The sequence below is a fragment of the Streptomyces sp. NPDC041205 genome (genome assembly GCF_055591765.1).
The window spans coordinates 1,305,450-1,534,068 of the sequence record NZ_JBVIZH010000001.1 but is presented as its reverse complement, the minus strand read 5'-3'; the positions used below and the strand labels follow the sequence as shown (position 1 = coordinate 1,534,068).

Annotated in this window: 197 protein-coding genes, 5 tRNA genes, 3 pseudogenes and 3 riboswitches (1 of these 208 running past the window's edge); of the genes and pseudogenes, 134 read left to right on the top strand and 71 right to left on the bottom strand. The window is 71.8% G+C overall.

Going from position 1 to position 228,619, the window contains the following annotated elements; translation table 11 throughout:
* The first annotated feature begins 424 nt into the window (after positions 1-424).
* From ACZ6BG_RS06680 to ACZ6BG_RS06665, 4 genes are all read left to right on the top strand, one after another.
* On the top strand, positions 425-1,504 hold the full coding sequence (locus ACZ6BG_RS06680) for a hypothetical protein (RefSeq protein ID WP_468997627.1): 1,080 nt from the start codon (positions 425-427) through the stop codon (positions 1,502-1,504).
* 88 nt (positions 1,505-1,592) lie between these two features.
* Complete coding sequence (locus ACZ6BG_RS06675) at positions 1,593-2,435, top strand: hypothetical protein (protein WP_468997625.1); 843 nt, start codon at positions 1,593-1,595, stop codon at positions 2,433-2,435.
* A gap of 30 nt (positions 2,436-2,465) precedes the next feature.
* A complete protein-coding gene (locus tag ACZ6BG_RS06670) occupies positions 2,466-2,732 on the top strand; it encodes a hypothetical protein (protein WP_468997623.1) in 267 nt (88 codons plus the stop codon).
* Positions 2,733-2,839: 107 nt separating this feature from the next.
* The gene (locus ACZ6BG_RS06665) at positions 2,840-3,295 is read left to right on the top strand and encodes a hypothetical protein (RefSeq protein ID WP_468997621.1); all 456 of its coding nucleotides are present in this window, start codon (positions 2,840-2,842) and stop codon (positions 3,293-3,295) included.
* 29 nt (positions 3,296-3,324) lie between these two features.
* Here the strand turns inward: ACZ6BG_RS06665 and ACZ6BG_RS06660 are convergent, their stop codons facing one another.
* On the bottom strand, positions 3,325-3,486 hold the full coding sequence (locus tag ACZ6BG_RS06660) for a hypothetical protein (RefSeq protein ID WP_468997617.1): 162 nt from the start codon (positions 3,484-3,486) through the stop codon (positions 3,325-3,327).
* A 324-nt stretch (positions 3,487-3,810) separates the two neighbouring features.
* Here ACZ6BG_RS06660 and ACZ6BG_RS06655 point away from each other — a divergent pair, with 324 nt between their 5' ends.
* From ACZ6BG_RS06655 to ACZ6BG_RS06645, 3 genes are all read left to right on the top strand, one after another.
* Positions 3,811-4,749: a hypothetical protein gene (locus ACZ6BG_RS06655; protein ID WP_468997613.1), complete on the top strand. Its 939-nt coding sequence runs from the start codon at positions 3,811-3,813 to the stop codon at positions 4,747-4,749.
* A gap of 175 nt (positions 4,750-4,924) precedes the next feature.
* A complete protein-coding gene (locus ACZ6BG_RS06650) occupies positions 4,925-6,304 on the top strand; it encodes a nitrate/nitrite transporter (RefSeq protein ID WP_468997610.1) in 1,380 nt (459 codons plus the stop codon).
* Between the two features lie 139 nt (positions 6,305-6,443).
* Positions 6,444-7,583, top strand: a complete 1,140-nt coding sequence (locus ACZ6BG_RS06645) for a uroporphyrinogen-III synthase (RefSeq protein WP_468997606.1) — start codon at positions 6,444-6,446, stop codon at positions 7,581-7,583.
* Here ACZ6BG_RS06645 and ACZ6BG_RS06640 read toward each other — a convergent pair.
* On the bottom strand, positions 7,535-8,035 hold the full coding sequence (locus ACZ6BG_RS06640) for an anthrone oxygenase family protein (protein WP_468998002.1): 501 nt from the start codon (positions 8,033-8,035) through the stop codon (positions 7,535-7,537). The two genes, ACZ6BG_RS06645 and ACZ6BG_RS06640, sit on opposite strands and share 49 nt — an antisense overlap.
* A 331-nt stretch (positions 8,036-8,366) precedes the next feature.
* Between ACZ6BG_RS06640 and ACZ6BG_RS06635 the strand changes: the two genes are divergently transcribed.
* The 6 genes from ACZ6BG_RS06635 to ACZ6BG_RS06610 all read left to right on the top strand — a co-directional run bounded on the left by ACZ6BG_RS06635 (position 8,367) and on the right by ACZ6BG_RS06610 (position 15,740).
* Complete coding sequence (locus tag ACZ6BG_RS06635) at positions 8,367-8,978, top strand: CGNR zinc finger domain-containing protein (protein ID WP_468997602.1); 612 nt, start codon at positions 8,367-8,369, stop codon at positions 8,976-8,978.
* Between the two features lie 244 nt (positions 8,979-9,222).
* Positions 9,223-9,801 carry a sigma-70 family RNA polymerase sigma factor gene (locus ACZ6BG_RS06630; RefSeq protein WP_468450018.1) on the top strand — a complete coding sequence of 193 codons (579 nt, stop codon included), beginning with the start codon at positions 9,223-9,225 and terminating at the stop codon, positions 9,799-9,801.
* Positions 9,798-10,670, top strand: coding sequence for an anti-sigma factor family protein (locus ACZ6BG_RS06625; RefSeq protein WP_468997599.1), 873 nt, complete (start codon positions 9,798-9,800; stop codon positions 10,668-10,670). The genes ACZ6BG_RS06630 and ACZ6BG_RS06625 overlap by 4 nt, the downstream gene beginning before the upstream one ends.
* 111 nt (positions 10,671-10,781) lie before the next feature.
* On the top strand, positions 10,782-13,187 hold the full coding sequence (locus tag ACZ6BG_RS06620; protein ID WP_468997596.1) for a HelD family protein: 2,406 nt from the start codon (positions 10,782-10,784) through the stop codon (positions 13,185-13,187).
* A gap of 443 nt (positions 13,188-13,630) precedes the next feature.
* Complete coding sequence (locus ACZ6BG_RS06615) at positions 13,631-15,061, top strand: NAD-dependent malic enzyme (protein WP_087884325.1); 1,431 nt, start codon at positions 13,631-13,633, stop codon at positions 15,059-15,061.
* Positions 15,062-15,458: 397 nt separating this feature from the next.
* Positions 15,459-15,740, top strand: coding sequence for an HU family DNA-binding protein (locus tag ACZ6BG_RS06610; RefSeq protein ID WP_016645140.1), 282 nt, complete (start codon positions 15,459-15,461; stop codon positions 15,738-15,740).
* A gap of 141 nt (positions 15,741-15,881) precedes the next feature.
* Here ACZ6BG_RS06610 and murA read toward each other — a convergent pair whose 3' ends face one another.
* The gene (murA, locus tag ACZ6BG_RS06605) at positions 15,882-17,231 is read right to left on the bottom strand and encodes a UDP-N-acetylglucosamine 1-carboxyvinyltransferase (protein WP_468997590.1); all 1,350 of its coding nucleotides are present in this window, start codon (positions 17,229-17,231) and stop codon (positions 15,882-15,884) included.
* Between the two features lie 254 nt (positions 17,232-17,485).
* On the opposite strand from murA, the gene ACZ6BG_RS06600 reads away from it, so the two are divergent.
* Positions 17,486-18,046 carry a YqgE/AlgH family protein gene (locus ACZ6BG_RS06600; RefSeq protein WP_190113989.1) on the top strand — a complete coding sequence of 187 codons (561 nt, stop codon included), beginning with the start codon at positions 17,486-17,488 and terminating at the stop codon, positions 18,044-18,046.
* 239 nt (positions 18,047-18,285) lie between these two features.
* Here ACZ6BG_RS06600 and ACZ6BG_RS06595 read toward each other — a convergent pair whose 3' ends face one another.
* Positions 18,286-19,200: a LysR family transcriptional regulator gene (locus tag ACZ6BG_RS06595; RefSeq protein ID WP_468997585.1), complete on the bottom strand. Its 915-nt coding sequence runs from the start codon at positions 19,198-19,200 to the stop codon at positions 18,286-18,288.
* A 118-nt stretch (positions 19,201-19,318) separates the two neighbouring features.
* Here ACZ6BG_RS06595 and ACZ6BG_RS06590 point away from each other — a divergent pair, with 118 nt between their 5' ends.
* The 7 genes from ACZ6BG_RS06590 (at position 19,319) to ACZ6BG_RS06560 (ending at position 29,515) form a co-directional block, all read left to right on the top strand.
* Positions 19,319-20,536, top strand: a complete 1,218-nt coding sequence (locus tag ACZ6BG_RS06590) for an MFS transporter (protein WP_468997582.1) — start codon at positions 19,319-19,321, stop codon at positions 20,534-20,536.
* Entirely contained in the window at positions 20,523-20,819 is a 297-nt protein-coding gene (locus ACZ6BG_RS06585; protein ID WP_033263869.1) for a DUF3039 domain-containing protein, read from the top strand. The genes ACZ6BG_RS06590 and ACZ6BG_RS06585 overlap by 14 nt, the downstream gene beginning before the upstream one ends.
* Before the next feature lie 119 nt (positions 20,820-20,938).
* Entirely contained in the window at positions 20,939-22,564 is a 1,626-nt protein-coding gene (locus ACZ6BG_RS06580; RefSeq protein ID WP_468997577.1) for a beta-N-acetylhexosaminidase, read from the top strand.
* A gap of 298 nt (positions 22,565-22,862) precedes the next feature.
* The gene (locus tag ACZ6BG_RS06575; RefSeq protein WP_468997573.1) at positions 22,863-23,765 is read left to right on the top strand and encodes an FAD binding domain-containing protein; all 903 of its coding nucleotides are present in this window, start codon (positions 22,863-22,865) and stop codon (positions 23,763-23,765) included.
* On the top strand, positions 23,762-26,308 hold the full coding sequence (locus tag ACZ6BG_RS06570; protein WP_468997571.1) for a (2Fe-2S)-binding protein: 2,547 nt from the start codon (positions 23,762-23,764) through the stop codon (positions 26,306-26,308). The genes ACZ6BG_RS06575 and ACZ6BG_RS06570 overlap by 4 nt, the downstream gene beginning before the upstream one ends.
* The gene (locus ACZ6BG_RS06565; RefSeq protein ID WP_468997569.1) at positions 26,305-28,596 is read left to right on the top strand and encodes a xanthine dehydrogenase family protein molybdopterin-binding subunit; all 2,292 of its coding nucleotides are present in this window, start codon (positions 26,305-26,307) and stop codon (positions 28,594-28,596) included. The genes ACZ6BG_RS06570 and ACZ6BG_RS06565 overlap by 4 nt, the downstream gene beginning before the upstream one ends.
* A 373-nt stretch (positions 28,597-28,969) precedes the next feature.
* Positions 28,970-29,515 (top strand): AAA family ATPase, encoded by a 546-nt coding sequence (locus ACZ6BG_RS06560; RefSeq protein WP_468997567.1) that lies wholly within the window; start codon positions 28,970-28,972, stop codon positions 29,513-29,515.
* A 257-nt stretch (positions 29,516-29,772) separates the two neighbouring features.
* Here ACZ6BG_RS06560 and ACZ6BG_RS06555 read toward each other — a convergent pair whose 3' ends face one another.
* Positions 29,773-30,492: a L,D-transpeptidase gene (locus ACZ6BG_RS06555; RefSeq protein ID WP_468997565.1), complete on the bottom strand. Its 720-nt coding sequence runs from the start codon at positions 30,490-30,492 to the stop codon at positions 29,773-29,775.
* Entirely contained in the window at positions 30,482-31,057 is a 576-nt protein-coding gene (locus ACZ6BG_RS06550; RefSeq protein ID WP_468997563.1) for a SigE family RNA polymerase sigma factor, read from the bottom strand. The genes ACZ6BG_RS06555 and ACZ6BG_RS06550 overlap by 11 nt, the downstream gene beginning before the upstream one ends.
* Positions 31,058-31,233: 176 nt before the next feature.
* Between ACZ6BG_RS06550 and ACZ6BG_RS06545 the strand changes: the two genes are divergently transcribed.
* Positions 31,234-32,184 (top strand): L,D-transpeptidase, encoded by a 951-nt coding sequence (locus tag ACZ6BG_RS06545; RefSeq protein ID WP_468997561.1) that lies wholly within the window; start codon positions 31,234-31,236, stop codon positions 32,182-32,184.
* Between the two features lie 26 nt (positions 32,185-32,210).
* On the opposite strand, the gene ACZ6BG_RS06540 is transcribed toward ACZ6BG_RS06545, so the two are convergent.
* The 3 genes and pseudogenes from ACZ6BG_RS06540 to ACZ6BG_RS06530 all read right to left on the bottom strand — a co-directional run.
* Positions 32,211-32,285, bottom strand: a tRNA-Cys gene (locus ACZ6BG_RS06540).
* 278 nt (positions 32,286-32,563) lie between these two features.
* Positions 32,564-33,022, bottom strand: a complete 459-nt coding sequence (locus tag ACZ6BG_RS06535; RefSeq protein ID WP_468997558.1) for a hypothetical protein — start codon at positions 33,020-33,022, stop codon at positions 32,564-32,566.
* Positions 33,023-33,717: 695 nt separating this feature from the next.
* A pseudogene (locus tag ACZ6BG_RS06530) lies at positions 33,718-33,966 on the bottom strand (hypothetical protein); the annotation flags it as partial.
* Positions 33,967-34,064: 98 nt separating this feature from the next.
* Here ACZ6BG_RS06530 and ACZ6BG_RS06525 point away from each other — a divergent pair.
* The 5 genes from ACZ6BG_RS06525 (at position 34,065) to ACZ6BG_RS06505 (ending at position 38,194) form a co-directional block, all read left to right on the top strand.
* Positions 34,065-34,577 carry an isochorismatase family protein gene (locus tag ACZ6BG_RS06525; protein ID WP_468997556.1) on the top strand — a complete coding sequence of 171 codons (513 nt, stop codon included), beginning with the start codon at positions 34,065-34,067 and terminating at the stop codon, positions 34,575-34,577.
* Positions 34,578-34,743: 166 nt separating this feature from the next.
* Positions 34,744-35,172 (top strand): hypothetical protein, encoded by a 429-nt coding sequence (locus ACZ6BG_RS06520; protein WP_468997553.1) that lies wholly within the window; start codon positions 34,744-34,746, stop codon positions 35,170-35,172.
* A 71-nt stretch (positions 35,173-35,243) separates the two neighbouring features.
* Positions 35,244-36,698 carry a hypothetical protein gene (locus ACZ6BG_RS06515; protein WP_468997550.1) on the top strand — a complete coding sequence of 485 codons (1,455 nt, stop codon included), beginning with the start codon at positions 35,244-35,246 and terminating at the stop codon, positions 36,696-36,698.
* Between the two features lie 12 nt (positions 36,699-36,710).
* Positions 36,711-37,319, top strand: a complete 609-nt coding sequence (locus tag ACZ6BG_RS06510; protein WP_468997547.1) for a hypothetical protein — start codon at positions 36,711-36,713, stop codon at positions 37,317-37,319.
* Positions 37,320-37,369: 50 nt separating this feature from the next.
* Positions 37,370-38,194: a histidine kinase gene (locus ACZ6BG_RS06505; protein ID WP_468997543.1), complete on the top strand. Its 825-nt coding sequence runs from the start codon at positions 37,370-37,372 to the stop codon at positions 38,192-38,194.
* On the opposite strand, the gene ACZ6BG_RS06500 is transcribed toward ACZ6BG_RS06505, so the two are convergent.
* A complete protein-coding gene (locus ACZ6BG_RS06500) occupies positions 38,160-38,627 on the bottom strand; it encodes an ATP-binding protein (RefSeq protein ID WP_468997541.1) in 468 nt (155 codons plus the stop codon). The genes ACZ6BG_RS06505 and ACZ6BG_RS06500 overlap by 35 nt on opposite strands.
* A 159-nt stretch (positions 38,628-38,786) precedes the next feature.
* On the opposite strand from ACZ6BG_RS06500, the gene ACZ6BG_RS06495 reads away from it, so the two are divergent.
* Both ACZ6BG_RS06495 and ACZ6BG_RS06490 read left to right on the top strand, forming a co-directional pair.
* Complete coding sequence (locus ACZ6BG_RS06495) at positions 38,787-39,641, top strand: helix-turn-helix domain-containing protein (RefSeq protein ID WP_468997538.1); 855 nt, start codon at positions 38,787-38,789, stop codon at positions 39,639-39,641.
* On the top strand, positions 39,638-39,907 hold the full coding sequence (locus ACZ6BG_RS06490; RefSeq protein ID WP_468997534.1) for a DUF397 domain-containing protein: 270 nt from the start codon (positions 39,638-39,640) through the stop codon (positions 39,905-39,907). Before ACZ6BG_RS06495 ends, ACZ6BG_RS06490 begins: the two co-directional genes overlap by 4 nt.
* On the opposite strand, the gene melC2 is transcribed toward ACZ6BG_RS06490, so the two are convergent.
* The gene (gene melC2 / locus ACZ6BG_RS06485; RefSeq protein ID WP_468997532.1) at positions 39,889-40,716 is read right to left on the bottom strand and encodes a tyrosinase MelC2; all 828 of its coding nucleotides are present in this window, start codon (positions 40,714-40,716) and stop codon (positions 39,889-39,891) included. The genes ACZ6BG_RS06490 and melC2 overlap by 19 nt on opposite strands.
* A 16-nt stretch (positions 40,717-40,732) precedes the next feature.
* Complete coding sequence (gene melC1 / locus ACZ6BG_RS06480; RefSeq protein WP_468997530.1) at positions 40,733-41,179, bottom strand: apotyrosinase chaperone MelC1; 447 nt, start codon at positions 41,177-41,179, stop codon at positions 40,733-40,735.
* Positions 41,180-41,588: 409 nt separating this feature from the next.
* On the opposite strand from melC1, the gene ACZ6BG_RS06475 reads away from it, so the two are divergent.
* The 6 genes from ACZ6BG_RS06475 to ACZ6BG_RS06450 all read left to right on the top strand — a co-directional run bounded on the left by ACZ6BG_RS06475 (position 41,589) and on the right by ACZ6BG_RS06450 (position 49,022).
* Positions 41,589-42,305, top strand: a complete 717-nt coding sequence (locus tag ACZ6BG_RS06475) for a hypothetical protein (RefSeq protein ID WP_468997528.1) — start codon at positions 41,589-41,591, stop codon at positions 42,303-42,305.
* Between the two features lie 164 nt (positions 42,306-42,469).
* Positions 42,470-43,384, top strand: coding sequence for a hypothetical protein (locus ACZ6BG_RS06470; RefSeq protein ID WP_468997525.1), 915 nt, complete (start codon positions 42,470-42,472; stop codon positions 43,382-43,384).
* A gap of 147 nt (positions 43,385-43,531) precedes the next feature.
* Entirely contained in the window at positions 43,532-45,007 is a 1,476-nt protein-coding gene (locus ACZ6BG_RS06465) for an MFS transporter (RefSeq protein ID WP_468997520.1), read from the top strand.
* Positions 45,008-45,280: 273 nt separating this feature from the next.
* On the top strand, positions 45,281-47,074 hold the full coding sequence (locus tag ACZ6BG_RS06460; RefSeq protein WP_030358367.1) for a DEAD/DEAH box helicase: 1,794 nt from the start codon (positions 45,281-45,283) through the stop codon (positions 47,072-47,074).
* 364 nt (positions 47,075-47,438) lie between these two features.
* Positions 47,439-48,080, top strand: coding sequence for an IclR family transcriptional regulator (locus ACZ6BG_RS06455; protein ID WP_087884308.1), 642 nt, complete (start codon positions 47,439-47,441; stop codon positions 48,078-48,080).
* Positions 48,081-48,212: 132 nt separating this feature from the next.
* Positions 48,213-49,022 (top strand): S16 family serine protease, encoded by an 810-nt coding sequence (locus tag ACZ6BG_RS06450; RefSeq protein ID WP_468997517.1) that lies wholly within the window; start codon positions 48,213-48,215, stop codon positions 49,020-49,022.
* Positions 49,023-49,176: 154 nt separating this feature from the next.
* Here the strand turns inward: ACZ6BG_RS06450 and ACZ6BG_RS06445 are convergent, their stop codons facing one another.
* From ACZ6BG_RS06445 to ACZ6BG_RS06420, 6 genes are all read right to left on the bottom strand, one after another.
* Positions 49,177-49,788 (bottom strand): ArsR/SmtB family transcription factor, encoded by a 612-nt coding sequence (locus ACZ6BG_RS06445; protein WP_468997514.1) that lies wholly within the window; start codon positions 49,786-49,788, stop codon positions 49,177-49,179.
* Positions 49,789-49,889: 101 nt separating this feature from the next.
* Entirely contained in the window at positions 49,890-50,870 is a 981-nt protein-coding gene (locus ACZ6BG_RS06440) for a glycine betaine ABC transporter substrate-binding protein (protein WP_468997512.1), read from the bottom strand.
* The gene (locus ACZ6BG_RS06435) at positions 50,867-51,739 is read right to left on the bottom strand and encodes an ABC transporter permease (RefSeq protein ID WP_468997998.1); all 873 of its coding nucleotides are present in this window, start codon (positions 51,737-51,739) and stop codon (positions 50,867-50,869) included. The genes ACZ6BG_RS06440 and ACZ6BG_RS06435 overlap by 4 nt, the downstream gene beginning before the upstream one ends.
* A gap of 26 nt (positions 51,740-51,765) precedes the next feature.
* Complete coding sequence (locus ACZ6BG_RS06430; RefSeq protein WP_468449994.1) at positions 51,766-53,052, bottom strand: betaine/proline/choline family ABC transporter ATP-binding protein; 1,287 nt, start codon at positions 53,050-53,052, stop codon at positions 51,766-51,768.
* Positions 53,045-53,692: an ABC transporter permease gene (locus ACZ6BG_RS06425; protein ID WP_468449993.1), complete on the bottom strand. Its 648-nt coding sequence runs from the start codon at positions 53,690-53,692 to the stop codon at positions 53,045-53,047. The genes ACZ6BG_RS06430 and ACZ6BG_RS06425 overlap by 8 nt, the downstream gene beginning before the upstream one ends.
* A gap of 77 nt (positions 53,693-53,769) precedes the next feature.
* On the bottom strand, positions 53,770-54,249 hold the full coding sequence (locus tag ACZ6BG_RS06420) for an Lrp/AsnC family transcriptional regulator (protein ID WP_030358359.1): 480 nt from the start codon (positions 54,247-54,249) through the stop codon (positions 53,770-53,772).
* 121 nt (positions 54,250-54,370) lie between these two features.
* On the opposite strand from ACZ6BG_RS06420, the gene hppD reads away from it, so the two are divergent.
* Positions 54,371-55,516, top strand: a complete 1,146-nt coding sequence (gene hppD, locus ACZ6BG_RS06415) for a 4-hydroxyphenylpyruvate dioxygenase (protein WP_468997509.1) — start codon at positions 54,371-54,373, stop codon at positions 55,514-55,516.
* 294 nt (positions 55,517-55,810) lie between these two features.
* Here the strand turns inward: hppD and ACZ6BG_RS06410 are convergent, their stop codons facing one another.
* On the bottom strand, positions 55,811-57,442 hold the full coding sequence (locus ACZ6BG_RS06410) for a tetratricopeptide repeat protein (protein WP_468997507.1): 1,632 nt from the start codon (positions 57,440-57,442) through the stop codon (positions 55,811-55,813).
* Between the two features lie 97 nt (positions 57,443-57,539).
* Between ACZ6BG_RS06410 and ACZ6BG_RS06405 the strand changes: the two genes are divergently transcribed.
* Positions 57,540-58,949 carry an FAD-binding oxidoreductase gene (locus tag ACZ6BG_RS06405; RefSeq protein WP_468997504.1) on the top strand — a complete coding sequence of 470 codons (1,410 nt, stop codon included), beginning with the start codon at positions 57,540-57,542 and terminating at the stop codon, positions 58,947-58,949.
* Between the two features lie 19 nt (positions 58,950-58,968).
* Here the strand turns inward: ACZ6BG_RS06405 and ACZ6BG_RS06400 are convergent, their stop codons facing one another.
* On the bottom strand, positions 58,969-59,448 hold the full coding sequence (locus ACZ6BG_RS06400; protein WP_030358355.1) for an SsgA family sporulation/cell division regulator: 480 nt from the start codon (positions 59,446-59,448) through the stop codon (positions 58,969-58,971).
* Positions 59,449-59,738: 290 nt separating this feature from the next.
* Between ACZ6BG_RS06400 and ACZ6BG_RS06395 the strand changes: the two genes are divergently transcribed.
* Together ACZ6BG_RS06395 and ACZ6BG_RS06390 are read left to right on the top strand one after the other, a co-directional pair.
* Complete coding sequence (locus ACZ6BG_RS06395) at positions 59,739-61,544, top strand: RDD family protein (protein ID WP_468997500.1); 1,806 nt, start codon at positions 59,739-59,741, stop codon at positions 61,542-61,544.
* 104 nt (positions 61,545-61,648) lie between these two features.
* Positions 61,649-62,359 (top strand): RDD family protein, encoded by a 711-nt coding sequence (locus ACZ6BG_RS06390; protein WP_468997497.1) that lies wholly within the window; start codon positions 61,649-61,651, stop codon positions 62,357-62,359.
* Between the two features lie 95 nt (positions 62,360-62,454).
* Here the strand turns inward: ACZ6BG_RS06390 and ACZ6BG_RS06385 are convergent, their stop codons facing one another.
* Positions 62,455-62,799 (bottom strand): hypothetical protein, encoded by a 345-nt coding sequence (locus ACZ6BG_RS06385; RefSeq protein ID WP_468997495.1) that lies wholly within the window; start codon positions 62,797-62,799, stop codon positions 62,455-62,457.
* A 490-nt stretch (positions 62,800-63,289) separates the two neighbouring features.
* On the opposite strand from ACZ6BG_RS06385, the gene ACZ6BG_RS06380 reads away from it, so the two are divergent.
* Positions 63,290-65,728 carry an immune inhibitor A domain-containing protein gene (locus ACZ6BG_RS06380; RefSeq protein ID WP_468997492.1) on the top strand — a complete coding sequence of 813 codons (2,439 nt, stop codon included), beginning with the start codon at positions 63,290-63,292 and terminating at the stop codon, positions 65,726-65,728.
* Between the two features lie 134 nt (positions 65,729-65,862).
* The gene (locus tag ACZ6BG_RS06375; RefSeq protein WP_468997490.1) at positions 65,863-66,186 is read left to right on the top strand and encodes a hypothetical protein; all 324 of its coding nucleotides are present in this window, start codon (positions 65,863-65,865) and stop codon (positions 66,184-66,186) included.
* Between the two features lie 224 nt (positions 66,187-66,410).
* On the opposite strand, the gene ACZ6BG_RS06370 is transcribed toward ACZ6BG_RS06375, so the two are convergent.
* Positions 66,411-66,995, bottom strand: coding sequence for a nicotinamidase (locus ACZ6BG_RS06370; RefSeq protein WP_468997488.1), 585 nt, complete (start codon positions 66,993-66,995; stop codon positions 66,411-66,413).
* A 78-nt stretch (positions 66,996-67,073) separates the two neighbouring features.
* A complete protein-coding gene (locus ACZ6BG_RS06365) occupies positions 67,074-68,411 on the bottom strand; it encodes a nicotinate phosphoribosyltransferase (RefSeq protein ID WP_468997486.1) in 1,338 nt (445 codons plus the stop codon).
* Positions 68,412-68,491: 80 nt separating this feature from the next.
* Here ACZ6BG_RS06365 and clpS point away from each other — a divergent pair, with 80 nt between their 5' ends.
* From clpS to ACZ6BG_RS06315, 10 genes are all read left to right on the top strand, one after another.
* Positions 68,492-68,809 (top strand): ATP-dependent Clp protease adapter ClpS, encoded by a 318-nt coding sequence (gene clpS, locus ACZ6BG_RS06360; RefSeq protein WP_030358347.1) that lies wholly within the window; start codon positions 68,492-68,494, stop codon positions 68,807-68,809.
* 11 nt (positions 68,810-68,820) lie between these two features.
* The gene (locus ACZ6BG_RS06355; RefSeq protein ID WP_468997484.1) at positions 68,821-69,429 is read left to right on the top strand and encodes a DUF2017 domain-containing protein; all 609 of its coding nucleotides are present in this window, start codon (positions 68,821-68,823) and stop codon (positions 69,427-69,429) included.
* Between the two features lie 377 nt (positions 69,430-69,806).
* The gene (locus ACZ6BG_RS06350) at positions 69,807-71,312 is read left to right on the top strand and encodes an amino acid permease (RefSeq protein ID WP_468997482.1); all 1,506 of its coding nucleotides are present in this window, start codon (positions 69,807-69,809) and stop codon (positions 71,310-71,312) included.
* Positions 71,313-71,395: 83 nt separating this feature from the next.
* The gene (locus ACZ6BG_RS06345) at positions 71,396-71,818 is read left to right on the top strand and encodes a M67 family metallopeptidase (RefSeq protein WP_468449979.1); all 423 of its coding nucleotides are present in this window, start codon (positions 71,396-71,398) and stop codon (positions 71,816-71,818) included.
* An 18-nt stretch (positions 71,819-71,836) separates the two neighbouring features.
* Positions 71,837-71,956, top strand: a riboswitch (cobalamin riboswitch).
* Between the two features lie 44 nt (positions 71,957-72,000).
* Entirely contained in the window at positions 72,001-72,984 is a 984-nt protein-coding gene (locus tag ACZ6BG_RS06340; protein WP_468997480.1) for an ABC transporter substrate-binding protein, read from the top strand.
* A gap of 113 nt (positions 72,985-73,097) precedes the next feature.
* Entirely contained in the window at positions 73,098-74,150 is a 1,053-nt protein-coding gene (locus ACZ6BG_RS06335; RefSeq protein WP_468997995.1) for a FecCD family ABC transporter permease, read from the top strand.
* 32 nt (positions 74,151-74,182) lie between these two features.
* Positions 74,183-75,004, top strand: coding sequence for an ABC transporter ATP-binding protein (locus ACZ6BG_RS06330; protein ID WP_468997991.1), 822 nt, complete (start codon positions 74,183-74,185; stop codon positions 75,002-75,004).
* 123 nt (positions 75,005-75,127) lie between these two features.
* Entirely contained in the window at positions 75,128-75,232 is a 105-nt protein-coding gene (locus tag ACZ6BG_RS06325) for a putative leader peptide (protein WP_016638880.1), read from the top strand.
* A 200-nt stretch (positions 75,233-75,432) separates the two neighbouring features.
* Entirely contained in the window at positions 75,433-75,720 is a 288-nt protein-coding gene (locus ACZ6BG_RS06320) for a MoaD/ThiS family protein (protein ID WP_468449977.1), read from the top strand.
* Positions 75,721-75,736: 16 nt separating this feature from the next.
* Positions 75,737-76,687, top strand: a complete 951-nt coding sequence (locus ACZ6BG_RS06315) for a PLP-dependent cysteine synthase family protein (RefSeq protein WP_468997478.1) — start codon at positions 75,737-75,739, stop codon at positions 76,685-76,687.
* Positions 76,688-76,912: 225 nt separating this feature from the next.
* On the opposite strand, the gene ACZ6BG_RS06310 is transcribed toward ACZ6BG_RS06315, so the two are convergent.
* Positions 76,913-77,365 (bottom strand): type II toxin-antitoxin system PemK/MazF family toxin, encoded by a 453-nt coding sequence (locus tag ACZ6BG_RS06310; RefSeq protein ID WP_468997476.1) that lies wholly within the window; start codon positions 77,363-77,365, stop codon positions 76,913-76,915.
* A gap of 196 nt (positions 77,366-77,561) precedes the next feature.
* Between ACZ6BG_RS06310 and ACZ6BG_RS06305 the strand changes: the two genes are divergently transcribed.
* Positions 77,562-78,317, top strand: a complete 756-nt coding sequence (locus ACZ6BG_RS06305) for an MBL fold metallo-hydrolase (protein WP_468997474.1) — start codon at positions 77,562-77,564, stop codon at positions 78,315-78,317.
* A 71-nt stretch (positions 78,318-78,388) separates the two neighbouring features.
* Here ACZ6BG_RS06305 and ACZ6BG_RS06300 read toward each other — a convergent pair whose 3' ends face one another.
* Positions 78,389-79,639: a PTS transporter subunit EIIC gene (locus ACZ6BG_RS06300; protein ID WP_380854682.1), complete on the bottom strand. Its 1,251-nt coding sequence runs from the start codon at positions 79,637-79,639 to the stop codon at positions 78,389-78,391.
* 231 nt (positions 79,640-79,870) lie between these two features.
* The gene (locus tag ACZ6BG_RS06295) at positions 79,871-81,184 is read right to left on the bottom strand and encodes a PTS transporter subunit EIIC (RefSeq protein ID WP_468997472.1); all 1,314 of its coding nucleotides are present in this window, start codon (positions 81,182-81,184) and stop codon (positions 79,871-79,873) included.
* 222 nt (positions 81,185-81,406) lie between these two features.
* Between ACZ6BG_RS06295 and ACZ6BG_RS06290 the strand changes: the two genes are divergently transcribed.
* The 4 genes from ACZ6BG_RS06290 to rdgB all read left to right on the top strand — a co-directional run bounded on the left by ACZ6BG_RS06290 (position 81,407) and on the right by rdgB (position 83,915).
* Positions 81,407-81,640, top strand: coding sequence for a PTS sugar transporter subunit IIB (locus tag ACZ6BG_RS06290; protein WP_055553187.1), 234 nt, complete (start codon positions 81,407-81,409; stop codon positions 81,638-81,640).
* Positions 81,641-81,849: 209 nt separating this feature from the next.
* A complete protein-coding gene (rph, locus tag ACZ6BG_RS06285; RefSeq protein ID WP_030358332.1) occupies positions 81,850-82,581 on the top strand; it encodes a ribonuclease PH in 732 nt (243 codons plus the stop codon).
* Between the two features lie 183 nt (positions 82,582-82,764).
* Positions 82,765-83,163: a hypothetical protein gene (locus ACZ6BG_RS06280; RefSeq protein ID WP_405664308.1), complete on the top strand. Its 399-nt coding sequence runs from the start codon at positions 82,765-82,767 to the stop codon at positions 83,161-83,163.
* Between the two features lie 149 nt (positions 83,164-83,312).
* Positions 83,313-83,915 (top strand): RdgB/HAM1 family non-canonical purine NTP pyrophosphatase, encoded by a 603-nt coding sequence (gene rdgB / locus ACZ6BG_RS06275; protein WP_468997467.1) that lies wholly within the window; start codon positions 83,313-83,315, stop codon positions 83,913-83,915.
* Positions 83,916-83,986: 71 nt separating this feature from the next.
* Here rdgB and ACZ6BG_RS06270 read toward each other — a convergent pair.
* The 3 genes from ACZ6BG_RS06270 to bcp form a co-directional block, all read right to left on the bottom strand.
* Positions 83,987-84,070, bottom strand: a tRNA-Leu gene (locus ACZ6BG_RS06270).
* Positions 84,071-84,117: 47 nt separating this feature from the next.
* On the bottom strand, positions 84,118-85,641 hold the full coding sequence (gene proP, locus ACZ6BG_RS06265; RefSeq protein ID WP_468997465.1) for a glycine betaine/L-proline transporter ProP: 1,524 nt from the start codon (positions 85,639-85,641) through the stop codon (positions 84,118-84,120).
* 134 nt (positions 85,642-85,775) lie between these two features.
* Entirely contained in the window at positions 85,776-86,243 is a 468-nt protein-coding gene (gene bcp, locus ACZ6BG_RS06260) for a thioredoxin-dependent thiol peroxidase (RefSeq protein WP_289950358.1), read from the bottom strand.
* A 163-nt stretch (positions 86,244-86,406) separates the two neighbouring features.
* Here bcp and ACZ6BG_RS06255 point away from each other — a divergent pair, with 163 nt between their 5' ends.
* The 3 genes from ACZ6BG_RS06255 to ACZ6BG_RS06245 all read left to right on the top strand — a co-directional run bounded on the left by ACZ6BG_RS06255 (position 86,407) and on the right by ACZ6BG_RS06245 (position 87,627).
* Complete coding sequence (locus ACZ6BG_RS06255) at positions 86,407-86,733, top strand: DUF3618 domain-containing protein (protein WP_468997462.1); 327 nt, start codon at positions 86,407-86,409, stop codon at positions 86,731-86,733.
* Between the two features lie 97 nt (positions 86,734-86,830).
* A complete protein-coding gene (locus tag ACZ6BG_RS06250) occupies positions 86,831-87,133 on the top strand; it encodes a GroES family chaperonin (RefSeq protein ID WP_106967814.1) in 303 nt (100 codons plus the stop codon).
* A 74-nt stretch (positions 87,134-87,207) separates the two neighbouring features.
* Positions 87,208-87,277, top strand: a riboswitch (guanidine-III (ykkC-III) riboswitch).
* A 29-nt stretch (positions 87,278-87,306) separates the two neighbouring features.
* Complete coding sequence (locus ACZ6BG_RS06245; RefSeq protein ID WP_468449964.1) at positions 87,307-87,627, top strand: DMT family transporter; 321 nt, start codon at positions 87,307-87,309, stop codon at positions 87,625-87,627.
* Between the two features lie 48 nt (positions 87,628-87,675).
* On the opposite strand, the gene ACZ6BG_RS06240 is transcribed toward ACZ6BG_RS06245, so the two are convergent.
* Positions 87,676-90,573 carry a transglycosylase domain-containing protein gene (locus ACZ6BG_RS06240; RefSeq protein ID WP_468997460.1) on the bottom strand — a complete coding sequence of 966 codons (2,898 nt, stop codon included), beginning with the start codon at positions 90,571-90,573 and terminating at the stop codon, positions 87,676-87,678.
* Between the two features lie 228 nt (positions 90,574-90,801).
* Between ACZ6BG_RS06240 and ACZ6BG_RS06235 the strand changes: the two genes are divergently transcribed.
* The 4 genes from ACZ6BG_RS06235 to ACZ6BG_RS06220 all read left to right on the top strand — a co-directional run bounded on the left by ACZ6BG_RS06235 (position 90,802) and on the right by ACZ6BG_RS06220 (position 94,448).
* Positions 90,802-91,623, top strand: coding sequence for an ABC transporter permease (locus tag ACZ6BG_RS06235; RefSeq protein ID WP_468997458.1), 822 nt, complete (start codon positions 90,802-90,804; stop codon positions 91,621-91,623).
* A gap of 73 nt (positions 91,624-91,696) precedes the next feature.
* On the top strand, positions 91,697-92,536 hold the full coding sequence (locus ACZ6BG_RS06230; protein WP_468997985.1) for an ABC transporter permease: 840 nt from the start codon (positions 91,697-91,699) through the stop codon (positions 92,534-92,536).
* 30 nt (positions 92,537-92,566) lie between these two features.
* The gene (locus ACZ6BG_RS06225; protein WP_468997456.1) at positions 92,567-93,556 is read left to right on the top strand and encodes an ABC transporter ATP-binding protein; all 990 of its coding nucleotides are present in this window, start codon (positions 92,567-92,569) and stop codon (positions 93,554-93,556) included.
* A gap of 100 nt (positions 93,557-93,656) precedes the next feature.
* Positions 93,657-94,448, top strand: a complete 792-nt coding sequence (locus tag ACZ6BG_RS06220) for a DUF1707 SHOCT-like domain-containing protein (RefSeq protein WP_468997454.1) — start codon at positions 93,657-93,659, stop codon at positions 94,446-94,448.
* 700 nt (positions 94,449-95,148) lie between these two features.
* Here ACZ6BG_RS06220 and ACZ6BG_RS06215 read toward each other — a convergent pair.
* Positions 95,149-96,483: an SGNH/GDSL hydrolase family protein gene (locus tag ACZ6BG_RS06215; RefSeq protein WP_468997451.1), complete on the bottom strand. Its 1,335-nt coding sequence runs from the start codon at positions 96,481-96,483 to the stop codon at positions 95,149-95,151.
* Between the two features lie 243 nt (positions 96,484-96,726).
* Here ACZ6BG_RS06215 and ACZ6BG_RS06210 point away from each other — a divergent pair, with 243 nt between their 5' ends.
* Positions 96,727-98,085: a DUF445 domain-containing protein gene (locus ACZ6BG_RS06210; protein ID WP_468997449.1), complete on the top strand. Its 1,359-nt coding sequence runs from the start codon at positions 96,727-96,729 to the stop codon at positions 98,083-98,085.
* Positions 98,086-98,207: 122 nt separating this feature from the next.
* On the opposite strand, the gene ACZ6BG_RS06205 is transcribed toward ACZ6BG_RS06210, so the two are convergent.
* Positions 98,208-99,584, bottom strand: coding sequence for an MFS transporter (locus tag ACZ6BG_RS06205; RefSeq protein WP_468997447.1), 1,377 nt, complete (start codon positions 99,582-99,584; stop codon positions 98,208-98,210).
* Between the two features lie 71 nt (positions 99,585-99,655).
* Here ACZ6BG_RS06205 and ACZ6BG_RS06200 point away from each other — a divergent pair, with 71 nt between their 5' ends.
* From ACZ6BG_RS06200 to ACZ6BG_RS06190, 3 genes are all read left to right on the top strand, one after another.
* A complete protein-coding gene (locus ACZ6BG_RS06200) occupies positions 99,656-100,681 on the top strand; it encodes a GlxA family transcriptional regulator (RefSeq protein WP_468997445.1) in 1,026 nt (341 codons plus the stop codon).
* A 70-nt stretch (positions 100,682-100,751) separates the two neighbouring features.
* Complete coding sequence (locus tag ACZ6BG_RS06195) at positions 100,752-101,240, top strand: hypothetical protein (RefSeq protein WP_468997442.1); 489 nt, start codon at positions 100,752-100,754, stop codon at positions 101,238-101,240.
* Between the two features lie 355 nt (positions 101,241-101,595).
* Positions 101,596-102,021 carry an RICIN domain-containing protein gene (locus ACZ6BG_RS06190; protein WP_468449954.1) on the top strand — a complete coding sequence of 142 codons (426 nt, stop codon included), beginning with the start codon at positions 101,596-101,598 and terminating at the stop codon, positions 102,019-102,021.
* A gap of 211 nt (positions 102,022-102,232) precedes the next feature.
* Here the strand turns inward: ACZ6BG_RS06190 and ACZ6BG_RS06185 are convergent, their stop codons facing one another.
* The 3 genes from ACZ6BG_RS06185 to ACZ6BG_RS06175 all read right to left on the bottom strand — a co-directional run bounded on the left by ACZ6BG_RS06185 (position 102,233) and on the right by ACZ6BG_RS06175 (position 103,700).
* On the bottom strand, positions 102,233-102,538 hold the full coding sequence (locus ACZ6BG_RS06185) for a hypothetical protein (protein WP_468997439.1): 306 nt from the start codon (positions 102,536-102,538) through the stop codon (positions 102,233-102,235).
* Between the two features lie 103 nt (positions 102,539-102,641).
* Entirely contained in the window at positions 102,642-102,854 is a 213-nt protein-coding gene (locus tag ACZ6BG_RS06180) for a DUF397 domain-containing protein (protein WP_468997437.1), read from the bottom strand.
* On the bottom strand, positions 102,855-103,700 hold the full coding sequence (locus tag ACZ6BG_RS06175) for a helix-turn-helix domain-containing protein (RefSeq protein ID WP_468997435.1): 846 nt from the start codon (positions 103,698-103,700) through the stop codon (positions 102,855-102,857).
* 217 nt (positions 103,701-103,917) lie between these two features.
* On the opposite strand from ACZ6BG_RS06175, the gene ACZ6BG_RS06170 reads away from it, so the two are divergent.
* The gene (locus ACZ6BG_RS06170) at positions 103,918-104,550 is read left to right on the top strand and encodes an ATP-binding protein (protein WP_468997433.1); all 633 of its coding nucleotides are present in this window, start codon (positions 103,918-103,920) and stop codon (positions 104,548-104,550) included.
* A 27-nt stretch (positions 104,551-104,577) separates the two neighbouring features.
* On the opposite strand, the gene ACZ6BG_RS06165 is transcribed toward ACZ6BG_RS06170, so the two are convergent.
* Complete coding sequence (locus tag ACZ6BG_RS06165; RefSeq protein ID WP_468997431.1) at positions 104,578-105,333, bottom strand: helix-turn-helix domain-containing protein; 756 nt, start codon at positions 105,331-105,333, stop codon at positions 104,578-104,580.
* A gap of 287 nt (positions 105,334-105,620) precedes the next feature.
* Between ACZ6BG_RS06165 and ACZ6BG_RS06160 the strand changes: the two genes are divergently transcribed.
* The 3 genes from ACZ6BG_RS06160 (at position 105,621) to ACZ6BG_RS06150 (ending at position 109,653) form a co-directional block, all read left to right on the top strand.
* The gene (locus tag ACZ6BG_RS06160) at positions 105,621-106,310 is read left to right on the top strand and encodes a hypothetical protein (RefSeq protein WP_468997428.1); all 690 of its coding nucleotides are present in this window, start codon (positions 105,621-105,623) and stop codon (positions 106,308-106,310) included.
* 101 nt (positions 106,311-106,411) lie between these two features.
* Positions 106,412-107,830, top strand: coding sequence for a transcriptional regulator (locus ACZ6BG_RS06155; RefSeq protein ID WP_468997426.1), 1,419 nt, complete (start codon positions 106,412-106,414; stop codon positions 107,828-107,830).
* Positions 107,827-109,653 carry a DEAD/DEAH box helicase gene (locus ACZ6BG_RS06150; RefSeq protein ID WP_468997424.1) on the top strand — a complete coding sequence of 609 codons (1,827 nt, stop codon included), beginning with the start codon at positions 107,827-107,829 and terminating at the stop codon, positions 109,651-109,653. Before ACZ6BG_RS06155 ends, ACZ6BG_RS06150 begins: the two co-directional genes overlap by 4 nt.
* Before the next feature lie 27 nt (positions 109,654-109,680).
* Here the strand turns inward: ACZ6BG_RS06150 and ACZ6BG_RS06145 are convergent, their stop codons facing one another.
* Positions 109,681-110,769, bottom strand: coding sequence for a DNA cytosine methyltransferase (locus tag ACZ6BG_RS06145; RefSeq protein WP_468997422.1), 1,089 nt, complete (start codon positions 110,767-110,769; stop codon positions 109,681-109,683).
* Between the two features lie 183 nt (positions 110,770-110,952).
* Between ACZ6BG_RS06145 and ACZ6BG_RS06140 the strand changes: the two genes are divergently transcribed.
* Both ACZ6BG_RS06140 and ACZ6BG_RS06135 read left to right on the top strand, forming a co-directional pair.
* Positions 110,953-111,507 carry an HNH endonuclease gene (locus tag ACZ6BG_RS06140; protein ID WP_468997420.1) on the top strand — a complete coding sequence of 185 codons (555 nt, stop codon included), beginning with the start codon at positions 110,953-110,955 and terminating at the stop codon, positions 111,505-111,507.
* Between the two features lie 94 nt (positions 111,508-111,601).
* Positions 111,602-112,843 (top strand): DNA cytosine methyltransferase, encoded by a 1,242-nt coding sequence (locus tag ACZ6BG_RS06135; RefSeq protein ID WP_468997418.1) that lies wholly within the window; start codon positions 111,602-111,604, stop codon positions 112,841-112,843.
* Here ACZ6BG_RS06135 and ACZ6BG_RS06130 read toward each other — a convergent pair.
* The 3 genes from ACZ6BG_RS06130 to ACZ6BG_RS06120 are packed head-to-tail and all read right to left on the bottom strand — an operon-like array spanning position 112,754 to position 115,295.
* Positions 112,754-113,233 (bottom strand): very short patch repair endonuclease, encoded by a 480-nt coding sequence (locus ACZ6BG_RS06130; protein WP_468997416.1) that lies wholly within the window; start codon positions 113,231-113,233, stop codon positions 112,754-112,756. The genes ACZ6BG_RS06135 and ACZ6BG_RS06130 overlap by 90 nt on opposite strands.
* Positions 113,234-113,266: 33 nt before the next feature.
* A complete protein-coding gene (locus tag ACZ6BG_RS06125) occupies positions 113,267-114,214 on the bottom strand; it encodes a NaeI family type II restriction endonuclease (RefSeq protein ID WP_468997413.1) in 948 nt (315 codons plus the stop codon).
* 28 nt (positions 114,215-114,242) lie between these two features.
* Positions 114,243-115,295 (bottom strand): SEC-C domain-containing protein, encoded by a 1,053-nt coding sequence (locus ACZ6BG_RS06120; RefSeq protein WP_468997411.1) that lies wholly within the window; start codon positions 115,293-115,295, stop codon positions 114,243-114,245.
* Between the two features lie 121 nt (positions 115,296-115,416).
* Here ACZ6BG_RS06120 and ACZ6BG_RS06115 point away from each other — a divergent pair, with 121 nt between their 5' ends.
* From ACZ6BG_RS06115 to ACZ6BG_RS06085, 7 genes are all read left to right on the top strand, one after another.
* Positions 115,417-116,322, top strand: coding sequence for a class E sortase (locus ACZ6BG_RS06115; RefSeq protein ID WP_468997408.1), 906 nt, complete (start codon positions 115,417-115,419; stop codon positions 116,320-116,322).
* Between the two features lie 101 nt (positions 116,323-116,423).
* Complete coding sequence (locus tag ACZ6BG_RS06110; RefSeq protein ID WP_468997406.1) at positions 116,424-116,630, top strand: DUF3311 domain-containing protein; 207 nt, start codon at positions 116,424-116,426, stop codon at positions 116,628-116,630.
* A complete protein-coding gene (locus ACZ6BG_RS06105) occupies positions 116,627-118,198 on the top strand; it encodes a sodium:solute symporter family protein (RefSeq protein WP_468997403.1) in 1,572 nt (523 codons plus the stop codon). Before ACZ6BG_RS06110 ends, ACZ6BG_RS06105 begins: the two co-directional genes overlap by 4 nt.
* A gap of 124 nt (positions 118,199-118,322) precedes the next feature.
* Positions 118,323-118,658, top strand: a complete 336-nt coding sequence (locus tag ACZ6BG_RS06100; protein ID WP_468997401.1) for a DUF6412 domain-containing protein — start codon at positions 118,323-118,325, stop codon at positions 118,656-118,658.
* A 130-nt stretch (positions 118,659-118,788) separates the two neighbouring features.
* Positions 118,789-119,562, top strand: a complete 774-nt coding sequence (locus ACZ6BG_RS06095; protein ID WP_468997399.1) for a YidC/Oxa1 family membrane protein insertase — start codon at positions 118,789-118,791, stop codon at positions 119,560-119,562.
* 142 nt (positions 119,563-119,704) lie between these two features.
* Complete coding sequence (locus tag ACZ6BG_RS06090; protein ID WP_468997398.1) at positions 119,705-120,562, top strand: fumarylacetoacetate hydrolase family protein; 858 nt, start codon at positions 119,705-119,707, stop codon at positions 120,560-120,562.
* 115 nt (positions 120,563-120,677) lie between these two features.
* Positions 120,678-122,249, top strand: a complete 1,572-nt coding sequence (locus tag ACZ6BG_RS06085) for a choice-of-anchor A family protein (protein ID WP_468997395.1) — start codon at positions 120,678-120,680, stop codon at positions 122,247-122,249.
* 85 nt (positions 122,250-122,334) lie between these two features.
* Here the strand turns inward: ACZ6BG_RS06085 and ACZ6BG_RS06080 are convergent, their stop codons facing one another.
* A complete protein-coding gene (locus ACZ6BG_RS06080; RefSeq protein WP_468997393.1) occupies positions 122,335-122,838 on the bottom strand; it encodes a heme-degrading domain-containing protein in 504 nt (167 codons plus the stop codon).
* A complete protein-coding gene (locus ACZ6BG_RS06075) occupies positions 122,835-123,917 on the bottom strand; it encodes a Gfo/Idh/MocA family oxidoreductase (protein WP_468997391.1) in 1,083 nt (360 codons plus the stop codon). The genes ACZ6BG_RS06080 and ACZ6BG_RS06075 overlap by 4 nt, the downstream gene beginning before the upstream one ends.
* Before the next feature lie 56 nt (positions 123,918-123,973).
* Between ACZ6BG_RS06075 and ACZ6BG_RS06070 the strand changes: the two genes are divergently transcribed.
* The 13 genes from ACZ6BG_RS06070 to ACZ6BG_RS06010 all read left to right on the top strand — a co-directional run bounded on the left by ACZ6BG_RS06070 (position 123,974) and on the right by ACZ6BG_RS06010 (position 136,891).
* On the top strand, positions 123,974-125,128 hold the full coding sequence (locus tag ACZ6BG_RS06070) for an ROK family transcriptional regulator (protein WP_468997389.1): 1,155 nt from the start codon (positions 123,974-123,976) through the stop codon (positions 125,126-125,128).
* Positions 125,129-125,336: 208 nt separating this feature from the next.
* Positions 125,337-126,080, top strand: a complete 744-nt coding sequence (locus ACZ6BG_RS06065; RefSeq protein ID WP_468997387.1) for a hypothetical protein — start codon at positions 125,337-125,339, stop codon at positions 126,078-126,080.
* A gap of 208 nt (positions 126,081-126,288) precedes the next feature.
* Positions 126,289-127,077 (top strand): GntR family transcriptional regulator, encoded by a 789-nt coding sequence (locus ACZ6BG_RS06060; protein WP_468997384.1) that lies wholly within the window; start codon positions 126,289-126,291, stop codon positions 127,075-127,077.
* A 162-nt stretch (positions 127,078-127,239) separates the two neighbouring features.
* Positions 127,240-128,361, top strand: a complete 1,122-nt coding sequence (locus ACZ6BG_RS06055; RefSeq protein WP_468997382.1) for a TIGR03364 family FAD-dependent oxidoreductase — start codon at positions 127,240-127,242, stop codon at positions 128,359-128,361.
* Positions 128,362-128,366: 5 nt separating this feature from the next.
* Positions 128,367-129,065, top strand: coding sequence for a phosphonatase-like hydrolase (locus ACZ6BG_RS06050; protein WP_468997380.1), 699 nt, complete (start codon positions 128,367-128,369; stop codon positions 129,063-129,065).
* Positions 129,062-130,114 carry an ABC transporter ATP-binding protein gene (locus ACZ6BG_RS06045; protein ID WP_468997378.1) on the top strand — a complete coding sequence of 351 codons (1,053 nt, stop codon included), beginning with the start codon at positions 129,062-129,064 and terminating at the stop codon, positions 130,112-130,114. The genes ACZ6BG_RS06050 and ACZ6BG_RS06045 overlap by 4 nt, the downstream gene beginning before the upstream one ends.
* Positions 130,107-130,979 (top strand): 2-aminoethylphosphonate ABC transporter permease subunit, encoded by an 873-nt coding sequence (locus tag ACZ6BG_RS06040; RefSeq protein ID WP_468997375.1) that lies wholly within the window; start codon positions 130,107-130,109, stop codon positions 130,977-130,979. Before ACZ6BG_RS06045 ends, ACZ6BG_RS06040 begins: the two co-directional genes overlap by 8 nt.
* Positions 130,966-131,793 (top strand): ABC transporter permease, encoded by an 828-nt coding sequence (locus ACZ6BG_RS06035; RefSeq protein ID WP_468997371.1) that lies wholly within the window; start codon positions 130,966-130,968, stop codon positions 131,791-131,793. The genes ACZ6BG_RS06040 and ACZ6BG_RS06035 overlap by 14 nt, the downstream gene beginning before the upstream one ends.
* 60 nt (positions 131,794-131,853) lie before the next feature.
* Entirely contained in the window at positions 131,854-132,930 is a 1,077-nt protein-coding gene (locus ACZ6BG_RS06030) for a 2-aminoethylphosphonate ABC transporter substrate-binding protein (RefSeq protein WP_468997369.1), read from the top strand.
* Positions 132,864-134,546 (top strand): alkaline phosphatase family protein, encoded by a 1,683-nt coding sequence (locus tag ACZ6BG_RS06025; RefSeq protein ID WP_468997982.1) that lies wholly within the window; start codon positions 132,864-132,866, stop codon positions 134,544-134,546. Before ACZ6BG_RS06030 ends, ACZ6BG_RS06025 begins: the two co-directional genes overlap by 67 nt.
* 79 nt (positions 134,547-134,625) lie before the next feature.
* Complete coding sequence (locus ACZ6BG_RS06020; protein WP_190113904.1) at positions 134,626-135,405, top strand: HAD-IIA family hydrolase; 780 nt, start codon at positions 134,626-134,628, stop codon at positions 135,403-135,405.
* A gap of 279 nt (positions 135,406-135,684) precedes the next feature.
* Positions 135,685-136,203 (top strand): hypothetical protein, encoded by a 519-nt coding sequence (locus tag ACZ6BG_RS06015; protein ID WP_468997367.1) that lies wholly within the window; start codon positions 135,685-135,687, stop codon positions 136,201-136,203.
* 61 nt (positions 136,204-136,264) lie between these two features.
* Complete coding sequence (locus ACZ6BG_RS06010; protein WP_468997980.1) at positions 136,265-136,891, top strand: class F sortase; 627 nt, start codon at positions 136,265-136,267, stop codon at positions 136,889-136,891.
* Between the two features lie 65 nt (positions 136,892-136,956).
* Here the strand turns inward: ACZ6BG_RS06010 and ACZ6BG_RS06005 are convergent, their stop codons facing one another.
* The 3 genes from ACZ6BG_RS06005 to ACZ6BG_RS05995 form a co-directional block, all read right to left on the bottom strand.
* Positions 136,957-137,913 carry a CbtA family protein gene (locus ACZ6BG_RS06005; RefSeq protein WP_468997365.1) on the bottom strand — a complete coding sequence of 319 codons (957 nt, stop codon included), beginning with the start codon at positions 137,911-137,913 and terminating at the stop codon, positions 136,957-136,959.
* Between the two features lie 17 nt (positions 137,914-137,930).
* Positions 137,931-138,158 (bottom strand): CbtB domain-containing protein, encoded by a 228-nt coding sequence (locus ACZ6BG_RS06000; protein ID WP_468997363.1) that lies wholly within the window; start codon positions 138,156-138,158, stop codon positions 137,931-137,933.
* A gap of 34 nt (positions 138,159-138,192) precedes the next feature.
* A riboswitch (cobalamin riboswitch) is annotated at positions 138,193-138,342 on the bottom strand.
* 350 nt (positions 138,343-138,692) lie between these two features.
* A complete protein-coding gene (locus ACZ6BG_RS05995; RefSeq protein ID WP_468997360.1) occupies positions 138,693-139,469 on the bottom strand; it encodes an ANTAR domain-containing protein in 777 nt (258 codons plus the stop codon).
* A gap of 210 nt (positions 139,470-139,679) precedes the next feature.
* Between ACZ6BG_RS05995 and ACZ6BG_RS05990 the strand changes: the two genes are divergently transcribed.
* Positions 139,680-140,669, top strand: a complete 990-nt coding sequence (locus ACZ6BG_RS05990) for a glycoside hydrolase family 6 protein (RefSeq protein ID WP_468997977.1) — start codon at positions 139,680-139,682, stop codon at positions 140,667-140,669.
* A 141-nt stretch (positions 140,670-140,810) separates the two neighbouring features.
* Here ACZ6BG_RS05990 and glxA read toward each other — a convergent pair whose 3' ends face one another.
* The 4 genes from glxA to ACZ6BG_RS05970 form a co-directional block, all read right to left on the bottom strand.
* Positions 140,811-142,748 carry a radical copper oxidase GlxA gene (gene glxA / locus ACZ6BG_RS05985; protein WP_468997357.1) on the bottom strand — a complete coding sequence of 646 codons (1,938 nt, stop codon included), beginning with the start codon at positions 142,746-142,748 and terminating at the stop codon, positions 140,811-140,813.
* Complete coding sequence (locus ACZ6BG_RS05980; RefSeq protein ID WP_468997355.1) at positions 142,745-144,760, bottom strand: glycosyltransferase family 2 protein; 2,016 nt, start codon at positions 144,758-144,760, stop codon at positions 142,745-142,747. The genes glxA and ACZ6BG_RS05980 overlap by 4 nt, the downstream gene beginning before the upstream one ends.
* Before the next feature lie 324 nt (positions 144,761-145,084).
* A complete protein-coding gene (locus tag ACZ6BG_RS05975; RefSeq protein WP_468997352.1) occupies positions 145,085-145,798 on the bottom strand; it encodes a FadR/GntR family transcriptional regulator in 714 nt (237 codons plus the stop codon).
* Positions 145,799-146,188: 390 nt separating this feature from the next.
* Positions 146,189-146,262, bottom strand: a tRNA-Lys gene (locus ACZ6BG_RS05970).
* Between the two features lie 255 nt (positions 146,263-146,517).
* Here ACZ6BG_RS05970 and ACZ6BG_RS05965 point away from each other — a divergent pair.
* The 8 genes from ACZ6BG_RS05965 to ACZ6BG_RS05930 all read left to right on the top strand — a co-directional run bounded on the left by ACZ6BG_RS05965 (position 146,518) and on the right by ACZ6BG_RS05930 (position 155,353).
* Positions 146,518-147,876: a peptidoglycan-binding protein gene (locus ACZ6BG_RS05965; RefSeq protein WP_468997350.1), complete on the top strand. Its 1,359-nt coding sequence runs from the start codon at positions 146,518-146,520 to the stop codon at positions 147,874-147,876.
* Between the two features lie 40 nt (positions 147,877-147,916).
* A complete protein-coding gene (locus ACZ6BG_RS05960) occupies positions 147,917-149,263 on the top strand; it encodes an SPFH domain-containing protein (protein WP_468997348.1) in 1,347 nt (448 codons plus the stop codon).
* Positions 149,264-149,336: 73 nt separating this feature from the next.
* Positions 149,337-150,074: a nucleoside/nucleotide kinase family protein gene (locus ACZ6BG_RS05955; RefSeq protein ID WP_468997345.1), complete on the top strand. Its 738-nt coding sequence runs from the start codon at positions 149,337-149,339 to the stop codon at positions 150,072-150,074.
* A gap of 159 nt (positions 150,075-150,233) precedes the next feature.
* A complete protein-coding gene (locus ACZ6BG_RS05950; RefSeq protein WP_030358267.1) occupies positions 150,234-150,833 on the top strand; it encodes a lytic polysaccharide monooxygenase auxiliary activity family 9 protein in 600 nt (199 codons plus the stop codon).
* 166 nt (positions 150,834-150,999) lie between these two features.
* Complete coding sequence (locus tag ACZ6BG_RS05945; protein ID WP_468997342.1) at positions 151,000-152,691, top strand: AMP-binding protein; 1,692 nt, start codon at positions 151,000-151,002, stop codon at positions 152,689-152,691.
* A gap of 209 nt (positions 152,692-152,900) precedes the next feature.
* Positions 152,901-154,277 (top strand): sensor histidine kinase, encoded by a 1,377-nt coding sequence (locus ACZ6BG_RS05940; RefSeq protein WP_468997340.1) that lies wholly within the window; start codon positions 152,901-152,903, stop codon positions 154,275-154,277.
* The gene (locus tag ACZ6BG_RS05935) at positions 154,235-154,909 is read left to right on the top strand and encodes a response regulator (RefSeq protein WP_468997336.1); all 675 of its coding nucleotides are present in this window, start codon (positions 154,235-154,237) and stop codon (positions 154,907-154,909) included. Before ACZ6BG_RS05940 ends, ACZ6BG_RS05935 begins: the two co-directional genes overlap by 43 nt.
* Before the next feature lie 78 nt (positions 154,910-154,987).
* Complete coding sequence (locus ACZ6BG_RS05930; RefSeq protein ID WP_468997332.1) at positions 154,988-155,353, top strand: hypothetical protein; 366 nt, start codon at positions 154,988-154,990, stop codon at positions 155,351-155,353.
* Positions 155,354-155,495: 142 nt separating this feature from the next.
* Here ACZ6BG_RS05930 and ACZ6BG_RS05925 read toward each other — a convergent pair whose 3' ends face one another.
* Positions 155,496-156,383, bottom strand: coding sequence for an endo alpha-1,4 polygalactosaminidase (locus ACZ6BG_RS05925; protein WP_468997329.1), 888 nt, complete (start codon positions 156,381-156,383; stop codon positions 155,496-155,498).
* 282 nt (positions 156,384-156,665) lie between these two features.
* On the opposite strand from ACZ6BG_RS05925, the gene ACZ6BG_RS05920 reads away from it, so the two are divergent.
* The 7 genes from ACZ6BG_RS05920 to ACZ6BG_RS05890 all read left to right on the top strand — a co-directional run bounded on the left by ACZ6BG_RS05920 (position 156,666) and on the right by ACZ6BG_RS05890 (position 163,887).
* Positions 156,666-157,358 carry a tryptophan 2,3-dioxygenase family protein gene (locus ACZ6BG_RS05920; protein WP_468997326.1) on the top strand — a complete coding sequence of 231 codons (693 nt, stop codon included), beginning with the start codon at positions 156,666-156,668 and terminating at the stop codon, positions 157,356-157,358.
* Between the two features lie 170 nt (positions 157,359-157,528).
* The gene (locus ACZ6BG_RS05915) at positions 157,529-158,500 is read left to right on the top strand and encodes an alpha/beta hydrolase (protein ID WP_468997324.1); all 972 of its coding nucleotides are present in this window, start codon (positions 157,529-157,531) and stop codon (positions 158,498-158,500) included.
* On the top strand, positions 158,497-159,630 hold the full coding sequence (locus ACZ6BG_RS05910) for a hypothetical protein (protein ID WP_468997321.1): 1,134 nt from the start codon (positions 158,497-158,499) through the stop codon (positions 159,628-159,630). Before ACZ6BG_RS05915 ends, ACZ6BG_RS05910 begins: the two co-directional genes overlap by 4 nt.
* Before the next feature lie 63 nt (positions 159,631-159,693).
* Complete coding sequence (locus ACZ6BG_RS05905) at positions 159,694-161,352, top strand: amino acid adenylation domain-containing protein (RefSeq protein ID WP_468997319.1); 1,659 nt, start codon at positions 159,694-159,696, stop codon at positions 161,350-161,352.
* Positions 161,353-161,526: 174 nt separating this feature from the next.
* The gene (locus ACZ6BG_RS05900; RefSeq protein ID WP_468997317.1) at positions 161,527-161,745 is read left to right on the top strand and encodes an MbtH family protein; all 219 of its coding nucleotides are present in this window, start codon (positions 161,527-161,529) and stop codon (positions 161,743-161,745) included.
* Between the two features lie 39 nt (positions 161,746-161,784).
* On the top strand, positions 161,785-162,717 hold the full coding sequence (locus ACZ6BG_RS05895; protein WP_468997314.1) for an ATP-binding cassette domain-containing protein: 933 nt from the start codon (positions 161,785-161,787) through the stop codon (positions 162,715-162,717).
* 159 nt (positions 162,718-162,876) lie between these two features.
* Positions 162,877-163,887, top strand: coding sequence for an ArsR/SmtB family transcription factor (locus ACZ6BG_RS05890; RefSeq protein ID WP_468997312.1), 1,011 nt, complete (start codon positions 162,877-162,879; stop codon positions 163,885-163,887).
* 256 nt (positions 163,888-164,143) lie between these two features.
* Here the strand turns inward: ACZ6BG_RS05890 and ACZ6BG_RS05885 are convergent, their stop codons facing one another.
* The 4 genes and pseudogenes from ACZ6BG_RS05885 to ACZ6BG_RS05870 all read right to left on the bottom strand — a co-directional run bounded on the left by ACZ6BG_RS05885 (position 164,144) and on the right by ACZ6BG_RS05870 (position 169,978).
* Positions 164,144-166,696, bottom strand: coding sequence for an FtsX-like permease family protein (locus tag ACZ6BG_RS05885; protein ID WP_468997309.1), 2,553 nt, complete (start codon positions 166,694-166,696; stop codon positions 164,144-164,146).
* Positions 166,697-166,959: 263 nt separating this feature from the next.
* Positions 166,960-167,718 (bottom strand): annotated as a pseudogene (locus ACZ6BG_RS05880) (ABC transporter ATP-binding protein); the annotation flags it as partial.
* A 94-nt stretch (positions 167,719-167,812) separates the two neighbouring features.
* Positions 167,813-168,328, bottom strand: coding sequence for a flavin reductase family protein (locus tag ACZ6BG_RS05875; protein ID WP_468449905.1), 516 nt, complete (start codon positions 168,326-168,328; stop codon positions 167,813-167,815).
* Between the two features lie 99 nt (positions 168,329-168,427).
* Positions 168,428-169,978, bottom strand: coding sequence for a tryptophan halogenase family protein (locus ACZ6BG_RS05870; protein ID WP_468997304.1), 1,551 nt, complete (start codon positions 169,976-169,978; stop codon positions 168,428-168,430).
* Between the two features lie 403 nt (positions 169,979-170,381).
* On the opposite strand from ACZ6BG_RS05870, the gene ACZ6BG_RS05865 reads away from it, so the two are divergent.
* From ACZ6BG_RS05865 to trpC, 12 genes are all read left to right on the top strand, one after another.
* Positions 170,382-172,709 (top strand): MMPL family transporter, encoded by a 2,328-nt coding sequence (locus ACZ6BG_RS05865; RefSeq protein WP_468997302.1) that lies wholly within the window; start codon positions 170,382-170,384, stop codon positions 172,707-172,709.
* Between the two features lie 211 nt (positions 172,710-172,920).
* On the top strand, positions 172,921-173,718 hold the full coding sequence (locus ACZ6BG_RS05860; RefSeq protein WP_468997300.1) for an AfsR/SARP family transcriptional regulator: 798 nt from the start codon (positions 172,921-172,923) through the stop codon (positions 173,716-173,718).
* Between the two features lie 184 nt (positions 173,719-173,902).
* Positions 173,903-174,982 carry a LysR family transcriptional regulator gene (locus tag ACZ6BG_RS05855; protein WP_468997296.1) on the top strand — a complete coding sequence of 360 codons (1,080 nt, stop codon included), beginning with the start codon at positions 173,903-173,905 and terminating at the stop codon, positions 174,980-174,982.
* A 190-nt stretch (positions 174,983-175,172) separates the two neighbouring features.
* A complete protein-coding gene (locus tag ACZ6BG_RS05850) occupies positions 175,173-175,439 on the top strand; it encodes an acyl carrier protein (protein WP_468997294.1) in 267 nt (88 codons plus the stop codon).
* A gap of 40 nt (positions 175,440-175,479) precedes the next feature.
* Positions 175,480-176,721, top strand: a complete 1,242-nt coding sequence (locus ACZ6BG_RS05845; protein ID WP_468997292.1) for a beta-ketoacyl-[acyl-carrier-protein] synthase family protein — start codon at positions 175,480-175,482, stop codon at positions 176,719-176,721.
* Positions 176,718-177,803: a beta-ketoacyl synthase N-terminal-like domain-containing protein gene (locus ACZ6BG_RS05840; RefSeq protein WP_468997290.1), complete on the top strand. Its 1,086-nt coding sequence runs from the start codon at positions 176,718-176,720 to the stop codon at positions 177,801-177,803. The genes ACZ6BG_RS05845 and ACZ6BG_RS05840 overlap by 4 nt, the downstream gene beginning before the upstream one ends.
* A 56-nt stretch (positions 177,804-177,859) precedes the next feature.
* Positions 177,860-178,606 (top strand): 3-oxoacyl-[acyl-carrier-protein] reductase, encoded by a 747-nt coding sequence (gene fabG, locus ACZ6BG_RS05835; protein ID WP_468997288.1) that lies wholly within the window; start codon positions 177,860-177,862, stop codon positions 178,604-178,606.
* A gap of 214 nt (positions 178,607-178,820) precedes the next feature.
* The gene (locus tag ACZ6BG_RS05830; protein ID WP_468997285.1) at positions 178,821-189,725 is read left to right on the top strand and encodes an amino acid adenylation domain-containing protein; all 10,905 of its coding nucleotides are present in this window, start codon (positions 178,821-178,823) and stop codon (positions 189,723-189,725) included.
* Positions 189,722-190,612: an ABC transporter permease gene (locus ACZ6BG_RS05825; RefSeq protein WP_468997283.1), complete on the top strand. Its 891-nt coding sequence runs from the start codon at positions 189,722-189,724 to the stop codon at positions 190,610-190,612. Before ACZ6BG_RS05830 ends, ACZ6BG_RS05825 begins: the two co-directional genes overlap by 4 nt.
* 61 nt (positions 190,613-190,673) lie before the next feature.
* Entirely contained in the window at positions 190,674-191,930 is a 1,257-nt protein-coding gene (locus ACZ6BG_RS05820) for a cytochrome P450 (protein WP_468997281.1), read from the top strand.
* A complete protein-coding gene (locus ACZ6BG_RS05815) occupies positions 191,923-192,918 on the top strand; it encodes a TauD/TfdA family dioxygenase (RefSeq protein WP_468997279.1) in 996 nt (331 codons plus the stop codon). The genes ACZ6BG_RS05820 and ACZ6BG_RS05815 overlap by 8 nt, the downstream gene beginning before the upstream one ends.
* 194 nt (positions 192,919-193,112) lie before the next feature.
* Entirely contained in the window at positions 193,113-193,940 is an 828-nt protein-coding gene (trpC, locus tag ACZ6BG_RS05810) for an indole-3-glycerol phosphate synthase TrpC (protein ID WP_468997277.1), read from the top strand.
* Between the two features lie 569 nt (positions 193,941-194,509).
* On the opposite strand, the gene trpD is transcribed toward trpC, so the two are convergent.
* Positions 194,510-195,574: an anthranilate phosphoribosyltransferase gene (gene trpD / locus ACZ6BG_RS05805; protein ID WP_468997275.1), complete on the bottom strand. Its 1,065-nt coding sequence runs from the start codon at positions 195,572-195,574 to the stop codon at positions 194,510-194,512.
* A 153-nt stretch (positions 195,575-195,727) separates the two neighbouring features.
* Here trpD and pdxR point away from each other — a divergent pair, with 153 nt between their 5' ends.
* Positions 195,728-197,143 carry a MocR-like pyridoxine biosynthesis transcription factor PdxR gene (gene pdxR / locus ACZ6BG_RS05800; RefSeq protein ID WP_468997272.1) on the top strand — a complete coding sequence of 472 codons (1,416 nt, stop codon included), beginning with the start codon at positions 195,728-195,730 and terminating at the stop codon, positions 197,141-197,143.
* On the opposite strand, the gene ACZ6BG_RS05795 is transcribed toward pdxR, so the two are convergent.
* Both ACZ6BG_RS05795 and ACZ6BG_RS05790 read right to left on the bottom strand, forming a co-directional pair.
* Positions 197,130-197,789 carry an anthranilate synthase component II gene (locus ACZ6BG_RS05795; protein ID WP_468997974.1) on the bottom strand — a complete coding sequence of 220 codons (660 nt, stop codon included), beginning with the start codon at positions 197,787-197,789 and terminating at the stop codon, positions 197,130-197,132. The genes pdxR and ACZ6BG_RS05795 overlap by 14 nt on opposite strands.
* A 143-nt stretch (positions 197,790-197,932) precedes the next feature.
* Positions 197,933-199,491, bottom strand: a pseudogene (locus ACZ6BG_RS05790) (anthranilate synthase component I family protein).
* Between the two features lie 217 nt (positions 199,492-199,708).
* On the opposite strand from ACZ6BG_RS05790, the gene ACZ6BG_RS05785 reads away from it, so the two are divergent.
* Positions 199,709-201,181, top strand: coding sequence for a class II 3-deoxy-7-phosphoheptulonate synthase (locus ACZ6BG_RS05785; RefSeq protein WP_468997270.1), 1,473 nt, complete (start codon positions 199,709-199,711; stop codon positions 201,179-201,181).
* Positions 201,182-201,223: 42 nt separating this feature from the next.
* Here the strand turns inward: ACZ6BG_RS05785 and ACZ6BG_RS05780 are convergent, their stop codons facing one another.
* Positions 201,224-201,952 carry a thioesterase II family protein gene (locus tag ACZ6BG_RS05780; RefSeq protein WP_468997268.1) on the bottom strand — a complete coding sequence of 243 codons (729 nt, stop codon included), beginning with the start codon at positions 201,950-201,952 and terminating at the stop codon, positions 201,224-201,226.
* 362 nt (positions 201,953-202,314) lie between these two features.
* Between ACZ6BG_RS05780 and ACZ6BG_RS05775 the strand changes: the two genes are divergently transcribed.
* From ACZ6BG_RS05775 to ACZ6BG_RS05755, 5 genes are read left to right on the top strand one after another with little or no spacing between them, the layout of a single operon-like run.
* A complete protein-coding gene (locus ACZ6BG_RS05775) occupies positions 202,315-203,394 on the top strand; it encodes a cysteine synthase family protein (protein ID WP_468997266.1) in 1,080 nt (359 codons plus the stop codon).
* Positions 203,391-205,013, top strand: coding sequence for an argininosuccinate lyase (argH, locus tag ACZ6BG_RS05770; RefSeq protein ID WP_468997265.1), 1,623 nt, complete (start codon positions 203,391-203,393; stop codon positions 205,011-205,013). Before ACZ6BG_RS05775 ends, argH begins: the two co-directional genes overlap by 4 nt.
* Positions 205,010-206,269, top strand: a complete 1,260-nt coding sequence (locus ACZ6BG_RS05765) for an ATP-grasp domain-containing protein (protein ID WP_468997263.1) — start codon at positions 205,010-205,012, stop codon at positions 206,267-206,269. Before argH ends, ACZ6BG_RS05765 begins: the two co-directional genes overlap by 4 nt.
* Positions 206,266-209,775 (top strand): non-ribosomal peptide synthetase, encoded by a 3,510-nt coding sequence (locus ACZ6BG_RS05760; protein ID WP_468997260.1) that lies wholly within the window; start codon positions 206,266-206,268, stop codon positions 209,773-209,775. Before ACZ6BG_RS05765 ends, ACZ6BG_RS05760 begins: the two co-directional genes overlap by 4 nt.
* Positions 209,772-210,686: a GHMP family kinase ATP-binding protein gene (locus ACZ6BG_RS05755; RefSeq protein WP_468997258.1), complete on the top strand. Its 915-nt coding sequence runs from the start codon at positions 209,772-209,774 to the stop codon at positions 210,684-210,686. Before ACZ6BG_RS05760 ends, ACZ6BG_RS05755 begins: the two co-directional genes overlap by 4 nt.
* A gap of 58 nt (positions 210,687-210,744) precedes the next feature.
* On the opposite strand, the gene ACZ6BG_RS05750 is transcribed toward ACZ6BG_RS05755, so the two are convergent.
* From ACZ6BG_RS05750 to ehuB, 6 genes are all read right to left on the bottom strand, one after another.
* A tRNA-Lys gene (locus tag ACZ6BG_RS05750) sits at positions 210,745-210,818 on the bottom strand.
* Positions 210,819-210,912: 94 nt separating this feature from the next.
* Positions 210,913-211,671: an IclR family transcriptional regulator gene (locus tag ACZ6BG_RS05745; RefSeq protein WP_468997256.1), complete on the bottom strand. Its 759-nt coding sequence runs from the start codon at positions 211,669-211,671 to the stop codon at positions 210,913-210,915.
* 233 nt (positions 211,672-211,904) lie between these two features.
* Positions 211,905-212,720, bottom strand: coding sequence for an ectoine/hydroxyectoine ABC transporter ATP-binding protein EhuA (gene ehuA, locus ACZ6BG_RS05740; protein WP_468449880.1), 816 nt, complete (start codon positions 212,718-212,720; stop codon positions 211,905-211,907).
* Entirely contained in the window at positions 212,710-213,375 is a 666-nt protein-coding gene (ehuD, locus tag ACZ6BG_RS05735) for an ectoine/hydroxyectoine ABC transporter permease subunit EhuD (RefSeq protein ID WP_468449879.1), read from the bottom strand. Before ehuD ends, ehuA begins: the two co-directional genes overlap by 11 nt.
* Positions 213,372-214,118, bottom strand: a complete 747-nt coding sequence (gene ehuC, locus ACZ6BG_RS05730) for an ectoine/hydroxyectoine ABC transporter permease subunit EhuC (RefSeq protein WP_468997253.1) — start codon at positions 214,116-214,118, stop codon at positions 213,372-213,374. Before ehuC ends, ehuD begins: the two co-directional genes overlap by 4 nt.
* The gene (gene ehuB, locus ACZ6BG_RS05725; protein WP_468449877.1) at positions 214,115-215,014 is read right to left on the bottom strand and encodes an ectoine/hydroxyectoine ABC transporter substrate-binding protein EhuB; all 900 of its coding nucleotides are present in this window, start codon (positions 215,012-215,014) and stop codon (positions 214,115-214,117) included. Before ehuB ends, ehuC begins: the two co-directional genes overlap by 4 nt.
* A 109-nt stretch (positions 215,015-215,123) precedes the next feature.
* Between ehuB and ACZ6BG_RS05720 the strand changes: the two genes are divergently transcribed.
* Complete coding sequence (locus tag ACZ6BG_RS05720; RefSeq protein WP_468997247.1) at positions 215,124-215,612, top strand: DUF3830 family protein; 489 nt, start codon at positions 215,124-215,126, stop codon at positions 215,610-215,612.
* 115 nt (positions 215,613-215,727) lie between these two features.
* Here the strand turns inward: ACZ6BG_RS05720 and ACZ6BG_RS05715 are convergent, their stop codons facing one another.
* Both ACZ6BG_RS05715 and ACZ6BG_RS05710 read right to left on the bottom strand, forming a co-directional pair.
* Positions 215,728-217,137, bottom strand: a complete 1,410-nt coding sequence (locus ACZ6BG_RS05715) for an amidase (RefSeq protein ID WP_468997245.1) — start codon at positions 217,135-217,137, stop codon at positions 215,728-215,730.
* A gap of 88 nt (positions 217,138-217,225) precedes the next feature.
* Complete coding sequence (locus ACZ6BG_RS05710; protein WP_468997970.1) at positions 217,226-218,158, bottom strand: D-2-hydroxyacid dehydrogenase; 933 nt, start codon at positions 218,156-218,158, stop codon at positions 217,226-217,228.
* A gap of 502 nt (positions 218,159-218,660) precedes the next feature.
* Here ACZ6BG_RS05710 and ACZ6BG_RS05705 point away from each other — a divergent pair.
* From ACZ6BG_RS05705 to ACZ6BG_RS05690, 4 genes are all read left to right on the top strand, one after another.
* Complete coding sequence (locus tag ACZ6BG_RS05705) at positions 218,661-219,581, top strand: maleate cis-trans isomerase family protein (protein WP_468997243.1); 921 nt, start codon at positions 218,661-218,663, stop codon at positions 219,579-219,581.
* Positions 219,578-220,318, top strand: coding sequence for a maleate cis-trans isomerase family protein (locus ACZ6BG_RS05700; RefSeq protein ID WP_468997240.1), 741 nt, complete (start codon positions 219,578-219,580; stop codon positions 220,316-220,318). Before ACZ6BG_RS05705 ends, ACZ6BG_RS05700 begins: the two co-directional genes overlap by 4 nt.
* Before the next feature lie 553 nt (positions 220,319-220,871).
* Entirely contained in the window at positions 220,872-221,948 is a 1,077-nt protein-coding gene (locus tag ACZ6BG_RS05695) for an LLM class flavin-dependent oxidoreductase (RefSeq protein ID WP_468997966.1), read from the top strand.
* 146 nt (positions 221,949-222,094) lie between these two features.
* The gene (locus ACZ6BG_RS05690; RefSeq protein WP_468997237.1) at positions 222,095-223,003 is read left to right on the top strand and encodes a LysR family transcriptional regulator; all 909 of its coding nucleotides are present in this window, start codon (positions 222,095-222,097) and stop codon (positions 223,001-223,003) included.
* Between the two features lie 33 nt (positions 223,004-223,036).
* On the opposite strand, the gene ACZ6BG_RS05685 is transcribed toward ACZ6BG_RS05690, so the two are convergent.
* The gene (locus tag ACZ6BG_RS05685; RefSeq protein ID WP_468997234.1) at positions 223,037-224,896 is read right to left on the bottom strand and encodes a putative bifunctional diguanylate cyclase/phosphodiesterase; all 1,860 of its coding nucleotides are present in this window, start codon (positions 224,894-224,896) and stop codon (positions 223,037-223,039) included.
* Positions 224,897-225,290: 394 nt separating this feature from the next.
* Here ACZ6BG_RS05685 and ACZ6BG_RS05680 point away from each other — a divergent pair, with 394 nt between their 5' ends.
* Entirely contained in the window at positions 225,291-226,517 is a 1,227-nt protein-coding gene (locus ACZ6BG_RS05680) for a M6 family metalloprotease domain-containing protein (protein ID WP_468997963.1), read from the top strand.
* A 195-nt stretch (positions 226,518-226,712) separates the two neighbouring features.
* Here ACZ6BG_RS05680 and ACZ6BG_RS05675 read toward each other — a convergent pair.
* From ACZ6BG_RS05675 to ACZ6BG_RS05660, 4 genes are all read right to left on the bottom strand, one after another.
* Positions 226,713-226,786 (bottom strand) — tRNA-Lys (locus ACZ6BG_RS05675).
* Entirely contained in the window at positions 226,777-227,397 is a 621-nt protein-coding gene (locus tag ACZ6BG_RS05670) for a bifunctional DNA primase/polymerase (RefSeq protein WP_468997232.1), read from the bottom strand. The genes ACZ6BG_RS05675 and ACZ6BG_RS05670 overlap by 10 nt, the downstream gene beginning before the upstream one ends.
* A 116-nt stretch (positions 227,398-227,513) precedes the next feature.
* Positions 227,514-227,930 carry a hypothetical protein gene (locus ACZ6BG_RS05665; protein WP_468997229.1) on the bottom strand — a complete coding sequence of 139 codons (417 nt, stop codon included), beginning with the start codon at positions 227,928-227,930 and terminating at the stop codon, positions 227,514-227,516.
* A 632-nt stretch (positions 227,931-228,562) separates the two neighbouring features.
* Positions 228,563-228,619 carry the 3' end of an AAA domain-containing protein gene (locus tag ACZ6BG_RS05660; protein WP_468997226.1) on the bottom strand. 1,299 nt of this gene lie beyond the right edge of the window, so the window shows 57 of its 1,356 coding nt (coding positions 1,300-1,356); the start codon falls outside the window, past its right edge; the stop codon is at positions 228,563-228,565.

The window sequence follows — 228,619 nt, the reverse complement described above, 5'->3', positions numbered from 1 at the left end:
GCTGCACAAGGGGGGATGCAGCCATCATCCCGACGTGCATCGAGGGTAGTTGTGGCTGATTCATTGGCCTCTTGGATCAACTACTCTGTTTCGTAGGTCACTTTACTCTGGCGAACCAAGAGCCCCGCGGATAGCGTCAGTTCTCTACTGACGCAGCCCTCGCCCCACTGGGAGCCACCCGTGATTCACCCCATCGCGGCAGCCCGCGCCATGCCACTTGGCGCACGCACTTCTGCGGCCGGTGGTCGACGCCAGTGAGGCAGAGTTCCCACTCATCCAGGCGCCTCCGCCACCCGGCGATGGGCATGCAACGCAGCCCGAGAGGCTGCCCTGACGGCTCGTCGGGGTAGCCGTCGAACCAACGCTCAAACCCGCCATCAGTCACTCGCCAGCAACGGGGATGCACATGACTACCTTTCGAGGGATGAAGAAGGAGAAGGCGCGGCAGTTAGCTGCATCGCTGGATGTTGCGGGCAAAGCTCTCGCTATCCAAGGGCCTCTCGTATCCGGAATCCTCGCCAAGTGGGACGGCGATCAAGGGAATCTCGGCAAGTTTCCGGCCCACTCCTCGTGGTCCCAAGATCAAGCGAAGGATATCCGGCGACGCCTTGGCATCCTGGACTCGGACCCCAAGGCCGAGCTGATGTTTATCGGCCTTACGGGCGTCCTCAAGACCTGGCAGGATGCAAGAGAGGAAAAGGGTGAAGTCGGTGATCTTATCGAAGATTTTAAAGAGGATGTCGAAAAGTATAAGGAGATGGGAAAGAATCTAGCGGCCCCTTTTCGAATCACCAAGGTGCTTTCAGGGGCTGAAGCGTCCTTGCAACTTTTTAAGCGGTGGCAGCAAGGACAGAATGTCAAGGGGGCGCAGGCCGTCCTTGAGCTGAACAGATACTTTGGCATCACGGGCGATCGGCTCAAGCTCAAGAATATTGCCTACATGCGAGAGCTTCTTAAGCTCAATAGTATTGAGCGGCTGTATCAAGAACCATGGAAATGGCAGCAGACGCTACGTACATTCATTACCACAAAGCTGAAGATCCCGCTGGGTACAAAACTTCTTAACCAGGCTCCAGGCCTCAGCTTCTTGGATAAAGTAAGTCTGCCCCTTGCTGTTGCGCACGGTGGGAGAGAGTTATTTATTCCGGACCACAAAGGCGTCTTGGGGGGCTTTGATCGTGGCATGGGCGCCCTAGAGGTCGGAGGAGCCGCGACTGTTATGTGGGGCGGTTCTGCCGCGACCTACCTGAGTGTCAGCGCGGGTGTGGCCACGGCTATACCCGTAGTCGGCTGGACGGCTCTCGGCGTAGCAGGGGTCTACTTTCTCGGCACCTGGGCCTACGACAACAGGGAATCCATCAAAAGGCACGCCAAGGGGGCTTGGCGTGCGACGACCAAGGCGACGGGGAATGTTATAGAAAAGGGGAAGGAAGTTGCGGGAGATGCTAAACGGGCTGTAACGAATCTCCTGCCTAGTCGCACAAAGAAGTTCGGGTTCTGGTGACTCTAACCTCGAGACCCACACCAAGAATCCGTGAGAGCTGCACCGGCCGCTGGCGCGTGGTCAATGGGCTGAATTCAAGGAGGAAAATATGGCGCAACATGAACTTGATATCGAGCTGGAAAGGTTCCGCGAATTCCTCGGCGAAGCCCTGGCTGAGGGAGGAAGTCAGTCCCTCATTCAGCTTACGGATGAGGAGTTGGCGGTATTGGATCCAAGTGCACTGGAGGAGGTTGTGGCGCCCGCGCCACACCTGGCTACCTTGAATTCTGAGCAGCGCGAGTGGGTGCTCGCGACGGCTGTTCGCTCACTCGTTTCCCGGGGTGTGATGAACATCGCCAACATCCCTGAGCTTGACGCACTCATGCGCTCCGAGGGGAAATTCAAGAATGGGGGTACGGCCGATCTTGACATGAGAGTCACTCCTGAAGTTGACCTGGCGCTGGTTCTGCGGCGTACGGCAGCCAGGGCCCTTGCTGTTGAGCAGCAGTCGTCTAGGGGGAGTGTCCATGGGTTCGTCTATGTTCATTCGCCGGAACTCATGCTCATCGAGCAGGTGACCGGTGGAGGCATGCACATCTTCACGCTCGCCAACTCGGCTGGCGACGCGGCGGACTTGATGCAGGCGCTGGTGGATCCGTTCGGCGTCGCAGACCGAGACGGCAAGGAGCAGCAGCTCGATCCGACGGCCCTGGCGAGCGACCAGGTCGACGGCCCTCTGGCCGAGGCGATCAACAACGCCTTGGTGGTGAGCCAGTTGATCGTGCTCGCGGATCAACCCGGACCCTTGGTTACCGCGTACGCAACCGAGGATGCTGTATGGACCGTTAGTGTCGACAAGCCTCAGGCGCCCACCGGAATTCAGGCACGGGAAGTCGGCGAGCGCACCCTCAACTCAGAGATTGTTCGCCTGATCGCGGCGCCAGTGCTGTAGGAGATCGAGTCATGGGTAAGGGGGTCGAAGATGAGTGAGCGTGTCGAAGAGTGCAGAAGGGATTTGGTCAACCTCAAGCGATTTGCTGACGAGATTGACCGGACGCTGGATGCCGTCGATGCGGCCTCAGGGCATGAGGCATGGAAAGGGCCGGCTGCCGATCACTTCCGTGAAGAGTGGAAGCATAAGCGAAAAAAGCTTCACGATGCTCTGGATGCTGCGCGTGGACAGCGTGCGAAGATCCTTCAGCGGATCCAGGAGGAAGAGGATAAGAAGAAGCAAGGTCGGCACAAGTAGGTGACCTTGGTTGGCAGGCATCGGTGGTATGGCCTCATTCGATATCGAGAAGCCGCAGTGAATTTCTACCGACGCGACACTTCCCACTTGGGTCGAATTGAGGCCTCATGACTGACAAGAGTTCGGCAGTATACGAAGAGTACTTCATGCGCACTCCGCTTCAACTGCTTGCTGGCGTAGGTTGGAAGCGGCTGACGGCTTTTCGAGTCGATAACAGAGGAGTACTGCTTGGTGGCGGTATCGCTCAGTACGAGAAGCACACTGCCTCTGTGCCCTGGGAAGACATCACGGCCCTAGTCGTGTGGCGGCTGCGCACAACCGGCCAGGGGCTCAACTACATTGGCGTCCGCCGCCGCCCCGGCGCCCCCGGTCTTCCGGGGCCGAACAGCAAGATGACACCGCTACAGGCCGAGCGCGTTGCTCCTCACGTCGAGTACGAGCTCCTTCTCGCGAGCCGTCCCATCAGCTGGTGGCGGCTTCGGCCTGAAGAGCTCATGGTCGCAACAGACACATTTGCGCCCAATGTTCCCGTTCTCATGTACGAGCAGCGCTTCCCGAAATGACATTCGGGGCGGTCCTGTTTCGGCGACAGCTAAGAACTCACGGCTTGCGTCGAAGCCACTGGCCCGGTGTCCGGCGCGGTGGTGGTGGGCTTGTCGGAGTCGGGAGGGTGCTGCTGGGCCAGGTTGAAGAGGTAGGCGCGCTCGTCGGAGGGCAGGCGCAGGCGCAGGGCGTCGGCCAGTGCCCGCACCACCTGCGCTGAGGGGCGCGGTCCGCGGCCTTGTTCCAGCACGCCGGGTTCGCGAGGAACGCGGCCAGCTCCTGGGTCGTGTCCAGGGCGGGGGCGTGTCCAGGGCGCGGGTCGTGCCCAGTGAGCGGGGCGCGCCCAGGGCGCGGGGCGTCACGGCCCGTCCAACGGCAGGGAAGGAATCGGCCTTCCCGGAAGCCCCCGCCGGGGAGACCACGCGGGCCCGGCCGCGAGAATCATCGGCACCCGCCCTCCGCCCCCGCGCGATGTGACGCAGTCGTTCGGATTACGGATGTGGCGCTCGCCCCCCGGCGATTAGGCTCACGCGCTATGACGCAGCCTCCCGGCCAGCCGCCCCAGGATGGATTCGGCGCCCCGCAGTCCCAGCCGAACCAGCCCCAGCCGCCCTTCCCCGGCCAGCCGCCGGCCGCCCCGCCGCAGCCCCCGGCGCCGCAGCCCGGCTACGGCTATCCGCAGCAGCCCCCGGCCCCGCACGGAGCCCCGCCTCCGGGACCGTACGGCCAGCCGCAAGGCCAGGCCCCGTACGGTCAGCCCCAGGACCCGTACGGGAACCCCCAGGGCCAGACCCAGGCCATGCCCCCGTACGGCCAGCAGCCCCCTTACGGGCAGCCCCAGTTCGGCGCCTACCCGCCGCCGCCCCCGGGCGGCGGTGACACGAAGAAGCGGAACACGATCATCGCGGTGGCCGTGGCCGCCGTCCTCGTCATCGGCGGTGGCGCCTTCTTCCTCGTCAGCAGCGGTGACGACAAGGACGACAAGGACAAGAAGCCGCAGGCCGACAAGAGCGCGTCCGGCGACGTGACGCCGGGTGCGCCCGCCGAGCCCTCCGAGGACGCCACCACGGACGCGCCCTCGCTGCCGTCCACCGAACCCACCACCGGGATACCCAGCACCCCGGGCGGCGGCGGCATCGGCGGCGATGACGACGACGGGCCCGCGCCCGCCACCGGGTACAAGGGGCAGTGGCAGAACGAGAAGCTCAAGACCCTCACCATCGCCGACAAGCAGACCACCGGCCAGGCCGCGGGCAAGCACATCGTGTCCTACCTCGACCCCGGCGGCGACGGTATGTGCACCGGCCTCGGGCAGGACCGCGCCGGTGGCAAGTTCCGGCTCGCCCTGAAGTGCGGCAGCGGGACCAACGAGAAGTTCATCGGCGCCGACCTGTCCCGCTCCGGCGACTCCGTCGTCATGGACTGGGACAAGGGCGGCTCCGACACCCTCAAGTGGGCCGGGGGCCTGGACTGACTGACCCAGGGACTGCCCCCAGGCCAAGCCCAACGCCAAACCCAAGGCCAAGCCCTCACCCCCCACCCCACCCCACCGTGAGTCCGAAGTTCCCCGCCGGTCACCCACCGGCACAGCGCTGAAACGAGCCCTCCCTACCTTCGGGATCATCAGCCGCTTGCCGGGGAGGCGTGGGATGAGTACCGAGGGCGTCAGGACACGGAAACACAGGCAGTCGTGGATTTCGCGGTGGGATCCCGAGGACGGGGAGTTCTGGGAGCGGGAAGGGGCCCGCGTGGCCCGGCGCAACCTCGTCTTCTCGATCCTGTCCGAACACATCGGGTTCTCCGTCTGGACCCTGTGGTCGGTCATGGTCCTGTTCATGGGGCCGGAGTACGGGATCGACCCGGCCGGGAAGTTCTTCCTGGTGTCGATGGCCACCCTCGTGGGGGCCGTCGTCCGGGTCCCGTACACCTTCGCCGTCGCCCGCTTCGGCGGGCGCAACTGGACGATCGTCGCCGCCTCGATGCTCCTGGCGCCCACCGTCGCGGCCTTCGTCGTCATGGAGCCGGGCACCTCGTACGCGACGTTCATGGTGTGCGCGCTGCTCACCGGCGTCGGCGGCGGCAACTTCGCCTCCTCCATGACCAACATCAACTCCTTCTTCCCGCTGCGGAAGAAGGGGTGGGCGCTCGGCCTCAACGCCGGGGGCGGCAACATCGGCGTCCCCGTCATGCAGCTCATGGCACTCGCCGTCATCGGCGCCAGCGGCGGGCCCCGCGTGCTCCTCGGGATCTACATCCCGCTCGTCGTCGTCTCCGCCGTCTGTGCCGCGCTCTTCATGGACAACATCGCGGCCGTGAAGAACGACACCGGGGCCGCGCGTGAGGCTCTGCGCGACCCGCACACCTGGATCATGTCCCTGCTGTACGTGGGGACGTTCGGGTCGTTCATCGGGTACAGCTTCGCCTTCGGGCTCGTCCTCCAGACGCAGTTCGGGCGCACGCCGCTCGAAGCCGCCCAGATCACCTTCCTCGGGCCGCTGCTCGGCTCGCTGATCCGGCCCGTCGGCGGACGGCTCGCCGACCGGTTCGGCGGGGCCCGCATCACGCTGTGGAACTTCGTCGGGATGGCGGCGGCGACGGGTGTCGTCGTGATCGCGTCCATGCGGGAGTCGCTCGCGCTGTTCACCGGCGCGTTCGTGGTCCTCTTCGTGCTCAGCGGGCTCGGCAACGGCTCCACGTACAAGATGATCCCGGGGATCTTCCACGCCAAGGCGGTCCGCGCGGGGCTCGCGGGGGAGGAGGCCGCGCGCTACGGGCGGCGGCTCTCCGGGGCCTCCATGGGGCTCATCGGTGCCGTCGGCGCGCTCGGCGGCCTCGGGATCAACCTCGCCTTCCGGCAGTCCTTCCAGACGGCGGGCACGGGCACGGGCGCCTTCGTCGCCTTCCTCGGCTGTTACGCGGCCTGCTTCGCCGTCACCTGGGCCGTATACCTTCGCCGCCCGGCCGCGCCGGCCGCCGCGTCCGCGCCCACGGCGGGGAGCGAGCCGCAGCGCGTGTACGCCGAGGTGTGAGACGTACACCGGGCTTCGACGAGTCGCAGGTCACGTACGCCGAGAAGCGACGTAACACGGCGGACATCGGCGTGATCCGCGACCGTCACCCGGCGTTGGCAGGCTCGGGGACCCGGACAGCGCAGAAGGGAGGCGAGTGATGGACACCGGTCAGCGGCACGGGCCCCTCTCCGGGTTCACCGTCGGCGTCACCGCCGCCCGCCGCGCCGACGAGCTGGGCGCGCTGCTCCAGCGGCGCGGCGCCACCGTCCTGCACGCCCCCGCCCTGCGCATCGTGCCGCTCGCGGACGACAGCGAACTCCTCGCCGCCACCAAGGAGCTGATCGACCTCGCCCCGGACGTGGTGGTCGCCACCACCGCCATCGGGTTCCGCGGCTGGGTCGAGGCCGCCGACGGGTGGGGGCACGGGGAGGCGCTGCTCGCCCGGCTGCGGGGGGTCGAACTGCTCGCCCGGGGGCCGAAGGTGAAGGGCGCCGTGCGGGCCGCGGGGCTCACCGAGCACTGGTCGCCGTCGTCGGAGTCCATGGCCGAGGTGCTCGACCGGCTGCTCGGGGAGGGTGTCGAAGGGCGGCGGATCGCCCTGCAACTGCACGGGGAGCCGCTGCCCGGTTTCGTGGAGGCCCTGCGCGCGGGCGGCGCCGACGTCGTCCTCGTCCCCGTCTACCGCTGGCTGCCGCCCGCCGACCTCACCCCGGTCGACCGGCTCCTCGACGCCGCCGTGAGCCGCGGCCTCGACGCGCTGACGTTCACGTCCGCGCCCGCCGCCGCCTCGCTGTTCGCGCGGGCCGAGGAACGGGGGATGGCGGCCGAGCTGACCGCCGCGCTCCGCCACGACGTGCTGCCCGCCTGCGTCGGCCCGGTCACCGCGCTGCCGCTGCAGACCAGGGGCCTGGACACCGTGCAGCCCGAACGCTTCCGGCTCGGCCCCCTCGTCCAACTGCTGTGCCAGGAGCTGCCGGGCCGGGCCCGGTCGCTGCCGATCGCCGGGCACCGGGTGGAGATCCGGGGGCACGCGGTGCTCGTCGACGGGGAGCTGCGGGCCGTGCCGCCCGCCGGGATGGCGCTTCTGCGGGCCCTTGTGCGGCGGCCCGGCTGGGTCGTGGCGCGCGCCGAACTCCTGCGCGCGCTGCCGGGCGCGGGCCGCGACGAGCACGCCGTCGAGACGGCGATGGCCCGGCTGCGGACGGCACTCGGCGCGCCGAAGCTCATCCAGACCGTCGTCAAGCGCGGTTACCGGCTGGCGCTCGACCCGGCGGTGGGGTCCAAGTACGCGGACTGAGCCGCGCCCGCGCCGTCCCGGCGGAACACCATGAGCGCCCGCACGAGGAGCCCGAGGGCCAGGGTGCTCAGGAGTGCCCGCACCACGTTCCACGCCACCCACGTGTCCTCGAAGTCCGCCCGCACCGCGGCCGGATCGGCGATCTTCGCGGGGTCGCCCGCGTCCGCGAGCTCGTTGTTCAGGGGCACGTTCACCGTGACCGTCAGGACGAACGTGAGGAAGTACGCGAGCAGCGCCGCGAGCACCCACCAGCGCACCGGAGCGCGCCGCAGCATCCAGCCCGCCACCGCCGTGAGCAGCAGCGCGCCCATGAAGCTCGCGAGGAACACCGCGTTCTCGAACGCCGCGTTGATGTCCTGCATGACCTCGATGTACGCACGGTCCGAGCTGCGCGCGAGGCCCGGCATCACGCCGCACGCGAAGATGTAGAAGGTCCCCGCTATCAGGCCCATGGCCACGGTCGCGGCGCCGAGGACGAGCCCGGTGCCGCGGCCCTCGCGTGCCGCCGTCGTGTTGCGTGCTGTCGTCACGTTCTCGCTCATGCAACGAGTCAACCGTGCGGTGCGGGCACGGACCATGGTTCAGAAGCGCGGCGGCATACGCGGGCGTCTGCGCGGCACCCGCACGGCGTTTCCGCCCGTCCCGGTGCGTCCGCGCCCGCCCCGGCACGGCCCCCGTCCGCACCACCCCCGGTGGCAGGGGTTCCGGTGGCGCCCACGGGCGGGCACTGTAGGGGTACGGCACTCACCGGCACACCCCAAGGGCGGTGAAAGGCGCATGGTGTTGGGTGCGACTACCAAGTCCGCGACCCCTGCTGCGTACCACTCCGCGTTCCACGAACTCCGCTTCGACGCCGGCCGGCCCTGCCTCGACCTCGTCGCCACCGCCCACCCGGTGGAGCGCATCGGCGACGTCCGGCGGCTGCGGGCCTGGCTGGCCGGGGCCGGCCTGGTCCCGCAGGGCACGCCGCTGGCCGGGGCCGACGTGACCTGGCTCGCCGCCTTCCGGGAGCTGCGCGGCCACATCTCCCAGCTGGTCCGCGCCGAACTGGCCGGGCGCCCCGCCGACGCCGCGCTGGCCCGCGTCAACGCCCTCGCCGCCGCGGCCCCGCCCGCCCCCCTCGCCGTCCGGCACGCCGACGGCACCCTGACCCGCGCCCTGCACGGCACCCCCGGCCGCACGGCCCTGCTCGCCGCCGTCGCCAGGGACGCCGTGGAACTGCTCACCGACCCGGTGGCCCGGTCGCTCCTTCGCCAGTGCGCGGGCGACAACTGCGCCATCGTCTACCTGGACACCTCGCGCGGTCGGCGCCGCCGCTGGTGCTCCAGCGAGGTGTGCGGGAACCGGGAGCGGGTGGCCAGGCACCGGCGGCGGGCGGCCCTGGCCCGGGCCTGACCGGCGCGGCACCCGCCCCGGGCCCGAGCCGGGCCCGTTCGGCAGGCGGTCCGCCCGGCCCGCACCGGGAACTTTCACCCCCACACCGGGACATCCCGCGCCCCCGCCCGGAATTCCCCGGCCCCCGTTGAACGGACGCCCGCCCCGGTCCGTACGTCCAGGGTGACCAGCCAGCAGGGCCGACCACGCGGAGAGCACGGCCGACATGGGCAGCCGAGACGAACAGCGGACAGCGGAGGCAGACGTGCGCAAGGATTCCGCCGTGGCCGATGAACGCCCGCACCGACGACATCGACTTGACCCGACTTCCGTGCCGGGGCCGGACGAGGAACTCATGCGCGCGCTCTACCGGGAGCACGCGGGACCACTTCTCGCCTATGTGCTCCGGCTGGTGGCGGGGGACCGGCAGCGCGCCGAAGATGTCGTACAGGAAACGCTCATCCGTGCCTGGAAGAACGCCGGTCAGCTCAACCGAGCTACCGGTTCGGTACGCCCCTGGCTGGTGACGGTCGCGCGCCGCATCGTCATCGACGGCCACCGCAGCCGGCAGGCCCGGCCGCAGGAGGTCGACCCGTCGCCGCTGGAGGTCATCCCCGCGGAGGACGAGATCGATAAGGCGCTGTGGCTGATGACGCTGTCGGACGCGCTGGAGGACCTGACTCCCGCGCACCGGGAGGTACTTGTCGAGACCTACTTCAAAGGGCGTACGGTCAATGAGGCGGCCGAGACACTGGGCATACCCAGCGGGACAGTGCGTTCGCGGGTCTTCTACGCGTTGCGCTCGATGAAGCTTGCGCTCGAGGAGCGGGGGGTGACGGCATGAGCACGCCGTACGACGCACACGGCTTCGGCGGCGGTGGCGGCTCCGGCTCCGGTCCGGGCGACGTGCACGAGACCGTCGGCGCCTACGCGCTCGGCATCCTCGACGACGCCGAGGCCACCGAGTTCGAGGCGCACCTCGCGGGCTGCGACTTCTGCGCGCACCAGTTGGAGGAGTTCTCCGGCATGGCGCCGATGCTCGCGGCCCTCGCGGACTTCCCCGGCGCGGACGTCGGCGGCGCGTCGCCGACCCCGGTGCCCGCGGCCACCGGCCCCCTGCGCGGCGTGCCGCGGATCGGCGAGCAGCTCGCCGCCCGGCCGAGCCCGCGGCTCGCGGACCGCCTGGTGGACGAGGTCGCGGTCAAGCGCGCCCAGCGGCGCAGGCGCGGCATGTACCTGGTCGCGGCGGCGGCCGCGCTGATCATCGGCGGTCCGCTCGCGGTCTTCGCGGTCAGCGACGACGACGGCGGTACGAAGGAGGTGGCGGGCGCCGACCCGCACCCCACCTCGCCCGCCGAGGACGCCTTCTTCCACCACATGGACGACAAGATCGCCGCCACCGACCCCAAGACCAAGGTCACCGCGACGGTCGGCACCGAGAAGAAGGCCTGGGGCACGCACACGGTCCTGGAGCTGAAGAACGTCAAGGGCCCCCTGAAGTGCTCGCTGATCGCGGTCGGCAAGGACGGCAAGAAGGAGACCGTGACGACCTGGTCGGTGCCCCAGTGGGGCTACGGCATCAAGGACAGCACGCACCAGGCCGCGCGGAACCCGCTGTACGTGCACGGCGGCGCCGCGTTCGACCGCGACGACATCGACCACTTCGAGGTGCGTACGTTCGACGGCGAGCGGCTGGTCGAGGTGGACGTCTGACCATCGCCGTGACGGCGGCGCACGGCCCGACGACTGCACAACAGGGGTCCCTTTCGCGTACGGTGGACGGCTGCTCAATACGGGCAGCAGCACGTCAGGAAAGGGGCCCCGGTGGCCGACGTACGCGAGCGCGAGATCAGTGTCGAACAGGAACACCTCGACCAGGTCTACCGCCGCCTCGAAGAGAAGATCCACGAGGCCGAGTTCCTGATGAACGACGCGGCCAAGCGGTCCCAGGTGGGCACCCCGGGAGCGCTGGCCGAGCGGGACGCCCAGGTCTTCCGCGCGGGCGTCCATCTCAACCGGCTGAACAACGAGTTCGAGGACTTCCTCTTCGGCCGTATCGACCTGTTGCTCGGCAAGGACGGCAAGAAGGGCCCGGACGGCGCGTACACCGCCGTGGAACCGGCCGAGGGCGCGGTGCGCACCGAGGAGTCCGGTACGTACGCCGACATCGCCGAGACCCTGCACATCGGCCGCATCGGCGTCCTGGACGCGGACTACTCGCCGCTGGTCATCGACTGGCGCGCACCCGCCGCCGCGCCGTTCTACCGCTCGACCCCGGTCGACCCGGGCCGGGTGGTGCGCCGCCGCGTCATCCGGTCCAAGGGCCGCAAGGTCCTCGGCGTCGAGGACGACCTGATGCGCCCGGAGCTGACGGCGTTCCTGAACGGCGAGGAGCTGCCCGTCATCGGCGACGGCGCCCTCATGGCCGCGCTCGGGCAGGCCCGCAGCCACTCCATGCGGGACATCGTGGCGTCCATCCAGGCCGAGCAGGACATGGTGATCCGCGCGCCCGCCGCGTCCGTGACGTACGTGGAGGGCGGCCCCGGCACCGGCAAGACGGCCGTCGCCCTGCACCGCGCCGCGTACCTCCTCTACCAGGACCGCCGCCGCTACGCCGGAGGCATCCTCATCGTCTCCCCGACCCCCCTCCTCGTCGCCTACACCGAGGGCGTCCTGCCCTCCCTCGGCGAAGAGGGCCAGGTCGCCATCCGCGCGGTCGGCTCCCTCGTCGACGGCACCGAGGCCACGGTCTACGACACCCCGGCAGTGGCTCGTGTCAAGGGTTCGTCGCGCATGCTGAAGGTCCTGCGACGGGCGGCGAGGGGCGCGTTGGAAGGCGATGCCGCCACGGCTGTGGGCAGTCGTGCCGCTGGGGCGGCCTTCGACCCGAAGAGAGCGGACCCGCAGACGCGAATGGCGAGTACGCAGCAACTCGCCTTCGGCGAGGAAGAGCCCGAAGCCGCAGGCGAGGCGAAGAGGGGCACCCCCACCCGCCTCAGAGTGGTCGCGTTCGGCCGCCGCCTGGAGCTGGAGGCCGACCAGCTCGCCCGAATCCGCCAGACGGCACTCAGCGGAACGGCCCCCGTCAACCTCCTGCGCCCCCGAGCGAGAAAGCTTCTCCTGGACGCCCTCTGGGCCCAGTCCGGCGCGGCCGGAAGACACGACGACCCCGAACTCGCCGCCGAACTCCGCTCGTCCTTCGACGACGACATCACCTCCGAGGACGACTTCCTGGCGTTCCTGGAAGCCTGGTGGCCCGAACTCACCCCGCGCGCGGTCCTGACCGCGATGGGCGACGAACGCGCCCTGAACCGCTGGGCCCGCCGCGTCCTGAACCCCGGCGAGGTCCGCAAGGTCGCCCGCTCCCTGAGACGCGACGCCCTGTCCGTGCACGACGTGGCGCTCCTCGACGAGCTGCAGGCGATCCTCGGCACCCCGCACCGGCCCCGCAAGAAGAAGGACCTGGATCCGCTCGACCTGCTCACCGGCCTGGACGAGCTGATGCCGCAGCGCGAGGAGTCCCAGCGCGAGCGCGCCGAACGCCTCGCGGCGGAACGCACCGAGTACGCGCACGTGATCGTCGACGAGGCGCAGGACCTCACGCCCATGCAGTGGCGCATGGTGGGCCGCCGGGGCCGGCACGCCACATGGACGGTCGTGGGCGACCCGGCGCAGTCCTCCTGGTCCGACCCGGACGAGGCGGCCGCGGCTCGCGACGAGGCCCTCGGCACCCGCCCGCGCCGCCGCTTCACCCTCACCGTCAACTACCGCAACCCGGCCGAGATCGCCGACCTCGCCGCGAAGGTCCTGGCCCTCGCCATGCCCGGCTCGACGGCCCCCTCGGCGGTCCGCTCGACGGGCATCGAGCCGCGCTTCGCCGTCGTACGCGACAAGGACCTCGGCGGGTCCGTGCGCGAGGAGGCGGCGCGCCTGCTCGACCGGGTCGAGGGCACCGTCGGCGTCGTGGTGGCCATGAGCCGCCGCGAGCAGGCCGCCCGCTGGCTCGCCGGGCTCGGGGAGCGGGTGGTGGCGCTCGGCAGCCTGGAGGCCAAGGGCCTGGAGTACGACGCGACGCTGGTCGTGTCGCCCGCCGAGATCGCCGACGAGTCCCCGGCGGGCCTGCGCGTCCTGTACGTGGCGCTGACCCGCGCCACGCAGCAGCTCACGGTCCTCTCGGGGGAGCGCGACGAGCCGGACGCGGAGGGCGTGCCGGACCTGCTGCGGGAGTGAGCGTCACGGCGGCGCGCCGCGGGCCGGCGGAGTTTGTGCGGGACGGGAATTGCCTTACGGGGATCGTTTGTTACCGTTGATGTGACACCGGCCCGATCCAAGCCCCCGGGCCCAACCTTCGTCGCTACGAGCGACCACTTGCCGCGAGGCGAGCATGGCGGGTCGGTGTCATCAACGTACGAGAGAGGTCCACGTCACCAGTGACGTGGACCTCTCTCTGTTTGCCCGGTTCTCGGGTTCTCCGGTTCTCGGGTTCTCCGGCGTTTCGCCGACACCCCTTTCCGTGACCCGTGACTTCTCGTATGGTGGAAGTCAGTTTCCGAAAGTGCGGCAGTTGGTCCGTGAACAAAACGTCCGCAATCCGGGGCGGCTACCACGTACTCAGGGGTAGGTGCGACGATCGGACGGCAACAGCTACAAGGTGAAAGCAGAGGAAGTCCGCCATGGCAACGGCGCCCAGCGTCTCCTACTCGATGACGGTCAGGCTGGAGGTGCCCGCGAGCGGAACCGCGGTCTCCCAGCTCACCACGGCCGTGGAGTCCTCCGGCGGCTCGGTCACCGGCCTCGACGTCACGGCGTCCGGCCACGAGAAGCTCCGTATCGACGTCACGATCGCCGCGACCTCCACCGCGCACGCCGACGAGATCGTCGAGGAGCTGCGCGGCATCGAGGGCGTCACCCTCGGCAAGGTCTCCGACCGTACGTTCCTGATGCACCTCGGCGGCAAGATCGAGATGCAGTCGAAGCACCCCATCCGCAACCGCGACGACCTGTCCATGGTCTACACCCCGGGCGTCGCCCGCGTGTGCATGGCGATCGCCGAGAACCCCGAGGACGCGCGCCGCCTCACCATCAAGCGCAACTCCGTTGCGGTCGTGACGGACGGCTCCGCGGTGCTCGGCCTCGGCAACATCGGCCCGAAGGCCGCGCTGCCCGTGATGGAGGGCAAGGCGGCCCTCTTCAAGCGCTTCGCGGGCATCGACGCCTGGCCGCTGTGCCTGGACACCCAGGACACCGACGCGATCGTCGAGATCGTCAAGGCCATCGCCCCCGGCTTCGCGGGCATCAACCTGGAGGACATCTCCGCGCCGCGCTGCTTCGAGATCGAGGCCCGCCTGCGCGAGGCCCTCGACATCCCCGTCTTCCACGACGACCAGCACGGCACCGCGATCGTCGTCCTCGCCGCCCTGACCAACGCCCTGCGCGTGGTGGGCAAGGGAATCGGCGACGTGCGCGTGGTCATGTCCGGCGCCGGCGCCGCCGGTACGGCCATCCTCAAGCTGCTGCTCGCCGCGGGCGTCAAGCACGCCGTCGTCGCCGACATCCACGGCGTCGTGCACGCGGGCCGCGAGGACCTGGTGGCCGCCGCGGCCGACTCGCCGCTGCGCTGGATCGCCGACAACACCAACCCCGAGGGTGTCACCGGCACCCTCAAGGAAGCCGTCGTCGGCGCCGATGTGTTCATCGGTGTATCGGCCCCGAACGTGCTCGGCGGCGATGACGTGGCGGCCATGGCGGACGACGCCATCGTGTTCGCGCTCGCGAATCCCGACCCCGAGGTCGACCCCGCAATCGCCCGCCAGACGGCGGCAGTTGTGGCCACCGGGCGGTCCGACTTCCCCAACCAGATCAACAACGTGCTGGTGTTCCCCGGCGTCTTCCGCGGCCTGCTCGACGCCCAGTCGCGCACGGTCAACACGGAGATGATGCTGGCCGCGGCCACCGCCCTGGCCGACGTGGTCACCGAGGACGAGCTGAACCCGAACTACATCATCCCCAGCGTCTTCAACGACAAGGTCGCGGGCGCGGTCGCCGGAGCGGTGCGCAGCGCCGCCAAGGCGGCCGGGGTGGCTGTGACGGGCACCACGGCCTGACAGCACGGCGCGTCGCGGAACGCGGCGCCGACAACGGCCCTCTAGGGTGGCGGGACGCGGGCCGCAGGGCCCGCGCGGCCCGACCGCCCCCCGAGGGCCCCTGCGCCGGCCCCCGCCGGTCCGTCAGGGCGTGCGGTCCGGCACCGGGAGCGGACGGAGCGTCACCATTTCGAGGCAACCGCCGAGAAACGGCGCTTTTCGTGTGACTCCCACGGGTGCCGGATTGGCTTTCCCGCCGCAGGTGGGGGCAGGATGCGTCTCTGGGCGCGAGGGTCTGACGTCGGACCCGGGTCCGGGGCCCGCCTGAGGACCCTGGCAGCATCGGCTTCGCTGTGCCCGATATGCGGCTCCGCCGCGAGGCACGCCTCAACAGCAAGAAGAACACGGGAGTACAAACATGAACCGCAGTGAGCTGGTGGCCGCGCTGGCCGACCGCGCCGAGGTGACCCGCAAGGACGCCGACGCCGTGCTGGCCGCGTTCGCCGAGACCGTCGGCGAGATCGTTGCCAAGGGTGACGAGAAGGTCACCATCCCCGGCTTCCTGACCTTCGAGCGCACCCACCGTGCCGCTCGCACCGCCCGCAACCCGCAGACCGGCGAGCCGATCAACATCCCGGCCGGCTACAGCGTCAAGGTTTCGGCGGGCTCCAAGCTCAAGGAAGCCGCCAAGGGCAAGTAAGCAGGCCTCTGGCCCTGTGCAGCGAAGGGCGGCCACCCCGTGCGGGGTGGCCGCCCTTCCGCGTGCCGCCGGTCTTTGTGTGCCGCCGAAAAGACGGCCTCGAACGCCGGCCGGGCTGGATCCTCCCGGCCGGGCTTTTCCCTAGCTCAGCGCCGGCTTGCCCGGGAGTTCGACCTTCGCGCCGAGCTCCACGAGCTTGTCCATGAAGTTCTCGTAGCCGCGGTTGATCAGGTCGATGCCGTGGACGCGGGAGGTGCCCTGGGCCGCGAGGGCGGCGATCAGGTACGAGAAGCCGCCGCGGAGGTCCGGGATGACCAGGTCGGCGCCCTGGAGCTTGGTGGGGCCGCTCACGACCGCGGAGTGCAGGAAGTTGCGCTGGCCGAAGCGGCAGTCGGAGCCGCCGAGGCACTCGCGGTAGAGCTGGATGTGGGCGCCCATCTGGTTCAGCGCGGAGGTGAAGCCGAGCCGGGACTCGTAGACCGTCTCGTGGACGATGGACAGGCCCGTGGCCTGGGTCAGCGCGACGACCAGGGGCTGCTGCCAGTCGGTCTGGAAACCGGGGTGGACGTCGGTCTCCAGGGCGATGGACTTGAGCTGGCCGCCCGGGTGCCAGAAGCGGATGCCCTGATCGTCGATCTCGAAGGCACCGCCCACCTTCCGGTAGGTGTTCAGGAACGTCATCATCGAGCGCTGCTGGGCGCCGCGGATGTAGATGTTGCCTTCGGTCGCCAGCGCCGCGGACGCCCACGAGGCGGCCTCCAGGCGGTCCGGCAGGGCCGCGTGGTTGTAGCCGCCGAGCTTGTCGACACCGGTGATCCGGATGGTCCGGTCGGTGTCCATGGCGATGATCGCGCCCATTTTCTGCAGGACGCAGATCAGGTCCTCGATCTCGGGCTCCACCGCTGCGTTGGAGAGCTCCGTCACACCCTCGGCGAGCACGGCGGTGAGCAGCACCTGCTCGGTGGCGCCGACCGACGGGTAGGGCAGCCGAATCTTGGTGCCGCGCAGGCGCTGCGGGGCCTCCAGGTACTGGCCGTCGGCGCGCTTCTCGATGGTCGCGCCGAACTGCCGGAGCACCTCGAAGTGGAAGTCGATCGGCCGGCCGCCGATGTCGCAGCCGCCGAGGCCCGGGATGAAGGCGTGCCCGAGGCGGTGCAGGAGCGGCCCGCAGAACAGGATCGGAATGCGGGAGGAGCCCGCGTGCGCGTCGATGTCGGCGACGTTCGCGCTTTCCACGTGCGAGGGGTCGAGCAGCAGCTCACCCGGCTCCTCACCGGGGCGGACCGTCACACCGTGCAGTTGCAGCAGGCCGCGTACGACGCGGACGTCGCGGATGTCCGGGACATTGCGCAGCCGGCTCGGAGCGCTTCCGAGCAGGGCGGCGACCATGGCCTTGGGCACGAGGTTCTTCGCGCCGCGGACGCGGATCTCACCCTCCAGCGGGGTTCCGCCATGGACAAGCAGTACGTCTTGGGTGCCGGTGACGGTCATGAATCTCGCGTTCCGATGAGGTGGACGGGGGGACCAAAGGGCCAAGCGTAATGGCCGCGTACCCCCCTTAAGTAAGCCCGAGGGGGCCTCAGACGCGTCATGACTCCGCAACAACACGAACCGTGCGGAACCGGACGCTCACGGTCACGGGGGCGATCGGCCGTGCCACCGGCCCCGGTACCCGCTGAGCTGCGTTCCCGTCCGTCGGCCGATTGGCTCCCCGCGGGGGCCCGGGATGCGGGATCATGTCTGGCATGACCGAGGTGTCCTCGCTCACAGGGCGGCTGCTCGTGGCCACGCCGGCCCTGTCGGACCCCAATTTCGACCGCGCGGTGGTGCTGCTCCTCGACCACGACGAGGAGGGCTCCCTCGGCGTCGTCCTCAACCGCCCGACGCCGGTGGACGTGGCGGACATCCTCGACGGCTGGGGCGACCTCGCGGGCGCCCCCGGCGTCGTCTTCCAGGGCGGCCCCGTCTCCCTCGACTCGGCCCTCGGTGTCGCCGTCATCCCCGGCGAGGAGGGTCCCCTCGGCTGGCGCCGCGTCCACGGCGCGATCGGGCTGGTCGACCTGGAGGCCCCGCCGGAGCTCCTCGCCTCCGCCCTCGGCAGCCTCCGCATCTTCGCCGGCTACGCGGGCTGGGGTCCCGGTCAACTGGAGGACGAACTGGTCGAGGGCGCCTGGTACGTCGTCGAGTCCGAGCCCGGTGACGTGTCCTCCCCGGACCCGGAACGCCTGTGGCGCGCGGTGCTGCGCCGCCAGCGCAGCGAGCTCGCCATGGTGGCGACCTACCCGGACGACCCGTCGCTGAACTGAGCCCTGCCGGGGGCTCCCCAACCCCGCCCCTTCCCGTAACTGGGGGCTCCGCCCCCAGACCCCCGCTCCTCAAACTCCCCCAAGCTCTCAAGGAGCAGGGGGGACCCCCACGAGGGGCTGGATTTTCCAGCCCGTCCGGCGATTGAGGACGAGGCGCGAAGCGCCGACAAGCGGGGGTCCAGGGGGCGGCAGCCCCCGGTTTCGGGAAGGGGCGGGATTGGGGAAAGCCCCGCAGGGCCCTACCCGGCCCGCACCCGCAAGTACCGCTCAGCCAACGGATGCGGATCCCGCCCCGGTACGGCCAGGTGGACGGCGACCGGCGGGGCGTTCTTGAGGCGTACGTAGCGCAGGCCCGGGTGCGAGTGCCGGCGGGCGACCGGCTCGGGGGCGACGCCCACGCCGTGCCCCGCGGCCACCGCCTCCAGCCACTCGTCGAAGTTGTCCGCGGTACAGGAGAGCCGCGGCCGCCGCCCGGCGGGCCACAGCTCGGGCCGGGTGGTGCCGGTGACGGTGTTCACGACCAGCGGCACCGCCGCCAACTCGGCCCAGTCGACGACGCGCCGGTGCGCCAGGTCGGCCGAGCCACGGGCCACGACGGCGACACGCGGCTCGTGCAGCAGCACCCGGCTGCGGACCGCCGCGCCCGGCGGGATGTCACCGCGTACGACCGCGACGTCGCACGCCCCCGAGGTGAGCCCCGCCAGCGGCTCGTCGCGCCGCACGAGCCGCACGGCCGCGCCGGTCGCCGCCTTGAAGGCGGTGGTGAGCTGGACGCAGGCCTCCGGAAGGAGCGAGGTGAAGCCGAGCCGCAACAGCGGGCGCCCGCCGCGGGCGGCGCCGAGGGTCGTGTCCAGGCGGGACAGGAGCGGGCCCAGCTCCTCGCGCAGGCGGCGCCCGGCTTCGGTGAGTTCGACGCTGCGGGTCGTGCGGTCCAGGAGCCGGGCGCCGAGGGCCGCCTCCAGGGCGCGCACGGTGCGCGTCAGCGCGGGCTGACCGACGCGCAGGACGGCGGCGGCGTGCGTGAAGCTCAGCTCGTCGGCGACGGCGAGGAAGGCGCGCAGGTGGCGCAGCTCGACTCCGTCGGGGGCGGCATCGGAGCCGGGGGCGTCGACGGGGCGTCGGTGCGGGGTCGGGAGCGGGGGCGGGGCATCCATGCCTACGGAGCATAAATGCACCTCCGCGGGCATTTCCCCGGCGAACCGGAGACTGCCTACGTTTCCGTCCGGCGGCGCGCGACCCGGGCCGTCGTACGGACGAAGGGAGCTGGGTGCGGTGCGGCGAATATGGCTGCTGATGCTGGGGGCCTTCACGTTGGGGCTCGACGCCTACGTGATGGCGGGGCTGCTGCCCGTGGTCGCGGACGACCTGGACACCACCGTGTCCCTCGCCGGACAGATGGTGACGGTGTTCACGCTCGCGTACGCGGTGAGCGCGCCGCTCGTCACGGGCCTCCTGGCGGGCGTGCGCCCCCGCGCGCTGCTCATCGCCGCGCTCACCGTCTTCACCCTCGGCAACGCACTGACCGCGCTCGCACCGGGCCTTGCGGTGCTGCTCCTCGCGCGCGCCGTGGCCGGGGCGGGCGCCGGGGTCTACTCGGCGCTGTCCACGGCGGCCGCCGCGTCCCTCGCGGGGCCGGAGCGGCGCGGGCGGGCGCTCGCCCTGATCATGGGCGGCATGAGCTCGGGCACGGTGCTCGGGGTGCCGCTCGGGGTGCTGCTCGCCGGCCACACCTCGTGGCGGTCGACGATGTGGCTGGTGACCGGGCTGGGCGCGGTGGCGCTCGTGGGGCTCGCCGTGGGGCTGCCCCAGGTGCCGACCGCGCCGCCGGTGCCGGTGCGGGCGCGGCTCGGGGCGCTCGCCGACCGGGCCGTCCTGCCGGTCGTCGGCGTCTCCTTCCTGGGCGCGGTGTCGAGCCTCGGGCTCTACACGTACCTGGCGCCGGTCCTCGAGGCCACCGGCGGTGTCGGCGAGGGCGACGTGGCGCCGTACCTGTGGGCGTGGGGGATCGGCGGGGTGCTCGGCAGTGTGCTCGCGGGGCCCCTCGTGGACCGGTGGGGCAGGCTGTACGCCCTGGTCGCGGGGCTCATGGCGGCCCTGGTGGTGGCGGAGCTGTGCCTGTCGCCGCTCGGCGCGGCGTCCTTCCCCGCGCTCGTGCTCTGGGGCGCGGTCGGCTGGGCCCTGCAAGTCCCGCAGCAGCACCGGCTCCTGGCGCTGTCCGCCGAGCGCGGCACGGTGGCGCTCGCCCTCAACAACTCCGCCCTCTACCTCGGCAGCGCCGTCGGCTCCGGCGCCGCGGGGCTCGCGCTGTCCGCGGGGCTCGGCGCGGCGGAGCTGCCCTGTGTGGCGGCCGGGGTGGCGGCCCTGGGGCTCGCGCTGCACCTCCTCGCGGCGCGTGCGCGGCGCACGGGGCCGCAGCCGCACGGCTCGGACAACAGCCGCTGCCAGGACGCGCCCGGCGTGAGTACCCTTGGCACCTATGAGCACTCTTGAGCCCGAGCCCGAGCGCGGGGCAGGTACGGGGACCCTCGTAGAGCCGACGCCACAGGTGTCGCACGGTGACGGCGACCACGAGCGCTACGCGCACTACGTCCAGAAGGACAAGATCATGGCGAGCGCGCTCGACGGTACGCCCGTCGTGGCGCTGTGCGGCAAGGTGTGGGTCCCCGGCCGCGACCCGAAGAAGTATCCCGTCTGTCCCATGTGCAAGGAGATCTACGAGTCCATGGGGGCCGGTGGAGACAAGGACAAGGGCGGCAAGGACGGCAAGAAGTAGTCCGTTCCTCCTCCTGAGACGCCGGGCGGGCCGTACGCGGCCCGCCCGGCGTTTTCGATGTCATTGCATGCCCCGCAACGGCCCTTTTGCGTCGTGCAATCGCGTGGCAGCCTCAGTCCATGACCTTTGAGCAACTGATCCCGGCGCCCGCACGCGTCGAGGAGCACAGTGGTGACGGATTCGTTCTCGACGGGGCGACCACGCTTTGGGCGGGGACCGGTACGGAGGGCACGGAACGGTGGTTGCGGGGCACTCTGGGGGGTGCGTTGCGACTGCCGTTGGCGCCCGGGGCCGAGGGTGCGCCGGGGAGTGTCTCGCTGCGCGTCGACGGGGAGCTGGAGGCCGAGGCGTATCGGCTGACCGTCGCCGCGGACGGGGTGGAGATCAGGGGCGGGAGCGCCGCCGGGGTGTTCTGGGGTGCGCAGACGTTCCGGCAGCTGCTCGGGGCGGACGCCTTTCGGCGGGCGGCCGTCAGGCCGGGGCAGGAGCGCACCGTCGCGCCGGGCGTGGTCGAGGACGCGCCCCGGTTCGGCTGGCGCGGCATGATGCTGGACGTGGCCCGGCACTTCATGCCGAAGGAAGGCGTGCTGCGGTACCTGGACCTGCTCGCCGCGCACAAGCTGAACGTCTTCCACTTCCATCTGACGGACGACCAGGGCTGGCGCGTCGAGATCAAGCGGTATCCGAAGCTCACCGAGGTCGCGTCCTGGCGGTCGCGCACCAAGTGGGGGCACCGGGCCTCGGAGTTGTGGGACGAGAAGCCGCACGGCGGGTTCTACACGCAGGACGACATCCGCGAAATCGTCGCGTACGCCGACTCCTTGCACATCACCGTCGTGCCGGAGATCGACGTCCCCGGCCACTCGCAGGCGGCCATCGCCGCCTATCCGGAGCTGGGCAACACCGACGTCATCGACACGGCCGCGCTCGGGGTGTGGGACTCGTGGGGCGTCACGCCCAACGTGCTCGCGCCGAGCGACACCACCCTCCGTTTCTACGAGGGCGTGTTCGAGGAAGTCCTTGAGCTGTTCCCGTCGACCTTCATCCACGTCGGCGGTGACGAGTGCCCCAAGGAGCAGTGGAAGGACTCGGCGGCCGTCCAGGAGCGCATCGAGGAGCTGGGGCTCAGCAACGAGGACGAGTTGCAGAGCTGGTTCATCCGGCACTTCGACAAGTGGCTGTCCGCGCGCGGGCGTCGGCTCATCGGCTGGGACGAGATCCTGGAGGGCGGGCTCGCGGAGGGCGCGGCCGTCTCGTCCTGGCGCGGGTACGGCGGCGGCATCGCGGCGGCCCAGGCGGGCCACGACGTGGTGATGTGCCCCGAGCAGCACGTCTATCTGGACCACCGGCAGCACGGCGGTCCGGACGAGCCGGTGCCGATCGGGTTCGTCCGCACCCTGGAGGACGTCTACCGCTTCGAGCCGGTGCCGGGCGAGCTGACCGAGGACGAGGCGCGGCACGTGCTCGGGACGCAGGCCAATGTGTGGACCGAGGTGATGGAGTACCACGGCCGCGTGGACTATCAGGTCTTCCCGAGGCTCGCGGCGCTCGCGGAGGTCGCCTGGCGCACGCTCCCCGCGCCCGCCGAGCGCGACTTCGCCGATTTCGAACGGCGAATGACCGCCCACTACGCCCGACTTGACGCCCTCGGTGTCGACTACCGCCCGCCGGGCGGTCCGTTGCCGTGGCAGAAGCGTCCCGGAGTGCTCGGACGCCCGATCGAGGGGGCACCCCCAAACGTGTGAGGTGACGCCCCGAGCGTGTGCTCCCGGTGGCCCGCGGTGCGACCGTGGGCCACCGGGAGGAAGCCGTACAAGGATCACCGAAGGGTGGCAATTCCCGCTGACCGGCGAGGGAGTGCGAAAACGGCATATCCCCCAGGTCTGCGGACGAACGTCTCCTAGCGGACCCCCGCGCCGGGGCCCGGTGAAGATGTGCCAGAGTTGCCACGTCCGGGTTGTGAGCACGTACCGTACGGCGGAACAGGCGTAACGGTGAGAACGGCGCGCAAGCTGCCGGGCCATCGGGAAGGGGCAGCCGGTTTTGACCACGCACGCACCGCGGGCGGCGCAGGGGGCGCAGTCTGTGACGCTGCCTGTCACGCTCGACGAGGCCGTCGCGGCGCTCGCCGCCGTGCCCGCAGCCGTGCCCGTCGCGGGCGGCACGGACCTGATGGCGTCGGTCAACGCGGGCCAGCTCCGCCCCGCGTCCCTCGTCGGTCTCGGCCGCATCAGCGAGATCCGCGGCTGGCAGTACCAGGACGGGCACGCCCTCCTCGGCGCCGGACTGACGCACGCCCGCATGGGCCGCCCGGACTTCGCCGCGCTCATCCCGGCGCTCGCCGCCGCCGCGCGCGCCGCGGGACCGCCGCAGATCCGCAACGCGGGCACCCTCGGCGGCAACATCGCCTCCGCCGCGCCCGCCGGCGACTCGCTGCCCGTACTCGCCGCGCTGGAAGCCGTGTTGATCATCGCGGGTCCGGGCGGCACCCGCCGTGAGATCCCGGTCTCGCACCTGCTCGCGGGCATGGAGATGCTGGCGCCCGGCGAATTGATCGGATATGTCCGCGTACCGCTGCTGCACGCCCCGCAGGTCTTCCTGAAGGCGACCGGCCGCACCGGACCCGGCCGCGCGACCGCGTCGGTCGCCCTGGTGCTCGACCCGGCGCGCAGGGGCGTGCGATGCGCCGTCGGCGCCATCGCGCCCATGCCGCTGCGGCCCCTGGAGGCCGAGCAGTGGGTGGCCGGACTCATCGACTGGGACGGCGAGCGCGGTCTGGTGCCGGAGGCCCTGACGGCCTTCGGTGAGTACGTCGCCGCGGCGTGCATCCCCGACCACCCGCCCGCCGAGGACGGCACCGCGCAGCCGCTGCCGCCCGCTGTACTGCACTTGCGGCGCACCGTCGCCGCGCTGGCCCGACGAGCACTGGGGAGGGCGCTGTCGTGACCGACGGTCAGAGGAATGGCGCGGGTGGCTGGCAGCCGCACCCGCAGGGCGAGTACGACGCGGACGCCACCGCGTTCGTGCAGCTCCCCGAGGGCGCGGCCGACGCCGTGAGCACCCCGCTCGCCGCCCCCGGGCACGGCTACGTACCGCCGCAGATAACGGTCACGCCGACGGCCCCCGACGCCACCGACCCGGCCGCCACGGGCGCGTGGGTGCTGCCGCCCGAGGTGACCGGTGTCGCGCACGCCGGCGCGGCGACGCAGGCCGTGAGCTGGCCGGACCCCGGCACGCACCTGGGCGCCCACCAGGAGCAGCAGTTCGCCGCCGAGCCCCCGGTCCCGGACGCGTACGACCCGCGTGCCACGGGCCAGTGGACGTTCCCGGATGCCGTCACGCCCCCGGAGTCGAACGGCGCCCCTGGCGATGTCCGGAACGGGCACGCGCCCGCCCCGCACGACGTGACCGGGCAGTGGTCCATCCCCGTCGCCGACGGTGACCTGCCGGAGGAGTCCGGCGAGTACTCGGCGTCGTCGCTCGCCGCGGATGGGGTCTCCCCTGCTCGAACGGAGTTGAGAGCTTGGGGAAGGGGTGGAACGCCGCCGCCCGCGACGCTGCCCGGCGGCGCGCCCGCGCCCTGGGCCACGTCGTGGCCGACGCAGGCCCCGGAGGCTCCTCAGGAGCCCCAGGTCCCCCAGGGCCCGGAGGCTCCGCACGCCCCGCAGGCGCCCCAGGCGACCCCTTACCCGGCCGCGCAGGCGTTCGTGGAGCAGGCACCCGTCGGGCCGCCCGCCCCGGAGGCCGCCCCCGTGCGGGCCGCCCGCGCCGCCGAGGAGACCCCCTTCGAGCGGACCGCGAAGCTGTTCGTCGTCAAGCAGCGCCCGGACGGCTCCCTGGCGCCCGCGGGGCACTCGGACGATGCACGGGACACACCGGATGCACCGGGTGCACCGGGCGCCCCGGATGTAGCGGAGGAAACGGTCAACCCGGTCGATCCGGCCGCCCTGGAGGGCGACTTCGCCCCGGAGGCCGCGGCCGCCGGGCACCTCGCACCGGCCGCCGACCCCCGGTACGGGGCGGACCCCGCGTACGAGGAGAACGCGTACGAAGAGAACGCGCCGTACGAGGAGAACGCGCCGTACGACGTGCACCCCGCGCAGTCGGCGGACCTCGCGCAGTCGGTGGGCCTCGCGCCCGCGCCCGGCTTCCCGCACGCGGGTGACTCCGCGTACGCGGCGGACCCGGCGCACCCTGCCGACCCCTCGTACGAGCCGGACCCGGCCCTCGCGCCGCACCAGGCCCACCCGACGGAGCCCGCCCCCGCGGCGCCCCCCGCCCCCGCGGCCGACCTCACCCACCCGGCGGCCGTCGCGCCGACGCCGATCCCGCCCCACGAGGCCGACCCGGCGCACGTACCTGCCCCCGCGCACGTACCGGCCCCCGCGCAGGCGACTGCCCCCGCACCGGCGGCCGAGCCGACCCACGCGGCTGAGTCGACCCACGCGGTCGAGCCCGCCCACGCGGCCGAGCCCGCCCACCTGGCTGAGCCCGCCCACCCGGCCGAGTTGGCTCACGCGGCCGAGCCCGCCCACCCGGCCGAGTCGACCCGCGCCGCCGAGCCCGCCCACCCGGCCGAGGCGCCCCCCGCCGAGGACCCGGCCCTCGCGGCGCCCCCCGCCCCCGTACAAGAGCCGGACCCCGCCCCCGAGGCGGAGCACACCCCGGACCCCGAACCCGCAGCGGTCGACCGGGAGCCCGAGGCTGACGGCGCCCCGGAGGTGGATGAAGCGGACGAAGCGGACGAGGGCTTCGCGGCGGGCCAGGACGCCGACGCGGGGCACGCGTCCGAGGCCGACCACGTCGCTGAGGCGGTCCTTGCCCCCGATGTGGCCCCCGTCGAGGCCGACGCGGACGCCCCGGCCGACGAGGCCACGGACGAGGCGCCCGAGCCGGGCGTCCCCGCTCACGACGAACACCCCCTCGTCTCCTACGTCCTGCGGGTCAACGGCGCCGACCGGCCCGTCACCGACGCCTGGATCGGGGAGTCCCTGCTGTACGTGCTGCGGGAGCGGCTCGGGCTCGCGGGAGCCAAGGACGGCTGCTCGCAGGGCGAGTGCGGGGCCTGCAACGTGCAGGTGGACGGGCGGCTCGTCGCCTCCTGCCTGGTGCCCGCGGCCACCGCGGCGGGCAGTGAGGTGCGCACCGTCGAGGGCCTCGCCGTCGACGGCCGCCCCTCCGACGTACAGCGCGCGCTCGCCAACTGCGGGGCCGTGCAGTGCGGCTTCTGCGTGCCGGGCATGGCGATGACCCTGCACGACCTCCTCGAGGGCAACCCGGCGCCCAGCGACCTGGAGACCCGCCGCGCGCTCTGCGGCAACCTGTGCCGCTGCTCCGGCTACCGGGGCGTGCTCGACGCGGTCCGCGACGTGGTCGCCGAGCGCGAGGCGAAGGGCGCCGCGGCCGAGCAGCAGGACGAGGCCGACACCGGCGGCCCCCGCGTACCGCACCAGTCGGGCCCGTACGGCCAGGACGGAGCCCAGGCGTGAGCAACGAGACTTCCGCCGCGCCGGGCGCCGAGCAACTGCCGCACGGCATCGGCTCGTCGCTGCCGTCGGCCGAGATCAGGGCCAAGACGGAGGGCACGTTCCCGTACGCCTCCGACCTGTGGGCCGAGGGACTGCTGTGGGCGGCCGTCCTGCGCTCCCCGCACGCGCACGCGCGCATCGTGTCCATCGACGTCACGCACGCCGAGGACATGCCGGGCGTCCGCGCCGTCATCACCCACGAGGACGTGCCGGGCAAGCCGCACCACGGCCGCAAGACCGCGGACCGCCCGCTGTTCGCGTCCGACGTCGTACGCCACCACGGCGAGGCCATCGCCGCCGTCGCCGCCGACCACCCGGACACCGCCCGGATGGCCGCCGCCGCGATCATCGTCGAGTACGAGGTGCTCGACCCGGTCACCGACCCGGAGCAGGCCTTCGAGGCCGCGCCGCTGCACCCCGACGGCAACCTGATCCGGCACATCCCGCTGCGCCACGGCGACCCGGAGTCGGCCGGTGAGGTCGTCGTCGAGGGCCTGTACCGCATCGGACGCCAGGACCCGGCGCCCATCGGCGCGGAGGCCGGGCTCGCGGTGCCGCGCCCGGACGGTGGCGTCGAGCTGTACATCGCCTCCACCGACCCGCACGGCGACCGCGACATGGCCGCCGCCTGCTACGGCCTCACCCCCGAGCAGGTCAAGGTCGTCGTCACCGGTGTGCCCGGGGCCACCGCCGACCGCGAGGACGCGAGCTTCCACCTGCCGCTCGGCCTGCTCGCCCTGCGCACCAGCCGCCCCGTCAAGCTCACCGCCACCCGCGAGGAGTCCTTCCTCGGCCACGCCCACCGCCACCCGACCCTCCTGCGCTACCGCCACCACGCGGACGCCGAGGGCCAGTTGGTGAAGGTGGAGGCGCAGATCCTGCTCGACGCGGGCGCGTACGCGGACACCTCCGCCGACGCCCTCGCCGCGGCCGTCTCCTTCGCCTGCGGTCCCTACGTCGTGCCCAACGCCTTCATCGAGGGCTGGGCCGTCCGCACGAACAACCCGCCCTCCGGTCACGTGCGCGGCGAGGGCGCCCTCCAGGTCTGCGCCGCCTACGAGGCGCAGATGGACAAGCTCGCCAAGAAGCTCGGCGTCGACCCGGCCGAGCTGCGCCTGCGCAACGCGCTGGCCACCGGCGACATCCTGCCCACCGGCCAGACGGTGACCTGCCCGGCCCCGGTCGCCGAACTCCTCGGCGCCGTCCGGGACTTCCCGCTCCCCGGGCTGCCCAAGGACACCCCGCAGGAGGACTGGCTGCTGCCCGGCGGCCCCGAGGGCGCGGGCGAACCCGCCGCCGTCCGGCGTGGCGTCGGCTACGGCCTCGGCATGGTCCAACTCCTCGGCGCCGAGGGCACCGACGAGGTGTCCACGGCCACCGTGAAGGTCCACGACGGCATCGCCACGGTCATCTGCGCGGCCGTCGAGACCGGCCAGGGCTTCACCACCCTCGCCCGCCAGATCGTCCAGGAGACCCTGGGCATCGACGACGTGCGCGTCGCCCCCGTCGACACCGACCAGCCGCCCGCGGGCCCCAGTTGCCACGGCCGCCACACCTGGGTCTCCGGCGGCGCGGTGGAGCGCGCCGCGAAGATGGTGCGCACCCAACTGCTCCAGCCCCTCGCCCACAAGTTCGGCATGTCGACCGAGCTGCTCCAGATCGCCGACGGCAAGATCACCTCGTACGACGGCGTCCTGTCGACCACCGTCGAGGAGGCGATGGACGGCAAGGAGCTGTGGGCCACGGCGCAGTGCCGCCCGCACCCCACCGAGCCGCTCGACGCGGACGGCCAGGGCGACGCCTTCGTGGGCATGGCCTTCTGCGCCATCCGCGCGGTCGTGGACGTGGACATCGAGATCGGTTCGGTACGGGTCGTGGAGCTGGCCGTCGCCCAGGACGTCGGCCGCATCCTCAACCCCGCCCAACTGCGCGTCCGCATCGAGGCGGGCGTCACCCAGGGCGTCGGCGCGGCCCTCACCGAGAACCTGCGCACCCCCCGCGGCCTGGTCCGCCACCCCGACCTCACCGGCTACGCCCTGCCCACCGCCCTGGACGCCCCCGACATCCGCATCGTGAAACTCGTGGAGGAACGCGACGTGGTCGCCCCCTTCGGCGCGAAGGCCGCGAGCGCGGTGCCGGTGGTGACGTCCCCGGCAGCGATCGCCGCAGCGGTGCGGGCGGCGACGGGCCGCCCGGTGAACCGGCTGCCGATCCGCCCGCAGGCGGCGGTGGGGGCGGAGCTGGCGTGAGGTTTTCCAGCCCGTCCGGCGTTTGAGGACGAGGCCGCAGGCCGATGGGCGGTGACCTGTCCCACCCGCACTTCCAGCCCGTCCGGCGTTTGAGGACGAGGCCGCAGGCCGATGGGCGGTGGCCCGTCCCACCCGCCCTTCCAGCCTGTCCGGCGTTTGAGGACGAGGCCGTAGGCTGATGGGCGGTGGCCTGTCCCACCCGCACTTGCAGCCCGTCCGGCGTTTGAGGACGAGCCGCGGAGCGGCGATCGGCGGGGTCCAGGGGCGGCAGCCCCTGGTTACGGGAAGGGGCGGGACTGGGGCGTCCCACGCGGGATACACGCCCACGGAAACCGGGAGGAACCCCAGCCCCGGCTGGGGTAACTTCGCGCAGATGAACGCCCCCGCCACCCCCGAAGGGGTCATCGTCATCACCGGCATCATGGCCGCCGGAAAGTCCACAGTCGCCCAGGCCCTGGCCGAACGCCTGCCCCGCGCAGCACACGTACGCGGCGACGTCTTCCGCCGCATGGTCGTCTCCGGCCGCGAGGAGTACGAGCCCGGCGCGGGCGCCGAGGCCGAGGCCCAACTCCGGCTCCGCTACGGCCTGTCGGCGTCTACGGCCGACGCGTACGCCGAAGCGGGCTTCACCGCGATCGTCCAGGACGTGATCCTGGGCGAGGAGCTGAAGCGGTACGTCGACCTGGTGCGGACGCGCCCGCTGCACGTGGTCGTGCTCGCCCCGCGCCCGACCGCGGTCGCCGAACGGGAGGCGGGACGCGGCAAGACGGGCTACGGCGAGTGGACGGTGGAGGCTCTGGACGAGGGGATGCGGGCCACCACGCCGCGTATCGGACTGTGGTTGGACAGCTCGGAGTTGACGGTGGATCAGACGGTGGACGCGATTCTCGCGCGGCTGCGCGAGGCGGCCGTGGCCTGAGAGTGGAATGTCTCCGACCGGTGCCGGTCGGGTCGCGATGACGCTCCAGGCATGCGATCCCCCCATAAATCCCTTTTAGGCAGGGCCAGTTGCAGGGCACCATCGAAGAGTCCCGAACAACTCGGTCACTACGGGGGAGATGTGTCATGGGGGATGACAACGACACGGGCTGGGGCTGATCCCGGCGATACGGAGGGGCGGTTTCCTTCAGGGGACCGCCCCTCTTCACGTGCTCACGCGCACACTCGCACACGTGCTCACGCGCCTTGGCCCTGCCCCCCGGGCGCCTTGCCCTCGATGCTGACCACCGAGCCCGGACTGAGCTTCCCGTAAAGCCACTTGGCGTCCGCCGCGCGCAGCCCGAGCCAGCCGTGGGTCACGTCGCGCTTGCCCACGGAGTCCTCGTCGAAGGTGAGGGCGACGACGTAGTTGGTGCGGCCGTCGGCGTCGCGCAGTTCGAGGACCCAGTGGAAGTACACGTCGTACGTCTCGCCGAGGCCGACGGTCTGGCCGGACAACTTCGTCGAGCGGTGCTTGGCGACGACCGTCATGCGGCCCGGCTTCGTCGGGTACTTCGCGCGGCCCGACGACAGGGGCAGCTTCCGGCCCGCCACGGACAGCTCCCGCCGGGCGAGGTCGGCGGTGGCGGCGGGCGCGGTCGGCCCGGCGGACGTGCTGGGCGCGGCGGGCGGCGCGGGCCGGGAGCCGGAGTCGTCGCCGAGGCCCACGACCAGCCCGGCCACGAGGGCGGCCGCCGCGACGGCGCCCCCGCCCACGAGGGCCGCGTGCCTGCGCCGCCGCCGGGTCCCGGCGCGGCGGCGCACGTCGGCGCCGGTGCCGGGGGCGGGGGAGCGGGCGTCGACGGCGAGGGCGTGGAGGGCGGCGGAGAGGTCGGGGGCGGGGTCGGGGGCCGGGCCGGAGTGCGGCGCGGACGTGGGGCCGAGGTTCGGCTCGGGCGCCGAGGGTTCACCGGACACGATCCCGATCCCCCTCCTTCCCGCTGCTCGTCCCGCCGACCGTCCCGTCGAGTACGTGACCCCCGTCGCCCCTGTCGCCTCCGTCGTCCCCGTCGTCCCCGGACAAATGCTTGGCCAGCGCCGCGCGTCCGCGCGAGAGCCGTGCCTTGACCGTGCCGGTCGGGGCGCCGGTCTCGGAGGCTACCTGCTCGACGCTGAGGTCACACAGGTGGTGCAGCACGATCGCGAGCCGCTGTGCCTCGGGCAGCTTCCGCAGCGCCGCGACGAGCGTCACGTGCTCGGGCCCGGGGCCTGCCGTGTGCTCGGGCGGCGGCTCCTTGCGCACCAGCTCCAGCCAGCGCCGGGCCCGCCGCCAGTGGCTCACCGCGAGCCGCATGGCCACCGTGCGGACCCAGGCCTCCGGCGCGTGCACGGCCGCGAAGTCGCGCCGCCGGTCCCAGGCCCGTACGAACGCCTCCTGGACGACGTCCTGGGCCTGCCCGTGGTCGCCGGTGAAGGCGTAGACCTGGCCGACGACGCGCGGGAACGCGGACGCGTAGAACGCGTCGAACTCGTCCTCCGTCATGCCCCCGCCGTTCCTGTCCACGACCGCGACCGTTCGCCGCCCACGTCGCGACCCGTTCCCACCAGCCCCGAATTTCTCCCGCACGCCCCATGCAACCCGGCGGTCTCCGCCGTGCGTATGGGTGGCGTACATGGAAACACACCGGCCCAGGCCGGAACACCACACAGGGGGACCCGATGGCCAGGCGCACCAGAATCCGTCACGTCGTACGCGGGGCGGCGACCGCCGTGCTCTGCGCGGGCGTCCTCGCGGGCTGCTCGCTGGGAGGGCGGGACGGCGGGTCGGCGCCGTCGGGGCCGCGGGACGACCGGAAGCCCGCCGCGGCCGGGACGCCCACGCCGCGCGCGAAGCCGGTCGTGGAGCCCGCGGCGCTGCGCCGGGGCGGGGTGCGGGTGAACGTGGCGGACGGGCAGCGGGTGGGCGTCGGCATGCCGGTGTCGGTGACCTTCGACCGCCCGGTCCCGGCGGCCGAGCGGGCGGCGGTGGAGCGGCGCCTGAGGGTGCGCGCGAGCACGCCCACCACCGGCTCCTGGAGCTGGGTCAAGGACCGCAACCTGCACGAGGGCCAGCGGGTCGACTACCGCCCGAAGGCGTACTGGAAGCCCGGCACGAAGGTCACGGTCCGCGTGGGCCCGACCGTCGACCGCACCTTCACGGTGGCCCGCTCGCTGCTCGCCACCGTCGACGTCCGGACGCACACGATGACCGTGGTCAAGGACGGCGTGACGCGCCGCGTACCGATCACGGCGGGCGCGCCCGGCATGGACACCTGGAACGGCACGATGGTGGTCTCCGACAAGCAGCGCCGCGTCTTCATGGACTCCCGCACGGTCGGCTACGCGGACGCGTACGCCGGCTACTACAGCTACGCGGTCCACCTCACGACGTCCGGCACGTACCTCCACGAGAACCCGAAGGCCAACACCTACGCGGGCGCCCAGAACGTCACCCACGGCTGCATAGGCCTCGCCACGGACGGCACGGCCCGCCGCTTCTACGAAGAGGTCATCCCCGGCGACGTCGTCCGCGTCACCGGCTCCAAGGAGACGGTGGCCCCCGGCAACGGCTACGGCGACTGGAACGTGCCGTGGGGCGAGTGGAAGGCGGGCAGCGCGCTGACCCGCTGACCACGGTGACACCTTCTCACCACCGTTGGAGGCCGTGACCGGAATCGAACCGGTGTGCTTCGCTTTGCAGACGAATCCCTAAACCACTCGGGCACACGGCCATGTCGTACTGACTCCCTAGACCGTAGGCGCGCCCCCTGCCCCACTCAACCCTGGCGGGGGCGCCGCAACGGGACTGCCATACGGCGTTCATGAACGGGGGGCGGACGCCCGGGGTGAGCCGGTGACGGCGGCGAACCGGCCTCCGCCTGGCCCGCAGGGCAACGCTGACCCGGAGAGGAGCCGTAAGGGCAGGCTTCTCGCGAGTCTTCCACCTTTCCCTGGAATCCCGGTACTGACCGTGTCACCTGCGCGACCGCAGTTGGTGCTCACGGCGGGGCTACGATTCCGCGAGATCCTTCACCGTGCGCTGGCGATGTCCCTCTGCGGTCATCATGGTCAGCAATTCAGCCGCGGCGTGGCGCAGGTGTGACCAGCAAAGGGCACGAACGGGTGTGACTCCGGTCGAGATGATCCAAATCTCCTTGGCGTCGTGAAGTGTTCCATAGTTCTCGTCGTTCGTTACTGGCGCGAAGAGGTCGACTACGGATTTCCCCTCCAAGGCTTCCAACATGGCGAGCAGGGAAAGACTCGGCGCGCCCTCGGTCGATCCCTTGGGTGTGAGTCCATACGCCACGACGAAGAACAGAGAAGCAAGGCGTTTCCTGAATTCACCCTCGTCGATTTCCCATACCCCGCAACGTTCGCTCAGCCATGAATGCAGCATGTCATCGCTCTCGATGTATGCGATGACGGTCTTGCCGATCTCTCGGCAAGACCGAACATGGGGAGGTGTCATGGAGTAGGGCCTCCCGTTACAAGGGGGACGGCTAGTAGCACTTCACTTCCAACACGCGACTGGTGGCCGACCCAGTATCTGTGCCGCCTCCATCGACGATAGCGCCGTACGTCAGAGTCCGGTAGGAGTACTCCTTTGAGGAGGACCTGCAACCGGCGCTGGCCTTCTCGGAACGCGAGGGCGGGGGGCACTGTCTACTGCGGTCGCTCGTGGCGCGCGTGACCCATGCGCCGGGACCCGGCCCGTTTTGTTCATAGAACTGCAACTCGACTTCAAACGCACATGCGGCAGGCGGTCGAGGGCGGCACTTGCTGATGCCGTCGGTTGCGGTGATTTTCGAACCACTGTAGTTCGGCTTGTTGGCGAAGAGTGTGCACTCAACCTCGGCATCAGCGCCTCCCCCTACTTTCATCTCCACGCTAGGTGACGGTTCGTATGGATCCGCTCCGGCAGGAACGGCGAAGAAAGCTATCGAAGCGAGAGCGACGAAGAACGTCGCGAAGGGCCGTGATGGAACACGCCTCCAAGATCTTCCGTAATGCGACACAGGGCACCAGCCTCCTCGGCTTTCTACGGTTCTGAACCTCACCTCGCCCTCGGCTGCTGGAAGCAGCGTCAGTAGCGTGAGGCCTAAACCTCGATGCATTTTCTGTGTCGCCCATCTCACGCCAGCAACGCGAAGCAAGCGATACCTGATCGCAAGAGCAAATATTCTGGCTGAAATCTGCTACCCGGATGAAGAAACGGAACTCTGGATCTTCATATCCGCACAAGAAATCATCAATTCCGACGCGGTCGCCGTGGTCGGTGTCGCTCATGATGAAGTCGTTGTGCGTGCTGACGAAGGCGTCGTAGCGTCCGTCGCGCTTGAGGGCGAGCAGGGCGTCGATGAAGCGCCGCTTCTCGTCGGTGGTGAGCTGGGACTGGTTCTTGCGTACGGTCATGGCGGTGCTGCTCCGGGGTAGAGGTCAGGCGGCGGACGGGGTGAGCGGGGCGCGGTGCGCGCCCTGTAGCTCGACCGCGACCGCGCGGGCCAGAGTGCGTGGGCCGGCAGCGAACCGGCGTGGTGGCCGAGGCGTACGAGCGTGACGCCGTGGTCGCGAACATCGTCACCGTCGTGGACAAGGCGCGGGCGGCGGGCATGCCGGTGGTGTGGATCCAGCACTCCGACGACGAACTCCCGAGGGGCAGCGAGAGTTGGGAGTACGTCCCGGAGTTGGTCCGCCGTGACGGCGAGTCCGTCGTCCACAAGCACTACGGCGACTCCTTCGAGGCCACCGACCTGGAGTCCGTCCTCGCCGGACACGCCGTCGGCCACCTCGTCGTCACCGGCGCCCAGACCGACGCCTGCATCCGCTCCACCCTCCACGGCGCCTTCACCCGCGGCTACGACGCGACGCTCGTGGCCGACGCCCACACCACGGAGGACCTGAGCGGCTACGGGGCCCCGTCCCCGGATCTGGTGATCGCGCACACCAACCTGTACTGGCACCGGCAGGTGGCGCCCGGGCGACGCGGGGGGAATGTGTGGGCGTCGGACGTGACCTTCGCCTGAGCCCGGCCGCCGAATTCCGCCTACTGGTTGGCAGCGAACTCGCCTTCATGTGGCCCGAATTGCACTAGCAACGCGAGGTTGCGGTTAGTCACTGTGGACGCACAAGAGCGACAAGTGACGACTGAGACCTAGCCCTGGCCACACGGGGGTGCTGTGGCACGCGACCATGGGGTTTGACCAGGAATGGGCCCAGCTGCGGGCCGACGCGGCCGAGCGACAGCGGACGTCGATGCGGCTCAATCAGACGGATCCTCCGGGACCGCCGCCCGGCGGCACGCCGGACCTCGCGACGACGCCGCGCGAGAAGAAGGCCGCCGCGCACACCATTGAGACCGAGCTGCAGCCGGATACCCGCAAGGCGGGCGCCTGGGCTGACGCGGCGACCGAGAAGGCCATCAGCGGATTCGGCGGGTGGGCCACGGCCGGTGGCCTGAAGAAGGTGCAGACCACCTGGGACAGCCAGGTCAAGACGCTCATGGGGCGGCTGGCCGCGGAAAAGGGTGCGCTGCGGTCCACGAACAAGACGTTCACCGAGACTGACGTGGGCACTTCCCGGCGCATCGGCGGGAGCGGATCGAATCTCGACAAGTACTGAATCGCTGCCAGGCCCCGGCGCGAGGCGCCGGAGCGGCATGGCATCCCGACGCTTTCCGGAGGAAGCGCAGCGTGCTGACGTACTACGAAGTCATGACGACGGACTTCGGGAGTCTCTCCGCCGCCGCCGACAAGTGGCAGGAGATGGCGGAGGAGTTCCACAAGGTCGAGGGCCGCTACCGGGACGGCGTCCAAAAGATCACGAAAGGCCATTCCTGGCTTGGTGAAAGTGCGAGGGCGGCGCACGCGAGGTTCGCCGCCACGCGTCATGAGTACGAGGCGGCTCAGACCCAGGCCAAGGCGACCGCGACGCTGCTGCGCAACGCGCACCAGCAGTTCGTCGAACTCAGGAAGCAGCTTGAGACCGCCCGTGCCGATGCCGTCAAGGCCGGGATGAAGGTCTCCGAAGAGGGCAAGGTCGCGTTCGACTATGACAGGCTCAGCGCGTCGGAGAGCAGCGCTGCCCGTTTGAACCCCGCCCATGCCGCGCGGGTCAACGCGAGTGTGGATGCGTGGGCCGACTTCATCAGGCTGTGCGTCAAGGCCTTTGACGATGCCGACCAGGATCTCAAGAGGGACCTGGAGGCCGTGGTCAAGGACGGCAAGGGAAGCAAGAACGACGGGACCGCGGGCACCGGCTTCAACGGTGACGCCGGAAAGGTGGCGAAGGCCGACGGCGCACAGAAGCGAGCCCGGCATGATCCCGATTGGTTCAAGAAGCGGGACGACGAGACCCTGAACGACTACATGGAGCGGTTGCGGCGGGACGGGGTGACTCGTCTGACGGGGAGCGCGCAGCTCGGGGATCTGGTCAACGCTGTGACCAAGGGATCAATGACGGTCGGGGCCTTCGCGCTCGTCACAGGCACGTCCGTCACGTACTCCTACAACCTGATGAGCCACTTCAAGTCCGGCAAGACGCTCAATGCTCCCGGCACCTTGGCGTCACGCTTCGTCAATACCCAACTGGCCGGATCAGCTCCGGGAAGCGCCCTCAGTCGAGTTCCCCCGGGTCTGGTCACTGCCATGACCGGATCCGATGAAGCAGCCATGTACGGCGCCTTCATGAAGAACGGCACCTTCGTCATTCCGACGGCGTCGGAAGCCAATCTTGTTCGGGTCGCGCGGGGCGGCGGCCTCGCACAGGCTGGAAAGGCCGCTGGGTGGATTCGAGGCGCCGGTGTCGTCGGTGGTGCGGCGACGACTGCCTATGGGGTTGCCAACCTTGCCACGTACGACGGGGACAAGATCCGAGCAGACCCGGCGAAGTTCGCCTCGGATCTCACCGGGACGGCGTTCAGCGGATCCATGACCGCGCTGACCGTGGCACCCAACCCCGTGACATTCGGGGTGGCGTTGGGAACGGGAGCCGTCTACGGAGGAGCCTTGATCTGGGACAACCACGAGGCTATCGGCAAGGGTATCGGAGAGGCGAAGGAATGGGTCGGTGACAGGGCAGAGGATCTCAAGTCCGGCATAGCCAGTGGTGCGAAGAAGTTCAAAGATGTCGCCAACCCATTCGACTAGTGAGGGTCAGAAATGCACACCACCACCGCCTCGTTCACCCTGCATTACTGGAAGCAGCGCGACAAAGGTGAGAAGCGTCTGTTCGGCTGGCAAGGCACCTCGCAGGAATTCGGCGACATCAAGGTGACGAATGAGGGCCACAACCACCACGACATGCTTACCGCCGAGGTGCGAGGTGACCATATTCCCACCGCCACCTTTGAAACGCGCGGGATTCACACGGAGGCGATGATCAGGCCATCTCTGAACCGCGCGACGCTTCGAGTCGGTGATGCCCATGTCTACATGACGAGGAATCGGTTGGGCATGACGCACCGAGGACGATCGCTGATCCTTAAGTACGCGGGCGACAAGTATCGGTTGACGGCGATCAACCGCAGAGCATTCGTCCTTCGCCGAGAGGCGGACGATGAGGACCCCGGAGTCATCATCACGGTGCGTGAGACGGGCCTTGGGTCGAGGAAGAAGTTCACGATAAGCGTCGAGAAGCGGGCCATCGGTGCTGATATCGCGCTCGCAGCCCTCTTTGTCGGCGTCGACAGGGCAACCTTGACTCGGCGAGGGGCCGTACGGGCGGGAATCTCAAGAGTCTTCAACCTGTCCATGCAGGCCCAGTCCTGATCACGTCCCGGCTGGAACGTGGTGAACGCAACCTCGGAGCGAGTGATTACGTGCCTTCTATAGACGTTGCCAGGTCTCGGTTCCGTCTGGGCGACGACCATGTCGTCGTTCTCTCCTGCCTGGCGACGGGAGACGCGCCGCCCGAGGAGATGGCCCCGGCCTGGGACGAGTTACGCGAACGCGGTCTGATCAACCAGGCGGGTGAGCTCTCCAACCTGCTCCTTCCACTGCTCAAGACGATGGTCCGCCCAGTGGTGGCCATTTCGTTGGAGGTGGCGGGTCGGCAAGGAAAGCTGCACCACGGGATGTTCGTCGGCGAGGACCACGTGGTCACCCACGAGGCATGGCCCGACGACGCCGAATCGGAGTACGCCTGCGTCGAACCCAGCATGCTGCTGTGGGCGTTGGCGAACATGGTGAACCTGCGGCGAGTTGACTCTCTCCACGACGCGCAAGCCACCGTCGTCGAGACGACCGTAGGAACACTCGACGCGGGCTTGTCCGCCCTCGAAGCGATGCCCCTCACCGCGTCCGGGCGCGAGGACCGCGAGTACATCCGGAACGCCCTGGCGGCGAGCGACACCCTGGACGGCCCGACCCTCAGCGTCTTCACCGACATGATCGCGGAACTACGGTCCAGCTGGCGCATGACCGCTGTCTGGCAGAGGCGCCACGGGGAGCCGGACAGCGTGACAGCACGCGCGCTCGCTGTCTGGGACTGCGGGCCCCTCGGCTACTGGCACCGCGAGCTGCCCGCCGAACCTGTGGAAGTCGGCCAGGTCGGCCCGGACAGCCCCCTGAAGCTCTCCCGCGTGGCAGCCAAGGAGGTCTGGGAGATGATCACTGAGACCCTGCCCTCGGACGACGGCATGTGAGCTCACCCGGAGTCCCGGGGCCCTCGACCTCCGCCCAGACCGTCTTGTGCGGCGCCGGTCCCAGCTCCGTGCCCCAGCGGGTCGCCAGTGCCGACACCAGGAGCAGGCCCCTGCCCGACTCGGCGTCCGGCTCCGCCCGGCCCGGTGCGCGGGGCAGCCGCTCGGCGTACGTGTCCGTCACCTCGATCCGCAGCACCCCGTCCTCCCTCAGCCGCAGCGTCAGGCGGAAGTCCCGGCCCGGTACGTGCCCGTGCCGCACCGCGTTGCTCGCCAGCTCCGCCACGATGTGCTGCGCTGGCTCGAACGGCAGCCGCCACACCTGGAGTTGGCCCACCGCCGCCCTGCGCGCCAGCCGGGCGCCTCTCGGCGTCGAGGAGAGCCGGATGCTGAACGTCCGCACAGCAGCCGGGGCTTGCGTGGTCTCCGAGTCCATGCACCTCAGCGTGACGCCAGCCGGTTGCCCTGCACCGTGGTGCGCAGTGCACGTACGGTGACTGTCTCGTCGCTGTCCGGTGCTGTCCCGGCTGTCCAGGGTGTCGTACGGGTACGGCTGCGCGTTGGAGCGGGGCGGTGCTTTTCGGAGGTGGGCGTGATGAGTACGGACGGCGAAGGCGTGGACGAGTCGGGCTGGGACGTCGAGCCCGGGGATGAGATCGCCTCGGTGGTCGAGGCGTTGGGCCACCAGCAGAAGCGGTGGCGTGTGGCCGCCGGTCTCAGTGCGGGGGAGTTCGGCGATGCCATCGGGTACGGGGAGGACCTGGTCCGCAAGGTCGAGCGCGGGGCGAGGATTCCACGCCCGGAGTACCTGGACGCTGCCGACAGCGTCCTCGGGGCGGGCGGGTTCATCTCGGCGATGAAGGAGGAGATGGCCAAGGCGCGGTATCCGAAGAAGGTTCGGGAGCTGGCGAAGCTGGAGGAACGGGCGGTCGAGATGTGCCTCTACGGCGTCCAGAGTATTCATGGCCTGTTGCAGGCCAAGGAGCACGCACAGGCGCTGTTCGAGATGCGACGGCCTGCCTACTCGCACGATGAGGTGGAGCGCGGGGTGGCGGCACGCATGGCGCGGCAATCTGTCTTCGAGCGGACTCCACCGCCCGAGCTGAGCTTCATCCAGGAGGAGCAGACGCTGAGGCGCCCTCTAGGAGGGACAATGGTGAGGCGTCGGCAACTCGAACACCTGCTTGAGGTGGGCCAGTTGCGAAACGTCGAGATCCAGGTCATGCCCATGGACTGTATGGAGCACGCTGGGATCGACGGCGGGATCGAACTGCTGAAGTTTGGGGACGGTACGGCGGTGGGCCGCTCCGAGGGAGCGTTCAACGGCCGACCGGTCTTCGACCCGAAGCAGATCCGAATCCTCGAACTGCGGTATGGCATCATCCGGGCGCAGGCTCTGACGCCACGACATTCGCTCGCCTTCATCGAGCAACTGCTGGGAGAGACATGACTCGTAGGCCCTGGGCTGAAGGCAAGACCGAGCTGGTCTGGTTCAAGAGCAGCTACAGCAGCGGCAGTGAGACCGATAGCTGCGTCGAGGTCGCGCTGGAGTGGACCAAGAGCAGCTACAGCGACAGCAGTAATCCCAGCGACTGCGTCGAGGTCGCCACAACCCCCACCACCATCCACGTACGCGACTCCAAGAACCGCCAAGGCCCCCACCTCGCGTTCGCGGCGGGGGCCTGGCATCAGTTCGTTCAGGCGGCCACGTCGTAGGTGTAGTGCCGCGTGTGATCCAGCATGTCGGCCGGGGTGACGTTGCCCCACGGGCGCATCGTGTCGTTCAGGTCGACGACGTCGCGCGTGCCGGAGGCGGGCAGGTAGGGGGAGCCCGGGTGGCGGGACTGCCACTGGGTCCAGAGCTTGTCGACGTAGGCGTGGTGGAGCCAGAAGACCGGGTCGTTGGGGGAGGCGCCGGTGGCCATGTGGCCGCCCACCCAGACGTGGACGCGGTTGTGGAGGTTGACGCCGCGCCAGCCTTCGAGGTGGTTGCGGAAGCCGTCGGAGGCGCTGTTCCAGGGCGCCATGTCGTACGTGGACATGGCGAGGACGGAGTCGACCTCGGCCTTGGTGGGGAGTTGGCGGACGCCCGCGCCGAGGGACCGGCGCAGGAAGTCGCGGCCGTCGACGCGTACGTTGATGCGCCAGCCGTTGCCGGAGGAGGCGAAGGGGCCGTCGGTGACCTGGCTGTCGCGGCTGCGCCCTGTGCCGCCGAGGAAGTCGGGGGCCCAGAGGGAGGCGGCCGGGGTGCGGTCGACGGTCCAGTCCCAGTAGGGGAGGGCGACGGAGGCGTCCACGGACTGCAACGCCTGCTCGAACTGGATGAGGAAGCGGCGGTGCCAGGGCAGGAAGGACGGCGAACGGTGGCCGACGCGGTCGCCGTTGTCGGTGTCGCTCATGATGAAGTCGTTGTGGGTGCTGACGAAGGAGTCGTAGCGCCCGTCGCGCTTGAGGGCGAGCAGTGCGTTCACGAAGCGCCGCTTCTCGTCCGCGGTGAGCTGGGACTGGTTCTTGCGTACGGTCATGGTGGTGCTGCTCCGGTCAGGCGGCGGACGAGAACGAGGACGAGGGCGCCGCGGATGCGGGCGGGGCGAGCGGGACGAGCGTGGCGCCCTGGAGCTCGACCACGGCCGCGCGGGCGAGTGCGCGCGGGGTGGCCCGCGGCTCGTAGTGGTTGATGACGCTGATCCACGTGCCGTCGGCGTTGCGCATGATGTGCAGTTCGTCGCCGTCTATGCGGACGGAGTAGCCGGCGCCGTGGCCCCCGTGGGCGCCCCCGTGGTGGCCGCCGTCGTGGGACGGCGCGCCCTGGATGCGGCGGCCGAGGTACACCTCGTCGAAGGCGTCGGGTGCGGCGCCCGGCTGGGCCTGGGCGTGGGCGTGCCGATCGGTCGGCGTCGCCGAGGCGCGGGCCGCGCCGACGACGGCGAGACCGGCGGCGGCGCTCGCGGCGGCGCCGATGGCCCGGCGGCGGGTGATTCCGTACATGTGCAAAACCCCCAAGTGAACGTGGTGAACAGGCGGTTCCGGTGGTCGGCCGGACTGCCCAGGCCATGCGTACAGGGGGGATGGCGCGGCGCCGTAATCGGCGGGAAGAGTTGCCCCTTATTACGGACAACTGCGGGTAAATAGTGCAGAGTTGGACGAGCGTAATCCTGCTGCGCATGCGTCCTGGCGGCGCGCAGACCGCAAATCCTGCACCTTGAGTGAGGATAACGTGAAAGATCTTCACGCATGCTCCATGGCGGGTGCGCCTGATCACAGGGAAAAGCTGGCCGGAAAACTTGTCGTTCTGGAGCTGCACGGGACTGGTGTGCGCGGTGTATGTGTGCGAGTGAGTAGGGCCTTGAGTAGGCGTACTCAGGAGGCGGCGCGGCGGGGCGGCGAGTCTTGGCGCATGACTACAGCGCCCCCGATTCCGCCGACGCCCCCGCAGCCGTACGTGCACTGCCCGCAGCCGCCGCGGCCCGCGGGCGGCCGCCGGGGCAGGACCGCGCTGGTCGTCGTGGTCGTGGTCCTCGCGGTGGTCGCCGCGGGTCTCGGCGCCTGGTGGTGGACGCGGGACGGCGACGAGGGGCCGCTCGCGGGGCGGCCGCGGGTGACGGACGCCAAGGCGGGGATGTCGTACGGGATTCCCGAGGGGTGGGGACGCAACGACAAGAAGGGGGGCTTGATCGACGCGTTCACGTCGTCGATCGCCTCGAAGGGCAAAGGGGTCGCGGCCTCGGCGGCGGAAGGGAACGAGGAGGAGGGCGGCGGGGTCGTGCTCGCGGGCCGGTCGGGGGCGGTGCCCGAGTCCTCGCTGAAGAGCGAGACGGAACGCGCGGCGCGCTCCAACGCGGAGTTCTTCTACCCGGAAGGATCGTCGGAGCTCAAGGACTCCGAGGCGACCACGGTCGACGGCCGCCCCGCCCACGCGGTGGCGCTCGCGGTGCGCGATGGCGAGGGCGGCACGGCCCATCTGCGGATGACGCTCGTCTCGGTGGACGGCGGCCGGTCCGCGTTCCTGCTGGGGATCGCCACGCCCGGGACGGGCATCGGTCCGTACGCGGACAAGGGGCCGGTGGACGAGGAGACGGTGGACGAGGTGGTGGCGAGCGCGAAGCTGAACTGAGCCTTGGGCGCGCCGCGTTGAACTGACCCGCGTCGGGCCGCGCTGAACCGCGACCGGGCGCGGGCGGCCCCGTCCCCGGCTGGCTCAAATTGCACTTGCAATGAACATGCTCGGGCCACTTGGCTGGACAGTCTGTTGTCTGAGTGACGGGGGAGGAACCACAGATGACGCAGCCGCCGGGGCAGCAGCCCGGCCAGCCGCAGTCGCAGCCGTGGCAGGGCGGGGGATTCGGGCCGCCTCCGGGCGCGCAGGGCCCGTACGCGCCGCCACCGCAGGGCCCGTACGGCACGCAGCAGCCGTCGGCAGACAACCCGTACGCGCAGCCGCAGGCGGACGCCTACGCGCAGCCCTATCCCCAGCCGAACGCCCAGCCGCCCTACGGCGGTTACCCGCCGCAGTACCCCACCCCCGACGGCGGCGGCCCCAAGCGCAAGGGATGGCTGGTCGTCACGGCCGCCGTGGTCGCGCTCGCCGTGGTCGGCGGCGGAATCTGGTTCGCGGTTGGCAAGGGTGACGACGACGGTGAGTCGAAGAAGCCCGCCGCCAAGGCCAGCCGGAGCGCGGGCGCCGAGCCCCGGCCGGGCGAGACGCCGGGCGCGGAGGAGTCGGACGGCGCGGGGGAGTCCGACGACCCGTACGCCGACCCCGACTCCGGGGAGAGCGAGGACGAAGGGGACGAGCCCGGCGGCGGGCCCACCGGGACCACCCTCGTCGGGTTCTGGCGCTCGGAGAAGCCGGGCGGCGGGATCCTCGGGCTGCGCGACAGCCCCGACACGACGAAGCCGAAGAAGGCCTCGGTCTCACTCCTCGACGACGGCCGCTGCACCGGCCTGCGCCGCGTCATCGAACCCGGCCGCAGCTACCGCATCGGCCTCCTCTGCGAGCGCGACAAGAAGGAGATCTACGGCAACCTGGTCTTCTCCGGTGGCGACACCCTGACGGTCACCTGGGACCAGGGCAGGACCGGCAAGGAGACGTACAAGCGCTTCCTGGACTGGTCGGAGGACGGGGCGGGGGGCGGCGGTGACTCGGGGAGCGGAGGACCGGGGCCCGGGGGATCGGGGTCCGTGGGGATCTGAGCGCGCGGAGTCGGCGGTACGCGCGGGTGTGAGCGCGCGGAGTCGGGAGTACGTCAGCGCGGCCGCCGAGTCGTACGACCAAGGGACCAAGGGGCGACCTTCTCCGGACAGGGGTCAAAGTCCGTGGTGGCCCTTACCGTGACTGGCATGACCAGCCCCGACCCGCGCGACACCGATGTCGCCTCCGCCCCTTCCGTCGACACGGACCCGCCCGAGTCGCAAGGCGGAGTCCTCGGCAGGCCCCATCGCGCGCTCAGCATCGGCATCGTCTCCGTCGTCCTGCTCATCGCCTTCGAGGCGACCGCCGTCGGGACGGCGATGCCCGTGGCGGCGCGGGAGTTGGACGGGGTGTCGCTGTACGCGTTCGCGTTCTCCGGGTACTTCACGACGAGTCTGTTCGGGATGGTGCTCTCGGGGCAGTGGGCCGACCGGCGGGGGCCGCTCGGGCCGCTCGCGGTGGGGATCAGCGCGTTCGCGGCGGGGCTCGTGCTGTCCGGCACGGCGGCCGTGATGTGGATGTTCATCCTGGGGCGGGCCGTGCAGGGGCTCGGCGGCGGGCTTGTGATCGTTTCGCTGTACGTCATCGTCAGCCGGGCCTACCCGGAGCGGCTGCGGGCGCCCATCCTCGCCGCGTTCGCCGCGTGCTGGGTGGTGCCGTCGGTCGTGGGGCCGCTCATCGCCGGGACCGTCACCGAGCATCTGGGGTGGCGGTGGGTGTTCGTGGGGATACCGGTGCTCGTCGTGGCGCCGCTGGTGCTCGCGCTGCCCGCGATACGGCGGACCGCGTCGGGGCCCGTCGACCCCGACGCGCCCGTCGAGACGTTCGACCGGCGGCGGATTCGGCTCGCGCTGGGGATTTCGGTGGGGGCGGGGCTGCTCCAGTACGCGGGGCAGGACCTGCGGTGGCTCTCGCTGCTCCCGGCCGCGGCGGGCGCCGCCCTCCTCGTCCCCGCCGTCCTCGGGCTGCTGCCGCGCGGCACCTACCGGGCCGCGCGCGGGCTCCCCTCCGTCGTGCTGCTGCGCGGCATCGCGTCCGGGGCCTTCGTCGCCGCCGAGTCCTTCGTGCCGCTGATGCTGGTCACCGAGCGGGGGCTCTCGCCGACGCTCGCGGGGTTCTCGCTCGCGGCGGGGGGCGCCACGTGGGCGCTCGGGTCGTACGTGCAGTCGCGGCCGGGGATGGAGGCGTACCGGAGCCGGTTGGTCGCCCTCGGGATGGTGCTCGTCGCTGCCGCCATCGCTGCCGCGCCGAGCGTGCTGATCGACGCCGTGCCCGTGTGGATCGTCGCTGTCGCGTGGGGGGTCGGGTGCCTTGGCATGGGGCTGGTCATCGCCTCCACGAGTGTGCTGTTGCTGCGGTTGTCCGCGCCTGAGGACGCCGGGGCCAACTCGGCTTCGCTTCAGATATCCGACGGGCTTTCGAACGTGATTCTGCTGGCTGCGGGTGGGGCTGCGTTCGCCGCGCTCGGTGGGGGGACGGTGGGCGGCGGACATGGGGTGGGGGAGGTCGGTGGGTCGCATCCAGGTGCGTTCACCGCGGTGTTTGTGCCCATGGCTGTGGTGGCGTTGGTGGGGGTTTGGGTGGGGACGCGGCTGCGTAGCCCCCAGGCCCGCCCCTTCCCGTAACCGGGGGCTGCCGCCCCCTGGGCCCCCGCTTCTCGGCGCTCCGCGCCTTGGGGGGCCTCCGGGTGGGACCGGGCGCCGCCGAATCGGCCTTCGGCCTCGTCCTCAAGCGCCGGACGGGCTGACTGCCTGCCGGGGCCTCCGGCGCGCGGGTGTGAGACGTGTCCCACCCGTCGTGCCTCCGGGGTCGTCAACCCGATGCCCCGGGGTCGCACCGGTAAGGTGGCCCGGTTGTCATACGTAGCCGTGCCGCCGAACCCGAACGAACCGGAGACCGTGACTACCACCGCCGCCTCCTCGTCCCACCACCTTTCCCCCGCCTTCCCCGGCCGCGCCCCCTGGGGCACCGCCAGCAAGCTGCGTGCCTGGCAGCAGGGGGCGATGGAGAAGTACCTCCAGGAGCAGCCGCGCGACTTCCTCGCGGTCGCCACACCCGGCGCCGGCAAGACGACGTTCGCGCTGACGCTCGCGTCCTGGCTGCTGCACCACCACGTGGTGCAGCAGGTGACCGTGGTCGCGCCCACGGAGCACCTGAAGAAGCAGTGGGCCGAGGCGGCCGCGCGGATAGGGATCAAGCTGGATCCCGAGTACAGCGCGGGACCGCTCAGCAAGGAGTACCAGGGCGTCGCCGTCACGTACGCCGGTGTCGGCGTGCGCCCCATGCTGCACCGGAACCGGGTGGAGCAGCGGAAGACGCTGGTGATCTTGGATGAGATCCACCACGCGGGGGACAGCAAGTCCTGGGGCGAGGCCTGCCTGGAGGCCTTCGAGCCCGCCACCCGGCGGCTCGCGCTCACCGGCACGCCCTTCCGGTCCGACACCAACCCCATCCCCTTCGTCGTGTACGAGGAGGGCAACGACGGCATCCGGCGGTCGGCCGCCGACTACACGTACGGCTACGGGAGCGCGCTGGGTGACGGCGTCGTCCGGCCGGTCATCTTCCTCTCGTACTCCGGCAACATGCGCTGGCGCACGAAGGCCGGTGACGAGATCGCCGCCCGTCTCGGCGAGCCCATGACCAAGGACGCCGTCTCGCAGGCCTGGCGCACCGCCCTCGACCCGCGCGGCGACTGGATGCCGAACGTCCTGAAGGCCGCCGACCGGCGCCTCGGCGAGGTGCGCAAGGCCATCCCGGACGCCGGTGGCCTCGTCATCGCCTCCGACCAGGACTCCGCGCGCGCCTACGCCAAGCTGATCCGGGAGATCACCGGCACCAAGGCCACCCTCGTGCTGTCCGACGACGCCGGTGCCTCCAAGCGCATCGACGACTTCAGCGGCAGCGACGAGCGGTGGATGGTCGCGGTGCGGATGGTGTCGGAGGGCGTCGACGTGCCGCGGCTCGCGGTGGGTGTGTACGCGACGACCATTTCGACTCCGCTGTTCTTCGCGCAGGCCGTCGGGCGTTTCGTGCGCTCCCGGCGGCGCGGCGAGACCGCCTCCGTCTTCCTGCCCACCGTGCCCGACCTGCTCGGCTTCGCCAACGAGATGGAGGTCGAGCGCGACCACGTGCTCGACCGGCCGAAGAAGCACGGCGAGGAGGACCCCTACGCCGAGTCCGAGCAGGAGATGGACGAGGCCAACAAGCAGCAGGACGAGGACACGGGCGAGCAGGAGCAGTTCTCCTTCGAGGCCCTTGAGTCCGAGGCCGTCTTCGACCGCGTCCTCTACGACGGCGCCGAGTTCGGCATGCAGGCGCACCCGGGCAGCGAGGAGGAGCAGGACTACCTGGGGATTCCGGGGCTCCTCGAACCCGACCAGGTGCAGTTGCTGCTCCAGAAGCGGCAGGCCCGGCAGATCGCCCACAGCAAGAAGAAGCCCGCCGAGGAGGCCGACCTCCTCGAACTCCCCGCCGAGCGGCGGCCCGTGGTCTCCCACAAGGAGATGCTCGAACTGCGCAAGCAGCTCAACACGATGGTCGGCGCGTACTCCCACCAGAGCGGCAAGCCCCACGGCGTGATCCACACCGAGCTGCGCCGCACCTGCGGGGGCCCGCCGAGCGCGGAGGCCACCGCCGGGCAACTGCGGCAGCGGGTCGCCAAGGTGCAGGAGTGGGCCACCCGGATGCGGTGAGGGGTTCGCGCTCTCGTGTGCGGGGCCGTTCGCCCTCCCGTGTGCGGGACCGTTCGCCCTCCCGTGCGGGGCCGTACGCCCGCCCTTGGCGAGCAGTACGGCCCCGGTACTCCGTCCCGTAGGGAATCGTGCGCTCCGCGTGTAGACGTTGTGCACACAGCGTCCATATGCGACGGGATCTATCGGGACGTTCCGGTCTCTCTTTCCCTCCCCTTGACCGGATTCTGGACGGAGTCTTCCGCTGAGCGGGACGCCCTCGCTACTGTCCCCGCTACACAACGCCCCGTGGCAGCGTCGCCCCGGAGCGCGTCCGGTGCCCGCCGCCAGGGGGCCGTCGACCCTCACCACTAAAGGAGTGGGCGTCGTGACAGCGGAGACATCTCAGACGCTCGACCGAGGACTGCGCGTCCTCAAGCTGCTCGCCGACACCGACCACGGCCTGACCGTCACGGAGCTGTCCAACAAGCTCGGCGTGAACCGCACCGTGGTGTACCGCCTGCTCGCCACGCTCGAACAACACGCTCTCGTACGGCGCGACTTGGGCGGCCGCGCCCGCGTCGGGCTCGGTGTGCTGCGGCTCGGCCGGCAGGTCCACCCGCTCGTCCGCGAGGCCGCGCTGCCCGCCCTGCGCGCCCTGGCCGAGGACATCGGCGCCACCGCCCACCTCACCCTCGTCGACGGCACCGAGGCGCTCGCCGTCGCGGTCGTCGAGCCGACCTGGACCGACTACCACGTGGCGTACCGCACCGGCTTCCGGCACCCGCTGGACCGGGGCGCCGCGGGCAAGGCGATCCTGGCGGCCCGCCAGGCCCAGATCACCGACCCCGGGTACGCCCTCACCCACGGCGAACTGGAGGCCGGGGCGAGCGGCGCCGCGGCCCCCCTGGTCGGGGTGACCGGGATAGAGGGGAGCGTCGGGGTCGTCATGCTGGCGGACTCGGTGCCGGAGCGGGTGGGGCCGCGGGTGGTGGACGCGGCCCGTGAAGTAGCCGACGCGTTGCGCTGAGGCCGCGCGGGCGTGCGGGGTGATCCCGGCCTCGCGCCCGGGCAGCCCGCCGCGCCGCCGATCGCGGCCTGCGGCCCGGCTCGTCCTCAAGCGCCGGACGGGCTGATTCTTCGCTCGCGTTAGATTGGACGCGTGCTGTCTCGTCTCGCTCGTCTGAGCCGCCCCAAGGCCCTGGCCGTCGCCGCCGTCCCCCTCGTCGGCCTGCTCGCCGTCGTCGCGCTCGCGCCGCTGCCGTTCGCCGTCGCCCAGCCGGGCGGCACCGCCGACGTGCTCGGAAAGTACGAGGGCAAGCCCGTCCTCAAGATCAGCGGAGCGCCGCTGCGGGAGACCAAGGGCGAGCTGCGGATGACGACCATCGTGGCGACCGGGCCGCAGATGGACGTGCGGCTCGGTGACGTCATCGACGGCTGGTTCCGTACGGACCGGGCCGTGATGCCGAAGGACTCCGTCTACCCCGACGGCGACAACGTCAAGGAAGTCGAGAAGCACAACCTCGGCGACATGCGCGAGTCCCAGGACGACGCCACGAAGGCGGCGCTCGGCCATCTGCGGGCGAACGGCGTGGACGGCACCGACAAGATCGACGTGACGGCCGACCTCGGCAAGATCGGCGGGCCGAGCGCGGGCCTGTTCCTGGCGCTCGGCATCATCGACAAGCTGGACGGCGACGGCAGCGGGGGCGACCTGACCGGCGGCCGCACCATCGCGGGCACCGGCACCATCTCCGCGAGCGGCAAGGTCGGCCCGGTCGGCGGCGTCGCCATGAAGACCCAGGCCGCGGCCCGCGACGGCGCCACGGTCTTCCTCGTGCCCAAGGCCGAGTGCTCGGACGCCGAGGCCGAGAAGCCGAAGGGCCTCCGGCTGGTCCCGGTGACTACGCTGGCGAGTACGGTCGACTCGCTGCGAGCCCTGCAGAAGGGCGAGAAGGTCCCGAGCTGCTGACCAGGCGCAGGCCCAACTCGACCAGCGTCCAGCCCAGTTGAGCCCGCAGCGGCGCCTCGCGCGGCTGTCGTCGGGTGGGGGTCGCGCGAGTTAAGTCCGCCGCGCGGGCATGGTGCAGCATCAGATGTACGTCGGGGTGCATCGCGGATGCCTCTCAGTCCGTGGGCCGGGTCGGGATCAGGTGGGTGTGCAGGCGGACCTTGGCGGTGTTCGGCGTGCCGCCCTCCGGAGCCAACGGCCGGTAGCTCTCGACGAGTTCGTGCATCTTTGCCTTGAGCTCGGCCGCCAGCGCGGGCGTCAGGTTCAGGGTGAAGTCGCTGATGTCCGAGGCCTCGACCCACTCCTCCGACCAGTCCTGCCCGGTGGCGATCCAGGTGGCGACCTCTGCGGCGTGGTTCCCCGCGTGCTCGTGCATGAACGTGGAGTACGCGCCGCGCACTTCGGGATCGGCGTCCCGCGCGAAGTCGTTGTCCACGTGCGTGCCGTCGTACGTCGCGCGCCACCACCGCTCGCGGCCCTTGCCGCGCTCCGGGTCGTCCTCGGCGAAGCCGTACTCCGCGAGCTGGCGCAGGTGGTAGCTCGTCGCGCCGCTCGACTCGTCCAGGCGCTCGGCCAGTTGGGAGGCCGTCGCCGGTCCGTCCAGGCGCAGCGAGCCGAGGATCCGCATGCGCAGGGGGTGGGCGATCCCGCGCAGCGTGCGCGGGTCGAGATGGCGGACCTTGCGGTCCGGTGCCGCCTGCTCGGGCGACTGTGACTTCTCCGTCATGCTCCGCAGCCTACGCATGCAAAGACTCCGTTGCAACGCTTTCTTTGCAACGAAGTCTTTGGAAGCTCCTGGGGGCGGCGGCACCCGCCACCGGCCCCCGGCTACTCCTTGACGAAGCCCTCCGCCACCATCCAGTCCTTCGCCACCTCGTGCGGGTCCTGCCCGTCCACGTCCACCTTCGCGTTCAGCTCCCGCGCCACCGTGTTGTCGAGCTTCTTCGTCACGGGGGCCAGGACGTCGGCGATCTCCGGGTACTTCTTCATGGTCTTGCTGTTGATCTCGGGGGCGGCGTTGTAGTTGGGGAAGAAGCGCTTGTCGTCGGCCATCGGCGTCAGGTTCATCGCCTTGATGCGGCCGTCGGTGGTGAAGACCTCGCCGTAGGTGCAACTGCCCTTCTCGGCCTGGGTGTAGATGATCCCGGTGTCCATCTGCGTGATGTTCCCGGACGGCAGGCTCATGCCGTACTTCTTCTGCATGCCGGGCAGGCCGTCGGCGCGGTTGGCGAACTCGCCCTCCACGCACAGCGTGACCGCCTTCGGGTCGGACTTGGACAGGGCGGCGACGTCGGAGAGGGTCTTCGTGCCGTACTTCTTCAGGTTGGACCGGTTCAGGGCCAGGGCGTAGGTGTTGTTCAGGGCCGCGGGCGCCAGCCAGGTCACGCCGTTCTTCGCGTCCGCCTTGCGTACGGCGTCCCACTGCTGGTGCGGGTCCGGGATGGGGGCGGAGTTGCCGAGATAGGTGATCCACGCGGTGCCCGTGTACTCGTACATGCCGTCCGCGTCCCCGCCCTTGACCGCCTCGCGCGCCCCGATGGAACCCTGGATGCCGGTCCGGTCCAGGACGTCCGCCCCGGCCGCCTGGAAGGCGATGCCCATGATGGCGCCGAGGATCAGCTGCTCGGTGAACTCCTTGGAGGTGACGGTGAGATCGGCGCCCTCCAGGGGCTTGCCCTGCCCGACGATGCCCGGCTTCACGTCGTCCACCATCGGCGACCCGCTGGTGAGACCGCACCCGGCGGCCACGAGCAGCACCCCGCCCACGGCCGCGAGCGCCTTCGTCCGCGCACTGGTCGTACGCCTCATGACCGCACCTCCAGGCCGCGCGGGCTGAGCACCAGCTCGGCCAGCGAGGCCAGCCAGTCCACCAGCAGGGCGAGGACCACCGTCAGGATCGAGCCGAGCATCAGGACCGGCATGCGCTGATTGGTGATGCCCGTCGTGATCAGGACGCCGAGCCCGCCCCCGCCGCCGAAGGTCGCGAGCGTCGCCGTGCCCACGTTCAGGACGAGGGCGGTGCGCACGCCCGCGAGGATCAGCGGTACGGCCAGCGGGAGTTCGACCCTCGCGAGCACCCCGAGGGGGGACATGCCGATGCCGCGCGCGGCCTCCAGGAGGGTGGGGTCGTTGGCGCGCAGGCCCGCGATGGTGTTGGAGAGGACCGGCAGGACGGCGTAGATGATGATGCCCGTCAGGGCCGCCTTCTCGCCGATGCCCATCCAGATGACGAGCAGCGCGAGCAGGCCGATCGCCGGGGTCGCCTGGCCCGTGTTGGCCAGCGCCATCGCCACCGGGGCGCCCTTGCGGAAGGCGCGCCGGGTGAGCAGGATCCCCAGCGGGATCGCGATGATCAGCACGAAGAACGTCGAGATCGCCGTCAGCTCGACGTGCTGGCGCAGCGCCTTGCCGACCTGCCCGTTGGACAGCGCGTTCTCGGAGATCGAGTCCAGGTCCGCCTGCTCGAACCAGAGCCAGGTGGCGAGGAGCACGGCCGCGAGGACCGCGGGAAGCACCGTCAGCTTCTGCCAGGTGATCCGGCGCGGTGGCTTCGCCGCGAGGGCGGGCGCGGGCGTCTCCTGCTCGGCCTCGCCCTCGTCGCGGAACGCCAGGCCCTTCACGTCGTGCTCGCCCCGGGGGCGCTCGGGTGCCCTGGCCGAGGCCTTGCGTTCGGGGATCCGGGGCTCGCCCCCGGGCGGCGGCGTCACGCCTTCGCCTCCCCAGCGGTGCCCTCCTGTGCCGCGTGCGTCAACTGCGCGCGCTGCTCCTCCAGTTCGTGCTGGTGCTCCATGGCTTCGAGCCGGTCGGCCTCCAGCATCTCGTGCACGGAGTTCATCAGGGTCTCCATGTCGACGACGCCCGTGTACTCGCCCCGCCGCCCGGTGACGGCGACCCGTCCGGCGTTGTCGGTGAGGACGGCCTCCAGGGCGTCCCGCAGGGTCGCGTCCCTGGTCACCGTGTCGTGCACGAGGGTGCCCGCGCGGGCCAGGGAGCCCTTGGCGCGCATCAGGTCGCCGCGGCGCAGCCACTTGTAGGGGCGGCCGCGCTTGTCGAGCAGGAGCAGTTCGTTGGTGCCGCTCGCGCGCAGCTTGTCGAAGATCTCCTGCAGCGGGTCGTCGACGGTCACCGTCGGCACGTCCGCCATCTCCACATCGCGTACGCGCGTGAGGTTCAGCCGCTTCAGGGCCGCGCCCGCGCCCACGAAACCGGAGACGAAGTCGTCGGCCGGGTTGGTGAGGATCGCCTCGGGGGTGTCGAACTGCGCGATGTGCGAGCGCTCGCGCAGGACCGCGATGCGGTCGCCCAGCTTGATGGCCTCGTCGAAGTCGTGCGTGACGAAGACGATCGTCTTGTGCAGCTCGTGCTGGAGGCGGATCAGCTCGTCCTGGAGGTGGTCGCGGGTGATGGGGTCGACCGCGCCGAACGGCTCGTCCATCAGGAGCACGGGCGGGTCGGCCGCGAGCGCCCGTGCCACGCCCACGCGTTGCTGCTGGCCGCCGGAGAGCTGGCGCGGATAGCGGCCGTGGAACTCGGCCGGGTCCAGGCCCACCAGGTCCAGCATCTCCTCGACCCGCGACTTGATCCTCGACTTCCCCCAGCCGACCATCTTCGGTACGAGGGCAATGTTCTGAGCGACCGTCATGTGCGGGAAGAGCCCGGAGGACTGGATGGCGTAGCCGACCTTGCGGCGCAGCTTCACCGGGTCGATGTCCGTGACGTCCTCGCCGTTGATGCGGATGCGGCCGCTGGTCGGCTCGATCAGGCGGTTGATCATCTTCAGTGTGGTGGACTTCCCACAGCCCGAGGGGCCCACGAAGATGACGATCTCGCCCGCCTTGATCTCCATGTTCACGCTGTCCACGGCCGGGTCGCCGCTGCCCGGATAGCGCTTGGTGAGGTTCTCGAGCTCGATGGTCGCGCCGGTGGTGGCCGCGGGCGCCGGTTCCTCGGGCGGGGCGGTGGCGGCGGTCGTATCGGACGTCTCAGACACGGATACCCCTCGGAATCGTCAGCCGGCCGATCAGGACGTACACGGCGTCGAAGAGCAGCGCCAGGACGATGATCCCCAGCGTGCCCGCGAGCACTTGGTTGAGCGCGTTCTTGCTGCCGAGCGAGGCGATGCCGCGGAAGATCTCATTGCCGAGGCCGGGCCCCGAGGCGTACGCGGCGATCGCGGCGATGCCCATCAGCATCTGCGTGGAGACCCGGATGCCGGTCAGGATCGGCGGCCACGCGAGCGGCAGCTCGATCCGCACGAGCCGGTGCAGCCGCGACATCCCGATGCCCTTCGCGGCGTCCACGAGCGTCGGGTCGACCCCGCGCAGGCCGACGATGGAGTTGCGCACGATCGGCAGCAGGCCGTACAGGATCAGGGCCGTCACGGTCGGCGCGACCCCCAGGCCCACGACCGGGATCAGCAGACCGATCATGGCGAGCGAGGGGATGGTGAGGATCGTGGACGTCACCGTCGTCGCCAGGTTCCCGGCCCACTCGCTGCGGTACGTCAGGACGCCGATCAGGACGCCGATGGCGGTGGCCACGACCATGCACTGGAAGACGGCGCTCGCGTGCTGGTACGCGTCCATCAGCAACTGCTGGTGACGATTGCCGAGGTAGTCCCAGAAGTTCACCTGTGCCGTTCACCTCGCCGAGAGCGCTCGGACGGCGCCGGGAGGCTCCCGGCGCCCGCGTGCCGTACCCGTCGTCTCTACCCAGGTCCTGTGTCGTCGGACGCCTGTTCCACCAGGGGGATGATCCGCAGCGGGACCGGGTTCTCCATGACGATCGCCGTGGAGGCCCGGACGATGCCATCAAAACCCACCACCCGGTCGATCACACGTTGGAGATCGGCGTTCGAGCGGGCCACCAGACGGCAGAGCATGTCCCCGTGGCCGGTGATGGTGTGCAGCTCCAGGACCTCGGCCACGGTCGCCAAATGGGCCCGTACGTCCGCGCCCTGGCCCTGTTTGATCTCCAGCGTCGCGAACGCCGTCACCGGGTAGCCGAGCGCCGCCGGGTCCACGTCCGGGCCGAAGCCCCGGATGACTCCGTTCGACTGAAGCCGGTCCATCCGCGCCTGCACCGTGCCCCGCGCGACACCCAGGCGCCGGGACGCCTCCAGGACGCCGATGCGCGGCTCCCGCGCGAGCAGCACGATGAGCCTGCCGTCCAAATGATCGATCGCCATGCCGCCTCCCTGATGAGCATCCTGTACAGAACGCCCGCTCGATCGGGTTGGATGCTGGGCAGATTGCCCAGTGAATACGCGAACTATTGCGCATCTTGTGGTTCGGCGGGAGCCTCCCTCTATGACTCAGACCACACACACCACCCCCGAAACCGCGCGCGAGGCCGACCCCTTCCCGGTGAAGGGAATGGACGCGGTCGTCTTCGCCGTGGGCAACGCCAAGCAGGCAGCGCACTACTACTCCACGGCGTTCGGCATGAAACTCGTGGCCTACTCCGGACCGGAGAACGGCAGCCGCGAGACCGCCAGCTACGTGCTGGAGAGCGGCGCCGCGCGCTTCGTCCTCACCTCCGTCATCAAGGCCTCCACCGACTGGGGCCGCTTCCTCGAGGGCCATGTCGCCGAGCACGGCGACGGTGTCGTCGACCTCGCCATCGAGGTCCCGGACGCGCGCGCCGCGTACGCCTACGCCGTCGAGCACGGTGCCACCGGCCTCGAGGAGCCCTACGAGACGAAGGACGAGCACGGCACCGTCGTGCGCGCCGCCATCGCCACGTACGGCCAGACCCGCCACACCCTCGTCGAGCGCACCGGCTACGACGGCCCCTACCTGCCCGGCTTCGTCGCCGCGCAGCCGATCGTGGCGCCTCCCGCCAAGCGGACCTTCCAGGCCATCGACCACTGTGTCGGCAACGTAGAGCTCGGCAAGATGAACGAGTGGTGCGCCTTCTACAACAAGGTCATGGGCTTCACGAACATGAAGGAGTTCGTGGGTGACGACATCGCCACCGAGTACAGCGCCCTGATGTCGAAGGTCGTCGCGGACGGCACCAAGAAGGTCAAGTTCCCGATCAACGAGCCGGCGATCGCGAAGAAGAAGTCGCAGATCGACGAGTACCTCGAGTTCTACGGGGGCCCCGGCGTCCAGCACATGGCGCTCGCCACCAACGACATCGTGGCCACCGTGAAGGCCATGCGGGCCGCGGGTGTCGAGTTCCTCGACGTGCCGGGCAGCTACTACGACACCCTCGGCGAGTGGGCGGGCGAGACCCGTGTACCGGTCGAGATCCTGCGCGAGCAGAAGATCCTCGTCGACCGCGATGAGGACGGGTACCTGCTGCAGATCTTCACCAAGCCGGTCCAGGACCGGCCCACCGTCTTCTTCGAGATGATCGAGCGGCATGGGTCGATGGGCTTCGGCAAGGGGAACTTCAAGGCGCTGTTCGAGGCGATCGAGCGCGAGCAGGAGAAGCGGGGCAACCTTTAGGACGGGGTTCGCTTTTGTCCGCGGCGGGGTGGGGGTGCCCCTGTCCCGCCGCTACCGCGGCGGATCTCTCCCACCCGCCCGCCCGTTTACGGGCACGTCATGCCTCGGGCCGCAGCCGGGGCGGCTGCCCGCTAGTGCTGCGGGCAGTCCTGGGCACCGGTGCCGCGAACGGTCGTCCGGCGTCGCTGAGGTGCGGGGGTGGCTTGTCGCCCCCCCCCGCTGTGGGCAGCTGGGGGGCCCAGAGGGCGGAACGGGTGGGCACAGCCCCGGTCGACGGTGCCATGACGTAGGGGTTCAGTTGGACTGCCTCGGAGGCTTGGCCGGGCGGGGCAGTTTCGGGATGGGCGCCCCACGCGGCGCGTACACCTGGGCTGGGCCTCCCTCCGGGGGGTCGCCCAGGGACCTCAGGGCGGCCTGGGCCGCCGGGGCTCCCAGGGGCGAGAAGTGGGGGTTGATGCGGAGGGCCTCCGTCAGGTGGCGGCGGGCCGCGCCGTAGCGGCCCAGTTCGCGTTCGATCTGGCCGCGGTGGTAGGCGAACAGCGCGCTGCGCGGGCCCTTCTTCACGGCGGACTCGACGTGCTTCAGGCCCGCCTCGGACGCACCGGAACGATGCAGCGCCCACCCCAGCGCATCCGCGTTCTCCGGCGACGCGTGCCGCTTGAACTCCGCGGTGAGCCTCCGCACCGCCGCCCCCGCGTCCCCGTGCTCCGCCTCGAACACCCCGAGCACCCGCTCGTCGTTCACCCCACCGAGACCCCCCTGCCGGACCCGCGCCCGCAGCAGGTCGTACTGGGCAAGAGCGGCGGGCCGCAGCTTGAGGGACTCGTACAACTCGCCGAGTTCCAGGGCGTATTCGGGGGCGGGCCGCCGGACGAGCGCGGCCCGGTACGCGTGCAGGGCGTCCGACGTCCGGCCGAGCGCGGCGAGCGCGCGCCCCTTCGCCGCGAGCGAGGGGTGATGATCGGGGTCGGCCGCGAGCGCCGCGTCGTAGTGGCGCAGCGCGTCGCCGGGCTCGCCCCGCTCCCAGGCCAGCTCCCCGACCCGGTACAGGCAGGCCGCCCGTTCGGCGGGCGTCTCCGCGAGCGCCGCCGCGTCCGAGAGCGCCGCGGCCGCGTCCTCGCGCCAGCCCCGGTCCCGGTAGACGGCCCCGGACCGGACCCGGGCGGCCGCCGTCCCCGGGCCCAGCTTCCGCACCTTCTCCAGGGCCCGCCCGACCCCCTTGGCGTCGCCGAGCCCCCGGTAGGCGTCGAGGAGGGCCGCGTGCGCCGCCCACCGCCGCGGCGCGAGCCGCACCGCCTGTTCGCCCCACTTCCGCGCGTCCCGGAAGTCGTGCCGGGCGTTGGCGAGGGTCGCGAGGCCGGTGAGGGCGGCCGCGTTCCGCTCGGGCCGGGTCCGCAGCGAGGCGCGCAGGGCCCGCTCGGCCTTCGGGTAGTACGCGGAGTCGGCGGTCCTCAGGCCCCGTTCGACGTACGCGGAACCGAGTACCGCCCATGACTGGTCGTCGCCGGGATGCGCCCGCAGATGCGCCTCGCGCTCACCGATGAGCACCGCCAGATCGGGCATCGCGGCCGGTGCCCCGGCCCCCACCGCGGCCGCGGCCCGCCCGGCGGGCCCCAGCGCGGGCGGCGCGGAGTCCTCGCCCCGGTCGGGCAGGAGGACCAGGACCCCGCCGAGCACGGCGCAGCCCGCGACGGCGGCGACGAGCGCGCGCCGGACGGCGGGGGAGCGGCGCGGTACGGGGCCGCCGTCGAGCGGACCCCGCGCGGTCGCCGAGGTCAGTGACGTGCGGGCGTGCCGCGGGATCCGTACGGCGTCCGAACTCTGCACCGCCGGAGCCGCCGGAGCCGCCGGAGCCGCCGCGGGTGTGGCGGGCGTGGCCCGGGGCGAGCCCTGGGGTGAGATCTGGGGGGTGTCCTCGGTCTCCATGGCGCTCACTGTGCGTCAATACGAAGAGCACATCCCGGCACGCGAACGGCGTCGCACACGGGTTCACACCGATGGCCCCGAGTGCGAGGCTGTGATCATGAGCAGTGGCACGCACAGCACGCCGGGCACCCCCGCCGCACCCGCCGACCTCCTGGACCGCCTCCGCGCCGGACTCCCCGCCGACGCGCTCCTCACCGACCCGGACGTCACGGCCTCGTACGCCAATGACATGGCGAGCTTCTGCGAGGCGGGAACGCCCGCCGTCGTGGTCCTGCCGCGCACCGTCGAAGAGGTCCAGCACGTCATGCGGACCGCCACCGAGCTGCGGGTCCCGGTCGTCCCGCAGGGCGCCCGCACCGGCCTGTCCGGCGCGGCGAACGCGAGCGAGGGCTGCGTCGTCCTCTCGCTCGTCAAGATGGACCGGATCATCGAGATCAGCCCGGTCGACCGGATCGCCGTCGTCGAGCCCGGCGTCATCAACGCCACGCTCTCCCGCGCGGTGGCCGAGCACGGCCTCTTCTACCCGCCGGATCCCTCCAGTTGGGAGATGTGCACCATCGGTGGCAACATCGGCACGGCCTCCGGCGGCCTGTGCTGCGTGAAGTACGGGGTGACGGCGGAGTACGTCCTCGGCCTCGACGTCGTCCTCGCCGACGGACGCCTGATGAGCACGGGACGGCGTACGGCCAAGGGGGTCGCCGGATACGACCTGACGCGCCTGTTCGTCGGCTCCGAGGGCAGCCTCGGCATCATCGTCCGCGCCGTCCTCGCGCTCAAGCCGCAGCCGCCCCAACAGCTGGTCCTCGCCGCCGAGTTCGGCTCGGCCGCCGACGCCTGCGCGGCCGTCTGCGAGATCATGGAAGGCGGCCATGTGCCGTCGCTCCTGGAGCTGATGGACCGTACGACGATCCGCGCCGTCAACGCCCTCGGCAACATGGGCCTGCCGGAGACCACCGAGGCGCTGCTCCTCGCCGCCTTCGACACCACGGACCCCGCCGCCGACCTCGCCGCCGTCGGCGCCCTGTGCGAGGCCGCGGGCGCCACCCAGGTCGTTCCGGCGGACGACGCGGCCGAGTCCGAACTCCTCCTCCAGGCACGCCGTCTTTCCCTCACCGCACTCGAAGCGGTGAAGGGCACGACGATGATCGACGACGTGTGCGTACCGCGCTCCCGGCTCGGCGACATGCTCGCCGGGGTCGAGCGGATCGCCGACAAGTACGGACTGACCATCGGGGTCTGCGCGCACGCGGGCGACGGCAACACCCACCCCACCGTCTGCTTCGACGCGGCAGACCCCGACGAGTCACGGCGCGCCCGCGAGTCCTTCGACGAGATCATGGCCCTCGGCCTCGAACTCGGCGGCACCATCACCGGTGAACACGGCGTCGGCGTCCTGAAGAAGGAGTGGCTGGCGCGCGAGCTCGGCCCGGTGGGCGTGGAGATGCAGCGCGCCGTCAAGACGGCGTTCGACCCGCACCACCTCCTCAACCCGGGCAAGCTCTTCTGACCCCCCGTGGGTTTGGTGCTCACTCACCGTCCTTCGACTCGTCACTCGGCCACGGGTCGCGCAGCCACAGCTCGTCCGCGCGGCCAGGGGTGGGGGCGAGCAGCTCGGCCAGGCCGTCGTCGATGCCGAGCCGCTCGGCCTCAGAGCCCGGAGGGACCACCCGCAGGGTGCGCTCCAGCCAGGCGGACACGGCGGGCGCCGGCGCCTCCAGGAGGGCGTCGCCGTCGGGCGAGCTGAGCGCCATCAGGACCACGGAGCGGCCTTCGACCTTCGTCGGCCACACCCGCACATCGCCGTGGCCGCACGGCCTGAACACCCCCTCCACCAGGAGCTCCCGGGCGAACGTCCAGTTCACCGGGTTCTCGGAGCCGATGTGAAAGGCGATGTGGACGGCGTACGGATCGTCGGTGCGGTAGGTGAGCCGGGCCGGGACGGGGATCGCCCGTTCCGGCGAGAGGACGAGTTTGAGCTCCAGCTCGCGTTCCACCACGGTGTGCATAGCTCGTGCGCTTCCTTTCTCTCGCGGCGTACGCGGCCCCTCTGATCGGGTCCGCGCACCGGACCCGTTTCAGGCCCGCGATGAGTCAGAGCGCGCGGGCGGCCTGGCATTACGCGACTTCGGGAAGATTTTTTTCGCCGGGTACGACACGGGGCGGGCGGGCGTGTTCGGACGGCGGGGAGGAACCGTGCACGGAAGGGGGCGGTGCGGCGGGAGCCGCCCGACGCGGCGCGCGGGTCTGATAGATGTGGAGCCTCACAAGACCCCCGAGCAGATACGGGACGACGGACATGAGCGCCCCAACCCCGGCCCCCGGCGACGACAGGCCCCGCGAAGGCTACTACCCCGACCCGTCCATTCCGGGATATGTCCGGTACTGGAACGGCGCGGCCTGGGTGCCCGGTACGAGCCGTCCCGCACCGTCCGACGGCGAACCCCTGCCCGCGCCGCCCCGCTCGGCCACCGCGCCCCCGGCTCCGGCCCCGGCCCCGGCGGCGCCCGTGGCCGCGGAGGAGACCGGCCCGGTGTTCTTCGACGAGGAGCCGGGAGGGGTGACGCAGACCGGCCCGGACACGGACACGAACATCGGCCTCGGGCTCGGGCTTGGCGCGGGTGCCGACGTCGACGCAGGCTCGGGCTCCGGGGCCGGTTCGGGTGCCGGTGCCGGGGACGGGCAGCACGGGGTCAAGCCCGAGCCCGCTTCGGCCTGGCAGGCGGACGCGGCCCGGCAGACGGGGCTCGGCGGTGAGCAGGACCAGCGGGTGTCGTGGGGTGCGGCAGGGGCAGTCGGCGTGCCTGGCGCGCACGGCCCGCTGGACCCGAGGGACCCGCGCGTGCGGGGCGAGGGGGCGGCTCCCGGCGCGGCGGCATCGGCGGGGGCGGCCGGAGGGAGCGCGGCCGAAGGGGGTGCGCGGCGCGTACCCGCGCAACAGCAGCCCGGTGCGCGGCAGGAGCCGGGGCAGCGGGAGCAGGCTCCGGCGGCCGTCGACCGATCCGAGGAGGCCGCCGCGGAGGGGCCGGGCGCGGTGACGTTCCGGGCCGCCGAGCCCGCCGTGCCGAAGCCCGCCACCACCGAGGGGACAGTGACCTTCCGGCGGCCGACGGGTCCGGTGAAACCGGCGGGGGCCGGGACGCCGGACGCGGACGGCGGTACCGAGGGGACCATGGCGATTCGGGCCCTGCGCCCCAAGTCGGGGCAGACGAGGCCCGCTTCCGGCGCCGCTCCTTCGTCCGTGTCCCCTTCTTCCCCGTCCACCTCGACCTCTCCGTCGACTTCTCCCTCGGCTTCTCCGTCCCCTTCTTCAGCCACGCCTCCTGCCGGTGCAGATTCCGCCGCCGCGGCCCAGGCACCGGTGGTGCCGCAGCAGCAGGGACGGGCTCCGCAGGCCGGGGCACAGGAGCAGAGCGCGCCCCCGCAGGCCGGTGCCCAGGGCGGGGTCGCCTCGCCGGTGACGTCAGGGCCCGGCGGCGGGTCGGCCTCCTGGGCCCAGCAGGTGCACCAACTCGCCCAGTCGCCCGGTCCGGGGCCGTCGGCGCCGCAGGGCGAGGGGCCCGTGCTGCCGTGGAAGCCGGTGGCCGCGGACCCGTTCGCCGCGGTGGTCCAGGCGCAGGCGGAGGCGCGGCCCGCCGGCCTCGGCAGGCGCCTCGCCGCGCGGCTCATCGACACGGTGGTGCTCGCCGCCGTGACCGCGGGGGCGGCGCTGCCGCTCGGTACGCGCGCCGCGGACCACATCGACAGCAAGATCGACGCGGCGAAGCTGTCGGGCGAGAAGGTCACGGTGTGGCTGCTCGACGGGACGACCGCCGGGTACCTCGGCGTCGTGCTCGGCGTACTGCTGCTCTTCGGGGTGCTCTACGAGGCGCTGCCCACGGCGAAGTGGGGCCGCACGCTCGGCAAGAAGGTGTGCGGGGTCGAGGTCAGGGACATCGAGGAGCACGGGGCGCCGTCGTTCGGGGCGGCGCTGCGGCGCTGGCTGGTGTACTGCGTGCCGGGGGTCCTCGTGGTCGGGGTCGTCGGGGTGCTGTGGTGCCTGTTCGACCGCCCCTGGCGCCAGTGCTGGCACGACAAGGCGGCCGGTACGTTCGTGGCGGGCTGACCGGCCCGGGGCCTAGTTTCGGTAGCGGTCCCCAAAAGGGGGGCCGTAACCCGGACAGCCGCTCGTCGCATGCGGCGCACTCCACTTCGAGGTGCACTCACCCCATGAGCACCGAACCGCCGCAATACCCCAACGCTCCTGACCCCGACGACAACGACCCCTTCAAGAAGCAGCCGCCCCCGCCGTCCGACGGCCCCCCGCCCCCGGGCGCGGGCTCCCCGTACGACCCGCCTCCGCCGGGCGCGGGCGGCGGCGACCCCTTCGGCGGCGGCCCAGGCGGGCCAGGCGGCCCCGGCGGCACCCCGCCGCCCCCGTACGGAGGCGACCCCTACGGCGGCGGCTTCGGCGGGCAGGACCCCCTCGCGGGCATGCCCCCGCTCGCCGACAGCGGCAAACGCGTCCTGGCCCGCATCATCGACATGGTCCTCGTGGGCGTCGTCACCGTCCTGCTGTCCCTCCTTTTCGGGACGAACGAGTACGACTGGGACCCGGACAAGGTGGACGCCGGCAGGTCGTTCGGGCAGTCGCTGGTCGCCGCCGTGCTGTACATGGCGTACGACAGCTATCTGATCTCGAAGACGGGGCAGACGCTGGGCAAGAAGTGGCTCGGCATGCGGGTGGCGAACCTCAACGACGGGGCGAACCCGACGCTGCAGACGGCGCTCGTGCGCTCGGCGGTGCTGTGGATCCCGTTCGCGTTCTGCTGCGCCTGCGTCTGGACGGCGATCTGCGGTGGCTGGAGCTTCTTCGACAAGCCCTACAAGCAGGGGCTGCACGACAAGGCGGCCAAGACCGTGGTGGTCAGCGTGGGCTGAGCGGCACGAGGGCAGCCGGAAGGCCCGGCGCTGCGGCGGCGCCGGGCGGTGGTCGCGGCGGGTCCGTGGGTGTCACCTGCGCGGGCGGGTGACGCTCAGGGGCCCGCCGGTTCGCGTACGGGCAGCGGGGTGTGCTGCGGGGCGGCGGGGTCGGGGGCGATCACGGTGCGCTGGACCGGGATCCGCTCCTCGAAGTTCGAGGGGGCGGGGACGGCGGCGGGGACCGGGACCGCGGCGGCGGGCAGGGTCTCGGTGGGCCCCGGGGCCGGCTTGGGCAGGGGCACCGTCAAGGCCACGAGCAGGCCGAGGCCGAGCGCGGCGAAGGCTATGACCGCGACTCCCGGCGCCGAACTCGCCTGCGAGAGCAGCAGCATGGCGAGCGCGGAACAGACGACGGTCGCGGAACCGTAGGTGAGCTGTGCGACGGTCGGACGAGGCATGGGGCGAGGCATGGCGTGATCCGTCCTCGGGACAGCGGATGCGGGGGATAGATCAAGACGATGTGGACGTATACGAATCAAAGGGTGCTCAAAGGTGGCGACTTGGAAGCTTCGCCGAGTACCCGTGCGCACCGTCGAAATGACTCTATTCGCCTGCATGCCCGACGGGAACGTGCGGTAAGCGTGACCTAACCCACGGTGCCGGTGCACAGGGGGCGCATGGATTCATGCGTCCCGCCAATTGGACGGTGAGGCGCGCCTGTTGAGGGGGCGGGGGATGCCGCGCGTGCGCCGCCGTGGTCACGGTCGATCATGTTCGAATAGCGGGCGCTCGAGTCTGCATAGGGCATTTGGCCTGTTCAAGTCAAGGTCTGTCTTTTCTTCCCTCTCTCCGGTCGAATGTCGTCACTTGTGACGCGCATATCGCGCGCGGACCTCCTCGACCGGGAATTTCGGTCCGTGATGCGGGCGCGGGGGAGGACAGCATCAAGTGACCATCAAGAGACGAACGTTCAGAGCCACCGCGGCAGCGGTGGCTCTCGCGGCGGCGACCGCGACGTTCTCCGCGTACTCAGTGGCGGCGGCCGACGACGGCGGGAGCGGCGACAAGGCGTCCGCGACCGGCAAGGCAGCAGCCATCGACCGCCGGGATCCGGCGGACGCCAAGGCCCATGTCGACCACGACCTCGAGGGCCCGTTCAGCAAGCAGCAGGCCCAGCAGCGCAAGGCCGCCCTGGAGCAGGTCGTCTCCGGCGACGCCAAGGTGCACAAGCGCGGCGGGTCGAACGTGGTCAAGCTCGACGACAAGAAGTACGTCGAGCTGGGCCGGGAGAAGACCGACAAGATCTTCACGATCCTGGTGGAGTTCGGGGACAAGGTGGACGACACCACCATGTACGACCCCGACGGCCCCGAAGGCCCCGAGAAGCCGATCAAGAAGTACGGCGGCAAGCCCGGCCCCGCGCACAACAAGATAGCCAAGCCGGACCGTGCGAAGGACAACAGCACGGCCTGGCAGGCGGACTACAACAAGAAGCACTTCCAGGACCTGTACTTCGGTGAGGGCAAGGACGCCAAGGGCAAGCCCAAGCACTCGCTGAAGACCTACTACGAGAAGACGTCGTCCGGCCGCTACTCGGTCGACGGCGAGGTCTCGGACTGGGTCAAGGTCGACTACAACGAGGCCCGCTACGGCTCCAACTGGTGCGGCGACTCCAACTGCGCCAACGTCTGGGACGCCGTCCGCGACGGCACCACGGCCTGGGTCAAGGACCAGAAGGCCAAGGGTCGCACGGACGCGCAGATCAAGGCGGACCTCGCCAAGTACGACCTGTGGGACCGCTACGACTTCGACGGCGACGGCGACTTCAACGAGCCCGACGGGTACATCGACCACTTCCAGATCGTGCACGCGGGCGAGGACGAGTCCGCCGGCGGCGGCGCCGAGGGCCCCAACGCCCTGTGGGCGCACCGCTGGTACGCGTACGGCGACGACGCGGGCAAGACCGGCCCCGCCGACAACAAGTCGGGCGGCACCCAGATCGGCGACTCCGGCATCTGGGTCGGCGACTACACGATGCAGCCCGAGAACGGCGGCCTCGGCGTCTTCGCCCACGAGTACGGCCACGACCTGGGCCTGCCCGACCTGTACGACACCACCGGCAAGGCCGAGAACTCCGTCGGCTTCTGGTCGCTGATGTCGGCCGGTTCCTGGCTCGGCACCGGCAAGGACGCGATCGGCGACCTGCCCGGCGACATGACCGCCTGGGACAAGTTCCAGCTGGGCTGGCTCAACTACGACCGGGCGAAGGCCGCGACGACCTCCGAGCACAAGCTCGGCGTGTCCGAGTACAACACCCGGCACCGCCAGGCGCTCCTCGTCGACCTGCCCAAGAAGCCGGTCACCACGACGGTCGTGAAGCCCACCGAGGGCACCAAGCAGTGGTGGAGCGGCCAGGACGACGACCTGCGCAACACCCTCACGCGCGGCGTCGACCTCACCGGCAAGTCCAAGGCCGAGCTGTCGCTCCAGGGTTGGTGGGACATCGAGTCCAACTACGACTGGCTCTACACCGAGGTGTCCACCGACGGCGGCGCCAACTGGACGCCCGTCGACGGCACGGCCGACGGCAAGCAGATCACCCGTGACGCGGGCGACAAGCCGGCCCTGACCGGTTCCTCGAAGAAGTACCAGAAGCTGGTCTTCCCGCTGGACGCCTACGCCGGCAAGAAGATCGACGTCCGCTTCCGCTACGCCACCGACGGCGGCACGGCGCTCAAGGGCTTCACGGCCGACGAGATCACGCTGACCGCGGACGGCGCCAAGCTCTTCGAGGACGGCGCCGAGGGCGACGACAACGGCTGGAAGACGAAGGGCTTCTCGCGCATCGGCGAGTCCTTCACCAAGCAGTACGAGCAGTACTACCTCGCGGAGAACCGCCAGTACGTGTCGTACGACAAGACCCTCAAGGTCGGTCCGTACAACTTCGGCTTCTCCGCGTCGCGTCCCGACTGGGTCGAGCACTACCCCTACCAGACCGGCCTGATGGTCTGGCAGTGGGACACCTCCCAGAAGGACAACAACGTCAGCCAGCACCCCGGCAAGGGTCTGATCCTCCCGATCGACGCCCACGCCAAGCCGATGAAGTGGAAGGACGGCACGCTCCTCCGGAACAAGATCCAGCCGTTCGACGCGCCCTTCTCGAAGTACGCGACGGACGCGTTCACGCTCCACAACGCGGACGTGGCGCTCAAGATCAAGTCCAAGAAGGGCGTCTCGGTCTTCGACGACCGCAAGGGCACCTACTGGTACGCGGAGAACCCCACCGGAAGTGTCAAGGTCACTGACACCAACACCCGGATAAAGATCCTCAAGCAGCCCAAGGACGGCTCGACGATCACGCTCCAGGTGGGCAAGTCCACCAAGTAAATCTCGTTAACGCAGGTCAAGCGCCTGTTTCTGGCCGATCGGCCGTCGCCCTCTAGCGGGCGGCGGCCGATCGTGTTTGAGTGCGTCCTGTGGTTCTCTTATTGACACGACGTCTCACGGGGGTGTGACAGAGCATGGCCGCAGGAGGCTTCTGCAAGCTGCCCAACGGCAGTGTGGTGGTGGCGCTGACCCTGCCGAGCCCCGGGCCCGGGGGCGGCAGTGTGCGCGTTCTCGTACGTGCCGCCAATCGTGCGCGGGCGCTGACCCGGCTGCGCAATCTCGGGCTCCGGGCGGTCTACCTCCGCGGCAACGCGGAACCCCCCACCCCGGACGAGGTCACCGCCGTCCTGCACCACCCCGACGGCCTCATATGGCGCACGGCGCCGGGCCACTCCACGTCCGTGGAGGAGCTGTGGCATCCGATCCGGGCACTGCTGAGACGGGGCGCGGCCGCGTAGCCCCCAATCCCGCCCCTTCCCGAAACCGGGGGCTGCCGCCCCCTGGACCCCCGCTGTCGGCGCTTCGCGCCTCGTCCTCGAACGCCGGACGGGCTATATCCAGCCCCTCGTGGGGGTCCCCCCTGCTCCTTAAGAGCTTGGGGGAGTTTGAGGAGCGGGGGTCTGGGGGCGGAGCCCCCAGTTACGGGGAAGGGGCGGGTCTGGGGCGCCCCGTGAAGGTCCGGTCAGAGGACCGGCTTGCCGGTGAGTTCCGCGCCTGCCGCGCGAAGCTCGTCCAGGGCGCGCTGGGTGGTCTCCTCGGCCACCCCGGCCGTGAGGTCGAGGAGGACGTGGGTGCGGAAGCCCTCGCGGACGGCGTCGAGCGCGGTGGCCCGCACACAGTGGTCGGTGGCGATCCCGACGACATCGACCTCCCGGATCTGCCGGGCCCGCAGCCACTCCGCGAGCGAGGTCCCGTTCTCGTCGACCCCCTCGAACCCGCTGTAGGCGGCCGAGCGCGCCCCCTTGTCGAAGACGGCGTCGATCGCCCCGGACGCCACGGCGGGCGCGAAGTTCGGATGGAACCCGACCCCCTCCGTCCCGGCGACACAGTGCGGCGGCCACGAGTCGACGAAGTCGGGCGAGTCGGAGAAGTGATCACCGGGGTCGATGTGATGGTCCCGGGTGGCCACGACATGCCGGTAGCAGGGGGAGGCCTGCCCGATGAGCTCGGTGATGGCGGCAGCCACATCCGCTCCGCCGGACACCGCGAGACTGCCCCCTTCGCAGAAGTCGTTCTGTACATCGACGACGATCAGGGCGCGACGCATGGCGGGTTTCCTTCGGCTAGCTGGATGAACCGAGCGTAGAGACTTCCACTCCGTTGCGGGAGAGGGCGGGCGACGCACTCAGGCCAGGTACTCGGTGGGAATGACCGCCTCCCCGCGCGACAGCTGGGTGGCCGAGAGCGGCAGACGCCCCCGCGCGGCCGCGTGCCGCTCCCGGACCGCCTCGAGGGGTTCGCGGGCGACGACGTCCCCGCCCTTGACCAGCTCGACGAGGAGCTGGTCGTCGGCGAGGTCGCCGGGCACCGGCCCGGTCCCGATGACCTCGGCCTCGGCGACCCCGTGCGCGTCGACGCGCCGCGCGGCCCACTTGCGGCCGCCGAGGGACGACTTCCCGCCGAGGGACTTCTTGGCGACGGGTTCCAGGGGGGCCTTGGGGTCGGCGGAGCGGGCGCGGGCGACGAGCTTGTAGACCATGGAGCAGGTGGGGTGCCCGGAGCCGGTGACCAGCTGGGTGCCCACGCCGTACGCGTCCACGGGCGCCGCGGCGAGCGAGGCGATGGCGTACTCGTCGAGGTCGGAGGTGACCACGATCTTGGTGTCGGTGGCGCCCAGCTCGTCGAGCTGCTGGCGCACCCGGTGCGCGACGAGCAGCAGGTCGCCGGAGTCGATGCGGACGGCGCCCAGCTCGGGCCCGGCGATCTCGACGGCCATCCGGACGGCCTCGCCCACGTCGTAGGTGTCGACGAGCAGCGTGGTGCCCCGGCCGAGCGCGTCGACCTGGGCGCGGAAGGCGTCCCGCTCGCTGTCGTGGACGAGGGTGAAGGAGTGGGCGGACGTGCCGACGGTCGGGATGCCGTAGCGGAACCCGGCCGCGAGGTCGGAGGTGGTGGTGAAGCCGCCGACGTACGCGGCGCGCGCGGCGGCGACGGCGGCCAGCTCGTGGGTGCGGCGGGCGCCCATCTCGATCAGCGGCCGGCCGCCCGCGGCGGAGGCCATGCGGGAGGCGGCGGCGGCGATGGCCGAGTCGTGGTTGAGGATGGAGAGGATCACCGTCTCCAGGAGCACGCACTCCGCGAAGCTGCCCTCGACCCGCAGGATCGGCGAGCCGGGGAAGTACGTCTCGCCCTCCGGGTAGCCCCAGATGTCCCCGCTGAAGCGGTACGAGGCCAGCCACTGGAGCGTCGGCTCGTCCACCACGGCGCGCTCGCGCAGGAAGGCGAGGACGCCGGCGTCGAAGCGGAAGTTCTCGACCGCGTCCAGGACCCGCCCGGTCCCGGCCACGACGCCGTAGCGGCGGCCCTCGGGCAGTCTGCGGGTGAACACCTCGAAGACCGAGCGCCGATCGGCGGTGCCCGCCTTCAGCGCGCCCTGCAACATCGTCAACTCGTAGTGATCCGTGAAGAGCGCGGTGGAGGGGACGTCCACCGGCAGCCCCAGGTCATGCTCCCCAGAGTTCATGACAAGGATGCTACCCCGCATCTCGTCACTCTGACGATTTCGGGGGTCCGTTTGTGCGCCCGGCCGCCCCGGGTGGCAGCATGGGGCAGGTGAGTAGCGCTGCTCCCGTAGAGATCACACGCCCGGACGCGGAAGAGGAGACCTTCGCGGTCCCCGAGCCGGACGTTCCGTGGATCACGCTCGTGCACAACGACCCGGTCAATCTGATGAGCTATGTGACCTATGTCTTCCAGACGTACTTCGGCTACTCGAAGGACAAGGCCACCAAGCTGATGATGGACGTGCACCACAAGGGCCGGGCCGTCGTCTCCAGCGGCAGCCGCGAGGAGATGGAACGCGACGTGCAGGCGATGCACGGATACGGGCTGTGGGCAACGCTCCAGCAGGACCGGAAGTAGCGACGCGACTGATGCCTGGACACTTCGAACCGATCCCGGGCGGCGGCGCCGCCGTCGCGCTCGACGAGGTCGAGATCTCGATCATCCGCTCGCTCGCCGTGCAGCTCCTGGAGCTGATCGGCCCCGGCGACGAGCCCGCGGGCGACGACGGCGACCCGTTCGCGGAGCTGTTCGCCGAGGGCCCGAGCGAGCCGCCCACCGACCCGGTGCTTAAAAGGCTGCTCCCGGACGCGTACGGCGGCCCCGGCACCGAGTCCGGCTCCCTGGAGAAGGCCGACGAACTGCGGGCGTACTCCGCCGAGTTCCGCCGCTTCACCGAGAACGACCTGCGGGCCCGCAAGCGGGACGACGCGCTCGCCGTGATCCGCTCCCTGGATGCGCTCACCGTCGCGGGCGAGGGCGGCGCCGTCCTGAAGCTGTCCGCGGAGGAGTCGCGCGGCTGGCTCGGCGCGCTCAACGACCTGCGGCTCGCGATCGGCGCCCGGCTCGACGTGACCGACGAGGAGGACGCCGACCTCCTCTACCGGCTGCCGGACTCCGACCCTCGCAAGCCGATGGTGATGGCCTATCTGTGGCTGGGCGGGCTCCAGGAGACGCTTGTCGAGACCTTGATGCCGTGACGCCGGGCGGTGATGCCGTGACGCCGATGTCGTGACGGTTTTCCGACGTTCGCGTGACGTCGGTTTGAAGATCGCGGGCGTTCGCTCAACGGACGCTCAAATCCGGATAACGATCCTGTCACCTCGGTGCCCCCTTTGCGGCACCGAGGTTTCTTTGTCCGCTTCTTCCTGTGCCGTATGCCACATATGGCTCATTCGATCACTGTGACGGTCGTGATAAATCTTCACGACCGCTCGGTGACGCCACCCATGTCACCGGGGGCGCTAGAGGCCGGCAGACCGTCGGCGGCACTCCATCACCATCCGGGGGGATCAGGACCTGGTCCGCGGCGAAACCGCAGTTCGCGGCGCGGATCAGCATGGAGAAAGGCGTCACCATGACCTCAGTGCAGGTCGAAGAACACCACGACGGCAATGAGGCCGCGGCGGCCACGGAGGGCGCGTCCGGCGACAACGAGGGCTATCAGCGCGGGCTCGGCGCCCGGCAGATCCAGATGATCGCGATCGGCGGTGCCATCGGCACCGGCCTGTTCCTCGGCGCGGGCAAGGCCATTCACAAGGCCGGGCCCAGCCTCATCCTCGCGTACGCCATCGCGGGCCTCGTCATCTTCTTCATCATGCGCGCGCTCGGCGAGCTCCTGATGTACCGGCCCGTGTCGGGCTCCTTCTCGGAGTACGCCCGTGAGTTCGTCAGCCCGTTCTTCGGGTTCGTGACCGGCTGGACGTACTGGCTCTTCTGGGTCGTCACCGGCATCACCGAAGTCACCGCGGCAGCCCAGTACATGCAGTACTGGACCCATGACTCCATTCCACAGTGGGCGTACGCGCTGATCTTCACGGTCATCCTGTACGGCGCCAACCTGATCTCCGTGAAGCTCTTCGGCGAGCTGGAGTTCTGGTTCTCGATGGTCAAGGTCACCGCGATCATCGGCATGATCCTGATCTGTGCCGGCATCCTCACCATCGGCTTCTCCGACGCCGGTGACACCGCGTCCGTCTCGCACCTGTGGGACAACGGCGGCTTCTTCCCCAACGGCATCGGCAACACGCTGATGACGCTGCAGATCGTGATGTTCGCCTTCCTCGCCGTCGAGCTGGTCGGCGTCACCGCGGGCGAGTCCAAGGACCCGAAGAAGACCCTGCCCAAGGCGATCAACACCGTGCCGTGGCGCATCGCCGTCTTCTACGTCGGCGCCCTGATCATGATCCTCTCGGTCGTGCCGTGGACGTCCTTCCAGCCGGGCGTCTCCCCGTTCGTCGCCGCCTTCGAGAAGATGGGCCTCGGCGTCGGCGCCGCGATCGTGAACTTCGTGGTCCTGACCGCCGCGCTCTCCTCCTGCAACTCGGGCATGTACTCCACCGGCCGCATGCTGCGCGACCTCGCGCTCAACGGCCAGGGCCCGAAGTTCTTCACCAAGCTCACCAAGAACGGCCTGCCGCTGGTCGGCACCACCGCGTCCGCCGCGCTGATGCTGGTCGGCGTGTGGATCAACTACCAGTGGCCGGGCGAGGCGTTCAACTACGTCGTCTCCTTCGCGACCATCTCCGGCATGTGGGCCTGGATCATGATCCTGGTCTCCCAGATCAACTACCGCCGCAAGGCCGACCGCGGCCTCGTCCCGCAGTCCACCTTCCGCGCGCCGGGCGCCCCGTACACGAGCTGGTTCGCGCTCGCCTTCATCGGCATGGTCATCGTGATGATGGGCATCGACAAGGACGCGCGGATCTCGCTGTACTGCGCGCCGATCTGGGCCGCGATCCTGTGCGTGTCCTACCTGGTCCTGAAGAGCCGCAACCCGGAGGCCGCGGCCTTCAAGAAGCGCGTGCACACCGGCCAGGCCGTCGAGAACGCCGCGGACGCCGCACCGGTCACCAAGGACTGACCCCGGACGGCTCCTGTCCAGCATGCGGGCGGCCTCGTACCACACTTCGGTACGGGGCCGCCCCGCTGCTTATCCTGGCCGACATGCTGACCATCACCCAGGCCCTCCACGACCAGATCGTCGCGCACGCGCGCAAGGACCACCCCGACGAGGCGTGCGGCGTCGTCGCGGGCCCGGCGGGCAGCGACCGCCCCGAGCGCTTCGTCCCGATGCTGAACGCGGCCCGCTCGCCCACGTTCTACGAGTTCGACTCGACGGACCTGCTCAAGCTGTACCGCGACCTGGACGACCGCGACGAGGAGCCCGTCGTCATCTACCACTCGCACACGGCGACCGAGGCCTACCCCTCCCGCACCGACATCAGTTACGCCAACGAGCCGGGCGCCCACTACGTCCTCGTCTCCACCGCCGACACCGACGACGCGGGCCCCTTCCAGTTCCGCTCCTTCCGGATCGTGGAGGGGGAGGTCACCGAGGAGGACGTCAGGGTCGTCGAGGCATACTGAGGCCGAGCTTCACGATTCACGACCCTCGAGGCGGCAGGACCCAGGAAGCCGGTGGAAATCCGGCGCGGTCCCGCCACTGTGACCGGCCGCGCCCCGCGCGCCCGGGAGTCAGGAACTGACCTGCCGCCTCCTCCACATGCACTCAGGGGACGCGGAAATCCCCTGGAGGAGGCCCGCACCCCATGCGTACCCGCGTACGTGCCCTCGCCCTGCCCGCCGCGGCGGCGATCCTGCTGCCGCTCACCGCGTGCTCGTCGTCCTCGTCGTCCGACGACGACTCCGGGAAACCCGACGCCAGGGCCGCCGGATTCCCGTACACCGTCACCAACTGCGGGACGAGGACGACGTACGACGCACCCCCGAAGCGCGCGGTCACCATGAACCAGCACGTGACGGAGATCCTCCTCGAACTGGGCCTCAAGGACCGCATCGCCGGGACCGCCTACCTCGACGACAAGGTGCTCCCCGAGTACGAGAAGGCGTACAAGTCGCGCCCGGTGCTCGCCAAGGAGTACCCCTCCTACGAGAAGCTCCTCGCCGCCAACCCCGACTTCGTGTACGGCGGTTACGCGAGCGCCTTCGCGGCGGGCGACGGCCGCTCCCGCGACGCCCTCGCCAAGTCCGGCATCAAGACCCGCCTCAACATCGAGGCCTGCGCCAAGAAGCCCGTCACGATGGACGACGTGTACCGCGAGGTGCGCGAGGCGGGCGCGACGTTCGGGGTCCGGGACCGGGCGGAGAAGTGGGTGCGCGACGCCAGGGCGGAACTGGCCGCCACGGCGAAGAAGTCGGCGAAGGGCGGCAAGGCCCCCGCCGTCTTCGTCTACGACAGCGGCGACAAGACGGCCTTCACCGCGGGCGGCCGCGGCATGGGCAACGACATCATCGAACGCGCGGGCGCCCGCAACGTCATGTCCGACCTCGACAAGTCCTTCGGCGACGCCTCCTGGGAGACGGTGGTCGACCGCCGCCCCGACGTCATCCTCATCTACGACTACGGCGCCTCCACGGTCGCCCAGAAGAAGAAGCGCCTCCTGGACGACCCGGCCCTCAAGGACGTCCCGGCCATCAAGAACAAGCGGTTCGCGGTGCTGCCGCTGTCGGACGTGGTGCTGGGGGTGCGGGCGCCGGGGGCGGTGCGGAAGCTGGCGGAGCAGTTGCGGTGAGCCGAGTGTGGCGCGGGGGCACATTTCAGCCCGTCCGGCGTTTGAGGACGAGCCGCGAAGAGGCGACAGCGGGGGTCCGGGGGCGGCAGCCCCCGGTTTCGGGAAGGGGCGGGATCGGGGAGCCCCCGGCAGGCCCCCACACCCGCACCCTCCCGTACACCCTCGTCGTCACGGCTCTGGTCCTCGGCCTCGCGGCAGCGAGCGTCGCCGCACTGGCGCTCGGCTCCGTACGGATCCCCACGGCCGACGTCGTCCAGATCCTGACGGGCAACGCGGACCCGTCCCCGTACCGCACGATCGTCCTCGACGTCCGCCTCCCACGAGTCATCCTCGGCGCGGCCGTCGGCGCGGGCCTGGCGGTGGTCGGCACCACCCTCCAGGCCCTGGTCCGCAACCCCCTGGCGGACCCGTTCCTCCTGGGGGTCTCCTCGGGCGCCTCCGCGGCAGCGGTCTCGGTGATCGTGCTCGGCCTCGGCGCGGGCATGGCGACAACGGTGACCATCCCGGCGGCGTCCTTCGCGGGCGCGTTCCTCGCCCTGCTCGTGGTGTACGCCCTCGCCCGCGAGCCCGGCGGCGGCTTCACGACGACCCGCCTGATCCTCGCGGGCGTGGCCGTCTCGTACGTCCTGTCGGCCCTGACCAGCCTGATCCTGGTCGTCTCGGCCCGCGCGGACCACCTCAAGGAAGTCCTGTACTGGACCCTCGGCGGCCTGGGCAGCGCCCGCTGGGACATGCTCGCGCTGCCGTTGACGGTCCTGGCCGTCGGCACGGCCCTGCTGATCGCGCTGGCCCGCCCGCTCGACCTGCTCCTGGTCGGTGAGGAGGGCGCGACCGTCCTCGGCCTGGACACGGCCCGGTTCCGCGCGGGCGTCTTCGTGCTGACCTCGCTGGTGACCGGCGTGCTCGTCGCGCAAAGCGGCGCCATCGGCTTCGTCGGCCTGATGGTGCCGCACGCGGCCCGGATGCTGGTGGGCGCCGCGCACCGGGCGCTGCTGCCGGTGGCGGCGCTGATGGGGGCGGTGTTCCTGGTGGTGGCGGACCTCGCGGCCCGCACGGTGGCGGCGCCGCAGGACATCCCGGTGGGCGTGCTCACGGCGCTCACCGGCGGCCCGTTCTTCCTGTGGCTGCTCCGGCGGGGGCGGGCGCGGGAGGGGGTGGAGGCGTGAAGCGACGTACGGACCTGCCGCGTACCGAGGACCTGCCACGTACCGAGGGCCCGCCCCGCACCGACGCCCTGCTGAGCACCGAGGACCTCACGTACGAGATCCCGTCGGGCCGCCGCCTGGTGGACGCCGTCTCACTCACCGTCTCCGCAGGTGAGACGGTGGGCCTGGTCGGCCCCAACGGCAGCGGCAAGACGACGCTGCTGCGCTGCGTGTACGGCGCGCTCGCGCCCACCGGCGGCCGGGTCCTGCTCGACGGCGCCGACCTGGCGGACACCGGCGTCAAGGCCCGAGCCCGCCGCGTCGCCACGGTCCCGCAGGACGGCCACACGGGCTTCGAACTCACCGTCCGCCAGATCGTCGCCATGGGCCGCTCCCCGCACAAACGCTTCTGGGAGGGCGACACGGCCGCCGACGAGGAGCTGGTCATCGGCGCCCTGGAGCGGGTCGGCGCCGCCGCCCTGGCCGGACGCGCCTTCGCGCGGCTGTCCGGCGGCGAGCGCCAACGCGTCCTGACCGCACGGGCGTTGGTGCAGGAACCGGCCGTCCTCGTCCTCGACGAGCCCACGAACCACCTGGACATCCGCTACCAGCTGGAGATCCTCGGCCTGGTCCGCGGCCTCGGCACGGCCAACCTGCTCGCCCTGCACGACCTGACCCTGGCCGCGTACTACTGCGACCGTCTGTACGTCCTCGACGCGGGCCGCGTCGTCGCCTCCGGCCCGCCCCGGGACGTCCTCACCGGCGAGCTCCTCGCGGAGGTGTACGGGGTCGCGGCGGAGGTGGCGGTGCATCCGGCGACGGGGGCGCCGACGGTGACGTATCTCCCGGGGGCGGCGGGGGTGCCCCGGGCCTGACGCCGGGAACCCGCTGCCGCCGACGGCCGGGACACCCCGCCCCTGTCCGGCCGTCGAACGCGATCCGTCCGGCATCCGAGATCACATTCCGGGTCCCGGACCGGGAATCGTTACGATGACCGCATGGTTTCGAACGACGTGAGCATCGATACGACGCCGGGCGCCCTGCTCGTCGGCCGGCTGCACGTCGACCTGTGCCGTCTCGCCAGCGCCATCTGTCGGCCCTGACGGGCGCCGCCCCGCCGCTGCACCGCGGCGGCGAGCCCCGGCGCCGTACCCGCGGCCCCCGCACCCCGCCGCCCGCCCTCGCGCGGCGCGCCCTGCTCCGTACCGCACCACCACCGCTCCGCTCCGTACCGCACCACCCCGCACCACCCGCGCAGCCACCCCGCACCACTTCCGATCCACTCCCGACAGGAGCCTTCCGCATGGCCATCGAGGTCCGCATCCCGACCATCCTCCGCACCTACACCGACGGCGAGAAGGCCGTCCAGGGCAGCGGTGACACCATCGCCGCGCTCTTCGCCGACCTCGAGTCGCGGCACGCGGGCATCCAGGACCGGCTGATCGACAAGGACAAGGGCAACACCCTGCGCCGCTTCGTGAACGTCTACCTCAACGACGAGGACGTCCGCTTCCTCGACGGCGTCTCCACCAAGCTCGCCGACGGCGACAGCGTCACGATCCTGCCGGCCGTCGCCGGCGGCATGGCCTGAGGGCCCCGGCTCCCCGATGCGTTACGACTCCCCGCTCGCGGCCGTCGGCAACACGCCGCTGGTCCGCCTCCCGCGTCTGTCGCCGTCCGCCGAGGTCCGGATCTGGGCCAAGCTGGAGGACCGCAACCCGACCGGCTCCGTCAAGGACCGGCCCGCGCTCCACATGGTCGAACAGGCCGAGAAGGACGGCCGGTTGACGCCCGGCTGCACCATCCTGGAGCCCACCTCCGGCAACACCGGCGTCTCCCTCGCCATGGCGGCCCGGCTCAAGGGCTACCGCATCGTGTGCGTCATGCCGGAGAACACCTCCCAGGAGCGGCGCGACCTGCTGACGATGTGGGGCGCGGAGGTCATCTCCTCGCCCGCGGCGGGGGGTTCCAACACGGCCGTACGCGTCGCCAAGGAACTGGCGGCCGAGCATCCGGACTGGGTGATGCTCTACCAGTACGGCAACCCGGACAACGCGGGCGCCCACTACGCCACCACCGGCCCCGAGATCCTCGCCGACCTGCCCTCCATCACCCACTTCGTGGCGGGCCTCGGCACCACCGGCACGCTCATGGGCGTCGGCCGCTTCCTCCGTGAGCAGCGGCCCGACATCAAGGTCGTCGCAGCGGAGCCGCGCTACGACGACCTCGTCTACGGCCTGCGCAACCTCGACGAGGGCTTCGTGCCCGAGCTGTACGACGAGTCCGTCCTCACCACCCGCTTCTCCGTCGGCTCCGCCGACGCGGTGACCCGGACCCGGGAGCTCCTCCGCGAAGAGGGCATCTTCGCGGGCGTCTCCACCGGTGCCGCGCTCCACGCCGCCATCGGCGTCGGCCGCAAGGCCGTGAAGGCGGGCGAGCCCGCCGACATCGTCTTCGTCGTGGCCGACGGCGGCTGGAAGTACCTCTCCACCGGCGTCTACACGGCGGCGACGGACGAGGAGGCGATCGCGACGGTCCAGGGCCAGCTGTGGGCGTAGCCCGGCTGGGAGCTCCCCGATCCCGCCCCTTCCCGGCTGTGACAATTTGCGGCTCCGCCGCGTGGGGGGCTCCGCCCCCAGACCCCCGCTCCTCAAACGCCGGACGGGCTATCCATAGCCCGTCCGGCGTTTGAGGACGAGCCGCGGAGCGGCGACAAGCGGGGGCCCGGGGGCGCAGCCCCCGGTTTCGGGAAGGGGCGGGACTGGGGAATGCCCCGCCAGGGCCTACCCGGCCAGATGCCGCACCTGATCCCACAGCACCGGATCCACCACCCCCGCCCGCCGCCGGAAGTCCCCCACAGGAACCTCCCGCAACTCATCGGTCTCCAGGAAACTGGCCCGCCCGTGCGCGTCCCCGACGGCCCCGGGCGGCAACGGAATCACCCCGGCCCGCTCGTCCCGGTACTTACTGGTGATCTTCGCGACCCGCACGCTGTCCCCGTGGACACCCAGCACGAGACAGGGCCGGTCCTTCCCCCCGCTCCCACCCTCATAGGGCACCCGCGCCCACCAGATCTCCCCGGCCTGCGGCCGCCCACCCCCCTCTCGCCCCCGAGGCCGCCCCGCCGGCCACCGCCGCCGAGCCGGCCGCCCGGAGCGGGCCCACCCGTCCACCAGGGCGACGAGAAGGGCCAGTACCACCACGGCGGCCAGCGCCGGCCACCACGACGTGTCCATGGCCCCGACGGTACCGGCGCCCCCCGCTCCGCGCCGCCGCACCGGCCCCCTTCGGGCACCCCCGAACCGGTGACACCCCAGGTGAGTTCGCCCACAACGGCCCACGACGGAGGAGCGAGGCGCCCTTTCGCGCTTTACGCTCGACGGACCGCACGCCCCCGTTTCCCCCGATCGCCAGCGTGGAGGTTCCAGCTCTATGAAGCTCACCGTCGTCGGCTGCTCGGGGTCGTTTCCGTCCGCGGACTCGGCCTGCTCGAGCTACCTCGTCGAGGCCGACGGCTTCCGGCTGCTGCTCGACATGGGCAACGGCGCCCTGGGCGAGCTGCAGCGCCACATCGGTCTGTACGACCTCGACGCGATCTTCCTCAGCCATCTGCACGCCGATCACTGCATTGACATGTGCGCGTACTTCGTGGCCCGCTACTACCGGCACGACGGCGGCCGCTGCGCCCCCATCCCGGTCTACGGCCCCGAGGGCACCGAGCAGCGCCTGACCACGGCGTACGCCGACACGCCCTCCGCGTCGTCGATGAGTGAGGTCTTCGACTTCCACACGGTCAAGCCCGGCGCCTTCGAGATCGGCCCGTTCTCGGTGCGTACGGAGAAGGTGTGCCACCCCGTCGAGGCGTACGCCATCCGCGTCGAGCACGGCGGCCGGTCGCTGACGTACTCCGGGGACACCGGCACCTGCGCGGCCCTCGACGAACTCGCCGCCGGCACCGATCTGTTCCTCTGCGAGGCCGCGTTCACGCACGGCAAGGAGAACATCCCGGACCTGCACCTCAACGGCCGCGAGGCCGGGGAATCCGCCCACCGCGCGGGCGCCCGGCGCCTGGTGCTCACGCACATCCCGCCGTGGACGGACCCGGCGGTGAACCTCGCCGACGCCCGGGAGGTCTTCACCGGCGGCCCGACGGAGCTGGCGGCGGCAGGGGCGACGTACGAGATCTGAGAGCCGTACGACGACGTGGGCCCCCGGAACCGCGAGGTTCCGGGGGCCCACGTGCTGGTGCGGGGCGAGGCTCACGCCTTGGTGAGGTCCTCGACCTCCTCCTCGGGCTCGCGGCCCGGGGTCGGGAGGTTGAACTTGACGATCGCGAAGCGGAAGACGACGTAGTAGACCGCTGCGAAGACGAGGCCGATGGGGATGATCAGCCAGGGCTTCTCGGCGAACTTCCAGTTCAGGACGTAGTCGATGGCGCCCGCCGAGAACGTGAAGCCGTGGTGCACGCCCAGGGCCCAGGTGACGGTCATGGCGACGGCCGTGAGGATCGCGTGGATCACGTACAGGACCGGCGCGATGAACATGAAGGCGAACTCGATCGGCTCGGTGATGCCGGTGACGAACGAGGTCAGCGCGAGGGACATCATCATGCCGCCGACGACCTTGCGGCGCTCGGGGCGGGCGGTGTGCGTGATGGCCAGGGCCACGGCGGGCAGCGCGAACATCATGATCGGGAAGAAGCCGGACATGAACTGACCGGCGGTCGGGTCGCCGTGCATGAAGCGCTGGATGTCGCCGTGCCAGACGGCACCGGCGGAGTCGGTGAAGGAGCCGATCTCCTGCCAGGCGACGGTGTTCACGAACTGGTGCATGCCGACCGGCAGGAGCGCGCGGTTGACCACGCCGAAGATGCCGGCGCCGACCGAGCCGAGGTCGGTCATCCACTCGCCGAAGTTGGTGATGGCGTCACCGACCGGGCCCCAGGCGAGGCCGAAGACGACACCCAGGGCGGTGCCGATGAAGGCCATCAGGATCGGGACCAGACGGCGGCCGTTGAAGAAGCCGAGCCAGTCCACCAGCTTGGTGCGGTGGAACCGCTGCCAGACCACGGCGGATATGAGGCCCATGATGATGCCGCCGAAGACCTTGGGGTCGTTGTACGTCGCGGCGACGTCCGCACCCTTGGTGATCTTCGCCTCGGTGACGGGGAACGCGGTCAGCACGTTCTTGTAGACCAGGAAGCCGACGAGCGCGGCCAGCGCGGTCGAGCCGTCCGCCTTCTTCGCGAAGCCGATCGCGACACCGATGCAGAACAGCAGCGGCATGTTCGCGAAGACGGCGTCACCGGCGGTGGCGAAGACCGTGGCGACCTTGCCCCAGCCGAGGCCGTCGGCACCGAACACGTCCGGCTGGCCGAGGCGCAGCAGGATGCCCGCCGCGGGCAGGACCGCGATGGGCAGCTGCAGGCTGCGTCCCACCTTCTGCAGACCCTGCAACACACTTGAGCCCCGCTTCTTCGCGGGCGCCGCCTTGGCGGTGGCCGTACTCATGACTTCCTCCATGTGCGGGTGCTGTCAGGGGACAGTTCAGGGGGTTGCGACAGCATCCAGGTGGTCTACACCACTCAGTGGTGTAGACCTGTTGTAACACGGTCAAGGCGACATAAGGAACCCGCGATTCCTGTGGGGTCGGCCATAACACCGCATCCACGGCGAAAGGCCCCCGGACCATAGGGTCCGAGGGCCTGGCAAAGGGTATCGCGGGAGGTTCCGCTTGCGTGCCTATGCCTTGGTCTGCTCCTCGTCCAACACCTTTGCCTCCTCTTCCGGTTCGCGTCCCGGAGTGGCCAGGTCGAACTTCTTGATCACGAAGAGGAACAGGAAGTAGTAGACCACCGCGAACGCGAGGCCGATCGGGATGATCAGCCAGGGTTTCGTGGCCAGGCTCCAGTTGATGACGTAGTCGATGAGGCCGGCGGAGAAGCTGAAGCCGTCCTTCACCCCGAGCCCCCAGGTGACCGCCATCGAGACGCCGGTGAGCAGCGCGTGGATCGCGTACAGCGCGGGCGCGATGAACAGGAACGAGTACTCGATCGGCTCGGTGATGCCGGTGACGAAGGACGTCAGGCCGACCGAGAGCATCATGCCGCCGACCACCTTGCGCCGCTCCGGGCGGGCCGCGTGCGTGATCGCGAGGGCCGCCGCGGGCAGCGCGAACATCATGATCGGGAAGAAGCCCGAGGTGAACTGGCCCGCCGTCGGGTCGCCCGCGAGGAAGCGGTTGATGTCGCCGTGGACGACCGTGCCGTCCGCCTTGGTGTAGTCGCCGAACTGGAACCAGACGAAGGTGTTCAGGAACTGGTGCAGGCCGACGGTCAGCAGCGCGCGGTTGGCCACGCCGAAGATGCCCGAGCCCAGCCAGCCGAGGTCGACCAGCCACTTGGAGAAGCTGGTGAGCCCGTCACCGATGGGCGGCCAGACCCAGACGCACAGCCCCGCGAAGACCAGGCCGACGAAGGCCATGATGATCGGGACCAGGCGGCGGCCGTTGAAGAAGCCGAGCCAGTCGACCAGCTTCACGCGGTGGTAGCGCTGCCAGAACCAGGCGGCGAGCAGGCCCATGACGATGCCGCCGAAGACCCCTGGATTCTGGTACGCGGCCTGGGCCGGGGTGCCGTCCTCGGCCACGCAGACCCCGCTCCACATCCCGGCGCCCGCGAAGTCGGCGCCCGCGGGGCAGTCGTCGGGGAACGCGCGCAGGACCGCGTAGTAGACGAGGAAGCCCGCGACCGCGGCGAGCGCGGTGGAGCCGTCCGCCTTCTTCGCCATGCCGATCGCGACGCCGATGCAGAAGAGGAGCGGCAGGCCGAGCGAGGAGTCGAGCAGGGCGCCGCCCGCGGCCGCGAAGACCTTGGCCACGTTGGTCCAGCCGAGGCCGTCGTCGCCGAAGACGTCCGGCTGGCCGAGCCGGTTCAGGATGCCCGCTGCGGGCAGGACGGCGATGGGCAGTTGGAGGCTGCGGCCCATCTTCTGCAGGCCCTGGAAAAGGCCGTTCCACCACTTCTTCTGGGGTATCGCGGCGGCAGTGGAACTCATCGGCGTTCCTCCCGGAACCGGCCAGGTTTGGCGGTCGTTGAAAACTGGTGTAGACCAGTTGTGGACGGTGGTCGGCACCGCCCCGCCAGGGGTGACACCTTGATCGTCATGATTGGGTACGAGTGCCGTGACCGCCCGCGAAGATGGGCCAACCGTGCGTTACCGTGACAAAGCGGACCTACGGTGTCGTGGCCGCGTCCTTTTCAGAGCAGGGAGAACACCATGGCCAGCAAGGCTGAGAAGATCGTTGCCGGGCTCGGCGGCATCGACAACATCGAAGAGGTCGAGGGCTGCATCACCCGCCTCCGCACGGAGGTCAAGGACCCTGCCCTGGTCGACGACGCCGCGCTGAAGGCCGCGGGCGCGCACGGGGTCGTGAAGATGGGGACGGCCGTCCAGGTCGTCATCGGGACCGACGCGGACCCGATCGCGGCGGACATCGAAGACATGATGTAACGCTTGCGCTGCGCCGTGAGGGCCTTGTTCCGCTTGCCGGGACGGGGCCCTCACGCGTGCGGGGGCGCCCCCGATCGGCGCTCCGCGCCTCGTCCTCAAGCGCCGGACGGGCTGTCTCCCACCCGCCCACCGGTCGAGCGACAGCCCGGCACCCTCGGGCCCGCCCCCGTCCGGCCCGAGGGGCCGTTCGTCCCGATAGGCTCAAGCGCATGTCTCGTATCGACGGCCGTACCCCCGAACAGCTCCGTCCCGTCACCATTGAGCGTGGGTGGAGCAAGCACGCCGAGGGCTCCGTCCTCGTTTCCTTCGGTGACACCAAGGTCTTCTGCACGGCCTCCGTCACGGAGGGCGTGCCCCGCTGGCGCAAGGGCAGCGGCGAGGGCTGGGTCACCGCCGAGTACTCGATGCTGCCGCGCTCCACCAACACCCGCGGCGACCGCGAGTCCGTACGCGGCAAGATCGGCGGCCGCACGCACGAGATCAGCCGCCTCATCGGCCGCTCGCTGCGCGCCGTCATCGACTACAAGGCCCTCGGCGAGAACACCATCGTCCTGGACTGCGACGTCCTCCAGGCCGACGGCGGCACCCGCACCGCCGCCATCACCGGCGCGTACGTCGCGCTGGCCGACGCCGTCGCCTGGGCCCAGGGCAAGAAGCTGATCAAGGCCGGGCGCAAGCCGCTCACCGGCACGGTCAGCGCGGTCTCCGTCGGCATCGTCGGCGGCGTGCCGCTGCTCGACCTCTGCTACGAGGAGGACGTGAAGGCCGACACCGACATGAACGTCGTGTGCACCGGCGACGGCCGCTTCGTCGAGGTCCAGGGCACCGCCGAGGCCGAGCCGTTCGCCCGCGAGGAGCTGAACGCGCTGCTCGACCTCGCCGTCGGCGGCTGCGTCGACCTGGCCGCGTACCAGCGTGAAGCGCTCGAAGCGGTCAAGTAGGGCATAACGCCGGGCGCGACCCAAGTGGCGCGCGGTGCGGTCGAGTTGAGTGGGGGCGCGGGCGATGCGCGGTTCGGTTCGCCCGGCGTGGGAAGCAACCCTCGGGGCCCGGACGGGCGTTCTTACGGATGCGGGCGTACGGGCCAAGCCGTACGTCCGTCCACAACGGGGAGGGAATTCCGCATGGCCGCGCGCCACCGCCGTACCGCTACCGCCATCATCACCGCTCTGATCGCAGTTCCGGCGGTCTCCGGCCTCGTGGCCTGCGACCCCGTCGACAAGGCCGTCGACTGCGTCAAGACGGCCGACGCGATCCACGACAACGTCCAGGACATGCAGGAGGCCGCCCAGGACGCCGCGCTGAACCCCGGCAAGGCCGACGACTCGCTGGACGACATCGAGGACAACCTCGACGACATCCGCGACAAGTCCGACGACGCCGACGTGGACAAGGCCCTGGACCACCTGGACAAGGCCGTCGACAACATCCGCGACGCCTCCAAGGACGGCGGCGACAAGTCCCCCGACCTCAGCCCCGCCGTCGACGCGGCCAAGGAGCTGACGAAGGTCTGCACCGACTGACCCGGGCCGGCGGCGCGCCCGTCCCGGACGACACGGCGGGAGACATGGCCAGAGACACGGCCAGACACGGCCAGAGGCACGGCGCGTGTCACGCCGACGGGACGGGGCGCGCCGGAACGGACCGATCACGGGGCCGCGATACTGGTCCCATGACCCGCCTCATCCTCGCCACCCGCAACGCCGGCAAGCTCACCGAGCTCAAGGCGATCCTCGCCGACGCCCGGCTCGACCACGAGCTCGTCGGCGCGGACGCCTACCCGGAGATCCCCGACGTCAAGGAGACCGGCGTCACCTTCGCCGAGAACGCCCTCCTGAAGGCGCACGCCTTGGCCAAGGCCACCGGGCTTCCCGCCGTCGCCGACGACTCGGGGCTCTGCGTCGACGTGCTGAACGGCGCCCCCGGCATCTTCTCCGCGCGCTGGGCGGGCCGCCACGGCGACGACCGCGCCAACCTGGACCTCCTTCTCGCCCAGCTCGGCGACATCGGCGACCCGCACCGCGGCGCCCACTTCGCGTGCGCTGCCGCCCTCGCGCTGCCGGACGGCACGGAGCGGGTGGTCGAGGGACGGCTGCTCGGCACCCTGCGGCACGCTCCGGCGGGCACGGGCGGCTTCGGCTACGACCCGGTGCTCCAGCCCGAGGGCGACACCCGCACCTGCGCCGAGCTGACGGCGGACGAGAAGAACGCGATCAGCCACCGCGGCAAGGCGTTCCGCGCGCTGGTGCCGGTGGTGCGCGAACTGCTCGGCTGAGCCGGCGGACACGGCGAGCCGGGCACCGGACACGGCGAAGGGCGCCCCCTCGGGGGCGCCCTTCGTGCGCGTGCGGCCGGAGGGACTCGAACCCTCACGGGTGTTACCCCACTGGGACCTAAACCCAGCGTGACTGCCAGTTCCACCACGGCCGCGTGCCGCGCCCATCGTAATCGCCGCCCGGCCGGAGCTACCGGGGGAGTCAGAACTTCGGCGCCGTGGCCTGCGCCGCGACCAGTTCGGCGGCCTCCTCCTTGCTCTCCACCGACGGCGGCGAGCCGCTGAGGGGCCGCTGCGCGGTCTCCTTCATGCAGGCCACCGCGATGATGCCGACGACGGCGGCGGCCATCGCGTAGTACGCGGGCATCATGTCCGTACCCGTCACGCTGATCAGCGCGGTGATCACCAGTGGCGCGGTGCCGCCGAACAGCGAGGCGGACAGGTTGTAGCCCACCGACAGGGAGCCGTAGCGCACGGGGGTGGGGAACAGCGCGGGGAGCGTCGCCGACATCGTGCCGAGCAGGCACACCAGGGACAGGCCGAGCATCAGCATGCCCGCCGAGACGGCGACCAGGGCGCCCTGCTTGATCAGCAGGAAGGCCGGGATCGACAGGACGAGGAAGCCCACCATGCCCGTCATCAGGAGCGGCTTGCGGCCGTAGCGGTCCGACAGGACGCCGATCCGGTTGATCACCAGCATCAGGACCACCATCGTGGCGATGAGGATCAGCAGCCCGTGGGTGTCGTCGTAGCCGAGCTCGTCGGTCAGGTACGTCGGCATGTACGACAGGAGCATGTAGTCGGTGATGTTGTACGCGCCGACCAGGGCGACGCACAGGATCAGCGTCGGCCAGTACTCGCGGAAGATCTTCGCGAGGTCGCCCTTGGCGGAGGTCTCGACGGCGGAGGCCGCCTCGGTCGCCGAGTGGTACGTCTGGTCCTCCAGCTTCTGGAACGCCGGGGTCTCGTCCAGGCGCAGCCGCAGATACAGGCCGACCAGGCCGAGCGGGCCCGCGACCAGGAACGGGATCCGCCAGCCCCACGCCTCCATGGCGCCGTCGTCCAGCGTCGTGGTCAGGATGGTGACCAGGCCCGCCGCGCCCACGTACCCGGCGAGGGTGCCGAACTCCAGGAAGCTGCCGAAGTAGCCGCGCCGCTTGTCCGGCGCGTACTCGGCGATGAACGTGGAGGCGCCGCCGTACTCGCCGCCCGTGGAGAAGCCCTGCACGAGCCGGAAGAGGATCAGCAGCACCGGGGCCCAGAAGCCGATGGTGGCGTAGCTCGGGATCAGGCCGATGGCGAAGGTGCCGACCGCCATCAGGATCATCGTCAGGGCGAGGACCTTCTTGCGGCCGATCTTGTCGCCCATCGGGCCGAACACCATGCCGCCGAGCGGCCGCACCAGGAACGAGACCGCGAAGGTGGCGAACGACGAGATCAGCTGGGCGGTGTCGTTCCCGGACGGGAAGAAGACATGCCCGATGGTGACGGCCAGATAGCTGTAGATGCCGAAGTCGAACCACTCCATGGCATTGCCGAGTGAGGCCGCTTTCACCGCGCGCCGCACGGCCGCCTCGTCGGTCACCGTGATGTCGGTCCGCCGCAGGGGCGGGTTCCGGCGCCGTCTGATGGCCCGGAACAGCGTGCGGTGACGTTTCACCGCCGCCGGGTCGGTACCGGGCAGAACGTCGGCCTCGGGGTCGGCCGGGTGCTGGCTGGCCGCCATGGAGCTGATCCTTTCGCTGACGATGGTCCACGGGATCACTTGCTCGCACTCCGCGAACGCAAACGAAAGCCCCCCGTGAGGGGGGCTTTGTCACATCCGCGGGCGGCGGCCGGGCCGGCGCCGGGCCGGGGGGATCAGACCCCCAGATCCCTGATGATCTTGGCGACGTGGCCGGTGGCCTTCACGTTGTAGAAGGCGTGCTCGACCTTGCCCGCCTCGTCCACGACGACCGTCGAGCGGATCACACCGGTCACCGTCTTGCCGTACAGCTTCTTCTCGCCGAAGGCGCCGTACGCCTCCAGGGTCTCCTTGGACGGATCGCCGACCAGCGTGACCTTCAGGTTCTCCTTCTCGCGGAACTTGGCGAGCTTCTCCGGCTTGTCGGGGGAGACGCCGATGACGTCGTAGCCCGCGGCCGCCAGCACGTCCAGGTTGTCGGTGAAGTCGCAGGCCTGCTTGGTGCAGCCGGGGGTCAGGGCAGCCGGGTAGAAATACACGATGACCTTGCGGCCCTTGTGGTCCGCGAGGGAGACGTCCTTGCCGTCGGCGTCGGGCAGGGTGAAGGCGGGGGCGGTGTCCCCGGGCTGAAGTCGCTCGCTCATTTACGGTCTCCTCGCAGGCGGCACGCGCGGGCGCGCACGCGTCAGGGATGTGATGACGGAGTCGAGCGTAATAGGGGTGCCATGGGGTGCGACGGGGGTGAAGCTGACAGACTGTGGAACGACCAGTACCCAGTACACGGAACACACCCACGGAGGCAGCGCGGTGTCGGATGCGGATGCCAGGACCCCTGCGCAGATCGAGGCGGACATCAAGCGCCGGCGCGACCAGCTCGCCGAGACCCTCGACGAGATCGGGGTGCGGGTCCACCCGAAGACGATCGTCGGGGACGCCAAGGCCAAGATCACTTCGAGCGTCGACCAGTCGCTCGGGCGGGCCTATGTCGGCGCGAATCGCCTCGTCTCCGATGTGAAGGCCCAGTTCGTCGCGGAGGACGGGGCGCCCCGCGTGGAGCGGATCGTGCCGGTGGCCCTGGTCGTGGTGGGCCTCGTGGGGCTCCTCGCGGCGGGCTCCAGGCGCCGCAAGGGCTGACCCGGAGGCGTACAAGGCGCGCGGGGGCAGGTAGGTTCGGGGCGTGAGCGCCAAGACATCTGAACCAAGCACCCACGACGACAAGCTGCCGATCCGGATGCTGCACGACCGCGTGCTCGTGCGTCAGGACACCGCGGAGGGCGAGCGGCGCTCCGGCGGCGGCATCCTGATCCCCGCGACCGCGGCCGTCGGCAAGCGCCTGGCCTGGGCCGAGGTGGTCGCCGTGGGGCAGAACGTGCGCACGGTGGAGCCGGGCGACCGGGTCCTGTACGACCCCGAGGACCGCGCCGAGGTCGAGGTGCGGGGCGTGGCGTACGTCCTGATGCGCGAGCGCGACCTGCACGCCGTGGCCGCGGACCGCTTCGAGGGGTCCGAGGACTCCACCGGGCTCTACCTGTAGCGCCCGGGGCCCGGGCGGCCCCGGCCCGACGCAGCCGAGAAGGGGCTGGTGACCATCGTCACCAGCTCCTTTTGCGTGCCCTTTGCTACCTTGGAAGGACCCCGACGAGACGCGCCGTACCGGGATCCGCAAAGACGACGCACCCCTGAAGTCCCTTTTTCGGAGGTGCCGTCATGGCCTGGGTCCTGCTCATCGTCGCCGGTCTGCTCGAGGTCGGCTGGTCGATCGGCATGAAGTTCACCGAGGGTTTCACCCGTCTGTGGCCGAGTGTGTTCACCGGCGCGGGCATCGTCGCCAGCATGCTGCTGCTGTCCTACGCCGCCAAGACCCTGCCCATCGGCACGGCCTACGGCGTGTGGGTCGGCATCGGGGCCGCCGGAGCCGCGGTGGTCGGCATGCTCGCGCTCGGCGAGCCCGCCACCGCCGCCCGGATCTTCTTCGTCTGTCTGCTGCTCGTCGCGGTCGTGGGTCTGAAGGCGACGAGCGGCCACTGAGGCCAGGCCGGACCAGCGGCCCGGCGGGGCCTCGGCGGCCCGGCGGCGTCAGTCGCCGCCGCGGCCGCGCGGCCCCACGTTCGTCCCTTGGGTGAGCCCGCCCAGGGCGCCCTGCTGGCCGCCCTGGTCGACGCCGCCGTCCGCGGCGCCCCCGTCGTCGCCGCCCCCGGTCGGCCCTTGGGTCTGGCCCTGGTCCTGGCCCTGTGTCTGGCCGCCCTGGTCCTGGCCCCCGGTCGGCCCCTGGTTCTGGCCGCCCTGGTCCTGACCGCCGGTCGGCCCCTGGTTCTGGCCCTGGTTCTGCCCCTGGTTCTGGCCGCCCTGGTCGCCGCCGCCGTCCGCGGCACCGCCGTCCGTGCCGCCGGTGTCCTCGTCGCCGCCGGTCGCGCCGCCCGTGTCCTCGTCCGGGTCCGGCTCCTCGGCGCTCTGCGACGGGTCGGGCTGCACCGGTACGTCCGCGCCCGGCTCCAGCTCCAGGTCGAACTCCTTCGCCGGCTTGCCCTCCAGGGCGTCCTTGGTGAACTGCGCCCAGACCCGCGCCGGATAGCCGCCGCCGTTGATGCGCCGCTCGCCGAGCGCGCCGTACAGCGGCGTCTGCGCGGCCGTCTGCGGGTCCTGGCCCATCACGGCCACGACCGTCGCCAGGTCCGGCGTGTAGCCCGCGAACCAGGCCGCCTTGTCCTCCTCGGCCGTGCCCGTCTTGCCCGCCGCCGGGCGGCCCGCGGCGAGCGCCTCGGTGCCGGTGCCGGAGTCGACGACGCTGCGCAGGACCGACGTGGTGGTGTCCGCGGCCTCGCGGCTCACCGCCGTCTTCTCGCCCCGCTCCGGCAGCGCGACGTCCTCGCCGTCCTTGGTGATCTTCTCGACGAGCGTGTACGAGCCGTGCTGGCCGTGGTTCGCGAGCGTCGCGTACGCCTCCGTCATGTCGAGCACGGACGCCGTGGACGGGCCGAGCGCGATGGACGGGGAGGCCGTGAGGTCCGGGGTCTTCTCCGGCACGCCGAGCGCGACCGCGGTGTCCTTGACCCGGTCGGAGCCCACGTCGACGGCCATCTGCGCGTACACGGAGTTCACGGACTTGTCCGTGGCCTCGCGCACCGTGATGTCGCCGTACATGCCGTCGTCCTCGTTGGCGGGCGCGTACTGGCCGCCGTCCCAGCCCTGCACCGGACGCCGGTTGTTGCCGTCGTAGATCGTGTTCGGCGTGATCGGGGTGCCGGACTGCGTCGTCGAGCCGTTCTGCACGGCCGAGGTGAACACGAACGGCTTGAAGGTCGAGCCGACCTGGTAATCCCGTCGAGTGGCGTTGTTGACGAACTGCTTGGTGTAGTCGATGCCGCCGTACATCGCGACGACCTTGCCGGTCTTCGGGTCCACGGACGCGCCGCCCACCCGCACGTTCCGGTCGATCTTGCGGGCCTTCTTGTCGAGCTTCGACATCACCTGGTCGTCGACGGCCTTCACGAACGCGTTCTGCCGCGGCTTCTGCAGGGTGGTCGTGATGCGGTAGCCGCCCTTGCTGAGGGCGTCCTCCTCGATGATCTTGTTCTCGATGAGGTAGTCCTCGACGGCCTTGACCACGTAGCCGCGCTGCCCGGACAGGTCCTGGGTGCCCTTGGCCTGGTCCGGCATCGGGAACTTCTGCTTCTCGCGGTCGGCGGAGGGCAGCCAGCCCTCCTTGACCATGCCGTTCAGGACGTAGTTCCAGCGGCCCTGCGCGGCGGTCTTGTTCTCCGGGTGCGTCGCCACGTCGTAGGCGTTCGGGGAGTTCACGAGCGTGGCGAGGTACGCGCCCTGGCCGACGCTCAGGTCCTCGACGTCCTTGCCGTAGTACGCCTGCGCGGCGGCCTGGACGCCGTAGGCGTTGCGGCCGAAGTAGCTGGTGTTCAGATAGCCCTCGAGGATGTCGTCCTTGCTCACCTCGCGGTCCAGCTTGATCGAGATGAAGAACTCCTTCACCTTGCGGGTGACCGTCTGCTCCTGGCCCAGGTAGTAGTTCTTCACGTACTGCTGGGTGATCGTCGAGCCGGACTGCTTGCCCTTGCCGGTGACCGTGTTCCAGGCGGCGCGGAGCATCGCCTTCGGGTCGACGGCGGACTCGCCGTAGAAGTCCCGGTCCTCGGCCGCGAGCACGGCGTGCTGCACGTGCTTGGGGACCTTGGACAGGGGGACGTTCTCGCGGTTCGCGCCCTTGCTGTCGCGGGCCAGCTCGCTGCCGTCGGCGTACAGGTAGACGTTGGCCTGCTTGGTGGCGAGGGCGTTCGCGGGCGGGATGTCGATCAGCAGATAGCCCGCGGTGAACCCGCCCACGCACAGCAGGACCACGAAGATGAACCCGGCCAGCACCATCCGCCAGGTCGGGAAGAGCCGCCGCCAGCCCTTGCGCTTGGGGCGCTTCTTCTTGCCGTTCTTGGCCGCCTTGCCGGTGGCGCCGTCACCCGGGGCGCCCGCGGCCGCCACGGACGCGGCGGCGCCCTCGGCTCCGGCGGCACCCTGCTCGGGCTCGCGCGGCGCCCAGCCCTGGCGCTGCTGGCCCTGGTCCGGTCGCGGTCCCGGCTCCGGGGGGATGGCCCGAAGCTGCTGGGTGGAGGGGTCGGGGGCGCCCTGCGGTGAGCCCTGGGGCGCGGCGCCCTTGGGACGGCCGAGCGGGCGGAGCTGCTGGGTGGAGGGGCCGCTGTCGGGAGCGCCGGAGGAGGGTGTGCCGCGGCCGGGAGTGCCGGGGCCGGAGCCGCCAGGGGTGCCCTTCGGCGGTGTCGGGCCGTCGGCCGGAGTGCGGTCGCCCGGCTCGCCGCCCGGAGCGCGGTCGCCCGGCGCGGGGTCGCTCGGCCGGGAGGCCCGCCCGTCCGGTCCCTCGGCGGGCCCGTCCTGCCGGGCAGCGGGTTCGCTCCGCCGGGCGGCGGGCTCCTCCTGTCCGTCGCCCGGCCGCCGCTGTGGCTCGTCGCTGCTCATGTCTCGCGGAACTCCCGGTTCGCGTCGTACATCTCGTACGCCTCATACATCCAGTACGCCTCGTACGACCCATTGCACACTGTCGCCGCATGCCTTTCAGGCCAGGCACGCTCCGTGGGGCGAAATTGCCTGGCACGGTCAGCCCCGATCGCACTAGGCTCCTGCGCTTTGGTCCGGGCGCGGGCCCGGGCGCGGTGGCCTGGAGCGGTACGAGGCTCTCTGAAAGGGATGTTCGTGAGATCAGGACGGTTCCGCCTGTACGCGGCCGTCGCCGCCGGCAGCTTCCGGCGATTCGCCACGTACCGGATCGCGACCTTGGCCGGTGTGTTCACCAACACTGTCTTCGGAGTGATCCTGACCTACACCTATATTGCCCTGTGGGACGAGAAGCCTGGACTTGGAGGATACGACCAGGCGCAGGCTCTCACGTACGTGTGGCTCGGGCAGGCGCTCCTGACGACCGTCGCCGTGATGGGCGGCGGCTTCGAGGACGAGCTGATGCGGCGCATCCGCACCGGCGACATCGCCATCGACCTCTACCGCCCGGCCGACCTCCAGGCCTGGTGGCTCGCGGGCGACCTGGGCCGGGCGCTGTTCCAACTGCTCGCGCGCGGCGCGGCGCCGATGCTGTTCGGCGGGATCGTCTTCCAACTGGCTCTTCCGGGTGACGTGTTGACGTGGCTGGCCGCGGCGGTCGCCGTGCTGCTCGCGGTGGTGGTCAGCTTCGCGCTGCGCTTCCTGGTGGCGCTCAGCGCCTTCTGGCTCCTCGACGGCACCGGCGTCGCGCAGATGTCGTGGCTCGCGAGCACGTTCTTCTCCGGGATGCTGCTGCCCCTGAACGTCTTCCCCGGCGCCCTCGGCGAGGTCGCCCGCGCGCTGCCCTGGTCGGCGCTGATCCAGGTGCCCGCCGATGTGCTGCTCGGCGAGCGCTCGGGCGCGGAGCTGGCGGGGACGTACGCCTTCCAGGCCGGGTGGGCCCTCGCGCTGCTCGCCGCGGGACGGCTGCTGCAGGCCGTGGCGACGCGGCGGGTGGTGGTGCAGGGTGGCTGAGGGGACCCGGCGGGGGGAGCGGCGGGGCGGGGGGCCGGTGGGTCCGGCCGGTCCGGCGGATCGGCCGTCCGGACTGCGTGCGGGTACCGCCGACGGGCCGCTGGACCGGGCCAGGGACGGGCTGCGCGCCTACCGGATGATCACCGCCATGTGGATCCGGTCCACCCTCGCCTACCGCGCGTCCTTCGTCATGACGGCCCTCGGCAACCTCACGGCGACCGCCCTCGACTTCGCCGCGATCCTGCTGATGTTCTCCCAGGTCGACGTGCTCGGCGGCTACCGGCTCCCCGAGGTCGCCTTCCTCTACGGCGCGGCCTCCTGCGCCTTCGGCCTCGCCGACCTCGCCATCGGCTCCATGGACCGGCTCGGCAGGCGGGTGCGCGACGGCACCCTCGACACCCTCCTGGTGCGGCCCGCGCCGGTGCTCGCGCAGGTCGCGGCGGACCAGTTCGCGCTGCGCAGGCTGGGGCGGGTGGTGCAGGGGCTCCTGATCCTCGGGTGGGCCTGCGCCGCCGTCGACATCGCCTGGACGCCCCTGAAGGTGCTGCTCGTCCCGCTGATGCTGGTCAGCGGCGCGGGGATCTTCATGGCCGTCTTCGTGGCGGGCGCGGCCTTCCAGTTCGTCGCGCAGGACGCCTCCGAGGTGCAGAACGCCTTCACCTACGGCGGCAACACGCTCCTGCAGTACCCGCCGACCGTCTTCGGCAAGGACCTGGTGCGCGGCGCCACCTTCCTGGTGCCCATCGCCTTCGTGAACTGGCTGCCCGGCCTGTACGTGCTCGGCCGCCCCTATCCGCTCGGCCTGCCGTCCTGGGCCGCCTTCACACCGCCGCTGGTCGCCGTCGCTTGCTGCGCGCTCGCGGGCCTCGCGTGGCGCGCGGGACTCCGCTCGTACCGCAGCACAGGGAGCTGATACGTCATGAGCACAGGGAGCTGATACGTCATGGACACGGTCCCAGGCCCCGGCCCGGACGCCGACTTCATCGCGCTCGACGGGGTCGAGAAGATCTTCGACGTCCGCAGGAAGACCGGTTTCCTGCGCCGCGAGCGGCACCGGGTGCGGGCCGTCGACGGCATCACCTTCCGGGTGCCGCGCGGCGAGATGGTCGGCTACATCGGGCCCAACGGCGCGGGCAAGTCCACCACCATCAAGATGCTCACCGGCATCCTCACGCCCAGCGGCGGCCGCCTCAGGGTCGCGGGCATCGACCCGGCCCGCGAGCGCACCCGGCTCGCCCGGCGCATCGGCGTGGTCTTCGGCCAGCGCACCACCCTGTGGTGGGACCTGCCCCTCATCGACTCGTACCGCCTGATGCACCGCATGTACCGCATCCCCGACCGGCGTTACGCCGAGAACCTCGACCGGTGCGTCCAACTCCTCGACCTGGGCGAGCTGTTGGACGTACCCGTACGTCAGCTCTCCCTCGGGCAGCGGATGCGCGGCGACATCGCGGCGGCGCTCCTGCACGACCCCGAGGTGCTGTACCTCGACGAGCCGACCATCGGGCTCGACGTCGTCAGCAAGGCCAAGGTCCGCGGCTTCCTGCGCGACCTGAACTCCGGGTCCGGCACGACCGTGCTCCTGACCACCCACGACCTCACCGACATCGAGCAACTGTGCAAGCGCGTCATGGTCATCGACCACGGGCGCCTGATGTACGACGGGCCGCTGGCCGGGCTGCACGAGGTGGGCGCGAGCGAGCGCACCCTCGTGGTCGACCTGGAACGCGAACTTCCGCCCCTGGAGGTCGAGTCGGCCCGGGTCGTGAAGGTCGAGGGGCCCCGGCAGTGGCTGGCGTTCCCGGCCGCCGCGTCGGCCGCGCCGCTGGTCGCCGCGGTCGCGGAGCGCTATCCCCTCGTCGATCTGTCCGTGCGCGAACCCGACATCGAGGCCGTGATTGCCAAGATGTACGCGGACCGGGGGACCTCGTAGGCTGCGGGTGCTGCGATTTACCGGGGCGGCCCCCGGACCTCCAGCAGGAGAAGCAGGTTGGCCGGATTCGCCGGCACGGACATCACGAGGTGACCTCAGCATGACGGACGCCGGGCCCACGCCACCGCCGGACGAGTCGCCCGCATCCGGAGGGGATGCTTCCGGTCCGCCGCCTGCCGTCCGGGCGACCCCCGCCGAGCCGGCCTCTGCCGAGCTGGCCCCCGCCGAGCTGCGGGCCTCCGACGCCGACCGGGAGAAGGTCGCCGACGTGCTGCGCGAGGCGCTGGCCGAGGGGCGGCTCGACATGGAGGAGTTCAACGAGCGCCTCGACGTGGCCTACCGGGCCCGTACGTACGGCGAGCTCGCCCCGCTCACCCGGGATCTGCCGTCCGGCGTCGCGCCCGGGCCCAAGGTGTCCATGGTCAAGCGGTCCGGGGGCGAGGAGAGCGACGAGATCGACTGGGCCGAGCGGGTCGTCGGGGGTGAGCCCTCGTCCAGTGGGGCCGTCGCCATCTGGGGTGGGTTCAACCGCAAGGGCGGTTGGACGATCGGGCGGCTCTTCACGTCCTTCGCGATGTGGGGCGGTGGGGAGATCGATCTGCGCGAGGCGCGGTTCGCCGAGCGGGACGTCGTCATCCGGTGCTTCGCCCTCATGGGCGGCATCCAGGTCACCGTGCCGCCCGAACTCAACGTCACCGTCAAGGGCTTCGGGATCATGGGTGGCTTCGGGGACGACGCCACCGGGCCCGGCACGCCGGGGTCGCCGCGCGTCGTCGTCACCGGCTTCGCCCTCATGGGCGGGGTCGCCGTCGAACGGAAGCTGCGCAAGCAGGAGCGGGCCCGCCTCAAGGCGGAGCGCCGCGAGCTGCGGGAGCGGCGCCGACGGGACTGACCTTCGCGGGGCGCCCCAGTCCCACCCCTTCTCCGAAACCGGGGCTCCGCCCCTGGACCCCGGGGGCGGGCGTCCCGCGCGGGCGGGACAGTCCTCCGCCGGGTCGGCGCTCCGCGCCTCGTCCTCAAGCGCCGGACGGGCTGAAACGGTGCGGGTGGGACGGTCCTCCGCCGGGTCGGCGCTCCGCGCCTCGTCCTCAAGCGCCGGACGGGCTAGATGGTTGCCGGGGTGGGTGGGGATGCTGCGGGGTGGGCGGGAGCGCTGAGGGGCGGGCGGGGCTCTGCGGGGTGGGCGAGAGCTTTGCCGGGTGGCGGGAGCCTTGTCGTGCCGGTGGGTGTTTCAGCCCGTCCGGCGTTTGAGGACGAGCGCGGAGCGCGATCGGCGGGGGATCGGCCCACCCGCACGGGGCACCCACCGAGCCCGGCACCCCGCCCGGGGAGGGCGAGAAGGGCGGGCGGGTGGGGAATAGCCCGTCCGGCGATTGAGGACGAGGCGCGGAGCGCCGATCGGGGGCGGGGCGGACGACCCGGCGGGTCGGACGGCCTGCACGAAGGCGTCGGGGGCGCGCCCCGGCGGGCCAGGGGCGTCCGGTGCCGCGCCCCGGCGGGCCAGGGGCGTCCGGTGCCGCGCCCCGGCGAGCCAGGGGCGTCCGGTGCCGCGCCCCGGCGAGCCAGGGGCGTCCGGTGCGGGCCCCGGCGGGCTAGAGCTCCGCGTCCGAGGAGCCCTTGAGGTCGGACGGGTCGAAGGCCTGGGCCATCCGGCGGAAGCCTTCGTCGCTGGGGTGCAGGCTGTCGCCGGAGTCGTACCGGTCGAGCAGGGCCCGGGGATCGTAGGGATCCCGCAGCGCCTTGTCGAAGTCGACGACCGCGTCGAAGACCTTGCCGGAGCGGATCTCCTTGTTGACGGCCTGCCGCACGCCCTCCAGAGCGGGCGTGTACCCCCGGTGCCCGCCGAAGGGCATCAGCGTCGCCCCCACGACCCGCAGCCCGCGCCCATGCGCCTGCCGGGTCAGCTCCCGCAGCCCCTCGGTGATGCGCCGGGGGTCGGTTTCCTGCGGATTGCGCAGGATGTCGTTGATGCCGAGGGCGATGACGACGGCCTTGACGCCGGTGCGCCCGAGGACGTCACGGTCGAAGCGGGCGAGCCCGCTGGGGTTGGCGCCGGGCCCGCCACGGGCACCGGGCCTCCCGTCGGACAGGACACGGTTGCCGCTGATGCCCTGGTTCACGACGCTGTAGCGCGGCGCGCCGGCGTCCTGGCGCAGCCGGTCGGCGAGGACGTCGGTCCAGCGACGGTTGGCGCCCATGGTGGAGGTGATGCCGTCGGTGATGGAGTCGCCGATGACGACGACGGTGCCGTCGGTCTCGTTGCTGAGCACGTCGACGGCGGAGAGGTAGCGCCAGTACGGGCTCTGCTCGTGGTACGCCGACCCGCTCGGGTCCTCGGTGTGGTCGCCGTCGGCGACGTACGAGATCTGACGCGCGTGCGGGTGGTACGTCACCGGTCCGGACGCGGTCGGCGAGAACGTCGTGACCAGCAGGTCCGAGTCGTGCGGCACGCGCAGCCGGACGGCGTCGCTGACGATCTGCTGCCCGGGCTGGACCACCACGGAGGTGTCGCCGCGGAACGTCAGCCGCCGCAGCGTGCCGACGGCGGCGGTCGGGTTGTTCGAGGCGGTGGCCACGGCGACGGAGGCGTGTGTGACGGTGAGCGGCTGGGTGCCGTACAGGTTCGACAGGGTGATGCGGGTGCTCTCGCCGCCGACGCTGGTGTGCACCACGTTGCGTACGGAACGCCCCGCCATGCCGCGCGCCTCGGTGCCGGGTTCGGCGCCCGCGGGGGAGGCGGACCAGGTGCCCACCCAGGTGCCCGCCGACGCCGGGGCCGCGGAGTTGCGCGGCCCGCGTGGAGAGGCGCTGAGCTGGTCCTTCGTGTCGTCGTCGGCGCCCGTGACGCCGATGTATATGGCCGCTGAGACGACCACGATGACCGCGAGCACGGCGGCCAGCAGTGCATAACCGTGACGCTTGGTCATGCGGGCTGTTTCTCCTCGGGCAGGGGGAGCCCGAGGCTCCGGTGTGAACACCCCATGATGCGTCATGGGTCGCGAGAGGGCCGACACTGCCCCCCTCCGCTCACTCAGACGCCGGGAACTTGTGGTTCGTTCCAGGAGTCGGACTGGAAGGGACAATGCGAACGGGTACGACGACGGCGTACGACAGGCGTACGCGCCACCAGGCGCGCGCAGGAACAGCGACGCGAAAACGGGGCTCCAAGGATGCAAGGTACGAACACGGAGGAAACAGCCGACGCGGGCAGGGAACAGCATGCCCGTGACGGCCGCTCCCCAAGCGCGGGCGGCGCACCCGCCGGACCCGGCGCCTTCAGCGAGGCCGACGCGGAGAAGCAGCGCGGCGTCCGCCGGATGAAGCTGACCGCGACGGGCCTGCTGCTGTTCGTCGCGGTCGTGTACGTCCTCGCGAAGTGGGCGCAGAACACGGGCGCCGGGGCCTGGGCCGGGTACGTCGCGGCGGCCGCCGAGGCGGGCATGGTCGGCGCGCTCGCCGACTGGTTCGCGGTGACGGCCCTGTTCCGGCACCCCCTCGGCATCCCCATCCCGCACACGGCGATCATCCCGAAGAAGAAGGACCAGCTCGGCGTCTCCCTCGGGGACTTCGTCGGCGAGAACTTCCTCTCCCGGACGGTGGTGCGCCAGCGCCTGCGCGCCGTCGGCATCGGCAGCCGCCTCGGCGCCTGGCTCGCCGAGCCGGAGCACGCCGACCGCGTCACCGCCGAGTTGGCCACCGCGCTGCGCGGCGCCCTCACCGTCCTGCGCGACTCGGACGTGCAGGCCGTCGTCGGCGAGGCCATCACGCGCCGCGCCGACGCCCAGGAGATCGCGCCCGGCATCGGCAAGATGCTGGAGAAGGTCGTCACGGACGGCGGCCACAAGCGGGTCGTGGACCTGGTGTGCGTGCGCGCCCACGACTGGCTGGTGGTGCACGCCGACTCGGTGATGGACGCCGTCGAGGGCGGCGCCCCCGGCTGGACCCCCCGCTTCGTCGACAAGAAGGTCGGCGAGCGGGTCTACAAGGAACTGCTGCGCTTCGTCACCGAGATGCGCGACATGCCCGGCCACCCGGCCCGCGGCGCCCTCGACCGCTTCCTCACCGACTTCGCCTCCGACCTCCAGTCCGACACGGACACCCGCGCCCGCGTCGAGCACCTCAAGCGCGAGGTCATCGCCCGCGACGAGGTGCAGGACCTGATCACCTCCGCCTGGTCCGCGGTCCGCCGGATGATCGTGGCCGCCGCCGAGGACGAGCGCAGCGAGCTGCGCCTGCGCGTCCGCGCCGCCCTGCTCTCCCTCGGCCAGCGCATGGCCACCGACGCCCGCCTCCAGGAGAAGGTCGACGGCTGGGTCGAGGGCGCGGCGGTGTACGTCGTGACGACGTACCGCGACGAGATCACGTCCCTCATCACGGACACGGTCGCGAGCTGGGACGCCGAGCACACGTCGAAGAAGATCGAGGCCCACATCGGCCGCGACCTGCAGTTCATCAGGATCAACGGCACGGTGGTGGGGTCGTTGGCGGGGCTCTTGATCTACACGGTGTCGCGGGCGCTCGGAGGCTAGGCGGGTCTGGCGAAGTCGGCTGCGGTTCGGCCGCGCCCTGAAGGGGCGCGGGGAACCGCGCGACCAGCCACGTCGGTGCCGCAGACGATCGACGGCATGTCGCCGCACCTCCAGCGGAGCGCCTAGCGGCTGCCCGGCGGGTGGGCGGCGGGGCTCGCCAGCGAAAGCAGCGCCGCCGTCGCGCACAGCGCCGCCGTCCCCACCCACACCAGGTCGTACGACCCGAACGCGTCCCGGGCCGCGCCGCCGAGGAACGCGACGGTGCCCGCGCCCACCTGGTGCGCGGAGTTGACCCAGCCGAACACGACGGCCGCGTCGGGCCCGAAGCACGCGCGGCACAGCGCGATCGTCGGCGGCACCGTCGCCACGTCGAGCAGCCCGAAGACGACCACGAAGGCCACCAGCGGCGGCCGCACGGTCGCGGTGAGCAGCAGCGGCAGCGCGAGGAGGGCGAGGCCGCGCAGGGCGAAGTACGCGGCGAGCAGCCGCCGCGCGTCCCGGCGGTCGGTGAGCCAGCCGGAGGCCACCGTGCCCGCCACGTTGAAGATCCCGATCAGCGCGAGCAGCGACGCGGCGGCCGTCATCGGCATGCCGTGGTCGTGCGCGGCGGGCGCGAAGTGCGTCCACATCACGCCGTTCGTGGAGGCCCCGCAGATCGCGAAGGTCCCGGCGAGCAGCCAGAAGGGGGCGGTGCGGGCGGAGCGGAGCAGGACGCGTACGGCACGGCGGCCCGCTCCCGTGACGGGGGCGGGGCGCGGCACGAACTCCTCCGCCCCATGCGGGCGTCGCCCCACGTCCGCCGGATGGTCCCGCAGCGTCAGACACACCAGCGGCGCGGCGAGCGCGGCCGCGCCCGCGAGCGTCAACGCCGCCGCCCGCCACCCGTACCGCCCCACGACCTCCGAGAGCACCGGCAGGAACACGAACTGCCCCACCACGCCCGCCGCCGTGAGCAGCCCCGTGACCAGGCCGCGGCGCGCCACGAACCACCGCTCGGTGACGGTCGCCGCGAACGCCATCGCCGTGGCGCCGGTGCCGAGCCCCACGAGCACGCCCCAGTAGAGCGCGAACTGCCAGGCCGCCGTCATCGCGGTGGCGGTGAGCACGCCCCCGACGCCGACGAGGCCGAGGGCGCCCGTCGTCACGTACCGCATCCCGAACCGGTCCATCAGCGCGGCCGCGAAGGGCGCGGTGGCCCCGTACACGACCATGTTCACCGCGCTGCCCACCCCGATGGCGCCGCGCGACCAGCCGAGTTCGGCGTGCAGCGGCCCGACGAGGAGGCCCGCGAGGGTGGTGTAGGCGCCCGCCGTGACGATGGCGAGGGCGGCGGTGGCGGCGATGGTCCAGGGGGTGAGGGGGAGGCGTGGGCTGCTCGGGGCGGGGGTCGGCTCGCGTGGTGGCGTACGAGGCGTACGAGGCGTACGAGGCGTACGAGGCGTACGAGGCGTACTCGGCGTGCGCGGTGCCGTACCCGGCGAATTCGGCGACGTACTCATGAACCGAGCGTCCGTCCGGCGGGGTGAGCGCGACGAGTGGCCAGATGGCCAGGGTGTGCAAGGATCTGGCCATGGCGACGCAAGGGATCGCAGAACCTCGTACGGCAGCGCGAAAGGGGCGCCGCACCGTCGCCGTCCTCGTCCGCGACGGCGTCCTGCCGATGGAACTCGGCCTGGTCCACCAGCTGTTCGGCAGCGCGCGCGACGCGGCGGGCGCCCCGCTCTACACGCCCCTGACCTGCGCGCTGCGCCCCGGAATGGTCGACACGGACGCCGACTTCCCGATCCGCGCGCCGCACGGCCCCGAGGTCCTGGCAGGCGCGGACACGGTGATCGTGCCCGCGTCGCACCGCGAGGACGAGTCGCTGCGCCCCGGGGGACTGCCCGCCCCGCTGGCCGAGGCGCTCACCCTCGCCTCGTCGGCCCGCCGCATCGCCTCGATCTGCACGGGCGCGTTCGTCCTGGCCGCCGCGGGCCTCCTGGACGGGCGCAGGGCGACGACGCACTGGCTGTCGGCGGACCTCTTCGCCCGCGCCTTCCCCGCGGTCTCGGTCGACCCGGACGTGCTGTACGTGGACGAGGGCGCCGTCCTGACCTCGGCGGGGGAGGCGGCCGGGGTGGACCTGTGCCTGCATCTGATCCGCCGCGACCACGGGGCGGCGGTCGCGGCGGCCGTGGCGCGCCGCACGGTGGTGCCGCCGCACCGGGAGGGCGGGCAGGCCCAGTACGTCCAACGCCCGGTCGCCGCCGAGCCCGAGTCGATGTCGACGGGCGCGGCGCGGGCCTGGGCCCTGACCCGCCTCGGTGAGCCCCTGACCCTCGCCGAACTGGCCGCCCGGGCGTCGATGAGCGTCCGCACCTTCAGCCGCCGCTTCCGCGACGAGACGGGTCTGACCCCGGTCCAGTGGCTCACCCAGCGCCGCGTGGACCGCGCCCGCCAGCTCCTGGAGGAGACCGACCGCACGGTCGACCGGATCGCGGCGGAGTGCGGGTTCGGGACGGGGGCGTCGCTGCGGGGGCACTTCCAGGCGGGGGTGGGGGTGTCGCCGGGGGCGTATCGGGCGACGTTCAGGGGGCGGCCGAGCACACGTGGGTGACCGCGTGCACAGAGGGAGCTGAGTACGCGTACTCAGGCACCGACGCGCCGGTGCCGTCACCGTCGTACACATGAACGCACCGAGTTCGCTGCTGAACGTACCGGCTCCGCGGCGTGGCGCGTCGCGGCTGCTGCGGAACGCCCTGCGCCCGCTGCGCGGTCGGCCGTTCGCCGAGCGCTGGGCGACGCGCCTGCTCGGCGCGGGCCTGGCGGCCGCCGCGTACCTGCTCTTCATCCCCTGGGACCTGCGCAACCGCGCCGAGACGCCGGGCGCGATCAACGAGACCTCCCCGGTGACGGACGCGGGCATCACGCTCGTCGTGGCCACCGTCCTCGTCCTCGCCGCCTACTTCGGCCTCCGCGACCGCATGCGCTGGACGCTCCCGGTGGTGGCCGCCCCGCCCGCCGCACTCCTCTATGCCTCCTTCGCCACGCACGAACCGCCGGACGCCTCGATCTGGCCGGTGGCGTGGCTGGTCATGGTCATGGCCGGGAGTGGTGTGGTGCTGGCGGTGGCGGGGTTCGCGCGGCAGTTCAGGGGGGACGGGGCGGCGGCCTAGGGTCGGCCGCCGGGAGGGGCGGGGGTGTGGCCGCCGGGGGGCGTACGGGGCGTACGGATCGGGGCAGTTGGCGTCCCCGGGACCGGCGCCCCTGTCGCCCCCGCCGCGCCCTCGCCACCCGGAGGGCGCTCCCGTACCAGGAAAGGTCCCGGCCACGACGAGGTGAGAGGCCCCTCGCCCACCGCACACCTCCCCACTCCCCTCCGACCGAATCGCTGGACATGCACCACCATGACCCAGCCGTCCCCAAAACCCGCCCTACGACCGGAAGACCCCGTTACGTGACGCGCGGACGCCGCCTACGTTGAGGTCCGCCCGCTTGGGCACCGCCCCTCTCTCGTACGGAGGTTGACGCATGGCTCCGATCATCCCGGACGGCGAGTACTGGATCAGGAACGCCGCCTTCGAGGACCTGTACGTGGACCTGAGCGGCGGCTCCACCTCCCCGAACACGCCGATCAGCGGCTGGGAGCTGCACAAGGGCACCAACCAGAAGTGGCGCATCTCGACCACCAACGGCGTGAACCAGTACGTCATCAAGAGCGCCGCGGGCGACTCCTACATCTCGCAGAGCGACATCCGCATCTACCCGCCCCTGATCGCGGGCCAGCCCGTCCCGCTCCAGTGGTCGATCGAGCCGGTCGGCGAAAACCTGTTCCGCATCGCCTTCGTCTACGCCAACGGCGTCATCACCCTCCCGTCGAACCGGAGGGGCACGCAGCTCAACCTGGAGGAGTGGATCGGGGAGCGGAACCAGAAGTGGTTGTTCGAGTCGGCGTGATGGTTTGAGCCTCGGGGTTGGTCGGCCGCCTGTTCGGTCCACCGGCTTCGGGCCTGCCTGGGGGAGGGGGAGCGCGGCCCCGTGCACCTGGACGGTGTGCGGGGCCGTTGGCGTGCGGCGTGGTGTCGGCGTGCGTCGGCCTTGGCGGCGGCGTGCGTCGGCATGCGTCGGCCGTGGTGCCGGCATGCGTCGGCCTTGGCGGCGGCCTGTGTCAGCCTTGGCGGCGGTCGACGGCCACCCACGACGCGAGTGCCACGCTCCCGGCGACGCCGAGGACGGCCGGCCAGGCGCCGACCTTCTTCGCGAGGGGGTGCGATCCGGCGAACCCGGCGACGTACGCGGCGCTGAGCGCGGCGGCGGTCTTCGGGCCTGCCTGCTGCCGCCACTGCTGCGCGGCGGCGGCTCCGGCTGCGGCGAGGACGGCTCCGCCTAGGGGGCGGTTCTTGGTGAGGCGGGCGGTGGCGTAGCCGCCGAGGAGCCCGCCTGCGGCCACCGCGGCCGCCGGTACCTTCGCCACCACGTTCACCATGCCTGCCTCGCTTTCACCCGGTTAGGGAGGAATCCATCACTCTGGCCTGAGCGTAACGCGCGGCTATTTCGTGGCGTACGGAGAGGCAGGTTCAGAAGCACTGCTGTTGCGGGAGCGAGGCGAGGAAGCCGGACCATGTCTCTGGCCGGACGACGACCAATTGGCGGCCATCGGGGCACTTCGAGTCGCGTATGAACACGTCGTCCACCGTGAGGGCCACTTCGACGCACTCGGTGGTGTTGCCTCCGCTGTACGAGGACTTGAACCAGGAGTGGTGGGCCACGGGCTCTGAGTCGACTGGCACTTACAGCTCCTTGCGGACGCGGTGGATCACGGATGAGGAAGCTTCCATGTCCAACGCTTGTGCGCGCAGGTAGTCGAACGCAAGTCGGTATCGGTCCAGTTCCTCGTCCTTCTCCAGGAAGAGCGAGCCCGTGTGGTAGTCGAAATACACCACATCGAGGGTCGGTTCGGGTCCGCCGAGGATCACGAAGCTGCCCAGCGCGGCACAGTGTGCTCCCTTGGAGAACGGCAGTATCTGCAGCGTGATGTTGGGGGCTTCGTTCGCTTCGAGGAGGCGGCCCAGCTGTTCCTTCATGATCTCGGGTGAGCCGACTACACGGCGGATGACGGACTCGTCGAGGATCGCCCACAGCCGTGGTGGCTTCGCCCGGGTCAGGATCTCCTGCCGCTTCATGCGGATGTCCACGAGCTGTTCGATCTCCGCCGGTGCGAGCTGCACCTCGTTGGCCTCCTGCAGAGCTGTGCTGTACCGGCGGGTCTGCAGCAGCCCGGGGATGTAGACACAGGCGAAGTGATCCTCGCGGACGGCCTCGTCCTCCAGGGTCAGCAGGAGGTTCATGCTCTCCGGGATCGAGTCGGAGATGGAACTCCACCAGCCTTGCTGCCGGGCCTCCTTGGCAAGGTTCACGAGAACGTTCCGCTCGGCGTCGCTGGTGTCGTACGCGCGGCACAGCGCTTCGACGACGAGCCACTTGACGGGGCCTTCGCGTGTCTCGTACCGACTGATGGTCGCCTTGGATACGCCGACGCGGAGCCCCGCCTCCGCAAGCGTCATCCCCTTGCGCACACGCAGCTTGCGCAGGGTGGCGCCCAGTTGACGACGGCGGGTGGTGGCCCTCGCTGGCACGTCGGTTACCTCCTTGGGTGGCGCGGGCTCCCTGCTCGCTCGGTGCAATCAGGCTATTCGCCCCGGGAGTTGGCGCCGGTCGGATTCACTCGATGGATTCTGGTGAGAAGTTACATGGCGAGACTTCTCTATGCCATGCTCGAAGCAGTTCGCTACGCGGTGCAGTCGTGCAGATACGGCGGGCGCAGCGCTGCGTGGCCTGGGAGGGAGTCTCTCCATGTCCATTTGCCAAGAGGGTGAACGACGGCCGCGCTGCGTCCTTCCATTTGAAGCAGCACCGGCAGAACTTCAACTGCTCCGCAAGGCGGTGAAGCGCAACTTGAAGCAGTGGGGTGCGCAGAGTGTCGCTGATGAGGCCGGACTGGTCGTGACCGAACTGGCCACGAATGTCATCAAGCATGTTGGCGAAGGGGCGGCCGCGACCCTCGTCCTCGAATCGCGAGACGACCGTCTGCGTGTTGAGGTGCATGACAAGAGCCAGGCCGTGCCGGCCCTGCGCGCGATGTGTAGGGAAGCGGACTGCGGGCGCGGCCTGCACCTGCTTGCCTCAATGTGCGAGGAGTGGGGCACGCTCCTCACGGCCACCGGGAAGGCGGTGTGGTGCGAGCTCTCCCTTGAGTCGGCGCGCCACAGTATGCGGGTACGGCGTGCCGCAGTGGTTCTTGAGGAGTACCGGCGCGCGGCTGGAGCAAGTTCGGCTGTGGTGCCGACCTACGCGGTGCTTGAAGAGTCGGTTACCGACGTGATCGCAGATCTCCTCCACTGGCTGGTAGCGCAAGGAGGGGACCCGGATGAGATGCTCGACAGGGCGCAGATGCATTTTGAGGCGGAGACTGACGCTGTGGTGTAGGGCCCGTAGAAGCTCCGCCGGCACGGGCTACAGATCGGTGCGGATGACGGCCAACATAGCTTGGGCATCGGCTACTTGACCTCCATCGATCAACGCAGCGGTGATGTTGATGGAAGTCTGGATGTCATCCTGACTCGCGGCGGCATTGAGGATTGCCTCAGCTCCTTCCTCTGCTCCCGCGTTCCGGTACGAGGCCATGACCTCGGGGAACTCTCGTGGAGCAAGGGTTCTCGCTGTCGCCCAGGCAATGAATTGCGCATGCCGAAACCTGCCCGCCGTCACGTGACGGAGGTAGTCGGCGATGTCGGCGGCGTGTGAATTGCTGGCAGTGTGCCGGTCCCCCTCTCGTCGGGGGACCGGCACCTTTGCCTGTGTCGACGGGCCCGCAACTTTGCGGCGAGCGAGCCGACCCAGCTTCATGCGGCGCCTCGCTTGGAACGTTGGGGAAGCCGGCCGCTGCACGCGAGGCTTCTCGGTGGCGGCTAAGGCGGCGGTTGCAGCTGAGGGGGCGATGGGCTGGGCGCGGGCGGCATCGCGGAGTTGGAGCAAGTAGGGGAGTGTGTGCGGCAGCGTCGTCTCGGGAAACCGCTGTGCTTCACGCTCCAGGACCTTGTAGATCCGCTCCAACAGGCCCGGTTCAGGCACACGCCTGCCTGTGTTGTAGCAGGACAGGCTGGATTGATGGATGCCTGCCCGCTTGGCGATCGTGTTGTGGGCGAGGTCTGCGGCAATGAGTAGGTCGTGCAGCGCCCCCAGGAACACCTCTCTGGGCGAGAGTGGCACAGCATCGTCATCGTGTGGAGGATGGCCTCCCGAGGGTCTCGTCGCCATATAGGCCAGCCTCTCCGTGTGACGCGGGCGTCTGAGTAGACCTTCCATCTTGCTGGAGTCCCTGGTGATTTGGATAGGTACGTTGGGTCATTGCGGAGGCGCAAATATGGCGCCAGTGCAATTGCCGGGCAGTACTGGATTTCTCACCGCTACTTGAGCAACGCTCCTAGGGGGAGCGCAGTTGGCGGGCCCTCCGCTGCTTGCGGCCTTAGTGGACCCAACAAGGAGAGGGGTACGAGGTGGACTTGCCGTCATGGACGGATCCGCAGCTCGGCACCATGAAGCGTGCCGGCTTGTGGCTAGTGACCGTCGTGGGCGAGGGGAACGTCTTCACCAAGGAAGACGTGAAGGCGGCCTTCCCGGGGGTCAGCCAGGCCGACCGTCGAGTACGTGATCTGCGGGACCACGGCTGGCAGATCAACACGAACCGTGAGGACGCTTCCCTCGGCCAGCATGAGCAGCGCTTCGTGAAGCAGGGCGAGCCGGTGTGGCAGCCGGGCAAGGGCACGCGCCCCGGCACGTCGATTACTCAGACCCAGCGGCGTGAAGTGCTCTCACGCGACGGGCACTTCTGCCGGTCCTGCGGCATCGCACCGGGTGAGATCTACGCCGGCACCTACGAGTCCGCCCAGATCGATATCGCCCGCCGGGTTGTGCGGCAGCCGGACGGCACTGAGAAGACGGAGCTTGTGGCCGAGTGCAACCGCTGCCGGGTGGGCGGGCGCGGCGCAGTAGCGGCAGACCTGGGTGAGATGCTGAAGCGCGCTGAGGGTCTCAGCGGCTTGGAGCGCAGGATGCTGTCGGCCTGGATGGAGCGCGATCAGCGCGAGTTCAGTGCGGCGGAGGCGTTCTGGGCCGACTACCGGACGCTTCCCGAAGATTCGAGGGCACAGATCCGCAGCGCTCTGAAGCCGCCGTCGGCCGAATAGTCCGCACAACTTTTGGTGATCTCGGAGGCCCGCTTCCTGCCCTCGGGTGGGAAGCGGCTACGTAGGAGAAGTAAAACCCCGACGCTCTTGAGGAGATTCTGGTGGGTAAGGAATTCGGCCGGCCGCCGCTGGCGGAGGCGAACAAGGCGCTGGTCGAACAGCGGCTGAAGGAAATCGCAGCGGGAAATGGCGTCCGGGAGACGCTCACCGTTGAGTGGCGCACGCAGCCGCTGCACGTTGAGGTCATCGACATGCCGATGGAGTCGCTCTACTACAACCCGGGAACGCACCGCATTCGCGCTCAGCGGAGTCACGACCTCGAGCGGGACGCGCTGCTTGATGACGACCCGTGGGCGCCCGGCAGCCAGGATTACCTGGAACACCTGCTGCAGATGCTGCCGGAAGACCCTTCCAAGAATGACCCCGTCTTCAACGAGCTGATGGAGAGCCTCCGCGCCGACCGGCAGAAGGAACCCGGGCTTATCACGCGGGACGGCATCCTCGTCAACGGCAACACGCGTCGTGCAGCTCTTAAAGAACTGGGCGTCGCGAACATTCGGGTCGGCGTTCTGCCCGAGTCGTGCACGTGGGACGACATCAACGCGGTGGAGCTGTCCCTTCAACTCCGTCCAGACCAGCGCCGTGAGTACTCGTACATCAACCGGCTTCTGGCTATGGAGGAACAGCACCTTCTGGGGCGTACGCTCGCCGACGTGGCGCGGGAGTTCCGCATGCGTGCCCAGACATGTGAGCAGGACCTGTGGGTCCTATCCTGCCTCCGCGACCTGATTGAGCGGTCCATCGATGACGGAGCTCGGCTTCGGCTGCTGGACTTCGAAAAGCAGCAGGAAAAGCTCCGTGAGGTCTATCGCCGATACACCAAGGAATCGGCGGTAAGCAAGGACAGCGCGGAGGTTCTTAAAGAGACGCGACTTGTGGCCATCGTTCTCGGGTTTTCAAAGACTGACGTACGACTCATCGAACCTGACTTCAGGGGCCGGTACTTGGACAGCAGGCTTCCGGATTCGTTGAAGACGGAAGCCGTGACCCCGGCAGCAGGCGTGGTGATTCCTGGGCTAAACAGGACCATGAAGTCGGCTGCGCCCAAAGTCACCCAGGCCAAGGAGCTGACCGATAAAATCCTGAAAGCGAAGGCAGTCGCAACCGTGGAGGACGGCTTGCTTACCGAGCGGAGCAAGACAGCCGCCGAGATGTTCAGCACTGCCAAGGAGGCATTTGAGGAGGCTCTGGAACCTGCGGGTAAGGACGCACGGGTCCGCAAGCGCAAGCAAGCGGCACAGGACCGTATCACCGACGCATGCCAGGACATCGAGCAGTGCATCACCGACCTCACGCTCGCCAAGGCTTCCGGCAGCCTCGACGAAGAGGCATTTGATGAGGCGGTCCTGACCCTCCGCGAGACCCTGACGAAGCTCGCCGTAGCGACCCAGCGCAGTATCAAGGCGCCCGGTGACGGCGTCTCCTGGCTCCGTGATTCGGTCAGGCAGGAGGGTGTGTGACCACGGCCCCTGAACCGTCTCTGCGAATCGCCTCGGATGTCACCCGCACGCGTGCCGTTCTGCGGGCGGCCCCGGGACGCGAAGGCGATTTCGCCAAGCTGGCAGCCCGGTTCCCCGCTGCCGGTCAGCGCACCGTGCTGTCAGTCGAGGTCGATCTCGATGACTTCCTTACTGGGCTTGAGGCGCTGGCCGCTTGGCCATCCCCGGATGTGGAGTGGGAAAAGGAGCTGGCCACCCTCGTCGGCAGTGTTCTCGACGACGCGGAGCGGGCCGAGCAATGGCTGGAGGACCCCGGAACCGCCCCCGTCGGCACACCAGGCCTGGTTCTGGACCAACTCGGTCCTGAATGGCGTGCGGACCTCACCGACTTCCAGCGTCGAGACATCGCACGCCTCCTGTCCCTCCAGCACGGTGCGAATTTCTCGGTACCGGGTGCTGGTAAGACCCGTGTCGGGCTCGCCATCTTCAGCGCGATGAGGGAGCGGGGGGACGTGCGCAGGCTGCTCGTCGTGAGCCCTAAGTCCGCGTACGAATCTTGGAGTTATGAGAGTGAGGTGTGCTTCAAGGAGCCACTTGCCGTCCGGGTAATGGAGCGCCTTCCCGATCCGGGAACGGATGTCCTCATCGTGAACTACGAGAGGCTTGACCGATCCCTGGCTACGCTCGCGACCTGGCTCCGCGGCGTCCCATCGATGATCATTCTTGACGAGGCGCACCGCATGAAGCTCGGGGCACGAGGCATCTACGGCAGTGCCTGCATGGCACTAGGCCCGTTGGCTCGCCGACGGCTCATCCTCACTGGAACCCCAGCACCCAATGGGGCCCGTGACTTGGAAAACTTGCTCTCCTTCGTATGGCCGGGACACGGTCGCCGCGTCGTGACCAATGCCGTAGCCGGTGGCGACCTCGCCCATGCGAGTACGGTGCTGCGGCCACTGTTTGCCCGGACCACTAAGAACGAACTCGGGCTCCCACCTTTCGAAACACGCATTCGTTACGTCCCGCTGCCGTCCCTGCACCGTGAGGTGTACGACGCGCTCGTCGGCCGCTACACCGCTCGGGCTGAGGCTGGGCGGGAAGACTTCGATGCTCTGGGCAAGGCGATGCTGCGGCTGCTCATGGCGGCGACTAGCCCTGCCTTGCTCTTAGAGGGCGAAAGCCGATACGCGCCGCTCGACTATCGGGTGCCGCCCTTGGAAGTGCCACGGACCGACTCCCTGTACTCCCTCCTCAGGCAGCTGCCTGACTATGAGCTTTCTCCGAAATACAAGGAAGCGCTCAGCATCGTTGCGGAGAACGCGGGCATGGGGCGGAAGACGCTGGTATGGACGACCTTCGTACGCAGCCTCACGACGATGGAGCGGCTCTTCTCCGCCTATCAGCCAGCCGTCGTGCACGGAGGGACGCCTGATCGTGAGGAACAGCTCAAGCGGTTCAGGGAAGACCCTGATTGCCTTGTGCTGCTTTCTAACCCTGCGACCCTGGGCGAGGGCATCAGCCTGCACCAGGTCTGCCATGATGCCGTGTATGTAGATCGTGACTTTATGGCTGGCCGCTTCCTTCAGAGTCTCGACCGTATTCACCGACTCGGGCTTGCACCTGGAACAGAGACACGAGTTACGGCTCTGGCGGCCGAAGGAACCATCGATGAGGTAGTGGCCTTGCGGCTGGGCGAGAAGCTCGAATTTATGGGGCAGATCCTGGACGACCCGTCCGTGCAGCAGCTTGCGGACCTGCAGGAGGAGCCTTCCCTCGCTGCAGGAATGGACATGGCTGATGTTCGTGCTCTTATCCGGCACATCGATTCCCATGCCGTTCGATGACGGGATGCAGATGGCACACCGTCGGGGCTACGCGGCCCTCATGGCTGCCTGATCCAAGGCCTCCGCGATGGCGCGGCCGACTGCTTGTGCCACAGGAGGCGGAAAGGCATTCCCTACTTGTCGGTAGACGGATGTCTTACCTCCCGCGAACGTCCAGTCCGGTGGGAAGCCCTGCAGCAGTGCGAGCTGCGGCACGGTGAGTCTCACCGGTAGCTGATCGTGAGGCGCCGGTGGCTCGTTCGCGAGGCTGGAACCGTTCACCCCGATCTCAGCCCATGCCCGTCTAGCTCGGGACGGTCCTAGATCCGGACCTCCGTGTTTCCGAGAGCCACCACACAGCGTTGGTGCGATCCGTTGGGCTTGGGCGGCCCAGGTATCAGCAAGTTTCCAGCCTCGGGATGCCATCGATTCGTGCAGTACGGCGCCTACGTGCGCTGCCTCTGTGGTGAGAGAGGATCCCGCGGGCCAGCAGAAGTTGGTGAACGCCTGCCCTTGCATACCTACTAAGACTGCGCGTGGCCGCAGCTGTGGCACGCCGAAGTCGCGGGCGTAGAGCAGGCGCCACTCAGCGGTGTAGCCAAGGTTGGAAAGGGCTCGAAGGATGGCTGCCCTGTATGCCGAGAACTTCGCCTGAAGTAACCCCTTCACGTTCTCAAGGAGGATCGCCCTCGGTTTGATGGCAGAGACAAGTGCGAGCGCCGCAGGGATCAGGTCGCGCTCATCATTTAGCCCGAGCTGCCGGCCAGCGATCGAAAAGGGTGGGCACGGCACACCCGCTGCTAGGAGGCAGGGGCGAGCCCCTGTCACGGCAAGAACGTGTTCCGATGACCGGACGTCTGCCTGCACGACGTGCCAGTCCGGACGGTTCTGCCGGAGCGTCTGACACGCGTCGCTGTCTAGATCGATGAGCGCCTGATGCCTGAAGCCTGCCTGTTCAAGGCCGAGGGCCTGGCCTCCGGCGCCTGAGCACAGTTCGACGCAGGTGCGGGGGCCCGTTGTGGCGGAGTGATGCAACACGACTGATCCTTTCGGCGCGGGGCCTGATGCCCGGATCAGCTTGCCGCCACTTGCCGCGGCAAGTGGCGGCAAGCTACGGTCTCCATTCGATAGAGGCATGCATGGAACATTTGATCGATTGGCGTGCGGATGACTGAACCAGGGTTGAGCTGGCGAAACGAAGGGCTTGGTACGCGGGTCCGCGTCGCCTTGTGGCTCCGAGATGAGGTTGGCGAAGGCGGGACCTTCTCCAAGGCCAGGCTCCGTGAGGCGATTCAGGGGGCGGAGCAGGTGGACCGCCGCATGCGCGATTTGCGGCCCGCGGGGTGGGTGATCAGGACCTATCGGGACCGGCCTAGCCTTCAGCCCGAGCAGTTGTATCTGGAAGCGATCGGACGTCCTGTTTGGGAGCCGGAGCACAGGGCGGCGGGCCTGCGGCAGATCAGTGCCAAAACCAGGCGGCTCGTGCTTGAGCGGGACGGCCATGCCTGCCGACGATGCGGGCATGCAGCCGGGGAGGCGTACGCGGATGATCCGGACGCACGGGTTCGCCTCACTGTCGGACATGTCAATCCGCACAGATCCGGCAATGCGGCCAATGCCGAAGACTTGATCACGGAGTGTGCCCGCTGCAACGAGACCGTGAAGCACCTCACTGGCGTGCAGATGACCAAAGAGCAGGTCTGGGACCGGGTGGCGGAGCTTCCCAAGCGCGGTAAGCGGGAGCTGCTCAACTGGATGGAGGCAGACGGGCGAACCATGTCTCAGACGGAAACGATCTGGGCCATGTACCGGCAGTTGCCGGCTGTGACGCGGGAGGAACTCCAAAGAGACCTGGACAGGCTCTTGGGGAGCTGACGTCTCCCAGCGAAAGTCGGCCGGTCACGTGGCTCCTGGTCCTGGGGGGATGCGACACTTGCGTGTCTGCAATTCGCCGTACCAGGAGGAGCCGATGGGGACCGCCCACCACAAGCTGACCTCAATCGAGATCTGCGCGGGTGCCGGCGGCCAGGCTGTTGGGCTTCACCAGGCCGGCTTCCGGCACCTCGCGCTGGTGGAGATCGACAAGCACGCTGCTGCGACGCTCAGGAAGAACATCGAGTCGCGCCCATCCTGGGCCTGGGAGAAGAAGCACTGCCTGGTTCGCGAGACGGATGTCAACAACTTCAAGCCGCTGGAAGAAGTGCCTGACCCTGAGGGGCACCGGAGGAAGCAGGCCTCTGGCAAGCGGATGCTTCAGCCAGGGCAGCTCGACCTTCTCGCCGGCGGTGTGCCTTGCCCGCCCTTCTCGGCGGCGGGGCATCAGCTGGGCCGCGATGACGAGCGGGATCTCTTTCCCCGCATGCTTGATCTCGTTGAGGAGCTCAAGCCTCGGGCGGTCATGATCGAGAACGTCCGAGGGCTTGTGGAGCCGGAGCGTAAGTTCCGCTACTACCGGAACCACATCAAAAACCGGCTGCGCAAGGCCGACTACGTCATCTGCGGTTGGCGCGTTCTGGAGGCTCAGGACTTCGGGGTGCCCCAGCTCCGGCCTCGCGCCATCCTGGTGGCGATCCGAAAAGACCAGTACCGCGGCTTTGACTGGCCAGTGCCCCGAAAGAAGGTGCACCGTGTAGTCGAAGCGCTGGGCCCCAGCATGGAAAGACGGCTTGGTGCGGGGACCGACCGCTTCAAGAAGTGGCACAAGGACGCCAGCCTTGGCACGGTCGCGCCGACGCTGGTGGGTGGTTCCAAGAAGCATGGTGGAGCAGATCTCGGTCCGACCCGAGCCAAGCGGGCCTGGGAGGCCCTAGGCGTCGACGGCATGGGTGTAGCCAATGACGAGGGCGACACAAGTGACCTCGGCCGTGACCTTGGCGACCTGACCCGGGGCCCGAAGCTCACCGTCCAGCAGGCGGCCATTATCCAGGGCTTCCCAGACGATAACGACCCTGAGGGGCCATGGGTGTTCATTGGAGGCAAGACGGCGCGCTACCGCCAGGTCGGCAATGCGTTCCCGCCTCCGGTCGCCGCAGCCGTCGGCGAGAGTATCCGGGAAGCCTTGACTCGTACTGGCCCACTGCACGACGATCCGAGCCCGGAATATGAACACGAGGACGACCCGTCACTCGTTGCGCCCGAGCTTCCCCTGCAGCAGAGCCTCCCGTCGTTCGAGGACGATGCGGACGACAGTGCTCGCGCACTCGTCGGGTGACTCGTGCTCCCAAAAGCGGAGAACTGTCCAGCCTGCTTCCGCCAGGAGTCGGTTCGTATCCCGGTCGCGAGCCATATTGCCCGCCACCTTGCCTGACCAATAGCCTTCGTTCGTCTTTGGTGGCACATAGTGCTCGGGGCAGCCATGCCAATAGCAGCCATCAATGAATACGGCTACTTTCGTCGGCCGGAAGACAATATCCGCAGTCCGGCGCAGGTCAGGCAAGGGCTTCGCTGATACTCGGTAGCGAAGCCCCTGGGCGTGCAGGAGTCGACGGATCAGCCGCTCAGGCTTGGTGTCTCTGCTTCGGATGGCTTGCATGTTCCTGCGCCGAGCCGCAGAGGACGCCCACGAACCTGTCGGTGGGGTCCAGTCGTCAGATGCGCGCACCGAGGTCTTGCTCCTAGCGTCTCTTTCAGTCGGTCAGGCTGGGGGCGCTTCCGAGTCATCTCCCTCGGTGCCGTCACGCAGGGCGATCCACTCGCCGGGTTGGAGGGTGATGCCGCGAGCGGCAGCCTCATCACGTGAATCTACCCAGGTGCCGCAGAGGACGGTGAGCCCTTCTTTTGCCGCGCGATCCCGTAGCTGCCGGGCGCGGCGCATTGGGTCTTGCTTTCCTGCTCCCACTGTCAGGAAGACGTTCCGTGGGATGATGTGTCCTTCAAGGAAATGGAACATCTTGAGCATTCGCTGCACCTGTCCTGGCTTTTTGGCCAGCACCTGCTCTACTTGTTCCTCAGTCAGGTAGCGCAGCGGATTGACTGGAAGCGCTGTCCAGTCGTAAAGCGGAAGGCTCCAGTGTTCGCGCGCCTGCACTGCGAGACCGCGCTTCTGATCCTTATTTCCCTTGCCGCGGTAGAGCCACGACCTGTGGGCCCGGACGAGCCATGATCTATGCCGATTTTTCTTTAGCTGGATCTGGGTGCAGATACACAGCTGACAGTGGGCCTCAGTGGGGATAGCCCAGTTGTCGCCCACGGTGACCTTGATGTCTACGGGAACGTCCGCGATGAGAGTGTCCAGCGGTCTGGTCTTTGGCAGCCCAAGTATCCGGAGGATCTCGTACTCGAGCTTTGCCCCGACGGAGGCCCGCTCGCCGGGGTGCACCTCGGGCGACATTAGGTCGAACCTTCCCGTCCGCCCGCCGTCAAGAACGTAATCGATCGAGTTCCGAATCGCCTCAGTGTAGGCCTCGGCTACAGGGTGACTGCCCAGCCAGGAAGCGACGGACTGAAGTTCGATGTCGTCTGCAGACGCGAGCAGTTGGTGTTCCCCAGGCTCTGTATTGCTGCAGGTCTCACCGGGACCCTGGAGAATTAGCCGTGCCATCCTGGGGATTCGCTTTCGATTTAGACGTTCGTCAGTGATCAAGAGGGTGCGATAGGTGTAGCCGGTGCCGTCACCGGCCCCCGTGGCAGTCGGCGTACGTTCGCCCCGACCCGCACCAGCACGACGCCCCCGCCTCCGGCGGCCACCCCTGCGCCCGCCCCCGCGCAGCCAACGTCGTCGCGTACTGCGGCAGCAGCAGGGGATCGTCGGGGGAGGCGCCCTCGGAGGCGGCGAAGGCCTCGTAGGAGGGGACTGTGCCCGTGACGATGCCCAAGTTGGGGGTGCCGGAGGTGGAGAGTTCGCGGAGGGAGGACTCTATGGTCGCCAAGTGGGCCTCGTGGGACGGGTATTCCGTCGAGAGGGACGGGTACGCGGCGAGGAGTTCTGTCAGTTCCGTGGACGGCCAGTGGAGGACGGCGACCGGGAACGGGCGGGAGAGGGCCTCGCGGTAGGAGCCCAACTCCGACTGGAGGCGGGCGATTTCGGCGCGGAGGTCTTCGGGGTTCTCCGAGCCGAGGGCCCAGACGCGCTTGGGGTCGTGGAGTTCGTCCAGCGGGACCGGCGCCCGGCCCGACGCCGACGCGCGCGAGCGGTGGACCCGGTCCGCCAGGCCGTCCCAGGCGTCGTGCTCCGCGCCGAGGAGGCGGCGTACCCGGTGGCGGCCGAACAGCAACGGGTGGGTGGGGTAAGGGGGTTCGGCCCCCGCGCCCGCCGCCGGGAGCAGGCGCGTCAGTGCCTGCGTGAACGTCTCGTGCGCCTGGTCCAGCTCGTCGTGGGCCTCCAGCGCCTCCGCCACGATCACCCACGGCGCCGCGTCCGCCGGTGCCGTGCCGCGCACGCCGTCGATGATCGCCCGCGCCTCCGCCTCGTGGCCGTACTCCCAGAGGTTCGCCGCCTTCAGCGCGCGGATCAGGGTCGGGTTCTCCGGCGGGTGCGACGCCGACGGCGAGAGCAGGCTGTCGTAGAGCGTCGTCGCGCGGTCGCGGGCGTCGGCCAGCTCCAGGTGGGCCGCGGCCTGGAGGAGGAGGTGTTCGGCGTCCTCGGGGTAGAGGCCCGCGGTGCGCTCCAGGCGCTCCGCTTCGGCGATGTGGTCGACGTGGTCGGCAGGCGTGTCGGGGCGCATGGGTGACACCGTACTGCCGTTCCCGGGGTGGGGTGTATGGGGTGCGTCGCGCGTCATCGCGGGTCTGGTCAGTTGCGGGCGCTGCCTTTATCTTGCGGGCCTGTGCTGGAGGTGGTGGCCTGTGTCTCGGGTACGGGGGCGTGTGTTCCGGGTACGGGCGTCCGCGTCGCGGGTACGGGGGTCTGCGTTCCGGGTACGGGGGCGCGTTCCCGTTGTCGTCCAGGGGGCCCCGGTTGTCGTCCAGGGGGCCCCGGCCGTCCGGCGACGGCCCCTCCTCCGCCTCCTCTGGTACGCCGCCGAAGCCACCCTCACCCTCGGCCTCGTCCTGCTCCTCCTCGTCGTCCACCAGCTCTGGTGGACCAACCACCAGGCCCGCGCGGCGGCGGAGAGCAAGGCCGACTCCCTGGAGAGGGAGTGGGGGGAGGCGGGGAAGGGCCCTTCCGGTGGGGAGCCTGCGGGTGCCGAGCGGGGCGGTGACCGCCGTCGCGGCGGGGGCGCGCCCGACCCCGGGGTCCCTGGATCCACCACGCCCCCCACATCGCCCCGAACCCACCCCACGCCCACGCCCACACCCACCCGCCACGCCTACGCAGTCCTGCGCATCCCCCGCCTGGGCCTCCGCGTCCCCGTCGCCGCGGGCGTCAGCAAGGGCGGTGTGCTCAACAAGGGGTACGTCGGCCACTACCCCCGCACCGCCCGGCCCGGCCGCCCCGGGAACTTCGCGCTCGCCGGGCACCGGAACACCCACGGCGAGCCCTTCCGCCATCTCGACCGGCTGCGCCCCGGCGACCGGATGACCGTCGGGACGCGGGACGCCGTCTACACGTACACCGTCGACAAGACCCTCGACCGCACGAGCCCGCGCGACGGCGGGGTCATCGCGCCCGTGCCGCGCAGCGCGGTCCGGCCGGGGTACGGGTACGACCGCGCCGGGTACTACGTCACGCTCACCACCTGCACCCCGGCGTACACGTCCAAGTACCGGCTCGTGGTGTGGGGGAAGCTGACGGCCATGCGGCCCCGCTGAGCCGCCGCCGGCCGTCGCCCCGCCGTCGGCCGCCGACCCGCCGCCATGCCGTCGACCCGCCGCCCCACCCGGGCCGAGCGGCCCGATTAAGCTCCTGCCCCGTGATCAAGCGCCGCCCCCACCTCCTGTGGCTCCTCGTGCCCTTCGTGCTGTACGTGGGGGCGTTGCCCTTCGTCAATCGCGTACGGCCCCTCGTCCTCGGGCTGCCGTTCCTGTTCGCGTGGCTGCTCGCGGCCACCCTCGTCACGCCCGTCGCCGTCTGGCTCGCCTACCGCGGGGACAAGAACATGAGGCGGCGGACCTCATGAACGCCACCATCGCCACCAGCATCTTCGCCGTCTTCATGGTCGCCACCGTCGGCCTCGGACTGCTCGCCGTACGGGGACGGAGGTCGGGGGCGGGCGAGAGCTCCCCGAAGGGCGCCCTCGCCGAGTGGTCCGTCGGCGGCCGCTCCCTCGGGACCGTGCTCATCTGGGTGCTGATGGCGGGCGAGGGCTACACCAGCTTCAGCTACCTGGGCGCCGCGGGCTGGGGGTACAACTACGGCGCGCCCGTGCTCTACGTCGTCGCGTACATGTCCTGCGGGTACGCGGTGGGGTACGTCGTGGGGCCGATGCTCTGGGCCTACGCGCGCCGCCACGGGCTCGTCGGCATCACCGACATGGTGGCGCACCGCTACGGGCGGCCGTGGCTCGGTGCCGCCGTCGCCGTCATGGTGACGGTGTTCCTGCTGCCGTACATCCAGTTGCAGATCACCGGCATGGGCGTCGTCGTCTCGACGATCTCGTACGGCGCCATCAGCCTCAACTGGGCCTATTTCATCGGGTTCGCCGTCACCACGGGGTTCGTGGTGGTGAGCGGGCTGCGCGGCAGCGCGTGGGTCTCCGTGCTGAAGGACGTCCTCGTCATCGGCACGCTCGCGTTCCTCGTCGTGTACGTGCCGCTGCACTACTTCGACGGGTACGGGGACTTCCTCGACCGGGTCGTGCGGGAGAAGGGGGACTGGCTGACGCTGCCGGGCAGCGGGAGCAGTCCGTACGGGCAGGCGTGGTTCGCCACGACGACCTTCCTGAACGCCCTCACCGTCGTCATCTTCCCGACCACCGTCGCGGGCTATCTGGGCGCCCGCAGCGCCGACGGCCTGCGCCGCAACGCCGTCCTGCTGCCCGCGTACAACATCCTGCTGTTCGTGCCGATGCTGCTCGGCATGGCCGCCCTGTTCGTGGTGCCGGGCCTCACCGGGGCCGGGTCGAACCTCGCGCTGTTCAAGCTGGTCGTGGACTCGCTGCCCGCGTGGGTGGTGGGGCTCGTCGGGGTCGCCGCCGCGCTGTCGTCCATCGTGCCGATGGCCGTGTTCATGCTGGTCATCGGCACGATGTGGGGCCGGAGCGTGCTGTCCCTGCTGCCGGGGCTGCGGGCGCCCGCGCGGCAGAAGCGCGCCTCGCAGACCGTGGTCGTGGTCGCGGGCGCGCTCGCGCTCGTCATGACGTACACGGCGCCCAACACCCTCGTACGGCTCTCGCTGATCTCGTACGAGGGGATGGCGCAGCTCCTGCCGATGCTGCTGCTCGGCCTGGTGTGGCGGCGGCTGACGCTGGTGGGGGCCGTGAGCGGGCTCGTCGTGGGGGTGGCGATCGTGTGCGGGCTCGTCTTCACCGAGCACGACCCGGTGTTCGGCGTGAACGCGGGGATCGTCGCGCTCGCGGCGAACCTGGCGGTGGCGCTCGCCGTCTCGTACGCCGGTCCTGTCGACCAGGACAGCAGGCCGGACGCGGAGGTGCTCGCGAGGGAGCCGATCGAGGGCGAGGGGCCAGGGGCAGGGGAGGCCGAGGGCGTCGGCGCGGGGGCCGGCGGTGGGCCTTCCGTGCGTCGCTGACCCGGTCGGGCCGTTGCCCGGACCCCGCAGGCTCCTTCAGCCCGTCCGGCTCGATCCTGTATAAACGTGAGCAGTACATCTGCACGAACGATGATCTGAACGAACGGCGAGGGGAGGTGGCGACGTGGTCAAGGATCTGACCAGGCACGTGCTCGGCAAGTGGCTCGCGCCGCTGCGCCCCGCCGCCCTGGTCCTCTTCCTCCTCGTCGAGACCGTCCTCGCCGACACCGGCAGCCTCTCCGCCGCCGTCGCGCTCGCCGCGACCGCCGCCGCGGGCTCCGCCCTCGCCCTGTGCTCGCTGCTCGCCGCACGCTGCGCGCCCGCCGTGCCCCGCACCAGGGTGCGCACCGCCATCCGCGACCGCGAGCAACGCACCGCGTTCCTGCCGCAGCGCGATCCCGACGCCCGTGGGCGCACCCGCCCGCGAGCACCCGGCCGTCCCCTCCTGACGGCCGCGTAGGGACCCGCCCCGCGAGCGCGCGCGACAGCGCCCGCGGAAGCGATCACCGACCCCGCGCGGGTCGTCATGCCGACACGTCCGCCTCCCGCTGAGGCATTCCGGCACGACGAGACCCCCGGAGGGCTCACCCATGTCTTTCTTCGCCGGCCTGGTAGCCGACCTCGCCGACCTGCTCGCGCCGCTGTTCCACGGCTCGGCGATGGCCGCCGCCATCGTCGCCGTCACCATCTGCGTACGCCTGCTCGTCCACCCGCTGTCCCGGGCCGCCGCACGCGGCCAGAAGGCGCGCGCCAAGCTCTCGCCGCAGATCGCCGCGCTGCGCGAGAAGCACGCCAAGAACCCGGAGAAGTTCCAGAAGGCGCTCATGGAGCTGCACCGCAAGGAGCAGGTGTCCCCGCTGGCCGGCTGCCTCCCGGGCCTCTTCCAGCTCCCCGCCTTCTTCCTGCTCTACCACCTGTTCTCCAGCTCGGACATCGGCGGCAAGGCCAACGAACTCCTCGACCACAAGCTGTTCGCGGCACCCCTCGGCGGACGCTGGGCCGACGCGCTCGGCGACGGCGGCCTCTTCGGCGCGGCCGGTCTGCTTTACCTCGCGCTCTTCGCCCTCGTCGCCGCCGTCGCGACCTTCAACTACCGGCGTACGAAGCGACAGCTCGCCGCGAACCCGCCGGTCGCGCCCGGTGCGTCCGGCGGCGAGCAGGCGCCCGGCGCCGGTGCCATGGCGGCCATGACCAAGTTCATGCCGCTGATGTCGTTCATGACGCTGTTCACCGTGGCGGTGGTGCCGCTGGCGGCCGCGCTGTACGTCGTGACCAGTACGACGTGGAGCGCGGTGGAGCGGGCCTTCCTGTACCGGGACATGCCGACCGGGGCGGGCGCGATGGGCGCCGCCGCCGTGATGTGACGGTCCAGTACGTGAACGGGGTCTTGCGGAGCGGACGCCGAGCTTGGAGGATCGGCCAAATCGCCGATGCTCGCACTCATCGGCGGCACCTCCGATGGCCGCACACCATCCGGGACCCCGCTCGACCCCAGGGAGTCACACCATGAAGTTGCTGCGAGTCGGTACGGCGGGCGCCGAGCGTCCGGCGCTGCTCGACGCCGGGGGCACCCTGCGCGACCTGTCCGGCACGGTCGCCGACATCGACGGCGCGCTGCTCGCCGACGACGCCGCGCTCGCCCGCGTCCGCGCCGCCGCCGACGCGGGCACCCTGCCCGCGCTCCACCCGGCCGGCCTGCGGATCGGGCCGCCGCTCGCCCGCATCGGCAAGGTCGTGTGCATCGGCCTGAACTACCACGACCACGCGGCCGAGACCGGCGCCGAGCCGCCCGCCGAGCCCGTGGTGTTCTTCAAGGCGGCGGACACCGTCGTCGGGCCCGACGACACCGTGCTCGTACCGCGCGGCTCGGTGAAGACCGACTGGGAGGTCGAGCTGGCCGTCGTCATCGGGCGCACCGCCCGCTATCTGGAGTCGCACGAGGAGGCGCTCGCGCACGTCGCGGGGTACGCGGTCGCGCACGACGTGTCCGAGCGCGAGTTCCAGATCGAGCGCGGCGGCACCTGGGACAAGGGCAAGAACTGCGAGACCTTCAATCCGCTCGGCCCCTGGCTCGTCACCGCCGACGAGGTGCCCGACCCGCAGGCACTCGGCCTCAGGCTCTGGGTCAACGGCGAGCTGAAGCAGGACGGGACGACGGCCCAGCAGATCTTCCCGGTCGCGGAAGTGGTGCGCTACGTCAGCCAGTTCATGACGCTCTACCCGGGCGATGTGATCAACACCGGTACGCCGGCCGGGGTCGCCCTCGGCCAGCCGGAGCCGAAGCCGTATCTGCGGGCCGGGGACGTGGTGGAGCTGGAGATCGACGGCCTGGGGCGGCAGCGGCAGGAGCTGAAGGGGGCCTGACGTCTGGTCGGGTCCCGCGGGCGTAGGCCAATGGGGGAAGCGGTGAGCGTGTCTCCCATTAGTTTTGTCTTAATTACGCATATTTCCGAGTATGCGAAGAAAACGTTCAGCGTATGTGGCGGCGGCAGTCACCGTCGCGGCCGCCGCCATCGTCGGCGGCCTGGCCGGGCTCGGGGTCGCCGACCCCCTGCCCGGCGGGCTCGGCCCCTGCAAGGGCGCGGCCTGCCCGGAGAACGGGTTCCCGGAGGTGAACAACGGTCCGGTGGCGGGCCGGGACGAGAACATCAACGTCTTCGTCGGCGAGAACATGCTGGTCCGCGAGGCGGCCGCGGAGGCCGAGGGCAAGGTCGTCGTCCTCGGCGAGTTCGACCAGAACAAGCGCGCCGGAGCCTCGCAGATCTACAACGTGGGCGTCGCCGGTGTGGGCTCCCGGGTGCCGCCGCCCAACGGCTCGGACTTCCTGACGGTCGGCGGCGACCTGACCGTCGCCACCGGGCAGCGGCTGCTCGCCGAGGAGGGCAGCATCTCCGGAGTCGTGCGGTACGGCGGGGCCGTCCTCAGCGGCCGGGTCACCCCCACGCCGGTGTACGACGCCAACGCCGCCGACAAGTACGCGATGCTGCCCGCCCAGCTGACCGAGGCCAGCCAGTGCTACGCGTACGAGAACGGCTCGCCCCGCGAGACCACCGGCACGGCGGTCAACAACGGCAGCGAGACCGTCTTCACCGGTGACGGCACGTCCAAGATCCAGGTCTTCAACGTGGACTTCGACATGGTCAGCCGCACCGGCGGCGACCAGGGCATCTCCTTCAGGAACATCCCGGACGACGCCACCGTGCTCGTCAACCTCGTCGGCGACGCCCGCACGGTGCGCACCTACAGCGGCCTGCTGTCCGGCGTCAGCCGCGAGAAGCTGCTGTGGAACGTGCCGGACGCCTCCTCGGTGCGGTTCGGGGGCAGCGGGCAGTTCCAGGGGAGCGTGCTCGTGGGGTCGCCCGGCAGCTCGACGACGGTGACCCTGCCCGGCATGAACGGACGCTTCTTCACGGTGGGTTCGCTGACCCACACCTCGCTGGCCGGGGGCGGCCAGGAGATCCACGCGTACCCGTTCACGGGCGATCTGCCGTCGTGTACGTCGCCGTCGCCGTCGCCGTCGGACAGTGATGGCCCGAGTCCGTCCCCGTCGGACAGTGATGGCCCGAGCCCGTCCCCGTCGGACAGTGACGGCCCCAGTCCCTCGCCGTCGGACAGTGACGGCCCCAGTCCCTCGCCGTCGGACAGTGACGGCCCGAGCCCGTCCCCGTCGGACAGTGACGGCCCGAGCCCGTCTCCCTCCGACAGTGACGGCCCGAGCCCGTCCCCCTCGGACAGCGATGGCCCGAGCCCGTCCCCGTCGGACAGTGACGGCCCGAGCCCGTCTCCCTCCGACAGCGACGGCCCGAGCCCCTCGCCGTCGGACAGCGACGGCCCCAGTCCGTCCCCGTCGGACAGCGACGGGCCGAGCCCGTCCCCGTCCGACTCGCCCACGCACCCGCAGCCCAGCCCCAGCAAGAGCGACGAGATGGCCCACACCGGCACCTCGTCCGGTGAGCTGGCGCTCGTGGGTGCGATCGCCGCGGCCCTGGTCGGCACCGGTGTCGGGTTCGTGGTGATGATCCGCCGCCGCGCCGAGGACCAGGTGGACTGAGCGGACTGAACCGAGGAGCAGGTGATCCGGGCGGGCCGTCCCGCGTGCTGAGCGCGCGGGACGGCCCGCCCGGTCGTACGGGTCGTCAGGACGCGGTGAAGCGCTCCAGGGCCGCCACCACCAGCGCGTGATCCGCGACCTGGGGGAGGCCCGAGACGACCACCGTGCCGATGACGCCCGCGCCCTCGACCGCGATCGGGAACGCGCCGCCGTGCGCCGCGTACCGGTCGGGGTCGAGGCGCGAGGACTCCTCGAACGTCGTGCCCTTGGCGCGGAACCTGCTGCCCACCAGGTACGAGGAGCAGCCGTAGCGCTCGACGACGCGGCGTTTGCGGTCGATCCACGCGTCGTTGTCGGGCGTCGAGCCGGACAGCGCGGCGTGGAACAACTGCTGGCCGCCGCGCCGGATGTCGATGGCGACCGGCGCCTCGCGCTCGCGCGCCATCTCCACCAGGAGCGAGCCGAGCGCCCAGGCGTCGTCGTACGAGAAGCGACGGAGCATCAGGCGGCGCTCCTGCTCCTCCAGTTCGGCGATGGAGGGGGCGGCGGGGGCCGGGGCCGTCGCCGGTGCCGTGGGCCGCGTCGTCACAGCGTCACCGCCACGCCCTCGCGGGCCGAGCGGCGCGCGGCCTCCAGGACGTCGAGGGCCGCAGCGGCCTCCCGCGCGGTGACCGGGTTGTCGCCCTCGCCGCGCAGCGCGGCGGCCACGGCGGCGTAGTACGCGGGGTAGTCGCCCGGCAGCGTGGGCTCGGGGCGGCCGCCTCCGGTCAGCGGGGACTCGCCCGAGCCGACCTTGCCCCACAGGGCCTCCGGCTCCACGCCCCACGGGTCCTCGTCCGTCGGCCGCCTGCCCTCGCGCAGCGCGGCCTCCTGCGGGTCCAGGCCGTACTTCACATAGCCCGCCGCCGAGCCGAGCACCCGGAAGCGCGGGCCGAGCTGGGCCGTCGTCGCGCTCACGTACAGGTGCGAGCGGACGCCGCCCGCGTGCGTCACGGCGATGAACGTGTCGTCGTCGGCCTGCGCGCCCGGCCTGCGCACGTCCGCCTCCGCGTACACCGCCGCCGCCGGGCCGAACAGGACCAGGGCCTGGTCGACCACATGGCTCCCCAGGTCGTACAGCAGGCCGCCGATCTCCTCGGGGTCGCCGGACTCGCGCCAGCCGCCCTTGGGCTGCGGGCGCCAGCGCTCGAAGCGGGACTCGAAGCGCTGGACGTCGCCGAGGCCGCCCTCGGCGAGCAGCTTGCGCAGCGTACGGAAGTCGTTGTCCCAGCGGCGGTTCTGGAACACCGAGAGCAGCAGGCCGCGCTCGTCCGCGAGGGCGGCCAGGTCGCGGGCCTCGGCCGCGGTGCCCGCCAGCGGCTTGTCCACGACGACCGGCAGGCCCGCCTTGAGCGCGGCGGTCGCGAGCGGAACGTGCGTCTTGTTCGGCGACGCGACGACGATCAGGTCGAGCTCGTCCGCCCGGTCCCACAGCTCTTCGGCGTCCGCCGCGCAGCGCAGGTCCGCGCCGAACTCGGCGCGCGCCTGCGCCTGCCGCTCGGCGTTCGACGTGACGACCGTGTCCAGGGTCAGGCCCTCGGTCGCGGCGATCAGGGGGGCGTGGAAGACGGAGCCCGCGAGGCCGTAGCCGATCAGGCCGACGCGGAGGTCGTTCGTGCCTTGAGTCATGCCCTCTACTTTGGCAACGGTGTTGCCAAAGTGCAAGCGAGGCCCACAATGGGGGTGTGAACAGGGAGAACGAGGCCGCGTTCGGCGGCGGGGCGAATCTGCGGGCGCTGCGCGGGCACAACGCGGCGCTGGTCCTTGACCTGCTGCGGGGTGCCTCCGGCGGTGGGGGCGGGGGCGTCGGTCGGCTTGAGCTCGCTGCTCGGACCGGGCTCACGCCGCAGGCCGTCAGCAAGATCGTCGCTCGGCTGCGGGGGGAGGGGTTGGTGGCCGACGCGGGGCGTCGGGCTTCCACCGGGGGCAAGCCGCAGACGCTGCTGCGGCTTGTTCCCGGGGCCAGGTATGCGGTGGGGGTGCATCTTGAGCGGGACTCCCTGGTGGCCGTGCTGGTCGACCTGACCGGGGTCGTCGTCGCCGAGCGGCGGGCCGGGCTGGACTTCGCGGGTGGGGTCGATGCCGTGGTGGAGGTTGCCGCGGGTGCGGTTGCCGCGCTGGTCGGCGCGGCGCCGACCGGCGCGGAGGCGGCGGGGGCGGTCGTCCTCGGGGTGGGGGTCGCCCTGCCCGGGCCCCTCGACCACGCCTTTGGGGTGTTGCACCGCGTGACCGGGTTTCCCGAGTGGGACGGGTATCCGCTGCGGGATGTGTTGGCGCGGCGGCTGGGGTTGCCCGTGGTGGTGGACAAGGACACCAATGCCGCCGCGCTCGGGCTCGCGCTGGGCGGGGCCGCCGAGTCGTTCGCGTATCTGCACCTGGGGACCGGGCTCGGGGCCGGGCTCGTGCTGGGGGGCGGGCTGTACCGGGGGGCGCGGACCGGGGCCGGGGAGTTCGGGCACCAGGTGGTCCAACTGGACGGGCCGGCCTGTGAGTGCGGTGATCGTGGGTGTGTCGAGGCGTTGTGTCTGGCCGCCGTCGCGCGCGGTGACCTCGACGAGGCGGCGCGCGTGCTGGGTACCGCGGCGGGCAACCTGGTCGCGCTGCTCGACATCGACCTCGTGCTGCTCGGCGGGCGGACCGTCGGCGCCGCCGAGGAGTTGTTCGTACGGGGTGTGGGTGCCGTCGTCGCCGAGCGGGCCCGGCGCGAGGGCGCGCGGGCGGCCGTCGGCGTGCGGGTCGCGCCCGGCGGTGACCGGGGGGTCGCGGAGGGCGCCGCGCAACTCGTCCTCGCCCCGCTGTTCGGCCGGGCGAGTGCCGCCTTTCCCGCCAATCGGACTTGACGAAGAATCGGCTGTTGGAGGGGAATCGGCCAGCCGAACGGGTCGCCGACGGCGGTGGGGCGGGTGCGGGGTCGCGCGCGCGTGGCAGGGTCTGGGCCGCGACCCGTTGCCGCCCGGCCGCTTTCCGGGCAGCTCAACGGGCGCTGTTCCGCCGTCAGTTCGGCCGTCCCCGACGCCCCCGCGTCCCGGCCGCCAGCAAGGGCTCCCCATGCGACTTCGCAGTTCTCTCGCGGCAGGCGTCGCCGCCGCCGTCACCCTCGTGCCCGCCGGGGCCGAGGCGGCGGCCGCCGGCGACCCGTCGCGCGAGGGCGGCCCGGGCGCGCCGCGGCCCACCTGCGCGAAGGGCGCCGGGGACGGGTTCCCGATCGGCACCCGCATCAGCGGCGGCCCCGCCACGTACGAGCGCGGCGGCGGCTTTCGCGACTGGTCCCTGGAGCTGACCAACACCACGGACGACACCTGCGGAAACGTCCACCCCGTCATCGTGCTCGTCGACGGCACCAAGTCTCTGAGGCCCCGTCAGGTCCAGTTGGAGTACGACGACGGGGCGCGGCGGCGGCCGGTGCGGTTCGAGCGGACGGACCGGGGCGAGACCATCGGCGTCCTCGGCGGCGCCGGGCCCGACGCGGGCCCCGGCCTCACCCTCGCCCCCGGCGGCACCCGCACCGTCGGCGTCCGGCTCGCCTTCACCTCCGACACCGCGCCCGGCGGCGTCGTGGCGAGCGCCGCCGTGGTGCGGCGCCGTGACGACGACGGGGACTGGGTGGGCGCCTCCAACGACTACGTGTTCGACATCGTCGGGGCGGGCGGCGCGGCCGCCGAGTCCCCCGGCGAACTCGCGAAGACCGGCCCGGGGCGTCTGCCCGGGCTCGGGGTCACCGCCGCCGCCCTCCTCCTCGGCGGCGTGGCCCTTGTGGTGGGATCTCGGCGCCTTCGGGCCAGAGGGAGCTGACACAGCCGTCCCGCCGCCTCCGAAAAGGCCGTGTCCGTGCCGCCCCAGCCGAAGCACCACCCGGCGGCACGGGCCCGGCCTTCTCCGCGCCCCGGCCCGCCGCGTCCCCACGTGTCCCCGCCGTGAACCGGCCGTACCCCCGCCGCCCCGCGCCCCACGCGAGGCACGCCCGCCCACCCCCACCCCCGCGACGTGCGAACATCTGCCCGTGGACAAGCCCAACGCCGCCCCGCCCGACCACCTGCGCGACCAGGCTCCCGGAGCCCCGATCCGCTCCGGCATCCCCGAGCACGGCCGCATCCCGAAGTACTACGCCGTCAAGGCCCGCATCGCGGAGCTGATCGACGAGTTGGGCGACGGGCAGGCGCTGCCGACCGAGCGGGACCTGGCCGAGCGGTACGAGGTCGCGCGCGAGACCGTGCGGCAGGCGCTGCGCGAACTGCTCCTTGAGGGCCGTCTGCGCCGCCAGGGCCGCGGCACCGTCGTCGCCGGGCCCAAGCTGGAACAGCCCCTGTCGCTCGCCAGCTACACCGAGGGCGTCCGCAGGCAGGGCCGCACCCCCGGACGCAGCCTCATCTCCCTCGACCGCTTCCCGTGCCCGGCCGCGCTCGCCGCCGACATAGGGGTCCCGGTCGGCGAGCCCGTCTGGCACATGGAGCGGGTGCTGCTCGCGGACGAGGAGCGGGTGGGCCTGGAGTCCACGTACGTCTCCGTGGAGCGGGTGCCGCGCCTGGACCGGGACTTCGAACCCGACTCGTCCTTCTACGCCTACCTGCGTGAACGGCTCGGCATCCCCTTCGGCGACGCCGACGAACGCATCGAGACGGTGCTCGCCACCCCGCGCGAGGCACTGCTCATCGGCACGCCGCCCGCGCTGCCGATGCTCCTGATCCACCGCGTATCGCGCGACACCGGGGGGCGGCCCCTGGAGCGCGTGCGCACCCTCTACCGGGGCGACCGCTTCTCCTTCACGGCGCACCTGGCCAGCGAGGGCTGACCGGCCCCGCGGCGCGCGCGGCCAACTCCCCCTTCCCGGCGGCCGATCGACCCCTCATGATTACGGAACGATAACGGGTCTAGTCCAAGCTTGATGGGCCGTTCACCGTCCCGTTGCCAACCGGCCCCCGCCGGGTCACCCGTCGACAGGAGCGTTGCCGTCGTGAGAGTCATCGTCGTAGGAGCCGGCGTGGTGGGAACCATGCACGCCTGGCACGCAGTGGAGCGCGGCCACGAGGTCGTACAGATCGAGCGCGAGAGCGAGGCCCGCGGGGCGTCGCTCCGCAACTTCGGCCAGATATGGGTCAGCGGCCGCGCGGGCGGGGAGGAGCTCGACACCGCGCTGCGCGCCCGGGAGCTGTGGGAGGACATCGGCGCCCGCGTCCCGGGGCTCGGCTTCCGGGCCATCGGCTCGCTGACCCTCGTACGCAACGAGCGCGAGCGGGCCGTCGCCGAAGCCGCGCTCGCCCGCCCCGACGCGGCGGCCCGCGGCTACAAGCTGCTCGGCGCCGCCGAGGCCCGCGCGCTCAACCCGGCCCTGCGCGGCGAGTTCACCGCCGCCCTGTGGTGCGAGCGGGACGCCGCCGTCGAGCCGCGCACCGCCCAGCTGCACCTGCGCGCGGAGCTGCTCAAGTCGCCCCGCTACACCTTCCTGCCCGGCCGCGAGGTCCGCGAGGTCGTGGGCGCGGGCACCGTGCGCGACGACCACGGCGACGTGCACCGCGGCGACGTCGTGGTGCTGTGCACCGGCGCCTGGCTCGGCGGGCTCGTGCGGGAGCTCGCGCCGGAGCTGCCGGTGCGCCGCGTCCGCCTCCAGATGATGCAGACCGCCCCGCTCGGCGAGCCCCTCACCACGTCCGTCGCCGACGCCGACAGCTTCCGCTACTACCCGGCGTACAAGTCACCGGAGCTGGACGCCCTCAACGCCGGGCAGGCCCAGGCGCCGACCGCCGCCGCCCACAAGATGCAGCTGCTCATGGTGCAGCGCGCCGACGGCGGCCTGACCATCGGCGACACCCACGAGTACGAACACCCCTTCGCCTTCGACACCCTCGAAGACCCCTACGACCACCTCACCGAGGTCGTCGAGGGCTTCCTGGGGCGCCCGCTGCCGAGGATCAGGCGGCGCTGGGCGGGGGTGTACGCGCAGTGCGTCGACACCGGCCGGGTCGTCCACCGCGAGCAGGTGCGCGACGGCGTCGTGCTGGTCACCGGGCCCGGCGGGCGCGGCATGACCTGCTCGCCCGCCATCGCCGAGAAGACCGCCGACGAGCTGGGATGGTGACGGAGATGACCGCGTACGAGAACGTCCGACTCGTGGTGCTCGACATGGCGGGCACCACCGTCGCCGACGGCGGCCTGGTCGAGCAGGCCTTCGCCGCCGCCGCGCGCGAACTCGGCGTCGAGGAGGGCTCCGCCGACCACGCCGCGAAACTGGAGTACGTCCGCGCCACCATGGGCGAGTCGAAGATCTCCGTCTTCCGGCACCTGTTCGGCGACGAGGCGCTCGCGCGGCGGGCGAACGTGGCCTTCGAGAAGGCGTACGGGCAGCTCGTCGACGGCGGTCGCATCGCCCCGGTCCCCGGCGCCCGCGAAGCCATCGAGGAGCTGCGGGCCGACGGCCTGACCGTGGTCCTGAGCACCGGCTTCGCCCGCGTCACCCAGGACGCCATCCTCGCCGCCCTCGGCTGGCGCGACCTGGTCGCCCTCACCCTGTGCCCCGCCGACGCGGGCGGCCGCGGGCGCCCCTACCCCGACATGGTCCTCGCCGCGTTCCTGCGCACCGGCGCCGCCGACGACGTCCGCGAGATCGCCGTCGCCGGTGACACCGCGTACGACATGCGCAGCGGCGTGCGGTCCGGGGCCTCGGTCGTCGCCGGGGTGCTCACCGGCGCCCACGACGCGGCGGCCCTCACCGACGCCGGGGCCACCCACGTCCTCGGCTCCGTCGCCGAACTGCCCGCGCTGCTCCGGGGTTCCGGCCGATGAGCAGCGGCATACGCTTCGACTCCGTGTCGGTCGCGTACGGCGGGAACGTCGTACTCGACGGCCTGGATCTCACCGTCGAGCCCGGCGAGGTCATGGCGCTCCTCGGGCCGTCCGGCTCCGGCAAGACCACCGCCCTGCGGGCCGTCGCCGGGTTCGTGCGGCCCGCGTCCGGGCGGGTGCTCATCGGCGACCGCGACGTCACCTCGCTGCCGCCGCACCGGCGCGGCATCGGCATGGTCGTCCAGCAGTACGCCCTGTTCCCGCACATGCGGGTCGAGGACAACGTGGCCTTCGGCCTCAAGGCGCAGAAGGTCTCGCGGGCCGAGATCCCCGGGCGGGTCGCCGACGCGCTCGAGCTGACCGGCATGGGCGCCTACGCCAAGCGGTATCCCCGGGAGCTGTCCGGAGGGCAGCAGCAGCGTGTCGCCATCGCTCGGGCTCTTGCCATCCGGCCGGGGGTGCTGCTGCTCGACGAGCCGCTGTCCGCGCTCGACGCGCAGCTGCGGTCCGGGATGCTCGCCGAACTCGCCCGTCTGCATCGGGAGTTGCCCGACGTCTCCATTCTGTACGTCACCCATGACCAGGTCGAGGCGCTCACCCTCGCCGATCGGATCGCCGTCATGGACCGGGCTCGGTTGCAGGACTGCGGGACTCCGCAGGAGCTCTACCGGAGGCCCCGGAACGAGTTCACGGCTTCGTTCGTGGGCAACGCGAATCTGCTCCCTGTCTCTGTGGGGGAGGGGTCGGTCTCCCTGGGCGGGGCCGAGTTGAAGGTCGACACCGGGGAGGTGGCCGCGGGGGTTTCGGCGACCTTGTGTGTGCGGCCGCATCTGGTCGGGCTTGGGCCCGGGCCCAACGCGCTCGCCGGGACCGTCACCGAGGTCCAGTGGCGCGGAGCCACGCATCGGCTCTACGTCGACGTGGACGGGCAGCCGGTGAAGGCCGACCTTCGGGAACTCAGGAAGCCGCCCTCGCTCGGCGAGGAGGTCACGGTGCACTTCGCCCCCGAGGACGCGGTGCTGCTCTCCGCGGGAGTCACCCATGACTAGCGTCACGCTCACCGCGCCGACGAAGAAGGCCAAGCCCCCTCTCAAGGTGCCCACATGGGCATGGGCTCTGCCGCCCGTCGCCCTTCTCGGGCTCGTCTTCCTCTACCCCCTCGCCCTCGTCGTGCAGCAGTCCGTGCGGCCCGACACGGGCGGGACCTCGCTGCAGCCGTACTCCGATGTGTTCGCGTCCGAGTCGTTCCGGGAGGCGCTCGGGACGACGGTGTGGCTGGCCGTGGGGGCGACGGTCGGGTGCCTCGTGCTCGGGTTCGCGCTGGCGCTGGTCATCGCGTTCGTGCCGTTTCCCGGAGGGAAGGCCGTCGCGAAGTTCATCGATGTGTTCCTGTCCTTCCCGTCGTTCCTGATCACGCTCGCGCTGCTGTTCGTCTACGGCACCAAGGGCATGGCCAACGGGCTGTGGACGGATGCCACGGGGGCGGGCGGGGACGGTCCCTTCCAGTTCCTGACGACGCCGTGGGGCGTGCTGCTCGCCGAGATCACGTACTTCACGCCGTTCGTGATGCGGCCGCTGCTCGCCGCGTTCTCGGCGATCGACACGGCCCAGCTGGAGGTCGCCTCCTCGCTGGGGGCGCGGCCCCTGCGGGTCGTACGGCAGGTCATCCTGCCGGAGGCGCTGCCCGCGCTCGCCGCCGGCGGCAGCCTCGTCCTGGTGATGTGCCTGAACGAGTTCGGGATCGTGCTCTTCACCGGGGCCAAGGACGTCACGACGCTGCCGATGCTCGTCTACAGCAAGGCGATGCTGGAGTCCGACTACCCGGCGGCCTGTGTCGTCGCCGTCGTCAACATCGCGATCTCCGTGGGCCTCTACGGCCTCTACCGGGTGGTGAGCCGTCGTGCTGGTGCATAGCCGCAAGGGCAAGTGGGCGACCTGGGCCCTCTTCTTCGTGCTGTTCCTGCCGCTGTTCGCGCTGCCGCTGCTCGTGATCGTGGCGGCGTCGTTCGCCGGGCACTGGTCGGGGGCGTTCCCGTCCGGCTTCACCGGCGAGCACTACTCGGCCGCCACCCGCGGCGAATCCCTCCAGGCCCTCACCACCAGCCTGCTCACCGCACTCGGCGCCAGCCTCATCGCGCTCGCCGCGGGCACCTGGGCCGCCCTCGCCGCCGCCGCGCTGAAGGGGCGCGGGGGCGGCACGTCACGGCTGTCCCGGCTGTGCGGGCGGACCCTCGACACCCTGTTCATGCTGCCCGTCGCCGTGCCGTCGGTGGTCGTGGGCCTCGCGGTCCTCGTCGCCTTCAGCAAGCCGCCGATGATCCTCAACGGCACGTCCACGATCGTCGTCCTCGCGCACGCCATTCTTGTCACGGCGTTCGCCTACCAGTCGGTCGCGGCCGCCATCGTGCGTCTCGACCCGGCGTACGAGCAGGCCGCGGCGTCCCTGGGCGCCCGGCCCGCGTACGTCCTGTGGCGGGTGAAACTGCCCCTGCTGCTGCCGTCCCTGACCGCCGCCGCCGGGCTCTGCTTCGCCCTGTCCATGGGCGAGCTGAGCGCCACGATGATGCTCTACCCACCGGACTGGACCCCGCTGCCCGTGCGGATCTACGCCGCCACCGACCGCGGCGCCACCTTCACCGGCGCCGCCCTCGCCGTGGTCCTCATGACGGCGACGCTGCTCGTCCTGTTCGCCGTGTCGAGGGTCCGCACGAAGGCCTCCTACCGCTGACCACCCCCCAACTCCCCGTCCCCTGTGTTCCGTTGTGACTCGTTAGGAGTACGACACGTCATGTCCCGCCACCCCCGCGTCCCCGTCCGCACGCTCGCCGCCCTGTCCGGCTGCCTCGTCCTCGCCGGCACCCTCACCGCCTGCGGCGGGAACTCCGCCGCCTCCGACGCCAAGGTCGTCACCGTCTACAGCGCCGACGGCCTCAAGGGCGAGAACGGCGACGGCTGGTACGACAAGGTCTTCAAGGACTTCGAGAAGAAGACCGGCATCAAGGTCAAGTACGTCGAGGGCGGCTCCGGCGAGATGGTGCAGCGCGCCGTCCGCGAGAAGTCCAACACCCAGGCCGACGTCCTCGTCACGCTGCCGCCGTTCATCCAGCAGGCCGACGAGAAGGGCCTGCTCCAGGCGTACGAGCCCAAGGGGTCCGAGCAGGTCGACGGCGCCAACAAGGCGTCCGACGGCAAGTGGACCTCCGTCGTGAACAACTACTTCGGGTTCATCCACAACAAGAAGGAACTGGGCGGCGCCAAGGCCCCCAAGACCTGGGACGAGCTGACGGACTCCGCGTACAAGAACAAGCTCCAGTACTCCACGCCCGGCGTCGCGGGCGACGGGACCGCCGTCCTCATCAAGGCGATGCACGACTTCGGCGGCAAGGAACCCGCCATGAAGTACCTGGAGAAGCTCCAGTCCAACAACGTCGGCCCGTCCGCCTCCACCGGCAAGCTCGCCCCCAAGGTCGACAAGGGCGAACTGCTCGTCGCCAACGGCGACGTCCAGATGAACTACGCGCAGTCCAAGGACATGCCGAACCTCGGCATCTGGTTCCCGGCGAAGAAGGGCAAGAAGCCCACGACCTTCGCCCTGCCGTACGCGGCCGGTCTGGTGAACAAGGCGCCGCACAGCGCCAACGCCAAGAAGTTCCTCGACTACCTGCTCAGCCGCACCGCGCAGGCGCAGGTCAGCGAGATCGGCGGTGGCTTCGCCGCCCGCAAGGACGTCAAGGCCACCGACGCCAACGCCATCGCCCTCGACAAGCTCATGGACGGCGTCGAGGTCTTCGAACCGGACTGGGACGACATCTCCAAGAACCTCAAGTCGTACGTGGAGGACTGGAAGTCGGCCACCGGCAGCTGAGCACCCTCGCCGTCGCCTCCGACGGCAACGAGCCCGGACCAACGCCCCTGCACCGCCAGGGGCGTCGGCATGCCCGCACGTCTCGCCCCCCAACTCACCTGGAGTTTCCCGTGCCCCACGGCCCGTCCCGCCGCTCGCTCCTCGTCTCCGCCGCGTCCCTCGGCGCCGCCCTCGCCGTCACCGCCGGACCGCTCGCCACCGTCGCCCGCGCCGCCGCGCGCAAGCCCAAGGTCCTGATCATCGGCCTCGACGGCGCGCTCCTGAACCGCATCAAGGACGCCGCGGCTCCCACCCTCACGTCCCTGATGGCCGACGGCCTCACCGCCCCCAGCGCCCTCTACGCCAACCCGCTCGCCCCCACCTCGTCGGGCCCCGGCTGGTCCACGCTCCTCACCGGCGTCTGGCCCGACAAGCACAAGGTCCTCAACAACGACTTCACCGGCCACGACCTCGCCCGCTACCCCGACTTCATGACCCGCGCCGAGGCCGCGAAGCCGTCCCTGAACACCTACGCCGTGTCCTCCTGGGCGCCCATCACCGACACGGTCTTCTCGCCGAAGGTCGACGCCCGGGTGTCCACACCGGCCGCCGAGTACGACACCGGCACCACCGCGCGGGCCGTCGCGCGGCTGCGCGACACCGACCCGGACGCCGTGTTCGTGCAACTCGACAACATCGACCACGCCGGGCACAGCAGCGGCGCCGCGAGCCAGGCCTACCTGGACGCCATCCGCACCGCCGACGGCCAGGTCGGTCAGCTGGTCTCCGCCGTCACCTCCCGTGCCTCGTACGGCGACGAGGACTGGCTGATCATGATCACCGCCGACCACGGGCACACCGACGCGGGTGGGCACGGCGGGTCCAGCTGGGCCGAGCGGCAGACGTTCCTCATCGCGCGCGGCGGCGGGACGGCGGCCGGGTCGGTGCGGCACGACGTGCGCATGCCCGACGTCGCCGCCAGCGCGCTCGTGCACCTGGGCGTCCCGATCGACCCGGCCTGGGGCCTGGACGGCCGCCCGATACAGCAGCCGTCCCAGGACGACTTCGACGCGCTGCGTGCCACGCTCAAGCCGCCCGTCGACGAGACCGGCGTCGGCGCGGGCGTCATCGGCTTCACGCACACCCCGCCGAGCGGCTGGTCCGTCGACAACTCCCGGATGGGCGGCGGCGGGGTCACCGAGTGGCGGGGCTGGTCGTTCACGACCGACGAGTTCTGGACCAAGACCCAGCGCGACCAGCAGCGCGAACTCAACATCCGCGCCCGGAACGTCTTCGCCGTCGCCGACGGCGACGAGTGGTCCGACAAGGCCGTCACCGGCACCTTCGACTCGACCCTGATCAGTCCCGCGTACGAGGTGCGGGGCGGGGCCGCCGCCACCCTCAAGTACACGACCTTCTACCGCCACGAGGCGCCGCAGCGGGGCCAGGTGCTCGTCTCCTACGACGGCGGGGCGCCCGTCGTCGTGAAGACCTACGCCGTCGACACCCCCTCCGTCGTCGAGTCGCTGCGGCTCCAGGTCCCGGCGGGCGTCCGGACCGCTCGGGTCCACTTCCGCTACACCGGAGGCAACAACTGGTTCTGGGTGATCGACGGGGTGAAGATCAGCGCATCGTGATTAGGCTGGGGGCGTCGGCACACTGTCGTCCCGGCGCCCCCAGCAGCATCAGTTCGCGCAGACCGCAGGAGTGCACCCCATGGCAGAGCGCAAGCCCATCGAATCGTGGCTCACCGACATGGACGGCGTGCTCATCCACGAAGGCGTGCCGATCCCCGGCGCCGACGCGTTCATCAAGAAGCTGCGGGACTCGGGCAAGCCGTTCCTCGTCCTCACCAACAACTCCATCTACACCGCCCGTGACCTCCAGGCCCGGCTCAACCGCATGGGCCTCGACGTCCCCGTGGACAACATCTGGACCTCCGCGCTCGCCACCGCCAAGTTCCTCGACGACCAGCGGCCCGGCGGCACCGCGTACGTCATCGGCGAGGCCGGTCTCACCACCGCCCTGCACGACATCGGGTACGTCCTCACCGACCACGCCCCCGACTACGTCGTCCTCGGCGAGACCCGCACCTACAGCTTCGAGGCCATGACCAAGGCCGTCCGGCTCATCAACGGCGGCGCCCGCTTCATCTGCACCAACCCGGACGAGACCGGGCCCTCCACGGAGGGGCCGCTGCCCGCCACCGGCGCCGTCGCCGCCCTCATCACCAAGGCGACCGGCAAGCAGCCGTACTTCGCCGGCAAGCCGAATCCGCTGATGATGCGGACGGGGCTGAACGCGATCGGGGCGCACTCCGAGACGAGCGCGATGATCGGTGACCGCATGGACACGGATGTCCTCGCCGGACTGGAAGCCGGAATGGAGACCTTCCTCGTCCTCACGGGTCTCACGACCCGCGCGGACATCGACCGGCATCCGTTCCGCCCGTCCAACGTGGTCGACTCCATCGCGGACCTGGTCGACAGGGTCTGAGAGTTCCCTGCGGGGCGGGCCGGGGGACGTGCCCCGTAAGGGGCGCGGGGAACTGCGCGACCAGCCACAACAAAGCCGCAGACGCGTCTGCCGAGCACGGAGCAGACGCGTCTGCGGCTTTTCGCGCGCTGAGCGCGCAGTTCCCCGCGCCCCTTACGGGGCTCACCTCGGCGCCCCCGCGCCCTCGCCCTCGGACGGGTGTGTCGGGGATGCGCGGGTCGCGGGAGGGCGGGAACCTGCTGGTACAGGAGGTTCACGATGGGTATATGTTCGGTTGCCGTGCGTGGCGCGGGGGCCGCCGTCCTCGTCGCCGCACTGGCCCAGGGGCCAGCCCTCGCGCATGATCAGGACAAGGTGAAGGCGCAGGTCACCCCCGAGAGCGCCGCCCCCGGGGCGCGGGTCGACGTGCGGGTCGAGGGGTGTGAAGGGACCACCGGCGCGGCGGGGTCCGGGGCGTTCGTGCGGGAGGCGGAGCTGACCGGGCGGGACGGGGGGAAGGGCGCGCTGTCGGGCACGACCCGTATCCGGCAGGGCGTTTCAGGAACGTACGAGATCACCGTCACCTGTGACGGACACCCGCACCAGGGCGTGGGCACCGTCCAGGTCAAGGGAGCGCCCCAGACCCCGACCGCCCCGGTCCGCGCCGGAGGCGGCGGCACCGCCCCCCTCACCTCGGCCGCGGCCGCCGCCGACGAGGCGGGCCCCGGCACCCGGCACGCCGTCGTCGGCCTGGTCCTCGCGGGCGTGGCGGCCGTCGCCGTGGCGCTGCGCAGCGTCCGCCGCCGCCGACCGGAGTGACACCGTGACGGGCCCGGACCCGGACGCCGTCCCGCACCCGCCCGGCACGAGCCGTCTCGTCATGGGCGTGGCCTGGGCGTTCCTGCTCGTCGGCCTGTGGCTGTGGGGCAACGAGATCACCGACGTGCGCGGCGGCCTCTCCGACCCGACGACGGGCGACGTCGCCGCCGTCGGCCGCCCCGCCGGGGTCGACCTGCCGCCCCCGCACGAGCCGCTGGCCGCCGCCCGCCCGCAGCGCGTCGACGTACCGGGCCTCGGCGTCCGCGCCCCCGTCGTCGCCCGCGGCCTGGACGCGGAGGGCGCCATCGACCCGCCGCCGTTCGCGCAGCCGGGTGTCGTGGGCTGGTACGGGGGCGGGGTGCGCCCCGGCGCCCGCGGCACGTCCCTGTTCGTCGGGCATGTCGACACCGAGTCCAAGCCCGCCGTGTTCTACCACCTCAGCGCCCTGCGCCCCGGCGAGAAGGTGCGCGTGACCAGGGACGACGGTTCCGTCGCCGAGTTCACGGTGGACGACGTGCAGGTCCTCGGCCGCGACGACTTCAGCGCGCGCACGGCCTACGGCCCCCGTGAGGAGGGTCGGGCCGAACTGCGCCTGATCACCTGCGGCGGCACCTTCGACCGCGCGAGCCGCACCTACTCGGCCAACGTGGTCGTGTCCGCCTACCTCACCGGGGTCGCGAAGCCGTAGCCGCCGGCCCGCCGCGGCCGCGAAGCCGTAACCGCCGGCTCACCGCGGTCGCGAAGCCATGACCGCTAACTCACCGGCGCCGCCGAGCCGTAGCCCGCCGCACCGGCCGTGACCGGCTCCCTCGTCCGCAGGGCGCGCAGCCCGAGGCCGCCGAACACGCCCGCGAACACCGCCCACAGCAGCACGTGCGACGCCAGGGACAGCATCCGGAAGTCCCACAGCAGGGTCGCGCTGACCGGGACCGGATCGGGGTTGTCGGGCAGCGCCCACAGGAGCGCGAGGACCGCCACCGCCGTCACGGCGGCCGCACACTGCCGCACCGGTACGGGGCGCGCGGCGAGGCGTACGTACACCTGCCACACCAGGAACATGCCGAGCACGCCGAGGACGACCGCGCCCAGCCACATCTCCTGCCGGTCGCCCACCGTGCCCGCGTCGCCGACCCCGGGCGGGGCCGCCGGATAGCGCAGCGCGGGGAACAGCGAGACGGCGCAGAACGCGGCCGCGCAGAACGCGAGGGCGCGCGGCCACGGGTTGCCCCGCGGATCACGCCGGTGCACGAGCGCGTACGCGACGGCGAACAGCACGCCGATCGCGAGCCCCGCCACGACCAGCGCGATCACCAGGCCCGCGTGCTGGGTGGAGCGCGAGAACAGCTCCTCGTGGTGCTGGACCGCACCACCCGCGGGCTCGTGCTCGTGCGAACGGGCCTCCTCGGCGCGGATCGCCTTGTCCATCAGGGGTTCGGCGAGCAGCAGCGAGAACAGTCCTGCGGCGAGCCCGCCGAGCGCTCCGGCGACCATCCCGCGACCGAGCAGCGGCAGCACGGGGGAGCCGCCGGTCCGGGCGCGAGCGGGGGCGCGGGAGGTGCCGGGGGTCCCAGGACTCTCGGGCGTCTCGGAGGTCGCGGATGTATCAGTGGTTTCAGGCGACTTGGGGGGTTCGCCGGAGAGGTCGGGGGAGAGGTCGGGGGAAGTGTCGGGAGCGGTGGGAGAGTTCGGGGAGTTCGGGGACGTCGGCATGGTGCGTGCGGCCCCGATCAGTGGCAGGGAGCACCGAAGAGGTGCCGGCCGTCGTGAGCGAACTCGTGCAGGTAGTCGCCGGTCGCCGAGATCAGCGAGCCGTTGTCCATGAAGACGGCGTACAGGGCGATCAGCGCGATGATCGCGGCGGCCGCGGCGAGCAGCCAGTCGCGGGTCTCGATCGTCGCGGACTGTATCGCCGACGTGTCGCTGTGTGGTGCGCTGTGCGCAGACGTGACGGACATGCCGGTGGGCCTCCTTCTGGGGTTTCCACGCCCCATGGCAGGAGGACGACGGGTCAGTTCCTGACTTCCGCGCGCGGGCGAGCGGTGGCTCGCGCGGGGTAACAGTGGCGGGACCGTCCCGGAGTCGCACCGGGTTCCTGGCAACCGTCGCCTCGATGTATGGACTTGTCGCCCGGAGAGTCCCAGGTGGTCATGGACACTGTCAACCAGTCCTCGCGCCCCTGACGTGCGGACTCGTGTGCACGGCGCGCGCCCCGGCGCGCGGCGGGCGCGGACACAACCCGGCCCGGCCAACGACCCGCTCCCCCCGGAGTCGTCGACCGGGCTGGTCCTCGACCGCGCGCGCTCGAGCTGCGGGAGAAACCCGGCGCCGGCACGGGAGGCCTTGGATGGTCCCAACGGTGTGGTTGGTCCCAACGGTGTGAAATAAGGCAACTCCGGCCGGGGGCTTGGGCCGTAGGACAGACTCTAGAACGGAAGACGGCCGTGGCCTAGAGGGCTTTTGACGCCAAGTCCACCCCGTGTCCCAGAGGGTTACGAGTCCTTGCCGAGCAACGTCGCGTCGTCCAGCGCGCCTTCGATCACCATTCCGGCGACCACGTCCATCACCAGGCGCTCCCTGCGCGCGTGCCGCCGCAGCGCCTCGAAGGCCACGTCCAGACCGGTCCGCCAGCGCTCGGCCAGTATCCCCTTGGCCTGCTCGATGCGGATGCGGCTGGTCAGGGCGGCTTGCAGTTGCCGGGAGAGGTCGCGGTACTCGGCGTACGCGCGGTGGTTGTACAACCCGACCCCGGCGGCGTCGGCGAGCGCCTGCGCGAGCGCCAACGCGCTGTCCTCTTCGCCCTCTTGCGGACGGACGTGGGGCCGGTTCCCGTTCTGCGCGGGCGCCACGAAGACGTTGAGCCCGCCGAGCACCCGTTTGCGGGCCCGCAGCGGCACCGCGAACGTGGCGTCCACGCCCCGCGCGCGGGCCCGCTCCGTGAAGCCCGGCCAGCGGGCGAGCGCGTCGGCCGAGGTGAGCCGGACGAGCGGCACGGGGCAGCCGGTGCCGTAGGACTCCAGGCAGGGGCCGTCCGCCGCCTGTGCTTCGAGGAGGTCCCGGGCCAGCTCACCGCCCTTGTCGCTGCCGGCGAGGCGGACAGCGCTGCCGGCGTCGGCGTACATCACACCGACGGCGAGAGCCCCGAGGAGTTCGGCGCAGTGCTGGCAGACGCGGCGCAGGTGACGCTGCGCGTCGAAGTCGTCGGCGGTGGTGTCGGCGGCCTCCACCAGGGCCTGCGCCAGCCTGCGCGCAGAGGTGCGGTCCAGCATGACGCTCCCCTTCTTACCCGCCCCCCACGGCCCCTCGCCTACCCCGGTTCGGCAGGCTGTAACAGGTCTCCTACAGGTGTGTCGCCGAGGCGGTCGGGCCTCGTGGGCCGCACCCAGTTATGTCAGGATTGAGCACCGGACTGTGCACCCTAGGGGGAGTGGATGTACCGCAAAATCACAGGTCGCGCGCGGGGCTACGCGGCCAGGGGGGTGTCGGTGACAGTGGCGCTCGCGGGGGCCGCGCTGCTGCTTTCCGGGTGCTCGTCGGACGGTGACGGCAAGGACGAGGAGGGCTCCGGCAGCGGCGTCAGCCAACAGCCCAAGGGCAAGGACCCGTTCTGGGTCAACCCCGAGGGGAACGCCGCCAAGCAGGTCGCCGCGTACGACAAGGACGGCAAGAAGGACGACGCCGAGCAGATCCGCAAGATCGCCGAGCAGCCCGTCGGCGAGTGGATCGGCCCGGAGAAGCCCGAGGAGGAGGCCCGCGGGTACACGGAGGCCGCCGAGAAGGCCGACCGGGACGCCCTCCTCGTCCTCTACAACATCCCGCACCGCGACTGCGGCCAGTTCTCCAAGGGCGGCGCCGCCGACGGCAACGCCTACCGCGCGTGGATCGACGGCGTGGCCAAGGGCATCGGCGACCGGCACGCCACGGTCGTCCTGGAGCCGGACGCCGTGCTCCACATGGTCGACAAGTGCACGCCGGAGCAGTTCCACGAGGAGCGCTACGACCTCCTCAAGGGTGCCGTCGCCAAGCTCAAGTCCCTGAAGAACACGAAGGTCTATCTCGACGCGGGCAACGCGGGGTGGTCACAGCCCGACTCGCTGCACGACCCCTTGAAGCGCTCGGGCGTCGAGCTGGCCGACGGGTTCTCCGTGAACGTCTCCAACTTCCAGACCACGGACGCCAGCAAGGCCTACGGCAAGACGTTGTCCTCGAAGGTCGGCGGGAAGCCGTTCATCATCGACACCAGCCGCAATGGGAACGGGCCCTATACGGGTAAGGGCAAGGACCCTTGGTGCAACCCGCCCGGGCGGGCGCTCGGTGAGGCTCCCACCGTCAACACCGGTGATGACCTTGTCGACGCCTATGTATGGGTCAAGCGGCCCGGGGAGTCCGACGGGACGTGTCGCGGTGGCCCGCAGGCCGGGCAGTGGTTCCCGGAGTACGCCTTGGAGCTAGCCAAGGCCAGCGGCTAGGAAGGTGCCCTAAGGGGCGCGGGGAACTGCGCGCTCAGCGCGCGAAAAGCCGCAGTCGCATCTGCTGAGTCACTTGGCAGATGCGACTGCGGCTATTTCGTGGCTGGTCGCGCAGTTCCCCGCGCCCCTACGGGGCTCTCCTCACGGCACGTGCACCCACTGGGCCTTGCTGGGCGTGCCCTCGTCGTCCGTCACGAAGAGCATGTACCAGCCGGACTCGACCAGGCTGCGGTTCTTCGGGACGGTGACCGTGATGCCCTTCGCGGTCTTCTTCATGTCGAGGGCGATGGACGTCTGGTCGATGTCCGTGACGTGGGTCGTGGCGGACGGCCGGATCAGCCGGGCCTTCTTGATCGACGAGGCGTGCCGGGTCGGGAAGGTCCCGGAACCGCCGCGCGCGATCTTCTTCGGGCCCTCGCCCAGGGTGGGCTGGGAGCCGTGGTACAGGTACGGCGGCGTGTAGATCTCCACCCGCTGCTCGAAGACGCCCGGCTTCGTGTTGCCCTTGTCGGAGTACAGGGAGTCCGAACCGAAGAACATCACGCGGCCGTCGGGCAGCAGGATCGAGCCCGAGTGGTAGTTGCGGCCCACGAGCGGGTCGGCGACCTTGTCGAAGGTGTTGGACGTCGGGTCGTAGATCCGGGCCTGCTTGATGTTGGAGGCGCCGCGGCCGCGGTAGTCCTCGGAGCCGCCGGAGACGAGGACGGAGTCGTCGGGCAGGACGGACGCCTGCGGATAGCGGGTGCCCTTCTCCAGCTCCGGGCCGTCGCGGAACCGCGGGGCGTTCTCCTTCAGGTCGACGATCCGGGTCTTCGACGAGGAGTCCTTGGACTCGCCGACGCCACCGCCGCCGACCACCATGTACCGCTGGTCCTGCGCGGGCGGCAGCTCCACGGTGTTGGAGGTCTCCAGGAGGTCCGGGTCGCTCATGCCCGGGATCTTCTTGAACTTGTTGGTCTCAAGGTCCCAGACGCCCGGGGCACGGCCGACGTCGTCGGGGCCGTAACCGGCGTTGGAGCCGGAGTAGAAGAGCTTGCCGTCGGCCATCTGGAAGATCGCCGGGTAGGTCGGGAACTGCCGGACGCCCTTGGTGTACGTCCACTTCTTGGTCTCGGGGTCGTACACCTCGTTCTTGCCCGGCACCAGCTGGCCGATCTCGTCCAGGCCGGAGAGGGAGAGCACCTTGCCGTCGGTGAGCGTGGTCAGCGTGGGATACCAGCGGGCCTCGTTCATCGGGTCGACCTTGATGTACTTCTCGGCGACCGGGTCGAACTCGAAGGTGTCCTTGATACCCTGGAAGTCCTTCTTGTCCAGGGCGAGCTTCTGCGCGATGCCGTACGTGTTGCGGGTGTCGCCGCCGCTGAGGCCCTGCACGCGGTAGTTGTCCTGGGTGCCGGTCTCGTACTTCGCGCCGCTCGCCTGCGCCTCGACGTAGATGCGGCCGAGGCCCGGGTCGTTCCGCAGGAACGCGCCGGTCTGCTTGTCGAAGACCTTCTTCGCGCGCTCGACGACCACCGGGTCCTTCGACACGAACGTCTTGCCGTTCTTCTTGCCGGTGAACTTGGTGCCCGCGGGCAGTGTGATCGGCTTGTCCGGGTTCTCGTTGTGCACGATCATCAGGCCGCCGGCCTTGGTGACGTCACCCTTGAGCTTCTCGTAGCGCTTGGTGCCGCCCGCGATCAGGAGCTTGCCGTCGGCGAGCTGGGTGTGGCCGGTGCAGAACAGGTCGACGGGCGTCGGGATCTTCTTGATGGTGTTCTTGATCGGGTCCCACAGGCGGGTGTCGAACTTCTTGTCGTCGAAGTTCTTCTGGTTGTTGCCCGACCCGGCCACCATCAGGATCTTGCCGGTGTGCAGCAGCGACGCGTGGATCGTGTTCTGCCGGTACTCCTCCGGGAAGTCGATCACCTTCCAGTGGCCGTTGTCGGCCTTGTACTCCGGTTGGTTGATCTTGTAGTTGTGGTACTTCTCGGAGCCCACGCGCCACAGCCAGGGGCCGTTCATTCCGGCCAGGGCCAGTACCACCGCCGTACCTATCGCGATCCGGCGGACGCGGCGGCGGCTGGACGGGTCTTTCATTGTTCGTGGCTCCCGAGGGCGGTCTGCATGGTCTCGTCATTCGAGGCCCAACTGGGCTTCTGCTGCGGCGCGTGCGGCGCCGGCCGCGTGTGCGGGGGCGCGGAGTGCGGTGCGTACTGCTGCTGCGGGTACGGCTGCGGGTACTGCTGTGGCGCGTGCACGGTCGGGGCCGCGTACCGGGGCTGCGGCACCTGCGGCTCGGCGGGGCCCGCGGCGGGAGCGGCGGCCTTCTTCTTCTCCTGCCGCATGCCGTGCCGCCAGGCGAAGATCGGCGCGGCCGTGATGAGCAGCGCGAACGTGGCCCAGATGATCATCGCGGGATGCGCGTGGTCGTACACGTACGCCGCGGCTATGGACCCGGCGAAGACCAGGATGAAGAACAAGTGGATGCGGAACGTGCCGAACAGCGTGTCCGGGCTCGCCGAGTCGCCCTTGGGCGTCACCACGAACTTGGACTTGCGGCGCAGCGCGGCGTCCATCAGGGAGCGCGCGTAGATGGGAGCGGAGAGCGCCGACATCACCATGCCCGCGACACCGCCGGAGCCCTCGGGCTCGTGCGGGGAGACGTTGTGGCGGCGGTTCCAGATGTACAGGCCGATCTGCAGCGCCGAGGCGTTGCCGTACAGCATCAGCCAGATGGTCGGGTCGATGTTCACGCCGGACGCGCCGAGGCCCAGGAACAGGGCGCAGCTGAGGGCCGCGAGGATCCAGTTCATCGCGGACATCGGGTAGAAGATGACCATCATCGTGTAGTTGAAGAGCCGTCCCGGGGGCAGCGAGAAGGGTGCCTTCCAGAACTGCTTGAGGATGGTCTCGTACGTTCCGCGCGACCAGCGGAGCTGCTGGGTGAAGAAGTCCGTCCAGGCGTTGGGGCCCTCGCCGACGGCGAGCACGTCGGGGGTGTAGACCGACTTCCACTTCTTGCCCGTGGCCGGGTTCCTGTGGCGGTGGATCTCGAAGCCCGTGGCCATGTCCTCGGTGATCGAGTCGTACAGACCGCCGATCTGCTTCAGCGCGCTGATGCGTACGGCGTTGGACGTGCCGACGAACATCGGGGAGCCGTAGGCGTTGCCCGCGCGCTGGATCAGGGCGTGGAAGAGGAACTGCTGGGACTCGGCGGCCTTGGTGACGAACGTGTCGTAGTTGCCGTACACCTGCGGGCCGATGACGAAGCCGACGTCCGGGTCGCGGAAGAAGCCGAGCATCCGCTCCAGGTAGTTGGGCATCGGGACGTGGTCGGTGTCCACGGAGGCGAAGTAGTCGTAGCCGTCGCCGTGCGCGTCCAGCCAGGCGTTGTAGTTGCCGTGCTTGGTCTTGGCGCGGTGCGGGCCCTTGGCCTGGTTCCACTTGGCGATGCCCTTGCGGGAGAAGTGGTGCACGCCCAGGCGCGCGCAGACCTCCTTCACCTCCGGGTCGTCGCCCTCGTCGAGCAGCCAGACGTGCAGGAGTCCGCGGTGGCGCAATTTCACCGCCGCTTCCAGGGTCTTCGTCACCATCTCGATCGGCTCCTTGCCGGGCACGAACGAGGTGAGGAAGGCGACGCGGGTGCCGTTCTCGGGCACCACGGGGATCGGGTCGCGGGCGACGAGGGTGGCGTGTGCGTTCGAAACGACGTTCATGCAGCGGAAGAACTCGATCAGGCCGATCGAGACGAGCATGACAATGTCGAGCGCCGGCAGCCAGTCGTTCGCCACGTAGTCGCGCTCCGTCCAGTGCTCGGGCTGCAGCAGCCAGGCGAGCAGGACGAGGGAGAGCAGCGGGGCCGCGCCGAGCATCAGGGCGGCGCGCAGGCGGTGCGGCTCCTGGGACAGCAGCGAGCGGTACTGGACCTTGTACGGCTTCGCCGGGTCCGGCTGGGTGAGGGGCCCCGCGAGTCGGCTGTAGTGCTCGTAGTCGTACCGTGGCAGCGATTTCTTGATGCGTCTGAAGCCGCCCGTGCGGTTCGAGAGGACCCGCAGCTGGGTCGTCTGGGACGGGTCGTTGCTGCCCTGCCCCGTCGGCGTCGACGTCATGAGTCATCCCCCCGCACGCGATCGCCCGCGTGTTCGTCGGTCCTCGGCCCGCCCGGTCCCCCTCGACCTTCGCGGACGCATCAGTGGCAGGCCACCTTCCCGTAGGACAGCGAAAGGCGACCTTCCGGTTGCATGATGCCCCCCTTGGCATCCGTTCATGAACGCGGGGACCCCCGTCCAGGCGTTCACGCGGGCACTCTCACCGCCGGCGTGCGAGCCCCCCAACTGCCCCGTACCGCACGCCTCATGAGAGCCGGGCCGGGCCCGGGCCTCCCGTCAGGGTTCTACGCGCCCAAGCATGATCGCAAGAGCGAAACAAGCAGTTTACCGGTCATAACTGGGGTGAGGGAGGGCTGTTGAGGCAGGTGCGCTCAGCCGGGTGCGAATGTTACCGAAGTGTTCCCGTATCGCCCGCTCGGCGCGGAGCACGTCCGAGGAGCGCACCGCGTCCAGGATCTCCCGGTGCTGGCGGCAGGTGACCTTCGGGTCCTGGGGAATGTCCACCAGGTCCGTACGAACCCGGTGGAAAGCGTCCCAGAACGCCTCCAGGACCTCACTGAGCAGGCGGTTTCCCAGGCACCTGTAGAGCGCGGCGTGGAAGGCGCGGTCGGTCTCGGCGCGCACGGAGCCGTCCGGCCCGGCGGCCTCGGCGTCCATGCGGTCCACGAGGGCGTCGAGGTCCGCGAGGTCGGCGGGGGGTATGGACCCGGCGAGGCGGGCGATCAGGCCGGTCTCCACGGCCTCGCGCAGTTCGAGGAGCTGGAGCAGGCTGTCCTCGCCCCGGTAGTGGCCCGCGACCGTGCGGAAGGTCAGGCCCTCGATCATCGGGGCCACCGACATCGGTCCGACGTAGGTGCCGAAGCCGTGCCGGATCTCGACGATGCCCATCGCCTGGAGCGCCTTCAGCGCCTCGCGCACCGAGTTCCTGCTGGCGCCGAGCCGCTCCATCAGCTCCGGCTCGGTCGGCAGCACGGCCCCCGAGGGCAGCCGCTGGTCGATGATGAGCTTCTTGATCCGCTCCTGGAGGTCGCGTGGCATGGCGCAACCGTAGCGGTCGGACCCGCGAGGACCCAGGGGCATGCGGGGGCGCCAGTGTCACCGCCCCGTGGTGTGAGCAGCACGAAGGCTCCCGCCAGGGTGGAAGGGGCTTGGTCGGCCCCGGCCGGCCGGAAGGGGGGTGTGGGTGGCGGAGCCCCCGCAACGCGCGGCGAAGCCGCGCAGAAAAGACGAGGGCGAGGCTGGTCCACGCTTTTTGTGGACACGCCTCGCCCTCGCTGTCGTGCGCCGCCAGGGACTCGAACCCCGGACCCGCTGATGCTGCATCTTCCGGGGGATGACCCCCGGACCCCCAGCCGGGTTCGTGGGTTGCCGCCGGGTGTGGTTCAACAGCGAAGGCCCTCCGTGATCACGGAGGGCCTTGCCTGTCTGTGCGCCGCCAGGGACTCGAACCCCGGACCCGCTGATTAAGAGTCAGCTGCTCTAACCAACTGAGCTAGCGGCGCCTGCTGACCTGGATAACTCTACCGGATGGTGAGGGGTGGTTCTGACCACCCCGGGGGCGGTGCTCGGGCGGCCGCCGGAGCCGGGCCGGGAAGGGCGGGGCAGGGCGTGGGGGCGGGGGCTGCATCATTCGGACCGTCAACATGCGCCATCCCCGGACAGTTGAGAAGCTGACGGATGTGCAGACGCGCGGAGAGACTTTCCCGGGCCCGTTCCCCGACGTCGTCGGGAATGCGCCGGAGTGTGAGGGGAATCGCATGGAGGCTGCTCCCGTATTCGAGGAATTCGAGCCCGCGAACGACTGCGACTGCCCGGGCTGCGTGCACTGGCGGCGTTCCGGAGTCCACGCCCTGCCGCTGCGGCTCGGCGGCCACCCGGCCGCCCACGGCGCCCGCCGCGCCCTCGTCCTCGCGGCCGCCGCCGGCTCCGTCCTCGGCTCCGCCCACACCCTGCCCGCGGTGGCGTCCGAGCAGGTCGCAGGACAGGTGGGAGGGGCAGGGGAGCGCCCCGCGCAGCCGGGCGAGCCGCCCCGCGTCACCTCGGCCAGAGCCCTCGCGGGCCTGCCGGGAGCGGACGGCCCCGACACTCCCCAGCGCGGCCCGAGCGCCCTGCACGGAGCGCCGGGCAAGAGCGCCGCGGCCCGCACGACCAGCCGCGCCGAGATCATCACCCGGGCCAAGCGGTGGGTCGCGGCGAAGGTGCCGTACAGCATGCAGAAGTTCTCGGCCGACGGTTACCGGCAGGACTGCTCGGGCTTTGTCTCGATGGCCTGGAATCTCGGCGGAAACGAATGGACGGGCAGCCTCGGCCGTTATGCGACCCGCATCTCCAAGGAAGAACTGAAGCCCGGCGACATTCTCCTCTTCCACAATCCGGCGAACCCGGAGAGAGGTTCGCACGTGACCATTTTCGGCGGCTGGACCGACTACACCCGCGGCTATTACCTCGCCTACGAACAGGCCCGCCCGCACGCCCGCAGGCAGGCCACCCCGTACGCGTACTGGAACAACGGGCACCGCTATCTGGCGTACCGCTACAACGGGCTGCGGCCGACCGGGCAGGCGGGCTCGGGGCCGGCGTCGGCGCGGTTCCCCGGGGGCGGGTACTTCGGCCCCGGCGCCGCCAACGACCACGTCACCCGGCTCGGCGAGATGCTGGTGGCGCGCGGCGGCGCCCGTTTCTACCGGACCGGACCCGGGCCGCGCTGGGGCGAGGCCGACCGGGCGGCGACCCGGGCCTTCCAGCGGGCGCAGGGCTGGACCGGCGCCGACGCGGACGGCCTGCCGGGCCCGACCACGTGGGCGTACCTGGTGGGCGGCAAGGGCAAGGACATCCCCGCCGCCCAGGGCACCCCCGGTGCTCCGGGGGCCCCGGCCGCGCCCGCCTTCCCGGGCAAGGCGTACTTCCGGCCCGGGCAGTCCAACGAGCACGTGACCCGGCTCGGCAGGCAGCTCGTGCGCGCGGGGTTCGGGAAGTACTACGCGCGCGGGCCCGGGCCGCGCTGGGGCGAGGCGGACCGGCGGGCGGTCGAGGCGTTCCAGCGGGCGCAGGGGTGGCGGGGCGGGGCGGCCGACGGGATGCCGGGGCCGGAGACGTGGCGGCGGCTCTTCGCATGAGGAGCACTCGCGCGGTACGGAACTCATGACGGAGGCACGGATGAGTACGACGACACAGCGGCCGCCGGAATCCGGCGAGGGCGCAGGACCGACCGGCCGCTCGCCGCGCCTGATCCACAGCGAGGCCACCACGGAGATCCCCGTCCACCTGCTCTTCCGCGACGACCCCCAGGACATGGCGGCGGCGTCCGGCACGCCGGGCGTACCGCTCGGACCGGCGGTGGTGCGGCGCGGGGCGGTGCTCTCGGGCGGGACGCGGAGTGCGGGCGGGTCCGGGCGGGCCGGGTCCGGGCGGACGGGCGGGCCGGGGCGCGCGGCGGGCGCGGAGGGCGCGGGTGGTGCGGGTGGTGCGGGCCGGGCGGGACAGCAGGGACAGCAGAGACAGGCAGGGCAGGCGAGGCAGGCAGGGCGGCCGGGGCAGGTGGGTCGGGCGGCCGTGGGGCCCGTGCCGCCCGCGCCTTGCGTGCCCCAGCTCGACGCCGGGCTCGCCGAGCGCCGGGCGCGGGTGCTGCCCGGGGCGGTCGGGGTGTTCGGCGGCGGTGTCGGCACGGCCGGGTGCGCGCTCGCGCTGTGGTGGGCGGGGGTGCTGCCGGAGCCGGTGGTGGACCTGGTGGCGCCCGCCGGGGACCTCCGGGGCGGCGGGGCGGCCGGGATCTCCGTCGGGCAGTGGGCCGCGCTCGCCGGGTCGGGGGCGCTGGCGCTCTTCGGGTTCGGCGGGCTCGCGCGGGGGCGGGTCGGCGGGGCGTGGGTGCTCTCGCTGTTCGGCAGGTACCGGGGGAGCGTGCGGCGCACCGGGCTGCTGTGGGTGAACCCGCTGCTGCTGCGGCGCCGCGTCGACGTACGCCTTCGGCACTGGCGCAGCGAGCCGATGGCCGCCGTGGACCGCTCCGGGGTCGCGCTGCGCGTGGTCGTGCTCGTGGTGTGGCGGGTCAAGGACACCGCGCGGGCGACGCTCGCCGTCGCCGACCACCAGGAGTATCTGCGGGAGTGCGTGGAGGCGACCACCGCGCGGGTGCTCTCGAAGCTGCCCGCCGACGCCTTCCACGACGACGCGCCGACGCTGCGGGACGCGGAGGCGGTCGGCGAGGCGCTCACGCGGGCGCTCGCCGCGCAGACGGAGCCGGTGGGCGTGGAGATCTTCTCGGTGCAGCCGACCCGCATCGAGTACGCGCCGGAGGTCGCCGCCGCCATGCACCGCCACCGGATCGCCGCGCTCGACGCCCGGCACCGCGACAGCCTGCTCACGTCGGTGGTGGACTCCGTCGAGGACACGGTGACCCGGCTGACCACGCGGGGCCTGGTCGAGCTCGACGACTACGAGCGCAGGGCGCTGGTGAAGGACCTGACGGTGGCGTTCTGCACGGGGCGGGGCGGCGACAGCGCCTGACGCCGGGGGCGCCCGGTCCCCGCTCCCGGGGCGCCTGCCCGCCGTGAGCGGCGCCGTCGTATCGTCCCCGCCCATGAATCCGCCCATGAATCCGCCCGAGAACCCGCCCACGAATCCGCCCGAGAACCCGTCCACGAACCCGCCCACGAACCCGCCCAAGAACTCGACGACGAGCCTGACGGCCCTTGCGGCGGACGCCTGGCGGCTGACCGAGCGCGGGCCGCGCGTCGTGCTCGGCCTTGCGGGGCCGCCCGGCGCCGGGAAGTCCACGCTGGCCCGCGCGCTGGTCGCGACGATCGGCGCGGGCGCCGCGTATCTGCCGCTCGACGGCTTCCACCTGTCGAACGTCCAGTTGGAGCGGCTCGGCCTGACCTCCCGCAAGGGCTCGGAGCCGAGCTTCGACGCGCGCGGGTACGTCGCCCTGCTCCACCGGGTCCTCGACGACACCGCCGCCGACGTCTACGTACCCGATTACGACCGCACCCTGCACGAGCCCGTCGCCGCCCGGCACCGGGTCGCGCCCGGCGCGCGGCTCGTGGTCACCGAGGGCAACTACCTGGCGTGCGACCTGCCGGGCTGGCGGGCGGCGCGGGAGCTGATGGCGGCGTGCTGGTACGTCGACGCGCCCGTCGGCGTGCGTCAGGAGCGGCTCGTGGCGCGGCAGTTGGCGGGTGGGCGGGGGCAGGACGCGGCGCGGGCGTGGGTGGCGGAGAACGACGTTCCGAACGGTGAACTCGTGGCGGCCTCGCGCGTTCGGTGCGACCGGATCCTCTCCACGATTGGTATGGACATGTTCAACTACTCGCAATAATCTGAGGCTTGGTCTAGACCGCAGAACATGTACTTCCACAACATCGCCCCCAGAGGTACGCAGCAGTCTCGGGAACCGACGGTGCCTCGAAGGGCGACGCACGACCGTTAGCGCGCGCACGGCTCATGGAACACCCCCACGTTCTTCAGGAGCGGCAGCATGCGAAAGAAGATTTCCGCGGCCATGCTCGGGATGGCGACGGTGGGAGCGTTCGTGCTCTCGACCGGCGGCGCCAGCAGCCATGGCTACACCGACCTGCCAGCAAGCCGACAGATCAACTGCGCGAAGGGCGTAGTGACCGGCTGTGGCGCCATCCAGTACGAACCGCAGAGCGTCGAGGGCCCCAAGGGCTTCCCGGCGGCCGGTCCGGCCGACGGAAAGATATGCTCCGCCGGCATCGCGGGCTTCAGCTCGCTGGACAAGGCGACCAAGCCGGGCGGCGGCGCCTGGCCCACCACGAAGGTGTCCGCCGGTCAGAACTACAGCTTCCGCTGGCAGTTCACGGCCCGGCACCGCACCACCGACTTCAAGTACTACATCACCAAGCAGGGCTGGAACGAGGGTCAGCCGGTGACGCGGGCGGCGCTCGACACCCAGCCGTTCCTCAACGTCCCCTACGGCGGTCAGCAGCCGCCCGCGACCCTGTCGCACAGCGGCACGATCCCCGGCGGCCGCAGCGGCCACCACGTGATCGTGGCCGTGTGGACGGTCCACGACACGGGGAACGCGTTCTACGCCTGCTCGGACGTCCAGTTCTGAGCTGACCTGCCCCGGTAGGACCGCCACCCCCCACGGGTGAGTTCTGCGCACGCCGTACGCGGACGCGGCGGCGTGCGCAGGACGACCCCGGCCTCCTGCCGTCCGGGGTGCGCCGAGTCGTCCCGCCCCTCCACTTCTGACGGTGCGTCAATTATCGTGCGCCGCCATGACGTCCGAACCCGAAACGGTCGCGGAACTCGTCCTCGCGCGGTGGGGCGACCACCGCCCCGGGCTCCGCTTCGAGGACCGGGAACTCAGCCACCACCAGGTGGCCGCCGGCGCGGCGGCGCGGGCGGCGCTGCTGCGGGACCTGCTGTCCGCGCGCCGGGCCCCGCACCTCGGCGTCCTGCTCGACAACACCCCCGAGTACCCGCTGTGGCTGAGCGCCGCCGCCCTTGCCGGAGCGGCCGTCGCCGGGATCAACCCGACCCGGCGCGGCGCCGAACTCGCCCGCGACATCCTGCACACCGACTGCCAGGTGCTCGTGACCGAGCGGGCCCACCTGCCGCTGCTCACCGGGCTCGACCTGCCCGGCGTGCGGATCCTCGTCACGGACACGGCCGCGTACGACGAACTCCTCGCGCCGTACGCCGGGGCCGCACCGGAGCCGTCCCCGGCCGCCACCCCCGCCGCCCGGCTGCTCCTCTACTTCACCTCCGGGTCGACCGGCGCCCCCAAGGCGGCCGTGTGCAGCCAGCGGCGGCTCGCGGCGGCCGGGCACTCCCTCGTCCGGCACTTCGGCGTGCGGCCCGACGACGTCCACTACGTCTGCATGCCCATGTTCCACGGCAACGCCGTCATCGCCGACTGGGCGCCCGCGCTCGCCGCCGGGGCCGGAGTCGCGCTGCGGCGGCGCTTCTCCGCGTCCGGGTTCCTGCCGGACGTACGGCGGTTCGGCGCCACGTACTTCACCTACGTGGGCCGGGCCGTGCAGTACCTCCTCGCCACCCCCGCCCACGCCGACGACCGCGCGCACCCGCTGCGCCTCGGCTTCGGCACCGAGGCCGGGGCGGTGGACGCGCGGCGCTTCGAGGAGCGGTTCGGGGCGCGGCTCGTCGAGGGGTACGGGTCGTCGGAGGGCGGGGCCGCGATCCAGCGCTCGCCCGGCACGCCCGACGGGGCCATCGGGCGGGCCGCGCCCGGGGACGACCTCGCCGTGCTCGACCCCGGGACCGGCGCGGAGTGCGCGGCGGCCGAGTTCGGGCCCGGCGGCCGGCTGCTCAACGGGGACGCGGCGATCGGTGAGCTGGTCAACAGGGGGCGCAGTCCCTTCGAGGGCTACTGGCGCAATGCCGCGGCCGACGCGGAGCGGGTCCGGGGGGACGGGTGGTACTGGACCGGGGACCTCTTCTACCGGGACGCGGCCGGGTACCTCTACTTCGCCGGGCGCGCGGACGACCGGCTGCGGGTCGACAGCGAGAACCTCGCGGCGGCGGTGATCGAGGCGATCCTCGCGCGGTGGGAGCCGGTGGTGGGCGTCGCCGTGTACGCCGTGCCGGACCCCGTCGCCGGGGACCAGGTGATGGCCGCGCTCGCCCTGCGCGAAGGGGTGACCTTCGATCCGCTCGCCTTCTCCGAGTTCCTGCTGGCGCAGGGGGATTTGGGGACGAAGATGGCGCCCCGGTTCGTGCGGGTTCTGACCCGGTTGCCCGTGACCGCCACCCACAAGGTGGCGCGTGCGGCTCTGCGCAGGGAGGGGTTCCGCTGCGCGGGGCTGGGGGAGGGGGAGACGGGTGATTTGTGGTGGAGGCCCCGGGGTGGGGGTGGGGCTTATCGGGAGTTCACGGTGGGGGATGCGGAGGGGGTGGTGGGGGAGTTTCGGGAGAGGGGGAGGGAGGGGGTTTTGGGGGAGGGGTGAGGGTGTGGGCTTGGGCCGGGGGGGGCTCGCCGCGGAGCGGCGAAGAGTCGGGGGTGAGCTGGTTGTTCGAGTAACGGGTGGGCGGGTGGGGATGCGCCGCGGAGCGGCGGGGATTCGGGGGGTGAGTCGGTTGTTCGAGCAACGGGTGGGCGGGTGGGGATGCGCCGCGGAGCGGCGGGGATTCGGCGGGGCGCCGGTACCGTGCGGCCATGCGACGGGAGAGTGTGTGGGCCGAGCTGCGGGACGGCGGCAGACGGTACCTGTTGGGGGCCGCGCCGTGGCGGGCGGCCGCGTACGTGGCCGGCGGCGCGCTCGTCGGCGTACCCGTGCTGGTGGCATTGACGGCGTCCCTGGCCGTGGGGGCCGTCCTGAGCGTGGCCCTCGTGGGCCTCCCCCTCCTCGCCGCCCTGGCCTTCGCGGGCCTCCCCGTCGCCGCCCTGGAGCGCCTGAGGCTCCGCCTGGTGGACCCGGCGCCCGCGCCGAGCCCGCACCGCGCCCCGGACACCCCGGGCCTCGCCGCCTGGCTCCGGCTGCGCGCCCGCGAACAGGCGACGTGGCGCGAGCTCGCGTACGCCGTCCTGATGGCGTTCGTCCTGTGGCCCCTGGACCTGGTGGTGGCCGCCTGCACCCTCGCCCTGCCCCTGCTCCTGGCCGGAGCCCCCGCCCACCTCGCCCTCGCGGGCGGCCCCGACGAGGGCGGCGTACGCCCCGCCAAGCTCTGGCTGGTCGAGAGCTGGCCGGCGGCCTGGGGCACCGCCGCGCTCGGCCTCGTCCTGCTCGTCGTCCTGCTGTACCCCCTCGGCGCGTACGCCGCCGCCCGCGCCGCCCTCGCCCGGCTCCTGCTCGCCCCGCGCGAGGCCGAGACCCGCGCCCTGCTTGCCGAAGTGACCCGCTCCCGGGCCCGCCTCGTCACCGCCTTCGAGGCCGAACGCCGACGCGTCGAGCGGGACTTGCACGACGGCGCCCAGCAGCGCCTGGTCGCCCTCAGCATGACGCTGGGCCTCGCCCGCCTCGACGCCGAGCCGGACAGCCCGCTCGCCGCCCGCCTCGCCACCGCCCACGGCGAGGCCGACGCCGTCCTCGCCGAACTGCGGGAACTCATCCGCGGCATCCACCCGCAGGTCCTCGCCGACTACGGCCTGCCCGCCGCGATCGAGGACGCCGCCGACCGCTCACCCATCCCCGTGGACGTGGACGTGGACGTGGACGTGGACGTGGACACGGGCGCCGGTACCGGCACTGACGTCGGCACCGGCACCCCGCTGCCCCGGCTGCCCGAACCCGTCGAGTCCGCCGCCTACTTCGCCGTCCGTGAGGCCCTCACCAACGTCGCCAGGCACAGCGGCGCCACCCGCGCCGCCGTCCACGCCCGCCACACCCGCGGCGCCCTGCGCCTGACCGTGCGCGACGACGGCACCGGCGGCGCCGACCCCGCCCGCGGCTCCGGCCTCACCGGGCTCGCCGACCGCCTCGCCGTCCTCGATGGCACACTGACCGTCACCAGCCCGCCCGGTGGCCCCACCGTCCTGACCCTGGAGATCCCGTGCACCCCGCGCCCACCGAGCGGCCCCCCGCCCACCGAGTAGTCCTCGCCGAGGACAGCGTGCTGCTGCGCGAGGGCCTGGTGGGTGTGCTCGGCCGGTTCGGGCACGAGGTGGTCGCGGCGGTCGGCGACGCGGACGCGCTGCGGGAGGCCGTGGCCGCGTACGCGCCCGACATCGTCGTCACCGACGTACGGATGCCGCCCGGATTCCAGGACGAGGGGCTGCGCGCCGCGATCGACCTGCGTGCCGAGCGGCCGGGCCTGCCGGTGCTCGTCCTCAGTCAGTACGTCCAGCGGTCGTACGCCGCCGAGTTGCTGGACACCGGGGACGGCGGCGGCGTCGGCTATCTCCTCAAGGACCGGGTGGGCCAGGTCGAGCAGTTCGTCGACGCGTTCACGCGGGTCGCGGCGGGCGGCACCGTCGTGGACCCCGAAGTCGTACGCCAGTTGCTGCGGCGCAGACGCGACCCGCTGGAGCGGCTGACCCCGCGCGAGCGCGAAGTGCTCGCCCTCGTCGCCGAGGGCCGCTCCAACGCCGCCATCGCCGACGAACTCGTCGTCACGGAGGCCGCGGTGGGCAAGCACGTCGGCAACATCCTCGCCAAGCTCGACCTGCCGGTCACGGACGCCACCCACCGCCGAGTGCTCGCCGTCCTCGCGTACCTGCGGGCCTGAGCACCCCGGAGTCCCGGCCCTCCGCGCCCCCCGAGTCCCGCCCCTTTTGACGTGTACCTCTCGACTACGCTGCCGGACATGAGCGTCCCCGACCGAGCGCCCTCCGACCAACTGCCCGCCGACGCGGCACCCCTCGACGCGGCACCCCTCGACGCGGCGCCCGCTGACGCGGCGGCACCGGAACGCCTCGGGCTCACCCCGCGCCAGGCCCGGCGGCTGCGCATCGCCGCGGCCTCGCTGCTCATGGCCACCGCGGCGGTGCTGCTCGCCGTCCGGCTCGCGAGCAGGTCGTCCGTGCTCGTCGTGGGCGTGTACGGGCTGCTGCTTATTTTTTGCGGCCTGGTCATCGAGCTGAGCAGACGCGGCCGGACCAGGCTCGGCAGCTATCTGCTGGCTGCCGGCCTGGTCGCGGCGCTGCTCATGGATGTGGTGGTGCTGTCCTAGCGTGTTTCCGGCGCCGCCCACCAGGCACGCTGCCCCAGCAGCGCCATCGCCGCAGGCACCTGGAACATCCGCACGACCGTCACGTCGATCAGGACCGCGAGCGAGGCCTGGGGCCGGGGACCGGTGGGGCGGGGGATTCAGCTCAGCACCGCCGGTACACGTGACCCTTATCCCCGGCGGGCAGCACGTCCCGGTCGCGCAGGACGATCGACAGCTCCTTGCCCCAGCGGCGGCACGCGGTGTCGTACCCCTTCGTCTCGTACTCGATGTCGAAGACCCTCCCGTCGTACGCGGACGAGAACGGCTCGCACTCGTCGTACTGCCCGCACTCCTCGACCACCGCGAAGTCGAACCCGACGCCCTTGCCGAGGAGTTCGGCGGTGTTCTTCTGCGCGATGGCGAGCCCCCGGTCGTGCGCCCGGCGGACGAGGAGCCGCGCGAACGCCGTCGCGTCCGCCGGGTCGAGCCGGTCGTCGGAGCGGGCGTAGGAGTCGAGGTTGTCCGGCTCGACCGCGTCGAAGCCGGAGCGCGCGCAGCCGTCGATCCAGTCGCCGACGACGCCGAGCAGCTCCTTGCGCTTGGCGGCCGTGGAGATGTCGAGCAGCGGTTCGTCCCAGTCCTTGTCGATCACCGGGTCGCCGTCGTCGTCGCGCAGGATCAGGTCGGGGTGCCTGTCGTCCCACCAGGCGGCGGCCTCCTTGCCCGGCTGGGCCTGGAAGGCGTTGACGTAGCAGATGTTGTAGCGGCCGGGGGCGGGGTTCGCGGAGCGGTCGCGGGAGACGGCGCGGACGCCGTCCGGGGGTGTGTAGGGGCCGCCCAGTTGGTAGTCGAAGGGGGTGTTGGCGTGGGGCGGGCGGGGGGTCTTCGCGGGGGTGGCGGTGCGGCGGTCGTCGGGCCGGTTCGTGCTGTGGTCGGTGCTTCGGTCGGTGCCGGGGCCGGTGTTCTTGTCGGCGGTGGAGCAGCCCGCCAGCACCGCGAGGACGGCGGTCAGGGCGAGGGCCAGGTGGGTGGGGCGGGGCGTGCGGGGCATCTGGCCGTCCTGTGTTCCGTGCGGTTGTTCGGGGGTGAGGTGCGCTTTTAAGTGTGCGCTTGATGACGCTGCTTGCGGAATTTCCGCTGGTTAGGCTCGTCACACGGAAGGCGTCGGGAACGCGGTCGCCGTCGCCTTGGTGCTCCGTCCCAGTTGCCATCGCCATGCCTATCGCCATCGCCATCGCCATCGCCAACTCCACGCCAATTCGCGACCGCCGGGAATTCGGTGTGTGTCGTGTGCAAGCGCAGACCCCTTCCGTCTGCGAGGAAGGGGTCTGCTGTGAACGGCCAAGCCGTCGCTCCGTCCTATGGGCAGATACTCCAGCTCGACGAACTCCTGCAGAGCGCGCGCGTGCACGACGACGACGTGGACAGCGTCCTGTTCCTGGCCACGCACCAGTCGTGCGAGATCTTCTTCGCCGTGATGCTGCGGCACCTCGAAGCCGCGCGGGCCGCGCTCGACGCGGGTGACGGACGGCTCGCCGCACGGCGGATCGCGCCGCTCCCCGTCATAGTGAGCACGCTGGTGCGGCAGTTCGACGGCCTCGCCACGCTCACCCCTGCGGCATTCGACGCGATACGCACGGAGCTGGGCAGCGCGAGCGGATTCCAGTCCGCGCAGTTCCGCGAGGTCGAATTCCTCTGCGGGCTGCGCGACACGCGTTATCTGAAGACCGACGGATTCACCGAGGGCGACCGGGCGCGGCTGCGCGCCCGCCTGGAGGAGCGGTCCGTCCAGGAGGCGTACCGCGACTTCGTGGCGGGCCCCGCCGACCCGGCGGTCGTCGAGCAGGTCCGCGGCGCGCTGATCGACTTCGACGAGGCGCTCGCCATGTGGCGGGCCCGGCACGCGGTCCTCGCCGAGCGGTTCCTCGGTGGCGCGACGGGAACGGCAGGGTCCGACGGTGCCTCGTACCTGTGGCAGGCGGCTCGGCGCCGGGTGCTGCCGGAGGTGTGGGCGGTGGTGTCGTGAGGGGGGTGGGGGGTGCGGTGGGGGCCGCTGAGGTAGGTGCGGCTGATGGGTCGGACGATTCCAGTGAACCTTGCGCGTCCAGTGAACCTTGCGCGTCCGGTGCGCCGGGTGCGCCCCGGACGGCGGGTGAGCGGCGGGACCTCGACCGGGAGTTCTCCCCGAGTTCCCGCGTGGACGACCTCACCGCCCACCTCGACCGGTACGCGGCCGACAGCGCCCGTGCCCGCGTCACCCTGACCGTCCACCGGGACCTGAGCTGCGGCCCACTGCCCGAGCAGACCTTCGACTACTTCCCCGCCGCCGAACCGGGCGCCCCGCTGCTCGTCTTCGTGCACGGCGGCTACTGGCAGGAGCTCAGCAAGTCCGAAGCCGCCTTCGCCGCGCGGGACTTCGTCGCCGCGGGCATCGCGTTCGCCGCCCTCGGCTACGGCCTCGCGCCCGCGCACTCGATGCGGCAGGTCACGGCGGCGGCGAGCGAGTCCCTGCGCCGCGTCTGCACCGGGCTCGCGGGCCTGCCGGGGGCGCCGGGCGCGGTCCACCTGGCCGGGCACTCGGCCGGTGCGCACCTGGTCGCCTCGGCGCTGCTCGACACCGAGGGCTGGCGGCGCGCGGGCACCGGGCCGTCCGCCGCGGTGTCCTCGGCCACGCTGATCAGCGGTGTGTACGACCTGGAGCCGCTGCGGCACACGTACGTCAACGACGCGCTGGGGATGGACGAGGAGGAGGCGCGGGCGTGCGGCCCGATGCGGATGCTGCCCGGGGCCGGGGGAGCGCTCTCGGGGGCGGAGTCGACCGGCCCCGGGGGAGGGCTCTCGGGGCCGGAGCCGACCGGCCTGGATCTGCCGCCGCTCGTCGTCGCCCGAGGTGAGAACGAGACCGACGAATTCGCTCGTCAGCAACGGGAGTTCGTGCGGCGGGCCCGCCTGGGCGGTGCCGAGGTGACGGACCTCGTGGTGCGGGGGCGCCACCACTTCGACCTGCCCTTCGACTTGGGGGACCCGACGACCGAACTGGGCGCGGTAGTGCGGCGGATGATGCGCCGGGTGATCTGTTCGAGGGGACCCGTAGGGGGTGGATCGGGGTGGAGTGGGGGAGAGTCCGGATCCGGTGGACGGAGCGGCGCCGGGACACTCGAATCATGAAGCCACTGACCTCCATCGGCGCTCGCAGATCCGCCACTTCGGCGCCCCTGCTGCGGCTGTTCGTGATGTCGGGGATCCTCACCGTCCTGCTCACTCGGGCGTTCCTCGCGCTCGCCGGATATCCCAAGCTGGGCAGCAAGGACCCGGACGCCACGGTGCACATCTCGCACATGCTGTGGGGCGGCCTGCTCATGGCCGTGAGTCAGGTGGCCCTGCTCGGGCTCGCCGGGCGTCGGCTGCGGACAGCCGGGGCCGCGGTCGGCGGCATAGGCTTCGGCCTGTTCATCGACCAGGTCGGCAAGCAGGTGTCGAACGAGGGGTATCTGTACGCTCCGGCGGCGGGACTGATCTACCTCAGCTTCGCGGTCCTGGCCGTCATAGCCTGGCGCGCGGACGACGGGGTGCCGGGCGGTGGCCGCGGCGACCACGCCGAGGCCACCCGCTCCTCCCAGGCGGCCGAGCTGCTGCTGCACGGCGTGGAGGACGGCCTGACGGCGGCCGAGAAGGCCAAGGCCCGGCAGCTCCTGGAGGGTTCGCCGCGGGAGACCGACCGGGCGCTGCTCCGGGCGCTCGGCACGCTGCCCCTGCGGGAGCCGAGGCCCGCCGCGTGGCGCGGGGCCCGGGACGCGCTGTCCGACCGGCTCGGCGGCCTCGCGGACCGCGCCGGCGTGGTCAGGGCCGCGGTGGTCCTCGCGGTGCTGTTCGGCTTCCTGCGCCTCGGCCGCCTCGCGGCCAGCGGCCTCGGCGGCCCGGACAGCGAGCGCGAGTGGAACGCGCTGGTGGTGGCCCTGGCCTGCGCGGCGGTCACCTGGGGGCTGTATGTGTACGCGGTCCGCAAGCTGCGCCGCGACCGCAGCGCGGCCTTCCGCGCCCTGCGCACCGGCGTCCTCATCGACCTGCTCCCCGGCCAGGTCCTGAACTTCACGATCCACCAGTTCTCCGCCGTCCAGGACCTGGTCCTCGATGTGCTGCTGCTCGCGGTGGTGACGGCGGAACTGCGCCGGATGGCGGCGGCGGAGGGGCCGGCGCAGGTGGACCGACGGCCCGCCACGAAGCACGACCCACAGCCCTCAGGGCACCTCATACAGGTGCGGGCGACCAGCGGCGCCGGGGATGTCCCGGCGCGATGACCGGGCAGGGCCCGGCCCGATGACAGGAGTGGAGTGACGATGGTGACGTCGACCGTGTCGTCAGTGGCACACCCCAGCATGCTGTCCGGCGCGGTGCGCCGGGTCGAGGCCGACTCGGTGGTGCGGATGGTGCGGGACCACGCGCGGCTGCGGCCGGACGCGGTGGCCGTGGAGTCGGCCGGACGATTCGTGACGTTCCGTCAACTGTGGTGCGGAGTGCTGGCCGTGGCGGCCGGTCTGGAGGAGGCGGGGGTCGGCCCCGGCGACCGCGTCGCGCTGTGGGCCGACCGTACGGCCGGGGTGGTGACCGGGGCGCTGGCGGTGATGGCGCTGGGCGCCGCGTATGTGCCGATCGACCCGGCGCACCCCGGCGACCGCACCGCTGCCGTCCTGGCGGGCGCCGACCCGGCGGCGCTGCTCCACGACGGCGGCCCGGCCGCGGGCAGGCTGCCGGAGGTGCGGGTGCCCGTGCTGGACGTAGGGGAACTGCTGGGGGCGGGCGCGGGGGGCGCGTCCGGTGCGGTGGGCGCGGGGGGCGCGGTGGGTTCGGCGGGGGGCGGTGGCCCGGCGGGCGGTACGGGGGCCGTCGCGCCGCCGGAGCGGGTGCTGCCCGGCCCGGAGGACATCGCGTACGTGGTGTTCACGTCCGGGTCGACGGGCACGCCCAAGGGCGTCATGGTGCCGCACGCGTCGCTGGCCAACTACGTGTCCTGGTGCGGTGAGCTGGTCGGCGGGGGCGGCAGCGGCAGCCCGCTGTTCGCGAGCCTCGGCTTCGACCTGGCGATGACGTCGCTGTGGGTGCCGCTGGCGCGGGGCCTGCGGGTGGTGACGGTGTCCGGGCTGCACGACCAGGAGACGCTCTTCGGCGCCCGCGAGGACCCTTACACGTTCGTGAAGCTGACGCCGTCGCACGCCCGGTTCTTCGACGTCCTCGCGGAGCCGCCGCGGTACGACCTCGCGACGCGGCTGCTGATGTTCGGCGGCGAGGGCCTCGACCCGGCCCTGATCGCCTCGCTCGGCGACCGCGTCGACGGGGTGCGCCTGGTCAACCACTACGGCCCGACGGAGACGACGATCGGCTGCTGCGCGTACGCCTTCGACAGCGCCCACGTGCCCACGACGCCGACGGTGCCGATCGGCGCCGCCGCCTGGAACACCCGGGCGTACGTGGTCGACGACCAGCTGCGGCCGGTGGCGCCGGGGCAGCCGGGCGAGCTGGTGATCGCGGGCCGCGCGGTGGCCGCCGGGTATCTCGGGGGCCGGGACACCGGCGCGAAGTTCCTCGACGAGCGGGACCTGGGCGGCGCGACGGGCCGGGCGTATCGCACCGGGGACATGGTGGAGCTGCTGCCCGAGGGCGCCCTGCTCTATCTGGGCCGCGGCGACGACCAGTTGAAGGTCAACGGCCACCGCGTGGAACTGGGAGAGCTGCGCCACCACGTCCTGGCGGTGCCGGGGGTGGCCGACGCGGCCTTCGACATAGTCCGGGGCCCGGTGGACACGCTGGAACTCTTCATCCGCGCCAAGGACGCCACGGCCCCCGCCTCCGCGACCGCCGCCCCCGCCTGCGACTTCACGGACACGGTCCGGGAAGCCCTCGCCGAGAAGCTGCCGTCGGCGCTGGTCCCGGAGTCGGTGCGGGTGGTCCCGGACATCGTCTTCAACGCCAACGGCAAGTGCGATGTGGCGGCGACGCGACGCCAGTTGGAGCGAGGCATATGAGCCCGTCCGGCGCCTGAGGCCGCGACCGGAGGCCGGCCACCCGCCCTGCCTGATCAGCGGGACGTCAGAACCTTGTCAGAGCCGTGCCGAGAACATGGCGGTACGGGCCGGGAGCGCGCTTCGGGACCAGGTGCCAGGCCCGCCACCTGACTACTCGGTTACGGAGTGTGCGACGTGTCGAACCCCTTTGAGGACCCGGACGGTTCCTTCCTCGTGCTGGTGAACGACGAGGGCCAGCACTCCCTGTGGCCCGCGTTCGCCGAGCGGCCGGAGGGCTGGACGGTGGCGCTCGACGAGAGCCCGCGCGCGGACGCCCTCGCCTACGTCGAGGCGCACTGGACGGACATGCGCCCGCGCGGCCTGCGCGCGGCCGCGGACCCCACCGCCGCCTGACAGCCGTCGGCCACCGGACCTTGAGGAGTACTCGTGGGCATGGCGATTCGGGCGGAGGGTCTGCGCAAGCGCTACGAGCAGACCGAGGCGCTCGGCGGGGTCGACCTGGAGGTGCCGAGCGGAACGGTGCTCGGGCTCCTCGGGCCGAACGGCGCGGGCAAGACGACGACCGTGCGGATGCTGGCGACGCTGCTCGAACCGGACGGCGGCCGCGCCGAGGTCGCCGGGTTCGACGTGGTGCGCGAGGCGCGTGAGGTGCGACGCAGGATCGGCCTGGCGGGGCAGTACGCCGCCGTGGACGAACACCTCACGGGCCGCGAGAACCTGGTCCTCATCGGGACGCTGCTCCACCTGGGCCGCCGGGCGGCCCGGCGGCGCGCCCACGACCTGCTCGACCGCTTCGACCTGACGGCCGCGGCGGACCGCCCGGCGCGGACGTACTCCGGAGGCATGCGGCGCCGGCTCGACCTGGCCGCGTGCCTGGTCGCGACGCCGTCGGTGCTGTTCCTGGACGAGCCGACGACGGGACTCGACCCGGTGAGCCGGATGGCGCTGTGGAACGTGGTGCGTGAGCTGGTGGCGGACGGGATGACGGTGCTGCTCACCACGCAGTATCTGGAGGAGGCCGACTTCCTGGCCGACCGGATCACCGTCATCGACTCCGGCCGCGTCATCGCCGACGGCACGCCGGACGAGCTGAAGCGGAAGGTCGGCGAGGAGCGCCTCGAGGTGTCGGTGGCGCGCCCGGACGGCCTGGCCGCCGCGGTGGCCGCGCTGCGCGGCGTCTCGGCCGACGAGCCGTCCGTGGACGCCGACGGCGGCCTCATATCCATCGCCCTGAGCGACGGCATGGGGGGCCTCGCGAACGCGGCGGTGGCCCTGCGCCAACAGGGCGTGGAGGTGGCCGACTTCGCACTGCGCAGGCCGACGCTCGACGAGGTGTTCGTGACACTCACGGGCAAGTCGGCGTAGGCCGGCGCGACGGCCCGAACGGCGGGGGCCGCACCGGGGCCGATCTCCGCCACCACCTCCTCTTCTCTTTTCTCTTCTTCTCACTTCTTCTCTTTCTCTTCGCGCGGGACCCACACGGGACACGGGACACGGGGCACGCGGACACCTGGGGGCATCGCCATGCAACGAATCCACTTCACCGCCGCGGACTTCGCGCGGACGCGACTGAAGACGACGGCCGGGCCGCTGGCGGAGACGGCGTTCGCCTGCGGGCTGCTCGGCCGCGGCGTTCCGGCGCCGTTCGCGCGCTGGCGCGGCCAGGTCGGCAAGGCGCTGGCGCAGCGGCCGGGACTGCTGTCCGGCACGGGCGACCTGGACTCCCTGCTGCGGAGCATCGAGCGTTCCGACCGGGCGATGAGCGGTGAGCTCCTGGACGCGGCGGCGCCGGTCCCGCAGCTGCCGACGCAGGAGGCGGCCGGGGACCTGTCGCAGCTGTGGAAGGCGGTCGTGGCGCCGTACTGGGACCGGATCGTGGCCTACCTGGAGGCCGAGTGCGACGCCCGCGGCCGGGTCGTGATGGCGGGCGGCGTCGAGCTGCTCCTTGCGACCCTGCACTCCAAGATGACGTGGAAGGCGCCGGTCCTGGAGATCCACGACGGTCCCGACGAGGACATCTACCTCGACGGGCGCGGCCTCGTCCTCACGCCGTCGGTGTTCCTGAACCACCGCGCGGGCCGCGTCACCCGCAAGCTCGGCGAGAACAGCCCGGTCGTCCTGGCGTTCGCCACGCCCCCTGACGTACAGCAGGCGGCGGCACTGTGGGACGAGCCGGAGCCCGAGGAGAGCACCCAGAGCCTCGGCGCCCTGGTCGGCCAGACCCGCGCCGCGGCCCTGCACGTCCTGCGGGCCAGCTGCACCACCAGCCAGCTCGCCGACCGCCTCGGCATCTCCGCGGCCGGAGCCAGCCAGCACACGGCGGTGCTCCGCCAGACCGGCCTCATCACCACCCGCCGCATCCGCAACACGGTCCTGCACACCCTCACCCCCCTGGGCGTGGCCCTCCTCAAGGGCATGACCACCCGCCCCGCCCAGGCCGCCGAGCACACCCCCCGCCGCCGTGGCCCCCAGTCCACCCGCCTCCGCGTCGTCGACGCCATACCGGCCCAGCGGGCGGTCCGCCACGCGTCGTAAGCGACGCCCCCGTTCGTCACGAAGCAGCCCTCGATGAGGGCTGCTTCGGCGTTTCCGCCCGTCCCGCGCGCACGACCGAGGGCGTCCTTCCCGCGCGCACCACCGTGGTGCCTTATCCGTGCGCACCCCCGAGGTGCCTTATCCGCGCGCACCCCCGAGGGCCGGTCCGCAGCGCCCTCCGCACAGCCGGGGACCCGGCACACGCACCTTCACGTGTGCCGGGTCCCCTCAAGGCCGCAGGCCAGCCCCCGCAGGCCTACTCCCGTACCCCCACCGCCTCCACCGGCCGGTTCCTCAGGACCGTCAGGGCGGAGATCAGGGTGGTCGCCAGGGTCAGGGCGAAGGCCGCCGAGACGACCGTGGCGAAGATCCAGGGAGAGCCCTCGGGGGTGGCCGTGCCCAGGACGCTCAGGCTCAGGGGGACCAGGGTGAGGGCCGCGACCAGGGAGCCGAGGAGGACGCCGGCCAGGGAGACCAGGGCGGCCTCCATCGCCATCATCTGCATCACCTGGCGGCGGGTCGCGCCGATGAGGCGTTGCAGCATGAACTCTCGGCGGCGTTCCGTGGTCGCCAGGGCCTGGGTGTTGACCAGGGCGATCACGGCGTACCCGACGACCACGCCGAGGACCAGGTACGCCATCCACGCCTGGGTGTCGTCCTGTTCGGCCTGCGCGGCGGCCAGGGTGTCGCGGGTGGTGACCCGCAGACCGGGCTGGCCGTCGGACAGCGCGGAGAGGGTGGAGGTCAGCTCGGCGCGGTCCGTTCCGGGCTCCGCCGTCACCATGATGCGGGGAATCAGGCCGGAGTCCGTGTGCCGGGCTAGGAACGCGGCGGGCAGCAGCGCCGTCTCGTACCCCCGCTCGCCCTTGACCGTGGCCACCAGCTTGAGCTTGACCAGGCTGCCGTCGCCGAGCCGCATCGGGACCATGTCGCCGATGCGGTGGCCGTCGGTGTAACGCGTGGGCAGGGCCACGGACTTGCCGCGCAGCGCGTCGAGGCTGCCCTGGGTCGCGCGGAAGGCCGTCGTCTTCGTGATGCCCTCGGGCGTGATGCCCGCGAGGGCCATCTCGGGCGGGTCGGCCGCGCCCTCACCGCTGTCCGCGGTGGGCTCGACCGGTGTCCTCGGCTCGACGTACCCCCTGCTGGAGACCTGCGCGGACGCCGCGGCCACGCCGGGCTGGCGCCGCACCGTCTCCACCATGTCCAGGGGCAGGCCACCGGCGTCGGAGGTCACGGCCAGGTCGGCGCGCAGGCTGTCGTCGAACGCCCGCTCCGCGCCGCGGGAGTTGGTGGTCTGCATGTAGATCAGGGCGATGGCCAGGCCCGTGGCGAGCATCACCGGCATCACCGCGCCGGCGAACCTGGCCGTGCGCGCCTGCGAGTTGAGCGTGGCGAGGCGCCCGGAGAGGCCGGAGAGCGAGCGCAGCGGCCGGAACAGGCCCCGCGTCATGGCCCGCGCGAGCACCGGCCCGAGCAGCCCGAACCCGGCCGTCCACACCATCGCCGCCGGAGTCGCGGCCCCGGCCGCCTTCGGCCCGTCCATCCCGGCCGTGACCACCGCGAGCGCGGCGCCGCCGCCGAGGCAAAGGACCGCGACGATCACCCGCGGCCAGCTGAACCAGCTCCGTTCGAGGCCCGCCTCGGCCAGCGCCTCCGTGGGCCGGGTGCGGGCCGGGCCGCGGGCCGCGATGAACGCGGCGCCGACCGCCGTGACCAGGGCCGTCGCCGCGCCCGCGATCAGCGGGACGGGGCCCGGGTGGAACTCCATGGTGTCCGGTACGACACCGGCGGAGGCGAACGCGTCGAGCAGGACGCGGCCGAACTGCGGGCCGAGCGCGCAGGCCAGCGCCGTCGCGATGACCGTGAGCAGCAGCGTCTCGCCGAGGATCAGACGGCGCAGCTGCCCGGGGGTGGTGCCGATCGCGCGCAGCAGCGCCATCTCGCGCTGCCGCTGCTGGATGGACAGGCCGAGGGTGCTCGCGACCACGAACACGGTGACCATCGCGGCGAGTCCGCCGAAGGCCGCCGCGAGGGCGACGAGGTCGTCGCCGCCGGAGACGATGTCGGGGTTCTCGGCGCGGCCCCGCTCGGAGCCGGTGAGGACGGTGAGCGCCGGGCTGTCCACGGTCTCCTCGACCGCCTTCGCGACCTGCGCCGGGTCGGCCCCGGGCCGCGGGAACACCCCGATGACGTCGGCCTTCCCTGGGTGGGCGGAGAGTTCGGCGGCCCGCGCGTCGGTGAGGAAGACACGGCCGGAGTCGCCGTCGCCGCGGGCGAGCCCGGAGACCGTGAAGCTCTGGGTGCCGCCGCCGACGAGGAGCCGGACGCGGTCGCCGGGGTCGATGCCGGCCTGCCGGGCGAGGCGTTCGTCGAGGACGACCTGGCCCGGCTTCGAGGGCGCGGCGCCCTCGCTGACGCGGTACGGGGTGAGCTTGGCGGAGGACCAGCCGTGGCCGGTGACCTTCGCCGCGGCCCGCTTGCCGTCGGCGGACGCGAGCGCGCCGGGGAACGACACGTCCGGCACCGTCGCGGCGACCCCGTCGACGGACCTCAGCTTCTGCGCCAGCTCCGCGTCCACGGGCACCCGCTCGACGAACGGCTCCTCGCTCTGCGTACCGAGATAGCGCTGGTCGGCGCTGACGAGGATGGGCGCGGCGGCGAGCCGCTGGGGCTCGGCCGTGCTCTTCAGGGCGCTCTGCAGGAGTCCGCCGCAGCCGACGACGATCGCGGCGCCGAAGAACAGCGCGATGAACGAGGCGAGGAAGCCGTTGCGGTGGTGGCGCAGCGTGCGCAGGGCGATCCTGATCATCGCAGGCCCTCCCACGCGGGCGCCTGCACGGAGGCCCGCGCGGACGGCCGCACGGCCCGCCCACCGGCCGCCGCCTCGGCACCCGGGTCCGCCCCGGCCCTGCCCCCGGCACCCGGGTCCGCCCCGGCCCTGCCACCGGCACCCGGGTCCGCCCCGGCCCCGCCCCCGGCACCCAGGCCCACACCGAGTCCGCCCCCGGCGCCCCCGAGCGCGCTCCGCTCGGCCCCCGGCCCCGCCGCGGTCGGCACGACCCGCTCCGAACCCCACGCCCCCAGATGTGTCATCCGCTCCGCCACCTGGTCCGGCGTCGGCTGCTCCAGGGAGCTGACGATGCGGCCGTCGGCGAGGAACAGGACGCGGTCGGCGTGCGCGGCGGCCACCGGGTCGTGCGTGACCATCACGATCGTCTGCCGCGCCCACCGCACGGACTCGCGCAGCAGGATGAGGACTTCACGGGCGGTGTGCGTGTCCAGGGCGCCGGTGGGCTCGTCGCCGAAGATGACGGCGGGCTTGGCGACCAGCGCCCGCGCGATGGCGACGCGCTGCTGCTGGCCGCCGGACAGCTCGCCGGGTCGGCGGCCCTGCATCCCGGCGAGCCCGACCCGCTCCAGGACCTCCTCCACGGCCCCCCGCTCGGGCTTGCGGCCCGCGAGCCGCAGCGGCAGCGTCACGTTGTCGAGCACGCTGAGCGCGGGCAGCAGGTTGAAGGCCTGGAAGATGAAGCCGATCCGCTCGCGGCGGAGCTTGGTCAGCGCGCGTTCCTTGAGGGTGGACAGCTCCACGCCGTCGAGCCGCACGGAGCCCGACGTGGGCCGGTCCAGGCCCGCGGCGCAGTGCAGGAAGGTGCTCTTGCCGGAGCCGGAGGGGCCCATCACCGCGGTGAAGGTGCCCCGGTCGAGGCCGATGGACACGCCGTCGAGGGCGGCCACTTGGTTCTTCTGGCCCTTGGCGCCGCCGTAGACCTTGTGCACGGCGTCGAGCCGTACGACTTCCTGGGGGTCGGGGCTTGTGGTCCCGCTCATGAGTGGCGTCCTTCGTGGGGAGTGAATGGGCTTGTGGCGGGTCGCGGAGCGTCGCTGGGGCCGTGGGCCGAAGAGGCGGGCGTGGGCCGGCGGGTCAGGTCCGGGACCAGGAGCGGAACTGCCGCAGTCCGTACAACAGCGGTTCCTGTACGTGGCGTTGGGTGATCCGGCGGGTCTCGCCGAAGACGGTGACGTGGCTGCCCATGCGCTGGGTCAGGACCACGTCGCAGTCGGCGACGGTGTGCGCGTCGCGGATCAGATGGGGTCCGGCGCCGTCCGGTGCCCGCTCCCAGGGCGTCGTGCGGAAGCGGTCGGGGTCGCCGGAGGCGAAGAGCTCGGCCACGTCCTGGGCGCCTTCGTGCAGCAGGTTCACCGTGAAGGCGCCGGATTCCAGGGCGGCGGCCAGGGTCGGGCTGTCGCCGCGCAGGCAGACGAGCAGGGTGGGCGGGTCGATGGACACGCTGCACACCGCGGAGCAGGTCATGCCGCGCGGCTCACCGTCGGCGTCGAGCGCGGTGACCACGCAGACGCCGGTGGGGAAGCGGCTCATCATCGTGCGGAAGCCGTCGGGCGTCGCCTCGGCGGCCACTTGCAGGGCGGGATCTCTCATGGGAGGGCCTTCCTGGCTCGGTGGGGGCGGGCATCCCGGCCGCGGGGCGCGTGGCCGGGATGCCCTGGACGTCGGTGGCGCGGCCGGGGGAGCCCGGCGTCACCGCATCCGCGCGAAGTAGTCGTAGGCCTGGGGCAGGGCCGAGGTGAGGGCCCGGGTCTTCTCGCGGATGGCGGCGAACTCGCGCGCGGCGGCGTCGGGTTCACTGAGCCGGGTGGCGGGCGACGCCTTCAGGTCGATGCCGCCCATGCCGAGCAGGATGCACATGTACGAGTACGGCGGCAGGCCGTGGTAGTAGGGGAAGACGGTCTCGGAGTCGGGCAGTTGGACCTTCCACTTCTCGATGCGCTCGGCGAGTCCGTCGGGCAGCGGGCGGGTCTTGGTGTCGCGCCAGTACTGGGTGTCGGAGCGCTTGGCGGCGGCGTAGTGCAGCGCCAGGAACTCGCGTACGCCGTCCATGACGTGGGCGATCGCGTCGTTGTAGAGGTCGCGGTGCGCGGGGTTCCAGGTCTCGTCGGGGAAGTTCTTCGCGAACTGCTCGATGGCGTGGTGGATGAAGAAGATGCCGGTGGACTCCAGCGGCTCGACGAAGCCGCTGGACAGGCCGATGGCCACGCAGTTCTTCACCCAGGAGTTCTCGCTGCGGCCGATGCGCATCTTGATGTGGTTGGCGGGCACGTCCGCGGCGGCCGGGCCGACGAACTCGCGCAGCGTGCGCTCGGCGTCCTCGGGTGAGAGGTAGTCCTTGGCGTACACATAGCCCGTGCCCACGCGGCCCATGAGGGGGATCGTCCAGATCCAGCCCGCGTCCTGGGCGGTGGCGGTGGTGCAGGGCAGGATGCCGCGCTTCTGCATGTCCATCGGCACCTGGAGGGCGACCGCGCTGTCGTTGGGCAGCGTGTCCTGGTACGAGATGAAGGGGGTCTCCAGGGCCTTGTTCAGGAGCAGGCCGCGGAAGCCGGTGCAGTCGATGTACAGATCGCCGGTGATGTCGCCGTGGTCGCCGGTGGTGACGCCGGAGATCCAGCCGCGCTCGTCCAGGTCGACCTTCTTGACGTCGTCGACGATGTGCTTGACGCCGCGCTCCACGGAGTACTTCGTCAGGTACTTGGCGAGCAGCGCGGCCTCGAACTGGTAGGCGTAGGGGAACTGGGTCTTGCCCTGGTGCTCGGACATCGTCAGGCCCTGCATCTCGTCCGCGCCCTCGTCGAAGGGCTGGTCGATCAGCGTGCCGTCCAGGTGGCGCGGGCTGAGCCCGGCGTCGATGACCGAGGCCATCACGAAGCAGTCCTTGTCGAACCGGTCCGTGGGGCCCTGCTGGAGCCACCAGTCCGTCAGCGGCAGGCCGTTGACGGACCGCATCTGCTCGAAGGGGTGGTAGAAGTAGTGCCCTTTCTCGCGCCAGTCCTCGAAGCGCACGGCGAGCTTGTACGTGGCGTTGCACGCCGGCATCCAGTCCTTCTCCTTGAGTCCGAGGAACTCGAAGAAGTGGCGGATATCGCTGAAGGTCGCCTCGCCGACACCGACCGTACCCACGTTGCCGGATTCAACGAGCGTGATGTCTATTCGGTCGCCGAACGCGGCCTTGAAGTACGAGGCCGTCATCCATCCTGCAGTTCCGCCGCCAACAATCACTACACGGTTGAGCATTGGTGACTCCCGTCGGGTGGCTTCACGATTGAAAATGAGCCTAGGAGTGCCGGGAACGCCGATCCAGGTCCTTAAGCATCGGCCGAAACTCGCAGGTGAAGCGAAGGAACGCGACCGTTCACAGAAAGCGCCAAGCGCTTGTCAGAGATGTGTCAGAGGGAGTTCGCAAGCATAGCTTCGGGCCTCTCCGTGCCCTTGCTTTCCCGGCCGCACGGATGGCTGTTTTCGGCCGCCGGAATTCGCGGTGGGCAACGCGCGGACCAGCCGGTTCCGGGCGCCGGACCGCCCCTCGGGGACGGGACTCGGCCAGAAGCGGAGGCGTGGTTGACGCTTCTTCAAGGCACCTGTAATCCTCAACTTACACATGAAAGAACGTACTGAACGAGCATGAGGAGCCGGTGTCGTGAAGAAGCAGCCGACCGTTTTGAGAGTGGCCAACTGGAGCGCCCTGCACCCGGGCCGGGCGATCGCCGGATGGTTCGCCTTCGTCGCCCTCTGCCTCGCCGTCGGCCTCGCCCTCGGCAACCAGCGCGCGGGCGACGGCGACTTCCAGGTCGGCGAGTCCGGCCGCGCCGAGGCCATCGCCTTACGGGCCGACGTGCAGGACCGGCCCACCGAGCACGTGATGATCTACGCCAAGTCCGGCGCCCCGGACTCCCGGCAGGCCGAGGCCGCCGCCCGGGACGTCACCGCCCGGATGAAGCGGCTCCCGGAAGTCGTCGGCGTACGCGACCCCGTGACCTCGACCAGCACGGCCAGCACGACCAGCACGGCCACCGGGAAGATGCTCCGCGTCGAGGTGTCCATGAAGGGCACCAAGCGCGAGGCCAAGGACTACATCGAACCGCTCCTGGACGAGACCGCCGCCGTCCAGAAGGCCCACCCCGGCCTGGTCGTCGAGCAGATCGGCGACGCGTCCGTGACGTACGGCCTGGAGAAGCAGCGCGGCAAGGACCTCACCAAGTCCGAACTCATCACGTTCCCGGTGACGTTGGTGACGCTGCTCGTGGTCTTCGGCTCCCTGATCATGATCAGCGTGCCGCTGCTGCTCGCGCTCACCTCGATCGCGGGCGCCGTCGGCCTGTCGATGGTCGTCTCGCACGCGGTGCCCGACTCCGGGCTCGGGATGAACATGATCCTGCTCATCGGCATGGCCGTCGGCGTCGACTACACCCTCTTCTACCTCAAGCGGGAGCGCGAGGAGCGCGAGCTGGCCGGCGGCAGGCTCTCGCCGGAGGCCCTCGTCGGCATCGCGGCCGCGACCTCGGGACGCGCCGTCGTCGTCTCCGCGCTCGCCGTCATCGTCTCCACCGCCACACTGTTCCTCGCCGACGACACCATCTTCTCCACGCTCGCCACCGGCACCATCGTCGTGGTGCTCGTCGCCATGGTCAGCTCCGTCACCGTGCTGCCCGCGCTCCTGGTGAAGATCGGCCACCGCATGGACCGCAGGGCCCGGCGCGCCATGGAGCGCGGCAAGCCCGTCAGGCGCCGCACCCCCGAGAAGAACGGCCGCGTCTGGTCGGCCCTGCTCAAGCCCGCGCGGCGGCGCCCCGCCGTCACGCTCCTCGTCTCCGTGCTCGTCATGCTCGGCCTCGCCGCCCCCGCGCTCGGCATGGAGCTGCGCGTCCTGAACAAGGACACCCACTCCCGCCAGATCCCCGAGATGCGCGCCTACGACCGCCTCAACGACGCCTTCCCGCACCTGCGCGGCGAGCACTGGGTCGTCGTGCACGCCCCGCAGGGGCAGCAGGACGACGTCGCCGACGCCCTCACCGCGCTCAAGGAGAAGACCGAGGCCGACCCCGACTTCGCCCGCACCCCCCTGGAGGTGCGCACCTCCAAGGACGGCCGCACCAGCCTGCTCACCCTGCGCGTCCCCTTCAAACTGGGCTCCGACCAGGCCAAGGACTCCCTCACCCACCTGCGGGACGACTACGTCCCCGCCACCGTCGGCAAGGTCCCCGGAGCCGAGTACGGAGTCGACGGGCCCATCGCCGTCGACCGCGACTACCTCGACAACCAGAACGCCAAGATGCCGCTGATCCTCGGTGTGCTGCTGCTCGTCACCTTCGTGATGACGGTCCTCGTCTTCGGCTCCGTCGTCCTCGGGCTCATCGGCGTCGTCCTCAACCTGCTGTCCGTGGCCGCCGCGTTCGGTGTGCTCACCGTGTTCTTCCAGTGGGGGCTCGCGTCCACCCTGTTCGGCTTCGAGGCGAGCGCCACCAGTGAGATCGGCAGCCGCGTACCGCTGTTCCTGTTCGTGATCCTCTTCGGGCTCTCGATGGACTATCAGGTCTTCGTCGTCAGCCGCATCAGGGAGGCGGCGCTCGCCGGTATGCCCACCCGCGAGGCGGTGCTCGACGGTCTTGCCAAGTCGGCCAAGGTCGTCACCAGCGCGGCCGTGGTGATGGTGACGGTGTTCTCCACCTTCGTCTTCCTGCACCTCGCGGAGATGAAGCAGATCGGCTTCAGCCTCGCCGTGGCCGTGCTCCTGGACGCCTTCATCATCCGCATCCTGATCCTGCCCTCGGCCATGATCCTGCTGGGCAGGGCCAGTTGGTGGCCCTCGACGAAGCTGCGCCGGGCCACTGGGGCGGCCGGGGCCCCCGAGGTCACCGGTGCCATCGGTCCGGCCGAGGCCGACGAGCCCACCGGGGTCCGGCAGGCACCCGTCACCCCCGTCGAGGAGACGCCCCCGGCCCCCGTCGCGGCCGCCCGCACCCCCTGACGCCCCCCTCCCGAGCGAGGCGCCGGACCGGAATCCCCCGCCGGTCCGGCGCCTCCCACCTGCGACGAAGCCCCGCCCGCGGATGTGACATGGCCGGCCATACCACCTCCCGCCCCGACGGCCCGCCGGATGGTATTTCCCGCGGCGCGGCCCGCCGGGGCACGATGGATCTCACCACCTGGCCGACGATTCGTTACGGGGGTCTGGCACGATGGAAATTCAAATCCTTGGCTCTGTTTTCCTGTCCCACGAGGACAAGCAGTACGCGATGGCGTCCCGGCGCGTCAGTTCCGTGCTCACCGTTCTCGCCCTCACACCGCGGGAGCCGATTTCATCGGACCAACTCGTGGACGAACTCTGGGGCGAACGCCGGATGGCGAATGCGCGGAACGCGCTGCACGCCAATGTGGGGCGGCTCCGCAAATACCTGGAATCCATCACGGGAATCAAGGGCGGCGATCTCATTCGCACCGTCGGCAGCGGATATCTGCTCGACGTGCCGCCGGAGACGGTGGACGCCCACCGCTTCCTGAAGCTCGCGGACGCCGGTGCCGACCTGGTCCACCGCGACCCGGCCGCGGCCATCGCCCGCCTGGAGCAGGCGCTCGCCCTGTGGCGCGGGCCCGCCCTGATGGACGCCTGCGAGGGACTGCGCTGCCGCATCAGCGCCGCCCAGCTCGAAGAGCGCAGGATCACCGCGTACGAGGACCTGACCGCCGCCAAGCTGGCCGTCGAGGCGCACCGGGTGTCGGTGACGGAACTGCGCCAACTGGCCACGGAACACGCCGAGCGCGAGCGGCTCAGTGAACTTCTGATGCTCGCCCTCTACCGTGACGGACGACAGGCCGAGGCACTTGAGGTGTTCCACGGGGCGCGCCAGCGCCTCGCCAGCGATCTGGGTCTGGAGCCCGGCCGCGCCCTGCACCGCGTCTACCAGGCGATCCTCCAGCAGGACGAGGGCCTCGGCGAACCCCGCCAGGCGCTCGCTTACATAGGGCAGACATCCTGACGAATTACCCTCAAACGGGATCCTCGGCCAATCCTGTGGGTATGGCCTGAACGCCGTGAACTTCCGTTCACCCCGGGGCTGTTAACGCGATGATCGGTAGACAGTCAACGCCCCGCTTGGTTAAGGTTCTTGGGCGTCTCGCATGCGGTCGTTTCAGTTCACGTGCACGTCTTCAACAACTTCCGTGAGGCGTTCGGGGGATTTGCCTTCAGGGGGTTACGGGGACTTGGACATAGAGCTGCGCCACGCCCGGATAGTGGCCACAATCGACGCTGCCGGGAGCATTTCAAAGGGGGCGGGCGAGCTCAATCTGCCGCAGCCCAGTCTCACCGCACAGTTACGCAGGATCGAAAGGGCAGTGGGCGGGGACCTGTTCATCCGGTCCCGCGCCGGGGTGACCCGCACCGCACTCGGTGAGCGGCTCATCCCCATGCTGTCCGACCTGGTCAAACGCGCGGAAGAGGTGATGGCCGCGGCGGCCGCGCCCACCTCGGGTCCGCTGCGGTTCGGGAACATGGAGTGGACGCCGCCGACCCTGCGCGGCGCGCTCCAGTCGGCGTTGCCCGCCGTCGAGTTGCAGACCGTCACGATGGACCCGGCGACCGCGGTCGAGGGCGTCCAGAGCGGCACGCTCACCGCCGCCCTCGTCCCCAGCATCACCGTCGCCGAGGCGGCCGAGGGCCCCGAACCGGCGCTCGGCAAGATGCTGATCGTGCGCGAACCCGTGTGGCTCGCCCTGCCGTTGCAGCACCCGCTCGCCGGGCGCTACAGCCTGGAGCCCGGCGAACTCGCCACGCTCGGCTGGGTCCGGTACTCGCAGGACCACTGGTTCCACGCCATCGAGCGGCAGTTGTTCGCCGCCTTCGACCACCCGGACCTGGAGATCCTGCACCGCGTCGACGGGCACCGCGAGGCGATGAACTGGGTGCGCGACCTCGGCGTCGCCGCCCTCACCCCGCCCACCGGCGCCACCACGGATGTGCGCCTGGTGCCGCTCACCGGGCCCGAGCGCGTCGAGATGCTGCTGGTGTGGCGCAGCGGCGCGGTGCCCCGCGAGACCCTGCGCAAACTGGTCGACACCGTCCGTCAGTACTACGGCGAGTACGCCCGTACGGTCCCCGGCTACTGGCACTGGATCGTCGAACACCCCCGGGACTTCCTGGAGTTGAACGGTTTCACGGCGCCGACCTCGCCGACCTCGCCGACGTCGACGACGTCGCCGACGTCGACGACGTCGACGACGTCGACGACGTCGCCGCCCTAGGGGCCGCGCGCTGCCGGAACGTTCATCCGGCAGAGGTGGCAGGGCGGCACGTGTCAGCCCCCGCACCGCCACGACAGGCGGCGCGGGGGCTGCGCCGTTTCATGGAGCGATGGCTTCCGGGCCTCCGGCGCACCGGTGCGTCAGCCGTAAATCAGCCAGCTGTCAGGGGCCGTTCGACAGCATCGTCGGCATGACCACAGCCAAGGAAGTCGCCGCGGTGGACCGCGCGAAGATCAAGGACATCGTCTGCGCGATCCTGGAGATCGAGCCGGACGAGCTGACCGACACCAGCCTGTTCAAGGAGGAGCACGACGCGGACTCGATGGCCGCCATCGAGATCCTCTCCCAGTTGGAGCGCGCCTTCGGCGTCGACATCGACCAGGCCGACCTGCCCCGCATGGTCCACCTCGACGGCATCGTCGCCGTGGTCACCGACTCCGTCGCGGCCCGCGCCTAGCTACCCGCCCGCGGACCTCGGCCATCGACGACTGGAGGGCATGGTGCACGACAAGGAGCAGCGACCGCGCCGCGTGGTGATCACCGGCCTCGGGACGGTCACCAGCATCGGACTGGGCGTCGCCGCGTTTCTCGACGGGCTGCGATCCGGCCGGGGCGGCGTCAAGCCCATCACGGGCTTCGACACCACGGGATTCGCACACGCCAACGGCTGCGAGGTCGACGACTTCGACCCCGCGCGCTGGATCCACCACGTCGACCCGGACACGCTCGGCCGGGCCACCCAGTTCGCGGTGGCCGCCGCGGGCATGGCCGTCGCCGACGCGGGCCTGAGCCAGGGCGAGCTGCGGGCCCGCAGGTCCCTGGTCTCCGTCGGCACCACCGACGCCGAGACCCGCGACCTGGACACGCTCACCGCCGCCCAACTGGCCGCAGGGCCCGAGCGCCTCGACCCGGTCGTGGCGCGCCGCGCCCAGGCCGGACGGCTCTCCACCGGCATCGTCCGCGAGCTCGGCCTCACCGACGTCGAGGCGCTGACCATCCCCACCGCCTGCGCCGCCGGGAACTACGCCATCGGCAACGGCTTCGACGCCATCCGCGACGGCGACGTCGACGTGGCGCTGTGCGGCGGCGCGGACGCGGTGTGCCGCAAGAACTTCGTCGGCTTCTACCGCCTCGGCACCGTCGCCCCCGAGGTCTGCCAGCCCTTCGACAAGGACCGCAAGGGCATCCTCACCGGCGAGGGCGCGGGCATCCTGCTGATGGAGAGCCTGGACTCCGCGCTCGCCCGCGGCGCCCGGATCTACGCCGAGGTCCTCGGCTACGGCCTCAACTGCGACGCCCACCACCCCGTCGCCCCCGACCAGGACTCCCTGGCCCGCTGCATGGAGGTGGCCCACCGCAACGCCGGGGTGAAGCCCGACGACATCGACTTCATCTCCGCCCACGGCACCGGCACCCGCGCCAACGACGTCACCGAGACCGGCGCCATCCGGCAGGTCTTCGCGACCCCGCCGCCCACCGTCTCCATCAAGTCGATGATCGGCCACTCCATGGGGGCGGCCAGCGCGCTCGCCTCCGCCGCCTGCGCCCTCGCCCTCACCGAGGGCTTCATCCCGCCCACCGTCAACCACGGCGAGACCGACCCCGAGTGCGGCCTGGACTGCGTACCCAACGAGGCGCGCCCCGCCGAGCTGACCGTGGTGCAGAACAACGCGCTCGCGTTCGCGGGCAACAACGCCGTCCTGATCCTCGGCCGGCACCACCGGGAGGCCGCGCGATGAACGACCTCGTCCTGTCCGCCTGGTCGGCGGTCACCCCCTACGGCGTGGGCGCCGAGCCGTTCCGCGCGGGCATCACCTCCGGACGCGAGGCCGTCGTCGTCCTGGACCGCGACACGCACCCCGGCCCGTTCACGCGCGGCGGGATCGTCCCGGACTTCAGCGCGGCCAAGTACGTCGGCAAGAAGGGCACCCGGACCATGGACCGGGAGACGGCGATCGCCGTCACCGCCGTGGGCCGCCTCATCGCCGAGTGCGGCGAGGGCCTCACCGAACGCCCCGACGAGGTCGGCCTGGTGCTCGGCACCGGATCCGGCAGCGTACAGAGCATCATGGACTTCACCCGCGACTCGCTGACGGGGGAGCGGCCCTACCACGTCGACCCGGCCCGGTTCCCGAGCACCGTGATGAACCGCGCGACCGGGCAGAGCGCCATCCGGCACGGCATCAAGGGCCCCAACACCACCGTCGCGGGCGGCGCCCTGACCGGCCTGCTCGCCCTCAGCTACGCCCTCAGGCTGCACAAGGGCGGGCACTGCGCCCGTGTCCTGTGCGGGGCCGCCGAGGAGTACTCCACGCAGCGCGCCTGGCTGGAGTGGCACGGCCGCGGCGAGGCCGAGCGGGACGTGCCGCTCGGGGAGGGCGGCACCGTGTTCCTGGTGGAGCCCGCCGCCGACGCGCGCGCCGCCGGGCGCGGACCGCTCGCCCGGGTTCTCGCCACCCGCTTCCGCGCCCACCACTCCCCGGACGAGGTCCGGCAGGCGCTCGCCGCCTGCGTGCGCGGCGCCCTCGACACGGCGGGGGTCAGCGCCGACGCGGTACGCCTCGTCGCGCCCCTCGGCCTCGGCGGGCCGCTCGCCGTGCAGGAGGAGCGGGCCGTCGGTGACGCGCTCGGCGACGCCCGGCCCCGGTGGCTGCGGGTGAGCGCGCTGCTCGGCGACACCTCCGCGGCCGCCACCGGCCTGCAGATCGCCGCCGTGCTCGCCGCCGCGGGCGAACGGGGCCTCGGACCCGGCGCGGCCGCCTTGGTCACCGGCGTCGAACGCGACGGCACGGTCGGCTGCGCGCTGCTCGGCGGCGCCTGACCCCTCGCCCGGGCCCGCCCCGGGCCCCAACCCCCGCCCCACGGAGGAGAAGCAGCATGTCCGCAACCGAACGGCGCGTGGCCCTGGTCACCGGGGGCTCGCGGGGCATCGGGCGGCACGTGGTGATCCGGCTCGCCCAGGACGGATACGACGTCGCCTTCTGCTACCAGTCCGACAAGGAGGCCGCCGACGCCGTCGTCGAGGCCGCGACGGCCGGCGGGGCGCGCGTGCACACCGCGCGCGCCGACGTCGCCGACCACGAGGCCGTACGCGACTTCGTGCGCGGCGCCGAGCGGGAACTCGGGCCGCTGCACACCGTCGTGTCCTGCGCCGGCATCGTCCGCGACAACCCCCTGGTCATGCTCTCGCCCGAGGACTGGGACCAGGTCGTCCGCGTCAACCTCGACGGGACGTACCACCTGTGCAAGGCCGCCGTGTTCGCGATGATGAAACGCCGCGCCGGCTCCGTGATCACGCTGTCGTCGGTCGCCGGGGTGTACGGCAACGCGACCCAGACCAACTACTCGGCCACCAAGGCCGGGATCATCGGCTTCACCAAGGCCCTCGCCAAGGAGTCGGGGCGCTACGGCATCCGCGCCAACGCCGTCGCCCCCGGCTTCATCGTGACCGACATGCTCTCCGAACTCTCCGACGACCACGTGCGCAGGATGACCGAGCGCATCCCGCTGGGCCGCTTCGGCCGCCCCCAGGAGGTCGCCGACCTCGTGTCCTTCCTCGCCTCCGACCGGGCCTCGTACATCACCGGACAGGTCTTCGGGGTCGACGGCGGACTCGTCGTCTGAGGCGTCGCCACCGGGACGACGCGCCCTCAAGATGCCGCCGGAGCCACGCTCCGGCGGCGCTCCCGGCATGCCCAGAACCTTCCGCCGGACGCTCTGGCGGGCCCTTCCGCCGGGCCTTCCGCAGGACCGGCGTCAGACCGCCATCAGCCCGCTGTCAGCGCGGTTTTCCGACGATCGAGGCTGTGACATCAGTGACCTTCGCTAGGGGATTGCTATGACCCACATATCGACGGACCACCCGGCGACGGAGGGCCTTCCGCTCACCGCCGGCCAGCAGGACATCTGGTTCGACGAGCAGTTGTCCGGCGGCGGCGCGACCTACAACACCGCCGCCTACTGGGACATCCGCGGCCCCCTGGACGCCGGCCTCTTCCGGGCGGCCCTGGAGCGGCTCACCGCCGAGGCCGAGTGCCTGCGGGTGCGGTTCGCCGAGGACGCCGAGGGCCGGCCCCGGCAGTTCGTCGAGGAGCTCGACCGGCTGCCCCTGACGGTCACCGATGTCAGCGGCGCCGACGACCCGGAGGCCGCCGCCCGCGCCGCCATCGACGCCGACCTGCGCACCGCGTTCCCGGTGACGGCCTCCGCGGACGTTCCGCTGTTCCGTCTGAGCCTGTTCGCGCTCGGCCCGGACCGCGCCTTCTTCTGCCTGGTCAGCCATCACCTCGTCACGGACGGCTTCAGCGTCGTGCTGCTGTGGCGGCGGCTCGCGGCGATCTACGAGGCGCTGCTCGCCGGTACGCCGCCGACGGAGGGCGCCTTCGCGCCGCTGCGGACCCTGGTCGACGCCGAGGCGGCGTACGCGGGTTCGGCGCGCGCCGACCGCGACCGCGCGTACTGGCAGGCGCGGTTCACCGACGGCGCCCGGCCGCCGCTGGTCAGCCTCGCCGCGCGCGACGTGCCGCCCGGCCAGACGTTCCTGCGGGACGTGGCCGTCCTCGACGCCGACGTCGCCGAGCGGCTGCGGGCCGTGGCCTGGGAGGCCCGGGTGACCTGGCAGACCGCCCTCGTCGCCGCGATCGGCGCCTACACCGCCCGCATGGCCGCCACCGACGACGTGCTCCTGTCCCTGCCGGTGACCGCGCGCGCGGGCGCCGCCATGCAGGCCACCCCCGGCGTCGTCGTCAACTGCCTGCCGCTGCGCCTGACCGCGCACCCCACGACGACCCGCGCCGAACTCCTCGCGGACGCCTACCAGTCGCTGTCCCACGGCCTCAGGCACCAGCGCCACCGCGTCAGCCTGATCCGCCGCGCCATGGGCCTCGGCAGCGACGACCGCAGGCCCTTCGGCCCGTACGTCAACGTCCTTCCGCAGGTCGAGCGCCTCCCCATCGGCCCCGCCGACGCCACCATCCACACCCCGTCCCCCGGCCTCGTCGACGACCTGGAGTTCACCGTCGCCGACAAGGGCGACGCCGGGATCGCCGTCGACCTCAGCGGCAACGAGGCCCGCTACGACGCCCGCGACATCCACGACCACCTCGCCCGCTTCACCGGCTTCCTCGACCGCTTCCTGACCGCCGCGCCCGACACCCCGCTGTCCGCCATCGACCTCGCCGCCCCCGGCGAGAGCGACGCCGACCTGACCGGGCCGGTCCGCGAGACCCCGTACCTCGGCGTCGTGGAGCGGATCCGGCAGCGCGCCGCCGAGACCCCGGACGCCGTGGCCGTCACCGACGACGGCGGCAGCCTGGACTACGCGGGGCTCGTCGGGCGGGCCAGCGCCGTGTCCCGCGTCCTGACGGGGGCCGTGCCGGTGGCGGGAGGCGTACCGGTGGCGGGAGGCGTACCGGCACCGACAGCTGCATCCGCACCGACAAGCGCACCCGCGCCGACAAGCTCACCCGCACCGACGGGACCCGTCGCGATCCTCACCGAGCCCGGCCGCGACTTCGTCACCGCCGAGGTCGCCGTCCTCGGCGCCGGACGCGCCTTCATGCCGCTCGACCCCGGTGCCCCGCTGCCCCGCCTCACCGCGCTCCTGCGCGACGCGGGCGCGGCCCTCGTCCTCACCGACGCCCACCACCGCGCCCTCGCCGAGCACCTGACCGCCGACCTGCCCGGCGGGCCGCTGCCCGTCCACGTGCTCGACGGCGCCCGCGACCCGGACACCGGGCTCGCGCCCGTCCTCGGCGGCCCCGACGACCTCGCGTACGTCATCCACACCTCCGGTTCCACCGGACGCCCCAAGGGCGCGATGGTGCAGCGCGGCGGCATGGTCAACCACATGCTCGCCAAGGTCGAGGAGTTCGGCCTCGACGCGGCGGACGCGCTCGTCCACAACGCGCCCGTCACCTTCGACGTCACCGTCTGGCAGACCCTCACCACGCTGCTCGTCGGCGGCCGGGTCCGGGCCGTGAACCGCCTCGACCTCGCCGACCCCGACGCGCTGTTCCGGGTCATCGCCGAGGAGCGCCTGACCGTCCTCGAAGTCGTACCGTCCCTGCTGCGCGCGGCCCTCGACGTGTGGGACGCCGCCGGGGACGCGCCCGGCCTGCCCGCGCTGCGCTGGATGATCTCCAACGGCGAGGCGCTGCCCGCCGACCTGTGCGCGCGCTGGTTCGCCCGCCACCCCGGCATCCCGCTCGCCAACCTCTACGGCCCCACCGAGTGCTCCGACGACGTCACGCACGCCTACGTCCGCTCCGCCGCCGACCTCGACACCCCGGTCGTGCCGATCGGACGGCCGCTGCGCAACACCCGCCTGTACGTCCTCGGGGACGACCTGCGGCCCGTGCCGCGCGGGCTGCCCGGCGAACTGTTCATCGCGGGCCGGGGAGTCGGCCGCGGCTACCTCGGCGACCCGGGGCGCACCGCCGTCACCTTCGTGCCCGACCCGTTCGCCGCCGACGGCTCCCGGATGTACCGCACCGGCGACCAGGTGGTGCTGCGCCCGGACGGGCAACTCGCCTTCGTCGGACGCCGCGACCACCAGGTGAAGATCCGCGGCCAGCGCGTCGAGCTGGGCGAGGTGGAGGCGGGCCTGCGCGCCCTGGACGGGGTGGCCGAGGCGGTCGCCGCAGCCGTCACGGACCCGGCGGGGCAGCGACGGCTCGTCGGCTACGTGGTCACGGAGGCGGCGGGCGACGGCTCGGCCCCCGGACCGGGCGAGCTGCGCGCCGCGCTCGCCGCGCGACTGCCCGGGGCCCTCGTCCCCTCCGTCCTCCTGACCCTCGACGAACTCCCGCTCACCGCCCACGGCAAGGTCGACCGCAAGGCGCTGCCCGCGCCGCGCTGGGAGCAGACCGAGGGTGCGGCTGCCGGCGGGGCGCCCATGGGCGGGGCGGCTGCCGTGGGCACGGCTGTCGGGAGCGCGGGCGGCGGCACGGCCACCGGGGGCGCGGGCGGCGGGGCGCGCCCCGAGGCGGAGCGCATCCTGCGCGCCGTCCTCGCGGACGTCCTGGGCCTGCCCGAGGTGGGCCCCGACGACAGCTTCTTCGAGCTGGGCGGCGACAGCATCAGCTCCCTCCAGGTCGTCAGCGGCGCCCGCCGCGCGGGCCTCGTCGTCACCGCCCGCGACGTGTTCAAGCACCGGACGGCGGCGGCCATCGCGGCCGTGGCCGGGCACGCCGCCACCAAGCCGGTCGCCGTCGCGGACGGGGTCGGCGAGGTCGCCCTCACCCCGATCGTCGACCAGCTCCGCGAAGAGGTCTCCCAACTCCCGGCAGCGACAAGCGAGTTCAGTCAGTACGTCACGGTCTCCCTGCCCGCTGACGTGTCCGCCACCACCCTGGAGCACGCCCTCCAGGTGTTGCTCGACCGCCACGACGCGCTGCGCCTGCGCCTCGGCGTGCCGGTGGCCGGGCTCTGGTCGCTCCAGACGCTCCCGCAGGGCGCGGTGGCCGCGGCCGACGTCCTCAGCCGGGTCACCGTCGCCCCGACGTCCGACCCGGACGCGGCGCTCGCCGAGCAGGTGGCTGCGGCGCGGGCGCGACTGCGTCCGGAGGACGGGGTGACGGTCCAGGCGGTGCTGCTGGAGAGCGGGGGTGAGCGGGAGGCTGGACGCGCTGCCGGTCCGGAGGCCGGTCCCGACGCCGGCCCCGGTGCCAAGCCCGACGCGGGCGCCCCCAGGCTTCTCCTCGTCGTCCACCACCTCGCCGTCGACGGCGTGTCCTGGCGGATCCTGCTGCCCGACCTGGAGGCCGCGTACACCGCGCTCGCCGCGGGGCGCGCGCCCCGTCTCGACCCCGTCGTCACCTCCTACCGTCGCTGGGCGACCCTCCTCGCCGACGAGGCCCGCAGCGCGAGCCGCGTCGCCGAACTCCCCCTGTGGACCGCCCAGTCGGCACCCGGCCCCGACACCGCCGCCCTCGGCGACCGCCCCCTCGACCCCGCCACCGACACGCGCGCCACCGCGGGCGGGCTCCGTGTCGAGCTGTCCGCCGAGCAGACGCGCGCGCTGCTCACCCGGCTGCCCGCGGCCTTCGGCACCGAGGTCAACGAGGTGCTCCTGACCGGCCTCGCGCTGGCCCTCGCCGACCGGGCCCGCCGACGGGGCGCCCCGGCAGGGCGCGCGCTCGTCGAGTTGGAGGGCCACGGGCGCGAGCAGTTCGCGGACGCCGGGGACGTCGATCTGTCGCGTACCGTCGGCTGGTTCACCAGCGTCTTCCCCGTCGCCCTCGACCTCGGCGACACCGACTGGGCCGACCTGCACGCGGGCGGTCCCGCCTGCGCCGCCGCCCTCAAACGCGTCAAGGAGACCCTGCGCGCCCTGCCCGACCACGGCATCGGCCACGGCCTGCTGCGCCACCTCAACCCGCAGACCGCCGCCGTCCTCGCCCGCGCCGCCACCCCGCGCGTCGGCTTCAACTACCTGGGCCGCTTCACCGTCGGCGAGCACCGCGACTGGACCATGCGGGCCGGTACGTTCGGCCTCGGCGCGGCCCCCGAAACGCCGCTGCGGCACGCCCTGGAGCTGGTCTCCCTCACCGAGGACCGCCCGGAGGGGCCGGTGCTCGTGGCCGAGTGGACCTGGGCGGGCGCGCTGCTCGCCGAGGACGACGTGCGGGCGCTCGCCGACGGCTGGTTCCGCGCGCTCGGGGCGCTCGCCGCGCACGCGGAGCGGCCGGACGCCGGGGGCCGCACCCCGTCGGAGTTCCCGCTCGTCACCGTTTCCCAGCGCGAGATCGAGACGTACGAGAACGAGTGCGCGCGCCTCGACGACATCCTGCCGCTGTCGCCGCTCCAGCGCGGGCTGCTGTTCCAGGCCGAGTTCGACCGGCACGGCATGGACGCCTACACCCTCCAGGTCGTCCTCGACGTCGACGGCCCCCTGGACCCCGCCGTCCTGCGCGCCGCCGCCACCGCCCTCGTGGCCCGCCACCCCGGCCTGCGCGCCCGCTTCCGGGAACGGGACGCGGGCGACCCCGTCCAGCTGATCCCCGGCGCGGTCGACGTGCCGTGGGCCGAGGTGGACCTGACGGACGTGGCCGCCGACGCGGTGGAGGCCGAGCTGGCCCGGCGCACCGACGAGGAGTGGCTGCGCCGCTTCGACGTCACCGAGGGCCCGCTGACCCGCTTCACCGTCTACCGCGCGGGCGCCGAGCGGCACCGCGTCGTGTGGACCACCCACCACATGCTCGTCGACGGCTGGTCCCTGTCGGCCGTCCTCGCGAGCGAGCTGGTGACGCTGTGGGCCAACGGCGCCGACACCTCCGTACTCCCGGAAATCGCCCCTGTACGCGCCTACTTGGAGTGGGCGGCCGCGCAGGACAAGGCCGCCGCGCGGGAGGCCTGGCAGAAGGAACTCGCCGGGATCGACGAGCCGACGCGGCTCGGCCCGGCCGACCGGCCACGGGTGTCCGTGCTGCCCGGGACGCTGACGGCCGAGCTGCCCGAGAAGCTGACCGCCGCCGTCTCCGCGTGGGCGCACACGCGCGGCCTGACCCTGAACACCGTCGTGCAGGGCTGCTGGGCCGTCGCGCTCGGCCGCCTCACCGGGCGGCGCGACGTCACGTTCGGCGCGGTGGCGTCCGGGCGCCCGGCGGACCTGCCGGACGTGGAGCGGATCGTCGGCGCGTTCATGCACACCCTGCCGGTGCGCGTGACGCTCGACCCGTCCGTGCCGTTCGAGACGATGCTCACCGACCTCCAGGACCGCCAACTCGCCCTGGAGCCACACCAGCACCTCGGTCTCGCGGACGTCCAGCAGAGCGTGGGCGTGGGCGAGCTGTTCGACACGGTCGTCAGCTTCCACAACTATCCGTCCGGCGCCCTCGACACCCTCGGCGAGCACGTCCCCGGCCTGTCCACGCGCGCCTGGAACGCCCGCGTCGTCGCCGAATACCCCTTGGCGATGGGCGTGTTCCCGGTCGAGGGCCACCGGATGCGCCTGGAGGCCCAGTTCCGCCCGGACATCTTCGACGCCGACGAAGTCGCCGTGTTCGTACGCCGCTTCACCCGCGTCCTCGAACAGCTCGCCGCCGCGCCCGGCGTCCCCCTCGGCCGCCTCGACGCGCTCGGCGAGGACGAGCTGCGCCAGGTGCTCGGCGACTGGTCGGGCAGCGGCGGGGCGCGGCCGGAGCGCGGGGGCCTCGCCACCGACGTGTTCCAGGCGCGGGCCGCGGAGACCCCCGACAAGACCGCCGTCGTCCTGCGCGCGCAAGAGGTGTCGTACGCCGACCTCAACGCCCGTGCCAACCGGCTCGCGCGGCTGCTCGTGGAGCTCGGCGCGGGACCCGAGCGTGCCGTCGCGGTGATGCTGCCGCGCACCCCCGACCTGCTCGTCGCGGCCCTCGCGGCGATCAAGGCGGGCGCCGCCTACGTACCGGTCGACTCCGAGTACCCCGCGGACCGCGTCGGCTACATGGTCGCGGACGCCCGGCCCACGGTGTTCCTCACCGACAGCGCCCTCGCCGACCGGCCCGCCGGACTCCCCGAGACGGTCGGCGCGCACGCCGGCGCCACGACCCGCCTGGTCCTGCTCGACGCCCCGGAGACGGCCGCGCGCCTCGCCGGCCTCGACGCCGCCGACCTCACCGACGCCGACCGGACCACTCCGCTGCGGCCGCGGCACCCGGCGTACATCATCTACACCTCCGGCTCCACCGGCCGCCCCAAGGGCGTCGTCGTGGCGCACACCGGACTGCTCGCGATGGTCGACAGCCTCTCCGACCGCTTCGAACTCGACGCCGACACGCGGGTGTTGCAGTTCGCGTCGTTCAGCTTCGACGCGTCCATCTTCGGGATCATGCTGGCGCTGCTCCCCGGCGGCACGCTCGTCATCGCCGACGAGGAGTGCCGCACCCCGGGGTGGCCCCTGGTCGACCTGATCAACAGCGCCCGCATCAACCTCGTCGCCCTGCCGCCCGTCGTCCTCGGCGCGCTCCCCGAGGGCGCCGCGCTCCCCGCCGACCTGCGCCTCGTCGGCACCGGCGAGGCCGTGCCCGCGGAGGTCGTCCAGCGCTGGGCCGGGTCGGTGAAGATGTTCAACGGATACGGGCCGACCGAGGCCGTCGTCGGCTGCACGGTCAGCGGCCCTCTCACCGCCTCCGGCCGCCCGCCGATCGGCCGCCCCACCAACGCCCACCGCGTGTACGTCCTCGACCGCGACCTCAGGCCCACCCCGCCCGGTGTCCCAGGCGAGCTGTACGTCGGCGGCGGCCTCGCCCGCGGCTACCTCGACCGGCCCGGCCTCACCGCCGAGCGCTTCGTCGCCGACCCCTACGGCCCCGCGGGCGAGCGCATGTACCGCACCGGCGACCTGGTGCGCTGGCTGCCGAACGGCGAACTCGACTACCTCGACCGCGTCGACGACCAGGTCCAACTGCGCGGCATCCGCGTCGAACTGGGCGAGATCTCCTCGGCGCTGCTCGCCCAGGCGGGCGTGGAGCAGGCGGTCACGGTGGTGCGGGAGGACGCCGCGGGGGAGCGGAGGCTCGTGTCGTACGTGGTGGCTTCCGGGGCGGGATCGGTTTCCGGGCCGGGCACGGTGTCCGGGTCGGGCGCTGCTTCCGGTGCGGGTGTCGCTTCCGGTACGGGTACGGGGGGCAGCGCCGTCGACAGCACCGCCCTGCGCGACCGCCTCGCCGAGGCCCTGCCCGACTACATGGTGCCCTCGGCCGTGGTCGCCCTCGACGCGCTGCCGACGACCGCCCAGGGCAAGCTGGACCGCGGGGCCCTGCCCGACCCGGAACTCGGCGCGGCCTCGCGCGGACGCGCCCCGCGCACCCTCACCGAGGGCATCCTGTGCGGCCTGTTCGCCGACATCCTCGGTGCCGACCACGTCTCCATCGACGACGACTTCTTCGAGATCGGTGGGCACTCGCTGCTCGCCACCCGCCTCGTCAGCCGCGCCCGCACCGCGCTCGGCGTGGAACTGCCCATCCGCGCCCTCTTCGACGCCCGCACCGTCGTCGCCCTCGCCGGGCACGTCGAGGCGGCGGCGAGCGCCAGGCCGCCGCTGACCCCGGCACCGGCGGGCACCGACCGGCCCCTGTCGTACAGCCAGCAGCGCCAGTGGTTCCTCAACCGGCGCCAGGGGCGCGAGGACGGCTCGTACAACACCCTCCTTGCCTTCCGGCTCACCGGCCGCCTCGACACCGCCGCGCTCCAGCAGGCACTCGGCGACGTGGCCGCGCGCCACGAGGTGCTGCGCACGGTGATCCCCGAGACCGACGGCGTGCCCACGCCCGAGGTGCGGGACGCGGCCACCGGCGGTCCGCACCTGAAGGCCGTCACCGTCGCGGAGGCCGACCTCGCCGCCGCGCTCGCCGCCGAGGGCGACCAGGGCTTCGACCTCACCGCCGAACTCCCTTGGCGGGCCCGGCTCTTCCCGGTGCGGCCCGACGAGTGCGTGCTGCTCCTGGTCCTGCACCACATCGTCTTCGACGGCTGGTCGATGGAGCCCCTGCAGAACGACCTCGCCACCGCCTACCGGGCCCGCACCGCCGGGCACGCGCCGCGCTGGACGCCGCTGCCGGTGCAGTACGCCGACTACGCGGTGTGGCAGCGGGAGCTGCTCGACGGCGACGGAGGCGGCGATGGGGACGGCGACGGGGGTTCGGAGACCCTGGCCGGGCGGCAGTTGGCTTTCTGGCGGGACGCCCTCGCGGGGCTGCCCGACGAGCTGGACCTGCCGACGGACTTCCCGCGCCCGGAGGTGAGCGCGTCCCACGGTGACGTGGTCCTCTTCGACGTGGAGCCCGAACTGGCCGACACCCTCGCGGCGTTGGCCCGGTCCACCGGCAGCACCGACTTCATCGTGTTCCAGGCGGCCCTGTCGGCCCTGCTCACCGGGCTCGGCGCGGGCACCGACATCCCCCTCGGCGTCTCGGTGGCCGGTCGCGCCGACGAGTCCCTGAACGACCTCGTCGGCATGTTCATCAACTCCCTCGTCCTGCGCGGCGACACCAGCGGCGACCCCACCTTCCGCGAGCTGCTCGACCGGCTCCGGGAGACCGACCTGGCGGCGTACGCCCACCAGGACGTGGCGTTCGACCAGGTCGTCGACGCGCTCAAGCCGCCGCGCTCGCTCAGCCGCAACCCGCTGTTCCAGATCGGCCTCGGCGTCCGCACGGAGGGCGTCACGGACCTCGACCTGCCCGGCCTGACGGTCCGCCCCGAGTACGTCGGCTCCGACCACGCCAAGCTCGACCTGCTGCTCGAACTGGTCGCCTGGCCCGGCCACGAGGGCCTGCGGGGACTCCTCACCTTCAGCACCGACCTGTACGCGCGCGCCACCGCGGAGCGCGTGGTCGAGCAGTTCACGCGAGTGCTGCGGGCCGTGGCGGCGGACCCGGACGTGCGGCTCAGCGGGCTGGGGGTGAGGGCCGAGACGGTCGATGTGGCCGACATGGCCGACATGGTCGACGCGGTCGACGCGGTCGACGGGGCCGACGCGGCCGAGGCGGCCGTGGAGCCCGAGGTGGCCCCGGCGGTCGAGGTGGCCCACGCGCCCGAAGCGGCTCCTGCGGCGGTCGCGGCCCCAGAGCCCGAGGCGGCACCCCTCCCCGCCTCCGCCGAGGACACCCTCGGCGCCATCGTCGCCGGGCTCCTGGGCGTCGAGCGGTTCGACGTCGAGGAGAACTTCTTCGAGGTGTCCGGCGGCATGGACAGCATGAAGTCGCTGCGGCTCGTCAGCCAGGCACGCAAGGCCGGGCTGAGGATCAGCATCGCGGACGTCTTCGCGCACCAGAGCGTGCGGGCCCTGGCGGCGACACTGGCCCCGGAACCGGCCGAGTCACCGGCACCGGAACCCGCCCCCACGGCCCCGACCCCGCGCGGCAGCACCCGGACCGTCGCCGACGCCATCGCCTCCATCGGCGCGGCGGTCGGGGACGACGAGGCGGATCCCTTCGCGACCGTGCTTCCGCTGCGCGAGACCGGCTCGCGCCCGCCCGTGTTCTGCGTGCACAGCGGCGTCGGACTCGCCCTTTCGTACCTGCCGCTCACACGCCACATCGACGCGGAGCACCCGGTGTACGGCATCCAGGCGCCCGCCGTCGTCGCGGGCGCACCGCTGCCGGACAGCATCGAGGACATCGCCGCCGCGTACGTCCGGCTCATCAAGGGCGTACGGCCCAGCGGCCCGTACCACCTCCTCGGGTGGTCGTTCGGCGGGATCGTCGCGTACGAGATCGCCGTGCGGCTGCGCGCGGGCGGGGACGAGGTGGGTCTGGTGGCCAACCTCGACTCGTATCCGCGTACCGGAGTGGCCGACGACCGGGGCGGCGAGCAGAACATGCTCGGCTGGTTCCTGGAGGGCGTCGGCCACCACCGCTCCGAGTTCGGCGACCGCGACCTCACCCCGGACGACGTCATCGGTGTCCTGCGGAGCGACGGCAACCCGCTCGCACGGCTCGGCGAGGAGCGCATGGGCCGGATGCTGCGGCTCATGGCCCGGCACCAGGCGATCATCCCCGACTACACGCCGGGCACCTTCGACGGCCGGATGCGGCTGTTCCTCGCCGAGCACTCGCCCTGGGGCGACGTGACGGACAAGGAACGGCTGTGGGAGCCGTACTGCACGGGCGAAGTGGCCGTCCACCGCGTCGAGTGCGCGCACGACGACATGCTCGACCCGGGGCCGCTCGCCGAGATCGGGCCGCTCGTCGCCGCCGAACTGGCGCGCATGCAGGCGAAGTCGGAGCGTGCGGCCGCGGCCGGGCGGGAGACGTCATGACCGCCACCCTCCTGGAGCCGGGCCCGCCCGCGGGCCGCCCCACCGGGCGGCCCGGCCCCGGCGGCCCGCCCGGCGCCGCACTGCCGCCCGCGCGGTCCGGCCCCGCGGCCCTGCTCACCGAGGTGCTCGCCGTCGCTGGCCGCAGGCTCAGACGGCTGCGCCGGGCACCGGGGCGGGCCATCGGCATCGTCCTCAACCCACTGGTGTCGATGGTGCTGCTCGGCTATCTCTTCCGGGACGCCATCACGCTGCCCGCGGGCGGCGAGTACACCGAGTACGTCTTCGCGGGCGGCGCGGTGCAGGTCGGTCTCGCCTGCGTCGGGCCGACGGCGGTGTCCATCGCCATGGACCTGCGGGGCGGGCTCGTCGACCGGTTCCGCTCGCTGCCGATCAGCAGATCCGCGGTGCCGTTCGGCTACACCCTCGCCGACCTCCTCGTCGGGCTCGCCGGGCTCGCGGTGACGGCGGGCGCGGGCCTCGCGCTCGGCTGGCGCTCGCACACCGGGGTGCTTCCGACGCTCGCCGGGTTCGGGATCGTCGCGCTCTTCCTGTACGCGATGCTCTGGCTCGGCGTGCTCCTCGCGATGACGTTGCGGAGCGTGGAGACGATCAGCGTGGTCGCGCCGTTCATCGTGGTCGTCCTGCCGTTCCTGTCCAGCGCGTTCCTCGCCCCGCAGTCCATGCCGGGCGCCGTCCGCCCGGTCGCCGAGTGGAACCCGGTGAGCGCCGTCATCGCCTCCTGCCGCGACCTGTGGGGCAACCCGGCCACCAGCGGCGGCGGCTTCCCCGGCGAGCATCCGCTGGTCGTCGTCGCCCTCACCCTGGGCGTGCTCTTCGCGACCTGCGTCGCCGTGAGCCTGCGCAGGTTCCGCACGGCGGGCTCCTAGGCCCGGTCCCTGCCCCGCCGCCCGTCCGAAGCCGCAAGCGAAGCCTGAAGGAAGTCAACCCATGTCCGTACCCCAGGTGTTGGCGCCGCCGGACCCGGCGGCCGTCGACCTCACCGACCCCCGCACCTTCCACGACGTGGACACGCACGCCCTGTGGCGGCGGTTCCGCGAGGACAGCCCCGTCCACTGGCACCCGCCGACCGAGCGCGCGCCCGGCTTCTGGGTGGTGTCCCGGTACGCGGACGCCGTCTCCGTGTACCGCGACAACAAGCGGTTCACCTCGGAGAAGGGCAACGTCCTCACGACCCTGCTCCAGGGCGGCGACTCGGCCGCGGGCAAGATGCTCGCCGTCACCGACGGGCCCCGCCACCGCGCGATCCGCAACCTCATGCTGAAGTCCTTCGCGCCGCGCGTCCTCGCGCCCGTCGTCGACGGCGTGCACCGGCACACCCGCGAACTCGTCGCCCGCGCCGTCGCGTCGGGCGAGGCCGACTTCGTCACCGACGTCGCCGACCACGTGCCGATCCACACCATGGGCGACCTCATGGACATCCCTCACGCCGACCGGCCGCGCCTGGTCGAGTGGAACACCCAGACCCTGTCCCGGCACAGCAGCGAGGACAGCGAGCTGGAATCGCTGATGGCGCGCAACGAGATCCTGCTGTACCTCTCCGAACTCGCCGCCGAGCGGCGCGGGAACCCCGGCGAGGACGTCATCAGCGTCCTGGCCACCGCCACCGTCGACGGCGAGCCGCTGACCGAGGACGAGATCGTCCTCAACTGCTACAGCCTGATCCTCGGCGGCGACGAGTCCACCCGCATGTCCCTCGTCGGCGGCCTCATCGCCCTCGCCGAGAACCCCGAGCAGTGGCGGCGCCTCAAGGCGGGCGAGGTCACCTCCGACAGCGCCACCGAGGAGATCCTGCGCTGGACCACGCCCGCCATGCACTTCGGGCGCCGCGCCCTGGTCGACGTACCGCTGCGGGACCAGGTCATCAAGGCGGGAGACGTCGTCACGCTGTGGAACAGCTCCGCCAACTTCGACGAGGACGTCTTCACCGACCCGTACTCCTTCGACGTGGGGCGCAGCCCCAACAAGCACGTCGTCTTCGGGCACGGCCCGCACTTCTGCCTCGGCGCGTTCCTCGGCCGCGTCCATGTGAACGCCATGGTCGAGACCCTGCGCGACCAGGTCGCGCGGATCGGCCTGCGCGGTCCCGCGCGACGGCTCTACTCCAACTTCGTACACGGCTACAGCGGTCTGCCCGTCGCCTTCACGGCGGAGCCGGCCAGGGAAGGGACGGACGGCGATGCGTGACGAGAGGCGTACGACGGGCGGGACGACGCTGGCCCTGCTGCACGTCGAGGGGGACTTCGCGGCGGAGGGGGACTTCGGCGGCGGGCAGGTGGGTAAGGGGGCCGGAAGCGGAGGATCCGACTCCTGGGAGGCGGTGCGCGTGCGGGCCGACGAGCTGATCGCCGAGTGCGGCGCCGTGCTCGTGCGCGGACTCGGCATCGCCGACGCCGCCGCCTTCCACCGCACCGTCACCCGCTTCGGCGACTCCCTCATCGACAGCTACCGCGGCGGCAACACCCCGCGCGCCACGGTCTCCGACGGCGTCTTCACGTCCACGGAGTACCCGGCGCGCTACGACATCTCCCTGCACAACGAGATGTCGTACGCGATGGCGTGGCCCACGCGGCTGTACTTCTGCTGCCTCGACGCCCCCGACACCGGCGGCGCGACCCCGGTGTGCGACGGCGAGGCGCTGCTCGCGGGCCTGGCGCCCGAGGTGCGCGCGCGGTTCGCCGACGGCGTCGTCTACCACCAGCACCTGCACGGCGGCCTCGGCCTCGGCAAGTCCTGGCAGGCGACCTTCGAGACCGAGGACAAGGCGGTCGTCGAGGAGTTCCTGACGGCGTCCGGGGCCGAGTTCACCTGGACCGGCGACGGCGGTCTGCGCGTGCGCCAGCACCGGCCGGGGATCCGCAAGAACCCGCGCACCGGCCGCGACACCTGGTTCAACCAGGCCGACCAGTGGCACCCGTCCAACCTCCCCCCGGAGGAGGCCGAGACCCTGCTCTCCCTCATCGACGACCCCGCCGAACTGCCGCACTGGATCACCTACGCCGACGGCACACCGCTGTCCGACGGCGACCTCGCCGACGTGCGCGCGTCCCAGCGCGCGCACCGGATCGCCGAGCCCTGGCAGGCCGGCGACATCATGATCGTCGACAACATGTCCGTCCTGCACGGCCGCGAGGCGTTCACCGGCACCCGCAAGGTGGTGGTGTCCATGACCTGAGCGGCGCGGCCCGGACCGCCGCGACCTGGTCCGATGCGGCCCGGCGGCCCCGCCCCGGACCGCGCGCAGCCCGCTGCTCGACGGGCGGACCGCCGGACCACACCCTCCCACCTGGGACTTTCAACGAACGCTAAAGGGTGTGGTCCGGGGCTCCGGCCGTCCTTAGGTTTGTTGGCATAGGGAAGGACGGATGGATGAACGCGCTCGACGAGATCATCGGGGCGGTGCGGGCCGACCTGGCGGAGCGGCGCCGGCTCGTTCCGGAGGCCGAGCTTTCGGACCGCGTGGCCGAGGTCGGCCCCGGCCTGGACTGCGCCGCGCTGCTCTCCGGGGCGGACGGCCTGAAGGTCATCGCCGAGGTCAAGCGGAACAGCTCGTCCCGGGGGTGCCTGGCCGACATAGTCGACCCGGCGGGCCTCGCCGCGGAGTACGAGTCGGGTGGCGCCGCGGCGATCAGCGTCCTCACCGAGCGGCACCGCTTCGGCGGCCACCTCGCGGACCTGGACGCGGTCGGGGCGCGGGTGCGGGTGCCGCTCCTGCGCAAGGACTTCATAGTCGACCCGTATCAGCTCTGGGAGACCCGGGCGCACGGCGCGGACCTGGTCCTGCTCATCGTCGCCGCCCTCGAACAGCCGCTGCTCGCCGAGCTGTTGGCGCTCGCCGCCGAGATCGGCCTGACGCCCCTGGTGGAGGTGCACGACGAGACGGAGGTCAAGCGCGCCCTCGACGCGGGCGCCTGGATCATCGGCGTCAACGCCCGCGATCTGCGCACCCTGGAGATGGACCGCGGCATGTTCGCCCGGCTCGCCCCGGAGATACCGGAAGGCGTCGTGCGCATAGCCGAGTCCGGCGTCCGCGGCCCCGACGACGCCTTGGCCTACGCGGCCCAGGGCGCCGACGCGATCCTCGTGGGCGAGTCCGTGGTGACGGGCGGCGACAGCAGGAAGGCGGTGGCCCAGCTGGTGGCGGCGGGGCGGGGGCTTGTGCGGCAGCGGGGGCGGGGGGTTGGTGGGATGGGGTGAGGGGGATTCTTGAGGGGGTGGTGGGGGTTGGTCGCTGAGGCGGTCACCGAGGTGGTGGCTGAGGCGGTGGCTGGGATGGTGCCCGAGCGGGTGCCCGAGCGGGTGCCCGAGCCGATGCCCGGGGCGGCGTCCTGAGCTTGTGCCTGAGTCCGTGCTCGTGCTTGTCCCTGAGTCCGTGCTCGTGCCTGAGTCTGTGCTTGTGCTTGTGCTTGTGAAGTCTGGTCCTGCCTGACCCTGCGGCTTGTGGTCTGCTCGGGTCTTGGGCCTGGGACCTGTAACCCTGCCCGGGCTTGTGACACAGGTTCTTGTGTGCGCCCGCACCCACAGCGGTGCGAGCCCGTGTCCTTCGCGCCCCTGTCCAGCGCGTCCCCGCCCCGCGGGCCTGCCCGATCCACTCGTCGACAGTCCGGCCCGCCCGGCAGATCCACTCGTCGACAGTCCGGCCCGCCCGGCGGACTCGCCCGTCCAGCGCCCGGCGCAACCCGCCCCGCGCCGACGGCCGAAGGCCCCGGTCACCCGGGGCCCGTGGAGTGGTGCTCGTCGGACGATGCTCCTCCCGGCCGTCCCGCTCACGCCCCCTGGTCGCGGCGCTTCGTCGTGACCGTCGCCCACCGGTCGAGCACGGCCGCGGCGGCGCCCGAGTCGATGGCCTCGGCGGCGCGGTCCACCCCGGCGGCGATGCGCTCCGTGGCGGAGGCGGTGCTCGGCTCCAGGGCCGCGAGGCCCGCGGCGGCCGAGAGCAGGACGGCGTCCCGGACCGGGCCGCGGGCGCCCGCGACCAACTCGCGTGCCACCCGCGCGTTGTGCGTCCGGTCGCCGCCGCGCAGCGCGTCCCCGGTGGCGTACGCCATGCCGATGTCCCTCGGGTCGAAGGACTCCTCGCGCACCTCGGAGCCGGAGACCGACCAGACCGTGGAGGTAGTCGTGACCGTCAGCTCGTCCATCCCGTCGTCACCCCGGAACACCAGCGCCGACACGCCCCGCCGGGCGAGGACCGCGGCGAGCAGCGGCGCCAGCCGGGCGTCGGCCACGCCCACCGCGCGGGCCACCGGCGCGGCCGGGTTCGTCAGCGGGCCCAGGATGTTGAAGACCGTGCGGATGCCCAACTCCCGGCGCGGGCCGGCCGCGTGCCGCATCGCCGGGTGGAACAGGGGCGCGAAGCAGAACGTGATGCCCACCTCCTCCGCCACCTCCGCGATCTCCGGCGCGGGCAGGTCGAGCGCCACGCCCAGCTCCTCCAGGACGTCGGCGGAGCCGCACGCGGAGGACGCCGAGCGGTTGCCGTGCTTGACGACACGCGCCCCGGCTCCGGCGGCGACGACGGCCGACATCGTGGAGATGTTGACGCTGTGGGAGCCGTCGCCGCCGGTGCCGACGATGTCGAGCGCGGGCCCGGGCACGGACAGCGGCACGGCGTGCGCGTACATGGCGTCGACCAGGCCGTCGATCTCCTCGGCGGTCTCGCCCTTGGCACGCAGCGCCACCATCAGACCCGCGAGCCGCGCGGGGCCCGCGGCGCCCGACATCACCTGATCCATCGCCCAGGCGGTCTCGGCCGAGGTCAGATCCCTGCGGCTCAGCAGTGCGTTCAGCAGTTCCGGCCAGGTACGGCCCTGTGGCTCATCGGCGGTCACGGGAATTCTCCTCGAATCCTCGAAGAAGAAGAGCACGTCCCTTTCATTCTGGAGAGCGGCGGACGCGCGTTCCAGACCACTTTCCGAGGAGCCGTACGGGCCAATTACAGCAGAACTCAAAGGAGTTCACGAAGCGCAAGAGAGGGAGGGGCCGTGGCCCTGCACATCGCGGTGGACGTCGTCAGGGAATCGAAGCAGTCCCTGACCTCCCAGATACAGCGTTTCATCAGAAAGGAGATAGCGGAGGGCATTCTGCACCCCGGTACGCGACTGCCGTCCAGCCGCCGCCTCGCCGACGACCTGGGCGTCTCGCGCAGCGTGGTCGTCGAGGCGTTCGGGCAACTCGTCGCCGAGGGCTATCTGGAGGCGGTGCGGGGCGCGGGCACCCGGGTGGTGGAACACTGGGACGCCGCGGCCGCCGCGGGACCGGTCGTGCCCGCGCTGCTCGACGAGGGCCCCGACGCCCAGGTGCCCGGCGTCCGCTGGGACCTGAGACCGGGCAGCCACACCTTCGCGGCGTTCCCGCGCCGCGAGTGGCTGAGCTGCTACCAGCGGGTCCTGAACCGCGCGAACGCCACCGACCACGGCTATCCGCCGCCGGCGGGCGAGCCGGTGCTTCGCCGTGAACTCGCCCACTGCCTCGGTCGGTTGCGGGGCGTGCGCACGAGCGCGGACCAGGTGATGGTGGTCGCCGGGTTCGCGCAGACGCTGTCCCTGGTGTGCGCGGCCCTGGCGCAGGACGGAGTGACGGCGCTCGGCATCGAGGACCCGGGGCACCCCGGGCAGCGGCAGTTCGTGCGCGACAGCGGGCTGCGCCCGGTGCCGCTGCCCGTGGACGCCGAGGGCATCGACGTCGAGGCGCTCGCCGCGTCCGGTCTGCGCGCCGTCCTGGTCACACCCGCCCACCAGTTCCCCACCGGCGTCAAACTGTCCGCGAGCCGCCGCGAGGCCCTGGCCCGCTGGGCGCGCGAGACCGGCGGCCTGGTGATCGAGGACGACTACGACGGCGGGCTCTGGTACGAGCAGGGCGGCATCCGTCCGCTCGCCCTCCAGCGCGAGGCCCCCGACCACGTCGTGTACGCGGGCACGGCAAGCAAGACCCTGGCCCCCGGGCTGCGCCTCGGCTGGGTCGCCGCGCCCCGGCCGCTCCTTGACCGGCTGCTGCGGGTGCGTGCCCGGCAGGACCTGGGCACGGACACCCTCACCCAGCTGGCCTTCGCCGAACTCCTGCGCGGTGGCCAGTTCGACCGCCATCTGCGCCGCCTCAACGCCCGCGCCCGCAGCCGCCGCGAGGCCCTGGAGGAGGCGGTGCGCAAGCAGGTGCCCGGCGCCCGGGTCATCGGCCGGGCGGCGGGCCTGCACGCGTATGTGAGGCTGCCCCGGCACGTGGACGAGGCCGCGGTGGTGGCCGGGGCGCTCGACCGCTCCGTCCTGGTGCGCGGCGGCGCGGCGTTCCACGCCCGGCCCGGCCCCACCGCGCCCGCCCTGGTCGTGGGCCACGCGCACCTGCCCCGCTCGGGCGTCACGGAGGCGGTGCGGGAGATCGCGGAGGTGGTCAGGGGGAGATGACCGCGCCGGTGGTGGCCCCGGCCCTGACCCCGGCCCCGGCCCGAGCTGAGCCCCCGACCCCGGCCCGGGACCCGGTGGTGGCCGCAAGGCCGAGGAAGTTCTCCATCATCGCGAGCCCTCCGTTCGTCATGATGCTCTCGGGGTGGAACTGCACGCCCTCCACGGGCAGCGTCCGGTGCCGCAGGCCCATCACGTACCCGTGGTCGAGGGCGGTGGCCGTCGTCACGAGCTGCGCGGGCAGCGGTTCGGCGACGACCAGAGAGTGGTAGCGGGTGGCTTCGAGGGTGTGGCCGAGGCCCTGGAAGACCCCGGCGCCGTCGTGCCGCACCGTGCTGGTGCGCCCGTGCATCACCTGCCCGGCCACCTCGACACGCCCGCCGTACGCGAGCGCGATGGCCTGGTGCCCCAGGCACACGCCGAGCAGCGGCACCCGCCCCGCGAACTCCCGTACCAGCTCCACGTGTCCGGACGCCTCGGGATGCCCCGGACCGGGCCCGAGCACCACCGCGTCGGGCCCGGTCGCGGCCAGGTCGGCGGGGGAGCGGGTCAGCGAGCGCACCACCTGGGTGCGCGCCCCGAGCGTGCGCAGGTACTGGTCGATGATGTGGACGAAGCTGTCGTAGGCGTCGATCAGCAGGACGTTCATGCCGGGGATGCCTCTCTCGTACGGGGCCGGGGGAGTGTCGTACGCGGACGGCGCGCGGGGCGCGGTCGGCGCGGGCGTCGGGAGTGGTGGGGGCGGCGGGGTGAGTCCGCGCGGCCCGAGCGGCCACAGCCGCGGCGCGCCGGTCACGGCAGCAGCTCCGCACCGGTCAGGGCCCAGTACGCGGCGCCCATCTTCGCCAGCGTCTCGCGCCACTCGGCCTCGGGCTCGGACTGGGCGACGAGCCCCGCCGAGCTCTGCGTGGAGTAGGTCTCCCCGTCGTGCTCCACCGTGCGGATGCACAGCGCGAGTTCGCTCCAGCCGCGCACGTCGACCAGGCCGACCGCGCCCGCGTAGGCGCCGCGCCGCTCCCGCTCCAGGCCGTCGACGATCTCCATGGCGCGCACCTTCGGCGCCCCGGTCATGGTGCCCGCGGGGAACGTCGCGCGCACCGCCTGCCAGGTGCCCGTGCCCTCTGCGCCCCCCGCGCCCCCCGCGCCCCCCTCCAGGCGCCCCGACACCGTCGACACCAGGTGGAAGACATGGTGAAGCCCTCCACGGCCATCAGCCGGTCCACCGGCTTGGTGCTCGCCGTGGTCACCCGCCCGATGTCGTTGCGGCACAGGTCGACCAGCATGATGTGCTCGGCCTGCTCCTTGATGGACTCGCGCATCTCCTTGACCCGGCGCTGGTTCTCCTCCTCGTCGGGGCCGCGCCGCGCGGTGCCCGCGATGGGGCGCATCACGATCTCGTCGCCCTCGATCCGGAAGAACAGCTCCGGGCTCGCCCCGATCAGCGTGCGGCCCGCGCGCGGCATCAGATACATGTACGGCGACGGGTTGCGGGCGCGCAGCCGCCGGTAGACGTCGACGGGCGTCAACGCGGTGCGGACGTCGACGCGGTGGCCGATCTGGATCTGGTAGACGTCGCCGACCCCGATGTGCTCCAGGCACGTCCTCGCCCAGCCCAGGAAGGTCTCGCGGTCCACGCTGTCCCGCACGGACTCCGGCCCGGGCGCCTCGGGGACCACCACCGGCCGCCCGCCCGAAGCGGCCGCCCGCGCCGCCTCGTACGCGGCCTCGCACGCCACCTCCCGGGCCCTCGTCGGATCACCGTCCCCGAACGCCCCGCTCGCCGCCCGCAGGTGACGCACCGACCCGTCCGCCAGGTCGTACCAGACGGTGTCCCGGAAGAGCGTCAGCGTGATGTCCGGGGCGCCCGGCGGCTCGGCGCGGGCGGGCAGCGCCTCCAGGTGCCAGGCGGCCTCGTACGCGAGGGACGTGAGGAAGCCGAACGCGTAGGCCGTCGTGGGCAGTTCGGTGTCCAGGGCGAACAGGCGCTGCGCGCGGGCCAGGAAGTCCCAGACCTGGTCGGCGGCGGTGAGGCGGAGCCGGTGCACACCCGGGTCCGGCTCCCGCGGATGGTCCCCGCGCAGGCCGGCCGCGCAGGCCGCCCCGGCGAGCGCCCGGGTGAGGGCGGGCGTGCCGTCGAGGTCGACGTACCCGTCGTACACCCGGATCTCCGCGAGCCGCCCGAAGCCGACGACGGCCGCACGGCGGTCCTGGTCGGCGCCGTCGACGCTCTCGAACAGGAACACCTCGTCCTGGCCGAGGGCCGCGCGCAGCGGGACGTACAGGTCCAGGGGGTCGTGGCGGGGCAGTTCGCTCGCGGTCACCCGCACGTCGACCGGCGTGAAGTCCGGCATGGTGAACTCCTTGTGAATTCGCCGCCGTCGGCTTGTCCCACGGCCGCCTTTCCGTGCTGTCGGAAAGTCAAACAGCGGTGCCGTGAACCGTGCCAGACCAATTCCCGGGACCTGAGGCGGACCAATTCCGAATCGCTTGACCCGGACCGGGGCGCACGGATTCAGTTGTGACGCGTTTCCGTTCCTCCTGTCCTATGTCCGCACGGGGAAGGCCGTCATGGAAGACAGCGCAAGAGCCGACGCACGAGCCGGCGCGATCGCCGACGAAAGGGAAAACGCGGCGGAGAATACGGCCGCCGAATCCTGGCGGGCGTTCCCCGCCCGGCAGCAGCCCGACTGGCCGGACCCGCGCGCCCTGCGGGACGTCACCGACGACCTGGCCACCGCGCCGCCGCTGGTCTTCGCCGCCGAGTGCGACCAGTTGCGGCGGCGCATGGCGGCCGTCGCGCGCGGCGAGGCCATCCTCCTCCAGGGCGGCGACTGCGCCGAGACCTTCGAGCGGGCCACCGCCGACGCGATCCGCGGCAAGCTCCGGACGCTGCTCCAGATGGCCGTGGTCCTCTCGCACGCCACCGCGCTGCCGGTCGTCAAGGTCGGCCGCATGGCCGGGCAGTACGCCAAGCCGCGGTCCAGCGCGGTCGAGGAGCGCGCCGGGGTCGTCCTGCCCTCGTACCGGGGCGACGCGGTCAACGGCCTGGAGTTCACCGAGGCGGCCCGCGTACCCGACCCCCGCCGGCTGCGCGCGATGTACGAGGCGTCGGCGCGCACCCTCAACCTGGTGCGCGCCCTGACCACGGGCGGCTTCGCCGACCTGCGCCAAGTGCACGCCTGGAACGAGGGGTTCGTGGCCGCGTCCGGCGCGGGCGAACGCTACGCACAGCTCGCCGACGAGATCGGCCGCAGCCTCGACTTCATGCGGGCCTGCGGTGTCGACACCCGGGAGCTGGCCACCGCCGAGTTCTTCGTCGGCCACGAGGGGCTGCTCCTGGACTACGAGGCGGCCCTGACCCGCGCCGAGCCCGCGCCCCGCACCGACCCCACGACCCGCGCCGAACCGGGAACCCGCGCCGAGCCCGCGCCCGACCCCGCCACCGGCCGCGCCTACGCCACCAGCGGCCACCTCCTGTGGATCGGCGAGCGCACCCGCGACCTCGACGGCGCCCACGTCGAGTACTTCTCCCGCGTCGCCAACCCCATCGCCGTCAAGCTCGGCCCGACGACGTCCCCCGACACCGTCCTGTCCCTGCTCGACCGGCTCGACCCGGACCGGGAGCCCGGCCGCCTCACGTTCGTGGTGCGCGCGGGCGCCGACCGCGTACGGGACCTGCTGCCCACGCTGGTGGAGAAGGTCAACGCCGAGGGCGCCCTGGTCGCCTGGGTCAGCGACCCGATGCACGGCAACACCACGACGGCGCCCAGCGGCCACAAGACCCGGCGGTTCGACACCGTCCTGGACGAGGTGCGCGGGTTCGTGGAGGTCCACCAGGAGCTCGGCACCCACCCCGGCGGCATCCACGTCGAGCTGACCGGCGACGACGTGACCGAGTGCGTCGGCGGCGGCAACGCCGTCCTGGAGGAGGACCTGCCGCACCGCTACGAGACGGCCTGCGACCCCCGACTCAACCGCACCCAGTCCCTGGACCTGGCGTTCCTGCTGGCCGAGATGTACCGCGGGCACGGCGGGAGCTGACGCGGCGCACCCCGACGCGGTCCGGGCGCACCCGCCCAGGCCTCACCCCGCGCGCAGTGCGTCCTCCACGATCCGCAGCGGCGGCTCGTCCGTCAGGTAGAAGTGCCCGCCGGCCAGCGTGTGCAGCGTGACCGGGCCCCGGGTCTGCTCCCGCCAGGCGGCGGCCTCCGCGGGGCTCACCCGCGTGTCCGCCTCGCCGCGGAGCACCGTGACGGGGCAGTCCAGGAGCGCGTCCGGCTGCCCCGCGTAGCCCGCGACCATCCGGAAGTCCGCGCCCACGTACGGCATCACGAGCTCCAGGAACACCGGGTTGTCGAGCAGCTCGGCGTCCGTGCCGCCCAGTTGGGCGAGGGTACGCAGGACGGCCGCGTCGTCCACCTCGGCGGCGCGCTCCGGGGTGCCGGTCGCCGTGTGCGGGGCGCGGGCCGCCGACGCGAAGAAGTGGCTCACCTCCGCGCCGTCGGCCTGCCAGAGCCGGGCCACCTCGTAGGCCACGAACGCGCCCATGCTGTGCCCGAAGAACGCCGTGGGCCGCCCGTCGGGCAGCGGGCGCAGCTCATCGGCGAGGTCGCGGGCCATCGACTTCAGGTCCGTGGCGGGCGGTTCGGCGATGCGGTCGGCGCGGCCCGGATAGCAGACCGTGTGGACCTCCACGTCCGTGAGCGCCTTGCCCCAGGAGCGGTAGAAGTACGGCGAGCCCCCGGCGTGCGGGAAGCACACCAGGCGGCCCGCCGCGAAGGGCCGTGCCTCGACTGTTTGCGTCCACACCATTGCCGTCCCCCAGTCAGCCGGTCGTCCACCGGCGTGCGACGGCACACCGGTCGGCGTCCATGATTCCACCGCGCGCTGACGACCACCTGACCGCGGAACGTGAGCTGCGGCACCCCGACCGGGCGCGGGGCCCGGCGGCACCCGCCCGCGGCCGACGGCGGCTCGGCCTGTCAGTCCGCTGTCAGGGCCGCCCGGGATCCTGACCGAAGGAGAGGCACCGCCCTCAGCGCCGGCCTCGCGCGGAGCCCGGCCCGCGTCCCCCGTGGCGCGCCCGCCATCCGCCTCTCGGGCTCCGCCGCCCACCCGTGGGCTCCGCCCGCCGCCGCACCGACCAGCACCACCCCGATTCCCAGGGAGCTCCCATGCCGGTGACCCCCCCGACGTACCACTCGATCACCGAGGCGCAGATGATGCCGCGCCTCGTGCGGATCGGCCCGAATCTCTACGGCGCGGTCTTCACCCTGATGAAGCTGCTGCCCGCCCACTTCATCCTCCAACGCGCCCGTGAGCGCGGCGAGCTGCACCACAACACGGTGATCGTCGAGACCACCTCCGGCACCTTCGGGCTCGCCCTCGCCATGCAGGCCGCGCTGACCGAGCGGGAGCTGATCCTGGTCAGCGACCCGGCCATCGACGCGAACCTGTACCGCAGGCTCAGCGACCTCGGCGCGAAGGTCGAGATCTGCCGGGAGCCCGCCGCCGTCGGCGGCTTCCAGGAGGCGCGGCTGCGGCGGCTCGCGGAGATCCGCGCCGCGCTGCCGTCGACGTTCTGCCCCGAGCAGTACACCAACCCCGACAACCCCCGTTCCTACGAGCGGGTCTCCGAGCAGCTGATCCGCACGCTCGGCGCGGTGGACTGCCTGGTGGGCCCGGTCGGCTCGGGCGGCTCGATGTGCGGCACCACGCGCGGCCTGCGCGCGCACAACCCGGACACCCTCGCCATCGGCGTCGACACGCACAGCAGTGTGCTGTTCGGCCAGGACGACGGCCCGCGCACGCTGCGCGGACTCGGCAACAGCCTGTGGCCCGCCAACCTCGACCACGGCGTCTTCGACGAGGTCCACTGGTGTGCCGCCGAGGAGGCGTACGCGCACACCCGCGCCCTGCACGCCCAGCACGCCCTGTTCCAGGGGCCGACGAGCGGCGCCGCCTATCTCGTCGCGCAGTGGTGGGCCCGCCGCAACCCCGACAAGCTGTGCGTGGTGATGATGCCGGACGAGGGCTACCGCTATCAGGCCACGGTGTACGACGACGCCTGGCTCGCGGACAACGGGTACGTCCTCGACCCGCGCCCCGACGCCGAGCCCGTGACCGTCGCCGCGCCCGACGAGGCGGGCGCGGCCTGGACCCGGTTGGCGTGGAACCGGCGCGGCTACGAGGACGTGCCCGGCGTGGTGCCGCGCCCGGCGGGCCGCGACCGCGCGGAACAGGTCCTGTCGTGACGGCCCCACCGCTCGGCGCCCCGGCCCAGGCATCGCCCCAAGTCCCCTCCCCGGCCCCGGACTCGGAGCCGTCCCGAGCCCCGGCCCCGGCCCCGACCACCCCGCCCCCGCCCCCCGGCACCGGCCGCCTCACCGCCGTCCTCGGCCCCCGCACCCGCCGCGTCGTCTACGGCGAACCGACCCCCGCCGACATCCGCGCCGAACTGGACCTCACCAGCACCGTCGACCTCGCGCACGTCGTGATGCTCACCGAGAGCGGGCTGCTCCCCGGCCCCGCCGCCGCGGCCCTCCTGGACCGCGTCGGCCGGCTGCGGGCCGACGGCTTCCGGGACCTCGTGGGCGTACCGGCGCCGCGCGGGCTCTACCTCATGTACGAGGGGCACCTCGTCGCCGCGCTCGGCGCGGACGTCGGCGGCAAGCTGCACACCGGGCGCTCCCGCAACGACCTGAAGGCCACCGTCACGGCGATGCGCCTGCGCGGCGAACTCCTGGAGCTGCTGAGCCAGTTGCTCCGGCTGCAGGCGGCGCTGCTGTCCCGGGCGCGGGTCCACCGGGACGTGGTCATGCCCGTGTACACCCACTTCCAGCCCGCGATGCCCATCACCTACGGCTACTACCTCGCGGGTCTCGCCACCGCCCTCGACCGGGACATCGTGGGCCTCAGGCACACCGTCGACGAACTGGGCCGCCGCTGTCCGCTCGGCGCGGGCGCGGTGGCGGGCACCGACCTGCCGATCCGGCCAGGGCGCACCGCGGCCCTGCTCGGCTTCGCGGGTCCGCCGCTGCACGCCACGGACGCGGTGGCCGCACGCGACACCGCGCTGCGGGCGCTCGCCGCGGCCGCCTCGGCCGGGGTGACCCTGAGCCGTCTCGCCACCGACCTGCAGCTGTGGTCCACGCAGGAGTTCGGCTTCGTGGAGTTCCCGGAGCGGCTCGTCGGCGGCAGCTCAGCCATGCCACAGAAACGGAACGCGTTCCTCCTGGAGCATGTGAAGGCCAAGGCCGCGACGGCCGTCGGCGCCTGGACCGCGTCGGCGTCCGCGATGAAGTCGACGCCGTTCACCAACTCCATCGAGGTCGGCACGGAGGCCGTCGCCGTGGTGTGGCCCGCCCTCGCCGCCGTGCGGGACTCCGTGCTCCTGACCCAGGTCCTGGTCACGGGCGCGCGGCCGGTGCCCGCCCGGATGGAACAGCGTGCCAAGGAGGGCTTCGTGACCGCCACGGCGATCGCCAACCGCCTGGTCGCGCAGGGCGTCCCCTTCCGCACCGCCCACCACGCCGTCGGCGCCGCCGTCCGCGCCGCCGTCGACTCCGGCGCCGCCGAACTCACCGACATCACCCCGCCCGACGGCCACCCCGACCTCGGCGGGGCGCTCCCGCCGCTCGCCGACGTGGTGGCCGACCACGACCGCGGCGGCGGCCCCGGCGCGTGCGACCAGGTCGTGGCCGCGCTGCGCCGACGGCTCGGCGCCCACGCCGACTGGGGCGCGGCCCGCCGGGGACGGCTGCGGGACGCCGACGGCGCGCTCGCGGCGGCCGTGGCGGGGGTCGTCGAGCGGTACGGGCCCGGGCCTTCGGCGGGAGCCGGGTCCGGGGAAGCGACGGGAGGTTCGGGATGAGCAAGGGCGCGTTCCTCGCGTTCGTCGAGAGCAACACCACCGGCACGGGCCGCGAGTTCTGCGCCGCCGCCCGGGCGCGCGGGCTCCGGCCCGTGCTCCTGACCCGGGATCCGGCGCGCTATCCGTACGTCGCCGAGGACGCCGTCGACGTACGGGTCGTGGACACCGGGGATCTGACGGCGGTGCTTGAAGTGTGCGGGGCGCTCGCCGAAGACACCGGAAACGAGGCCGCCTGTGGTCTCGCCGGAGTCGCCTCCAGCTCCGAGTACTTCGTGGCGACGGCCGCCCGCGCGGCGGCCAAGCTCGGCCTGCCCGCCGCCGACGGCGACGCCGTCGCCCGCTGCCGCGACAAGGGCACCCAGCGGGCCGCGCTCGCGGCCCACGGGGTGCCGGTTCCGGCGTTCGCGGAGGCCGGGAGCGTGGCCGACGCGGTGCGGGCGGCCGAGGAGACCGGGTTCCCGGTGGTCCTCAAGCCGGTCAGCGGCTCCGGCTCCGTCGGCGTGCGGCTGTGCCGGGACCCGGCGGAGACCCGCGCCTGGGCCGACCGCCTCCTGGGGCGGGCCACCGACGAACGCGGCACCCCCGTGCCCGCCCGCATCCTGGTCGAACAGGCCGTCCGGGGCCCGGAGTTCTCCGTGGAGACCCTGGACGACCGGGTGGTCGCGGTCGTCGCCAAGCACGTCGGGGCCGAGCCGTACTTCGTGGAGACCGGGCACGACGTACCCGCGCCCGTCCCCGAGGACACGGCGGCCGACCTCGCCGCCACCGCGCTGCGGGCGCTCACCGCCCTCGGCCTCGGCTGGGGCGCGGCCCACACCGAACTGCGCCTGACCGCGCGGGGACCCGTCGTCATCGAGGTCAACCCGAGGCTCGCGGGCGGCATGATCCCCGTCGCCGTCCGGGCCGCCACCGGCGTGGACCTGGTCGACGCGGTGATCGCGCGCGCGTCGGGCCTTGCGCCCGCCCCGGCCGGGACCGGCGCCGGGCACGCCGCCGTCCGCTTCCTGCGGGCGGCGGGGGAGGGGCGGGTCACGGCGGTCGCGGGGCTGCCGGACGCGCTCGCCGCCCCGGGGGTCGTCGCGGCGACCGTCAGCACCGCCGTCGGCAGGGACGTGCGCGTCACGCACTCGTTCCTGGACCGCCTGGCGTGCGTCGTGGCCACCGGGCCCGACCCCGAGGCGGCGGCGCGGCACGCGCGGGACGCGGTGCGCGGAATCGACGTGGAGCTGGGCGAGGCCGCGGAGGGGGACCGATGACCGACCACCAGGCGCAGGCCGCGCCGACGTACGACCCGAAGCGCATGCCCACGTACGACCCGAGGAGCGCCCCGACGTACGCGTCGACCCAAGGGCCCTCCGCGCGTCTCGCCAGGGAGCCCGCCGGTGAACCCGCCACCAGGATCCCCCGCTGGACCGCCCTCCCCGGAGGCAGGCCCGGCACCGGCACCCGCACGGCCCGGCTGCCCGCCGACGTCACCCGGGCCCTGGAGCGCACCGCCGCCGACCTGGGCGCCACCCTGCCCGCACTCCTGCTGGCCGCCCACGCCCGGGTCCTCTCGACCCTCACCAACGAACGCGACCTGCTCATCGGCTACGTACCGCACGAACAGGCCGCGTTCCAGGGGCCGTTGCGCCTCGCCGTGCCCGACTCGACGTGGGCCGAGCTGATCGCGGGCGCGGCCGGGGCGGCGACCTGTCCCGGCGGGGTCCGCCCCGAGGTCACCCTCGACCTGTCAGGGCCGGGCCCGCTGTCGGAGCCGGACTCGCCGTCAGGGCCGGACCCGGCGCACGCCGACCTGCCCGACGACGGCACCGTCCTGCGCGTGCGCCTCGCCCCGGACACGGACGGCGGGCTCGCCCTGCGCGTCACCTACGACACGGCCGCGCTCGACGCCTCGTACGCCGAACGCGTCGCCGGATACCACCTCGCCGCGCTCCGCCTGATCGCCGCCGACCCGGCCGCGCGCCACGACCGGCAGAGCCTGCTCTCGGCGCGCGAGACCGAGACGCAGCTGTACGAATTCGCCGGACCACGAGCGCAGTTGGCGGAGCGGACCTTCGTGGCGGAGTTCCAGGACCGGGTGCGGGCCCACCCCGACGCCCTCGCCGTCGTCCACGGGGAGCGGCGGCTGACGTACCGGGAGCTCGACCGGGCCGCGAACGCCGTCGCCCACGCACTGCTCGCGGCGGGCCTCGCGGCCGAGGGCGTGGTGGCCGTCGTCATGGAGCGCACCCCGGACTGGATCGCCGCCGCGCTCGGTGTCCTCAAGGCGGGTGGCGTCTATCTGCCGATACGCCCCGACTTCCCCGTCGACCACATCGCAGCCCAACTAGCCCGCAGCGAGGCGGTGTTCGCGCTGACGGACGCGGACGGCGAGGGCCCGGCGCGGGAGGCGGCGGCCGCTGTCCTCGCGGGGCCGGATGCCTTCGCGGGGCCGGATGCCCCTGCCGGGCCGACCACCCCCACCCCACCCCAGATCCTCACCGTCCCCCGCATCCTCGCGGCGGGCGGCCCCGACCACGCCCCCGACGTCACCCTGACCCCCGGCCGGGCCGCGTACATCTACTTCACCTCCGGCTCCACCGGCACCCCGAAGGGCGCCCTGTGCGAGCACGCCGGGCTGCTCAACCACCTTCGGGCGAAGATCGACGACATGGGGCTCGCGGGTCCGGCGGGCGCAGGCGGCGGGACCGGCAGGGGAAACCCCGGCGGCAGTGGCGAAGTCGTCGCCCAGACCGCCTCCCAGAGCTTCGACATCTCCCTCTGGCAGTTCGCCGCGCCCCTGCTCACCGGCGCCGCCGTCCACATCGTCGACACCGCCCGACAACTCGGCGTGGACGGTTTCGTGGACGAGATCGTCGACGGTGGTGTCACCGTCGCGCAGGTCGTCCCCTCGTACCTGGAAGTCCTGCTCACCCACCTGGAGAGCGGGCCGCCGCGCCCGCTCGGCGCGCTGCGGGCCCTGTCGGTGACGGGGGAGGCCCTTGCCCTCGGCCTGGTCCGGCGGTGGTTCGCGCTGCATCCGCACATCCGGCTCGTCAACGCCTACGGAGCCACCGAGGTCTGCGACGACACCGTGCACGACGTGCTCGACGCCGTGCCCGAGAGCGACTTCGTGCCGCTCGGCCGCCCGCTGCGCAACGTCAACCCGTACATCCTCGACGCGAACCTGAACCTCGTGCCGCTCGGCTCGACCGGCGAGATCGCCTTCTCCGGCGTGTGCGTCGGCCGTGGCTACGTGGGCGACGAGGAGCGCACCCGGCAGGCCTTCGTGGCCGACCCGTTCCGCGCGGGCGCCCGCATGTACCGCACGGGCGACTTCGGGCGCTGGCTGCCCGACGGGCGCATCGAGTACCTGGGCCGCCACGACGAACAGGTCAAGATCCGCGGCTACCGCATCGAACTCGGCGAGATCGAGCACCGGCTGACGGCGATGCCGGGCGTCCGCGAGGCCGCCGTGGTCGTCGACGGCGGTGCCACAGACACCGCTGCCACCGGTGCCGCCGCGGGCCCGCGCGAGGGCACCGGCGCCCCGCGCCACCTCGCCGCCTTCGTCAGCGGCCCGGGACCGCTGCCCGCCGACCGCGTGCGCGACCACCTCGCCGCCCGCCTGCCCGACTACATGGTGCCGACCTACGTCCACCAACTGGAGCGGCTGCCCCGCACCGGCAACGGCAAGGCCGACAAGCCCGCCCTGGTCCGCCTCGCCGGGACCCTCGGCCACGGCGGCGCCCCGCACGCCGCGCCCGCCACCGCCACCGAACGGCGGCTCGCCATGCTGTGGGCGGAGGTCCTCGGCGTGCCGCTGGAGCGCATCGGCCGTACCGACAGCTTCTTCGAGCTGGGCGGCACGTCCCTCGCCTCGGTACGCCTCCTCGTCCACCTCGACGGCACCCTCTCCCTCGCCCGTCTCACGGCCCACCCGGTCCTCGCCGACCTGGCCGCGGCCGTCGACGGCGCCGGGGCCCCGGGCGGCGCCCTGCTCCAGGAGCTGTCCCTGGTCCGCAACCCGCGCCACACCCTGGTCTGCTTCCCGTACGAGGGCGGGAACGCCGTCAACTATCGCGCGCTCGCGGCCGAGTTGGAGGGCGAGGGCATCGCGGTCCTCGGCGTGGAGCCGCCCGGCCACGACCTCGCGGGCGCCGCGGGCCCCCTCGCGGACGTGCCCCGACTCGCCCGCCGCGTACGGGACGAACTGGCCGCGCGCGCCACCGGCCCCGTCCTGCTCTGGGGCCATGGGGCGGGCGCCGCGCCCGCCCTGGAGACCGCCCGGCTCCTGGAGGCCGCGGGCCACGCCGTCGCGCGGGTCTTCGTCGGCGCCCAGCTCCTCGACGACCCCGCCACCCTGCGCGCCCGGGCCGACCGGGCCGAGGCGGTGGACGACGGCACGCTCCTCGACGGCCTCCGCGCGGGCGCCGCGTACGTCGAGCTGGACGCGCTGGGGCCGGAGCGCGCCGAGGTCGTGGCCCGCGCCTGCCGCCACGACCTCCGGGCCGCGCACACGTACCTCCTGCGGCTGCGCGCCGACCCCGACGCGCACCGGGTGCGGGCGCCCCTGCACGTCGTCGTCGCGCGCGACGACCCGGCCACCGGGCGCTCCGCCCGGTCGCACCTCGAATGGAAGGCGGTCAGCGACCACGTCACGAGCCACGAACTGCCTCTGGGAGGCCACTACTTCGTCAGTACCCGCCCCGCGGACGCGGCGGGAGCGGTGCGGGCCGCGCTGCGCGCCGGGCCGCCGGGGCAAGGAGGAACCACGTGACCACGCACGCACACCTGTTGACCGGCGCGGCCCCGCCCGGCGTGGCGGCCGTCGGTGTCAGCGCGGCCTTCGGCACCTTCGGGGAACTGCTCCAGGGAGTGCTGCCCGAGCGGGACGGCGACTTCCTGGTGACGCTGCCGGTCGCCCGCTGGGCCATGGCCCGCTTCGAACTCGATCGCGGCGCCGAGGAGTTGGCGGTGGTGCCGCCGCACAAGAAGAAGGCGCTCCGCCTCACCTCCATGATCATGGAGGACGCGCGGCGCCCCGGCGGCGGCCTGCTCACCCTCGACAGCACCCTGCCCGAGGGCAAGGGCCTCGCCAGTTCCTCCGCCGACCTGGTGGCCACGGCCCGCGCGGTCGCCAACGCGCTGCGCGAGCCGATGCCGCCGCGCCGCATCGAGACCTACCTCGCCAGGATCGAGCCCACCGACGGCGTGCTGTACCCCTCGGTCGTCGCCTTCCACCACCGCAGTGTGCGGCTGCGCGCGCGGCTCGGCTCGCTGCCGTCGATGGCGGTGGTCAGCGTCGACGAGGGCGGCTCGGTGGACACCGTCGACTTCAACAACATCCCCAAGCCGTTCACCGCCGCCGACAGGCGCGAGTACGCCAGGCTTCTCGACCGCGTCACCCGCGCGGTGGCCCGCCGCGACCTCGCGGAGGTCGGCCGGGTCGCCACGGCCAGCGCCCGGATGAACCAGGTTCTGCGGCACAAGTGGTCCCTGGAGCCGCTGATCGCCATCTGCGCGGACGTCGGCGGCCTCGGCGTCGTCGTCGGCCACAGCGGCACGGCCCTCGGCATCCTCCTGGACACCGCGGCACCCGACTGCCACACCAAGCTCACAGCGGCGGCCCAGCGCTGCCAGGAACTGGCGGGAAACGTGACGGTGTACCGGACGCTGAGCTTCGACTGAGGGCACCACCGGAACAGCACGAAGGCCCTCCGTGATCACGGAGGGCCTTCGCTGTCTGTGCGCCGCCAGGGACTCGAACCCCGGACCCGCTGATTAAGAGTCAGCTGCTCTAACCAACTGAGCTAGCGGCGCTTGCTGACTCGAAAATAATACCTGGTCCTGGAGGGTGCTCCGGACCACCCGGGGCGGGGCCGGGAGGGGGGCGGGACCACCGGGCCCGAGCCCCCTAGATCGCCAGGGACAGCAGGACCGGGGCGGCCTTCCGGTTCAGGTTCTCCGCGGCTTCGCGCAGCCGGTGGGCGTGCTCGACCGGCAGGGAGAGGGCGAGGGAGCCGACCGTGGCGCCCGCGGTGATGGGGACGGCGGCGCAGACCGTGCCGACCGCGTACTCCTGGAGGTCGAGGACGGGGACCGTGGCGGCCTGGGCGTCGAGGTTGTGGAGCAGGACGCGCTCGCTGGTGATGGTGCGCGAGGTGAGGCGGGCCATCTTGTGCCGGGACAGATGGTCCCGACGGGCGTCCAGGTCGAGCTGGCCGAGCAGGCTCTTGCCGACGGCGCTGGCGTGCGCGGAGACCCGGAAGTCCACCCATTCGTTGACCTTGGGCGTGCGCGGGCCGTCGGCGACGTCGGTGACCCGGATCTCGCCGTCCACGTAACGGCTGACATAGACCGCGGCGCCGATGGAGTCGCGCAGGCCGCCGAGGGTGTGCCGGAGCTTGTCGCGCAGGGCGAGGGCGCGGTCGTGGGCGGAGCCGAGGCGGGTGAGCGAGGCGCCCGTGACGTAGGCCCCGTCGGTGATCTGCTCGACGTACCCCTCGCGGCGCAGCATGCGCAGGAGGGCGGCGAGCTGGGTGGCGGGCAGGGCGGCGCGTCGGGTCAGCTCTTCCTCGGTGACGCCGGTGCCCCGGCGCGCGACGATTTCGAGCACCCGCAGGGCGTTCTGCACCAACTGGTGGGCCGTCGTCGACTCGCGCTGCACCGCCACGGCTTCTCCCTGATCCCTGAGCCTGAGATGGAACGGTTCCGGACAGCTGGACACTGTCCACGATAACCGCCAAATACCCCCTGGGTAGGGGGTGTTGGACACAAGAGTGGCGCGTTTCCGACTCGCTGAGCAGGAACGCGCCACTCTGGCATATGCCAGATGAATACGCCGGGCGTTTTGGCCTCACGCGTTGCGCGCCGTGCTCACGGCACCGCCCGGCGCGACGCCCGTGCTCAGAGGACCGCCGAGAGGAATCCCCGCGTCCGCTCGTGCTCGGGCTCGGTGAAGATCTTCTCCGGCGGCCCGGACTCGATCACCCGGCCCGCGTCGAACATCAGCACCTGGTCGGAGATGTCCCGGGCGAAGTTCATCTCGTGGGTCACGCACAGCATCGTGATGTCGGTGGTGTGCGCGATGTCCCGCAGGACGTCCAGGACGCCCGCGACCAGCTCCGGGTCGAGCGCGGACGTCACCTCGTCCAGGAGGAGCACCTGCGGCCGCATCGCGAGGGCGCGGGCGATCGCGACGCGCTGCTGCTGGCCGCCGGAGAGCTGCGTCGGGTAGGCGTCGCAGCGGTCGCCGAGGCCGACCAGGTCGAGCAGGTCCCGGGCCCGCTGCTCCGCCTCGTCCTTGGACAGGCCGAGCACGGTGACGGGCGCCTCGGTGATGTTGCGCAGCACCTTCATGTTCGGGAAGAGGTTGAACTGCTGGAAGACCATGCCGATGTTCTTGCGGACCTCGCGCACGTGCTTCTCGCCCGCCGGGACGAGCTTGCCGTTCTTCTCCTCGTGCGTCAGATACTCCCCACCGACCTTGATCGTGCCCTCGTCCGGCTTGAGCAGGGTCATCAGCAGGCGCAGGATCGTCGTCTTGCCCGATCCGGAGGGGCCGATCAGGGTGACGTGCTTGCCGGAGGCGACGGAGAAGTCCAGCTCGTCCAGGACCGTGTTGGACCCGAAGCGCTTGACGACCTTGTCGAAGCGGATCAGCTCGCTGCCGTCCACCGCCGGGTTCGGCTGGTCCTTGGTGAGATTCGTGTCAGCGGACAAGACGGCGCTCCAGGGCTCGCAGGAGGAGGGAGGACGGGTAGGCGATGAGGATGAAGGCGACACCGACGACGGTCAGGGCCTCGGTGTACTGGAAGGTCTGCGCGGCTTCGAGACGCGAGCGCTGCAGCAGCTCCAGCACGCCGATGCTGGCGAGCAGCGGGGTGTCCTTGAGCATCGCGATCACGTAGTTGCCGAGCGCCGGGATCACGCGCCGGATCGCCTGCGGCAGGATCACCGCGGTCCAGGTGCGCGTGTACGACAGGCTGAGCGCCTTGGCCGCCTCCCACTGGCCGACGGGCACGGCCTCGATGCCCGCGCGGTACACCTGCGCGGTGTACGTCGAGTAGTGCAGGCCGATCGCGATTGTGCCGGTGGTCATCGCCGAGTACTGGATGTCCCACTCCGGCAGCACGAAGTACAGGAAGAAGAGCTGCACGAGCAGCGGCGTGTTGCGGATGAACTCGGTGACGATCCCGACCGGCCAGCGGACGAACCGCGTCGGCGCCCGGAACGCGAGCGCCCAGACGAGGCCGAGCCCGAACGAGATCAGCGAGCCGAGCGCGAGCACCTGGAGAGTGACGAGCAGCCCGTCCCAGAAGTGCGGCATGAAGTCGGAGACGGCGCCCCAGTCCCACTTGTCCGTACCGTCGTTCATGAGGCACCCCCGTTCTGCTTCACCGCGTGGGTCAGCTCGTTCGTCGACTGGCGCAGGCTCAGCCTGCGCATGATGCCGACGCCCGGCTCGGGCCGCTGTCCGATCCCGGCCTTGGCCCGGCGCTCCAGGATCCGCATCCCACGGGTCAGCAGGAACGCGAGCACGAAGTAGATGACGAGCGTGATCGAGTAGATCTCCGCGCTCTCGGTGGTGGCGAGCCGCACCAGATAGGCGGCGAAGGACACGTCACCGATGCCGAGCAGCGACACCAGGGCGGTGCCCTTGAGCAGCTCGATCAGCAGGTTGGAGAACGGCGGGATCATCTCCGGCACGGCCTGCGGCAGCAGGATGAGCCGCATCCGCTGCCACGGCGTGAAGCTCAGCGCGACCCCCGCCTCGCGCTGTGCGGGCGCCACCGCGTTCAGGGCGCCGCGGACGACCTCGGCGCCGTAGGCCCCGTACGACAGACCCAGCGCGAGCACGGCCGCCCACATCGGGACGAGCGCCCAGCCCGCGAGCTGCGGCAGGACGAAGAAGATCCAGAACATCAGCACCAGCGCCGAGGTGCCGCGGAAGATCTCGGTGTAGAACCCGGCGAAGAAGCGCACCACGCGCAGATGGTGCGTGCGCGCGATGCCGACGGCGAAGGCCACGACGGTGGCGAGCGCCGCGCTGTAGAGCGTGAGCTGAACGGTGATCCAGATGCCCGGAAGTACCCAGTGTTCCCACAGTCCCGCTGTCATTTGCACAGCTCCTCTGCGGTCAGGGTGGTCATCTCGTCCTTGGTGAAACCGAACCGTTTCAGCACCCGGAAGAGCTCGCCGCTCTTCTTCATCTTGTGGATCTCCACGTTGAAGGCGTCGCGGAGCTCGGTGTCGTTGGGGCGGAAGGTGAAGCCGCCGCCGTCGACGTGCTTCTTGCCGTCGACGAGGGGCGCGAACGCCTCCGTGGCCTCGGCCTTGCGGCTCTTCTTCACCACGCCGCGCGCGGTCAGCGCGGTGCCGCCGAACACGTCGATCCGTCCGGCCTCGACGGCGTTGAGTCCCGCCACCGGGTCCTGGAGGATCACGATGTCGCTCTCCTTGTACCCGGCGTCGACGGCGTACGCGATCTCGGCGTAGCCCGTCCCGGTCCCGAACTTGGCCTTCTTCTTCACGACGTCGGCGTACGTGTGCAGCCCCTTCGGGTTGCCCTTGCGCACGATGAAGGCGTCCAGCATCTGGTACTCGGGATCGGAGAAGATCACCTGCTGGCAGCGCTCTTTGTTGATGTACATGCCGGCCGACACGACATCGAACTGCTGGGTCTTGAGCCCGGGGATCAGCGAGCTGAAGTCGGTGGCGACGGGCTGCACGTCGTCCACGCCGAGCCGCTTGAAGATGATCTTCGCAAGCTCCACCGCCTCACCGGTGAAGTCGCCCTTGTCGTCGATGTAGCCGTACGGGGCCTCGCCCGCGATGCCGAGCCGCACCGTGCCCTGCGACTTCAGACGGGCCAGCGTGTCGCCCGTCGGCACCCGGCTGCACGCCGTCGCGCCGAGCGCGCCCGCACCCAGGACGGCGGCGGAGGCGAGCACGGATCTCCGGCGCACGCCGGGTGCGCGCTCTGTCTTGTTTGGGTTCCTCGATGGTGGAGCCATGGCCGCGCGGCTACCCGAGTCGACACGAGATATGCCGTTGAATTTCGGCCCCTGATCCGATCGTTGCGCACTTGACGTGAGCCTCGTCCCGGAGGGGACCATGGGGCGCATGGCAGACCGATACATCGAAGTCTCCCTCGCCAAGCGGGGAGTTCAGGCCACGGCGAAGCTCCTCGACGACCGGGCCCCGGTGACCTGCGCGGCGGTCTGGGACGCGCTCCCCCTGGGCGGAGAGGTGTTCCACGCGAAGTATGCCCGGAACGAGATCTACGCCCTGTTCCCGGCGTTCGCCCCCGAGGAACCCCCACTGGAGAACCCGACCATCACCCCCATCCCCGGCGACCTGTGCTATTTCACCTTCTCCGGCACGGAACTGGGCACGAAGTCCCACGGCTACGAAACAGCCCAACAGGGCACCATCGTCGACCTGGCCCTCTTCTACGAACGCAACAACCTCCTGATCAACGGCGATGTGGGCTGGGTCCCCGGCATCGTCTGGGGCCAGATCGTCGAGGGCCTGGAGGAGATGGCGGAGGCGTGCAACGACTTGTGGAGGTCGGGGGCACTGGGGGAGACGCTGAACTTCAGGCGAGCGTGAGAGCAGTCGGCCCGTCCGGCGTTTGAGGACGAGGCCGAGGGCCGACCGGCGGAGGAACGTCCCACCCGCACGGGACACCCACCCAGCGGGGGTCCAGGGGGCGGCGGCCCCCTGGTTACGGGAAGGGGCGGGGCCGGGGAACGCCACGCGCGGCGCCCCCCGCGTACAACGCCTGCGCCACCCGCAACACCAACGCGTCCGCATGCCGAGCGGCCACGATCTGCACCCCCACCGGCAACCCGTCCCCATCCACCCCACAGGGCACCGTCGCGGCAGGCTGCTGCGTCAGATTGAACGGATACGTGAACGGAGTCCACCCCGTCCACCGCCGAAGCCCGGACCTCCCCGGCACCTCGACCCCCGCCTCGAACGCGGTGACCGGCAACGCGGGCGTCACCAACAGGTCGTACGTCTCGTGGAAGAGCCCCATCCGCCGCCCCAGAGCCATCCGCACGTCAACGGCGGCCAGATAGTCGAGCGCACTGAACCGAGCCCCCTGCGCACAGATCTCCCGCAGCCCCGGGTCGAGCAACTCCCGCCGCCCGGGCGGCAACTGCTGCACGACCCGAGCGGCCCCGCCGAACCACAGCGTGTGGAAGGCCTCGACGGGATCGGTGAAGTCGGGATCGGCCTCCTCGACGTACGCGCCGAGCGAGGCCAGCGCCCCCACCGCGTCCCGCACGGCCGCGGCGACGGCGGGCCGCACCGCGACCTGCCCGCCGAGCGAGGGCGAGTAGGCGACCCGAAGCCCCCGCACCCCGCCGTCGAGCCCGTCCCGGAAGCTCCCCGCCACCGGTCCGAGGTGCGACCAGTCCCGCGCGTCCGGCGCGGAGATCACGTCAAGGAGCAGCGCCGCGTCCGCCGCGTCCCGCGTCATCGGCCCGACGTGCGCGAGCGTCCCGAACGCCGACGCCGGATACAGCGGCACCCTGCCGTACGTGGGCTTGAACCCGAAGATCCCGCAGAACGCGGCCGGAATCCGCACCGACCCGCCGCCGTCCGTGCCGAGCGACAGCGGCCCCGCGCCGAGCGCCACGGCGGCCGCGCTGCCGCCGCTGGAGCCGCCGGCGGTGCGCGAGGGATCGTACGGATTGCGCGTGACGCCGTGCCGGGGGCTGTCCGTCACGCCCTTCCAGCCGAACTCCGGCGTCGTCGTCTTGCCGACGAACACGGCGCCGTGCTCGCGCAGCCGCGCCACCGAGGGCGCGTCCTCGTCCCAACGGCCCTTCTCCGAAACGGACTTGGAGCCGCGGAAGGTGGGCGCGCCGCGCTGCAACAGGATGTCCTTCACCGTCACCGGCACCCCGTCGACGAGCCCGGCGGGCTCACCGCGCCGCCAGCGCTCCGCGCTCTCCTCGGCCCCCGCGAGCGCCCCTTCGGGGTCCAGACGTACGAACGCGTTGACGACCGGCTGGATCTCCTCGGCCCTGCGCAGCACCGCACGGGTGACATCCACGGGGCTGAATTCGCCCTTGCGGTAGCCATCGACGAGTTGTACGGCGGTGAGGTCCGTGAGCTCGGTCATGCGTGCTCCTCAGGGAGGCGGGGGCGGGGCGGGCGCCGACGACGGCCGGGCGCTGGCCGTTCGGTGCCCGTGCGCGGGCGCCGAACGATCAGTGCCCAGGGACATACCCACGTTTCTTGTCGACCACGTTCGCCAGCGGCCGGCCCGCCTCCCACTGGCCGTACAACGTCACGAACTGCGCGCCGAGTTCGTCCCGCCAGCCGACCGTGTCGCCGCTCATGTGCGGCGAGACGATCAGGCCCGGAGCGGTCCACAGCGGGCTGTCCGCGGGCAGCGGCTCCCGCTCGAAGACGTCGAGCGCGGCACCCGCGATCCACCGCTTCGACAGCGCGGCGGCGAGGTCCTCCTCCACGACGAGCTGGCCCCGGCCGACGTTGATGAAGTGCGCCGACGGCTGCATGACGCCGAAGCGGCGCACGTCGAACATGCCGCGGGTGTCGTCCGTCAGGGGCGCTGCGCACACCACCCAGTCGGCGCGCGCGAGCAGCCGGTTGAGGTCGTCCGGGCCGTGCACGCCGGTGCGCGGGGCCCGCCCGACCAGCGCGGGGGTGATGCCGAGCGCCTTCAGGGTGCGGGCGATGGCGCGGCCGATCGGCCCGGAGCCCACCACGCACGCGCGCGTGCCCGCGATCCGCCGGCTCTCGCGGTGCAGCCAGGTCCGCTCCCGTTGGAGGTCGAGGGTGCGCGGCAGATCCTTGGCCATGGCGAGCACGAGTGCGGCCACGTACTCGGCGATCGGCTCGTCGAAGACGCCCCGCGCGTTGGTCACCACCGCGTCGGACGCGGCGAGTTCGGGGCACATCAGATGGTCGACGCCCGCGCTCGCGGTGTGCACCCACGCGGGCCGCGGCCCCTCCCCGGGCCAGGCGCGCCGCACCGCGTGCGAGAGGAAGTCCCACACCAGGAGCACATCGGCGCCCGGCAGTCGCTCCGCGAGGGTGTCCTCGTCGGTGTGCAGCACCCGGGCGCGCCCGGTGAGGGAGCCGAGGCGGGGCGGGGGCGCGGGGGAGGGGGCGTCCAGTACGAGAACGGTGGGGACGGCGGGGACGGCGGGGGGCGCGGGGGTCTCGGCAGGCGCTGCGGCCCGCGCCTCGGTGCTCCGGGGCACGCCCTCACCGGGCACCGTGCTTCCGGAAGCCCCGCCCTCGGAGCCCCCGCTTCCGGCACGTGCGGCGCTCCCGGAGCCACCGCTTTCGGACATGGCAGAGAAACCGTTTCGCAACGAGAGCCCGCTTCCCTGGGAGAGCGTCAGGACGACACCGCGACGTCCCGGCGGCCGACGTTCTCAGCCGTCTGAGATGTGCGGATTGACCACGCTGGCACCCCAACCTACCTTCGTCAACAGAGGCAGTTCAGCTCAGGCACCACAGGGACGGGCACGCTGAGTGCTCCCTCCCTCGCGCACGGTGTGCTCGCCGCACACGCACCCCCGTCCCGACGTCCCGGCGCGTCGCGCGCCGCCAAGCTCCACTTCCGGCCCCCGGCCGGCCCTGTCCCTGCACGCACGAACTTAGGGCCTGCTCATGGACGTCACTTCCTTTTCCACCCTCGGCGGACCACACCCTCAGCGCGGTGTCGGTGTCGTCGCACCCTTCGACTTCGCCCTCGACCGGGAGCTGTGGCGCTGGGTCCCGGACGAGGTCTCCCTGCATCTGACGCGCACGCCGTACGTGCCCGTCGAAGTCAGCCTCGACCTGGCCCGCCTGGTCAGCGAGCACGAGACCCTGGCCGAGGCGGTGCGCGCGCTCACCGCCGCCGAACCGGAAGTCCTCGCCTACGCCTGCACCTCGGGCAGTTTCGTCGGCGGCATCGCGGGCGAGCGCGCGATGTGCGAGGCCATGTCACGCGAGGGCTCGGTCGCCTCCGTGACCACGTCCGGCGCCCTGCTCGAAGCGCTCGACGAGCTGGGCGCGCGGCGGATCGCCCTGGTCACGCCCTACACCTGGTCGGTGACCCAGTCCCTGGAGGAGTATCTGGCCGAGGCGGGCGTCTCGGTCGTCGGCCGCGCCTATCTGGGCCTCACCCGGCACATCTGGAAGGTGCCCTACCGCGATGTGGCCGACATGGCGCGGCAGGCGGCGTCCGGCCCCGTCGACGCGCTGTTCATCAGCTGCACGAACCTGCCCACGTACGACGTCATCCCGCAGCTGGAGGCGGAGCTGCGGATGCCGGTGATCTCGGCGAACCAGGTCACGATGTGGTCGTCCCTGCGCAAGCTGGGTACGCGAGCCGTGGGGCCCTACCAAGCGCTGATCAACGCGGGCGCGCGGCCGGGCACCGCGGACTTCGGTGCCCTCGAAGAGCTGGCCGAGCCACCGGTGTCACCCGCGGTGCCGCCGGCCGCGGCACCCTCGGACAGCCTGCCCGACCCGCCCGGGGGACCGTCTGGTCCCGCGGAACCCACCGGGCCCGCAGGACCGACCGCCGAAGGAGGCTGGACTTGACCGCACTCGGATTCCTCTATCCCGGACACTCGGCCGAGGACGACTACCCCCGCATGGAACAACTCCTCGACTCCGACATCCGCCTGCACGTCGTGCACACGGACATCGGCGAGGACGCGCACCGTGTGGACGCGCTCCTGGAGATGGGCTCCGCGGCGCGGCTCGCCGCCGGGGTCGAGGAACTGCGGCTGAGCGGTGCGGAGGCGGTGGTGTGGGCCTGTACCAGCGGAAGCTTCGTCTTCGGCTGGGACGGGGCGCACGACCAGGTCCGCGCGCTGGCCCGTGCCGCCGGGCTGCCCGCCTCCTCCACCTCCTTCGCCTTCGCCCACGCGGTACGTGAGCTGGGTGCCGAGCGCGTCGCCATCGCCGCCACCTATCCCGAGGACGTGGCCCTCCACTTCTCCGCCTTCCTCAAGGCGGCGGGCGTCGAGGTCGTCGGCATGCGGGGCAGTGGCATCATCACCGCCGCGGAGGTCGGCACCTGGGGCTGGGACGAGGTCCTCGCCCTCGCCCGCGCGGGCGACCACCCCGACGCGGCCGCCGTCCTCCTCCCCGACACCGCCCTCCACACGGCCGCCCACATCCAGCCCCTCGAATCAGCCCTCGGCAAGCCAGTCCTCACCGCCAACCAAGTAACCCTCTGGGAAGCCCTCCGCCTGGCCTCCCGCCGGGTGAACGCCCCCCACCTGGGCGCCCTCTTCACCAAGGAACCCATCGTCCAGATCCGCAACCCATAGCCCTGCCGGGGGGCTCCCCAACCCCGCCCCTTCCCGATCCTGGGGCTCCGCCCCAGACCCCGCTCCTCAAACGCCGGAGGGGCTAGAAGATGTGCCGGTACGTATCAGCCCGTCCGGCTCACATGCCGGATGGGGCTAGAAGATGTGCCGGTAGGTTTCAGCCCGTCCGGCTCACATGCCGGGTGGGGCTAGGAGATGTGCCGGTAGGTTTCAGCCCGTCCGGCTCACATGCCGGGTGGGGCTAGGAGATGTGCCGGTAGGTTTCAGCCCGTCCGGCGTTTGAGGACGAGGCGCGGAGCGCCGATTCGGCGGGGGCCCGTCCCACCCGCACGGGACACCCACCCCCGGGGTCCAGGGGCGGAGCCCCGGTTTCGGGAAGGGGTGGGGCTGGGGCGTCCCACGCGGGAATAAACGGAGACACCCTCCTGTTCGACCCTGCGTACCGCAAAGACGCAGGCGAGACCAGGAGGCCCCGGTGACAGTGGAGCAGAGCGGCGACGGCACCCCCGCAGGCGAAGGCGCGGCCCACCCCGCCGCCACCGCCGACGAGGGGATCCGAGCCCCGAGGCACGGCGACGCCCCCACCCCACTGTCCGTACTGGACCTGGTGACCGTGGGCGCGGGCCGCACGGCGACCGACGCCCTGCACACCAGCGTGGCCCTGGCCAAGCTGGCCGAGTCCCGCGGCTACCACCGCCACTGGGTGGCCGAGCACCACTCGATGCCGGGAGTGGCCTCCTCCTCCCCGGCGGTGATCCTCGCCCACCTGGCAGCCCACACGACCCGCATCCGCCTGGGCTCAGGCGGCGTCATGCTGCCGAACCACGCCCCCCTGGTCATCGCGGAGCAGTTCGGCACGCTGGAGGCCCTGGCCCCGGGTCGAGTGGACCTGGGCCTCGGCCGGGCCCCGGGCACGGACGGCGCGACCGCCGCCGCCCTGCGCCGCACGGACCAGCTGAACGAGGGCGCCGACGACTTCCCCCAGCAGCTCGCGGAGCTGACCCGCTTCCTGGACGACGACTTCCCCGACGGCCACCCCTACGCCCGCATCCACGCGGTCCCGGGCCCCGTCCAGTCCACCTCCCCCGGCGGCGTGCAGTCCCCGCACCGCCCGCCCATCTGGCTGCTCGGCTCGTCCGGCTTCAGCGCCCGCCTCGCGGGCATGCTCGGCCTGCCCTTCGCCTTCGCGCACCACTTCTCCGCGCAGAACACGATCCCGGCCCTCGACCTGTACCGCGAGTCGTTCCGCCCGTCCGCCGTCCTCGACGCCCCGTACGCCCTCATCGGCGTCTCGGCGCTCGCGACGGACGACGAGAAGGAGGCCCGCCGCCAGGTGATGGCGGCCGCCCTGAACATGGTCCGCCTGCGCACCGGCCGCCCCGGCCTCGTGCCGACGCCGGAGGAGGCCGAGGCGCACCGGTTCACGGACATGGAGCGGGACTTCATCACGAGCTGGAACTCCAACGTCGTCCACGGCACCGCCGACCAGGTCCGCACGGGCCTCGACGACCTCGCCAAGCGCACCGGCGCCGACGAGCTGATGCTCACGGCCAACGCGCACAGCGGCGACGTACGCCTGCGCAGCTACGAACTCATCGCGGACGCCTACGGACTGCCGAACCCCGCCTGACCGCGACCCGCACACCGCGAGAGAGGGTGCCGCCCCGACGGGGGTGGGGGCGGCACCCGAACTCCCCTCACCCGTACGACCCTTGGCGCGTCCGGCTCGCCACCCCCCGGGCCTCCGCGCCCCACCCGCTTCCCTAATCTGTCGCCATGGACATGGACACCCGCCTGCTGCGCAGCTTCACCGCCGTCGCCCAGGAGGGCGACCTCACGCGTGCCGCCGACCGCCTCTTCCTGTCGGCGTCCACGCTGACCCGGCAACTCAGGCGCCTGGAGACACAGTTGGGAATTGAGTTGTTCACGCGGTCGCGCGCCGGGATGGCCCTGACGGACGCGGGCGTGGCACTCGCCGCCGCCGCGCCCGCGGTGCTGGACGCCTGGGACGCGGCGCTGTGCTCCACGCGGGGCGCGGCGGCGCGCGCGGACCGGGTCCTGCGGGTGGGCTTCGTGACCGACGGGGCGGACGGGCTCGCGCGCCGCGGCGTCGCCGAGTTCGCGCGCCGCAGACCCGGCTGGCGGGTGCGTCTGACGCAGGCCGCGGCGGACGACCCGACGGCGGGCCTGGCCGCGGGCACCGTCGACGCGGCGCTGCTGCGGCTGCCGTTTCCCGGCCAGGAGGCCCTGGACGTCGAGGTGTTGCTGACCGAGCCGCGCCACGTCGCGCTGCCCGCCGCGCACCGACTGGCCGCGTGCGAGGAGGTCGACTTCGCCGAACTCCTCGACGAGCCCTTCGTCGCGGCCCCGCCGGAGTCCGGCTGGTGGCGCGACCACTGGCTGGCGACGGACGCACGCGAAGGCCGCCCGGCGAAGATCGGCGCCGTCACCCGCACCTTCGAGGAGTGGCTGACCGCCATAGCGGACGGCGAGGGCGTGTCCCTCGCCTCGGCGGCCACGGCCCGCGCCTGCCGCCGCCCCGACGTGGTCTACCGAGTGGTGCGCGGCATCGGCCCGGACCAGGTCGGCGTGGCCTGCAACCGGGGCGCCCAAGTTCCGCAGGAGGTACGGGACTTCGTACAGGCATGCGTCACCGCGCGCGACGAGCCGGAACCCGTGGAGTGACCGGGGGCGGCACGCGCCCCGCGAGATCACATGTCACGTGCCCCGCGACCCCAGAAGTGCGGAGATACGATCCGCCCCCACCGGCCGTGAGTACAGCCATCCCTGCCCGGTGTCGCACCCGATCCTCCGCAGCCGCTCCGCCTGCCCGGAGGTCTCCACGCACTCGGCGGTGACGGTGAGCCCGAGGCGGTGGGCGAGCTGCACGAGCGCCTCGACGATCACCTCGTCGGCGGGGTTGATGTGCGCGGACGCCGCGCCGTACTCGCCCTCGTCGTACTGGAATCCGCGTACGAAGGAGCCGTCCAGCTTCAGGACGGACACCGGGAGGCGGCTGAGGTAGGCGAGGTTGGAGTAGCCGGTGCCGAAGTCGTCGATGGCGATGCGGACGCCCATGTCGCTGAGCGCCTGCAGGGCCTGCAGCGGACGGCCCGCGGAGCCCATGACGGCGGACTCGGTCAGCTCCAGTTGCAGCAGGCCCGGCGCGAGGCCGGTCTCCGCCAGGATCTCCGCCACGTCCGCCACCAGGTCGGAGTCCCACACCTGGCGCACGGCGACGTTGACGCTCACGAACAGCGGCTCCCTGTCCGGGTGTTCGAGCTGCCACCGCCGGGCCTGGCGACACGCGGTCCGCAGCACCCAGCGGCCGAGCTGCACGATCGAGCCGTCTTCTTCAGCAAGTCCGATGAACCGATTCGGCGTGAGCAGTCCGAACTGCGGATGATTCCATCGTACGAGTGCCTCGACACCGCGCGCGTCGCCGCCCTCCAGACACACCAACGGCTGGTAGTCCAGGACGAATTCGTCGCGCTCGACGGCGGGGCGCAGCGAACTGGCGAGCGCCTGGCGGGTCATGCGGTGGGCGTTGCGCTCGGGGTCGAACAGCGTCCAGCGGGCCTTGCCGTCGGCCTTCGCCCAGTACAGCGTGGTGTCGGCGGCCTGCATCAGGCCGGTGGTCGTGGTGCCCGCGGCGCGGCGCTCGACGACGCCGATGGAGGCCGACACGGAGAGCCGCTGCCCGGACAGGTCGAAGGGTTCCTGGAGGGCCCTGAGGACCGTCTCGGCGAGTTCGGTGAGCTGGTCGGTGCCGGTGGAGTCCTCCACGAGCAGCGCGAACTCGTCGCCGCCGAGCCGGGCGACCAGTGGCGCCGACGCCCTGCCGTATCCGGCGCGGTCGGCGAGGGCGGTGAGCCGCTCGGCGACGGCGGCGAGCAGCCGGTCGCCGACGCGATGGCCGAGCGTGTCGTTGACCGCCTTGAACCCGTCGAGGTCCAGATAGCACAGACCGATCCGGCCGGTGCTCGTGTCGTCGTACGACCCCGCCTCCAGTGCCGTGGCCAGGCGTTCGAAGAACAGCGCGCGGTTGGGCAGCCGGGTCACTGGGTCGTGCATCTGCAGATGCCGCAGCCGGGCCTGCAGATCGCGGCGCGCGCTGATGTCGGCGGCGGCGAGCAGGACGCTGCCCGCGCCGCGCCGCTCGGCCCCGCCGGGCAGCGGCGACGCGGTGATCTGCGTCCACAGCGAGTGCCCGTCGGGGTGTTTGAGGCGGCGGGTGCACCGGAGCTTGGCCTGCCGGCCGCGGAGCACCTCGCGGTACGCGTGCCAGGTGCGGGCGTCGGACGCGAGGTCCACCAGGTCGGCGGCGACCCGGCCGGTGAGGTCGGCGGCATCGGCGCCGAGCAGTTCGGCCAGCGCGTCGTTGGCGCTGACGACCAGGCCCTCGCGGTCCACGACGGCGAGGGCCAGGGGGGCCGCGGCGAAGGCGGCGCGGTAGTCGGCGGCGTACTGGGCGAGGGGCCCGGTCGGGCCCGATTGGTGACGCTCTGTGACGGCAGGCCGGGCGCGGCCGGGGTCTGCGACCGCTGTGGCGGTCGGCCCTTGTGAGGTTCCGTTCACCGCTTGCTCCCGCAGTGCAATTGATGTCGAGCAGGTCGATGGGCCCCGAATCCTGGCGGGTCTGGGGAGGCGGTCGGCCGTTTGGGGGGCGGCCGACGGGGCCGGGAAAGTGTGCCGATCATAGAGGCAGGCCGACGGCCCGTTCCAGCCGTACCACGCCCCGCGAGGGTCCCCAAGGTGACCGGCAGATCGTTTCTGCTCGGCCCTGTACAGGCTTCTTTGCCGCTCGACCGCTTGTGACAGCCGGTGAGCGGTCGGAGTGTCGCATCCTGGTCGATCCTCACTCGACCGGGTCAGACAAACAGGGCGAAGCGCGATAAAACATCACAGGGTGGGTGAGGTGTCTCGCATTCCGCACCCGGAGGTCGACGTGGAGCGTCAGCTCCCCCCTTGGATGCTCACCCGTGGAGGGGAGCGGCCGCGGCTGCGCACCGCGGGCATCCTCTTCACCTGCCTGACCGCTCTCGCCGCCACCTCGCTGGTCGCGGGACCGGCGATCGCCCACGGCGAGGCGGGCCCGTGCGCCCTGCGGCGCACGCCCGCGCACCACTCGGAAGGCCTCGACACCTGGAACGGCGCCTATCCGCGCCCCTCCCGCGCCCTCGACGCCGTCATGGTCTTCCTCTCTTTCCCGGACTCCCCGCCGCTGACGACCCCGCGGGAACTCGCGGCCGACTACTTCCCGGCCACCAGCGACTTCTTCGACCAAGCCTCCTACGGAAGGTTCCGGCTGCGCGCCCACCCGCAACACGAATGGGTGGAAATGCCGAAAGATTCCACGATGTACGCCATAGAGCGGGACTGGGACCCGCGGCACCGCGCGTCCTACCTCCGGGACGCGGTCGCCGCGGCCGATCCGCGCGTGGACTTCTCCGCGTACGACATCGTGTACTTCGTCGCCGATCCGGACGCGCCCGGCGTGAACTCGGACGCCACGAAGGTCGTGAACTTCGACCGTCCGATGCGGGCCGACGGCACCGGCATCCGTCGCATCGTCACCGTCTTCGAGCGCCATCCGCCGGACCGCAACGTCCTCGCCCACGAGACCGGCCACGTCTTCGACCTGCCCGACCTCTATCACCGTCCCACCGACGGCAAGGGCGACTGGGACACCCACGTCGGCGACTGGGACGTCATGGGCAGCCAGTTCGGCCTGGCTCCCGAGCTGTTCGGCTGGCACAAGTGGAAGCTCGGCTGGCTGGGGCCGCGCCAGGTGGTCTGTGTGGACGGCGGCCCGCGGCGGCTGACCCTCGACCCGCTGGCCGCCCCACCCGTTCCGGGCGGCGTGGGCGCCACCAAGCTCGCCGTGGTCCGCACGGGCCGGGGCAGCGCCGTCGCCATCGAGGCGCGGGGCGCCGTGGGCAACGACCGGGGTACGTGCAGCGAGGGTGTCCTCGCCTATCACGTCCGCAACGAGACGGCGTCCGGCCGGGGCCCCGTCGAGGTCATCGACGCCCATCCCGACTCGGAGGCGTGCGACACGGAGTCGGTCTACCCGCCGCTGGCGGACGCGCCGGTACGAGTGGGGGAGGCCTTCACGGTGCCCGGGGAGCGGATCCGCATCGAGGTCGAGTCCAGAACCCCCTCCGGCGCCTGGACCGTCAAGATCACCCCCACGTGACCCGGCAGGGCACCCAAATGTTCCGGCCCCCGACCGGCCAGCCGGGAGGCGGCACCCAAACGCTCCGGCCCCCCAGGTCGACCCGAAGGGGGGTGTGGGTGGCGAAGCCCCCACAACGCGCGGCGAAGCCGCGCAAAAACGACGATACCGACGTATGTCCACGCTTTTTGTGGACATACGTCGGTATCGGTGTCGTGCGCCGCCAGGGACTCGAACCCCGGACCCGCTGATTAAGAGTCAGCTGCTCTAACCAACTGAGCTAGCGGCGCCTGCTGACGTCGTAGACCTTAGCATCCTGATCGCCGCGAGGAAAAATCGATATACGCACCGCGGATCCGGCTGCGGCGCGGGCCGCGCGGACGCAGGCCCAGAGCACTACGTCGGGCCCGGGGAGCCAGGGCTGGCGGGTGTCGGGGGCGACCAGCCAGCGCGAGCCGAGCCGGTCGTCGGGGCCCGTGCCGCGGCTCGCGGTGAGCGGGGGCACGGTGACCGCGTCGCCCGCGCCGTGGCAGAGCAGGGCGGGGACGGCGGGGCCCCATTCCTCCCACTCCAGGAGCGAGGGGAGGCGGCGGGCCGTGCCCGGGGCCGTGAAGAGCAGCATGCGGCCGCGGTACGTGGCCACGGGGCCCGAGCCGGGGCCCTCGTGCCATAACCGGTCGACCATCCGCCGTCCGAAGACGCCCGGCACGCTGACCACGTCGAAGACCGTGCCGCAGGACAGGACGGCCGGGGTGGTGGGGCGGGCGCGCCAGTCGGCCAGGGCCCTGTGGGGATACGTTTCGGCTGAGGTGAGCCAGGCTGCGCCTGCGGGGGTGACGTCGCAGGCGTTGGCGGGGGTGCCGGGTGTGTGGGGGGTGAGGGTGAGGGGGGAGCTGCTCATGTCGATAGATCTACCGGGTGTGAGTGGGTGCTCTCACAGAGTTGCCGGAAACCGGGACAGTGGCCGGGCGTGTGGGGTACCTTGCCCCACCGGCATATGCCAGCAGATCTTGTGGCTCAGTGGGTCCCGGGTTCCGTCGTCGAATCCGTCGGGTCCGCTGTCTCTGTGGGGCTCGGACTCGAGCCCGACGCCTCGGGGTCGCCGCGCAGGAGTTCGCGGCCGAACTCGATCATCTTCTTCGCGTAGTCCTCGGTCCACTCGGCGCGTTCCGCGATGTCGGCCGGGGTGAGGCGGTCGAAGCGGCGCGGGTCGGCCAGCTGGGCGGCGGCCAGGGCCTGGAACTCGACGGAGCGGTCGGTCGCGGCGCGGAAGGCGAGGGTCAACTCGGTGGACCTGGCGAGGAGTTCGCGCGGGTCGTCGATGGACTCCAGGTCGAAGAAGTGCTCGGGGTCGGCGGTGGCTTCCGCGGGCTCGAAGAGGAGCGGTGCGGGGCGCATGCGCTGGCTGGACCGGGGCCGCGAGGGCTCCGCCATATCGTTTTCCTCTCGTCGTACGCCGCGTGGCCGCATCCATTGTCCCTCCCCGCGCAAGAGGTCCGCTCGCCGCGTGTGGGGGTTGCGGTCCTTCGCCCTCGCTCCGGTCCGTGGGCGGGGCCGCGCCGGTATGTCCGTGCTCGCGTGTGCCTCGTCGACGACAGTTCCTGTACGCCCATCGCGGTCAGCCGAGCTGCGCGCGGACATACCGGCACGTCCCCTCCGGTTCGTTGGCGGGGATCGGTCCGGTGGGGGTTCCCCGTTCGGCCATCGGTCCGGTGGGGGTTCCCCGTTCGGCCATCGGTCCGGTGGGGCCGGGCGTTCGGTCTTCGGTTCGGTGGGGCCGGGCGTTCGGTCTTCGGTTCGGTGGGGCCGGGCGTTCGGCCTTCGGTTCGGTGGGGCCGGGCGTTCGGTCTTCGGTCCGGTGGGGGCGGCGGCCACTGTCCGCCCCACCCTGTGGGCAGTTGGGCCGCCAGGGGCGATGGGGGCGCCTGCCCGAGCGGAGCCGAGAGCTTGGGGGAGGGTGGGCACAGCCCCGGCCGACGGTGCCTGTGATGTGTGTGGGGGGAGGAGGGGCGCGGTCCCAGGCCGACGGTGCGCGGGATGTGGGGGGAGGGGTTACCCCGGGTCGGCTACCGCCAGGGGACTTGGTGTTCCGCGAGGCGCGAGAGGATTGCGTGGTTGGCTTC

Coding starts and splice junctions, on each gene's coding strand:
- ACZ6BG_RS05830 (WP_468997285.1), top strand. CDS start 178,821: ATGACCCACATATCGACGGACCACCCGGCGACGGAGGGCCTTCCGCTC.
- ACZ6BG_RS05720 (WP_468997247.1), top strand. CDS start 215,124: ATGGCAGACCGATACATCGAAGTCTCCCTCGCCAAGCGGGGAGTTCAG.
- melC1 (WP_468997530.1), bottom strand. CDS start 41,179: ATGTACGGAATCACCCGCCGCCGGGCCATCGGCGCCGCCGCGAGCGCC.
- ACZ6BG_RS05845 (WP_468997292.1), top strand. CDS start 175,480: ATGGTGCACGACAAGGAGCAGCGACCGCGCCGCGTGGTGATCACCGGC.
- ACZ6BG_RS06030 (WP_468997369.1), top strand. CDS start 131,854: ATGTCCCGCCACCCCCGCGTCCCCGTCCGCACGCTCGCCGCCCTGTCC.
- ACZ6BG_RS05885 (WP_468997309.1), bottom strand. CDS start 166,696: ATGATCAGGATCGCCCTGCGCACGCTGCGCCACCACCGCAACGGCTTC.
- ACZ6BG_RS06410 (WP_468997507.1), bottom strand. CDS start 57,442: ATGGAGACCGAGGACACCCCCCAGATCTCACCCCAGGGCTCGCCCCGG.
- ACZ6BG_RS06365 (WP_468997486.1), bottom strand. CDS start 68,411: ATGAACTCTGGGGAGCATGACCTGGGGCTGCCGGTGGACGTCCCCTCC.
- ACZ6BG_RS06235 (WP_468997458.1), top strand. CDS start 90,802: ATGTTCGTGAGATCAGGACGGTTCCGCCTGTACGCGGCCGTCGCCGCC.
- ACZ6BG_RS05890 (WP_468997312.1), top strand. CDS start 162,877: ATGCAACGAATCCACTTCACCGCCGCGGACTTCGCGCGGACGCGACTG.
- ACZ6BG_RS06650 (WP_468997610.1), top strand. CDS start 4,925: ATGAGTACCGAGGGCGTCAGGACACGGAAACACAGGCAGTCGTGGATT.
- ACZ6BG_RS06220 (WP_468997454.1), top strand. CDS start 93,657: ATGACGGACGCCGGGCCCACGCCACCGCCGGACGAGTCGCCCGCATCC.
- ACZ6BG_RS06520 (WP_468997553.1), top strand. CDS start 34,744: ATGGGGTTTGACCAGGAATGGGCCCAGCTGCGGGCCGACGCGGCCGAG.
- ACZ6BG_RS06625 (WP_468997599.1), top strand. CDS start 9,798: ATGAGCACGCCGTACGACGCACACGGCTTCGGCGGCGGTGGCGGCTCC.
- ACZ6BG_RS06400 (WP_030358355.1), bottom strand. CDS start 59,448: ATGCACACCGTGGTGGAACGCGAGCTGGAGCTCAAACTCGTCCTCTCG.
- ACZ6BG_RS06655 (WP_468997613.1), top strand. CDS start 3,811: ATGACGCAGCCTCCCGGCCAGCCGCCCCAGGATGGATTCGGCGCCCCG.
- ACZ6BG_RS06305 (WP_468997474.1), top strand. CDS start 77,562: ATGAAGCTCACCGTCGTCGGCTGCTCGGGGTCGTTTCCGTCCGCGGAC.
- ACZ6BG_RS06490 (WP_468997534.1), top strand. CDS start 39,638: ATGACTCGTAGGCCCTGGGCTGAAGGCAAGACCGAGCTGGTCTGGTTC.
- bcp (WP_289950358.1), bottom strand. CDS start 86,243: ATGAGCGAGCGACTTCAGCCCGGGGACACCGCCCCCGCCTTCACCCTG.
- ACZ6BG_RS06170 (WP_468997433.1), top strand. CDS start 103,918: ATGTCCATTTGCCAAGAGGGTGAACGACGGCCGCGCTGCGTCCTTCCA.
- ACZ6BG_RS05930 (WP_468997332.1), top strand. CDS start 154,988: ATGAGCGTCCCCGACCGAGCGCCCTCCGACCAACTGCCCGCCGACGCG.
- ACZ6BG_RS06065 (WP_468997387.1), top strand. CDS start 125,337: ATGCGACTTCGCAGTTCTCTCGCGGCAGGCGTCGCCGCCGCCGTCACC.
- trpC (WP_468997277.1), top strand. CDS start 193,113: ATGAACGCGCTCGACGAGATCATCGGGGCGGTGCGGGCCGACCTGGCG.
- rdgB (WP_468997467.1), top strand. CDS start 83,313: ATGACCCGCCTCATCCTCGCCACCCGCAACGCCGGCAAGCTCACCGAG.
- glxA (WP_468997357.1), bottom strand. CDS start 142,748: ATGAAAGACCCGTCCAGCCGCCGCCGCGTCCGCCGGATCGCGATAGGT.
- ACZ6BG_RS05765 (WP_468997263.1), top strand. CDS start 205,010: ATGAGCAAGGGCGCGTTCCTCGCGTTCGTCGAGAGCAACACCACCGGC.
- ACZ6BG_RS06240 (WP_468997460.1), bottom strand. CDS start 90,573: ATGAGCAGCGACGAGCCACAGCGGCGGCCGGGCGACGGACAGGAGGAG.
- ACZ6BG_RS06105 (WP_468997403.1), top strand. CDS start 116,627: ATGAACGCCACCATCGCCACCAGCATCTTCGCCGTCTTCATGGTCGCC.
- ACZ6BG_RS06090 (WP_468997398.1), top strand. CDS start 119,705: ATGAAGTTGCTGCGAGTCGGTACGGCGGGCGCCGAGCGTCCGGCGCTG.
- ACZ6BG_RS06405 (WP_468997504.1), top strand. CDS start 57,540: ATGAGCAGTGGCACGCACAGCACGCCGGGCACCCCCGCCGCACCCGCC.
- ACZ6BG_RS06615 (WP_087884325.1), top strand. CDS start 13,631: ATGGCAACGGCGCCCAGCGTCTCCTACTCGATGACGGTCAGGCTGGAG.
- ACZ6BG_RS06320 (WP_468449977.1), top strand. CDS start 75,433: ATGGCCATCGAGGTCCGCATCCCGACCATCCTCCGCACCTACACCGAC.
- ehuD (WP_468449879.1), bottom strand. CDS start 213,375: ATGAACGACGGTACGGACAAGTGGGACTGGGGCGCCGTCTCCGACTTC.
- ACZ6BG_RS05670 (WP_468997232.1), bottom strand. CDS start 227,397: ATGAGCAGCTCCCCCCTCACCCTCACCCCCCACACACCCGGCACCCCC.
- ACZ6BG_RS06470 (WP_468997525.1), top strand. CDS start 42,470: ATGACGCAGCCGCCGGGGCAGCAGCCCGGCCAGCCGCAGTCGCAGCCG.
- ACZ6BG_RS06045 (WP_468997378.1), top strand. CDS start 129,062: ATGAGCAGCGGCATACGCTTCGACTCCGTGTCGGTCGCGTACGGCGGG.
- ACZ6BG_RS06020 (WP_190113904.1), top strand. CDS start 134,626: ATGGCAGAGCGCAAGCCCATCGAATCGTGGCTCACCGACATGGACGGC.
- ACZ6BG_RS06535 (WP_468997558.1), bottom strand. CDS start 33,022: ATGACACCTCCCCATGTTCGGTCTTGCCGAGAGATCGGCAAGACCGTC.
- ACZ6BG_RS05895 (WP_468997314.1), top strand. CDS start 161,785: ATGGCGATTCGGGCGGAGGGTCTGCGCAAGCGCTACGAGCAGACCGAG.
- ACZ6BG_RS06350 (WP_468997482.1), top strand. CDS start 69,807: ATGACCTCAGTGCAGGTCGAAGAACACCACGACGGCAATGAGGCCGCG.
- ACZ6BG_RS06375 (WP_468997490.1), top strand. CDS start 65,863: ATGGCCGCAGGAGGCTTCTGCAAGCTGCCCAACGGCAGTGTGGTGGTG.
- ACZ6BG_RS06420 (WP_030358359.1), bottom strand. CDS start 54,249: ATGGCGATCGATCATTTGGACGGCAGGCTCATCGTGCTGCTCGCGCGG.
- ACZ6BG_RS06005 (WP_468997365.1), bottom strand. CDS start 137,913: ATGCCGACGTCCCCGAACTCCCCGAACTCTCCCACCGCTCCCGACACT.
- ACZ6BG_RS06465 (WP_468997520.1), top strand. CDS start 43,532: ATGACCAGCCCCGACCCGCGCGACACCGATGTCGCCTCCGCCCCTTCC.
- ACZ6BG_RS06095 (WP_468997399.1), top strand. CDS start 118,789: ATGTCTTTCTTCGCCGGCCTGGTAGCCGACCTCGCCGACCTGCTCGCG.
- ACZ6BG_RS05760 (WP_468997260.1), top strand. CDS start 206,266: ATGACCGACCACCAGGCGCAGGCCGCGCCGACGTACGACCCGAAGCGC.
- ACZ6BG_RS06315 (WP_468997478.1), top strand. CDS start 75,737: ATGCGTTACGACTCCCCGCTCGCGGCCGTCGGCAACACGCCGCTGGTC.
- ACZ6BG_RS06200 (WP_468997445.1), top strand. CDS start 99,656: ATGGCGACGCAAGGGATCGCAGAACCTCGTACGGCAGCGCGAAAGGGG.
- ACZ6BG_RS06140 (WP_468997420.1), top strand. CDS start 110,953: ATGCGCGATTTGCGGCCCGCGGGGTGGGTGATCAGGACCTATCGGGAC.
- ACZ6BG_RS06670 (WP_468997623.1), top strand. CDS start 2,466: ATGAGTGAGCGTGTCGAAGAGTGCAGAAGGGATTTGGTCAACCTCAAG.
- ACZ6BG_RS05910 (WP_468997321.1), top strand. CDS start 158,497: ATGAAGCCACTGACCTCCATCGGCGCTCGCAGATCCGCCACTTCGGCG.
- ACZ6BG_RS06300 (WP_380854682.1), bottom strand. CDS start 79,639: ATGAGTACGGCCACCGCCAAGGCGGCGCCCGCGAAGAAGCGGGGCTCA.
- ACZ6BG_RS06640 (WP_468998002.1), bottom strand. CDS start 8,035: ATGGGCCTGATAGCGGGGACCTTCTACATCTTCGCGTGCGGCGTGATG.
- ACZ6BG_RS05840 (WP_468997290.1), top strand. CDS start 176,718: ATGAACGACCTCGTCCTGTCCGCCTGGTCGGCGGTCACCCCCTACGGC.
- ACZ6BG_RS05875 (WP_468449905.1), bottom strand. CDS start 168,328: ATGAGAGATCCCGCCCTGCAAGTGGCCGCCGAGGCGACGCCCGACGGC.
- fabG (WP_468997288.1), top strand. CDS start 177,860: ATGTCCGCAACCGAACGGCGCGTGGCCCTGGTCACCGGGGGCTCGCGG.
- ACZ6BG_RS06310 (WP_468997476.1), bottom strand. CDS start 77,365: ATGGACACGTCGTGGTGGCCGGCGCTGGCCGCCGTGGTGGTACTGGCC.
- ACZ6BG_RS06500 (WP_468997541.1), bottom strand. CDS start 38,627: ATGGACTCGGAGACCACGCAAGCCCCGGCTGCTGTGCGGACGTTCAGC.
- ACZ6BG_RS06215 (WP_468997451.1), bottom strand. CDS start 96,483: ATGACCAAGCGTCACGGTTATGCACTGCTGGCCGCCGTGCTCGCGGTC.
- ACZ6BG_RS05960 (WP_468997348.1), top strand. CDS start 147,917: ATGAGTACGACGACACAGCGGCCGCCGGAATCCGGCGAGGGCGCAGGA.
- ACZ6BG_RS05965 (WP_468997350.1), top strand. CDS start 146,518: ATGGAGGCTGCTCCCGTATTCGAGGAATTCGAGCCCGCGAACGACTGC.
- ACZ6BG_RS06120 (WP_468997411.1), bottom strand. CDS start 115,295: ATGCGCCCCGACACGCCTGCCGACCACGTCGACCACATCGCCGAAGCG.
- ACZ6BG_RS06610 (WP_016645140.1), top strand. CDS start 15,459: ATGAACCGCAGTGAGCTGGTGGCCGCGCTGGCCGACCGCGCCGAGGTG.
- ACZ6BG_RS06645 (WP_468997606.1), top strand. CDS start 6,444: ATGGACACCGGTCAGCGGCACGGGCCCCTCTCCGGGTTCACCGTCGGC.
- ACZ6BG_RS05775 (WP_468997266.1), top strand. CDS start 202,315: ATGCCGGTGACCCCCCCGACGTACCACTCGATCACCGAGGCGCAGATG.
- ACZ6BG_RS05665 (WP_468997229.1), bottom strand. CDS start 227,930: ATGGCGGAGCCCTCGCGGCCCCGGTCCAGCCAGCGCATGCGCCCCGCA.
- ACZ6BG_RS06345 (WP_468449979.1), top strand. CDS start 71,396: ATGCTGACCATCACCCAGGCCCTCCACGACCAGATCGTCGCGCACGCG.
- ACZ6BG_RS05980 (WP_468997355.1), bottom strand. CDS start 144,760: ATGACGTCGACGCCGACGGGGCAGGGCAGCAACGACCCGTCCCAGACG.
- ACZ6BG_RS05785 (WP_468997270.1), top strand. CDS start 199,709: ATGGAAGACAGCGCAAGAGCCGACGCACGAGCCGGCGCGATCGCCGAC.
- ACZ6BG_RS06595 (WP_468997585.1), bottom strand. CDS start 19,200: ATGGATGCCCCGCCCCCGCTCCCGACCCCGCACCGACGCCCCGTCGAC.
- ACZ6BG_RS06195 (WP_468997442.1), top strand. CDS start 100,752: ATGAACGCACCGAGTTCGCTGCTGAACGTACCGGCTCCGCGGCGTGGC.
- ACZ6BG_RS06245 (WP_468449964.1), top strand. CDS start 87,307: ATGGCCTGGGTCCTGCTCATCGTCGCCGGTCTGCTCGAGGTCGGCTGG.
- ACZ6BG_RS06495 (WP_468997538.1), top strand. CDS start 38,787: ATGAGTACGGACGGCGAAGGCGTGGACGAGTCGGGCTGGGACGTCGAG.
- ACZ6BG_RS05795 (WP_468997974.1), bottom strand. CDS start 197,789: ATGAACGTCCTGCTGATCGACGCCTACGACAGCTTCGTCCACATCATC.
- ACZ6BG_RS06445 (WP_468997514.1), bottom strand. CDS start 49,788: ATGACGGAGAAGTCACAGTCGCCCGAGCAGGCGGCACCGGACCGCAAG.
- ACZ6BG_RS05940 (WP_468997340.1), top strand. CDS start 152,901: ATGCGACGGGAGAGTGTGTGGGCCGAGCTGCGGGACGGCGGCAGACGG.
- ACZ6BG_RS06370 (WP_468997488.1), bottom strand. CDS start 66,995: ATGCGTCGCGCCCTGATCGTCGTCGATGTACAGAACGACTTCTGCGAA.
- ACZ6BG_RS06145 (WP_468997422.1), bottom strand. CDS start 110,769: ATGCCTCTATCGAATGGAGACCGTAGCTTGCCGCCACTTGCCGCGGCA.
- ACZ6BG_RS06510 (WP_468997547.1), top strand. CDS start 36,711: ATGCACACCACCACCGCCTCGTTCACCCTGCATTACTGGAAGCAGCGC.
- ACZ6BG_RS06295 (WP_468997472.1), bottom strand. CDS start 81,184: ATGAGTTCCACTGCCGCCGCGATACCCCAGAAGAAGTGGTGGAACGGC.
- ehuB (WP_468449877.1), bottom strand. CDS start 215,014: ATGGCTCCACCATCGAGGAACCCAAACAAGACAGAGCGCGCACCCGGC.
- ACZ6BG_RS06205 (WP_468997447.1), bottom strand. CDS start 99,584: ATGAGTACGTCGCCGAATTCGCCGGGTACGGCACCGCGCACGCCGAGT.
- ACZ6BG_RS06190 (WP_468449954.1), top strand. CDS start 101,596: ATGGCTCCGATCATCCCGGACGGCGAGTACTGGATCAGGAACGCCGCC.
- ACZ6BG_RS06665 (WP_468997621.1), top strand. CDS start 2,840: ATGACTGACAAGAGTTCGGCAGTATACGAAGAGTACTTCATGCGCACT.
- ACZ6BG_RS06600 (WP_190113989.1), top strand. CDS start 17,486: ATGACCGAGGTGTCCTCGCTCACAGGGCGGCTGCTCGTGGCCACGCCG.
- ACZ6BG_RS05825 (WP_468997283.1), top strand. CDS start 189,722: ATGACCGCCACCCTCCTGGAGCCGGGCCCGCCCGCGGGCCGCCCCACC.
- ACZ6BG_RS06340 (WP_468997480.1), top strand. CDS start 72,001: ATGCGTACCCGCGTACGTGCCCTCGCCCTGCCCGCCGCGGCGGCGATC.
- ACZ6BG_RS06210 (WP_468997449.1), top strand. CDS start 96,727: ATGCAAGGTACGAACACGGAGGAAACAGCCGACGCGGGCAGGGAACAG.
- murA (WP_468997590.1), bottom strand. CDS start 17,231: ATGACCGTCACCGGCACCCAAGACGTACTGCTTGTCCATGGCGGAACC.
- ACZ6BG_RS06050 (WP_468997380.1), top strand. CDS start 128,367: ATGACCGCGTACGAGAACGTCCGACTCGTGGTGCTCGACATGGCGGGC.
- ACZ6BG_RS05955 (WP_468997345.1), top strand. CDS start 149,337: ATGAATCCGCCCATGAATCCGCCCGAGAACCCGCCCACGAATCCGCCC.
- rph (WP_030358332.1), top strand. CDS start 81,850: ATGTCTCGTATCGACGGCCGTACCCCCGAACAGCTCCGTCCCGTCACC.
- hppD (WP_468997509.1), top strand. CDS start 54,371: ATGACTCAGACCACACACACCACCCCCGAAACCGCGCGCGAGGCCGAC.
- ACZ6BG_RS06250 (WP_106967814.1), top strand. CDS start 86,831: ATGCTGCACGACCGCGTGCTCGTGCGTCAGGACACCGCGGAGGGCGAG.
- ACZ6BG_RS05715 (WP_468997245.1), bottom strand. CDS start 217,137: ATGACCGAGCTCACGGACCTCACCGCCGTACAACTCGTCGATGGCTAC.
- ACZ6BG_RS06325 (WP_016638880.1), top strand. CDS start 75,128: ATGGTTTCGAACGACGTGAGCATCGATACGACGCCGGGCGCCCTGCTC.
- ACZ6BG_RS06010 (WP_468997980.1), top strand. CDS start 136,265: ATGGGCGTGGCCTGGGCGTTCCTGCTCGTCGGCCTGTGGCTGTGGGGC.
- ACZ6BG_RS05815 (WP_468997279.1), top strand. CDS start 191,923: ATGCGTGACGAGAGGCGTACGACGGGCGGGACGACGCTGGCCCTGCTG.
- ACZ6BG_RS06075 (WP_468997391.1), bottom strand. CDS start 123,917: ATGACTCAAGGCACGAACGACCTCCGCGTCGGCCTGATCGGCTACGGC.
- ACZ6BG_RS05950 (WP_030358267.1), top strand. CDS start 150,234: ATGCGAAAGAAGATTTCCGCGGCCATGCTCGGGATGGCGACGGTGGGA.
- ACZ6BG_RS06290 (WP_055553187.1), top strand. CDS start 81,407: ATGGCCAGCAAGGCTGAGAAGATCGTTGCCGGGCTCGGCGGCATCGAC.
- ACZ6BG_RS06545 (WP_468997561.1), top strand. CDS start 31,234: ATGGCCAGGCGCACCAGAATCCGTCACGTCGTACGCGGGGCGGCGACC.
- ACZ6BG_RS06440 (WP_468997512.1), bottom strand. CDS start 50,870: ATGAGGCGTACGACCAGTGCGCGGACGAAGGCGCTCGCGGCCGTGGGC.
- ACZ6BG_RS05780 (WP_468997268.1), bottom strand. CDS start 201,952: ATGGTGTGGACGCAAACAGTCGAGGCACGGCCCTTCGCGGCGGGCCGC.
- ACZ6BG_RS05945 (WP_468997342.1), top strand. CDS start 151,000: ATGACGTCCGAACCCGAAACGGTCGCGGAACTCGTCCTCGCGCGGTGG.
- ACZ6BG_RS06000 (WP_468997363.1), bottom strand. CDS start 138,158: ATGTCCGTCACGTCTGCGCACAGCGCACCACACAGCGACACGTCGGCG.
- ACZ6BG_RS06385 (WP_468997495.1), bottom strand. CDS start 62,799: ATGCCTCGTCCGACCGTCGCACAGCTCACCTACGGTTCCGCGACCGTC.
- ehuC (WP_468997253.1), bottom strand. CDS start 214,118: ATGACAGCGGGACTGTGGGAACACTGGGTACTTCCGGGCATCTGGATC.
- clpS (WP_030358347.1), top strand. CDS start 68,492: ATGGGGCAGGTGAGTAGCGCTGCTCCCGTAGAGATCACACGCCCGGAC.
- ACZ6BG_RS06355 (WP_468997484.1), top strand. CDS start 68,821: ATGCCTGGACACTTCGAACCGATCCCGGGCGGCGGCGCCGCCGTCGCG.
- ACZ6BG_RS05705 (WP_468997243.1), top strand. CDS start 218,661: ATGGACGTCACTTCCTTTTCCACCCTCGGCGGACCACACCCTCAGCGC.
- ACZ6BG_RS06560 (WP_468997567.1), top strand. CDS start 28,970: ATGAACGCCCCCGCCACCCCCGAAGGGGTCATCGTCATCACCGGCATC.
- ACZ6BG_RS05925 (WP_468997329.1), bottom strand. CDS start 156,383: ATGCCCCGCACGCCCCGCCCCACCCACCTGGCCCTCGCCCTGACCGCC.
- ACZ6BG_RS05690 (WP_468997237.1), top strand. CDS start 222,095: ATGGACATGGACACCCGCCTGCTGCGCAGCTTCACCGCCGTCGCCCAG.
- ACZ6BG_RS05820 (WP_468997281.1), top strand. CDS start 190,674: ATGTCCGTACCCCAGGTGTTGGCGCCGCCGGACCCGGCGGCCGTCGAC.
- ACZ6BG_RS06680 (WP_468997627.1), top strand. CDS start 425: ATGAAGAAGGAGAAGGCGCGGCAGTTAGCTGCATCGCTGGATGTTGCG.
- ACZ6BG_RS06580 (WP_468997577.1), top strand. CDS start 20,939: ATGACCTTTGAGCAACTGATCCCGGCGCCCGCACGCGTCGAGGAGCAC.
- ACZ6BG_RS05870 (WP_468997304.1), bottom strand. CDS start 169,978: ATGCTCAACCGTGTAGTGATTGTTGGCGGCGGAACTGCAGGATGGATG.
- ACZ6BG_RS05995 (WP_468997360.1), bottom strand. CDS start 139,469: ATGCTGGACCGCACCTCTGCGCGCAGGCTGGCGCAGGCCCTGGTGGAG.
- ACZ6BG_RS06475 (WP_468997528.1), top strand. CDS start 41,589: ATGACTACAGCGCCCCCGATTCCGCCGACGCCCCCGCAGCCGTACGTG.
- ACZ6BG_RS05860 (WP_468997300.1), top strand. CDS start 172,921: ATGGAAATTCAAATCCTTGGCTCTGTTTTCCTGTCCCACGAGGACAAG.
- ACZ6BG_RS05975 (WP_468997352.1), bottom strand. CDS start 145,798: ATGCCACGCGACCTCCAGGAGCGGATCAAGAAGCTCATCATCGACCAG.
- ACZ6BG_RS06135 (WP_468997418.1), top strand. CDS start 111,602: ATGGGGACCGCCCACCACAAGCTGACCTCAATCGAGATCTGCGCGGGT.
- ACZ6BG_RS06395 (WP_468997500.1), top strand. CDS start 59,739: ATGAGCGCCCCAACCCCGGCCCCCGGCGACGACAGGCCCCGCGAAGGC.
- ACZ6BG_RS06040 (WP_468997375.1), top strand. CDS start 130,107: ATGACTAGCGTCACGCTCACCGCGCCGACGAAGAAGGCCAAGCCCCCT.
- ACZ6BG_RS05850 (WP_468997294.1), top strand. CDS start 175,173: ATGACCACAGCCAAGGAAGTCGCCGCGGTGGACCGCGCGAAGATCAAG.
- ACZ6BG_RS06675 (WP_468997625.1), top strand. CDS start 1,593: ATGGCGCAACATGAACTTGATATCGAGCTGGAAAGGTTCCGCGAATTC.
- ACZ6BG_RS05680 (WP_468997963.1), top strand. CDS start 225,291: ATGCTCACCCGTGGAGGGGAGCGGCCGCGGCTGCGCACCGCGGGCATC.
- melC2 (WP_468997532.1), bottom strand. CDS start 40,716: ATGACCGTACGCAAGAACCAGTCCCAGCTCACCGCGGACGAGAAGCGG.
- ACZ6BG_RS06390 (WP_468997497.1), top strand. CDS start 61,649: ATGAGCACCGAACCGCCGCAATACCCCAACGCTCCTGACCCCGACGAC.
- proP (WP_468997465.1), bottom strand. CDS start 85,641: ATGGCGGCCAGCCAGCACCCGGCCGACCCCGAGGCCGACGTTCTGCCC.
- ACZ6BG_RS06585 (WP_033263869.1), top strand. CDS start 20,523: ATGAGCACTCTTGAGCCCGAGCCCGAGCGCGGGGCAGGTACGGGGACC.
- ACZ6BG_RS06280 (WP_405664308.1), top strand. CDS start 82,765: ATGGCCGCGCGCCACCGCCGTACCGCTACCGCCATCATCACCGCTCTG.
- ACZ6BG_RS06550 (WP_468997563.1), bottom strand. CDS start 31,057: ATGACGGAGGACGAGTTCGACGCGTTCTACGCGTCCGCGTTCCCGCGC.
- ACZ6BG_RS06225 (WP_468997456.1), top strand. CDS start 92,567: ATGGACACGGTCCCAGGCCCCGGCCCGGACGCCGACTTCATCGCGCTC.